This window comes from Orrella sp. 11846 (assembly GCF_048820935.1).
In the GTDB taxonomy this organism is placed as follows: Bacteria; Pseudomonadota; Gammaproteobacteria; order Burkholderiales; family Burkholderiaceae_B; genus Algicoccus.
Map to the genome: position 1 here is coordinate 1 of NZ_JBMERD010000004.1, position 230,686 is coordinate 230,686.

Annotated in this window: 208 protein-coding genes, 6 tRNA genes, 1 other RNA gene and 3 pseudogenes (1 of these 218 cut by a window edge); 115 read left to right on the forward strand and 103 right to left on the reverse strand. The window is 49.8% G+C overall.

The annotated features are described in order from the left end of the window. Window positions 1–6: 6 nt before the first annotated feature. Window positions 7–558, forward strand: a complete 552-nt coding sequence (gene rfbC, locus ACOI06_RS04205) for a dTDP-4-dehydrorhamnose 3,5-epimerase (protein WP_420661267.1) — start codon at window positions 7–9, stop codon at window positions 556–558. Window positions 559–879: 321 nt separating this feature from the next. Here the strand turns inward: rfbC and ACOI06_RS04210 are convergent, their stop codons facing one another. The 6 genes from ACOI06_RS04210 to ACOI06_RS04235 form a co-directional block, all read right to left on the reverse strand. Next, on the reverse strand, window positions 880–2,172 hold the full coding sequence (locus ACOI06_RS04210) for an NnrS family protein (RefSeq protein WP_420661268.1): 1,293 nt from the start codon (window positions 2,170–2,172) through the stop codon (window positions 880–882). Next, window positions 2,169–2,954 carry an ABC transporter ATP-binding protein gene (locus tag ACOI06_RS04215; protein WP_420661269.1) on the reverse strand — a complete coding sequence of 262 codons (786 nt, stop codon included), beginning with the start codon at window positions 2,952–2,954 and terminating at the stop codon, window positions 2,169–2,171. The genes ACOI06_RS04210 and ACOI06_RS04215 overlap by 4 nt, the downstream gene beginning before the upstream one ends. Continuing rightward, window positions 2,951–3,754, reverse strand: coding sequence for an ABC transporter permease (locus tag ACOI06_RS04220; protein WP_420661270.1), 804 nt, complete (start codon window positions 3,752–3,754; stop codon window positions 2,951–2,953). The genes ACOI06_RS04215 and ACOI06_RS04220 overlap by 4 nt, the downstream gene beginning before the upstream one ends. Further along, entirely contained in the window at window positions 3,751–4,830 is a 1,080-nt protein-coding gene (locus ACOI06_RS04225) for an ABC transporter substrate-binding protein (protein WP_420661271.1), read from the reverse strand. The genes ACOI06_RS04220 and ACOI06_RS04225 overlap by 4 nt, the downstream gene beginning before the upstream one ends. A 171-nt stretch (window positions 4,831–5,001) precedes the next feature. Further along, a complete protein-coding gene (locus ACOI06_RS04230) occupies window positions 5,002–6,843 on the reverse strand; it encodes a hypothetical protein (RefSeq protein WP_420661272.1) in 1,842 nt (613 codons plus the stop codon). A 343-nt stretch (window positions 6,844–7,186) separates the two neighbouring features. After that, the gene (locus ACOI06_RS04235; RefSeq protein WP_420661273.1) at window positions 7,187–8,254 is read right to left on the reverse strand and encodes a linear amide C-N hydrolase; all 1,068 of its coding nucleotides are present in this window, start codon (window positions 8,252–8,254) and stop codon (window positions 7,187–7,189) included. A gap of 258 nt (window positions 8,255–8,512) precedes the next feature. Between ACOI06_RS04235 and ACOI06_RS04240 the strand changes: the two genes are divergently transcribed. The 3 genes from ACOI06_RS04240 (at window position 8,513) to ACOI06_RS04250 (ending at window position 11,412) form a co-directional block, all read left to right on the forward strand. Continuing rightward, on the forward strand, window positions 8,513–9,514 hold the full coding sequence (locus ACOI06_RS04240) for a TRAP transporter substrate-binding protein (protein WP_420661274.1): 1,002 nt from the start codon (window positions 8,513–8,515) through the stop codon (window positions 9,512–9,514). 95 nt (window positions 9,515–9,609) lie between these two features. Further along, window positions 9,610–10,134 (forward strand): TRAP transporter small permease, encoded by a 525-nt coding sequence (locus tag ACOI06_RS04245; RefSeq protein ID WP_420661275.1) that lies wholly within the window; start codon window positions 9,610–9,612, stop codon window positions 10,132–10,134. A 3-nt stretch (window positions 10,135–10,137) separates the two neighbouring features. Continuing rightward, complete coding sequence (locus tag ACOI06_RS04250; protein WP_420661276.1) at window positions 10,138–11,412, forward strand: TRAP transporter large permease; 1,275 nt, start codon at window positions 10,138–10,140, stop codon at window positions 11,410–11,412. 141 nt (window positions 11,413–11,553) lie between these two features. Here ACOI06_RS04250 and ACOI06_RS04255 read toward each other — a convergent pair whose 3' ends face one another. Both ACOI06_RS04255 and ACOI06_RS04260 read right to left on the reverse strand, forming a co-directional pair. Further along, on the reverse strand, window positions 11,554–12,276 hold the full coding sequence (locus ACOI06_RS04255; protein WP_420661277.1) for a hypothetical protein: 723 nt from the start codon (window positions 12,274–12,276) through the stop codon (window positions 11,554–11,556). Continuing rightward, window positions 12,273–12,443 (reverse strand): hypothetical protein, encoded by a 171-nt coding sequence (locus ACOI06_RS04260; protein WP_420661278.1) that lies wholly within the window; start codon window positions 12,441–12,443, stop codon window positions 12,273–12,275. Before ACOI06_RS04260 ends, ACOI06_RS04255 begins: the two co-directional genes overlap by 4 nt. 221 nt (window positions 12,444–12,664) lie before the next feature. Between ACOI06_RS04260 and ACOI06_RS04265 the strand changes: the two genes are divergently transcribed. Beyond that, window positions 12,665–13,006: a cupin domain-containing protein gene (locus tag ACOI06_RS04265; RefSeq protein WP_420661280.1), complete on the forward strand. Its 342-nt coding sequence runs from the start codon at window positions 12,665–12,667 to the stop codon at window positions 13,004–13,006. Window positions 13,007–13,147: 141 nt separating this feature from the next. On the opposite strand, the gene ACOI06_RS04270 is transcribed toward ACOI06_RS04265, so the two are convergent. From ACOI06_RS04270 to ACOI06_RS04305, 8 genes are all read right to left on the reverse strand, one after another. Further along, window positions 13,148–13,555, reverse strand: a complete 408-nt coding sequence (locus ACOI06_RS04270; protein WP_420661281.1) for a ribonucleotide reductase subunit alpha — start codon at window positions 13,553–13,555, stop codon at window positions 13,148–13,150. A 16-nt stretch (window positions 13,556–13,571) separates the two neighbouring features. Beyond that, entirely contained in the window at window positions 13,572–14,369 is a 798-nt protein-coding gene (locus ACOI06_RS04275) for a peptidylprolyl isomerase (RefSeq protein WP_420661282.1), read from the reverse strand. Between the two features lie 84 nt (window positions 14,370–14,453). Continuing rightward, window positions 14,454–15,158, reverse strand: coding sequence for a respiratory nitrate reductase subunit gamma (gene narI / locus ACOI06_RS04280; RefSeq protein WP_420661283.1), 705 nt, complete (start codon window positions 15,156–15,158; stop codon window positions 14,454–14,456). Continuing rightward, complete coding sequence (gene narJ, locus ACOI06_RS04285) at window positions 15,155–15,862, reverse strand: nitrate reductase molybdenum cofactor assembly chaperone (protein WP_420661284.1); 708 nt, start codon at window positions 15,860–15,862, stop codon at window positions 15,155–15,157. The genes narI and narJ overlap by 4 nt, the downstream gene beginning before the upstream one ends. A 1-nt stretch (window position 15,863) precedes the next feature. Further along, window positions 15,864–17,396, reverse strand: a complete 1,533-nt coding sequence (narH, locus tag ACOI06_RS04290; protein WP_420661285.1) for a nitrate reductase subunit beta — start codon at window positions 17,394–17,396, stop codon at window positions 15,864–15,866. A gap of 26 nt (window positions 17,397–17,422) precedes the next feature. Continuing rightward, a complete protein-coding gene (locus ACOI06_RS04295; protein WP_420661286.1) occupies window positions 17,423–21,232 on the reverse strand; it encodes a nitrate reductase subunit alpha in 3,810 nt (1,269 codons plus the stop codon). 154 nt (window positions 21,233–21,386) lie between these two features. Continuing rightward, window positions 21,387–22,772, reverse strand: coding sequence for a NarK family nitrate/nitrite MFS transporter (locus tag ACOI06_RS04300; protein WP_420661287.1), 1,386 nt, complete (start codon window positions 22,770–22,772; stop codon window positions 21,387–21,389). Between the two features lie 30 nt (window positions 22,773–22,802). Next, a complete protein-coding gene (locus ACOI06_RS04305; RefSeq protein ID WP_420661469.1) occupies window positions 22,803–24,017 on the reverse strand; it encodes an MFS transporter in 1,215 nt (404 codons plus the stop codon). 373 nt (window positions 24,018–24,390) lie between these two features. Here ACOI06_RS04305 and mobB point away from each other — a divergent pair, with 373 nt between their 5' ends. Genes mobB through mobA form a run of 5 tightly spaced genes read left to right on the forward strand, consistent with a single transcriptional unit; the run spans window position 24,391 to window position 29,416 of the window. Continuing rightward, entirely contained in the window at window positions 24,391–24,912 is a 522-nt protein-coding gene (gene mobB / locus ACOI06_RS04310; RefSeq protein ID WP_420661288.1) for a molybdopterin-guanine dinucleotide biosynthesis protein B, read from the forward strand. Further along, window positions 24,905–26,890, forward strand: a complete 1,986-nt coding sequence (locus ACOI06_RS04315; protein WP_420661289.1) for a type IV pili methyl-accepting chemotaxis transducer N-terminal domain-containing protein — start codon at window positions 24,905–24,907, stop codon at window positions 26,888–26,890. Before mobB ends, ACOI06_RS04315 begins: the two co-directional genes overlap by 8 nt. Window positions 26,891–26,897: 7 nt before the next feature. Then, on the forward strand, window positions 26,898–27,575 hold the full coding sequence (locus ACOI06_RS04320) for a response regulator (RefSeq protein ID WP_420661290.1): 678 nt from the start codon (window positions 26,898–26,900) through the stop codon (window positions 27,573–27,575). Next, window positions 27,572–28,798: a gephyrin-like molybdotransferase Glp gene (gene glp / locus ACOI06_RS04325; protein ID WP_420661291.1), complete on the forward strand. Its 1,227-nt coding sequence runs from the start codon at window positions 27,572–27,574 to the stop codon at window positions 28,796–28,798. Before ACOI06_RS04320 ends, glp (ACOI06_RS04325) begins: the two co-directional genes overlap by 4 nt. An 18-nt stretch (window positions 28,799–28,816) precedes the next feature. Continuing rightward, window positions 28,817–29,416 (forward strand): molybdenum cofactor guanylyltransferase MobA, encoded by a 600-nt coding sequence (gene mobA, locus ACOI06_RS04330; protein WP_420661292.1) that lies wholly within the window; start codon window positions 28,817–28,819, stop codon window positions 29,414–29,416. Between the two features lie 8 nt (window positions 29,417–29,424). Here mobA and ACOI06_RS04335 read toward each other — a convergent pair whose 3' ends face one another. Next, complete coding sequence (locus ACOI06_RS04335; protein WP_420661293.1) at window positions 29,425–30,117, reverse strand: MBL fold metallo-hydrolase; 693 nt, start codon at window positions 30,115–30,117, stop codon at window positions 29,425–29,427. Between the two features lie 231 nt (window positions 30,118–30,348). Here ACOI06_RS04335 and ACOI06_RS04340 point away from each other — a divergent pair, with 231 nt between their 5' ends. From ACOI06_RS04340 to ACOI06_RS04370, 7 genes are all read left to right on the forward strand, one after another. Continuing rightward, the gene (locus ACOI06_RS04340) at window positions 30,349–31,323 is read left to right on the forward strand and encodes a TRAP transporter substrate-binding protein (RefSeq protein WP_420661294.1); all 975 of its coding nucleotides are present in this window, start codon (window positions 30,349–30,351) and stop codon (window positions 31,321–31,323) included. Between the two features lie 37 nt (window positions 31,324–31,360). Further along, window positions 31,361–31,912, forward strand: a complete 552-nt coding sequence (locus ACOI06_RS04345; protein WP_420661295.1) for a TRAP transporter small permease — start codon at window positions 31,361–31,363, stop codon at window positions 31,910–31,912. Further along, window positions 31,912–33,216, forward strand: a complete 1,305-nt coding sequence (locus ACOI06_RS04350; RefSeq protein ID WP_420661296.1) for a TRAP transporter large permease — start codon at window positions 31,912–31,914, stop codon at window positions 33,214–33,216. The genes ACOI06_RS04345 and ACOI06_RS04350 overlap by 1 nt, the downstream gene beginning before the upstream one ends. Window positions 33,217–33,411: 195 nt before the next feature. Continuing rightward, on the forward strand, window positions 33,412–33,669 hold the full coding sequence (locus ACOI06_RS04355) for a helix-turn-helix domain-containing protein (protein ID WP_420661297.1): 258 nt from the start codon (window positions 33,412–33,414) through the stop codon (window positions 33,667–33,669). Beyond that, entirely contained in the window at window positions 33,662–33,796 is a 135-nt protein-coding gene (locus tag ACOI06_RS04360; protein WP_420661298.1) for a hypothetical protein, read from the forward strand. The genes ACOI06_RS04355 and ACOI06_RS04360 overlap by 8 nt, the downstream gene beginning before the upstream one ends. 136 nt (window positions 33,797–33,932) lie before the next feature. Beyond that, on the forward strand, window positions 33,933–34,184 hold the full coding sequence (locus ACOI06_RS04365; protein WP_420661299.1) for a type II toxin-antitoxin system Phd/YefM family antitoxin: 252 nt from the start codon (window positions 33,933–33,935) through the stop codon (window positions 34,182–34,184). Further along, window positions 34,174–34,602, forward strand: coding sequence for a putative toxin-antitoxin system toxin component, PIN family (locus ACOI06_RS04370; protein ID WP_420661300.1), 429 nt, complete (start codon window positions 34,174–34,176; stop codon window positions 34,600–34,602). The genes ACOI06_RS04365 and ACOI06_RS04370 overlap by 11 nt, the downstream gene beginning before the upstream one ends. 183 nt (window positions 34,603–34,785) lie before the next feature. On the opposite strand, the gene ACOI06_RS04375 is transcribed toward ACOI06_RS04370, so the two are convergent. From ACOI06_RS04375 to ytfE, 7 genes and pseudogenes are all read right to left on the reverse strand, one after another. Next, the gene (locus ACOI06_RS04375; RefSeq protein WP_420661302.1) at window positions 34,786–35,565 is read right to left on the reverse strand and encodes a class I SAM-dependent methyltransferase; all 780 of its coding nucleotides are present in this window, start codon (window positions 35,563–35,565) and stop codon (window positions 34,786–34,788) included. 186 nt (window positions 35,566–35,751) lie between these two features. After that, entirely contained in the window at window positions 35,752–36,456 is a 705-nt protein-coding gene (locus ACOI06_RS04380) for an anaerobic ribonucleoside-triphosphate reductase activating protein (RefSeq protein ID WP_420661303.1), read from the reverse strand. Further along, complete coding sequence (gene nrdD / locus ACOI06_RS04385) at window positions 36,410–36,595, reverse strand: anaerobic ribonucleoside-triphosphate reductase (protein ID WP_420661470.1); 186 nt, start codon at window positions 36,593–36,595, stop codon at window positions 36,410–36,412. The genes ACOI06_RS04380 and nrdD overlap by 47 nt, the downstream gene beginning before the upstream one ends. A gap of 73 nt (window positions 36,596–36,668) precedes the next feature. Continuing rightward, window positions 36,669–38,438: pseudogene (locus ACOI06_RS04390) on the reverse strand (ribonucleoside triphosphate reductase); the annotation flags it as partial. A gap of 169 nt (window positions 38,439–38,607) precedes the next feature. Next, window positions 38,608–39,765, reverse strand: a complete 1,158-nt coding sequence (locus tag ACOI06_RS04395) for an NAD(P)H-dependent flavin oxidoreductase (protein WP_420661304.1) — start codon at window positions 39,763–39,765, stop codon at window positions 38,608–38,610. 13 nt (window positions 39,766–39,778) lie between these two features. Then, window positions 39,779–40,333: a hemerythrin domain-containing protein gene (locus tag ACOI06_RS04400; RefSeq protein WP_420661305.1), complete on the reverse strand. Its 555-nt coding sequence runs from the start codon at window positions 40,331–40,333 to the stop codon at window positions 39,779–39,781. 16 nt (window positions 40,334–40,349) lie between these two features. After that, complete coding sequence (ytfE, locus tag ACOI06_RS04405; RefSeq protein ID WP_420661306.1) at window positions 40,350–41,021, reverse strand: iron-sulfur cluster repair protein YtfE; 672 nt, start codon at window positions 41,019–41,021, stop codon at window positions 40,350–40,352. Window positions 41,022–41,244: 223 nt separating this feature from the next. Between ytfE and norR the strand changes: the two genes are divergently transcribed. Continuing rightward, window positions 41,245–42,750 (forward strand): nitric oxide reductase transcriptional regulator NorR, encoded by a 1,506-nt coding sequence (gene norR / locus ACOI06_RS04410; RefSeq protein WP_420661307.1) that lies wholly within the window; start codon window positions 41,245–41,247, stop codon window positions 42,748–42,750. Window positions 42,751–42,790: 40 nt separating this feature from the next. Here norR and ACOI06_RS04415 read toward each other — a convergent pair whose 3' ends face one another. From ACOI06_RS04415 to ugpQ, 5 genes are all read right to left on the reverse strand, one after another. Then, on the reverse strand, window positions 42,791–43,633 hold the full coding sequence (locus tag ACOI06_RS04415; protein WP_420661308.1) for a TauD/TfdA dioxygenase family protein: 843 nt from the start codon (window positions 43,631–43,633) through the stop codon (window positions 42,791–42,793). A 44-nt stretch (window positions 43,634–43,677) separates the two neighbouring features. Next, the gene (locus tag ACOI06_RS04420; protein ID WP_420661309.1) at window positions 43,678–44,340 is read right to left on the reverse strand and encodes a DsbA family oxidoreductase; all 663 of its coding nucleotides are present in this window, start codon (window positions 44,338–44,340) and stop codon (window positions 43,678–43,680) included. Between the two features lie 34 nt (window positions 44,341–44,374). Continuing rightward, window positions 44,375–44,806, reverse strand: coding sequence for a PaaI family thioesterase (locus ACOI06_RS04425; protein ID WP_420661310.1), 432 nt, complete (start codon window positions 44,804–44,806; stop codon window positions 44,375–44,377). A gap of 59 nt (window positions 44,807–44,865) precedes the next feature. Then, window positions 44,866–45,225, reverse strand: a complete 360-nt coding sequence (locus ACOI06_RS04430; RefSeq protein WP_420661311.1) for a hypothetical protein — start codon at window positions 45,223–45,225, stop codon at window positions 44,866–44,868. A 136-nt stretch (window positions 45,226–45,361) separates the two neighbouring features. After that, a complete protein-coding gene (gene ugpQ, locus ACOI06_RS04435; protein ID WP_420661312.1) occupies window positions 45,362–46,144 on the reverse strand; it encodes a glycerophosphodiester phosphodiesterase in 783 nt (260 codons plus the stop codon). Between the two features lie 98 nt (window positions 46,145–46,242). Between ugpQ and ACOI06_RS04440 the strand changes: the two genes are divergently transcribed. Then, on the forward strand, window positions 46,243–47,418 hold the full coding sequence (locus tag ACOI06_RS04440) for an NADH:flavin oxidoreductase/NADH oxidase (protein ID WP_420661313.1): 1,176 nt from the start codon (window positions 46,243–46,245) through the stop codon (window positions 47,416–47,418). Window positions 47,419–47,464: 46 nt separating this feature from the next. On the opposite strand, the gene ACOI06_RS04445 is transcribed toward ACOI06_RS04440, so the two are convergent. The 14 genes from ACOI06_RS04445 to ACOI06_RS04510 form a co-directional block, all read right to left on the reverse strand. Beyond that, the gene (locus ACOI06_RS04445; protein ID WP_420661314.1) at window positions 47,465–48,730 is read right to left on the reverse strand and encodes a hydantoinase/carbamoylase family amidase; all 1,266 of its coding nucleotides are present in this window, start codon (window positions 48,728–48,730) and stop codon (window positions 47,465–47,467) included. Further along, window positions 48,718–49,392: an orotate phosphoribosyltransferase gene (locus ACOI06_RS04450; protein WP_420661315.1), complete on the reverse strand. Its 675-nt coding sequence runs from the start codon at window positions 49,390–49,392 to the stop codon at window positions 48,718–48,720. Before ACOI06_RS04450 ends, ACOI06_RS04445 begins: the two co-directional genes overlap by 13 nt. Window positions 49,393–49,433: 41 nt before the next feature. Continuing rightward, a complete protein-coding gene (locus ACOI06_RS04455) occupies window positions 49,434–50,408 on the reverse strand; it encodes a succinylglutamate desuccinylase (protein WP_420661316.1) in 975 nt (324 codons plus the stop codon). A 33-nt stretch (window positions 50,409–50,441) separates the two neighbouring features. Then, entirely contained in the window at window positions 50,442–51,449 is a 1,008-nt protein-coding gene (locus ACOI06_RS04460) for an ABC transporter ATP-binding protein (RefSeq protein ID WP_420661317.1), read from the reverse strand. Next, window positions 51,446–52,456: an ABC transporter ATP-binding protein gene (locus ACOI06_RS04465; RefSeq protein WP_420661471.1), complete on the reverse strand. Its 1,011-nt coding sequence runs from the start codon at window positions 52,454–52,456 to the stop codon at window positions 51,446–51,448. Before ACOI06_RS04465 ends, ACOI06_RS04460 begins: the two co-directional genes overlap by 4 nt. Next, a complete protein-coding gene (locus ACOI06_RS04470; RefSeq protein ID WP_420661318.1) occupies window positions 52,456–53,385 on the reverse strand; it encodes an ABC transporter permease in 930 nt (309 codons plus the stop codon). Before ACOI06_RS04470 ends, ACOI06_RS04465 begins: the two co-directional genes overlap by 1 nt. Window positions 53,386–53,393: 8 nt before the next feature. Next, entirely contained in the window at window positions 53,394–54,371 is a 978-nt protein-coding gene (locus ACOI06_RS04475) for an ABC transporter permease (protein WP_420661319.1), read from the reverse strand. Window positions 54,372–54,486: 115 nt separating this feature from the next. Continuing rightward, complete coding sequence (locus ACOI06_RS04480; protein WP_420661320.1) at window positions 54,487–56,076, reverse strand: ABC transporter substrate-binding protein; 1,590 nt, start codon at window positions 56,074–56,076, stop codon at window positions 54,487–54,489. A 119-nt stretch (window positions 56,077–56,195) separates the two neighbouring features. Next, window positions 56,196–57,407, reverse strand: coding sequence for a M20 aminoacylase family protein (locus ACOI06_RS04485; RefSeq protein WP_420661321.1), 1,212 nt, complete (start codon window positions 57,405–57,407; stop codon window positions 56,196–56,198). Window positions 57,408–57,743: 336 nt separating this feature from the next. After that, window positions 57,744–57,962, reverse strand: a complete 219-nt coding sequence (locus ACOI06_RS04490) for a (2Fe-2S)-binding protein (protein WP_420661322.1) — start codon at window positions 57,960–57,962, stop codon at window positions 57,744–57,746. A gap of 151 nt (window positions 57,963–58,113) precedes the next feature. Continuing rightward, entirely contained in the window at window positions 58,114–58,590 is a 477-nt protein-coding gene (gene bfr, locus ACOI06_RS04495; RefSeq protein WP_420661323.1) for a bacterioferritin, read from the reverse strand. Window positions 58,591–58,672: 82 nt separating this feature from the next. After that, entirely contained in the window at window positions 58,673–59,401 is a 729-nt protein-coding gene (locus ACOI06_RS04500) for a DUF6776 family protein (RefSeq protein WP_420661324.1), read from the reverse strand. A 129-nt stretch (window positions 59,402–59,530) separates the two neighbouring features. Further along, the gene (murU, locus tag ACOI06_RS04505; protein WP_420661325.1) at window positions 59,531–60,253 is read right to left on the reverse strand and encodes an N-acetylmuramate alpha-1-phosphate uridylyltransferase MurU; all 723 of its coding nucleotides are present in this window, start codon (window positions 60,251–60,253) and stop codon (window positions 59,531–59,533) included. A 2-nt stretch (window positions 60,254–60,255) separates the two neighbouring features. Further along, window positions 60,256–61,299 (reverse strand): aminoglycoside phosphotransferase family protein, encoded by a 1,044-nt coding sequence (locus tag ACOI06_RS04510; protein WP_420661326.1) that lies wholly within the window; start codon window positions 61,297–61,299, stop codon window positions 60,256–60,258. Between the two features lie 130 nt (window positions 61,300–61,429). Here ACOI06_RS04510 and ACOI06_RS04515 point away from each other — a divergent pair, with 130 nt between their 5' ends. The 3 genes from ACOI06_RS04515 to rsmA are packed head-to-tail and all read left to right on the forward strand — an operon-like array spanning window position 61,430 to window position 66,051. Continuing rightward, window positions 61,430–63,733: an LPS-assembly protein LptD gene (locus tag ACOI06_RS04515; RefSeq protein WP_420661327.1), complete on the forward strand. Its 2,304-nt coding sequence runs from the start codon at window positions 61,430–61,432 to the stop codon at window positions 63,731–63,733. Between the two features lies 1 nt (window position 63,734). Further along, window positions 63,735–65,210 carry a peptidylprolyl isomerase gene (locus ACOI06_RS04520; RefSeq protein ID WP_420661328.1) on the forward strand — a complete coding sequence of 492 codons (1,476 nt, stop codon included), beginning with the start codon at window positions 63,735–63,737 and terminating at the stop codon, window positions 65,208–65,210. Window positions 65,211–65,256: 46 nt separating this feature from the next. Next, window positions 65,257–66,051 carry a 16S rRNA (adenine(1518)-N(6)/adenine(1519)-N(6))-dimethyltransferase RsmA gene (gene rsmA / locus ACOI06_RS04525; protein ID WP_420661329.1) on the forward strand — a complete coding sequence of 265 codons (795 nt, stop codon included), beginning with the start codon at window positions 65,257–65,259 and terminating at the stop codon, window positions 66,049–66,051. On the opposite strand, the gene ACOI06_RS04530 is transcribed toward rsmA, so the two are convergent. From ACOI06_RS04530 to glyQ, 8 genes are all read right to left on the reverse strand, one after another. Beyond that, on the reverse strand, window positions 66,005–67,165 hold the full coding sequence (locus ACOI06_RS04530) for a glycerate kinase (RefSeq protein WP_420661330.1): 1,161 nt from the start codon (window positions 67,163–67,165) through the stop codon (window positions 66,005–66,007). The genes rsmA and ACOI06_RS04530 overlap by 47 nt on opposite strands. Before the next feature lie 5 nt (window positions 67,166–67,170). After that, window positions 67,171–68,409 (reverse strand): nucleoside recognition domain-containing protein, encoded by a 1,239-nt coding sequence (locus ACOI06_RS04535; protein ID WP_420661331.1) that lies wholly within the window; start codon window positions 68,407–68,409, stop codon window positions 67,171–67,173. A gap of 12 nt (window positions 68,410–68,421) precedes the next feature. Continuing rightward, entirely contained in the window at window positions 68,422–68,811 is a 390-nt protein-coding gene (gene gloA, locus ACOI06_RS04540; RefSeq protein ID WP_420661332.1) for a lactoylglutathione lyase, read from the reverse strand. A gap of 116 nt (window positions 68,812–68,927) precedes the next feature. Then, window positions 68,928–69,755 (reverse strand): M48 family metallopeptidase, encoded by an 828-nt coding sequence (locus tag ACOI06_RS04545; RefSeq protein ID WP_420661333.1) that lies wholly within the window; start codon window positions 69,753–69,755, stop codon window positions 68,928–68,930. Beyond that, complete coding sequence (locus ACOI06_RS04550) at window positions 69,752–70,537, reverse strand: lysophospholipid acyltransferase family protein (protein WP_420661334.1); 786 nt, start codon at window positions 70,535–70,537, stop codon at window positions 69,752–69,754. Before ACOI06_RS04550 ends, ACOI06_RS04545 begins: the two co-directional genes overlap by 4 nt. Continuing rightward, the gene (gene gmhB, locus ACOI06_RS04555; protein WP_420661335.1) at window positions 70,534–71,079 is read right to left on the reverse strand and encodes a D-glycero-beta-D-manno-heptose 1,7-bisphosphate 7-phosphatase; all 546 of its coding nucleotides are present in this window, start codon (window positions 71,077–71,079) and stop codon (window positions 70,534–70,536) included. The genes ACOI06_RS04550 and gmhB overlap by 4 nt, the downstream gene beginning before the upstream one ends. Next, the gene (gene glyS, locus ACOI06_RS04560) at window positions 71,076–73,232 is read right to left on the reverse strand and encodes a glycine--tRNA ligase subunit beta (protein WP_420661336.1); all 2,157 of its coding nucleotides are present in this window, start codon (window positions 73,230–73,232) and stop codon (window positions 71,076–71,078) included. The genes gmhB and glyS overlap by 4 nt, the downstream gene beginning before the upstream one ends. After that, window positions 73,232–74,131 carry a glycine--tRNA ligase subunit alpha gene (gene glyQ, locus ACOI06_RS04565; protein ID WP_420661472.1) on the reverse strand — a complete coding sequence of 300 codons (900 nt, stop codon included), beginning with the start codon at window positions 74,129–74,131 and terminating at the stop codon, window positions 73,232–73,234. The genes glyS and glyQ overlap by 1 nt, the downstream gene beginning before the upstream one ends. 197 nt (window positions 74,132–74,328) lie before the next feature. Between glyQ and ACOI06_RS04570 the strand changes: the two genes are divergently transcribed. Continuing rightward, window positions 74,329–75,096 (forward strand): crotonase/enoyl-CoA hydratase family protein, encoded by a 768-nt coding sequence (locus tag ACOI06_RS04570; protein ID WP_420661337.1) that lies wholly within the window; start codon window positions 74,329–74,331, stop codon window positions 75,094–75,096. A 66-nt stretch (window positions 75,097–75,162) separates the two neighbouring features. Beyond that, window positions 75,163–76,686, forward strand: a complete 1,524-nt coding sequence (locus tag ACOI06_RS04575; RefSeq protein ID WP_420661338.1) for a fumarate hydratase — start codon at window positions 75,163–75,165, stop codon at window positions 76,684–76,686. A 120-nt stretch (window positions 76,687–76,806) separates the two neighbouring features. On the opposite strand, the gene ACOI06_RS04580 is transcribed toward ACOI06_RS04575, so the two are convergent. The 3 genes from ACOI06_RS04580 to ACOI06_RS04590 form a co-directional block, all read right to left on the reverse strand. After that, window positions 76,807–77,142: a hypothetical protein gene (locus ACOI06_RS04580; protein WP_420661339.1), complete on the reverse strand. Its 336-nt coding sequence runs from the start codon at window positions 77,140–77,142 to the stop codon at window positions 76,807–76,809. A gap of 190 nt (window positions 77,143–77,332) precedes the next feature. Beyond that, window positions 77,333–78,529 (reverse strand): CaiB/BaiF CoA transferase family protein, encoded by a 1,197-nt coding sequence (locus ACOI06_RS04585; protein WP_420661340.1) that lies wholly within the window; start codon window positions 78,527–78,529, stop codon window positions 77,333–77,335. 30 nt (window positions 78,530–78,559) lie between these two features. Further along, the gene (locus ACOI06_RS04590; protein ID WP_420661341.1) at window positions 78,560–79,474 is read right to left on the reverse strand and encodes an SDR family NAD(P)-dependent oxidoreductase; all 915 of its coding nucleotides are present in this window, start codon (window positions 79,472–79,474) and stop codon (window positions 78,560–78,562) included. A gap of 269 nt (window positions 79,475–79,743) precedes the next feature. On the opposite strand from ACOI06_RS04590, the gene ACOI06_RS04595 reads away from it, so the two are divergent. The 4 genes from ACOI06_RS04595 to ACOI06_RS04610 are packed head-to-tail and all read left to right on the forward strand — an operon-like array spanning window position 79,744 to window position 84,145. After that, window positions 79,744–80,934 carry an acyl-CoA dehydrogenase family protein gene (locus tag ACOI06_RS04595; protein WP_420661342.1) on the forward strand — a complete coding sequence of 397 codons (1,191 nt, stop codon included), beginning with the start codon at window positions 79,744–79,746 and terminating at the stop codon, window positions 80,932–80,934. A gap of 59 nt (window positions 80,935–80,993) precedes the next feature. Beyond that, window positions 80,994–82,112, forward strand: coding sequence for an acyl-CoA dehydrogenase family protein (locus ACOI06_RS04600; RefSeq protein ID WP_420661343.1), 1,119 nt, complete (start codon window positions 80,994–80,996; stop codon window positions 82,110–82,112). Window positions 82,113–82,124: 12 nt separating this feature from the next. Next, complete coding sequence (locus ACOI06_RS04605; protein WP_420661344.1) at window positions 82,125–82,955, forward strand: FAS1-like dehydratase domain-containing protein; 831 nt, start codon at window positions 82,125–82,127, stop codon at window positions 82,953–82,955. Beyond that, window positions 82,952–84,145, forward strand: a complete 1,194-nt coding sequence (locus tag ACOI06_RS04610; RefSeq protein WP_420661345.1) for a CaiB/BaiF CoA transferase family protein — start codon at window positions 82,952–82,954, stop codon at window positions 84,143–84,145. The genes ACOI06_RS04605 and ACOI06_RS04610 overlap by 4 nt, the downstream gene beginning before the upstream one ends. A 67-nt stretch (window positions 84,146–84,212) precedes the next feature. Here ACOI06_RS04610 and folK read toward each other — a convergent pair whose 3' ends face one another. Genes folK through ACOI06_RS04630 form a run of 4 tightly spaced genes read right to left on the reverse strand, consistent with a single transcriptional unit; the run spans window position 84,213 to window position 87,483 of the window. Next, window positions 84,213–84,725, reverse strand: a complete 513-nt coding sequence (gene folK, locus ACOI06_RS04615) for a 2-amino-4-hydroxy-6-hydroxymethyldihydropteridine diphosphokinase (protein WP_420661346.1) — start codon at window positions 84,723–84,725, stop codon at window positions 84,213–84,215. A 15-nt stretch (window positions 84,726–84,740) separates the two neighbouring features. Then, window positions 84,741–86,087: a polynucleotide adenylyltransferase PcnB gene (gene pcnB, locus ACOI06_RS04620; protein WP_420661347.1), complete on the reverse strand. Its 1,347-nt coding sequence runs from the start codon at window positions 86,085–86,087 to the stop codon at window positions 84,741–84,743. Next, the gene (locus ACOI06_RS04625) at window positions 86,087–86,785 is read right to left on the reverse strand and encodes an HAD family hydrolase (RefSeq protein ID WP_420661473.1); all 699 of its coding nucleotides are present in this window, start codon (window positions 86,783–86,785) and stop codon (window positions 86,087–86,089) included. Before ACOI06_RS04625 ends, pcnB begins: the two co-directional genes overlap by 1 nt. Window positions 86,786–86,793: 8 nt before the next feature. Then, on the reverse strand, window positions 86,794–87,483 hold the full coding sequence (locus ACOI06_RS04630) for an HdaA/DnaA family protein (protein ID WP_420661348.1): 690 nt from the start codon (window positions 87,481–87,483) through the stop codon (window positions 86,794–86,796). Window positions 87,484–87,546: 63 nt separating this feature from the next. Between ACOI06_RS04630 and purM the strand changes: the two genes are divergently transcribed. Continuing rightward, a complete protein-coding gene (gene purM / locus ACOI06_RS04635) occupies window positions 87,547–88,599 on the forward strand; it encodes a phosphoribosylformylglycinamidine cyclo-ligase (protein WP_420661474.1) in 1,053 nt (350 codons plus the stop codon). Between the two features lie 103 nt (window positions 88,600–88,702). On the opposite strand, the gene miaA is transcribed toward purM, so the two are convergent. The 5 genes from miaA to ACOI06_RS04660 form a co-directional block, all read right to left on the reverse strand. Further along, window positions 88,703–89,686, reverse strand: coding sequence for a tRNA (adenosine(37)-N6)-dimethylallyltransferase MiaA (gene miaA, locus ACOI06_RS04640; RefSeq protein ID WP_420661349.1), 984 nt, complete (start codon window positions 89,684–89,686; stop codon window positions 88,703–88,705). Beyond that, window positions 89,683–91,674 carry a DNA mismatch repair endonuclease MutL gene (gene mutL, locus ACOI06_RS04645; protein ID WP_420661350.1) on the reverse strand — a complete coding sequence of 664 codons (1,992 nt, stop codon included), beginning with the start codon at window positions 91,672–91,674 and terminating at the stop codon, window positions 89,683–89,685. The genes miaA and mutL overlap by 4 nt, the downstream gene beginning before the upstream one ends. Window positions 91,675–91,801: 127 nt before the next feature. Then, on the reverse strand, window positions 91,802–93,193 hold the full coding sequence (locus tag ACOI06_RS04650) for an N-acetylmuramoyl-L-alanine amidase (protein ID WP_420661351.1): 1,392 nt from the start codon (window positions 93,191–93,193) through the stop codon (window positions 91,802–91,804). Next, window positions 93,169–93,672 (reverse strand): tRNA (adenosine(37)-N6)-threonylcarbamoyltransferase complex ATPase subunit type 1 TsaE, encoded by a 504-nt coding sequence (tsaE, locus tag ACOI06_RS04655; RefSeq protein ID WP_420661352.1) that lies wholly within the window; start codon window positions 93,670–93,672, stop codon window positions 93,169–93,171. Before tsaE ends, ACOI06_RS04650 begins: the two co-directional genes overlap by 25 nt. 49 nt (window positions 93,673–93,721) lie before the next feature. Next, window positions 93,722–94,615 (reverse strand): AEC family transporter, encoded by an 894-nt coding sequence (locus tag ACOI06_RS04660; protein WP_420661353.1) that lies wholly within the window; start codon window positions 94,613–94,615, stop codon window positions 93,722–93,724. Window positions 94,616–94,683: 68 nt separating this feature from the next. Between ACOI06_RS04660 and xerD the strand changes: the two genes are divergently transcribed. The 10 genes from xerD to ACOI06_RS04710 all read left to right on the forward strand — a co-directional run bounded on the left by xerD (window position 94,684) and on the right by ACOI06_RS04710 (window position 102,854). Further along, window positions 94,684–95,610: a site-specific tyrosine recombinase XerD gene (gene xerD, locus ACOI06_RS04665; protein ID WP_420661475.1), complete on the forward strand. Its 927-nt coding sequence runs from the start codon at window positions 94,684–94,686 to the stop codon at window positions 95,608–95,610. 53 nt (window positions 95,611–95,663) lie between these two features. Then, a tRNA-Arg gene (locus tag ACOI06_RS04670) sits at window positions 95,664–95,739 on the forward strand. A 34-nt stretch (window positions 95,740–95,773) separates the two neighbouring features. Beyond that, window positions 95,774–96,991, forward strand: coding sequence for an MFS transporter (locus ACOI06_RS04675; protein WP_420661354.1), 1,218 nt, complete (start codon window positions 95,774–95,776; stop codon window positions 96,989–96,991). Between the two features lie 43 nt (window positions 96,992–97,034). Next, a complete protein-coding gene (locus ACOI06_RS04680; protein ID WP_420661355.1) occupies window positions 97,035–97,208 on the forward strand; it encodes a hypothetical protein in 174 nt (57 codons plus the stop codon). Window positions 97,209–97,241: 33 nt separating this feature from the next. Further along, an RNA gene (ffs, locus tag ACOI06_RS04685) (signal recognition particle sRNA small type) lies at window positions 97,242–97,339 on the forward strand. 31 nt (window positions 97,340–97,370) lie between these two features. After that, window positions 97,371–99,491, forward strand: coding sequence for a DNA polymerase III subunit gamma/tau (dnaX, locus tag ACOI06_RS04690; RefSeq protein ID WP_420661356.1), 2,121 nt, complete (start codon window positions 97,371–97,373; stop codon window positions 99,489–99,491). A gap of 73 nt (window positions 99,492–99,564) precedes the next feature. Continuing rightward, complete coding sequence (locus tag ACOI06_RS04695; RefSeq protein ID WP_420661357.1) at window positions 99,565–99,891, forward strand: YbaB/EbfC family nucleoid-associated protein; 327 nt, start codon at window positions 99,565–99,567, stop codon at window positions 99,889–99,891. A 1-nt stretch (window position 99,892) separates the two neighbouring features. After that, complete coding sequence (recR, locus tag ACOI06_RS04700; RefSeq protein WP_420661358.1) at window positions 99,893–100,501, forward strand: recombination mediator RecR; 609 nt, start codon at window positions 99,893–99,895, stop codon at window positions 100,499–100,501. A gap of 60 nt (window positions 100,502–100,561) precedes the next feature. After that, window positions 100,562–102,040: a DASS family sodium-coupled anion symporter gene (locus ACOI06_RS04705; protein ID WP_420661359.1), complete on the forward strand. Its 1,479-nt coding sequence runs from the start codon at window positions 100,562–100,564 to the stop codon at window positions 102,038–102,040. A gap of 43 nt (window positions 102,041–102,083) precedes the next feature. Beyond that, window positions 102,084–102,854, forward strand: a complete 771-nt coding sequence (locus ACOI06_RS04710) for an SDR family NAD(P)-dependent oxidoreductase (protein WP_420661360.1) — start codon at window positions 102,084–102,086, stop codon at window positions 102,852–102,854. A 140-nt stretch (window positions 102,855–102,994) separates the two neighbouring features. On the opposite strand, the gene tal is transcribed toward ACOI06_RS04710, so the two are convergent. After that, window positions 102,995–103,945 (reverse strand): transaldolase, encoded by a 951-nt coding sequence (tal, locus tag ACOI06_RS04715; RefSeq protein WP_420661361.1) that lies wholly within the window; start codon window positions 103,943–103,945, stop codon window positions 102,995–102,997. Between the two features lie 48 nt (window positions 103,946–103,993). On the opposite strand from tal, the gene carA reads away from it, so the two are divergent. After that, window positions 103,994–105,157: a glutamine-hydrolyzing carbamoyl-phosphate synthase small subunit gene (gene carA, locus ACOI06_RS04720; protein WP_420661362.1), complete on the forward strand. Its 1,164-nt coding sequence runs from the start codon at window positions 103,994–103,996 to the stop codon at window positions 105,155–105,157. Between the two features lie 7 nt (window positions 105,158–105,164). After that, complete coding sequence (gene carB, locus ACOI06_RS04725) at window positions 105,165–108,410, forward strand: carbamoyl-phosphate synthase large subunit (RefSeq protein WP_420661363.1); 3,246 nt, start codon at window positions 105,165–105,167, stop codon at window positions 108,408–108,410. Window positions 108,411–108,547: 137 nt separating this feature from the next. Here carB and ACOI06_RS04730 read toward each other — a convergent pair whose 3' ends face one another. Both ACOI06_RS04730 and ACOI06_RS04735 read right to left on the reverse strand, forming a co-directional pair. Beyond that, window positions 108,548–109,204: a histidine phosphatase family protein gene (locus tag ACOI06_RS04730; protein ID WP_420661364.1), complete on the reverse strand. Its 657-nt coding sequence runs from the start codon at window positions 109,202–109,204 to the stop codon at window positions 108,548–108,550. Window positions 109,205–109,240: 36 nt separating this feature from the next. After that, window positions 109,241–110,014 (reverse strand): ferredoxin--NADP reductase, encoded by a 774-nt coding sequence (locus ACOI06_RS04735; RefSeq protein ID WP_420661365.1) that lies wholly within the window; start codon window positions 110,012–110,014, stop codon window positions 109,241–109,243. A 717-nt stretch (window positions 110,015–110,731) separates the two neighbouring features. Between ACOI06_RS04735 and greA the strand changes: the two genes are divergently transcribed. Next, window positions 110,732–111,208, forward strand: coding sequence for a transcription elongation factor GreA (gene greA, locus ACOI06_RS04740; protein ID WP_420661366.1), 477 nt, complete (start codon window positions 110,732–110,734; stop codon window positions 111,206–111,208). Window positions 111,209–111,340: 132 nt separating this feature from the next. Here greA and ACOI06_RS04745 read toward each other — a convergent pair whose 3' ends face one another. Next, complete coding sequence (locus tag ACOI06_RS04745) at window positions 111,341–111,898, reverse strand: YhbY family RNA-binding protein (RefSeq protein ID WP_420661367.1); 558 nt, start codon at window positions 111,896–111,898, stop codon at window positions 111,341–111,343. A 77-nt stretch (window positions 111,899–111,975) separates the two neighbouring features. On the opposite strand from ACOI06_RS04745, the gene ACOI06_RS04750 reads away from it, so the two are divergent. The 4 genes from ACOI06_RS04750 (at window position 111,976) to glmM (ending at window position 116,925) form a co-directional block, all read left to right on the forward strand. Next, window positions 111,976–112,617, forward strand: coding sequence for an RlmE family RNA methyltransferase (locus ACOI06_RS04750; protein ID WP_420661368.1), 642 nt, complete (start codon window positions 111,976–111,978; stop codon window positions 112,615–112,617). Window positions 112,618–112,822: 205 nt separating this feature from the next. Further along, window positions 112,823–114,715 (forward strand): ATP-dependent zinc metalloprotease FtsH, encoded by a 1,893-nt coding sequence (ftsH, locus tag ACOI06_RS04755; RefSeq protein WP_420661369.1) that lies wholly within the window; start codon window positions 112,823–112,825, stop codon window positions 114,713–114,715. A gap of 18 nt (window positions 114,716–114,733) precedes the next feature. After that, window positions 114,734–115,594 (forward strand): dihydropteroate synthase, encoded by an 861-nt coding sequence (gene folP, locus ACOI06_RS04760; RefSeq protein WP_420661370.1) that lies wholly within the window; start codon window positions 114,734–114,736, stop codon window positions 115,592–115,594. After that, window positions 115,567–116,925, forward strand: a complete 1,359-nt coding sequence (glmM, locus tag ACOI06_RS04765; RefSeq protein ID WP_420661371.1) for a phosphoglucosamine mutase — start codon at window positions 115,567–115,569, stop codon at window positions 116,923–116,925. Before folP ends, glmM begins: the two co-directional genes overlap by 28 nt. 51 nt (window positions 116,926–116,976) lie before the next feature. Here the strand turns inward: glmM and ppx are convergent, their stop codons facing one another. Then, the gene (ppx, locus tag ACOI06_RS04770; RefSeq protein WP_420661372.1) at window positions 116,977–118,467 is read right to left on the reverse strand and encodes an exopolyphosphatase; all 1,491 of its coding nucleotides are present in this window, start codon (window positions 118,465–118,467) and stop codon (window positions 116,977–116,979) included. Between the two features lie 155 nt (window positions 118,468–118,622). On the opposite strand from ppx, the gene ppk1 reads away from it, so the two are divergent. From ppk1 to ACOI06_RS04790, 4 genes are all read left to right on the forward strand, one after another. Then, window positions 118,623–120,737, forward strand: a complete 2,115-nt coding sequence (gene ppk1, locus ACOI06_RS04775) for a polyphosphate kinase 1 (protein WP_420661373.1) — start codon at window positions 118,623–118,625, stop codon at window positions 120,735–120,737. 134 nt (window positions 120,738–120,871) lie between these two features. Further along, window positions 120,872–120,948 (forward strand) — tRNA-Pro (locus tag ACOI06_RS04780). Window positions 120,949–121,153: 205 nt separating this feature from the next. Further along, complete coding sequence (locus ACOI06_RS04785) at window positions 121,154–121,435, forward strand: DUF1778 domain-containing protein (RefSeq protein ID WP_420661374.1); 282 nt, start codon at window positions 121,154–121,156, stop codon at window positions 121,433–121,435. Window positions 121,436–121,613: 178 nt separating this feature from the next. Continuing rightward, window positions 121,614–122,309: a MarC family NAAT transporter gene (locus ACOI06_RS04790; RefSeq protein WP_420661375.1), complete on the forward strand. Its 696-nt coding sequence runs from the start codon at window positions 121,614–121,616 to the stop codon at window positions 122,307–122,309. Window positions 122,310–122,335: 26 nt separating this feature from the next. Here the strand turns inward: ACOI06_RS04790 and ACOI06_RS04795 are convergent, their stop codons facing one another. Beyond that, window positions 122,336–122,956 carry an SCO family protein gene (locus ACOI06_RS04795; protein ID WP_420661376.1) on the reverse strand — a complete coding sequence of 207 codons (621 nt, stop codon included), beginning with the start codon at window positions 122,954–122,956 and terminating at the stop codon, window positions 122,336–122,338. Window positions 122,957–123,160: 204 nt separating this feature from the next. Between ACOI06_RS04795 and ACOI06_RS04800 the strand changes: the two genes are divergently transcribed. Further along, complete coding sequence (locus tag ACOI06_RS04800; protein ID WP_420661377.1) at window positions 123,161–123,976, forward strand: formylglycine-generating enzyme family protein; 816 nt, start codon at window positions 123,161–123,163, stop codon at window positions 123,974–123,976. Window positions 123,977–124,167: 191 nt separating this feature from the next. After that, complete coding sequence (nirK, locus tag ACOI06_RS04805; protein WP_420661378.1) at window positions 124,168–125,256, forward strand: copper-containing nitrite reductase; 1,089 nt, start codon at window positions 124,168–124,170, stop codon at window positions 125,254–125,256. Between the two features lie 107 nt (window positions 125,257–125,363). Here the strand turns inward: nirK and ACOI06_RS04810 are convergent, their stop codons facing one another. The 4 genes from ACOI06_RS04810 to ACOI06_RS04825 all read right to left on the reverse strand — a co-directional run bounded on the left by ACOI06_RS04810 (window position 125,364) and on the right by ACOI06_RS04825 (window position 128,660). Next, the gene (locus tag ACOI06_RS04810) at window positions 125,364–126,257 is read right to left on the reverse strand and encodes a hypothetical protein (RefSeq protein WP_420661379.1); all 894 of its coding nucleotides are present in this window, start codon (window positions 126,255–126,257) and stop codon (window positions 125,364–125,366) included. 54 nt (window positions 126,258–126,311) lie between these two features. Further along, entirely contained in the window at window positions 126,312–126,752 is a 441-nt protein-coding gene (locus ACOI06_RS04815) for a Tad domain-containing protein (protein ID WP_420661380.1), read from the reverse strand. Window positions 126,753–126,988: 236 nt separating this feature from the next. Further along, on the reverse strand, window positions 126,989–127,846 hold the full coding sequence (locus ACOI06_RS04820) for a class II glutamine amidotransferase (protein ID WP_420661381.1): 858 nt from the start codon (window positions 127,844–127,846) through the stop codon (window positions 126,989–126,991). Window positions 127,847–127,934: 88 nt separating this feature from the next. Then, the gene (locus tag ACOI06_RS04825; RefSeq protein ID WP_420661382.1) at window positions 127,935–128,660 is read right to left on the reverse strand and encodes a TetR/AcrR family transcriptional regulator; all 726 of its coding nucleotides are present in this window, start codon (window positions 128,658–128,660) and stop codon (window positions 127,935–127,937) included. A gap of 153 nt (window positions 128,661–128,813) precedes the next feature. Here ACOI06_RS04825 and ACOI06_RS04830 point away from each other — a divergent pair, with 153 nt between their 5' ends. The 10 genes and pseudogenes from ACOI06_RS04830 to ACOI06_RS04875 form a co-directional block, all read left to right on the forward strand. Then, entirely contained in the window at window positions 128,814–130,547 is a 1,734-nt protein-coding gene (locus ACOI06_RS04830) for a PHA/PHB synthase family protein (RefSeq protein WP_420661383.1), read from the forward strand. 109 nt (window positions 130,548–130,656) lie between these two features. Continuing rightward, on the forward strand, window positions 130,657–132,144 hold the full coding sequence (locus tag ACOI06_RS04835; RefSeq protein ID WP_420661384.1) for an efflux transporter outer membrane subunit: 1,488 nt from the start codon (window positions 130,657–130,659) through the stop codon (window positions 132,142–132,144). Beyond that, complete coding sequence (locus tag ACOI06_RS04840) at window positions 132,141–133,217, forward strand: HlyD family secretion protein (protein ID WP_420661385.1); 1,077 nt, start codon at window positions 132,141–132,143, stop codon at window positions 133,215–133,217. The genes ACOI06_RS04835 and ACOI06_RS04840 overlap by 4 nt, the downstream gene beginning before the upstream one ends. Window positions 133,218–133,220: 3 nt before the next feature. Then, window positions 133,221–135,995, forward strand: coding sequence for a ribosome-associated ATPase/putative transporter RbbA (gene rbbA, locus ACOI06_RS04845; RefSeq protein WP_420661386.1), 2,775 nt, complete (start codon window positions 133,221–133,223; stop codon window positions 135,993–135,995). 1 nt (window position 135,996) lies between these two features. Next, complete coding sequence (locus ACOI06_RS04850; RefSeq protein ID WP_420661387.1) at window positions 135,997–137,121, forward strand: ABC transporter permease; 1,125 nt, start codon at window positions 135,997–135,999, stop codon at window positions 137,119–137,121. A 41-nt stretch (window positions 137,122–137,162) separates the two neighbouring features. Further along, window positions 137,163–137,630 carry a hypothetical protein gene (locus ACOI06_RS04855; RefSeq protein ID WP_420661388.1) on the forward strand — a complete coding sequence of 156 codons (468 nt, stop codon included), beginning with the start codon at window positions 137,163–137,165 and terminating at the stop codon, window positions 137,628–137,630. Window positions 137,631–137,738: 108 nt separating this feature from the next. Next, window positions 137,739–138,491, forward strand: a complete 753-nt coding sequence (locus ACOI06_RS04860; protein ID WP_420661389.1) for an SDR family NAD(P)-dependent oxidoreductase — start codon at window positions 137,739–137,741, stop codon at window positions 138,489–138,491. A gap of 607 nt (window positions 138,492–139,098) precedes the next feature. Beyond that, window positions 139,099–140,160 (forward strand): Fic family protein, encoded by a 1,062-nt coding sequence (locus ACOI06_RS04865; protein WP_420661390.1) that lies wholly within the window; start codon window positions 139,099–139,101, stop codon window positions 140,158–140,160. A gap of 388 nt (window positions 140,161–140,548) precedes the next feature. After that, window positions 140,549–140,758 (forward strand): annotated as a pseudogene (locus ACOI06_RS04870) (transposase); the annotation flags it as partial. After that, window positions 140,719–140,877, forward strand: a pseudogene (locus ACOI06_RS04875) (zinc ribbon domain-containing protein); the annotation flags it as partial. The pseudogenes ACOI06_RS04870 and ACOI06_RS04875, both read left to right, overlap by 40 nt. Window positions 140,878–141,034: 157 nt before the next feature. On the opposite strand, the gene ACOI06_RS04880 reads toward ACOI06_RS04875, so the two are convergent. Beyond that, window positions 141,035–141,125, reverse strand: a tRNA-Ser gene (locus tag ACOI06_RS04880). 129 nt (window positions 141,126–141,254) lie between these two features. Between ACOI06_RS04880 and yaaA the strand changes: the two genes are divergently transcribed. Next, window positions 141,255–142,040 carry a peroxide stress protein YaaA gene (gene yaaA, locus ACOI06_RS04885; protein WP_420661391.1) on the forward strand — a complete coding sequence of 262 codons (786 nt, stop codon included), beginning with the start codon at window positions 141,255–141,257 and terminating at the stop codon, window positions 142,038–142,040. Here the strand turns inward: yaaA and ACOI06_RS04890 are convergent. Next, the gene (locus ACOI06_RS04890) at window positions 142,037–144,220 is read right to left on the reverse strand and encodes an FUSC family membrane protein (RefSeq protein ID WP_420661392.1); all 2,184 of its coding nucleotides are present in this window, start codon (window positions 144,218–144,220) and stop codon (window positions 142,037–142,039) included. The genes yaaA and ACOI06_RS04890 overlap by 4 nt on opposite strands. Window positions 144,221–144,788: 568 nt before the next feature. Between ACOI06_RS04890 and ACOI06_RS04895 the strand changes: the two genes are divergently transcribed. The 5 genes from ACOI06_RS04895 to pssA all read left to right on the forward strand — a co-directional run bounded on the left by ACOI06_RS04895 (window position 144,789) and on the right by pssA (window position 149,691). Next, complete coding sequence (locus ACOI06_RS04895; RefSeq protein WP_420661393.1) at window positions 144,789–146,507, forward strand: acetolactate synthase 3 catalytic subunit; 1,719 nt, start codon at window positions 144,789–144,791, stop codon at window positions 146,505–146,507. A gap of 11 nt (window positions 146,508–146,518) precedes the next feature. Further along, on the forward strand, window positions 146,519–147,010 hold the full coding sequence (gene ilvN, locus ACOI06_RS04900; protein WP_420661394.1) for an acetolactate synthase small subunit: 492 nt from the start codon (window positions 146,519–146,521) through the stop codon (window positions 147,008–147,010). Window positions 147,011–147,081: 71 nt separating this feature from the next. Next, on the forward strand, window positions 147,082–148,098 hold the full coding sequence (gene ilvC / locus ACOI06_RS04905) for a ketol-acid reductoisomerase (RefSeq protein ID WP_420661395.1): 1,017 nt from the start codon (window positions 147,082–147,084) through the stop codon (window positions 148,096–148,098). Window positions 148,099–148,258: 160 nt separating this feature from the next. Beyond that, window positions 148,259–148,909: a phosphatidylserine decarboxylase gene (locus ACOI06_RS04910; RefSeq protein ID WP_420661396.1), complete on the forward strand. Its 651-nt coding sequence runs from the start codon at window positions 148,259–148,261 to the stop codon at window positions 148,907–148,909. Window positions 148,910–148,914: 5 nt separating this feature from the next. After that, window positions 148,915–149,691 (forward strand): CDP-diacylglycerol--serine O-phosphatidyltransferase, encoded by a 777-nt coding sequence (gene pssA, locus ACOI06_RS04915; RefSeq protein ID WP_420661397.1) that lies wholly within the window; start codon window positions 148,915–148,917, stop codon window positions 149,689–149,691. 61 nt (window positions 149,692–149,752) lie between these two features. Here the strand turns inward: pssA and ACOI06_RS04920 are convergent, their stop codons facing one another. Continuing rightward, the gene (locus ACOI06_RS04920; protein WP_420661398.1) at window positions 149,753–150,295 is read right to left on the reverse strand and encodes a hypothetical protein; all 543 of its coding nucleotides are present in this window, start codon (window positions 150,293–150,295) and stop codon (window positions 149,753–149,755) included. Window positions 150,296–150,643: 348 nt separating this feature from the next. Here ACOI06_RS04920 and rpsO point away from each other — a divergent pair, with 348 nt between their 5' ends. From rpsO to ACOI06_RS04935, 3 genes are all read left to right on the forward strand, one after another. Further along, a complete protein-coding gene (gene rpsO, locus ACOI06_RS04925) occupies window positions 150,644–150,913 on the forward strand; it encodes a 30S ribosomal protein S15 (RefSeq protein WP_420661399.1) in 270 nt (89 codons plus the stop codon). 95 nt (window positions 150,914–151,008) lie between these two features. Further along, window positions 151,009–153,171, forward strand: coding sequence for a polyribonucleotide nucleotidyltransferase (gene pnp, locus ACOI06_RS04930; RefSeq protein ID WP_420661400.1), 2,163 nt, complete (start codon window positions 151,009–151,011; stop codon window positions 153,169–153,171). 137 nt (window positions 153,172–153,308) lie between these two features. After that, on the forward strand, window positions 153,309–154,433 hold the full coding sequence (locus ACOI06_RS04935) for a Fic family protein (RefSeq protein WP_420661401.1): 1,125 nt from the start codon (window positions 153,309–153,311) through the stop codon (window positions 154,431–154,433). Here the strand turns inward: ACOI06_RS04935 and ACOI06_RS04940 are convergent. Together ACOI06_RS04940 and aceE are read right to left on the reverse strand one after the other, a co-directional pair. After that, window positions 154,430–154,981 carry a PIN domain-containing protein gene (locus tag ACOI06_RS04940; protein ID WP_420661402.1) on the reverse strand — a complete coding sequence of 184 codons (552 nt, stop codon included), beginning with the start codon at window positions 154,979–154,981 and terminating at the stop codon, window positions 154,430–154,432. The two genes, ACOI06_RS04935 and ACOI06_RS04940, sit on opposite strands and share 4 nt — an antisense overlap. Window positions 154,982–154,994: 13 nt before the next feature. Further along, the gene (gene aceE / locus ACOI06_RS04945) at window positions 154,995–157,595 is read right to left on the reverse strand and encodes a pyruvate dehydrogenase (acetyl-transferring), homodimeric type (RefSeq protein WP_420661403.1); all 2,601 of its coding nucleotides are present in this window, start codon (window positions 157,593–157,595) and stop codon (window positions 154,995–154,997) included. A gap of 147 nt (window positions 157,596–157,742) precedes the next feature. Between aceE and ACOI06_RS04950 the strand changes: the two genes are divergently transcribed. Continuing rightward, window positions 157,743–158,219, forward strand: a complete 477-nt coding sequence (locus ACOI06_RS04950; RefSeq protein WP_420661404.1) for an Lrp/AsnC family transcriptional regulator — start codon at window positions 157,743–157,745, stop codon at window positions 158,217–158,219. Here ACOI06_RS04950 and ACOI06_RS04955 read toward each other — a convergent pair. The 3 genes from ACOI06_RS04955 to cydD all read right to left on the reverse strand — a co-directional run bounded on the left by ACOI06_RS04955 (window position 158,177) and on the right by cydD (window position 161,946). Then, window positions 158,177–158,440 (reverse strand): hypothetical protein, encoded by a 264-nt coding sequence (locus ACOI06_RS04955; protein WP_420661405.1) that lies wholly within the window; start codon window positions 158,438–158,440, stop codon window positions 158,177–158,179. The genes ACOI06_RS04950 and ACOI06_RS04955 overlap by 43 nt on opposite strands. 66 nt (window positions 158,441–158,506) lie before the next feature. After that, window positions 158,507–160,231, reverse strand: a complete 1,725-nt coding sequence (locus tag ACOI06_RS04960) for an amino acid ABC transporter ATP-binding/permease protein (protein WP_420661406.1) — start codon at window positions 160,229–160,231, stop codon at window positions 158,507–158,509. Continuing rightward, window positions 160,228–161,946: a thiol reductant ABC exporter subunit CydD gene (gene cydD / locus ACOI06_RS04965; protein ID WP_420661407.1), complete on the reverse strand. Its 1,719-nt coding sequence runs from the start codon at window positions 161,944–161,946 to the stop codon at window positions 160,228–160,230. Before cydD ends, ACOI06_RS04960 begins: the two co-directional genes overlap by 4 nt. Window positions 161,947–162,461: 515 nt before the next feature. Here cydD and ACOI06_RS04970 point away from each other — a divergent pair. From ACOI06_RS04970 to ACOI06_RS04980, 3 genes are all read left to right on the forward strand, one after another. Then, entirely contained in the window at window positions 162,462–163,352 is an 891-nt protein-coding gene (locus ACOI06_RS04970; protein WP_420661408.1) for a hypothetical protein, read from the forward strand. Window positions 163,353–163,510: 158 nt separating this feature from the next. Beyond that, on the forward strand, window positions 163,511–166,141 hold the full coding sequence (locus ACOI06_RS04975; RefSeq protein ID WP_420661409.1) for a putative bifunctional diguanylate cyclase/phosphodiesterase: 2,631 nt from the start codon (window positions 163,511–163,513) through the stop codon (window positions 166,139–166,141). A gap of 418 nt (window positions 166,142–166,559) precedes the next feature. Continuing rightward, window positions 166,560–166,624: transfer RNA gene (locus ACOI06_RS04980), tRNA-Ser, on the forward strand. 679 nt (window positions 166,625–167,303) lie between these two features. Here the strand turns inward: ACOI06_RS04980 and ACOI06_RS04985 are convergent. Beyond that, window positions 167,304–168,824, reverse strand: coding sequence for a Fic family protein (locus ACOI06_RS04985; protein ID WP_420661410.1), 1,521 nt, complete (start codon window positions 168,822–168,824; stop codon window positions 167,304–167,306). Between the two features lie 407 nt (window positions 168,825–169,231). Between ACOI06_RS04985 and ACOI06_RS04990 the strand changes: the two genes are divergently transcribed. The 6 genes from ACOI06_RS04990 to ACOI06_RS05015 all read left to right on the forward strand — a co-directional run bounded on the left by ACOI06_RS04990 (window position 169,232) and on the right by ACOI06_RS05015 (window position 177,583). Next, window positions 169,232–171,358 (forward strand): tetratricopeptide repeat protein, encoded by a 2,127-nt coding sequence (locus tag ACOI06_RS04990; RefSeq protein WP_420661411.1) that lies wholly within the window; start codon window positions 169,232–169,234, stop codon window positions 171,356–171,358. 168 nt (window positions 171,359–171,526) lie between these two features. After that, on the forward strand, window positions 171,527–172,924 hold the full coding sequence (gene hemN / locus ACOI06_RS04995; protein ID WP_420661412.1) for an oxygen-independent coproporphyrinogen III oxidase: 1,398 nt from the start codon (window positions 171,527–171,529) through the stop codon (window positions 172,922–172,924). A gap of 1 nt (window position 172,925) precedes the next feature. Beyond that, window positions 172,926–173,645 (forward strand): Crp/Fnr family transcriptional regulator, encoded by a 720-nt coding sequence (locus ACOI06_RS05000; RefSeq protein WP_420661413.1) that lies wholly within the window; start codon window positions 172,926–172,928, stop codon window positions 173,643–173,645. Between the two features lie 277 nt (window positions 173,646–173,922). After that, the gene (gene gmd / locus ACOI06_RS05005) at window positions 173,923–175,041 is read left to right on the forward strand and encodes a GDP-mannose 4,6-dehydratase (RefSeq protein ID WP_420661414.1); all 1,119 of its coding nucleotides are present in this window, start codon (window positions 173,923–173,925) and stop codon (window positions 175,039–175,041) included. 2 nt (window positions 175,042–175,043) lie between these two features. After that, window positions 175,044–176,006, forward strand: coding sequence for a GDP-L-fucose synthase (fcl, locus tag ACOI06_RS05010; protein WP_420661415.1), 963 nt, complete (start codon window positions 175,044–175,046; stop codon window positions 176,004–176,006). 134 nt (window positions 176,007–176,140) lie between these two features. Next, on the forward strand, window positions 176,141–177,583 hold the full coding sequence (locus ACOI06_RS05015; protein ID WP_420661416.1) for a mannose-1-phosphate guanylyltransferase/mannose-6-phosphate isomerase: 1,443 nt from the start codon (window positions 176,141–176,143) through the stop codon (window positions 177,581–177,583). 92 nt (window positions 177,584–177,675) lie between these two features. On the opposite strand, the gene moaC is transcribed toward ACOI06_RS05015, so the two are convergent. The 9 genes from moaC to ACOI06_RS05060 all read right to left on the reverse strand — a co-directional run bounded on the left by moaC (window position 177,676) and on the right by ACOI06_RS05060 (window position 183,817). Then, window positions 177,676–178,164, reverse strand: coding sequence for a cyclic pyranopterin monophosphate synthase MoaC (gene moaC, locus ACOI06_RS05020; RefSeq protein ID WP_420661417.1), 489 nt, complete (start codon window positions 178,162–178,164; stop codon window positions 177,676–177,678). Window positions 178,165–178,175: 11 nt separating this feature from the next. Continuing rightward, window positions 178,176–178,652: a molybdopterin synthase catalytic subunit MoaE gene (gene moaE, locus ACOI06_RS05025; protein WP_420661418.1), complete on the reverse strand. Its 477-nt coding sequence runs from the start codon at window positions 178,650–178,652 to the stop codon at window positions 178,176–178,178. Window positions 178,653–178,655: 3 nt separating this feature from the next. After that, complete coding sequence (gene moaD, locus ACOI06_RS05030; RefSeq protein ID WP_420661419.1) at window positions 178,656–178,913, reverse strand: molybdopterin converting factor subunit 1; 258 nt, start codon at window positions 178,911–178,913, stop codon at window positions 178,656–178,658. Beyond that, window positions 178,910–180,157, reverse strand: a complete 1,248-nt coding sequence (gene glp / locus ACOI06_RS05035; RefSeq protein ID WP_420661420.1) for a gephyrin-like molybdotransferase Glp — start codon at window positions 180,155–180,157, stop codon at window positions 178,910–178,912. Before glp (ACOI06_RS05035) ends, moaD begins: the two co-directional genes overlap by 4 nt. 19 nt (window positions 180,158–180,176) lie before the next feature. Further along, complete coding sequence (gene moaA, locus ACOI06_RS05040; protein ID WP_420661421.1) at window positions 180,177–181,160, reverse strand: GTP 3',8-cyclase MoaA; 984 nt, start codon at window positions 181,158–181,160, stop codon at window positions 180,177–180,179. A gap of 111 nt (window positions 181,161–181,271) precedes the next feature. After that, complete coding sequence (locus ACOI06_RS05045; RefSeq protein ID WP_420661422.1) at window positions 181,272–181,592, reverse strand: AtuA-related protein; 321 nt, start codon at window positions 181,590–181,592, stop codon at window positions 181,272–181,274. 8 nt (window positions 181,593–181,600) lie between these two features. Continuing rightward, window positions 181,601–182,968 (reverse strand): acyclic terpene utilization AtuA family protein, encoded by a 1,368-nt coding sequence (locus ACOI06_RS05050; RefSeq protein WP_420661423.1) that lies wholly within the window; start codon window positions 182,966–182,968, stop codon window positions 181,601–181,603. 156 nt (window positions 182,969–183,124) lie between these two features. Then, window positions 183,125–183,529 (reverse strand): hypothetical protein, encoded by a 405-nt coding sequence (locus ACOI06_RS05055; protein WP_420661424.1) that lies wholly within the window; start codon window positions 183,527–183,529, stop codon window positions 183,125–183,127. 57 nt (window positions 183,530–183,586) lie between these two features. Further along, on the reverse strand, window positions 183,587–183,817 hold the full coding sequence (locus tag ACOI06_RS05060) for a hexameric tyrosine-coordinated heme protein (protein ID WP_420661425.1): 231 nt from the start codon (window positions 183,815–183,817) through the stop codon (window positions 183,587–183,589). Window positions 183,818–184,047: 230 nt separating this feature from the next. Here ACOI06_RS05060 and ACOI06_RS05065 point away from each other — a divergent pair, with 230 nt between their 5' ends. Together ACOI06_RS05065 and ACOI06_RS05070 are read left to right on the forward strand one after the other, a co-directional pair. Further along, the gene (locus ACOI06_RS05065; protein WP_420661426.1) at window positions 184,048–184,251 is read left to right on the forward strand and encodes a hypothetical protein; all 204 of its coding nucleotides are present in this window, start codon (window positions 184,048–184,050) and stop codon (window positions 184,249–184,251) included. 231 nt (window positions 184,252–184,482) lie between these two features. Beyond that, on the forward strand, window positions 184,483–185,193 hold the full coding sequence (locus tag ACOI06_RS05070) for a methyltransferase domain-containing protein (protein WP_420661427.1): 711 nt from the start codon (window positions 184,483–184,485) through the stop codon (window positions 185,191–185,193). A gap of 163 nt (window positions 185,194–185,356) precedes the next feature. On the opposite strand, the gene ACOI06_RS05075 is transcribed toward ACOI06_RS05070, so the two are convergent. Then, window positions 185,357–185,446: transfer RNA gene (locus tag ACOI06_RS05075), tRNA-Ser, on the reverse strand. A gap of 153 nt (window positions 185,447–185,599) precedes the next feature. On the opposite strand from ACOI06_RS05075, the gene ACOI06_RS05080 reads away from it, so the two are divergent. The 8 genes from ACOI06_RS05080 (at window position 185,600) to ACOI06_RS05115 (ending at window position 193,760) form a co-directional block, all read left to right on the forward strand. Continuing rightward, window positions 185,600–186,577 carry an NAD(P)H-quinone oxidoreductase gene (locus ACOI06_RS05080; protein ID WP_420661429.1) on the forward strand — a complete coding sequence of 326 codons (978 nt, stop codon included), beginning with the start codon at window positions 185,600–185,602 and terminating at the stop codon, window positions 186,575–186,577. A gap of 314 nt (window positions 186,578–186,891) precedes the next feature. Continuing rightward, window positions 186,892–187,602, forward strand: coding sequence for a triose-phosphate isomerase (tpiA, locus tag ACOI06_RS05085; protein ID WP_420661476.1), 711 nt, complete (start codon window positions 186,892–186,894; stop codon window positions 187,600–187,602). 68 nt (window positions 187,603–187,670) lie between these two features. Further along, entirely contained in the window at window positions 187,671–188,066 is a 396-nt protein-coding gene (secG, locus tag ACOI06_RS05090) for a preprotein translocase subunit SecG (protein WP_420661430.1), read from the forward strand. A 32-nt stretch (window positions 188,067–188,098) separates the two neighbouring features. Beyond that, window positions 188,099–188,183 (forward strand) — tRNA-Leu (locus ACOI06_RS05095). A gap of 525 nt (window positions 188,184–188,708) precedes the next feature. Beyond that, window positions 188,709–189,899: an AAA family ATPase gene (locus ACOI06_RS05100; RefSeq protein ID WP_420661431.1), complete on the forward strand. Its 1,191-nt coding sequence runs from the start codon at window positions 188,709–188,711 to the stop codon at window positions 189,897–189,899. Continuing rightward, complete coding sequence (locus ACOI06_RS05105; protein WP_420661432.1) at window positions 189,896–190,456, forward strand: DUF4276 family protein; 561 nt, start codon at window positions 189,896–189,898, stop codon at window positions 190,454–190,456. The genes ACOI06_RS05100 and ACOI06_RS05105 overlap by 4 nt, the downstream gene beginning before the upstream one ends. A gap of 593 nt (window positions 190,457–191,049) precedes the next feature. Continuing rightward, window positions 191,050–192,096: an endonuclease gene (locus ACOI06_RS05110; protein ID WP_420661433.1), complete on the forward strand. Its 1,047-nt coding sequence runs from the start codon at window positions 191,050–191,052 to the stop codon at window positions 192,094–192,096. 428 nt (window positions 192,097–192,524) lie between these two features. Beyond that, entirely contained in the window at window positions 192,525–193,760 is a 1,236-nt protein-coding gene (locus ACOI06_RS05115) for a porin (RefSeq protein WP_420661434.1), read from the forward strand. A 1,316-nt stretch (window positions 193,761–195,076) separates the two neighbouring features. Here ACOI06_RS05115 and ACOI06_RS05120 read toward each other — a convergent pair. After that, window positions 195,077–195,226 (reverse strand): hypothetical protein, encoded by a 150-nt coding sequence (locus ACOI06_RS05120; protein ID WP_420661435.1) that lies wholly within the window; start codon window positions 195,224–195,226, stop codon window positions 195,077–195,079. Window positions 195,227–195,497: 271 nt separating this feature from the next. Between ACOI06_RS05120 and ACOI06_RS05125 the strand changes: the two genes are divergently transcribed. From ACOI06_RS05125 to ACOI06_RS05200, 16 genes are all read left to right on the forward strand, one after another. Beyond that, a complete protein-coding gene (locus tag ACOI06_RS05125) occupies window positions 195,498–196,673 on the forward strand; it encodes a porin (RefSeq protein ID WP_420661436.1) in 1,176 nt (391 codons plus the stop codon). Between the two features lie 358 nt (window positions 196,674–197,031). Then, window positions 197,032–197,391 (forward strand): NADH-quinone oxidoreductase subunit A, encoded by a 360-nt coding sequence (locus ACOI06_RS05130; RefSeq protein WP_420661437.1) that lies wholly within the window; start codon window positions 197,032–197,034, stop codon window positions 197,389–197,391. Between the two features lie 60 nt (window positions 197,392–197,451). Next, on the forward strand, window positions 197,452–197,931 hold the full coding sequence (locus ACOI06_RS05135) for a NuoB/complex I 20 kDa subunit family protein (RefSeq protein WP_420661477.1): 480 nt from the start codon (window positions 197,452–197,454) through the stop codon (window positions 197,929–197,931). Window positions 197,932–198,017: 86 nt separating this feature from the next. Then, complete coding sequence (locus ACOI06_RS05140) at window positions 198,018–198,638, forward strand: NADH-quinone oxidoreductase subunit C (RefSeq protein ID WP_420661438.1); 621 nt, start codon at window positions 198,018–198,020, stop codon at window positions 198,636–198,638. Window positions 198,639–198,640: 2 nt separating this feature from the next. Beyond that, window positions 198,641–199,897, forward strand: coding sequence for an NADH-quinone oxidoreductase subunit D (locus ACOI06_RS05145; protein WP_420661439.1), 1,257 nt, complete (start codon window positions 198,641–198,643; stop codon window positions 199,895–199,897). 38 nt (window positions 199,898–199,935) lie between these two features. Then, the gene (gene nuoE, locus ACOI06_RS05150) at window positions 199,936–200,430 is read left to right on the forward strand and encodes an NADH-quinone oxidoreductase subunit NuoE (RefSeq protein WP_420661440.1); all 495 of its coding nucleotides are present in this window, start codon (window positions 199,936–199,938) and stop codon (window positions 200,428–200,430) included. Beyond that, window positions 200,430–201,797, forward strand: a complete 1,368-nt coding sequence (nuoF, locus tag ACOI06_RS05155; protein ID WP_420661441.1) for an NADH-quinone oxidoreductase subunit NuoF — start codon at window positions 200,430–200,432, stop codon at window positions 201,795–201,797. Before nuoE ends, nuoF begins: the two co-directional genes overlap by 1 nt. A gap of 12 nt (window positions 201,798–201,809) precedes the next feature. Then, window positions 201,810–204,143 carry an NADH-quinone oxidoreductase subunit NuoG gene (gene nuoG, locus ACOI06_RS05160; RefSeq protein WP_420661442.1) on the forward strand — a complete coding sequence of 778 codons (2,334 nt, stop codon included), beginning with the start codon at window positions 201,810–201,812 and terminating at the stop codon, window positions 204,141–204,143. Window position 204,144: 1 nt separating this feature from the next. After that, the gene (gene nuoH / locus ACOI06_RS05165) at window positions 204,145–205,218 is read left to right on the forward strand and encodes an NADH-quinone oxidoreductase subunit NuoH (RefSeq protein WP_420661443.1); all 1,074 of its coding nucleotides are present in this window, start codon (window positions 204,145–204,147) and stop codon (window positions 205,216–205,218) included. A gap of 31 nt (window positions 205,219–205,249) precedes the next feature. After that, on the forward strand, window positions 205,250–205,738 hold the full coding sequence (gene nuoI / locus ACOI06_RS05170) for an NADH-quinone oxidoreductase subunit NuoI (protein ID WP_420661444.1): 489 nt from the start codon (window positions 205,250–205,252) through the stop codon (window positions 205,736–205,738). 17 nt (window positions 205,739–205,755) lie between these two features. Next, window positions 205,756–206,382 carry an NADH-quinone oxidoreductase subunit J gene (locus ACOI06_RS05175; protein ID WP_420661445.1) on the forward strand — a complete coding sequence of 209 codons (627 nt, stop codon included), beginning with the start codon at window positions 205,756–205,758 and terminating at the stop codon, window positions 206,380–206,382. After that, window positions 206,379–206,687, forward strand: a complete 309-nt coding sequence (gene nuoK / locus ACOI06_RS05180) for an NADH-quinone oxidoreductase subunit NuoK (RefSeq protein ID WP_420661446.1) — start codon at window positions 206,379–206,381, stop codon at window positions 206,685–206,687. Before ACOI06_RS05175 ends, nuoK begins: the two co-directional genes overlap by 4 nt. Before the next feature lie 17 nt (window positions 206,688–206,704). Continuing rightward, a complete protein-coding gene (gene nuoL, locus ACOI06_RS05185; RefSeq protein ID WP_420661447.1) occupies window positions 206,705–208,705 on the forward strand; it encodes an NADH-quinone oxidoreductase subunit L in 2,001 nt (666 codons plus the stop codon). Next, the gene (locus tag ACOI06_RS05190) at window positions 208,702–210,201 is read left to right on the forward strand and encodes an NADH-quinone oxidoreductase subunit M (protein ID WP_420661448.1); all 1,500 of its coding nucleotides are present in this window, start codon (window positions 208,702–208,704) and stop codon (window positions 210,199–210,201) included. The genes nuoL and ACOI06_RS05190 overlap by 4 nt, the downstream gene beginning before the upstream one ends. Window positions 210,202–210,207: 6 nt before the next feature. Then, the gene (gene nuoN / locus ACOI06_RS05195; protein WP_420661449.1) at window positions 210,208–211,683 is read left to right on the forward strand and encodes an NADH-quinone oxidoreductase subunit NuoN; all 1,476 of its coding nucleotides are present in this window, start codon (window positions 210,208–210,210) and stop codon (window positions 211,681–211,683) included. Between the two features lie 22 nt (window positions 211,684–211,705). Continuing rightward, window positions 211,706–212,008, forward strand: coding sequence for a DUF2818 family protein (locus tag ACOI06_RS05200; protein WP_420661450.1), 303 nt, complete (start codon window positions 211,706–211,708; stop codon window positions 212,006–212,008). A gap of 300 nt (window positions 212,009–212,308) precedes the next feature. Here the strand turns inward: ACOI06_RS05200 and ACOI06_RS05205 are convergent, their stop codons facing one another. Next, entirely contained in the window at window positions 212,309–213,298 is a 990-nt protein-coding gene (locus ACOI06_RS05205; RefSeq protein ID WP_420661451.1) for a Bug family tripartite tricarboxylate transporter substrate binding protein, read from the reverse strand. Window positions 213,299–213,444: 146 nt separating this feature from the next. Here ACOI06_RS05205 and ACOI06_RS05210 point away from each other — a divergent pair, with 146 nt between their 5' ends. The 7 genes from ACOI06_RS05210 to ACOI06_RS05240 all read left to right on the forward strand — a co-directional run bounded on the left by ACOI06_RS05210 (window position 213,445) and on the right by ACOI06_RS05240 (window position 220,808). Then, complete coding sequence (locus tag ACOI06_RS05210) at window positions 213,445–215,577, forward strand: acetate--CoA ligase family protein (protein ID WP_420661452.1); 2,133 nt, start codon at window positions 213,445–213,447, stop codon at window positions 215,575–215,577. Continuing rightward, window positions 215,574–216,668: a CaiB/BaiF CoA transferase family protein gene (locus ACOI06_RS05215; RefSeq protein ID WP_420661453.1), complete on the forward strand. Its 1,095-nt coding sequence runs from the start codon at window positions 215,574–215,576 to the stop codon at window positions 216,666–216,668. Before ACOI06_RS05210 ends, ACOI06_RS05215 begins: the two co-directional genes overlap by 4 nt. Before the next feature lie 81 nt (window positions 216,669–216,749). Then, window positions 216,750–217,508 carry an IclR family transcriptional regulator gene (locus ACOI06_RS05220; RefSeq protein WP_420661454.1) on the forward strand — a complete coding sequence of 253 codons (759 nt, stop codon included), beginning with the start codon at window positions 216,750–216,752 and terminating at the stop codon, window positions 217,506–217,508. A gap of 119 nt (window positions 217,509–217,627) precedes the next feature. Beyond that, window positions 217,628–217,999: a Zn-ribbon domain-containing OB-fold protein gene (locus ACOI06_RS05225; RefSeq protein WP_420661455.1), complete on the forward strand. Its 372-nt coding sequence runs from the start codon at window positions 217,628–217,630 to the stop codon at window positions 217,997–217,999. Continuing rightward, complete coding sequence (locus tag ACOI06_RS05230) at window positions 217,996–219,156, forward strand: thiolase family protein (RefSeq protein ID WP_420661456.1); 1,161 nt, start codon at window positions 217,996–217,998, stop codon at window positions 219,154–219,156. The genes ACOI06_RS05225 and ACOI06_RS05230 overlap by 4 nt, the downstream gene beginning before the upstream one ends. A gap of 14 nt (window positions 219,157–219,170) precedes the next feature. Further along, complete coding sequence (locus ACOI06_RS05235; protein ID WP_420661457.1) at window positions 219,171–219,962, forward strand: enoyl-CoA hydratase/isomerase family protein; 792 nt, start codon at window positions 219,171–219,173, stop codon at window positions 219,960–219,962. Window positions 219,963–219,995: 33 nt separating this feature from the next. Next, window positions 219,996–220,808 carry an SDR family NAD(P)-dependent oxidoreductase gene (locus tag ACOI06_RS05240; RefSeq protein ID WP_420661458.1) on the forward strand — a complete coding sequence of 271 codons (813 nt, stop codon included), beginning with the start codon at window positions 219,996–219,998 and terminating at the stop codon, window positions 220,806–220,808. Here ACOI06_RS05240 and ACOI06_RS05245 read toward each other — a convergent pair. Then, the gene (locus ACOI06_RS05245) at window positions 220,783–221,763 is read right to left on the reverse strand and encodes an NAD(P)H-dependent flavin oxidoreductase (protein ID WP_420661459.1); all 981 of its coding nucleotides are present in this window, start codon (window positions 221,761–221,763) and stop codon (window positions 220,783–220,785) included. The genes ACOI06_RS05240 and ACOI06_RS05245 overlap by 26 nt on opposite strands. Window positions 221,764–221,869: 106 nt before the next feature. Between ACOI06_RS05245 and ACOI06_RS05250 the strand changes: the two genes are divergently transcribed. Continuing rightward, on the forward strand, window positions 221,870–223,021 hold the full coding sequence (locus ACOI06_RS05250) for an acyl-CoA dehydrogenase family protein (RefSeq protein ID WP_420661460.1): 1,152 nt from the start codon (window positions 221,870–221,872) through the stop codon (window positions 223,019–223,021). A gap of 77 nt (window positions 223,022–223,098) precedes the next feature. On the opposite strand, the gene ACOI06_RS05255 is transcribed toward ACOI06_RS05250, so the two are convergent. The 8 genes from ACOI06_RS05255 to ACOI06_RS05290 all read right to left on the reverse strand — a co-directional run. Next, a complete protein-coding gene (locus tag ACOI06_RS05255) occupies window positions 223,099–224,088 on the reverse strand; it encodes an NAD(P)H-dependent flavin oxidoreductase (RefSeq protein ID WP_420661461.1) in 990 nt (329 codons plus the stop codon). Beyond that, on the reverse strand, window positions 224,085–224,873 hold the full coding sequence (locus ACOI06_RS05260) for an IclR family transcriptional regulator (RefSeq protein ID WP_420661462.1): 789 nt from the start codon (window positions 224,871–224,873) through the stop codon (window positions 224,085–224,087). The genes ACOI06_RS05255 and ACOI06_RS05260 overlap by 4 nt, the downstream gene beginning before the upstream one ends. 254 nt (window positions 224,874–225,127) lie before the next feature. After that, a complete protein-coding gene (locus tag ACOI06_RS05265) occupies window positions 225,128–226,444 on the reverse strand; it encodes a TRAP transporter large permease (protein ID WP_420661463.1) in 1,317 nt (438 codons plus the stop codon). Further along, complete coding sequence (locus ACOI06_RS05270; protein ID WP_420661464.1) at window positions 226,441–226,980, reverse strand: TRAP transporter small permease subunit; 540 nt, start codon at window positions 226,978–226,980, stop codon at window positions 226,441–226,443. Before ACOI06_RS05270 ends, ACOI06_RS05265 begins: the two co-directional genes overlap by 4 nt. A gap of 72 nt (window positions 226,981–227,052) precedes the next feature. Then, window positions 227,053–228,099, reverse strand: coding sequence for a TRAP transporter substrate-binding protein DctP (gene dctP, locus ACOI06_RS05275; protein ID WP_420661465.1), 1,047 nt, complete (start codon window positions 228,097–228,099; stop codon window positions 227,053–227,055). Between the two features lie 117 nt (window positions 228,100–228,216). Then, window positions 228,217–228,963, reverse strand: coding sequence for an SDR family NAD(P)-dependent oxidoreductase (locus tag ACOI06_RS05280; protein WP_420661466.1), 747 nt, complete (start codon window positions 228,961–228,963; stop codon window positions 228,217–228,219). Window positions 228,964–229,000: 37 nt separating this feature from the next. Then, window positions 229,001–230,464 (reverse strand): aldehyde dehydrogenase family protein, encoded by a 1,464-nt coding sequence (locus ACOI06_RS05285; protein WP_420661467.1) that lies wholly within the window; start codon window positions 230,462–230,464, stop codon window positions 229,001–229,003. 24 nt (window positions 230,465–230,488) lie between these two features. Beyond that, window positions 230,489–230,686: the end of an iron-containing alcohol dehydrogenase family protein gene (locus tag ACOI06_RS05290; RefSeq protein WP_420661468.1), read on the reverse strand. It continues 1,047 nt past the right edge of the window; only the last 198 of its 1,245 coding nucleotides appear in the window; its start codon lies beyond the right edge, outside the window; the stop codon is at window positions 230,489–230,491.

Genomic DNA, 230,686 nt, shown 5'->3' on the forward strand with positions numbered 1-230,686 from the left:
GGTTAGATGAACATTGTACAGACAGATATACCAGAGGTTTTGATATTTGAACCTCGGGTGTTTGGAGATGCACGGGGCTTTTTCTTTGAAAGCTTTAATCAGAAAGTTTTTGAGAAAGCTGTCGGGCGAGAAATCAATTTTGTGCAAGACAATCATAGTCGAAGTGCTCATGGTGTGTTGAGAGGCTTGCATTATCAAATACAACAACCTCAAGGGAAATTAGTGAGGGTAGTGCATGGTGCTGTGTTTGATGTAGCGGTTGATTTGCGGAAGAGCTCACCGACGTTTGGTAAGTGGGTCGGTGTCATGTTGAGTGAAGAAAACAAACGACAACTCTGGGTTCCAGAAGGTTTTGCGCATGGTTTCGTTGTTGTGAGTGACACAGCAGATTTCTTATATAAAACTACGGATTTTTATGCACCTGAACATGAACGCAGCATTCTATGGGACGATAGTGATTTAAATATCGTTTGGCCTGCATTACAGGTAGAGAAGCCGTTAGTGTCTAGTAAAGATCTAGTTGGTTCAACATTCAAAGCTGCCGACGTTTTTCCGTAATCATATCCATCGTTAGGGTACGGTTTTAGTAAGCCATGGTCAGGCGTGGTGATTGAGTTGTTTTATATGGAAGTGGCACTTCTCAGTTGACTGTTGTTTCCGACTTCGGGAGCGGAGGCAACGGTCTCCCACCTAAAAATAGGGCATCAAAGCGTTTGGTCATGTAGTCAGTGATAACCACAGCCATTCAGGTTAATGATGTCAGACAGGGAGAGCACTAACACTACCGACTGAAGAAGTAGATCATCACATACCGTTGAGTTGCCAACTGAATAGTTTATTGTTTTGTGGCAATGTGTCATTCATTTGTGCTTTTACGCCTCAGCCCAACTCACGGTTATCCAGATCACTATGTCGATTGACGGGTTCTTCGCAACCCGTTAAGCCATCGGGTCGAGGACCTGTTAGTACTTTCCATGCTTTAAATAGATAAACTGCGAAACAGATAGCCCAGATGCTTCCGGCAATCAGCCACAAGGGCATTGCCCAGTTCATCGCGGCATAAGTGCCAGCCAGTGTTCTTAGAACTGCTGACACAACAAACAGTACCGCGATAGTAGGAATCCAAAGACGACGATCTAACCACTGACCCGCATGAATACGACCTGCCACAGACATCACCGTTAGGATGGTCAGAGCAAGTACACCCACCATCAATAGGTGCCGACCCGCTGAAGGTAATAATGGAGCACCTAACCAAGCTGCCCCCATGAGGGCATAACCGATTGCTAGTAGCCAATAAAAGCTGTACATCATGAAAGCCCAGCGGGTAAAGAGCGGTCGCCCGACGTGCCAATCATTTAAAAGGTTGAGCATGGCCGCTGATGCGGCTAGGGCAGTCCAACCAGTAACGGTATTATCGCCAAGGTAAAATTCGGTTGCCGTACAGACTGCAATCGTAAAGATAGCCAGATTACGTCGCGGTGGACGCGCCAGATAACCCACATCCTCGGGCTCAGGCTGCCCCGGTCGACCTTGTTCGACACGCTGGTTGACAACCGCCATGGAAATGCGACTCGCAGCCACGATAATCAATATCATGATGAGACCTACGGCAACTCGCAGCCAAACTAGCCCATCCATCAGTTCAAGCTGAGCAGACAAGTAAAACCCCATTTCAATGAGTGCGAGTGCACCAAGAGTCCAGATAAAGCTTAAGTGTCGACGTTGTGAGTCATGCCAAAGTGGAGGGATAATCGCAGCTAGAATACCTCCCCAAAACATCAGGCTGAGCAGCATTGCAGGCCATAGACCAAGCCAATGCGGCCAAAACCCTGCCAGCGCATAAGCGATACGCGCCAGAACCCAGAGAATGACTAGGCGTACAAGCCCACAGCGAGCGATGGGTGTTGCTCCAGTAAATTCTGGGATGGCTGTTAATACAAACCCTGCGATCGCCGCGCCCACAAAGCCGTAAACCAATTCATGCCCGTGCCAGAGAAACATTCCACCCGGCGTATCAATACTGATCCAGCCTGTAAGTACAAGTAGCCAGATAGCCATCAGAACCGTGGCACTCAATGCGGTCAGCACAAAAAAAGGTCTGAAGCCGCACATAAAGACGTTACAGTCACCGCGTAAAAATGCCGACAGAGAGAATTTAGGAGACGTCAACTCGGGCTCCTGTCGTGGCTTGCTGTAGATGTGCGGGCCGATGTGATCGGGGCAGGTAACTCAAAACCGATGCGTACAGCGTCTGTCATCATCAGTTCACCGGTGGTTTGGTAAATCCATGCATTGTCACGCTCTTCATGCGGTGTTTGTAAAACCAGCTCATGCACAAAACGACCAGGCTCGGCAGCCATCACCATAATGCGATCGGACAAACGAACGGCTTCCATCAGATCGTGCGTGATCAGAAAGACAGCGGTTTTGTTGTGGACGGTTTGTTCTGACAGCAGTTGATATAGCTCGGTTTTTAAACCAATGTCTAGCGCAGAGAAAGGCTCATCGAGTAGCAACAGGTCAGGTCGGATTGCCAGCGCTCGTGCCAGTGAAACCCGACTTTGCATGCCACCAGACAGTTCGTGTGGATATTTGTCCAGATCTTCTGTGGATAAACCCATACGATGGCCAAGTTGAGCTGCTTCATGGCGACGTTGTGAACGCGACAGGCGACTGGCTTTCAGTCCAAGGGCAATGTTGTCTAAAGCAGATTTCCACGGCATTAAGCGTGGCTCTTGGAACGCACAACTGACACGATCAAACGTCATGTTGATTTTGCCATCAGAGGCAATGAGTAAACCCGCTACGATATGGAGCAGGGTACTTTTGCCACAGCCAGATGGACCGACAAGCGCCAATGTTTGCCCAGCGCTCAGATCGAGGTTGATTTGTTCTAACACCTCGGTTAAGCCGTAACGGTGTGACAAGTTTTGGATGCGTAAATGACTCACGAGGCGTTGACCGTGCGCCAACGTTCCACGTGGCGTTTAATGGGTTCCAAAAACAAATATTCAATGGCTAATAGTAAAGCTAGAACAGCGAGAATCCAGCCTAAAGAGGTGGCCGTATCCAACTGTGCTCGCGAAACAGCCAGTAAAGCACCGACCCCATCGACGGTTGTCAGTAGCTCCGCCATGATGACAACTTTCCAAGCGGTTCCTAAAGCCGTAATCCAGGCGGGAAATAGATAAGACGTGACGTGCGGCAGATGGACGTCTGTCAACATCATCCAGGCGGGCAAATGGAAAGTTCGTGCCATGTCTGTGAGCTTGTTGTCGACGGTTCGAGAGCCTTGCATCGCACTTGCAAATACCACCGGAAAACAGGCAATAAAGACCGTAAAAACAGGCGTGGCATCACCTAGACCAAACCACAACATTGCTAACACAAGCCAAGCAATGGGTGGCATGCCCAGTAAAAGCGTCACCAACGGTCTAGACAGCATGGCGGCTGTTACAGAGCGACCGGCTGCCAAACCTAATAACGTTCCAGCCACTAAGGCCAGCGACAATCCGTAGAGCGCACGGCGTGCGGAAATGACGAGGTGCGGCATGGCCAGTCCACCGTCAAACATCACGCGCAATTGCTCAAGCGTGGTGACTGGACCCGGTAGGATTAAGTCACCATACTTTTGTGCACCCAGCTCCCAGACCGCACAAAATAAAAGCAAGCTAGCGATCGCACCCCAACCACTCCACAAATAGCGCAAAGTGGCTGACAGTGCATCTAATAAACGACGTGACAAACTCATGGGGCTGGTTTTGTGGCGGTGCTGTAGAAACCATCGTCAGGTAATTTGTTGCCGATAAGGGCAGGCTGACGGGAATGCAACAATGTGTAGAACTGCTCAAGCTCAGGCCGTGCGTCTTGCGCAACCGCATAGTGTTGTGGAATCACGGCAACGGCATCGCTAATGGCTTCGGATGTGAGGGCAGGGATGTATTTGGCTGCGATTTCACCGCAAGCCTGTGCATTGTCAAAGCACCAACGACTAGATTGCGCATAGGCCTTTTCTAGTCGATCCACGAGTGCATCGTCTAAGCGCGTCTCGCCAATCACAACCATGCCCGCTTGTGGGATTCTGGCTTCGGTCTCTTGCAAGCGTCCCCATTCTTTTTGTAGATCGACACTGCGATATAAATCAGGTGCGACAACAGACAGTGGGAATGAACCCGTTTTTCTGAGTGCCATGGAGATGGCAGGCTCGGCCAGCAATGCATGATCCACCTGACGCATCACCAACTGCTGCATGGCGTCCATGGGGGTGGCAGAGTAACGAATCTTAAAGTCTTTGTGTGGATCGAGTCCTGATTTTTCTGTCAGATAAGAAAAGATAATATCTGGCATATCGGCTCGAAACGGAATGGCGATTTCCTGACCTTTGAAGTCAGCAAGCGTTTTAAGATCTGGATCACGCGAGACCATCCACAGAATGCCCCAGGTTGACACATTGGCCAGCTGTAGCGGAACACCGCGGTTATAGAGGTTGGCTGCGACGTTGGTGGGCATGGCCACAAAATCCGCTTTCTTGTCTAAAGTGAGGGCCCGTAGTTGATCTGGGTTGTTCCAGAGTACAAACTCTACATTGTCGGCAATGTCTTTTAAAGCACCGCTCTCAACCATGTGGGTTAAGGGCAAAGACACGGTGGCACTGGGACCGGCCAGAACCAATTTGTCACGTTTGGCGACTTCAGCAGTTTTGTTCTCTGTGGCGGCTTGTGCTGACAGACTCAGACATGTGAGCATCGTGACCCCTGCCAGTAAGGAACGGGCTAAGGCTTTGGCCTTGAGCTTGGTCGATGTGTCGCTCTGTGCGTATGTTTGCATGGTCTGGTTGCATCCTGTCATATTAAGTACGCACAAATTATAATGAGATCAATTCGCGTTTACAGGTAAAGTCGTTACTAAAATGTGGAAATGTTTGCGCCAGATCAGGAAATGATGTTTTGTAGGCCTAAAGAATCGCTATCTCAATGTGAGCGAGCGTCAATCAGATAGTCAGGCTCTCAGGCCTGGTCGACAGTCTTCACAGCCATTCAGGCCGCCAGTGCGATAGATCCGACAGTGATCATCGGCTTGTCTTTGCAGACGAGGAGCCTGCGTATTAAACATTTGCTGCCACTGTAAGTAACTCAGCAAGGACATCACGCCTTGTGTATTTCGATTGTTCACGCCAAACAATAGGCTTTCGAGCGATTGCCGGGCAGATTTCAGATCAACCCAATCTGGATTGGCTTGACGCAGTAAAGCTGAAAACGCTTCATATTGATGACGTTCATCCGTGCGCAAACGGGTTTGTTGACGTTGAGAATCGAATGTGACGTTTGAGTGACTCTGGATCAGCTTGTCGGGGAGAATTCGTGCTTGAACAGCCCGTAAAAGCGCTAGATCAGGTGCTTCAAAATCGTGCACGAGTTTGGCATTGACCTGTTGATACAAGTGATCCATGACAGGCAACTGACAAAACGGCATGACTTGCGTTTGCTGTCGTGCGCCAAAGCTAGTTTCTGCTTGTAGACGCATGGTGCCTAGTTGTGCCCAGTCACAATTCAAGATGTCTGCGCCAAACAGGAGTTTTTTGGCTTGCTGATATTCGTCGTTATAAAGCGGTGCGCAATCACGGGCTTTTAGCCAAGTCATGTGTTGTGTATGCGTTGCTTGTTGATCAATATCTCGGGTGCCAAAGACTTTACGCTGGGTAAGTGCATCGGGGTGATTCAAGCGCCGTTGCCAAGTATTCGGCATTTGGGACAATAAGCACTGCCAGGATAAGTTGAGTGGGCCGCGCGAGAGTAATTCACTGACCTGGTTGACCGCCTTGTGCCAAGCTAAGAATTGGCCGTGTTTGAGTAGGTAAGGTAAAAACGCGGTCGATCGCGCAAAGAGTCCTTGTATGCCATGGGTTGTGACGACCGAAGCGCCAGCCGGAATGTGCTGTGACAGGGTGTGTGCGGGTGAGGTAGCACGCCAGAACGTTTGGGTTGGTTCCTCACTGTAAAGTGTTTGTGCGGGACTGCTTGCGCCACTGTTAGTGGCGCGATGTTTAGGTGCTTGAACGATTGACAGCGACAAACCAAAGTGCTGGGCGGCTTGGTGAACAAGCTGCAATTGTGGTGTCGACTCGGACTGCTCGGCTTGTGTCAAAACCACAGTCTGGACTTTGTCACCGGCTTGCTCATGAAATAGTTGCGCCAGAAAGATCGCATTGAGCCCTTCAGAGACATCGATGAACCAATTTGTATCCGGGGCCGCTTCGATTTGAGTCTGAATGCTATCGCGCAACACATCGAGAATCGGACCACTGGCGGATGCATGGGTTTGTTGTGCATCGAGGTTATAGCGGTATTGGCGCTGTGTGCATTGCTCGCGTTTGATGCGGCTGTGTGAGAGTGTCACCATTTCGCCTGGCAAAACACGCTGGACACCGGCCAAGGGCGTTTGAACAGAAATCGACTGGTAGCCAGGCGTACCCAGTACGTGTTTAAAAAAATACGTTTGGTCCCAGACGAGATCAGGTTCCCAGAATGTATGCAAACGATTCGAGACGAGTCCGTCTTCGGGGCGGTAGTACAGCTGATATTGCGAGGTAAAGCTTTTGAAAGCGTAGATTTCGTCTGCTGTCGTAATCAGCGCCACAAAATCGCCTTGCGCTTGCGCCAGCACCTGAGGGCCTTGTGCATTCAGTTGTTGGATTAAAGCGGGCAGGGCATGCCTGCCTTTGGCTGCACCCAGACTCAGCAATCGTCCCTCGATAAAGAGCGTGCCGTCACGCCAAGACGCAGTCTGGTAGGCTGAGTCTTGCGATCGTGAACGAGAGGGTCGGGCCGAGATTGTTTGCATACGTGAAACGTGAGTTGCGATTGATCCAAATGTTGGTTGAGGTCAGTTTGGCATTGTTTTTGGCGCCGTTTTTAATCCGCCGTCGACAAATCAGTCTGCGACAAGGTGTGAATCCTGAAAGCGTCGTCAGAGCAATACGATTAGTGTGTTGGTTTCAAATTTAGTTGCAATTAAATTCAGAAGCCACATAGACGTGAAAGTGTAACTGTAACTGTTTCTTTAAGTAAGGACGGCAACTGTCGGTTGTACAACAGGATTTAAATTGATGCAATGCCTGGTTTGATGTTTTAGAGAGGGTCGTAAATCGTTGTACAACCCTCTTTATGGATGTTTGGATGTTGATTTATAAGCCTAAGAACTCAAACGGTTGGCTTGGTTTGAAATCCGCACTGACTTCGCCTGAGAAAAGATTGCCTTGATCAGGTCCAAGGTCGAGTTTTTTGACTTGACCGGATTTTTCAGAAAAATCTAGCTTTTTAAGGTCCACCCAAAATACGTTGGGTGTCACCGCACTTTCAAAGAAATACAGTAGGTTCTTTTGATCAGAAACGGTGCGCCAGCGGGTCGATGAAATATTGGGCTGATCGGGTGTGGTCAGCCCAAATGGGACGGACGCATTGCGAATCACACTAAAGACGCTGGCCAGCGATTTGAGATGGTCCTGGTCTTTAGGCACGGCATTGATATAAAACGCCGCTCGTGTAAAGCGATCGGCCGCGCGGTTTGTGCCAGGCAACATGACCGTGCCGCCAATCTCAGTCCAGTACGAGTGCAAAGCCAACTGTTCAGGAAAAGTGGGCGAGTTGGTGGTGACTTGATAGTCGCGACTGTGATAGATCATTTGTTGGCCATCAATGTATTCAATGATGGCACTGTCACCAGACGCATCTGAGATTGCGAGATGCAAGGTTGCGAGGCGATCTTCGCCTGGCACTTGGCTCGTGACGAGCGCCAGAGGTTCTTTTTCTAGTGCTTTGACGGCTTCTTCGACTGTCGCGAAGTTGTCCAGTACATATTGGGTCCATGCCGCGATGCTAAGACTAGGTTTGTTTGCGTCATACGCGGGGTACTCAGACTCTGCCAGCCACAATGCGTTTGCAACCAGCCCTGCTTCGTTGAGACCATCTGTTGTGGCCGCGTTATAGGCAGATGCAATGACGCTGCCATATTTAGATGTCCATTTGAGTGAGTTGGGTCCAGCTTGGCCAGTGCGCTCCATGCCACGTGGAAAAATCCAGAGGTCCGTCATGACGTCGACCTTCCAGTCCATGGAACGTGCCGTGACGTTGAGTGCATTGTCACCATGATAGACAACACGCGTGCAAGCCTGACTGGCTGACGTTGTGAACAACAGCCCAGCCGAGAGAATAGCCGCAGCCATCGGGAGACATTTGAATCGGGTTTTTAGCATGTAAAGGTTCTCCTGTCTCGCACTGCATGAGAAATGGCAATGAGTTGTGTAAGTTGAAATACTAAGAGTCGCATGATCTTGTTGTTTCAACAAGTTTTTATGGGGGCGTTATTTAAAGAGCTTGCGCCTTGTTTGATGCAAATCAAGTGTGGCGAAAAAAAGACTTTCTTTGGGGTTTATCCTACTGGCTGAAACTTTACAAAATTCGTTAGCATCACTACAGCGCTGTGATAAGCATCTTTTTAAAAGGAAACACATATGTCATTTTCAACCGCTAAACTTGCTGTTGCTCTGGGCATGACGGCTGCCTTCGCGATGGCCGCACCTGCATGGGCTGCACCAACTGTCGTGAAATTCAGTCACGTTGTCGCCGATGGTACGCCGAAAGGACAGGGCGCACTGAAATTCAAAGAAGTCGCTGAGCAATTGTTACCTGGTGAAGTTGAAGTTCAAGTTTTCCCGAACTCACAACTCTTTGGCGATGGTAAGGAAATGGAAGCCTTACTGTTGGGTGATGTGCACATCATTGCCCCTTCATTGTCAAAATTTGACCGCTACACACCCCAGTTGCAATTATTTGACTTGCCTTTCCTGTTCAACGACATTGCCGCTGTGGATCGCTTCCAAGCGAGTGAAGAAGGTCAAGCGCTGTTGAACTCACTGCAAAAACATGGTTTGCAAGGTTTGGCCTACTGGCACAACGGTACTAAGCAGTTGTCCACCAACAAAGACAAGCTGACACGCCCAGAAGACGTCAAAGGTCTGAAATTCCGTATTCAGAGCTCTGACGTTCTGGAAAACCAGTTCCGTGCCTTAGATGCAAACCCACAGAAACTCGCTTTCGCTGAGGTGTATCAAGCCCTGCAGACAGGCGTGGTGGATGGTCAAGAGAACACATGGTCCAACATAGAATCCCAGAAATTCCACGAAGTGCAAAAAACGATTGCAAATACAGACCACGGTGTGATTGACTACATGGTTGTGACCAACCGTGGCTGGTGGGAAGGTCTGCCACAAAACATCCGTGACGGTCTGACCCAAGCCATGGCCGCTGCCACAGAGCATTCCAACGCTGCCGCTGCCGAGCTGAACGAAAAAGCACGCGCAACCATTGAAGGTGCCGGCAAAGCCAAGATTCAGGAGTTGACACCTGAAGATAAAGACGCTTGGCGTGCAGCCATGCGTCCAGTGTGGGCCAAGTTTGAAGATAAAATTGGTAAAGATCTGATTTCGAAAGCTGAAGAAGCCAACAAACAGTAAGACGCTGTTTGGTGCAACTTTGAGTCATCAGATGACTGACTAAAACGGCCGCCCATGTGGGCGGTCGTGTTTTTTATTGAAATGAAGGAACTCTCATGCTACGACGATGGCTTGAGCATTTTGAAGAGGGCATTGTGGCTTTTTTGCTCGCCGCAATGACGATTGTCACATTTGGCGCTGTGGTGGCTCGTTACGGCTTTGACTACAGTTTTTCCTGGGCATTAGAGCTGTCGATCTTTCTGTTCGGTGGCATTATTTTTCTGGGCATGTCTTACGGTGTGCGCGTCGGTGCGCATATTGGTGTGGATGCCTTAGTGCGCATTCTGCCCAAGAATATTGCGCATGTGGTTGCCATTTTATCGACGATTCTGTGCATCGTATACGCCAGTATTTTGCTGTACGGCAGCTGGATTTATGTCGACAAAATGTACACGATTGGCATTTATGCGCAGGATGTGCCGATCCCTCAGTGGGTTCCCCGTCTGGTTTTGCCAATAGGTTTTGGGCTCTTGCTTTTTCGGTTCTTGGAAGTCTTAGTGCGTCTGTTGAGTGGACGTTCGGCCTCATTGCTCGGTGACGAAGTTGCCGATGCGTTGAAATATCGTCACGACGAGGAATAAATCATGACAACACTTGCTTTGTTCCTACTGTTATTTCTGTTCATGTTCATGGGCACGCCCGTGGCGATTGCCTTAGGCTTATCGTCGCTGATTACCATCATGGCGTTTGGCACGGATTCCTTAGCTTCGCTATCGCTCAAGCTCTATGAGACGTCTGAACACTTCACCTTGATGGCCATTCCGTTCTTTGTGTTGGCCGGTTCTTTCATGACCACTGGTGGTGTGGCCAAACGCATGATTCGTTTTGCACAAGCGGCGGTTGGTCACTTACATGGTGGTTTGGCGATTGCGTCGGTGCTGGCCTGTGTGTTGTTTGCCGCTGTGTCAGGATCGTCACCGGCGACCGTGGTGGCTGTGGGCTCGATCGTGATTGCCGGTATGGTGCGTGAGGGTTATTCAGAAAAGTTTGCGGCGGGTGTGGTCTGTAACGCGGGTACGCTGGGCATTCTGATTCCGCCATCCATCGTTCTGGTTGTGTATGGTGCAGTGACTGAGACTTCAGTTGGTGCGCTGTTTATGGCCGGTGTGGTCCCTGGGGTGTTACTCGGCGTGGTTTTGATGACGATTATTTATATCGTTGCACGCATTTATAAAATGCCTCGCCAGAAACGCGCTAGCTTCAAAGAGGTCTTTATTGCGGGGCGTGACTCGATTTGGGGTCTGTTGTTGATTATCGTGATCCTAGGTGGGATTTATGGCGGTATCTTCACACCCACAGAAGCCGCAGCAGTGGCAGCAGTCTATGCCTTTGTGATTGCTGTTTTTGTGTATCGGGATATTGGCTTTAAGCAAGTCCCCGGTGTTTTGGTGGATGCTTCTAAGATCACCATTATGCTGATGTTTCTGATTGCCAACGCTTTGTTGTTTGCGCACGTACTCACCTCTGAGCGCATTCCGCAGGCGATTGCTGAGCAAATCATTGCTTGGAACATGGAAGCTTGGCAGTTCCTGATCGTGGTGAACATCTTGCTATTGGTGGCTGGTGCCTTTATGGAACCAACCGGCATTATCTTGATTCTGGCACCCATTCTGTTCCCGATTGCGACCCAGTTGGGAATCGATCCCGTGCATTTGGGGATCATCATGGTGGTGAACTTGGAAATCGGGATGGTGACGCCACCGGTGGGGCTCAACCTATTTGTCACGGCGGGTATTACGACGATGAGTATAGGCCAGGTGATCAAGGCAGCCAGCCCGTGGTTGCTGGTGCTGCTCACGTATCTGGTCTTTATCACCTACGTCCCAGCGATTTCTCTCTGGCTGCCTAGCTTGTTCTAAGGCGAAAAGTAAGAGGCCGAGTGTAGGTCAAAAGATCGATCAAACGGGCGTGAAGTCTTCGGGTTTCACGCCCGTTTTGATTAGACTGATTTTGTGATGTTAAAGGCCGGGCAGAGAAATCTGTCTGGAGGCTGTGTGATGTTATAGGACACGGATAACTTCGTAGTCAGTTTTTGCGCCCTGCGCAGATTGCCACTGGCGCACACGCACGTCGCAAACCAAGATATCGCCTTTTGCAAAGTTGATCTGATTGCGATCGACCTTGTGTTGGAAGTCAACGTCAGAGATGATTGCATTGATGGTTGACATGCCGTCGTGCAAACGCCATTTGTTGTCTTCTTTGAATGTGAGTGAAATAATAGAAAAAATTATTTTTCGAATTTCATCGACCAGAAGTTTATCTTGAGCTTGAGGTGCGACAAACCATTGTGCTTGTTGCGCAGTGATCGTGGCGGAAATCAGATTGTCTGTGCCCACATAAAACTTCTCAACACCTTGACGAGAGAGAGGCTCTAGCATGCGTTGGGCTGCTTCTCGAACGGCAACATCTCGAAATAAAGTCAGTATGGGCAGTTGTATTTCCAGCTGCTCGCCGTCGACATGCACAATGGCGGTATTTGATTTGGTTTCTATTTGTTGGATCGTTCTGCCGCGCAACCATTGGATGACGTGCAGTAGTCCTCGGCAACCTTGGTTGGCGGCAAATCCAAGTGCTGCGAGAATCCCTGTGGCATTCGTGATGGCTGAAGCCGTGTCAGACGCAAAAAGGTCTTGGACACGCGTTAAAAAATCTGTACTCAGTACAAAGTCGATCCCAAAAGAGCCGCTCTTGAAGCTGCCTTTGACGTTGACTTGTGATGTCACTTTATCGCACGTAAAACTTGGGTCGATGCGGTTAATAGATCACCGATGGCTAGTAATGCAGGTGCGAGCTCACGCACGTTCATTTCGCCAGTGTCCAATGCCGAACCTTCGTAGGTGATCTGTAAGTCATTTGCTTTGACCAATGTTTTTACCGATGTTCTGTGCATGGTTCGATCCGCCTGATCGTTTAAAAATGCGGCCGTTATTTTATAACCAACGGTGTTTTTTCTTGAGATGCAAGTACGTGTCAGTTACAGGCTTGTGGGGTAGTTAAAGCATGGTTTTTTGTGCACACAAAGTCGGATAACCCATCGTGGGATTGTGGTCTTTTAGGAGATGGCTTCGGTATGATGAATAACCAACCACAATTAAACAGAGGAGAATCGGCATGTCATTGGAACATCGTCAATCAGGTGAAGTCATTGATCTGAACGATCTGGGACCAGAGCTTGGCGGCAAGATCAGTGTTTCCATTTTGCGGTCACGCGATTTGCAATTATTAAGGCTTGTCCTAAAAGCGGGTGAAGGTTTGTCTGATCACCATGTGGAAGGGGAGATATTTGTGCAATGTCTGTCTGGCCACGTGATGTTTGGTGTGAACAATGTGGAGCAGCCGATGGGGCCTGGCATGCTGATTCACTTAGAAGGTGGGGTTTCGCACACGGTGCGCGCCACTGAAGATTCCGTGCTGCTGCTCACGATTAGTCACTTGTCGGCTGAGAATGCGTAAGATGCCCGGATCCTGTCTTTAAAGCAGTTTTGTGCAAATGCCGGGCAGTCTTAAAAAACCCTGTGAATACGGGTTGTTACTGAGTTGTCCGAGTAGATGTCCCAAGAGTTATCCACAGTTTCTGAGGATAACTGTGGTTTGCTATTGGGATAAATCGATGGTTTGTCCGTTGGCATCGAACGGAATCAAAGTTTCAAATTGACCTGCTTTGATTTTTGCGAGCACTGTCTCAACCGTTTGATCGATTTTGTCATCACTCAACGTTTCTAGTGGTGGCACGTCGAGTGCGCCTGCAAACAGCACGTTCCACTCAGGAACGTAATCACGCGCTTCGACGCATAAGTCCGCAAAAGAAGTGAGCTCTTCACGCTTTTTATCGACGCAGGCCACAGGCACCAGCGCACCGCCGTGCCCAGCTTCAAAGTCCGCACGCTGCTGTGGCGTGGCATCTTCAGGCAATTCAGCGACGGTATACACCAATATTAAATGCTGGTCGTTGGCCTGCGCTTTGGCAGCTGCAATGAGTTCATCAAAGTTGCTAATCATCATGGTTGGCGTGTGTCTCTTAATCCTGAACGAGTGGGGTGTCTGTGCCCTTGAGCGTAACACCTTCGACCTCGGTTTGCGCAACCAAGATTTGCATATATTGACGTAAAGCGGTGGCGCGTGAGCGTTGCTCGAGAGCCAACAGAACCTGCTGCTTGACCTCTTCAAAGTCAAGTTGACGTCCAGGGCGCGTGGCTAGCACTTCTACGATATGCAGCCCGAATCTGGAATGAATCAGACGTTGATGTAGACCTACAGGCAAAAGTCCTGATGCCTCCTGAAAAAATGCCTTCGCCAATTCAGGTGCGCACTCGTCAGGACGCAACCAGCCTAAATCACCACCACGTTCACTCGATGGGCAGTTGGAATATTGTGCGGCTGCTTTTTCAAAAGCGGTCAGACCTTCTGGTTGGCCTTGTTGAGCCTGAATTGCCATAAGGACAGATTCCGCCTGATTGGCCAGTGCCTGCACGTTCACACCCGGTGTTACTGCAAATAAGATGTGGCGCGCGTGGATGGCTTGATCCACGACATACTTCTGACGGTTGGCTTCGTAATAACGCTGTGCCTCTTGATCGCTTGCCTGTGCAGTCAACACTTCCTGCTCTAGCATGGTTTCAATGGCGGCTTGGGTATCAGGATCGGGTTCGATAAACACATCGGATTGGTGATCTGTTAATAAACCCAGCGTGACCGCGCGCTGGCGCAAGATTTCTATATGGGCGCGTTCATGCAAAGTATCTTGGTCGATGAGTTCATCAACTGCGTGCAAGGCAACATGGTTGATACGGGCTTGATTCAGGGTGTTCGTCATCATGAGGAAAGTCCTGGTGAGGGTCTGCCCACGCAAGGTGGGCTTGGGTGGGCAGACCGGTTCAGAATGGATCAGACTGGTTTGGGATTAGTTGGAACCGCGCTTGAGGCCAAGTCGGCGGCTGCGGACCATTTGTGGTGCTCTAAAGAGATAACCGACGGTTGCAAAACCACTCCAGATATGGACCAGACGCGTAAATGGAAATACCAGAAAGACCGTCATGCCAAGCACTAAATGGGCTTTAAAGATCCAGCTAATGCCTGCCAGTGTGCCGGCATCGGGACGGAACGTAACGACGCGCTGAGCCCAGTCGGACAGTTGCAGCATGACGGAACCATCACTGTGGCCCAGTGAGATGGGCAGCGTGGCCAGTCCCAATACGAGTTGGACCCACAGCAAAGCGAGGATAAAAATGTCGGAACTGCGACTGTTGGCACGAATGCGTGGATCGGCTAAGCGACGGTGCAACAACATGGTTAGACCAATAAAGCACAGGATTCCAGCGGTGCCACCTGAGACCACGGCAAACATCTGTTTGGTGCCTGCGTCTATAAAGGACTCATACAGAACGTGAGGTGTGAGTAGCCCCACAAAGTGCCCAAAAAAGAGAAACAGAATGCCGATGTGAAACAAGTTGCTACCCCATCGCAACTGGCCTTTACGCAGTAACTGTGACGAGTCGCTCTTCCAGGTGTACTGGTCACGGTCAAACCGAATCAAGCTGCCTAAAAAGAAGACTGTCAGGCAGATGTAGGGATAGATGCTGAACAGAAAGTTATGAAGCGTATTCATGCCTGCGCTCCTGAAGATTTGTTGGACGTCCGACTCACAGTTCGAACGAGATGGATGGGTTGATCCTGGCCTGGGCGGTTCTGACCTTGTGTGGCACAACCATCAAAAGCCTCAGGCTCTGCCCAGCTTTCATCGAGGTCTGCTTGCTCGGGCAATTGGACGGCTCGGGCTTGCTCACCGGCCAATTCCACAACGGCAGCTAAAACGCTGGCGTAAGGGCTTTCACGGTTTTGTAGCGCGCTAAAGAGTAATTGCGCCAAGTGCACGATTTCACGTAAGAACTCCCGAGCTTGCACTGGGGGCTGGGTGGATGCGTATTCCAGCACGACGGGCAGATAATCGGGCAGGTCTTTTTCACTGAGATAGAGACCTGCTTGTTCATACGTCTGGATCAGATCAATCATGGCAGGACCCCGATCGCGCGAGTCCCCATGCACGTGCTCAAACAGATACAGTGAAGTCAGACGACCGTTGTCGAATGTTTCCACGTAATCGGCTTCAGCGTCTAGTGCAGGTGCGCTTGCGATGTGATCGATCAGCCAGTTCAACTCTTCACGTCGAGACGCAGAAAGTGCCGATTCTTGCGCGAGTGCTTGCTTCAGATCATTGGCGTGGCTGCGAATCGCATCATCGGGGTAACGCAACAGATGGGCCAGCACACGTAGGGTCAGGCTGCAAGGGTCTTTGGATTTGAGGATGGCCATATCAGAACTCCACCTTGATCGGAATGGTGCGTTTTTTCTCGGAACCAAAGAGGCTCGTTTCGCTGACACCGTCAGAACAACCATTGCCAAAACTGAAACCACAGCCACCACGGACGTCAAACGCGTTTTCTGCGTATTCGCGATGGGTTGTTGGAATCACAAAACGGTCTTCGTAGTTGGCAATGGCCATGTAGCGATACATGTCTTGTACCTCGTCTTCAGTGAGCCCCACTTGTTGCAGAACACTGATGTCGACACGGCCTTCCACATGTTTATTGCGCTGATACACACGCATGGCGAGCATGCGTTCAAGGGCTCGGATCACAGGACCGGTTTCACCGGCTGTGAGTAGATTCGCCAAGTATTTGACGGGGATGCGCAACTGCTTCACATCTGGGATTTCACCCTTGGACTCGATCAGACCTGCGTTGGCAGCAGTTGAAATCGGTGACAGAGGTGGCACGTACCAAACCATGGGTAAGGTGCGGTATTCAGGGTGCAGGGGCAGGGCCACTTTCCAGTCGACAGCCATTTTGTAGACCGGGCTATTTCGCGCCGCTTCCATCCACGCATCAGGAATACCATCCAGACGGGCTTGTTCGATGACTTTCGGATCATTGGGATCCAGGAAGATATCGAGCTGGGCCTGATACAGATCGCGCTCGTGCTCGACACTGGCGGCTTCACTGATGCGGTCGGCATCGTAAAGTAAAACACCTAGGTAGCGAATCCGTCCAACACAGGTTTCTGAGCAGACCGTAGGCTGACCCGCTTCAATGCGTGGGTAGCAGAAAATACATTTTTCAGCTTTCCCTGTTTTCCAGTTGTAGTAGATCTTTTTGTACGGACAGCCACTGACGCACATGCGCCAGCCGCGGCATTTGTCCTGATCGATCAGCACAATCCCGTCTTCTTCACGCTTGTAAATCGAACCCGATGGGCATGACGCCACACAGGCTGGGTTCAGACAGTGCTCACACAAACGGGGCAGATACATCATGAAGGTGTTTTCAAACTGCCCGACCATTTCTTTCTGAGCGGCTTCAAAGCCATTGAAGTTATGGTCTTGACTGCGTTTAGAAAACTCACCACCGAGAATTTCTTCCCAGTTGGGTCCCCATTCGATTTTTTCCATCCGCTGGCCCGTGATGAGAGAGCGTGGGCGTGCGGTGGGTGAAGTTTTCACTTCGGGGGCCGATTGCAGATAATCGTAATCGAAAGTAAAGGGCTCGTAGTAATCGTCGATTTCGGGCATGTGTGGGTTCGCAAAGATCTTCATGAGCAACTGCCACTTGCTACCCTGTTTGGGCACAATGGTGCCGTTGCTGCGACGCACCCAACCGCCTTTCCAACGGTCTTGGTTTTCCCAGTCTTTTGGGTAACCAATACCGGGTTTACTCTCAACGTTATTGAACCAGGCGTATTCCACTCCCGGGCGACTGGTCCAGACGTTTTTGCAGGTCACTGAGCAGGTGTGGCAACCAATGCACTTGTCCAGATTCAGAACCATGCCGATTTGTGCACGAATTTTCATTGAATGACTCCTTGATTCGACTGGGTTCAGGACTGCGTGACTTGGGTTTGCTCTGCAGTGGCAGGCTGACCGTCACGCGTTTCTTCCATCCAATCGATCTTGCGCATTTTGCGAACCACGACAAATTCATCGCGATTGGTACCGATGGTGCCGTAATAGTTAAATCCATAGCTGTACTGGGCATAACCACCAATCATGTGGGTCGGTTTCGTGACCACACGGGTGACCGAGTTATGAATACCGCCACGAATTTTGGTGGTTTCGGCCCCCGGTGTATTGATGGTTTTTTCCTGTGAGTGATACATCATCACCATGCCAGGCAATACCCGCTGACTGACAACCGCACGAGCGGCAATCGCCCCGTTGGTATTAAAGAGTTCGATCCAGTCGTTGTCTTCAATCCCAGCCTGACGCGCATCGTCTTCGCTCAACCAGACGACTTGTCCGCCTCGGTTCAGTGTGAGCATGTGCAGGTTGTCACCATAGGTGGAGTGAATCCCCCATTTCTGGTGTGGCGTGATGAAGTTCAGCAGGATTTCCGGATTGCCATTGGGTTTGGCTTCATGAATGCCTTGCGTGGCTTTCAAGTCAACCGGTGGACGATAGGTGCTAAAGCCCTCACCAAATGCAATCATCCAGTCGTGATCTTGGTAGAACTGCTGGCGTCCGGTCAGCGTGCGCCATGGAATGAACTCATGGACGTTGGTATAACCCGCGTTGTAGCTGACTTTCTCGCTTTCCAGACCACTCCAGGTGGGTGAGCTGATGATTTTGCGAGGTTGTGCCTGAATGTCACGGAAACGAATTTTTTCATCTTCGCGATGGATGGCCAAATGCGTGTGATCGCGCCCAGTGACTTTGCTTAAGGCGTCCCAAGCTTTGACGGCCACATGACCGTTGGTTTCAGGCGCCAGATGCAGAATCACTTCGCAAGCATCAATGTCACTGACAATTTGTGGCATGCCTTTGGTGGGGCCATCTTCGCGCGTGACACCGTTCAACTGTCCAAGCTCAGTGACTTCGGTTTCGGTGTTCCAGGCAATGCCTTTGCCACCATTGCCGATTTCTTTCATCAAGGGGCCTAAGGCGATGAAGTGCTTGTACAGATTGGGGTAATCACGATTGACGACCGTGATCTGTGGGGCGGTTTTGCCTGGGATTAGTTCCACATCGCCTTTTTTCCAGTCTTTGACACCAAAGGGTTGTGCAATTTCTTGCGGTGTGTCGTGCATGAGTGGTGTGAGCACAATGTCTTTTTCGACACCGAGGTGACCCACACACACTTCACTAAAGGCTTTGGCCAGACCTTTGTAAATCTCCCAGTCAGAACGTGATTCAAACACGGGATCTACGGCAGTGGACAACGGGTGAATGAAGGGGTGCATGTCACTGGTGTTGAGGTCGTTTTTCTCATACCAGCTTGCCGTGGGCAGCACGATGTCGGAATACAAGCAGGTGGTGGACATTCTGAAGTCGAGTGTCACCAACAAGTCGAGCTTGCCTTCAGGCGCTTGGCTGTGCCACTTCACCTCATTGGGTCGCGCATCGTCTGCACCCAAGTCTTTGCCTTGGACGCCGTGGGATGTGCCCAGCAGGTGTTTACAGAAGTATTCGTGACCCTTACCGCTTGAACCCAGCAAGTTAGAGCGCCAGACCAGCATGTTGCGTGGCCAGTTTTTTGGATCATCCGGATCTTCACAGCTCATTTGCAAGCTGCCGTTGCGCAGTGCGTCCACCACATAGTCTTTGGGATCTTTGTTGGCGGTTTGTGCCTGCACAGACAGAGCGATGGGGTTTTCTTTGAGCTGAGGGGCACTAGGTAACCAGCCCATGCGTTCGGCACGCACGTTGTAATCGATCATGCTGCCGCTGTATTGATTGACATCAGCCAGCGGTGACAAGATTTCAGACATGTCGAGTTTTTCATAGCGCCACTGATCAGTGTGTGCGTAGAAAAAGCTGGTGCTGTTCATCTGACGCGGTGGGCGAATCCAGTCTAGTGCAAATGCCAGTGCAGTCCAGCCGGTTTGTGGGCGCAGTTTCTCTTGACCCACGTAGTGAGACCAGCCACCGCCGCTTTGACCGATACAGCCACACATCATGAGGAGGTTAATGACACCTCGGTAGCTCATGTCGCAGTGATACCAGTGGTTCATCCCAGCGCCGATGATAATCATGGAGCGACCATTGGTCTTGTCAGCATTGTCTGCAAATTCACGTGCGACTTGGATGACTTGATCGCGAGGCACACCGGTGATGCTTTCTTGCCAGGCCGGGGTGTAAGGGGCGTTGTCGTCGTAGGACTTAGCGCCACTACCAAAACCGCGGTCAATGCCATATTGCGCAACTTGCAAGTCAAACACGGTGGCGACCAGCACGGATTCGCCATTACTCAATGTGATGCGCGTGGCGGGTACTTTGGCACGGTTGATGTCGCCTTGTGCGGGGTTATGGGTGAAGTGGGGTGTTTCCTGACCCCCAAAGTATGGGAAACCAACGTCCACGATTTCGTGTGCCTGTTCACCATCTTCCACGATCGACAGTTTCAAGCGTGCTTCGGTTTGTGTAGCGGCATCGAGTGGCTCGAGGTTCCAGCCAGATTGAGTGCCCTCACCATGAGGCTCCCAGCGGAAACCCACAGAACCGTTGGGGACGACGATCTTGCCTTGTGTATCAAACGCAAGGGTTTTCCATTCAGCGTGATGGGCCTGATTTAGGTTGTCTGCCAGGTCACTGGCTCGCACATAACGGTCTGGCACTTGAATGACTTGACCATCGTCGAGTGTTTTTTCTTTGAGCAACAAGAGCATGGGCAGATCGGTAAACCGTCTGGCGTAGTCATCGAAGTAAGTGCTTCGGGTGCGACCATCTTGTGGGAAGTAAAACTCGCGCAGCGCGACGTGTCCCATGGCCATGGCCAATGCGGAGTCTGTCCCTTGTTTGGCATGCAGCCACATGTCTGAGAGCTTGGCGACTTCAGAGAAGTCCGGTGTGATGGCAACTGTTTTAGTGCCTTTGTAGCGAACTTCAGTAAAGAAGTGGGCATCGGGGGTTCGTGTTTGTGGCACGTTCGAGCCCCAAGCGATGATGTAGCCACTGTTGTACCAGTCAGCGGATTCAGGCACGTCTGTTTGTTCACCCCAAACCTGTGGGCTAGAGGGTGGCAAATCGCAATACCAGTCATAAAAGCTCAGACAAACGCCGCCCAGTAATGAGAGATAGCGGCTGCCTGCGGCATAACTAACCATCGACATGGCTGGAATGGGCGAGAAACCCACGACGCGATCGGGTCCGTACTGTTTGACGGTGTAGACGTTGGCGGCGGCAATTAATTCGTTGACCTCATCCCAGGTGCTGCGCACAAAACCACCCATGCCACGCACTTGTTGGTAGTCTTTGCGAGCTTCTTGATCTTCAACGATCAGTGCCCAGGCATCGACGGGCGTTTTAGCGACTTTGAGCGCGGCACGCCAGCGTTTGAGTAAGCGCGCCCGAATCATTGGATATTTGACGCGGTTGGCACTGTAAAGGTACCAAGAGTAGGAGGCGCCTCGGGCGCAGCCCCGTGGTTCATGGTTGGGCATGTCCCAGCGTGTGCGCGGATAGTCGGTTTGCTGAGTCTCCCAAGTGATGATGCCACCCTTGACATAGATCTTCCAAGAACAGGAGCCTGTGCAGTTCACGCCGTGCGTACTGCGCACGATCTTGTCGTGTGCCCAGCGGTTGCGGTAAGCATCCTCCCAGGTGCGGTCTTCATTGGTGACCTGTCCATGCCCATCAGAAAACGACGCTTTGGGCGATGAAAAGTGGGTCAGCCGATCCAGAAAATGACTCATAGTTGTTTCTCCATACGAGCGGATAATGCGCTGATGTGTTGTCTATTACAAATCTTAGGGTGGTGCCTTGGATTTGCCTATACGTCAAAGGCATAGTGCAAACTCCGAATGGATAGGGACCACCCCCTCCTTTTGGACTAGGCCAGTTAAAAAGTCAGCAGGGCATGGGGGCATGACGGCGTGAGTACCACCACCAGGTCACGAGCATGCAACTGACGTAAAAAGCCACAAACACCCAAAGTGCGGCATGGGGGGTGCCTGTGATATCGATCGATGTACCAAAGGTTTTAGGGATAAAAAAACCGCCATAAGCGCCCATTGCCCCAGAAAACCCAAGAACGGCAGCGGCTTCTTTACTGCCATCGGCCATGGCGCGACGCTGAGACTCTTCATCTTTAGCGGCCGCTTGCTGACGTTCTTGCAAGAAGATCACCGGAATCATGCGAAAGGTTGAGCCGTTGCCAATACCAGAGAGTGCAAAAAGCAGGATAAACATGGCCAGAAAGCCTGGGAAGCTGCCTGCAGAATTCGTGTCTGGTAAGAAGTACATGACGCCTAACACGGTCAGAATCATGAGCAGGAACGTCCAGAAGGTCACGCGTGCACCGCCCAGTTTGTCAGAGATCCAGCCGCCGACTGGGCGCAAAGCTGCACCGACTAAAGGGCCCAAAAAGGCATAGGTCACTGGGTTAATGTCTGGGAATTGAGATTGTGTCAGAAGCGCTAAACCTGCTGAGAATCCGATAAAGGAACCAAATGTGCCCAGATACAACCAGCACATGAGCCAGTTGTGCTTGCGCTTGAAAATAATGGCTTGTTCAGAAAACGAGGCTTTAGCATCGCTGATGTCATGCATACCAAACCAAGCAGCCAGCGTTGAAGCGACAATGAAAGGCACCCAGACGAAGCCCGCGTTCTGCAGCCAGATCGTGTTGGTGGATCCATCGGCACCTGTCGTGGTGAAGCCTTCCCCGCCCAGTGCGCCAAACATACCAATCGAGATGACTAGGGGGGTGACAAATTGAACCAGAGAGACGCCGAGATTACCGATGCCCGCATTCATGCCGGTGGCAAACCCTTTGCTCTTTTTAGGGAAGAAAAAGCTGATGTTGGCCATGGAGGAGCTAAAGTTCGCACCTCCAAAACCACACAACAGGGCCAGAATCAGCAAAATGGGGTAGCTCGTGCTTGGGTCGCGCAGCGCAAAACCCATGCCTAGTGCGGGGATCAACAAGCTTGCAGTGGAAATGGCGGTCCAGCGACGTCCACCAAAGATTGGTACCAGAAAAGAGTAGAAGATTCTAAGCGTGGCACCAGACAAAGCGGGCAGAGCAGTTAGCCAAAAAAGCTGGTTTTTTGTGAAATCAAACCCTGCCATGGGCAGGCTCACCACGACGACGGACCACAGCATCCAGATGGCAAAGGCGAGCATGAGAGCCGGAATGGAAATCCATAGGTTTTGATAGGCAATGCGCTTGCCTTCTGTGTCCCAGAAGATTTTTTGCTCCGGTTCCCAACGAGTCAGTACGTAAGAAGACATGAGGTACTCCAGAAGAATTCAATCAAAAAATTAAGAAGACGCTTTTGATATCTGATCGCGACGGAAACTAAAGTGCATCCAGATCAAAGACACACAGACCGTGCCGTACAGCAACATGAAGCTCGACGAACGGATGCCTGTGATGTCGACCAATGCACCAAACATAATGGGCAGCACGAACCCGCCCAGACCCCCAGCGAGTCCAACGACCCCAGAGACCGCACCGATGTTGTCAGGGAAATCGTCTGAAATAAATTTAAAAACCGAGGCCTTACCAATCGCCATGGCAATTCCCACGACAAACAACAATGCGGTAAAGATGGGCGCCGACAGGGCGATCGTGAAGGTTTTAGGTCCATCGATCGTGGTGATGGTGAAATCAGTTTGTGGATAGCTCAGTAAGAAAAAAGCGACCCAAGACACCCACATCACCCACCAAGTGGTTTGATAAGCACCATAACGGTCAGAAATCCAGCCGCCCAATGCTCGCAACACACCGCCCGGTAAAGAAAACACGGCTGCGAGCAAAGCGGCCGTTTGAATGGTGAAACCGTACTCACCCACGTAATACTTGGTCATCCACAGGGCGAGTGCCACATAGCCACCAAAGACGACGGAGTAATACTGACAATAGCGCCAGACACGTGGGTCTTTAAGCATTTTGAGCTGATCGCCCAATGAGGTTCCGCTACTGACCAAGTGGGCAGGGTTGGAGGCAGAAAAAAACCAGAACAAAACAGCTGTGATCAACATTGCCACGGCATAGACTTGCGGCACGATTGTCCAAGCACCCCCTGCTAAGACGATGAGTGCGGGTGCGACAAATTTAGTGACAGCCGATCCCGAGTTACCCGCCCCAAACACACCCATCGCCAAGCCTTGACGGTTTTTAGGGAACCAGCGTGCGACATAGGGGGTACCGACGGAGAATGAACCACCGGCCAAACCGACAAATAAACCCACCACCAGAAAATGCCAGTATTGTGTGGCATAGGACATGAGCCAGATTGGAATCACGGTACAGATCATGAGCCAGAAAAACACGGGGCGACCGCCGTAACGGTCAGTCCAGATGCCTAAGGGCACACGCACGAGAGAGCCCGTGAGGACCGGCATTGCCGCGAGTAATCCAAATTGGGTTTCGGTCAGATCCAGTTGCTCTTTGATCGGGATGCCGATCACGGCAAACATCATCCAGACCGCAAAACAGACCGTAAATGCGATCGTGCTCGATGTCAGGATCATGATGGGTTTGCGTAGTTGGGGCTCCACGTTCGCGTCTCCTCGCAAGATCGGTCTTCGGGTGATAGTTGACGGAGTGCAGACCGAATCACACTCACAGAAAATCGTAAGCAAATTGATGAGGGCTGAACATTCTTCAATCGCGCAGGGTTTTGGCTTCGTTCGGAGTAACTGTCTCTAGTCCTTTTGGAGGAGAGGTTTCTTGTTGGAGGTTTGTTTTAAAACGGATTTTTATGTGTGTGGGAAAGGAGAAAGGGCTGCGTTTGATGATTAAAAACCCTGAATACTCACTTGCTGAGTGTGTATATTGGTGTGATTTGAAGGACAATAGAGAAGGTCGTTCATCGTGAGCGAATCAGTTCGGCAGGTGCGAGTCATGAAAATATTTGGAATTTCGGGTCATTCAGGTAGCGGTAAAACCACGCTCATTGAAGCGATGTTGCCGATTCTGAAAGCGGCCGGCGTACACACCAGCGTGATCAAACACACGCATCATGACTTTGAGCTCGAGCCACCACACAAAGACAGCGCGCGATTTCGGCGCGCCGGTGCGCAGGAAGTGATGACGTGTAGCGCTTGGCGTTATGCCATCGTGCGTGAGCTGGCTGGTGAGGCGATGCCGGATTTGAATTCGCAGATCGATCGGTTAGCACCCTGTGATTTGGTGCTGGTGGAAGGGTTTCATGCCGATCCTATCGCGCGTCTTGAGGTATTTCGGCCGGCTTTGGAACGTTCGCCTCGATGTTTAGATGACCCCAATCTGGTGGCGATGGCCAGTGATGAATCCTTTGAAAGCACTGTACCAATCTGGTCACTCAATGATCCGCAACAGATTGTGCACAATATCTGTGCCCATTTAGGATTGCCCATGAATTCAGGAGGTCGTGACCATGGCTGAGACCGTGCATCCAACTGCGCCTGAATTGTCTAAAGACCGTCGTCGAGATGATGTCAGCCAATCCCCACCACCCCGTCCCAACAAAGATCGGCTCGGCAAGCGTTTGGTGGTGCTGACGATGGCGGCCTTGTTGTTTGGATTGACGATGGTGTTTGGCACTTTATGGCTGTCTTGGACACTGGAAGGTGCCGCCGCGGCCATTAATGATGCGGGTAGCTTGCGCATGCAATCGACGCGTTTAGCACTGACGTTAAGTCAAGGTGAAGCGAGCCGTCATCGGATTCCGGCTTTGATTTCACAGGTCGACGACACCTTGAATAATTTAAGTCATGGCGTGCCATCACGACCTTTGCGCCTGCCGTCCAATGTGGCGGCACAAACCGAATTGGTTCGGGTACAAGGGATCTGGCATGATCAACTGCGTCCTGCAGCACTGGGTTTTTACGAAGGCTCGATGTCATTGGCACGTGCCCAACAAGCGTATGAAATTGCACTTAAAACGTTTGTATCGGACACCAATCGTTTAGTCGGTTTAGTTGAGCAACAAAACGCCCGAGATACCTTTTTATTAAGGGCGTCACAATTCGGTTTGGTGGCCTTGATGCTGGCCGGTGCTGTCGCCATTATTTTCTTTTTATATGCTTGGGTGATCCGACCCATCGAAGCGTTGCGCCAAGGGGTGACGGAAATGGCAGCACGTAACTTCACGTATCGCGTGCCGGTCGAAAGTACGGATGAGATCGGTGAGCTTGCCATGGGCTTTAACGACATGGCTGCTCAACTACGTGAACAATATCGAGAGCTTGAGGATCGGGTTCGTGTCAAAACTGAGCTTTATGCCCGACAAAACAAAGAGCTTTCGACACTTTACGAATTTTCTGCCTACCTAAGTCGTTCAGGTGACATTCGCAAGAAAAGCGAAGGTTTTTTGTCGCGCGTGATCACCTACTTTGGTGCTGATGGCGGCTCAGTTCGGATGTTGGAGCCCAGAACTCGCAGTTTGCGTCTGACGGTACATCAAGGCTTGTCGACCACTTTGGTGGAGCAAGAAGAGTGTATGTTCGTGAATCAATGCTTGTGCGGTCAGGCTGCTGGTGCCCGTGAAACACGGATTCATGACTTCAGAGAGCCTTCTCATACCTATGTCATTCCCTGTCAGCAAGAAGGATTTGGGTCATTGGCCGTGGGGCAGATTCGATATGCCGATCAGCAATTGGGTATTTTGACGTTGCATTTTCAGGTGCCACGACGCTTTAGTGAAGAAGATCGGCGTTTACTCGATACGCTGGGGCAGCACTTTGGGGTTGCCATTGAAAACCATCGTCTGCTGGAGCGCACGAAAGAACTGGCGATTGCCCAAGAACGTAACTTAGTGGCACAAGGCCTGCATGATTCGATTGCTCAAGGACTGAACTTCTTAAAAATGCAGGTTCGGATGTTGAGAGACTCCCTAGATCGACAGGATCAAACGGAGGTCAATCAAATCATGCCTTTGCTTGAGGTCGGCATTAAAGAGAGCTATGACGATGTACGTGAGTTGCTCACGAACTTTCGGATGAAGTCGCCCGAAGGCGACATCGTCATGGCACTTGAAGCGGCTGTGCAACGGTTTGAAACGCAAACTGGCATCACGGTGCAGTTGAATGTCGATAACGCAGGGCCCGTGTTGACGCCCGAACAGCAACTACAGGTGCTGTTTGTAGTGCAAGAAGCGCTGTCAAACGTGCGTAAACATGCGCATGCAACAACTGTTCAGATTGATTTGAGAAATCATGAGGATTTTGAAATTCAGGTCTGTGATAATGGTCGGGGATTTGATTCTAGAAAAGTAGATTTTGATCATGAGCAGCATGTGGGGTTACATATTATGCAAGAACGCGCCAGCCGGTTGGGGGCGCAATTAAATGTGGCTTCAGGGCCAGAGACCGGAACCTGTGTCACCTTGTTGCTGAGTAAAGCTCAGCGCGTTGTGGCCTGAGGTCAATATGGTTCAGAAAACAACTCAAAACCAAGATGCCATTCGAATTCTTTTGATTGATGACCATGCCCTGTTTCGGGGTGGGGTCAGGGCACTGTTAAAGCGCCACGAGGACATGGAGGTTGTAGGCGAGTCGCCTGATGCGTTAGATGGTATTAAGCGAGTCAAAGCCCTTAAGCCCGATGTGGTGTTGCTGGATCTGCATATGCCAGGTATGTCAGGGCTTGGTGCGCTGAAGCTTTTACGCCAAGATTTACCGGATTTACGGATCATTATGTTGACTGTCTCCGAAGACAGTGATGATTTAGCGCAGGCACTTTATTCGGGTGCCGATGGTTATTTACTCAAAAACGTCGATGCGCAAGATTTGGTTGAAGCGATTCGCAAGGTGAGGGCAGGGGAATCGGTTGTGTCTCCCGAGATGACGGCCAAACTGGTTCAAACCTTGCGACGTGGCCCCGACAAGATTGATGACACTTTAGAAAAGCTCACAGCTCGAGAACGTGATGTTTTAGGGGAATTGGCCTCAGGTGCCAGTAACAAAGAAATTGCACGCACGTTAGATCTGGCCGAAAGCACCGTCAAAATTCATTTGCAAAGCGTGCTCAGAAAATTAAAGCTCAATAACCGTGTGCAAGCTGCGATTTATGCGGTTGAGCATGGTTTGGGGGGATCCTCACAATGAAAACCAAGCCGATGAATGTAGCGGAAATGATGTCTGTGGAAACCGTGCGCGAGACATTGTTGGCGCAACTGGGACAACCCCTGTCGATTGAAATGTGTGCGCTGGAGCAAGCCCAAGGCCGTGTACTTGCGCAAGACCTCGTGTCAGGGATTCAGGTGCCTGGGTTTGATAACAGCGCCATGGATGGTTATGCACTGAACTGGCAAGAAGGGGATGGGATCGTTTGGCCAGTCGTGCAAAGAATTGCCGCTGGAGAAGTGGGCTCGCCTTTGGCACGCGGACAAGCCGCTCGGATTTTTACGGGTGCCCCGATCCCGCAAGGTTGTACGGTGGTGGTTCCCCAAGAACAGGTGGTGCAGCAGCAGGACGAATCAATAAAACTGACTGCCTCGGTGCGTTCTGGGCAGCATATTCGGCGTGCGGGGGAAGACATTGAAGCCGGGCAATGCATTCTGAATGCGGGGACACATTTACAAGCACGTCATTTGGGTTTTGTGGCGTCAGTCGGGATTGCACAAGTGCCCGTGTATCGACGTTTGCGCATTGGGGTGTTTTTTACGGGCGATGAGCTGGTTGAGCCCGGTGTGTCTTTACGGCCTGGCACGATCTACAACAGCAATCGGTATGCGTTAGGGGCTTTGTTGCGAAACTTAGGTGCTTCAGTGCAAGACTATGGCGTGGTGTCTGATGACGTGCAAGCGCTCACAGCAGTTTTACAGCAGGCTTCAGAAGATTGTGATGTGTTAATCACAAGCGGTGGTGTGTCTGTGGGTGAAGAAGATCATGTCAAAACTGTGGTTGCCCAACTCGGTCGGATTGATCTTTGGAAAGTGGCGATGAAGCCCGGTAAACCCTTTGTGTTTGGTCAGATCGGTCAAGCCAACTTTATCGGCTTACCTGGCAATCCCGTGAGTGCATTTGTGACATTTGTGTTGTTAGCGAGACCTTTCCTGAAAGCCAAGCAGGGTTATACCGATGTGATGCCGTTGAGCTTGCGCATACCGGCGGCGTTTGAGTGGTCTAGGCTGGGTCGTCAGCGCGAGTTTGTTCGTGTGGCGGCACAGATTGATGAGCAAGGTCATTTGCAGGCCGTACTCAGTAGTCAGAATCAAGGATCTGGCGTGACGACCAGTGTGGCGCAAGCCGACGGATTGGTGGATATACCTGCACAGACAGAGATTGCGCCCGGTGATCTCGTGACCTTTATTCCTTTCGATCGTTAAAGTCAGGCATGTGTGTTTATGAGCGATTCGGACACCACGGATCAACCCGTCCCTGAGTTTCTTTATGATGCGGTCATCTTGGCTGGTGGTCAGGGTCAACGCATGGGTGGGCGCGATAAGGGGCTACAAGTTTGGCAAGACAAAGCGTTGGTGGATCACGTGTTAGAACGTTTGCGTCAACAAACAGTTGCCCCTCAACAGGTTTGGATCAGTGCGAATCGTCATCTGTCAGACTATGCAGCTCGTGGTGCGGTCGTAACCGATGAGGTCGAGGGCTTTGAAGGCCCTTTGCGCGGGGTGCAGGCGGCACTTGCAGCGACGCAAGCTGACTATTTGCTGGTTGTACCGTGTGACACACCTTGTCTACCCCTTAATCTAGCGCAAACTCTCTGGACGCATAGTCAAGGTCAAGCAACTTATGCCTGTGCACAGGGACAGATTCATCCGCTCACTTGCTTGTTACCGACCACTCATGCGCGCGAGACTTTGGAGGTGTTTTTAGCGAATGACCTGCGAAGAGCACGCACCTGGATGGATGAGGTGTTGAAAGCCAAGCAAGTGCCGTTTGAGGATGAGCAAGCCTTTGTGAACTTGAATCACTTGCACGATTTGCAATGAACGCTGGTTTAACGAACGATGAGTTCCAGTCTGGATGGTTCATCCCAAATCCAGCCATTGTCTGAGCGGCGCAATTCAGGATGATGGCCCGGCACAATCACATCTGCGTGGGTGGCGATCCATTGCAGAGTTTGTTCGGCGCGGTTTTGTGGATCAAAGATGTGCCCTGATTCACGCGTGACGAGTTCTCGATAGGTTTTACAGGCGTCGCCAGCCAACACCACGCGCTCGCCTTGTGGGTTGGTGAAATGTAATAAATAGCTGCCCGGTGTGTGGCCCGGTGCGTGTCGATAGTAGAGACCCGGAAAAACCTCACCTTCTTCGTTGTCCAGTCGCTCGACATTGCGAGTGCTCAGGTAATGATTGGTGCCGATACTACAAAACGGATCGTCTTCAGCCGGTGCTTGGGCATATTGCATTTCACTCGCACCCAGCATAAAGCGCGCATCTGGAAACAAATCAATATTGTTTGCATGATCAAAATGCAAATGCGATAAGAACACCGTTCCGATATCCGCGGGTTTTAAACCACGCGCTTGTAAAGCATCAGTCAAAAGCAGTCGTGTACTGTGGTGCCCACAGTCAAATAGGACGGGTGCTTGTCCGTCGGCTTCAATCAGCACAATCGCTGAAAACCCAAAGAAACCACCTTTAAAACTTAAGCTATTGCCTTCGACAAGCGTGTGATGACGAATGTTCATGGTGTGTTACTCAAAAAAGTAATTAATCAGATGTTTGTCAGGTATTTTTCTATGTGTTTGATATCTCTGAAACGACTGTCATCAGTGTAGAGGACAGCGTGATTCTTTTTAAGAGATGTGGGTAGGTGTTTACACCGATTTAATCCCTAGATGATTGACAGGTTCTCATGAAACTGACGATACTGACTAATGGTTACTTATGGTGGTTTCCTCTCATTCGATGGAGAAATTATGAAGCTTTATCAATCTTTGATTGCAGGCGGTTTTGCTATGACTTTGGGTGTGGCGGTTGCGCAGGCCGAGACTTGGCAAATGGCAACACCTTATCCTGAAGCGAATTTCCATACACAAAACATCTTGCAGTTTGCGGATGATGTGTCCAAAGCCACAGATGGCAAACTGACCATTAAAGTGCATCCAGCCGGTTCGCTCATCAAGCATCAGGAAATTAAAAACGCAGTGCGTTCACAGCAGATTCCGATTGGTGAATTTATCATCTCGAACCTTGCTAATGAGAATCCGATCTTCGCACTGGATTCCGTCCCCTTTGTCGCGGTTTCGTTTGATGATTCCAAAAAACTCTACGAAGCTTCTAAAGCAGAGCTAGAAAAAGAACTGGGACGCCAGAATATCAAGGTGCTGTATTCCGTCGCCTGGCCGCCCCAAGGTTTGTATTCCGATCGTCCCATCGAGAGCATTGATGATCTGAAAGGTTTGAAGTTCCGTGCGTACAGCCCACAGACCGAGCGACTTGCACAATTGGCGGGTGCTGTTCCAACCCAAGTTGAAGTGCCTGATCTGCCGCAAGCCTTTACGACAGGTCGCGTCAACGCCATGCTGACCTCCACATCAACCGGTGTGAACAGTAAAGCTTGGGACTATTTGAGTCACTTCTATGACGTGGCGGCTTTCTTACCCAAAAACATCATTGTTGTGAACCAGAAGGCGTTTGATGCGCTGCCAGCGGATCAACAAAAAGCCGTGTTGGATGCGGCCGCAGCAGCTGAAGCACGTGGCTGGGAAATGTCTGAGGCTGATCACACAGCACAGCGTCAAAAGCTCGTCGAAAACGGCATTAAAGTGAGTAACGGTAGCGATGTGCTCAATGCGTCACTTCAAGAAATTGGCAAGAAAATGGGTGATGAGTGGGCCAAAGAAGCCGGTGAGCGTGGTCAGGCAGTGCTCAAGCGCTTTTCTGGTCAGTAATTCACCGTGAAACAACCCAACAGGTGTGGAGACGCTGATGCGAGGTTTGCTTGATGCGCTGTATCGCATAAGCGGTTTTTTTGCAGCTTTGTCCTTAGTGGGCATTGCGGTCATTGTGTTTGGTCAGGTGTTTTTAAATCTGATTGACTATCTGGCCATGCACCTGTTGGGTGTCAGTTACAGCTTATTGATTCCAAGCTATGCCATGTTGTCTGGCTATGCATTGGCATTTGCAACATTTTTGTCCTTAGGTTTGGGTTTGCGTCGAGCCGCGCATATTCGAATCACATTGCTTGAATCTAAACTGCCGTCCCCAATTCGCCGTGGCACGCTAATCGTGGTGTGCTTGAGTGCTGTATTGATGGGGGTGTTGTTTACCGTCAGTTTGGGCAATCTGGCGATGCAGTCTTATGAGTGGGGTGACAAAGCGTCGGGCTTGTTGCGCATTCCTTTATGGATTCCACAAAGTGTGCTTTGTTTTGGGGTGTTTGTCTTTCTAATTGCGGCTATCGACACGCTTGTGGAGATTTTACGAACTGGTCAAAGCGAAGCGTTTCGTGACGACAGTCCTGCTGAAGAGGTTCTGTAATGTCTGAAGCCTTGATGTCTTTGACGCTAGTCGTCGTGTTGATTGGTAGTCTGGCACTCGGTGTTTGGGTCTCGATTGCGCTCTTTCTCACTGGGCTTGCCGGTGTGCTGATGTTCTCTAGCGCACCTCCCTTGAATGTGTTGGCGACCAACATCTGGAGTTCTTCTTCAGAGTGGTCGCTTGCTGCGTTGCCGCTATTTATCTGGATGGGTGAGATTCTGTTTCGCTCACGCATGTCTAAAGACCTGTTTACGGGTTTAGCGCCCTGGATGCGTTCTATGCCCGGTGGCTTAGGTCACGTCGGTATTTTGGCGTCGGGCATTTTTGCAGCGGTCAGTGGCTCGTCAGCGGCCACTTGTGCCACGGTCGCCAAAGTCGCGGTTCCTGAGTTGAAGGCACGCGGCTACGATGAATCGCTTGTGTTGGGGACGATTGCGGGTTCAGGCACGCTTGGGCTTTTGATCCCACCGTCTATTATTTTGATTGTGTACGGCGTGGCTGCTGAGCAGTCGATTGCGCGTCTCTTTATCGCCGGTGTCTTGCCTGGTACGCTCGTGATTGGGCTGTTTATGGCCTATGTGGCCTTATGCTCTTCGACAGGCCGGGTGGTCACGCCTCCCAAAGACCCACCGATGCGTTTTATAGACAAGCTCAAAGCGTCTCGCACACTCATTCCGGTCACAATTCTGATTATCGGTGTTGTGGGTTCCATCTATACCGGTTTGGCGAGTCCCACGGACTCTGCGGCAGTTGGCGTGGTGTTGGCTTTATTGATGAGCTGGTTTTTTGGGGATCTGAACTGGCAAACCTTCAAAGAAGGGCTGGTGGCTGCGACTTTATCGTCATCGATGATTGCATTTATTCTGGCAGGATCCGCTTTTCTGACGCTGGCCATGGGGTATTCAGGATTGCCGGCCACGATTGCGACCTGGATTACTGGCATGGAATTGAGTCATGTGACGTTTTTAGCCGTACTCACGGTATTTTTTGTGCTGATGGGCTGTTTTTTGGATGGGATCTCAATTGTGGTTTTGACCACAGCCGTTCTTTTGCCGGCCGTGCAAGCCAGTGGCATTGATACCATCTGGTTCGGTATTTACTTGGTTCTAGTCGTTGAGATGGGTCAGTTAACGCCTCCGGTGGGACTGAACCTGTTTGTCTTGCAAGGCATGACAGGGCGTGACATCGTGTTCATCTCCAAAGCCGCATTCCCGTTTTTTCTGATGCTGATGGTGGCCGTTGCATTGCTTGCTGTTTTCCCGGATATCGCATTATCGTTACCTGAGATGATGTACGGCAATTAACCCAATCATCACCTTGGGCGCTAGACGCAGTTAAAAAATAAATCCAAGATCACCAGATGAAAGTTGCAGTGCTTTAAATGCACGAAATGGTCGAAATCAGCTAGTTTGACTGTACTTAAAATCATGTTTTTAAGTCCTATATATGGTACATTTTTAACTAAATAATGAGAAAAGTGCTTTATATGGGACTTTTATATGCGATTCCTATCAGAAGACTTTGGTCGCTTGTTACGTAAAATGCGCCAAGATCGCTCATTGACGCAGCAGCAAGCAGGGGAGCTTGCTCGCCTTAACCGAAAAATGGTGATGCGGATCGAGCAAGGCGAGAATGTGGGCATCGAAGAGGTGCATAAGCTTGCTTTTGCGCTAGGCTTTACTTTGTCTCTGGAAGAGAAGATCCGTCCGACATGGGAAAACGCACGTCAATACTTTTTGGATGATGACGATGACTAGTGCTGACTCCGCCAATTGCTTAGTGCGTCTGGTCAAAGTGATCAAAGAAAAACCTGATTTAGATGTGTTTTCGGGCGAACACTACGCTGGACAGCTTTCTAAAGAAAATGTTCGTGTAATTGTGTAAGCTACAGATTGATTTTTGGCAGTAATTAACAGATAAGAACGCTTTAGACTCCGAATCATCCAATTCGAACCTATTGAACAAATCGAACGATTAAGGCATTCTGCTTGGTAATTAGATCGGAACTGAAAGGCTCAAAATGCAAACTTTTACTGCTAATGAGGCAAAAACTAGATTCGGTGAGCTTATTGATAGAGTGCAGCGCGAACCGATCCAGGTCACGCGACACAATCGTGTCGTTGGTGTTATGGTGTCTGCGGAAGATTACAAGGCAATGCGAGCGTTCTATGCAAATCGGCTGCGACACACTCTAAAGCAAAGTGCAGAAGAAGCTGTTTCAAAGGGTTTGACCGAAGAGAAGCTGAAACAGCTCTTATCCGATGACAATTGAGAGAGCTGTTGTTGATACGAATGTTTTGATTGGCGCCGCGCTTTCGCCGCGGTCAGCGTCAGCTCAGATTGTTGATTACTTATTACAGCACGCTGTGTTAGTGTTTTCACGAGAAACTTTCGAGGAGTTTGAAACTAGGCTCTGGCGTCCGAAATTTGATCGCTACCTTAGTATCGATCGAAGACAACTACTAATACACGATTTCTCTGCTGCAGCACAGTGGGTTGACTTGCCTACACCGCCTAGACCAGCATACAGTCGCGATCCTAATGACGGCATGTTCCTTCATACTGCTATCCAAGGAAGCGTTGAGTGGTTAATTAGTGGAGATAAGGACTTGCTGGAACTTCTGCCTACTGACTGGGAATTTGAAATTTTATCGCCAGCACAAGCGTTAGAAAAGCGATGCCTAGATTGAATCTTTAGAAAATATTTGATTGAACAACGACTGAGTATCCCAATGTGAAATTCTCAAATATTCAGTAATGCAAAAATTGGTATTTGACTGATATTAATGCGCAACCCTGAATAACGTGTTTGGATAATCGTTTGGTTTCCTCACTTTTTGAGTCCGGTTCGCGTAGTGTTATACGCATCAGATTTAATTTGGAGACATCGCATGCCAGAGCGTCCAGCGGTCTTTCTCGATAATGGGTTCTTCGTTGTTGAGTGATGCGCGAATATGCTCGATGAGGATCTCTAGTTCATCGTCATTTAAGGCATGCAAAATGGAGCGTCCTTTGCGAGCTCGCAGGTCTTGCGCAAGTTCTTCAAAGTGCACATAAATACGTCGTGTTTCTTCGAGTTCTACTGTACGAACATCTTCAAAGCCGGCGTTGCGTAAAGCCTCGATTACGGTTTCTTTTTCAGGACGACGCGCTTCTTCGATTTTCATTAAATGCGGGAAGACATCGAAGACGTAGCCTCGCAGATGTGCGGGTGAGCCAAGATGGGATAGGTCCTGGGGTGTGCGCTCCTGAAAAATAACTGCACCACCGGGCTTTAGGAGACGCCAGGCTTCTTTAGCGCACCCATCCACTTCATCTAGGTGATGCAAGAGTGCTCGTGAGTAGACGATGTCGGCACTGTTGTTAGGCAGCCCTGTTTCATCGGCTTTGCCATAGACAAATTGCAACTGAGTCATGGCGTTGAGTGTTTCGCGTGCCGTAGTGAGCATGACTTCAGAAAAATCAACGCCTATAACCTGTCGAGCGCCCATCATGGCCCAAGCGACACTGTAGATACCACCGCCACATCCGATGTCGACGACCGTTTTTCCCCGTGCATCCACTAAAGCGCGCATCGCATCAAACCAGCTTTGATCAGCCTGACGTCCGGTGTACATATGCCGATTTGATTCATCATGAAAGTTGATTGGCATGTGAAAATCCTCCGACGATTGTAGGGAATGACTCGCTTCTGTGAACGACAGATAATCAGGATGCGTTGTGAATATCTGGACTCTGGTTCGAGAATAACCTAATGACTGATGTTAGAGGCAGTATGGAGGCGCTCGAAGATTGACCGACAAACAATTGGGACAGCTTCTGATCGATCCGAATCTGGATTAGCGAACTTCCATGCTTTCAAATAAGTTGCCAAGTGCTTCTTGTGTGCTGGTTTTGAGGATGTCTCGAGGCGGTTCGTCCGGTGAGTGGCGAAATCGCTGCACGGCATAATGAGAAACACCTCGAGTTTTGAGGTAATGCCCCAGTGCCAGTAGATCATCCTGAGACAACCAGGCTTCTGACCAGGTCGTGCGACATTCCCACGTGCCCGACCACTGATTAAGTTGTTCCAGACATTGATCAACTGGACGCCAAGAATCACGACGAAAGGTGAGTTTGTCGTATTGTTTGGGCAGGGTTTTAATATCTAGCCCGACCCAGTGAATACTTGGCAAGATGGCTCGCAATCGCTCCGGATAAATACCGGCCGTGTGTAAACCAATCTGAAACCCCATATCAGCGATGCGTTGAACGAGGGTATCGATGCCAGGGTCCATTAAGGGCTCACCACCTGATAGGACCACACCATCTAGTAAACCAATGCGAGATTGTAGAAATGCTTCAATGTCGGCCCAGTCATATCCGGGCTGACGCGCATGCAAATGTGGGTTGTGGCAATAACTGCATCGCCATGGGCAACCCGACAGAAACAACGTGGCACAAAGCTGGTCGGGCCAGTCAACCGTAGAAAACTTGACTAGCCCGCCAATACTTGGCTCACGCGTGAGTTCTGTCCTTTGATTCAGTAAAGAACTTGCGCTCATTAAATTCACCTTGTTTGCCAATATTGAAAGAGCTCACCGGACGGTGGTAGCCCATGACTCGGGTCCAGACTTCGCAACGTGTGCGTTGTTCGGGCTGAAGCTGACTAATGACGTCTTTGGGTGGTTGCACAAAACGGATCGTCGAGGTTTGTGTGGCAGTCTGTGTGGATGCCTGTACGTTGGGGTTTAGTTGGGACATGATGCGTTCTCCTTTAGTGGGTTGAAACACCCGGGTTGGTTTGCATGGCTTCCAAGAGTTCTTCGTCACATTTAGGGCAGAACTCGTGGTGCCCTTTGAGATAGCCATGCTTAGGGCAAATCGAAAACGTGGGGGTGATCGTGATGTACGGCAGTCTGAAATTGGATAAAGCCCGTTTCACCAGTTGTTTGCAGGCTTGTGCCGAACTGACGGCTTCATTCATGTAAAGGTGTAAAACCGTGCCGCCGGTATATTTGGACTGCAACGCTTCTTGACGTTCTAGCGCTTCAAAGGGGTCTTCAGTGAAGCCAACGGGCAGCTGGCTAGAGTTTGTGTAATAGGGTTGATGGTCGGTGCCGGCTTGAAGGATGTCGGGCCAACGTTTGCGGTCTTCTTTGGCAAATCGATACGTCGTACCTTCTGCGGGTGTGGCTTCCAAGTTGTAGAGATGGCCTGTTTCTTCCTGATATTGCACGATCCGTGCGCGGACATGGTCAAGCAGACGTAATGCCATGTCGTGTCCGATTGGGCTTGTGATGTCATGCTGATCATGCGTGAAGTTGCGGATCATTTCATTGATGCCATTAACACCCAGCGTGCTGAAATGATTGCGCAACGTGCCTAGATAGCGTTTGGTGTAGGGATAAAGTCCCTGATCCATGAGTTGCGCCACCACCGTGCGGCGAGTTTCTAGCACATCACGACCCAGATCCAGAAGCTCATCGAGCTTGGTGAGTAGAGCCGCTTCATCGCCCGCATAGAGGTAGCCTAGGCGAGCGCAATTCACGGTGACTACACCAATGCTGCCAGTTTGTTCGGCAGAGCCAAACAAACCATTGCCTCGCTTGAGCAATTCACGCAAATCCAGTTGTAAGCGGCAGCACATGGATCTGACCATATGTGGTTCAAGATCGGAATTTAAAAAGTTCTGAAAATAGGGCAATCCATAGCGCGCGGTCATTTCGAATAATCGCGTCGCATTGGGATGATCCCACTCAAAGTCAGGTGTGATGTTGTAAGTGGGGATCGGAAAGGTAAATGCGCGGCCCATGGCATCGCCTTCGCCCATGACTTCAATATAGGCGCGATTGATCATGTCCATCTCAGCTTGTAAGTCACCATAGCTAAAGGAGACTTCTTGGCCACCAATAATGGGGACTTGATCGCGTAGATCGGCAGGGCACGTCCAGTCAAATGTGAGATTGGTGAAAGGGGTTTGTGTCCCCCAGCGACTGGGGACGTTGAGGTTATGAATCATTTCTTGCATGCACTGACGCACTTGCGCATAGGTCATGCTGTCTAGACGTACAAACGGCGCCATATAGGTATCAAATGAACTAAACGCTTGTGCGCCTGCCCACTCATTTTGGAGGGTGCCTAGAAAGTTCACAATCTGACCAATGGCAGACGACATATGACGGGGTGGTCCAGATTCGACCTGGCCGGGAATGCCGTTAAAGCCTTCGGTCAATAATTGACGTAGTGACCAACCGGCGCAATAGCCACTCAGCATATCCAGATCATGAATATGCAGATCGCCCTCACGGTGTGCGTGACCGGCTTCTGGGCTTAAGAGCGTGGAGAGCCAGTAGTTTGCCGTCACCTTGCCTGCGACATTTAAGATCATGCCGCCTAAGCTATAACCTTGGTTCGCGTTGGCGTTCACACGCCAGTCGATTTGCTGCAAATACTCCTGCATGGTTTGCGCGACATCGATCGTAATCGCAGATTGGGTGGGTTGTTCCTGAGGCAAGGATGCTGAGTCCATACGGGATTCTGCGTGTGGTTTTGTAGGATTGTCAGAATGAGTCTGAGTTGATTGGGTGTGCATAGTTGTCTCTATATGTTGTGTTTAGAAAAGATACTAGCACTATATATTGTGTGTTTCTCGATTTTCAGATACAAAAAAGCGCCTTTCGGCGCTTCTTTTGCGATAGATCAAACTCGGATTGTCAGGCTAAGCTTGCGGGCTTGACGCCGCTCAAGAGATATTCGATCAACTCATGTACGCTGCGCACCGTGTTCCCAAAAGGCAGGTTACCTGCGCCTCTGAAAAACAACCCTTTATCAACTTCGCCTTTCAGGGCGGAGATCAATTTTAGGTCAATGCAGAATTGCCCCCACTTGCTGATACCGTCGCGTAAGCCACAGTGTGTTAGACAGTCGGCTGCTTGAACGCAACGTCTGGGATCGGCTTTAGCAGTTTGCTGCAGCTTAGGTTCGTGCAGCTTATAGCTTTTAAGCCAGCGCGTTTTAACTGCACGGGCAGGTAGGCCTGCCACACTGGTGAACTCTTCCATATCGGTCGGATCCGCGTTTAAGAGCACCTCTTTAAAGTTAGGGTGCGCATCGCCTTCGGCAGTGACGGCAAAGGCTGTTCCTAACTGCACGCCTTGAGCGCCACCTTCGGTAAGCCAGTGACGGACTTTTTCATGGGAGTCAATGCCACCGGCCACAATAAGGGGCGGGGCATCTTTACCTAGACCCAGCTCTTCAAAGATTTTCTGGGCGCCTTCGATGACTTTTGCAAAATCAAACCGTTCATCACCAATGTCTTGCAACTGAGGCGCACCCAGGTGACCACCCGCATGGGCAGGGTTTTCAATAATGATGGCACTGGGTAGACGCGATTTACGCATCCAGCGTTTCAACACAATCCCAATCCCGCGTGATTCAGACAGAATCGGAATTAGGCCGACATCGGGATGATCTTGAACCAAGTCAGGCAATTCCAGAGGCAGACCGGCGCCCATGACCACCACATCGGCGCCACTTTCGCACGCTTGTTTGACGAGCGCGACATGATCACGCACCGCTTTCATGACGTTGACAGCGATCAGGCCATTGCCTTGAGACTCTTCTTTGGCCATTTTGATTTCACGATCTAAGGCAACGTGGTTTGCCCAGTCCATTAAGTCGCGGTCTTTGCCTTCGCTTTGCTCGAGCAAATCGGGGTGATGATGGCGTAAATCAATACTAGCAATGGTGCCCATCGCGCCTTCTTTGGCGACAGCACCGGCAAGGCGGTGAGCGGAAATACCAACGCCCATGCCGCCCTGAAAAATCGGCAAAATTTCACGGCCTACAAGCCGTAGTTTTTGAAACCACATATGTTTTACTCTCTTAAGATGGTGTCAGACCGCGTCGCAAGGCCATTTGTAAACAGATCTCGTGTCGTTGTTCATCTGATAAAAGCGCAATGTGCGGAAAGACCTCGCTTTGTTCGCGATGCATGTGGGCATCATATCGGTCAACGAATGCGGGCAGTTGTTGCGGAACAGCCAATAATTGATATTTCTCAAGTCCGTCCAGCCATTTTTCAATAACATGCCATTCTTTCTCAAGAATTTCATGTTCTTGCAACAAAATATCCATGTGCTCTGCAAGGGCTTGGGCTTGCTCTGCGCTGAGCTGTTCCTCAGTTAAAGCGGCCAGCGCCGGAAAAATATCCTTTTCTTCATCTTCGTGATGCAAAGGGGCAGCCATCCGGAAATAACGCAGAATGCGGCTAGCGGCTTCGCTGGCTTGTTCATCGGCGCCATGCGTTTTGATGTGATCCACAATGCGCAAAGCCAGTTGGGTGAATCGGCGAACTTTGTCGTGACATGACAGCAACAACTCGCAAGGATCATCAAAGCCGGTATCGAGTTCACGGGTTCTGGGTTCAAGAATACTCATGTTGTTCAGGTGTCCTTCAAGCGTGTTGGCTGACAAACAAAATATTGTTTTCTAAATGGATGTGCTCCATCAGGTCATGACGAAACTGTCGTAAGCCAGCGTACAGTGCGCGCCAGCTGCCACAGGCATCTTCTGGTTCGCGTAAATCATGTGTCAATTGCGTGATCTGTGCGAGTTCCTCGCCATGGCGATCATGTTCAAAACGCATCATGGCAATCGGCGCTTGGACCCGATCGGCATCCATGCGTCTAAGCATCGGAAACAAGATGCGCTCTTCTTTCATCATATGCGTTTCAAGCTCGCGCAAGAACTCAGACAAGGCATCGGCCAGTCCTCGGGGACATTGCGGGTGCTCGCCATGGACGTTTTCAATACGTTGGGCCAGTCGGATGAGTTCGGGCAAATCATCGCGATGCCGATCATGAAAGCGTTCGGTAATGTGATCGATCAAGGCATCTGTGGAGACTTCTCTCCAGTCAGTGACATCAGGATTACCGGAGGGACGAAGACTGCTCAGGTCACTGAGCAGTGATTCGGTTTCTTCGCGTGTTTGCGCCTTTAAAGCGTCACGCAGAACTTGTTGACCACCACAACAAAAATCCAAACGATAGGCATCAAATACACGGGTTGCGTCTGGGTATTGGCTCACAATGTTGCCTAATGTTTGATCAAGCAAAGCTTGGGGCATGTAAATAAACTCCACATAGAATTTAAACGTCGTTTACGCGATCTGGGATCGGGACACAGCGAATCGTACGGTTGTCATCGGTTTTGTCGTGTGTTGAAGGGTTTTTGACAAGGTTTTAAGCTGGTTTGGGTTTAAATAACCCTGCATAGACTGGGTTGATTACACCCATTATTGGTTTTTGTGAGGCAAGATTCATTGACCAAGACCCATCGGGAGGCATTGCATGAATACCGTTTTATCGTTGTTGAGTGATTTGCTCATGGATTTACCCGTTACGATCCGAGCGCAGCGCTTGGTGCAACAGGTACGGGAGCGATTCTTCTGCGATGCAGTGGGTTTATTGCAAATTGATGGGGAAGCCTTGGTGCCGCTTGCGTTTGTGGGCTTGTCGAGAGAAGCCATGGGTCGACGGTTTGTGATTGAGCAGCACCCGCGCCTTGCCGCAGTGATGGCCAGTTCCGATCCAGTTCGATTTGTACCTGGCGACCCACGGCCCGACCCTTATGACGGTTTGGTGGCTGAGTATCTGGGTCAACCATTACCCGTTCACGACTGTTTGGGGATTCGCTTGTCTTTGGATGGTGCACCTTGTGGCGTGATGACGCTGGATGCTTTAGAAGGGCGAACGTTTACAGAGAAAGACATGGCCAGTCTTCAGACATTTGCACGACTGGCTCAAATTATGTTGCGCATGTCACAGCTTGAACAAGACAGTCGCAGTTTTCGGCTTTTGCGCGCCAAGCATACAGCGAGCAATACATTACAAACAGGCACAGAGCGCCCTGTGTTGATCGGTCAGAGTCCGGTGATGGAAACTTTGTTACAAGAATTGGAGCTCGTTTCAGACTCTGATTTGCCTTTGCTTTTGGTGGGTGAAGCAGGTACGGGTAAAAAGCAGCTCGTGCAATGGATACACAGTGAATCTCGTCGGGCAGATAATCCGCTAGTGCATGTCAATTGCGTGGTGTTGTCAGATGCCTTGGCAGAGATGGAATTGTTTGGGACACCTGAAACAGCGCAAGAGCCTGCCTATGCTGGCTGTCTTGAACGTGCCCAAGGTGGCACTTTGTTTCTGGAAGAGATTTGCGGATTGCCACTCACGACACAGTCTAAGCTTTTGTGGTTGTTGCAAACTGGTCATTACAGTCGTCTAGGTGAAACGCAGCAGCGCGCGGCCGATGTGCGTTTGCTTGTCTCGAGTCAGCGTGATCTTGCACAAGCTGTGCGCGATGGGCAGTTACTCCCTGATTTGTATGACCGCCTGATCGCATATCCGCTGCGTGTTCCACCGCTTCGCGACCGAGGATCCGATGTGCTGTTACTGGCCGGGCGGTTTTTAGAGCTCAATCGAGCTCGACATGGTTTGCAAAGTTTGCGCTTATCCGAGCAAGCACAGCGTGCCTTGGCCGCGTATTCCTGGCCAGGCAACATCAAGGAGCTTAAGCATGTTCTGGATCGGGCTGCAATCCGCGCCTTGGGTCAGCACAGAAAGCCCGAAGCGATTGTCACCATTGATGTCGATTGGTTAGGTCTGGAGACAGCGCAGCCTTTGTCACCTAAAGGCCAAGGAACTGCCATGTCATTGCGCCGCGCGACAGAAGTTTTTCAGCAACAGATGGTGCAATCGGCACTGGCACAACATCAGCACAATTGGTCGGCAGCGGCCCGCAGCCTAGGGATAGACACCAGCAACTTGCACAAATTGGCTAAGCGGCTGGGTCTTAAATAGGTTGCTGGATTCGCTTTATTTGATCGCTTTGTTTAATCAGTTACTTCGGTGTATCGCCCTGAAGGGTGACGCGGTGAAGCAAGCGTTTATGACCATGATAGTCGTTCACGGGGTTGTGTAAAACACGGCGGTTGTCCCAGAACGCCATGGAATTGATCGCCCAGTTGAATCGACAGGTGAACTCAGGGCGCACCTGATGTTCATAAAGATAGTTCAAGAGTGGCGCGCTTTCTTCCTCACTCCAACCAGAAAACTGAGTCGTGTGTGCAAAGTTCACAAAAAGCGCTTTGCGACCAGTTTCGGGGTGCGTGCGCACCACGGGGTGTTCGGCAATGAGCGTGGTGTTGGCGATATCGGTGGCGGATTCAGCGATCCGGTCTTCACGAGTTTTAGTGACATCCGCTTTGGCAGATGAGTTCACGGCTTTCAAGTCCGATAACGTTTCCTTTAAGCCGTCGGACAGTGCCTCGTAAGCCGCATAACCACAGGCAAATAGCGTGTCACCTCCATAAGGCGGGATTTCACGACCGATGAGCATAGTTGCCATGGGTGGTTGAGGTAAATAAGCGGTGTCGGTATGCCAGACGCCACCAAAGTTATGCGTTTCGTGAGGCAGCTTCATGACCGGAATAATCATGGGGTGCTCAGGTAAGCCGCGCACAAATGGATACTCAATGATCTCACCAAAGGATTGCGCAAAGGCTAGAAACTGGTCGGGAGACAGGTCCTGATCTCTAAAAAAGATGACACCATGGTCTAACCAGATTTGTCGTAGTTGTGCAATCTGCTCAGAAGAAAGGTCTCCTTGCAGATCGATGCCTGAAATTTCAGCGCCTAAAGCGCCTGACAATCGTTTCACGTTCAAAGTGGTTTGGTTGGTCATTAGCTTTTCCCCCTCCCTATGACGGGTTGTTTTTAAAATTCACGTTATTTTTGAGTGTCTTGCTGGCGTTCCTGAGCTTGCTCAAGTGCTGCGACTAAATAGGCTTCAGATTGCGCACCCTGGATTAAGAAATGGTTATCCAAAATAAAAGCGGGCACAGCTTGAATGCCAAGCATTTTCCAGCGCGTCTCTTCGGCGCGCACCGCTTGTGTGTACTGATCGCTTTCGAGAATAGTTCGAGCCTGATCGGCGTCTAGGCCAGCTTGTGTCACTGCACCCAACAAGGTTTGTAGATCATCCATGTTGGATGCGGTTGTGAAGTAAGCTGCAAAGAGTGCTTTTTTAAGCTTCAAAGCGCCTTGCCAGCCAACGGTTTCCTGCGCCCAGTGCAACAGACGATGACAGTTTAGCGTGTTGTACACATGGGTGCGTCCTTGCGGATGAAACTCAAACCCGACTTGCGCGGCACGGTCATAGATCCGTTGCTGATTCTCACGCACCTGATCCGGTCCAATGCCATATTTCTCACTCAAGTGTTCGATGACTTCCTGACCACCCGGTGGCATGTCAGGGTTGAGTTCAAAGGGTTGCAGATAAATTTCAGCATCGATGCGACCTTTGAGATCTTCTAGGGCGCGCTCCAGCGTGCTCAAACCAATGGCACACCAGGGGCAGGCAATATCAGAAACCATGTCTATGCGAACCATCTTGTTCTCCCGTCAGGCTGTTCAGTTTAAAAGTCTATTTATTGGGCCAGAGAATCATTTGTGTACAGCGAAACATGCACAAACGATCGTTGTTTGCTTCGTTGAAGACTTCAGCGTCCCAGACTTGCGTGTTACGTCCCAAGTGTTGAGCCGTGGCGACACAAATTAGGCTACCTTCACGCAAGGTTTTAAAAAAGTTGGACTTCAATTCGATCGTGGTGAAACCAGACGATCCTTCGGGTAGATGGGCGAATGTGCCAAATCCAGCTGTCGTGTCAGCCAAGGTGACCAAGCTGCCTGCATGAAGGTAGGTGTTGGGGGCGAAGTGGATTTTTTTGAGTTCCATGCGCGATACCATTTCGTTTTCTCCAAAACGGATCATGGTCAGCCCCAGATAGCCGGGCAGGTTCTCGCCAATGCGTGCATTCAACTTCTCGAGTGTTAAGTCTGGTTTCAGAAAAGACATGATTACCCTTGATTCAATCACTAAAAATCATGAGGATAGCGTGTAGTCTCTCTTTGTGCCTAGTCATCAGGCGATTGTTGTTTTTCTGATCGAGGTTTGTCGGCATCTGACAATGGATAAGGGTCAGCAACATAGGCCGGTCCCTTCATAATCATGACTGTGACCGCACCGACACCCGTTGTAAACAAAGCTGTCCATAGCACCACCATAAGACCCAACGCATAGATATCAATCGTTGTGATGAATTTGCTGACCATCCACGGGGCATCGTCCATGCTCCAGAGCCGGGCAATGGCTGAAGGGATAAAGATCAGCACAGTCCCGATCAGGAATACCTTGGGGATTAAGCGCAGAATCTTCCTTTCCAGACCCGCCGGTGTTTTGGTGTGTCCGGGTAATTTGGTGAATGGGTCAACCATGTTGAGCCTTTGTGAGGGGTGGTTTTTCTTTAGGTTACCACCATCAGTTGAATTGGCGGCAGATCTACACGCACAGCCTATGCGTATCCGAGGCGTTCAATGGGTTTTAATTGAATTTAAAACTGAATGTTAAGCCTCAGTTTAGCCAACTCGGTTGGGTTGAGTCAGTTGGGTCAATCTCATCTAAAGCATCTGTGATGATGCTGCGAACACCCCACTCCAGCAGTTGCTGGGCGCGTTTTGGATCATTCACGGTATAGGCCAGACAATGTACGCTGAGTTCGCGGGTGTGTTGCAGAAGCTCGGGGGTGATGAGCGTGTGGTCACAAACCAGAACTTGTGCCCCCAAGACGCGCAGTGTCGTAACCCAGTCGGTCTCTAACGTGTCTATGAGTAGACCGCGCGGGATTTCTGGTGCGATGGCGCAAGCAGACGCTAACGCAGCCGGTTCAAATGACGTGAATAAAGGCATGGGCGCACAGCGGCTTGTGGCACGCGTTGACCAGAGTGCTTGAGTGGCTCGTGCCACTTCACGGCCTGTGACTTCAGCCAAGCCGGTCGTGGGTTTGATCTCCAGATTGATCCAGCTTGTGTTAGCTAAACAGAATCGGGCGACTTGAGCCAGACTCGGGACAGGTTCACCCGCATATAAAGGACTGTGCCAACGACCGGCATCGAGTGTGCGCAAGTCAGACGAACTTGTGTCAGCCACGTGTTGATCCAGACCCGTTGTTCGCCGCAGTGTCTCATCATGCATGAGCACGGGTTGGTGGTCGCTGGTGAGAGTGATATCCACTTCAAACATGCGCCAACCTTTGGAATACCCCAAGCGGATCGCAGCTAGTGTGTTCTCTGGTGCGAGATGTCCGGCACCTCGATGGGCGATCCAGCGTGGCCAGTTGTGTTTGTGAGTCATCATCGGTCGGTGTTATGTCATTTAAGTGAGCGTGTTGTCATGTCATGCCTTCCGATACACTGTAACTGATCAGTAAACGTTAAAAAACAGTGGAGATTTGGATGACATCACAAATAGGACTTTTTACACCGCTGACATTACGATCGGTGACGTTTAAAAATCGTATTGTCGTTGCACCCATGTGTCAGTATTCGGCGATTGACGGTGAGGTCAATGATTGGCATTTGGTGCATCTGGGACGTTTTGCGGCAGGTGGCGCAGGCGCTGTGATGGTTGAAGCGACGGCGGTCGTTCCACAAGGGCGGATTACGCATGGTGACTTGGGTTTGTGGTGTGATCAACAGATCGAAGGTTTGGCAAGAATTGCTGCTTTTGTTAAAAGCCAAGGCTCGGTGCCGATGATTCAGTTGGCACATGCCGGTCGAAAAGCCAGTATGCAGCGGCCATGGCATGGTCATGGTCCTATGTCTGAGGAAGATTTGGCTCGCGGTGAGGAGCCTTGGGCCATTGAAGCGCCTAGTGAACTGCCCGTTGCCCCGGGTTGGTTGGAACCCAAGTCATTGACGCATGAGGAAATGGGGCAATTGCGCGAAGCTTGGTGTGATGCGGCGAAACGTTCGCTCCAAGCTGGTTTTGAGGCGATTGAAGTGCATGCCGCGCACGGTTATTTGCTGCATTCCTTTTTATCACCGATTAGTAATCAGCGAAACGATGAATATGGTGGTGATTTTGAAGGCCGTAGCCGCTTTGTGCTCGAGGTGGTTGAGGCGGTACGTGCCGTGTGGCCAGAAGATAAGCCCTTATTTGTGCGTTTGTCTTGTGTGGACGGTGTGGAGGGTGGGTTAACGCTTGAAGACTCGGTTCGACTTGCTCATCGCCTCAAAGCACTGGGTGTGGACGTGGTGGACTGCTCATCGGGTGGATTGTCAGAATCTGCCACAGCGACCATGACGCCGCGCGGTTTGGGCCATCAGGTGCCTTATGCGCAAACAATTCGACGCGATGTGGAGATTGCGACGATGGCTGTGGGGTTGATTTTGTTTCCAGAGCAAGCGCAAGCGATCGTACAAGAAGGGCAGGCAGATCTGGTGGCACTAGGTCGTGAACTGATGTTTAACCCCAACTGGCCAGATCATGCCCAATTAGTCTTGCAAGGTGAAACGGCGTACGAAGATTGGCCGCATCAAGCGGGTTGGTGGCTACAGCGTCGTGCCAAAATGCTGGGCAAATTAGGTGTTCAATCCGTGGTGCCCCATATGCCATCCGATAAGGTTTGATGGCGCTAATCGGCATATTGGGGATGTGTGGTGAACAGAAGTTCGATTAATCCGCTTGTAAAACGGCCTCAATCAAAACTTGAACGCCCAGCATAAAGTCGTCAATCTCCATGGCCTCATGGGGGTTGTGCGAGCCATGAGCGTTACGAATAAAGACCATGGCAGCTGGGATGCCTTCGTAGCTAAAAACAGCCGCATCGTGACCGGCGCCGCTTGGGATTTTTTCTACAGGCGTGCCCAAGACAGTTTGTCCGGCTTGGCTTAAGCGCTGCACCCAGTGCTCATCAACCAGGGCTGGAGGGGTTTCTACTTTGCGATCAAACTCGAAACGGACACCTCGGGCTTTCTCAATGCGCTTGCACTCATCTTGCATCAAGTCATAAAACTGGTGCAAGGTTTGTGTGTCCTGACTGCGCACCTCAAAACTGAAGCTCACTTCACCAGGAATCACTGAAACAGCGTGCGATTCGGGTCGGGTCGAGAGAATTCCGACGGTCATGACCAGATCCATCCCCATCTGGAGTAAAACGCGCCAGTGTTCATCTAAACGCGACAAAAGCTCGGCTGTTGCTAACACACTGTCTTTACGTAACCAGCGCGGAACGGCGCCAGAGTGGCCGGTTTCACCAATGCAGTGCACGCGGTTGTGGCGAATATTGCCGCGAATCCCTGTGACTACCGCAACAGGCCATTGGCGGTCAATCATGACCGGACCTTGCTCGATGTGAAGCTCAAGGTAGGCTCGAACTTGTTCAGGACTCAATATGGCTTCGCCACGCTCGATCCGATCGGTATCGATACCGCATTTCTGCATTGCTTCGCGTAATGTTTGCGTGCCGTTGCGATGAGGCAGGTCAAGATCACGAGGGTTGAATTTGCCAAAAAGCGCGAGCGAGCCAATATAGCTCTTGCCGTACCATGCACTTTCTTCACCACGCATCGCTAGAACTCGCACTGGATGCGGTGGGGTTAAATTGTTTTGATGCAAATGGACCAGCACTAGCACGCCTGCGACGATGCCCGCAAGTCCATCATAGTTTCCACCTTGCGGGACTGAGTCCACGTGGGAGCCGATGACAATGGCCGCTTCCGGTGTATCCGTTGTCGCTTGAAAGTTTGGCAGATCGATCCATAGGTTTTGATAGGCATCGAAACTGCAAGTTAATCCGAGTTCTTTGGCGTTGCGCTGCAAAATATCAATGGCGATTTGCTCGCCCGGTCCATAGCTCTCACGAGAGACCCCTTGGGTATCGGCGGTTGCATCACGCACTTCATTTAAAAGCGTGCTCGCCAGATGGGCTAGTTTGTCCATTGGCCGATGCCTCCATGATGAAGTGACCAAGCGACAGGGTCACGTGTGAAGTCCTCCAATGTTTTTAAGCGCTCAGCCGGGAGATCACCTTTGTCACGCAACGCTTCAAAAAGCGTGGCCCAGTCGAGCAAGGCGTGGATGGTGAGCGCATGCGAGCGCAAGAGCTCAGCCGTGTACGGATAGATCCCGAAATCAATCAGCACAAAAGCATGGTGCATGGACAGGCCCGATTTGCGCAAGGCTAGGCTGGCATCGATTTTGGATTTGCCATCAGTGGTGAGATCATCGACCAGAATGACTGGATCGCCCGCCTGAAAATGCCCCTCAATCTGCGCGTGCATACCCCAGCCAACAGGTTTTTTACGTAAAAACAACAAAGGCAACTCGAAGGTCTGTGCCATCCAAGCGGCATAGGCCACGCCTGAGCTTTCGGTGCCGACAATGGCACGAATACCTTGTTGCTCAATGACCGGCGCCATGATCTCGCTGGCTTGACGCATGATGCGCTTGCGGGCAGCGACGTCACTTAAAAGGCCTTGTGCATCGAGATAGATTGGACTGGCCCAGCCTGAGGTGTAGAAAAAAGGCTGACTACCAGCAACTTTAATGGCATCGAGATCAACCAGAATTCGGGCCAGTTCTTTGCGACTTGAGTCTTGCATAAAAAATCCGTTGTTGACTAATGTCGTTGAGAGGTGATGGTTTAATCGTTGATCAAACGGCCAAGACGCACCATGGTCGTGCCAATTCGCCATTGTTTCGCGACAGAAGGCATCACTAAAACGGTGTTGTCATAAGGGGCAGTGACCGTTTTATCGCCATTGATAGCAATTGGCTCGCCCTTTTTGGCCAACACTTCTAGACCCGTGAAGGGTTTCACAAAAGAGAATTTTTCTGATTCGGCGACCACGGCCTCGGTGACGGCTATCACACGCTGACGACCGCTGTAATCGAGGTTTGGGTAGAAGTGGGGCTGTGCGGTTGCGAGAGACAGTGTGCCTGTTTGCACTAAAAAGCGCATTAGGGTGTCTTTGGCGACATCGCCTGCTAGTTTTTCCCAGTGCTGCCCACACTCCACTAAGATAGCGGTTTTAGGGCTCGCCGGGTCGGCAAATGCACCGCGTTCAATCATGCGAAGTCCAGCCGGATGACCTGTGTCGTACATAAGGTATTCGGGCACCCCCATACGACGGGAGATGCTGACGGCTTTGTCTGCGCCTTTGCCATCGGTTCCACAAACCATGAGTGGTGCACAGTGTTCGTGCATGGAGTGGATATCCAAGATGTAATCAGCTTGATCAACAAAGCGAACTAGTTCTCGGGCACGGCGCAATTCAACCGAATCTTCATCGCTATTGAGGACATCATCGCCCCAGACGCGGTTCAGATCCTGATCTACATAGCGGTTGGCCGCGGGGTTGCCGGGGTTCCAGCGCGCGTATGCGGCCACATTACCGAATGACAAAATGAGTTTGCCAGCTTCTGGTAAGAGTTTTTTTGAAAGAAACCAGTCCACTGCGATTGCGCCACAGATTTCATTGCCGTGGGTGACGGCTTGCACCATGACGGTGGGTCCTGGCTGCCCGCTGTCAAACTCCCAAACATAGGGCACGCCGGTGTTGCCGTTTTCCCATTGGCGAATATCTGGGGCCTGAAGTTCAATCGGATACTGGCTCATTGTGATGTCCTTTATCTATTTGAGCATTAAAAGTTATTCGGTACCGCCATCATTGAGATGGCAGGCGCTGAAATGGCCAGGAGCCAATTGGCGCAATTTAGGTTCTTCACGCTGACAGCGTGGACCTGCCTTAGGGCAGCGAGGATGGAAGTGACAGCCTGAGGGTGGGTGCAATGGAGAAGGAATCTCACCTTTAATCGTTGAGAAGCGCTGTTTGCGGTTCTGTAGGGTTGGCACGTTGTCAAGCAAGGCTTGTGAATACGGGTGATTAGGCCCTTCAAACATCTGCTGTACCGGTGCTGATTCCACCACGCGACCGAGGTACATAATGACCACGCGATCAGACAGATAGCGCACCACACTCAAGTCGTGACTGATAAACAAATAGGTGAGATTGAGCTCACGGCGCAAGTCCATAAATAAGTTCAGAACTTGGGCCTGAATCGACACGTCGAGTGCCGCAACACTTTCGTCACAGACGAGAAACTTTGGATTAACGGCCAGCGCTCTGGCAATCCCGATCCGTGCACGCTGACCACCGGAGAATTGGTGGGGGTAGCGACGCATATAGACAGGATCTAGACCCACGCGTGTCAGAACCTGCGCGACATGATCTTGCATGTCTTTCTTGTCAACCAGACCATGAGCAACTGGTGCTTCACCCACAATATCCAGAACGCGCATACGTGGATTCAGGGACGCCATCGGATCCTGAAAAATCATCTGTACGGCTAATGTTTCTAGGGTTGGGCCGCGTGCGCCCATTTTGTGAAAATCTTGGCCGTTATAGAGAATCGTGCCTTCACTGGGTGAATACACACCAGCGACGACTCGTCCAAGCGTGGATTTACCACAGCCTGATTCACCCACTAAACCCACGACCTCACCAGGCATGATGTCCAGATTGACGTTGTTGACGGCATGAACGACTTCGGGCTCGTTTTTAGCACCGAGTAGATTAGCGATTTTGCCGGCGGTATCGACGGGTTTTACAAACCGCATCGAGATGCCTTGCATGGAAATGATCGGTTGTGTACTCATACTGGCTCAGATTCCATGTTTGATGCTTGCTGCTTGCGCAGAATAATGGGGTGGTGGCAACGTGCCTGACGTTCACCCGGATAATTGACAGCTTCCGGTGCGACTTCATGGCAAATGCTGGTCGCATCGCGACAGCGCGGTGCAAAAGCACAGCCGGGTGGCAGATTGCCCAACGATGGAGTTGAACCGGGAATTTGTTCCAAAGGCTCACCTTGCTTCACAGCCGAGGGCAGTGAACGCAGCAGACCCCGTGTGTATGGGTGGATTGGATTGTCCAACACATCATCGACCAGACCTGTTTCCACGACACGACCGGCATACATCACAGCAATGCGATGCGCCAGGCCGGCGACCACGGTCAGATCGTGCGTGATCCAGACCAAGGCGGTTCCACTTTCGGCACAGAGTTGCTGGATTTCAGCCAAAATCTGACTCTGAATCGTCACGTCCAGTGCGGTGGTGGGTTCATCCGCAATAATAACTTTAGGGTTGTTGAGCAAAGCGGTTGCAATCGCGACACGTTGCCGCATCCCACCCGAGAATTGGTGCGGATAGGCTTTGAGGCGCTCAGCCGCTGCGGGAATACCGACTTTTTCTAGGGCGCGTTGAGCACGGTCAAGTGCGGCCTTACGTGACACTTTTTCATGTGTCAGAATCGCTTCGACCATCTGTGTGTCAATGCGCAGCACGGGGTTTAAAGTCATCATGGGATCTTGGAAGATCATCGCGACATCTTTACCGCGTAACCCTTGCAAGCGGTTTTCTGGAAGACCGACAATCTCTTCACCTGCGAGACGAACAGAGCCGCCGACAATTTTGCCGGGTGGATCAACCAACCCCATGATGGAATAACCTGTGACGGATTTGCCGGAGCCTGATTCACCGACCAGACCCAAGACTTCGCCTTCACCGACTGTGAAAGAGACACCGTCGACAGCTTTAATGACGCCTGCACGGGTAATGAAGTGCGTGGCGAGATCTTCAACGACTAAAACTTCTTTCACAATTATTTCTCCAGACGCGGGTTGAGTACGTCACGAATTCGGTCACCCACCAAGTTGATGGAGACAATTGTCAACACCAAGGCCAGGCCCGGGAAAAAACTAATCCAATAACGACCACTCAGCATGTATTGAAACCCGTTGGCAATCAACACACCCAATGAGGGTTCTGTTTGCGGCAAGCCAACGCCTAAGAAGGACAGGGTCGCTTCGAGTGAAATGGCGTGTGCAGTTTGCACGGTTAACACCACAATCACAGGGGCCAAACAGTTTGGCAAAATGTGCCGAAACACAATCCGGGTTTTAGACAACCCAAGCGATTTAGCCGCCTCGACGTACTCTTTACTGCGTTCCACCAAAGCTGTGCCGCGTACAGTTCGAGCGTAATACGCCCACTGAACCACAATCAGCGCAATGATGATTTTGTCGACGCCTTTGCCAAGTGCAGCGACCAGAATCAGGGCAATCAGAATGGCCGGCAGCGATAGTTGCAAGTCAACAATCCGCATGACGATGGTTTCCACACGACCGCCAAGATAGGAGGCAATCAAACCAATTGACATCCCAAGTGTGGCGGCAATCACGCCAGATAACACGCCAACGGCCAACGAAATGCGCAGACCATACAGAATGCCGGAGTACAGGTCGCGCCCCACGCCGTCAGTTCCAATCCAGGCTGTAAAGCCATCCATGGTTTGTTCACCGGGTTCTAAGCGCGAATCCATCAGGTCCACGCTCGCCAGATCGTAAGGGTTTTGTGGGGTAATCCAAGGAGCCAGAATGGCTAATGTCACGATGAGCAGGAGCAGGATCAAACCGACGACGGCAATCTTGTCATCAAAAAATGATCGTGCGAACCGGCGCCAAGGGGTGTCAGCCAGAATCGGTTTGGGCGCTGGCGTCGTAACGGTTTCAGTATTTGTTGAAGTATTCATGAAGCTATTTAACCTTTCGTGTCAGCCAGTCGGACTCTGGGATCCAGAACGGAATACAGAATATCCACGATGAGGTTGATGATGACAAAGAGAATCACCACCACCATGATGTAGGCCACAATCACTGGGCGATCCAGACGCTGGATGGCTTCGAGTAGCAGCTTACCCATGCCCGGCCAGGAGAAAATGGTTTCAGTGACGACAGAGAATGCCACCAGTGAACCAAACTCAAGTCCAAGAACAGTGATGATTGGAATCAGGATGTTTTTAAGGACGTGGACGCGAATAATGCGACTTTGTGGTAGCCCTTTGGCACGTGCAAATTTCACATAATCCATGAGCATCGCTTCGCGTGTACCTGCACGTGATAGACGAATCATGAGACTAATCTTCAGAAGTGCCAAGTTCACAGCAGGTAATGCCAAGTGTTTCCAGCCATTGATCGTAAATAGGCTCGAATGGATACCTAGGAACTCCCCCGTTTGTCCGCGACCTGAGGCGGGTAACCAGCCCAGCATCACGGCAAACAGCATAATGAGCATTAGACCGACCCAGAAGGTGGGCAGTGAGAAGCCCAGAATCGAACCAGACATAATGGCACGTGATGATTTGCGCTCTGGGAACAGACCTGCGTATAAGCCCAACGGTAAACCAAAAACGATGGCCATCAGCAAGGCAGCAATCGCCAGTTCCATTGTGGCGCCCATGCGAGCGAGAATCAACTGAATCGCGGGCTCACCATGAACAAAACTACGACCAAAGTCACCCTGGAGAATTCCCATCAGGAAATGCCAGAACTGCTCTGTGATCGGTTTGTCTAGCCCAAGGGCAGCGGCAGTTTTCGCGATCGCTTCCTGATCCATTTCAGGCGAGATCAGCATCCAGATCGGATCGCCAACCACGTTGACCCCGAAAAAAACCAAGACAATCATGACGGCAATGACAAGCAAAGCCTGCCCAAGGCGTCGAATAAGAAATGACAGCATAGTGTGGGATTACCGACTAAAAGACATGACAACAGTACACCGGACTGCGGCCTGAATCAGGGCAGTCAATTCACGCACCACCCGCGCCCGGGTGGTGTGTATCAGGACTTACTGTTTATTTCTTCTTGATACCAGCAGCGACAGAGTATTCGTCAGCGCGTGCAGTCACATCCAGATCCTTTTTGGAGGCCCAGACGTTGGTTTGGTAGTGGATGGGGATAATACCCAGATCCTTAAAGCCGATCTCAGAGGCTTCACCCAGCAAGGCAGCGCGTTTGGCATCATCGACAACGGTCAGTGCCTCGTCGAGCTTGGCGTCAAAGACTGGGTTGGAATAACGACCGCGGTTAGCAGCGCCAGAACCTTTCTCTTTGTCGACCGTACCCATCAGGGAACGCAATGAACCGGATGTTTCACCTGTTCCTGCACCCCAACCAGCCAGAATCATGGAGAACTCTGGTGCGCCATCAGCACCTGTGGAAGCGCGCGTAAAGAAGTTGGCGGGTGGCATGGTTTCGATTTCAACATCCAGCCCCAAGCGAGTCAACATCTGAGCGACTGCTTCCAGAATTTGCGTGTCGTTGGTGTAACGACCTGCAGGACCATGGATCTTCAGCTTAAAGCCGTCTTTGTAGCCTGCTTCTTCCAGCAGTTTTTTAGCGCCTGCCAAGTCAAACTTCGGTGCTTCAAGGTTTTGTGAAGTCCCAAAGAAAGATTTGGCCAGAACTTGCTCGGCTGGCACAGCTGCGCCATCCATGATGCGTTCTGCAATGGCTGGGCGGTTAATCGCCATCGACATGGCTTGACGCACACGCTGATCAAGCAGTGGGTTTTTGATGGCTGAGCCGTCTTTGGCGGTCACGAAAGGTGAGTTCTCACGGAACTGGTCCATGTGCAGATAAATGACGCGGTTTGAAAGTGTGTCTGTCACGTTGATGTTCGGGTTGGCGCGCAACTGAGCGATGTCAGTGGGCGGGATGGCTTCGATGACATCGACGTCATCGGCCAGCAAACCAGCGACGCGGGTTGGACCAGATGTCAGGTAGCGGAAAGTGACTTTGTCCCAGCCCGGATCCTCACCCCAGTAGTGAGGATTTTTGACCATGACTGTGCGATCACCAGGTTTGAACTCGGAGAACTTGAATGGACCGCTGCCGCCATCGCATTTCAGGGCGTTAAAGTCTTCTGTGGTGAAGTTGTTATTGTCAGCGCACTCTTTGGCCACAATCGCAATCACGGAGATCATGTTGGGGACTAGAGGTGATGGTTTGTCGGTTTTAACGTGTAATGTGTGATCGTCAACCTTCTCAAACTTCATGCCAGTCAAGAATTGCGCGAAGCTTGCAGGTGAGCGGGGCACATCGGGCACACGCTCCATCGTTGCGATGACGTCATCCACGGTCACGGGGTTGCCGTTACCGAATTTGGCATTTTTACGAATCTTGAATTCCCACGTCGTATCGTCGACAGGTGCCCAGCTTTCAGCTAGACCTGGGAGCAGTTCCTGACTGGGGCCTTGTGCGAGCAAAGGCTCATAGACCTGACGTACCAGTGCGTTGTTAGGCGCAAGGTTATGGTAGTGGGGGTCAATTGAGCTGGGCTCAGCGGACAAACCAATACGAAGTTCGTCGGCTTGAGCCGAACCCATACCAAACGCAAAAGCACAGGCCAGAGCGACTGGCAGGACACGCAAAGATTTAGACATACAAACGACTCCTGAGTGAAACATTGTTTTCATTTTTTTGGCGGCTGAATTTACTCAATAAATTGCAACCGCCCACAGGTCTAATCGTGACAGGTTTTGTGAGGGAGCGGGAGGAGTATTTACCCTTGTTTTTCCGACTTTTTGAACCAATCTTGGACTAAACGCACCCAATAGGTGGCGCCGAGTGGTAAGAGCTCGTCGTTAAAGTCATACGATCCGTTGTGTAACATGCAAGGTCCCATACCGTGACCCGCTTCTCTGTGCTCGCCTTCACCATTGCCGATCCAGACGTAACAGCCTGGCACTTCTTGAAGCATGAACGCAAAGTCTTCGGCACCCATGGTCGGTACTACGCTGGGATTGACACGATCATCACCCACAATGCTGCGCATGGTGTCAATGCAAATTGCCGTTTGCTTTTCTTCGTTGATGGTGGGTGGATAGCGACGATCAAACGTCAGACGGCCCTCACAGCCCATGGCCTGCGCAATGCCAGTGACCACTTCTTGCATGCGTGATTCGATGAGTTCGAGAACGTCCATTGAGAAGGTGCGTACGGTGCCTTTGATTTCTGCGATGCCTGGTAAAACATTCATGGCGCTACCCGCATGGATTTGGGTAATGCTCAGCACAGCGGCTTCAAGTGGGTGACGATTTCGGCTGATAATGGTCTGTAGAGCTTGTGCAATTTGGACGGCAGCCACAATGCTGTCGGAACCCAAGTGCGGCATACCGGCATGTGAGCCTTTGCCCTCAATCTCAATCTCAAAGAGGTTGCTGGATGCCATGATGGGGCCTGGCGTGACACCAAACTCACCGACCGCCATGCCTGGCCAGTTGTGCATCCCAAAGACAGCATCCATAGGGAATTTTTTAAATAAACCGTCTTCGATCATCTTTTGAGCACCGGCATGCCCACCTTCTTCAGCTGGCTGAAAGATCAGATACACGGTTCCGGGGAAATCGCGATGTTCAGCCAAATAGCGGGCAGCGTTGAGGAGCATGGCCGTATGGCCGTCATGACCACAGCCATGCATTTTGCCTTCATGGCGGCTGGCATGCTCAAAGGTGTTTTCTTCAAGCATTGGCAAAGCGTCCATGTCGGCTCTTAAGCCAATGGCTTTGTCCCCGGGCAAAGTGCCACGGACAATGCCGACTACGCCGGTTCCACCGAGTCCACGGTCAATTTCAATGCCGAGATCGGTGAGATGTTTAGCGACAATGTCGGCTGTTCGAACCTCTTCGAATGCGAGTTCGGGGTGTGCGTGTAAATCACGTCGGACTGCTTTAATGTCTTGTTGCCATTGAAGAAATGGTTCCAGCACTTTCATGAGGGAGCTCCATAGTGACGCACCGAATTGTGCGCTTTTTTGATCTGTGGGTTTTGAATCGATTTCGATCATGTTCTCGCAACAGTTTGCCAGAGAACGCGGATGTTTAAAACAGGGGGGAAACACTCAGGTGATTGCAGGGTTAAAGGCTTTTTGAGCAGACGTGGACGTGCTCAAACACGCATCAGCTAAGCCGTCATGATGCGACAGAAAAAGTCGATAAAAATAAATGATGGATTATCTCAATGCAGCTGTCTTGGTGCAGCTATCATCGTGTAAATATTTCGGAGCGGACGTGTTTTATTACGGTTTTATTAATAACGTCGTTTTGGTTTTTTAGGCGTTTACGCTGACATCATTTTGTACGGTCTCGTTCTGCAAGTGAGCCACGGGCTGTGAACAGCATTCACTCCAGATAGCGCGGGCACTGTCTTCGCATTTGCCACATTGCGTGGCAACGCCGTGGTCAATCTGTATATCTTCAAACATCAAACCCGAGCGGGCACATTGTGCAATTGTTTTATCACTGACACGGCGACAGATGCAGACAATCATGATGCGTACCTGTAACTATTAATTAAGTAAACGCAATAGTACCTATTCTCATTTGCATTAGCAACCAAAACCTGTTGAATGCTGTGGTTATTTAATTGTCAGGTGAAAAAAAGGGTGCGATCAAAGTATTTGATTCGCACCCAGTGGGGGTTTATTCGAGTTCGCCCATTTGAGACTGTAGATAGTTCTGCAGTCCAACTTTCTCTAGGACTTCAAGCTGGGTTTCCAGGAAGTCGATGTGTTCTTCGGTATCTTCCAGAATTTGCAATAGGAGCGCACGAGAGACGTAATCGTGCACGCTTTCACAGTAGGTGATGCCATCTTTGACGGTTTGTTGGGCACCGCGTTCAAGCATCAGATCGGCATTGAGGGCTTCGACCACGTCTTCACCGATATTGATTTTGCCTAGATCTTGCAAGTTTGGCAGCCCATCCAGCATAAAGATTCGATCCATCAACAGATCGGCGTGTTTCATTTCACCGATGGACTCTTCGTATTCTTTTGCGGCCAGCTTATCCAGACCCCAGTGTTTAAACATGCGGTAGTGCAGGAAATACTGGTTAATCGCGGTGAGTTCGTTTTTAAGTTGAGCTTGAAGATGCTCAATCACTTTAGGATCGCCTTTCATTTAAAGAGCCTCCATTTGATTAAAGGGTGCGGCAAGAGTACGTGTGTGCCCGCCGCTTCGCTGGGTTGAAAGCCACAATGGGTTACTTGTTGGCGATGTTGTATGTACGATAGGTTAATGCTTTATCGCCCTGTGCCTGATATACCCGTAAAGTGGCCCGGCTTGGCTTAAAACCTTTGGGCATTTCCACGTCACCATTTAACTGCTCGTAATGATCGAGCGTAAAGGGAACCACCAGTGCTTTCACAGCGCCTGCGCGACCATTTGGATAGACACCCTCAAAAGTGACTTCGATACGACCGTCGTAACTTGGTTTTTTTTCGTTCTCTTGCAGCAATAAGACTTGATACTTCACAATGTCTTTGTTGTTGACGGGCTCAAAAGAGGCAGCCGCAATACCAATCGGGTCAAACTTCATGCCAGCGCTAATGGCACGCGTCAGCAGTTTGATTTCGTCTTGTAAAGGTTTCAGTCTGATTTCTAACTCATCGACCCGTGCCTGTAACTCCTGTGTCGTTTGAGTCGCTTGTGCGTTCTCTGTTTCACGTGCACGCTCCACTTCTTCAAGATCAGCCTGGAGTTGTCGTCGCTCATGCGTTGTGGTGGCCAGCTCATCTGTGAGTTTTTGCGACTCACTGACCGTCAGTCGTTTGGGTCCGTAACTGGCCTGCAAAATGAGAACACCACCGGCGCCGAGCACAATACCGACGAGTAGCAGTACAAACCAGCGCGGTAGTCGACGTGTACGTCGTCTGGATTCATAGAGAGAGGGTCTGAAGACCTTTTTCTGAGATCTTCCAAAAATAGCCATGATGAATTTCCTATTGTGTTTAATGCGCCGATAAATTCGTCGCGTATCGCGTTGTGAATTGCGTGGGCGCCGTCTTCCAATCTGAAGCAGTATTCTGAGAGGTTAACGCATCCTACAAGTTTTGTAGACCTATGATGTCAGGTTTTTTGGCGAATTTGAATCGGAAAGCTTCTGATCCAGCCAGGTCAATCTCTCAACCGTCCCGATGTCATGCCATTGTCCTGTATATAAACTACCACGGACTTTTTGTTGTGACATTTGATGACGCAAAACGGGTGCAAGCGCCTGTTCTTGTCCGACTGCCAGCGATTTAAAAAGTTCAGGGCGATAAATGCCGATTCCACTAAATGTGAGCTTGTTCATTGCCGCATCGGATGGGCTATGAACAAACCCATCGGTTGTGAGCGTGAAATCCCCTTCGGGATGATGAGGGGGGTTAGGCACTAACACTAAATGCGCGAGTTGTTCTGGATGTGCTTTAAAACGCTGCGCGATATCTAAAGCTTGTAGGGGGTTCCAGTCGGTCCAGACATCGGCATTGATGACTAAAAACGGCTCTTCACCTAAAAACGGTAGCGCCCCCACGATACCGCCTGCGGTTTCAAGCGCTTGAGTTTCTGGGCTGTGGTGAATCCTAAGGTTCCAGTTGCTCCCATCGCCCAAAAATGTTTCGATTTGTGCACCCAACCAAGCATGGTTGACGACAACCTCTTGAAACCCGGCTTTGGATAAATGCCGTAAATGCCATTCGATCAATGGAAGGCCCCCAACTTTTAAGAGTGGTTTGGGAGTGGTGTCGGTCAATGGACGCATTCGTTGTCCTCGGCCTGCAGCCAGTAACATCGCTCGCATGATTAGAACGTCAATAAAGTCGTGGTTTCAGTGCCCTCTAGTCGGTCTAGGAGTTTCAGCAAAGGACCAAAGGGACGATAGCGTCGAGCGACTTGTCGGACATATGCAACGACACGGGGGATGTGATTCAGATAATGGCTTTTCTGATCACGGTGATGTAAGCGAGCAAAGACCCCGAGGATACGTAAGTTGCGCTGCAGCCCTGTCCATTCGTAGTGCGCATGAAATACTGCAAAGTCATCGGGCACTGGTAGACCCTTTGCACGCGCTTTCTCCCAATAGCGAATTGCCCAATCAAGTTGTTGAGGCTCTTCCCAGGTTGTGCGCGCATCAAAGACTAATGAAGCGAGGTCGTAACTAATTGCACCATGAACCGCATCTTGGTAATCGATGATGCCAGGTATGATGGTTTGTGCATCAGTCGGGATCATCAGGTTGGGGCTATGGAAATCCCGATGCACGAGGACTCGAGGTTGTGAGGCAACTGACGCTGCCAATTCACTGAAGATGGTTGCGAGCGCTTGCGTTTCTGTCGGCGTGAGGGATGTGTTGTGATGAATATTGACATACCATTCGGTAAAGAGCTGTAACTCTTGCACAAGTCGCGATTCATCATAGATCGGCAGGCCATCACTATTGGCAGTTTGCAAAGTAACCAATGCGTCTAGAACGGGAAGATACAGTTTTTGTAGGGTAGTCTCGTCCAGTCCCTGCTGAATCGCGTCATAATAGGTCTGATGACCGAGGTCACTCAGAAGTAAGAACCCTTGCTCGATGTTTTGTGCAAGAATCTCGGGGACATGCAATCCTACATCGGATAGGCGTTTGGTGATATCGACAAAAGCTCGGCAGTCCTCTTGTGCAGGTGGCGCATCCATGATGATTAGCGTGCGCTGATCGGCTTGAATGCGTTCGTAATGACGGAAACTGGCGTCACTTGAGGCTGGTTGCCGTGTGGATAGGTTCAGTTGCAGGGATGCAGGTAGTTCTGAAAGCCACTGCTGAAGCTGGGTTTGGCGTGATTTCTGGGCAGACATGTGGGTCATGGGCAAAAGATTCCTGAACGGGATTGCAGATCTCTATAATAATGCGTCTGAAGACCTATCCGCGAGGATGGGCCTGTCTTTTTTAAGTGAGTCGAATTTCGTTTTGTATGCACGGCGTTTGAAACTTCTGATGAATGTGGCTTGGGTGTCGTTCGCGTCGATGGCTGTCGCGAGCTCGGTTGCACACGCACAAAGTGCGGCAGAAGTGAGTCTGATGTCTGGGTTGCGAGCCTCCAGCGCTTTACAACCTGTCATGGTGGATACCGATAGATTGCCTATCTATCTCGAAGCGGATCAGATGGTTTCACAGCCCGATCAAAGTGCCACCTTGACGGGGACGGCCTCGGCTCGTCGTGCCGATACGGTGGTGCGTGGTCAGCGATTGCATTTTGATCAAACAAAAAATGAAGTCTCCGCTGAAGGCAATGCGCGTTTGATTCAAGACGGTAATGTCGTTGTGGGTCCGAGCCTGCGCTTTGACATGACTCATGACCAAGGTGAAGTGCAGCAACCGAACTTCTGGCTAGAAAACGGGGGCGCTGGTGTTGGTTCTTTAGCACAAATCCATAACCGTGATTTCATGACTGTGCATGACATGACTTATAGCGGTTGTCCGTGCCCTGATCCAGCTTGGTACATCGAGTCAAGCAAGCTGGATCTGCATTTTGATGAGAACGAGGGCGTTGCCAGAAATGGCGTGCTGTATTTCAAGGGTGTACCCATTCTGGCATCACCTTATCTAACGTTTCCAATCCGTGCTGAACGTAAATCTGGGTTTTTGATCCCCACGTTTGCGAACACCAGCCGCACCGGGATGGAAATGCTTTTGCCGTACTACTTCAACATCGCCCCAAATTATGATGCGACGATGTATTTCAGACCGATGAGCAAGCGCGGTCTGATGTTGGGCGGTGAGTTCCGTTATTTACAGCCGAATTTCAATGGTGAAATGTCAGGGACTTACTTGGCGCATGATATTGCGTCTGATCGCAAACGCTGGTCATATGCATGGAAACACTATCAAAATCTAGGTGCGGGGTTTTATGCGAACTGGAATTTGAACGGAGTTTCAGATAAAGATTATCTGCGAGATTTCACAACCCTGGAAATTAATCAAGCTAGTACCAGTTACTTGCCGCGCACGGGAACATTGGGCTGGTCCAATCAATACTGGCGCGCCGATGCGACGGTGGCGACCTACCAGACATTAGCTGATGTGACCCCACAGTATGATCAATTGCCCAGATTGACATTGAACGGAGCGCGTTATAACTGGTATGGGTTTGATGTCAAAACCGAAAACACAGCGACTTGGTTCAGACGCTCATTGGGTGAGACGGGACAACCGTTAGGTCCCGATGGGTCAAGATTTGAGTCCTATACAACGGTGGCTTATCCTTTCGTGAGACCTGGTTGGTACATCACACCAAAAGCAGGTTTTCATTTGACGCAATATGAAACGGACTGGCATCAATTTAAGATGGGCGGTTTGCAGCAAACCAATGCAACTCGAGCGTTGCCGCTGTTCTCAGTCGACGCAGGCATGACGTTTGAGCGCAATACACAGTTTTTTGGGAAAGGTGCGATTCAGACGCTGGAACCACGGATTTATTACCTACGTGTTCCGTATCGGGATCAAGCGCATTTACCGGTGTACGACACGAGTTTGTCTGCGTTTAGCTTTTCTCAAGCCTTCCAGGAGAACGTGTACTCAGGGGGATGGGATCGGATTGCCAATGCGAATCAGCTGACCTTGGCTTTGAGTACCCGCTGGCTGGATGAAGAGACCGGGTTTGAACGTGCCAGTCTGGGAGTCGCTCAGCGTTACTATTTTGAGGATCAGAAAGTATTCCTGCCCGGTGAAACGATTCGAGATAATTCGCGCTCAGACTTTTTATTCAGAGCCTCGGCCGCTTTGACCGATACGTTATCGGCCAATACGTCGCTTAAGTATGATCCGCACACAAGTCGTTGGTCACGTGCACAAATCACTGCTCGCTGGCTGCCTAAACGGGCAACTAGCCTGGCTTTGTCTTATCGATTCCAGGACCAGCCGGTTGGGCTGTATGAGCCTCAAGGTCAGAATCAGGTGAGCTTGTCCTTCCAGTGGCCACTGACTTCAAATATCTACACAGTGGGCCGTGTGGACTATTCATTGCTGAGTGACGCGAAGCGAGATATTGCACCGCGAGTCACACAAGCAATTGCGGGATTTGAGTATCGAGGTGATTGCTGTTGGGCGGCCAGGGTTGTGTACCAGCGCTATGCTGTGGACCCGAAATCGGTCAACAATGCGATATTCTTCCAGCTAGAATTGTCAGGCTTAGGTAACTTGGGTCAAGACCCGTCGGGATTGCTCAATAGTTCGATCCCGCATTACCAGAGTGTTGCGCCTAATATTCCTGGCGTCGGTAAATTTGAAAGGTATGAATAATATGAGACACGTGCAAAGCGTTTTCTCCCGAATCTTCGCTGTCCTTTGTCTGAGCTTGCTGCTGACCACTGCGGGTCAAGCGCAGGGCCTCAGGGGCGGTACGAAACAGGCGACGCGCGCACCAACGCCCGTGGACGGAATTGCAGCAGTCGTCAATAAAGAAGCGATTACTGTGCAGGAAGTCAATCAGCAAGCTGACCGTTTGTCCATGGAACTGCGATCACAGCGCCTGCCTTTGCCACCGAGGGAGCGTCTGGAGAGGCAAGCCCTGGAAATGTTGATTACTGAGCGGGTGATTCAGCAGGAATCCAAACGCATGGGCATCAATGTCAATGATCAAACAATTGATGCAGCGATTGAAGACATCGCCCGTAAAAACAATGCAACCGTTGCGCAAATCAAAGCGCAATTGCAGCGTATAGGAATGAGTTGGGCGTCTTATCGTCGTCAGATGGCACGTGACATCACACTTGATGAGGTGCGTACTGCTTTAGCTAGCCAGATTGTGCGTCCATCCGATGCTGAAGTGGATGCCTTTTTAAAAGAACAAGCTGCTCGTAAAAGCAGTGGCTTGGAGCCCCCAAAAAGAGCGGCCCCTCCGCCACCACCTAAACCCAAAGCGCAGCCGGTTCCTCCGTTGATTATGCAGTTGTCTCAGATCTTTTTGAGTGTGCCTGAAGGGGCGAGCCCTGAAAAAGTGACCGAAGTTAAAAAGCGCATTGATGATATTCGCGCCCGTTTGCGTCGTGGTGAGTCGTTTGAAGAGCTGGCCATCTCTCAGTCTGATGCGCCAGAAGCCGTGCGTGGTGGTGATCTGGGTGTGCGTCCGGCCAATGGTTGGCCTGATCTCTTTGTGCGCTATGCGCGCAATCTTCAGCCCGGTCAGATTAGTGGTGTCTTTCAGAGCCCGGCTGGTTTCCATATCCTGAAAATGGTTCGTCGAGCCGGTGGACAGCAAGCGGTGCCACAGCCACCACCTGAGCCACCTAAACCGGTCGATCCGTACAAAATGCCTGAAGGCGCGGTAATGGAAGAGCAGACGAAAGCGCGTCACATTTTGATTCGCACAACAACGATCACAAATGATGAAGCTGCCAAAGCGCGTTTAGAAGCCGCTCGTGCACGGATTGTGGAAGGGCAGGAGCCATTTGAACAGGTTGCTAAAAGCGTGTCTGAAGATGCATCTGCCCCTCAAGGTGGTGATTTGGGCTGGGTGGGTAAAGGCCAAACCGTGCCTGAGTTTGAAGCCGCAATGGATAAGCTTCAACCTGGCGAAATCAGTGAGCCCGTGAAGAGCCAGTTTGGCTGGCATCTGATTCAGGTTCAGGAACGTCGTACGGAAGATGTCGGTGATGAAACCCGCCGTGCGATTGCCAGACAGATGTTGTTTGAGCGTCGGGCTGCCGCCCAGTTTGATGCATGGATGCAGCAAATGCGTCTACAGGCTTACATCGATAATCGGATGTTCCGTCCATGATCGTGAACAGATCAGAAACTTTGTACATGTTAGGTGCGCGATTCTGATGAGCAATCAACGAACTCATCAGGCGCGTGCCCGGTTTGGTCAGAACTTTCTGAAAGATCTTTCTGTGATCGATGCGATTGTCCGTGCCATTGCCCCCAAAGAGGGTGATTGCATGGTGGAAATCGGCCCCGGTCTAGGTGCATTGACCGAGCCTTTGTTAGTGGCGCTTAAGCATTTGACCGTCATTGAAATTGACCGTGATCTGGTTAAACGTTTGCGTCAAACCTATACGCCTGAGCAATTAACAATTGTAGAAACCGATGCGCTTGCCGTAGATTACTCCGAACTCGGTGAGCGATTACGCGTGGTCGGCAACTTGCCTTACAACATTTCTACCCCTTTGTTATTTGCGTTGATGGCATACGCCGATCATGTGCGGGATCAGCATTTCATGCTGCAAAAAGAAGTGGTTGATCGCATGGTGGCTAAGCCTGGCACCTCAGATTACAGCCGTTTGTCGGTGATGCTGCAGTCTCGTTATCGGATGAGAAAGCTTTTTGATGTCGATCCACAGGCGTTTGAACCCGTGCCTAAGGTCACATCTTCGATTGTGCGGATGGTGCCGCTACCTGCGGATCGTCCTAAAGCTAAAGATGAGGCACTCTTTGCCGAAGTGGTGCAGCGTGCGTTTGCGCAACGCCGCAAAATGCTCCGTAAGGCTTTGGGTGACTGGACGCCGCTGCTGGATTGGGATGCACTGGGCGTGTCTCCAACAGATCGGGCTGAGCAAGTCAGCCTTGAAGGCTTTATTCGTCTGAGCGACGCCCTGACAGAGCGATTGCCGAGTAAGTAAACGTTCGAATCACGTCACGTGCTTGGGCTTCTAGCAGCTTCGATGCATTTGCCAATGCCTGCTCAAGTGTCATGGGTCCATTGACTAAACTGTAAGCAGCTAGTAGGCCGTGTTGATATAAATCTTGATAACCCACTCCCAAAGTACCTGCCATCGCAATGACAGGCACACGTTTGGATCGTGCGCGAAGTATGACTTCCAAAGGTGCTTTGCCTTGTGCTGTTTGCGCATCGAGTCGGCCTTCACCGGTAATGACCAGATCGGCTTGTGATAGGTAGTCGTCTAAACGAATCTGATCGGCAATCCAAGAGGCACCTGCTTGTAGTTCAGCATTGAGCCAGGCTAATGCGGCAAAGGCAAAGCCACCCGCTGCGCCAGCGCCAGGCTGTGTAGAAAAGTCATGTCCACGGTGTTGTGCTGTGAGCTTCGCAAAATGCCCCAAAGAGGCATCTAACGCATCGACTTGTGTGGGGGTCGCGCCTTTTTGAGGGCCAAAGATTGCGCTGGCACCTTGGGGACCACAGAGTGGGTTGGAAACATCGGTGATGATGCGCCATTGAACATCTGTAATTCTGGAATCCATTGCACTGAGATCAAGTGCTGCAATTTTTGAGAGATTCTGAGGAGTGGGGGTTAATTCGGTGTTTTGTGCATCCAAAAACCGCATTCCCAACGCGTACAACATGCCAATGCCCGCATCGTTGGTTGCAGAACCTCCGGCTGTGAGCGTGATTTCGCGCACACCGGTATCTAGCGCTTGCAAAATTAACAATCCTACGCCGTATGTGTTGGCTATTAAAACGTTTCGGTCTTGTGGCTCAAGCTGATCCAGCCCTGCTGCACTGGCCATTTCGATCATGGCACTGTCGTGGGCGAATCTGAGCCATTTTGCTTGGCAAGGACGTCCTAGGGCATCTACAACGTTTGCGTGGCGTAGTTCGCCTTGTAGGGTCTGTGCGAGTGCGTCGAGCGTGCCTTCGCCGCCATCGGCCATGGGGAGCATTGTAATCTGCGCATGTGGAATTTCTTGATGAATGCCGCGTGCAATGGCTTGTGCAACCTCTTGTGCACTGAGGCTTTCTTTGAAAGAATCGGGTGCGATAATGATTTTCATAGGCTCTAGAGGACGTTCGGAAAAAACAAATAACAGACCAAAATCGCTGCCGTGATACCAGCAAAGTCAGCCACTAAGGCACAGCCTACCGCATGGCGTGCACGAATAATACCGACTGACCCAAAATACACTGCTAAGACATAAAACGTCGTTTCCGTGCTGCCTTGCAATGTTGCAGCCAGAAGTGCTGCAAAGCTATCGACCCCATGATGTTGCATGGTTTCGATCATCAATCCTCGGGCGGCACTGCCAGAAAAGGGTTTGACCAATGCGACCGGGAGCGCATCGACAAACTTGGTGTCGGTTTGAAACCACTCAAAGACATAACGGATTGCGTCGAGCAGGAAGTCCAGTGCGCCTGAAGCACGTAGAAAACCGATCGCGCACAGCATGGCGACTAGATAGGGGAGCAGCTCTTTTGAGATCGAGAAGCCTTCTTTCGCACCTTCCACAAACGCTTCATAAACGGGTACTTTACGAATTGCACCCAGAATCAAAAAGAGCACGATACAAGCCAAGAGCGCAAAGTTGCCGCTGACCGTGGAGAGATGGCTCAGCGTCGCCGCACTGAGCGTCATGGCCATTGCAATCAGACCACTGATGAATAATGCGGCGGCTCCTGTCCAGAGCAAAACGACTGGGTCGTGAAGGCGTAAACGCTGCATCCAAGCAACCGCTAAAAAGCCGGCCAAGGTCGATGCACTGGTCGCTAACAGAATAGGCAGAAATACCATGGCGGGATCCGCCGCACCTTGTTGCAAACGGTACATAAAGATGGTGACTGGCAGAAGCGTTAACGAGGATGTGTTGAGCACCAAAAACAAAATTTGTGCATTGGTGGCAGTTTGCGGATCAGGGTTGAGCGACTGTAGTTCTCGCATGGCACGCAGACCGACAGGTGTTGCTGCATTGTCCAGTCCTAAACCATTGGCGGCATAGTTGAGCGTAATCAGTCCCAAAGCCGGATGGCCTCTGGGCACCCCAGGCATGAGGCGAGCAAACAGTGGAGAGAGCCAGCGCGATAAAGTGGCAACCGCGCCAGCTCGTTCGGCGATGCGTAAAAGTCCTAGCCAAAGCGTGAGCGTCCCAAAAAGCACGAGCATAATATCCACAGACACTTTGGCCATTTCAAAGAGGCTGTTGACCATGCGGCTCAGGACTGCGGCATCACCGAACCAGAGCCACTGAATACCTGCGGACAGGCTTCCTAGAATAAAAAATGCAAGCCACAGAATATTCAGCATGTGGGTGTCTCGTTAGGCGGTTTTACGCTCGATGAACTCGATTTTATAGCCATCCGGATCTTCCACAAAGGCGATCACAGTGGTGCCATGCTTCATGGGGCCAGCTTCACGGGTGACTTTGCCACCGCGTGCGCGTGCGTCATCACAGGCTTTGGCGGCATTCTCGACTTCGATCGCAATGTGACCATACCCTGTGCCCAAATCGTATTCGGTGGTGTCCCAGTTATGGGTTAGCTCCAGCACAGTGGCTTTGTCTTCATCGTCATAGCCCACAAAAGCCAGTGTAAAGCGACCGTCGGGGTAGTCTTTTTGACGTAACAAGCGCATACCCAGAACATCGGTATAAAACGCTAATGAACGCTCAAGATTGCCAACACGCAGCATCGTATGAAGTAAACGCATAAATAAAATCCTCATGAAATCAGATGAATGAAGATAGAGTTATCAGAAATTGACATTGTCAGGTTAACGGATTGGGCTGATGGCATCAATGTTGACCGTGTGAAAGTCTCATTTGATTACACAGTTGGTAAATCACCCGGTCGGTAAGCTTTTAGTTTTTGATGACCTTGCAGATAGTCCGGGTAGATGGTTTGCAGCGTTTTCCAGAAGGCTGGGCTGTGATTCATCTCCTTGAGGTGGGCAAGTTCATGGGCGATTACATAATCGATCACAGGCAGCTCAAAGTGAATCAATCGCCAGTTGAGATTGATACGTTTTTGACTGCTGCAAGAGCCCCAGCGTGTTCGGGCATTCGATAAGCGCCAACTACTCGGCATTGGCGCTTGACGGGCTTCAAAGTACTGTAAACGACGTCCAAACCAGACAATGGCTTGTTGTTGCAGCCACGCTTGCGTCATTTCTTGAATACGCCGTGAGTCTGCGTCGTTGGGTAGTGGCAACCACAGATGGCCTGAAGGTTGGTCGGATTGATTGTCACCATCAAACCAGATTTTTCCAGGGTGTGGTTGCTCGGGGTGAACGCCTTGGCGCAAGATGATGGCTTGACCTAAGAAAGGAATTTGTCCACCAAATTGCCAACGCTGTTGGTTTTGTTGTTGCAGTTGTTGGCGTTGCTGGACCAGCTGGAGCTTTTGGGTGATCCAGTTAAAACGGGTTTCAATGGCTTCTTCAATTTGCGGCAAACTCACCCAGTGTGGTGCAGTGATGCGCAGACCATGATCCTGAATTTGTAAACCAATTGAGCGCCGTTTGGAACGCACAAGTTCGTAGTACAACTGTCCAGACTGCGATTGATACAACATACGCTGACCCAGCATGCTCCCAGATGTTTCAGAGGCGGAGTCAGGCGTTGTACCAAAATCCAGAGAAAGTTGTCGGCTCATGCGTTTGATGTGTTTTTGTTAGCAGCGTTTTTGTTCGGGACGTTTTTGACAGAACGTTTGGTCATGGGTGTCCGAGAAATTTGGATCATTTCGTCTTCGATCCATTCAAGGACTTTCTGATTAAGTTCCTCAGCAGTCAAACCTTCAGACGGAATGACTGGGCCAATCGAGACGGTGATCGTTCCTGGTTGCTTGCGCCATGAATTGCGTGGCCAGAAATCACCCGCATTGTGGGCAACTGGAATAACCGGCACATTGCAGCGTTGTGCTAACAAAGCACCTCCCATCTTGAAGCGGCCCATTTTTCCAGGTGCGACGCGCGTGCCTTCTGGGAACAAGATAGGCCAGCGACCTTCATCTAGACGTTCCTGTCCTTGTTTGACCACTTGAGCAAACGCTTCTTTGCCTTTGGATCGATCAATCGGAATCCATTTCAGTAAGGCCAGTCCCCATCCAAAAAACGGAATCTTGTGCAGTTCGCGTTTGTAGACAAAACAGACTTCACGTGGCATCGAACTTGGAAAAAACAAGGTTTCCCAGGCGGACTGGTGCTTGGAAAGAATAACGCCTGGCCCATCTGGTAAGTTTTCCCAACCTTTGACCTCCCAACGCACGCCACAGATCCAACGTGCGGCATACATCGCAAACCGCGGCCAGCCCACAGTTAAGCGATAACGCCAGTGTCTGGGCAATGGAGCACATAACACGGTAAAAAATGAATAAGGAATGACGCTGATAACCAGCACCAGGTAATACAACGTCGCTCGAATCGTCCCTATCATGATGAGGTTTCCCGCAAGATCTGATCAACGACCTCTCGCAAATCCGCCGCTTGTCGGGTTTGGGGCGGTAGATCTGCGTGATCTTTGTAACGCTCGCCTTTGCCTGTCATGACCAACCAAGGGTCACAGCCACAAGCGGTGCCCGCTTGTAGATCGCGCAGGGTGTCGCCAACCACGGGTACACCGGCGAGTGACCGATCAAAGCGCTCAGAAATCATCTGAAATAAGCCAGGCGCTGGTTTACGGCAGTTGCAATGATCATCGGGTCCATGCGGACACACAAAAAATGCATCGATGGCGCCACCCAAGGCGTACAGCATTTGACGGCATTTCTGATGCATAGCATTCAGAGTTGCCCCATCAAAATAACCCCGAGCTAGCCCTGACTGATTGGTAGCAACCACGATTTTCCAGCCCGCTTGGTGTAAGCGGGCAATCGCTTCCAAACTGCCATCAATGGGCTGCCACTCATCCGGATGACGAATGTAATTGTCACTGTCATGGTTGATGACGCCGTCGCGGTCCAGGATGATCAGTTTCATGTTGCGAGACCCGACAGATCAGCGACTTGGTTCATCGTTTGATGGAGTCGCTTCAGGAGCGCTAAGCGGTTTTGTCGAACGGCTTCGTCTGGTGCCATGACCATCACCGTCTCAAAAAATGCATCAACCGGTTCTCGTAGTGCAGCTAGTGCAGAGAGTGCCTCTGTATATGCTGCTTCTTGCATGTGTGCTTGAACAATGGGTTCGACCGCTGCCAGATGGGTATGTAGCGCTTGTTCTGCGGCTTCGGTCATCAAATTTGGATTGACGTCAGGCAGATCACCCTCGACTTTCTTCAAAATGTTGCTGATGCGTTTATTGGCAGCGGCCAGACTTTGTGCTTGTGGTGTGCCTAGGAATGTTTGGGTGGCCGCAATGCGAGCAACGATTTGCTCCAGTGGGACAGGCAACGCGAAAACCGCTTCAACCACCTGACGGTTGTCAGATTGCATGCGTTGGTTACGGTAACGCTCACGTACAAACTCGGTGACTTCAGCAACCGTTTCAGGCGCCAGTGCGGCTTGATCGCTAAAGCTTTGGAAAGTGGCTTGTAGAAGTGCTTCGAGTGTCATCACGGGCTCACCCGTGAGCGCTAAGAAACCACCTGCTTGGAGTTGCTCAAACGCGCTAATTAAGCCCAATGCGGCACGACGCAATCCAAAGGGATCGCGTTCACCCGTAGGGGACAAACCGATACCCCAGATACCGATCAGAGTCTGCGCACGTTCTGCCATGTAAAGGGCAATCCCGGGCAAATCATTTGTCGTGACTGGTGCAGTCCAGCGAATTTGATATTGTTTGGCAATGGCACTGGCGACGGATTCAGGCTCTTGATCATGGCGCGCGTAATCACCGCCAATAATGCCCTGTAGTTCAGGAAACTCACCCACCATGAGAGTCGATAGATCGGCTTTGGCCAGTTCTGCAGCCCGATCGCACAAAGCCACATCGGCACCGAGTTGACGACCAATCCAGCTGGCCGTGTCACGCAGTCGTTTGACGCGCTCGCCTTCGCTCCCCAATTTGTTGTGATAGACCATGTTGTCTAACACCGCAACACGCGATGCGAGAGGTTGCTTGCTGTCCGTAGTATAGAAAAACTCCGCATCGGCCAAACGTGGGCGAATGACTCGCTCGTTGCCTTCGATGATATGCGCTGGATTGTCGATGGGCATGTTGCTGACAATCAAAAAGCGGTTGGTGAGTTTATTCGTTTGCGGATCAAACAAAGGGAAGTATTTCTGATTCAAGCGCATGGTCAAAATTAGACACTCTTGCGGAACATCGAGGAATCGGGATTCAAACTCCCCCGTGTAGATTGCAACCGTTTCCACCAATGCGGTGACTTCATTCAATAAAGCATCGACTGCTGGATCAGTGCCTAGTGTAGCGTTGTGTTCGCTTGCTGCAGCTTGTAGTTTGTCAGAGATTTCTTGATGACGTGCCTGAAAGCTAGCCACCACATAACGCTTGGCGAGTTCTGATTCGTAGTCGTCAGCCTGTTGAATCTCAAACGATTCGGGCGCCAGAAAGCGATGACCTTGAGTCACTCGATCTGCTGTTAAACCAAGAATCTCGATGGGCACAATTTGATCAGCGTGTAAGGCCACCAGACCATGTGCTGGGCGCACAAAGCTGACTGTCGTTTGGCCATCGGCCAGTTGATAACGCATGACTTTTGGAATGGGCAAGCTGTCTAAAGCAGACTGCACAATTTCCTGCAGGCAGGCTTGTAGTTGCACACCAGGTCGGGTGCCACTGGCCACTAAAAAAACTTGTTTGCCTTCATCGACTTGTGTGATGTCTTGCGGTGTCAGGTGCGCTAAGCTTTTAGCCGCCAGCCGTTTTTCAAGAGCGGGTGTAAATTGGCCTTGTGCATCGAGCCCGATTTTGGCGGGCATGAGCTTTTCGGTAAAAGGTTGATCAGCAGCGACCGATTGGACGTGTGTGATGTGTGCAGCCAGACGGCGTGGTGTCGCAAACACCTTGAGTTCGCTGTCAGCTTGTAAAAGATGCTGCGCTTTGAGTGCGTCGTAAATGGCTTGCCCAAACGTATCGCTTAAGCGTTGTAAAGCTTTTGGGGGCAATTCTTCGGTGCGTAATTCAATTAGCAAAGATGCTGTGCGGGGGTCAGACAAGGGTGTGGCAGTCATCAGGCTTTGGCCTCATGCGATTGGAGCATCGGAAATCCGAGTGCTTCTCGTGATTCGTAATAGGCTTGGGCAACGGCACGCGACAAGTGACGAATGCGGCCGATGTAGGCGGCACGTTCAGTCACACTGATAGCGCCCCGTGCATCAAGCAGGTTAAATGTGTGAGCAGCTTTGAGCGTCGCTTCATAAGCGGGCAGCGGCAAAGGCACTTCCATGAGGCGTTTGGCTTGTGCTTCGTAGTCTGAAAAATGCTCAAACAGGGTAGGAATGTCGGCGTGCTCAAAGTTGTAAGCGGATTGCTCCACTTCGTTCTGATGGAACACATCGCCATAGCTCAGGTTCCGATCGCCCTGACGTGTCCACAATAAGTCATAGACGCTTTCCACGTTTTGTAGATACATGGCCAAACGTTCAAGACCGTAGGTGATTTCGCCCATGGTTGGAGTGCAGTCTAAGCCACCGACTTGTTGGAAGTAGGTGAACTGCGTGACTTCCATGCCGTTAAGCCAGACTTCCCAGCCCAGTCCCCAGGCACCCAGTGTAGGGTTTTCCCAGTCATCTTCAACAAAGCGAATGTCGTGCTCTTTGGGGTCAATGCCAATGACGCGCAAGGAATCTAGATAGAGTTCCTGAATATTGGGCGGTGCGGGCTTTAAAACGACCTGATACTGATAGTAGTGCTGGAGTCGATTGGGGTTCTGTCCATAGCGACCGTCGTTGGGACGCCGTGAAGGCTGAACATAGGCTGCACGCCAAGGTTCTGGTCCAATGGCACGTAGGAACGTGGCGGTGTGGGACGTACCTGCCCCGACTTCCATGTCGTAGGGTTGAAGCAGAGCGCAACCCTGCTGGTCCCAATAGTTCTGAAGTTTCAGAATGATTTGCTGAAATGAGAGCATGTGAGATTTTTCTGGTTGATTCATGATGCCCTGTCTGAACGGCAACAGCCAGTCAATGACCAGGCTGGTAACGTCAGAATAGGACGAGGATGCTGAGCATTTTAGCAGCGAGGTCAGGCAATGGCATTCAGAGGCGCTTGCATCGCCTACTATTATGAGAAATTGCGAGCATAAACCTGTATGGAGACTGAACTGTCGTGACACAACTAATACGGACTGAAGAACAAGACGGCATCCTGATCATTACCATTGATCGGCCTGACGTGCGCAATGCCATTAACTACACCTGTGCTGAACAAATGGCAAAAGCGATGGATCGACTCGATGAAGATCCATCGCTCAAGCTAGGTATCCTGACAGGTGCAGGCAGTGTGTTTAGCGCAGGCATGGATTTGAAAGATTTTGCGCAAACAGGCAAGCGTGCACGCGTTGAAGGGCGAGGTTTTGCTGGGTTGACAGATCAACCACCGACCAAACCACTGATCGCAGCCATCGAAGGGTATGCGCTGGCAGGTGGTTTTGAGATCGCCTTGTCTTGTGACTTAATCGTTGCGTCCAATACGGCTAAGCTGGGTCTGCCCGAAGTGAAAAGAGGTCTGGTGGCCGGTGCCGGTGGCATGTTGCGCTTGCCACGTCGTTTGCCGTATCACATCGCGATGGAGCTCATTTTGACAGGTGAGCATTTCCCAGCCACACGCGCAGCGGAATTAGGCATGGTCAACGTGTTATGCGAACCCGGGGAGGCTTTGCAGTCCGCACTGGAGTTGGCAAGACGTATTGTTTGCAATGGTCCGTTGGCCGTTCAAATGGCTAAACGAATCGTGAATGAAGGATTGGACTGGTCGCAAGCCGAAATGTTTGAACGTCAAGCACCTTTAGTGGCTTCGGTGTTGGCTTCAGAAGATGCCCGAGAAGGTGCGTTGGCGTTTACAGAGAAACGTGCGCCGCAGTGGAAAGGGCGCTAGAGCGTTTTCTGCACGTCGTGCAAAAATTTAACCCATTTTTTAGAGTGACAAAATAAGGTAGACGGTATGACAGTGACGATCAAGGAATCTGACCTGATTGAATCCATTGCGGATGCAGTGCAGTTTATTAGCTATTACCACCCAGCGGACTTTATCCGACATTTGGCCAGCGCTTATGAGCGTGAACAAAGTCCGGCAGCCAAAGATGCGATGGCGCAGATTCTGACGAACTCGCGCATGTGTGCAGAAGGGCATCGGCCCATCTGTCAGGACACAGGGATTGTGAATATCTTCCTTAAAATCGGGATGGATGTTCGCCTGGAGTCCGGACAGGATTTGCAAGAGATTTGTGATGAAGGCGTGCGCCGTGGTTATCTGAATGCAGACAACCCCTTGCGGGCTTCTGTTTTACAGGACCCATTGTTCACGCGTCGCAACACACGAGACAACACACCCTGTATTGTGTCGGTCGAGTTGGTGCAAGGCAATACGATTGACGTGCAAGTAGCCGCCAAAGGCGGTGGTTCAGAAAACAAAGCCACGATGGCGATGTTGAACCCTAGTGATTCGATTGTTGATTGGGTTCTTAAAACCGTGCCATTGATGGGTGCAGGTTGGTGCCCACCCGGTATGTTAGGGATTGGCGTGGGTGGAACGGCTGAAAAAGCCGTCTTGATGGCCAAACAATCCCTGATGGAAGACTTGGATATGGCGGATTTGTTGGCCCGTGGTCCATCGAATCCGACTGAAGAGCTTCGTGTGGAACTCTACGAAAAAGTGAACGCATTGGGCATTGGTGCGCAAGGTTTAGGTGGTTTAACCACCGTGCTTGACGTGAAGATTAAGAGCTTCCCAACGCACGCAGCGTCTAAACCTGTGGCCATGATCCCAAACTGTGCGGCGACTCGTCACGTTCATTTCACACTGGATGGCAGTGGACCAGCGGAATTAGAGCGTCCTTCGCTGTCAGATTGGCCTGATGTGCACTGGGCACCTGATTACAAAGCGTCCCGTCCAGTTAATTTGGACACATTGACACCAGAAGAAGTGGCGAGTTGGAAACCGGGTGAGACTTTATTACTGTCAGGCAAAATGCTGACGGGTCGTGATGCAGCACATAAGCGCATTCAGGATATGTTGGCCAAAGGTGAGCAATTGCCCGTGGACTTTACCAATCGAGTGATTTATTACGTGGGTCCAGTGGATCCCGTGGGTGATGAGGTGATGGGTCCAGCAGGTCCCACCACATCGACCCGTATGGATAAGTTTACGGAAACCATGTTGGGTGAAACGGGTCTGATTGCCATGATCGGTAAAGCAGAACGTGGTCCGGTGGCGATTGAAAGCATCCGTAAACATAAATCGGCGTACCTGATGGCTGTGGGTGGTGCGGCTTACTTGGTGGCTAAAGCCATTCAGAAAGCGAAAGTGGTGGCGTTTGAAGATTTGGGCATGGAGGCGATCTATGAGTTTGACGTCGTCGATATGCCAGTCACTGTCGCAGTCGATGCGACTGGATCATCAGTTCACCAGACTGGACCGCAAGAGTGGTCAATGCGCATTGCCGATATTTCCATGAAAAAGGCGTAAACGCAGCTGCTTCACAACAGGTCAGCTCAATGAAGGTTTGACCTGTTATGAATCGTTGCGATGAATGAAAAACAAGGTCGCTTTAAGCGGCCTTATTCAATTTATGCATGACAAAAATAATCACGAACGGTCAAGTTTCCTTGTGGGTAAGGCCGGAATCGGGCCAAGCTTTGCGAGTCCGAGTCTGTGATGCCAATAGTTCCAAGATCGAGCATTAAACCAGCCAGCTTGAGCGTTTGTGAGTACGCTTCTGAAAATATCATCGCCGACAAGTTCGCGCAAATTTAAAGCGTCTTCAAAATCGCCAATATCCATAACTTGGGCGATGACTCGTTGTGGTTGTTGAACCGCTTCGTCTGGTGTTTTCCACCAAATGTACTTTTTTGCATACGGTTTTAATTGTTCTAGGTCTAAGCGCGTGGCGTCTTGGTCTTGATTAGTAGGGGGTCGGTTCATCTATTTAGATTTCCGTAAGAACAAAAAGACCGATTTTATTTTGTTCGTCATATGTTTGCTTATTTTTCTTAGTGATCATTTGGACCATATTAGGCACATTGTTCAACCATCAGCTCAAAAAAAACCTCGCCAATTTGGGCGAGGTTTTAGGATTGCGTAGGTTGGTAACAGGCCGAATTAAGAGTGTTGGCTAGTCATCAAGCCCAAATTCACGCCTGATCTCTTCACTATGCTCACCCAGCATGGGGGCATGGCGTCGGTACACAATGGGTGTTTCCGAATAGTTAATTGGGTTGGCCGTTGTTGGCGAGCTGCCAGCAACGGGATGTGGAATGGTTTTCCAGATTTCGCGTGCTTTGACTTGTGGGTGGTCAAACACCTGATCGATGGATTGGATCGGGCCACAAGGGACACCGACTTTTTCAAAAATATCAATCCAGTCATCACGTTTGCGGGTACGCATGATCTCAATAAGCTGTGGAATGAGTTCATTGCGATGCACCAGCCGTTGGCTGTTTGTCGCAAAACGCGCATCGTCGGCCAGATCCTCGCGTTCGATGGCTTTGCAGTAGTTGCGGAACTGTGAATCATTGCCCACGGCTAAGATCATGTGACCATCAGATGTTTCAAAAACTTGGTAGGGCGCAACGTTTTGATGAGCATTACCCGCTCTTTGTGGCGCTTCGCCTGAAGTCATGTAGTTCAATGGCTGATTGGCGAGCATGGCAATATGGCAGTCCAACAGCGCCATATCGATGTGCTGACCCAATCCGCTGCGATTGCGTTCTTGTAGTGCACCTAAAATCGCAATCGTGGAATACAGTCCGGTGATGACATCACTGACGGCAACCCCTGCTTTTTGAGGACCAGCACCTGGCATGCCATCGCGCTCACCTGTGATGCTCATGAGACCACCCATGCCCTGGATCATAAAATCATAACCAGGTCGTTTGGCGTAAGGACCGTTTTGTCCGAAACCTGTAATTGAGCAGTAAATCAATCCGGGCATCTCATCTTTAAGGCTGTCGTAATCTAGGCCGTATTTTTTGAGACCACCGACTTTGAAGTTTTCAATGAGAATGTCACATTGACTGGCGAGTTTGCGAACAGCAGCTTGACCTTCTGCACTGGATAAGTCCAGCGTGATGGATCGTTTGTTGCGGTTCGTACTCAGATAGTAAGCGGATTCTGTGGTGTCTTGCCCTTGTTCGTCGCGAAGATAGGGAGGTCCCCAGGCGCGTGTGTCATCACCGGCATCCGGTCGTTCAACTTTAATGACGTCTGCGCCTAGGTCGGCCAGTGTCTGGCCGCAGAACGGGCCAGCCAGAACACGGGACAAATCCAAAACGCGCACACCATCAAGCGGTGCGTGCCTTGGTTCAGTCATACCATTACCTCCATCAGTTCTATACAGTAATTAGATCGGATCCCAGTTGATCGCTTCAGGTGAGCGCTCCATAGGCACAAAGTGGTGCTGGAGTGCTGGTGCCGCGATTTCTGCGATGGACTCGGGTGTCCAGCCGTCGCTCATGTGGACCGAACGGATTGGACGTGGCTGGCTAAAGAGCATGATTTCATTGGCGCGTACACCAAAGATCTGTGCGCTAATGCCTTTGGCGGCATCGCTGGCCAGGAACACAACCATCGGAGCCACTTTAGCGGCTTCCATTTTCTGCATTTTAGCAACACGGGCTTTTTCTTCCGGTGTGTTGGCTGGAATGGAGCTTGTCATGCGGCTCCAAGCAAAAGGTGCAATGCAGTTTGAGCGAACGTTGTAGCGACCCATGTCCAGAGCGATGGACTTGGACAAAGCGACAATGCCGAGCTTGGCAGCTGAATAGTTGGCTTGGCCAAAGTTACCAATCAAACCCGATGTGGACGTCATGTGCACAAATGCGCCAGACTCTTGTTCACGGAAATGGTTGGCAGCTGCACGGCTCACGAAGTAGGTGCCGTTCAGGTGAACGTCGAGCACCTGGCTCCATTCTTCATCGCTCATTTTGTGGAACATGCGGTCACGCAAGTTACCAGCATTGTTCACAACGGCATCAATGCGACCGAAGTGATCCATGGCGGTTTCGATAATGCCGTTTGCGCTGGCACGTGTTGCAACGCTGTCGGTGTTTGGAACAGCGATACCGCCAGCGGCTTTAATCTCGTCGGCGACTTTTTGTGCAGGTGCGGATTCGAGGCCTTCACCGGACAGGGCAGCACCGATGTCATTGACGACAACTTTGGCGCCTGCAGCACCCATGGCTAAAGCGATGTCGCGACCAATACCGCCACCGGAGCCGGTGACAACGACAACTTTTCCTTCCATTAAACCACTCATGTTTTTATCTCCATTCAAAATGTGTTGCAAAGTCAGGTAGTTTGTTATGGTAACTATTAAAACAACAATTGAAGTTTTAATTTGGATTAATTTCGATTTTTAACGAAATGATCCCTCATTAGAATAAGTGGCATAGCTCCTAAGTGGGTTTTGCACTTTTGAAGAGAGCCTACACATAAGGCAAGCGCAAAATGCTTTAAGGTGTGGTTTGATAGTTATTTGTTTAGAATTTTTTAAAACATATCGAGAGTCAATCGAGAGAGGACGCTATGGATTTGTCTTGGAGTGAAGAGGAAATTGCATTTCGCAGTGAAGTGCGAGAATTTACAGAGAAAAATCTGCCCGCGGATATCCGTGAAAAGCAGATGCGCCACCAGCGCCTCTCAAAAGATGATTATGTGCGCTGGCACCGTATTCTAGCCGAGCACGGCTGGGGTGCACCCACCTGGACCAAGGAGTATGGCGGTACTGGTTGGACGCCTTTACAACGCCTGATCTTTGAAATTGAAACCTTTAAAGCCGGTGCGCCTCGCCTGTTGTCGTTTGGTCTGAGCATGATTGGACCGGTGTTGATGAAGTTTGGCTCACAAAAACAAAAAGACTACTACCTGCCCCGCATCATTACGATGGATGACTGGTGGTGTCAGGGCTATTCTGAACCAGGCTCTGGCTCAGATTTGGCTTCTCTGAAAACACGTGCAGAGCGTGTTGGTGACAAATACATCATCAATGGTCAGAAAACCTGGACCACATTGGCTCATCACGCAGACCACATGTTTTGTTTGACACGGACAGACTCCTCAGTCAAAGCGCAACGTGGAATCTCCATGATTCTGATCGATATGCGCCAGCCTGGTGTGAGTGTGCGTCCAATTAAAACGCTGGATGGTGGTGCCGAGGTCAACGAGGTTTGGCTCGAAAACGTGGAAGCACCTGTTGAAAACTTGGTCGGTGAAGAAAACCAAGGCTGGACATACGCCAAGTATCTGTTGGGCCATGAACGCACGGGAATTGCCGGTATCGGTCATTGCCACCGCGAACTCATGATTCTGAAGAACATGGCCAAACGTGCCATGGATGGTGGCAGTTCAATGGCACAAAATAGCCGTATGCTCGACAAAATCAATGCAGTTGAGTCTCGTGTCATGGCACTTGAAATGTTGTTGTTGCGTGTGGCAGCAGATAGCACCGCAGGTCCTGGCCCCCAGGCTTCGATTCTGAAGATTCGTGGCTCTGAGTTGCAGCAGGAATTGGCACGCTTGCAGTTTGAAGTGGCCGCCATGGAATCTTGGGCCTACGATCCAGACTGGATGCGCGCAGAAAACGACTTCCATGGCCCTGGCGACGAATGGGATATCGGTGGTAGCGCCACGTACTTCGATATGCGTAAGACGACGATTTACGGTGGAACGACTGAAGTGCAGAAAAGCATTATTGCGAAGCACATCATCGGTGTCTAAGCCCAGTGCTAGATGACTAAACGAATTTGTTGACAGACTGCAGAACAACAGGAAGAGATATGGATTTTGCCTATTCAGATGAACAAAGCATGCTGACAGACAGCTTGCGCAGAATGATGACGGATAACTGGTCGTTTGAACAACGTCGCCGTCGTTTTGCCGAAGGAAAACTGGATCGCCAAGCGTGGGCGCATCTTGTCGAATTGGGTGTCACTGGTTTATTGGTGCCAGAAGCTTATGGTGGCTTCGGTGAGAGTACCGCCACGATGTTGGCTGTACATCAAGAACTGGGTTACGGTTTGGTCAGTGAGCCGGTGATTACGGGGGCTGTGATGGCTGTCGTGATGTTGGCCGCCAGTGAGAACACAGAGGCCAAAGAGAAGTGGCTGCCAGCCATTGCAGAAGGTGAAGCCATTGTGGCCGTGGGTTGGCAAGAGGCCGGTCAGCGCTATGACACGCAAGCAGTGACGACACAAGCTTCTGAACGTGATGGCGGTTTTGTATTGAAAGGTGCCAAACGCAATATTTGGCATGGTGCAGCTTCAAATGCCGTGATCGTCAATGCCGAGTTAAACGGTGAGCAAGCAGTCTTTATCGTACCGACAGATGCTGCTGGTGTGAGCATAGATGATTTCCCAACCATGGATTTGTCTCGTACAGCCAATATGACATTTGCTGATGTGGCACTTCCCGCACAAGCTCTGCTGGCACGCGGTGCAGCCGCGCAAGACATGGTGGCGTTGGGTATGGATTATGCAATGACTGCATTGTGCGCGCATGCCGCGGGCGCCATGAAACGGCTCATTGAAATCACCACGGAATACCTAAAAACGCGTAACCAGTTTGGTCAGCCACTGATGAACTTCCAAGCGTTGCAGTTTGATGTCGTTGACATGCTGATTCAGCAGGAAATGGCGGTTTCTCACGCGTATGTGTGTGCACTGTCCTTGACCGATGATCCTGCCGATTTGCGTGCAAAACGCGTGGCGATGGCAAAAAATGAAGTCGCAGCTGGCGCCCAGTTTGTGGGTGAAAAAGCGGTCCAACTGCATGGCGGAATGGGCATGACAGATGAACTTGAGGTGGGTGACTTCTTCAAGCGTTTGGGTTTTGTGGAGTTCCAGTTTGGTGATTCTAAATATCACCAGGAACGTATCCAGAAAATGGGTTTGAATTAAGAGGGAAGAACTATGAGTGACGTCCAGTTACAAAACTGGATCGGTAAATCACAGAGAATTGAAGATGCGATGGATCTGGGCCATGCGGCCCGGATCAGCTCCACTCTGGGATTGCCGGCGCCAGCGCAAGGTGAGCCTTTGCCTGTGTTGTGGCATTGGTGCTATTTCTTGGAGGCCGCACCAATGCAAGCGTTGGGTACGGATGGCCACCCAGCCCGAGGTGGTTTTTTGCCACCAGCGGATAACCGCAATCGGATGTGGGCTGGCGGTCGGGTAACGTTTGAAGGTGATTTACTGGCCGGTGTGCCGGCTGCACGCACATCGACCGTGTCGAAAATTGTTGAAAAACAAGGTAAGACAGGTGCATTGTTGTTTGTGACCGTCACGCACGAAGTTGAACAGAGCGGTAAGCGCGTGATCTTGGAAGAGCAAGATATTGTCTACCGTGCACCGACACCACCCAAACTGGTTGGTACAGAGCCTGCGCCCGAAGCGCAGTGGAGCGATACGGTAGATCCCACAACCACGTTGCTGTTCCGCTACTCAGCGATCACGTTTAACACGCATCGGATCCATTACGATGAGCCTTATGTGACGCAAGAAGAAGGTTATCCGGGTTTGGTTGTGCATGGACCCATGATTGCCACGCGTATGGTTCAGGCTTTTAGACAAGCCAACCCCGATGCCCGCTTAGAGCATTTGTCCTATCGCGGATTGCGTCCATTGATTGCGCCGCGTGAGTTCTTTGTGCAAGGTCGGATTGAAGAACCAGGTGTGGCTCGTTTGTGGGCTGCACAGGATGACACACTTGCGCATCAAGCAGAGTTGAGGTTTGCGCCATGAGTCAGACACAAGTAAGACCTTTGGACGGCATTACCGTCGTCAGTTTAGAGCACGCGATCGCCGCACCGTTTTGTACGCGTCAGTTAGCTGACATGGGTGCGAGGGTGATTAAAGTTGAACGTCCTGAAGTGGGTGACTTTGCGCGCGCCTATGACGAACGTGTGCGCGGTATGGCCTCCCATTTTGTGTGGACCAATCGCTCCAAAGAAAGCTTGACCTTGAATCTCAAGGATGAGCAGGCCATGGCTGCACTTGTGGATTTGCTAGAACAGGCTGATGTGCTGGTTCAGAATCTGGCGCCTGGTGCGGCAGCTCGCATGGGTTTGTCTTATGAGGCACTCAAAGAGAAGTTTCCAAAACTGATTGTTTGCGACATTACCGGCTATGGTATTGGTGGCCCATACGAGACGAAGAAAGCCTACGATTTGCTGATTCAAAGCGAAAGCGGCTTTGTTTCTGTCACGGGTTCACCGGAAGCAGGTGCCAAAGCAGGTTGCTCGATTGCGGATATCGCAGCAGGTATGTACGCTTATTCTGGGATTTTGAATGCCTTATTGTTGCGTCAGAAAACTGGGCGCGGCAGTCAGGTGGATGTGTCCATGCTCGAGAGTATGGTTGAGTGGATGAACTTTCCGTTGTACTACGCATTTGAAGGGGCAGAGCCACCACCGCGCGCAGGGGCTGCGCACGCAACGATCTTCCCATATGGACCATTTCCGGTTGGCGATGGTTCCACGGTGATGTTGGGCCTGCAAAATGAGCGCGAATGGCGTGTGTTCTGTGACAAAGTTCTGAGTAAGCCAGAGTTGGCAGATGATGCCGATTATGACCTGAACTCTAAGCGTATTGCCAATCGAGATGCTTTAACCGCGCTGATTACGCAAGCGTTTGCAGATTTGACGATGGATCAGGTGGTGGAACGCCTCGAGGATGCACAGATTGCGAACGCCCGTGTCAATGAGATGAAAGATGTCTGGGCACATCCGCAATTGAAAGCCCGTGATCGCTGGCGTGAAATTCCAAGCCCAGTCGGTCAGCTACCATCACTCTTGCCACCCGGTATTAACAGCGAGTTCGTTCCGAGAATGGATGCGGTGCCTGCTTTAGGTGAGCATACCGACAGTATTCTCAAAGAACTTGGCCGTGATCAAACAGCTGTGGATACCATGCGTAAGAACGGCGCAATCTAAAGACAGAAGCTTGTTCGGCGCTTGAAATGAGATTTGGCGCAGTCCGATTGGGCTGTGCCAAATTTTTTTATATTGTGCTGGGAATCTTTTCACAAACCTGATCTTGGCAAAGGCTTAGCCAATGCTGGGCGGTTTGTTGCTGAACGATGAAATCTGGCCCCAAAAGCTCAATCAAAGGTTTTAGAACAAAAGCCCGTTGATGCAGTCGAGGATGCGGCAAAATCAGCTCGGTTGCGTCTGATTGCAGATGCTCGTGCCAGAGCAAGTCAATGTCTAACGTGCGGGGCGCATTGCGTACACTGCGCTGGCGACCAAAAGCATGTTCGATGGCTTGCGTGCGCTGTAAGAGTTCTGAAGGCCTCAAAGTTGTCCGAATCAAGACCGCGGTATTGACGTAATGAGGGCCTGGCGCATCGACTGGCGCGCTTTGGTAGAGTGATGCGCTTTGGATCAGTGTGATCCCGGCCTCTTGCGCAATTTGCTTGACAGCATCCACCAGAGTTTGCGCAGGATCGCCCAGATTCGCACCCAGTCCTAGGAGCACCAGAGAGTCAAGATTGGTGTGCTGTACGGTCTTCATAAGCAGGGGGAATAATTAGTCTGAGGTTGGGGTCGCGGCTGGTTTTCTGCGCCGCGGTCTACGTCTACGTTTAATCGAGTGAGAAGGCTGCGTGTCTCTAAGCGCATCGATCATCTCTTTTCTCATGGAGATCGGTGCATCGGCCAAATCCATCCACCATTGCGCAAGCACACTATCGAACTCATCACTGGCGGCACGCATTTGCAGAAAGTCGACTGCCGCCCGAAATCGTGGCTGCTCTGTGAGTGCAAAGATGCGTTTTGGGATACGTCGTTCAAAGCGTGGTTGCATAAACCAAATTTCACGCATGTCAGAGCTGATCCGACGTTGAATGGCGAGCGTTTCGCCTTGTTCATTGAGCACATCATCAGCTGCTGCAATCAGTGCCGGAATGCTGTGCTCACCCGCTTGAAAACGTCGCTGCCAACGTTTGTTTACTTGTGGCCAAAGCAAAGCAGCATACAAGAAGCTTGGGCTGACTGATTTGCCGGTACGGACCCGTTTGTCGGTGCGCTCAAGTGCTAACTCGATGAAGTGCAAACCCTCTGGGTCTTCAAGCACCACGTCCAGCAATGGCAATAAACCGCTGTGCAGTCCGTTTTCACGTAAGGCTTTTAGGCAATCCATGGCGTGCCCGCACGTGAGAAGCTTGTACATCTCATCAAAGACGCGAGCTGCTGGGACGTTTTCAATGAGGGCGGCTAATTTAGGAATAGGTGCTTGGGTGGCTGGTTCAATGTCTGCACGTAATTTGACCGCAAAACGTACGGCACGCAGCATGCGGACCGGATCTTCACGATAGCGGGTCTCAGGGTCGCCAATCATGCGAATTTGGCGATCATGGAGATCTTTGACCCCTTGATGAAAATCAACAACGATTTCTGTGATGGGATCGTAATAAAGCGCATTGATCGTTAAGTCACGCCGTGCTGCATCCTGCTCATGGGTGCCAAAGACGTTGTCGCGTAGAATGCGACCGTGATCATCGGTCGGTGAGCCATCTTCAGCGGGCGCCCGAAATGTCGATGTTTCGATAACCTCAGAGCCAAAGACAACATGCACCAAGCGGAAACGGCGCCCAATAATGCGAGCGCGACGAAATAAAGGCCGCACTTGTTCGGGGGTTGCGCTTGTGGCCACATCAAAATCGGTGGGTTCAATGCCGATGAGTAAATCTCGAACCGCACCACCCACGACATAGGCTTCATAGCCAGCCTTTTGCAAAACCTCACAAACTTTGATCGCGTGGCGACTTACCAGCCTGCGATCAATCTGGTGGACATCGCGTGCCAGTCGGATGGATGGTTTGGCCGGTTGTTTAATCAGGCGTTTAACGAAGCCTTTGAGGGTTCTGGTGATCATCAGGATTTCTGGTCTGCCTGTTCGTGAAACAGATCAAGGATGGTCCATTGGCGCTCTTGGGCAATTTTTCTCAAGCTGTCACTGGGGTTGGTTGCAATCGGGTTTGAGACGACTTCCATTAAAGGCAAGTCATTGACAGAATCGCTGTAAAAGTAAACGGTCTCGTAATCGGACATTTGACGCCCTAGGCCTTCAAGCCATGCATTGACACGTGTAATTTTACCTGCCTGAAAGCTGGGAATGCCTTCGATTTTGCCAGTGTAACGACCTTGCACATACTGAGGGTCGGTGGCAATCAGATGCTGAATGCCAAACGCTCGGGCGATGGGGGCGGTTACAAAGGTGTTGGTCGCAGTCACAATCGCGCAAAGGTCACCAGCCTCTTGGTGAGCATGGACAAGGTTCACAGCCTGTTCCGTGATCGCGGGCCACACCACTTCGCGCATAAACTCATCGTGAAAGCGAGCGAGCTCGACAGGGCTGTGGGCGGCCAATAGGCCCAACATAAATTCAGCGGCTTCTTGAGCAGTTAGAACCCCTTCGTTGTACTGATGCATGAGCTCATCGTTTCGAGCGCGTGCCTGTTCAGGGTCGCCGGCACGTCCTGTTCGAGCTAAGAAATCGGCCCATTGATAGTCACTATCCATGGGGAGTAAGGTGTGATCGAGATCAAATAATGCAAGGCGTGATGCAGTCATAGGTGTGGTCATGAGTTGTTGATGTTTCTTTCAGCAAGCATGGTTTTGAGTAAAGGCAATGTCACGGGCCGGTGTGTGATGAGTGAATATTCATCCAATGCACTGATGCAGTCAAAGAGCACCCGAATGTCGCGTGAACCATGCGTGAGTAGCCAATTTAAAATTTCTTCTTTGATGGGCACGTGGCGCGCATCTGCGTAGCTTTTTAAAGCCGTCCGTTTATCTGTGTCAGACAATGGCAGCAATCGGTAGACAGCACCCCAGCCTAATCGTGTTCTCAGGTCTTCACGACATTCCATTTGTAAAGGTGCCACGAGACCTGAAACGACAAGGCTAAATGCCTGAGGCCCGGTGCCCCGTTCACGCCACAGATTGTACAGGCGAAAAACTGTATTTAAGACCGCAGGCTGTGCCAGATGAATGTCATCAATCGCCAGTGCGTGCGGCACACTTTCTTCTTCGGCGAGCTGATGCAGGGTGTCAGCATCACGCACCGAGTGTAAATATGCCCCGTTTTGTTCACGGGCGTAGGCTTGTAACAGGTGTGAGCGACCACACCCGTTTTGTCCCCAGACGTACAGTGTTTCGCCGGGTTTAAGGGCGCGAGCAGCCGCAATGGCGGCGGCATTGTCACCGATTATAAGGTTGCCAAACGAAGCTTCTGGCGCGGAATCGAGTTCTATGAGCAGTTGTTTCATCAGTCAGCGTAAAATGGCGGACAGCGACGTAAATATCGTCATTGTCACATAACCACGGTTACTATCATGTCTGATTCCCAAAAAAACCTGACTTATCGAGATGCTGGCGTCGATATTGACGCTGGCGAAGCCTTAGTCGACCGCATTAAACCCTTGGCTGCCCGCACCCTTCGTGAAGGTGTGCTCTCTGGCATTGGCGGCTTTGGCGGCCTGTTTGAAATCCCCGCTCGTTACAAAACGCCCGTCCTAGTTTCAGGTACGGATGGTGTTGGCACTAAATTACGTCTGGCTTTTGAATGGAACCGTCACGATACCGTGGGTATTGATCTGGTGGCCATGAGCGTAAACGATATTTTGGTCCAAGGTGCTGAACCACTCTTTTTTCTAGATTATTTTGCTTGCGGCAAACTCGATGTCGATGTCGCCGCGCAAGTTGTCGGTGGCATTGCCAAAGGCTGCGAACTCTCCGGTTGCGCATTGCTTGGCGGTGAAACGGCTGAAATGCCGGGTATGTATCCCGATGGGGAATATGACCTGGCAGGCTTTGCTGTGGGTGTGGTTGAAAAATCGGCTTTGATCGATGGTCGTGAAGCGGTTCAGCCCGGAGACGTATTGCTGGGTCTGGCTTCGAGTGGTGCGCACTCCAACGGATATTCGTTGCTGCGTAAGGTGTTGGAATACACCGGTGCAAAACCAGAAGAGACATTTAATGGGCAGTTGTTGGGTGATGTTGTGATGGCACCCACACGTCTGTATGTTAAGCCTGTGCTGGCTGCTTTATCCCAGTTTGGACCAGCGATTAAAGGCCTTGCGCACATCACAGGCGGTGGCTTACTAGAAAACGTCCCCCGTATCTTGCGCGCTGGTTTGCAAGCACAAATTGCATCAAGTGCTTGGGCCATGCCAGCTCTGTTTGAGTGGCTGCAACGTGAAGGTCGCATTGATTCCCAAGAAATGTATCGCGTGTTTAACTGCGGTATTGGCATGGTGCTGGCAGTGGCTGCCGACCAAGCTGAGGCGATTAAACAGTTTTTGACAGAGCAAGGTGAAACTGTTTATGTCCTGGGTGATATCAAAACTGCCGATGAAGATGCGAGCCGAACGGTTGTCGCTTAAACAACTGACGGCAGTCATCTAAGTCACGACTGTATAAAATGTTGTGCAAAACGCCATCAACCCTGGTTTAGATCAGGGTCGATGGCGTTGCCGTGTGTGATGTTCAGTTTTGAGTGTGTTTAGACAGATCGCTTTGTAAGGCTTGTAGAATTTCCTGATGAGCGTTTGATGGATCTAGACAGTCTACTGCCATGCGCTCTGGCATGGATCGCAGCCAAGTCATTTGCCGTTTAGCAAGTTGGCGCGTGGCAATAATGGCTTTTTCTCTGGCGCTTTTGAGATCCTCTTCGCCTGTGATGACGGGCCACATTTGCCGATAGCCTACGCAGCGAATAGATGGCAGTTCTGGGCTGAGATCACCTCGTTGGTAGAGTGCTTGGACTTCGTCTAATAACCCTTGTTCAAGCATCTCATCAAAACGCATTTCAATGCGGTGATGTAGTTTTTGTCGTTCAGAAGGTTCCAGACTGATCAGACGTAGTGGAATTGCTGGTCTGGGCGTGGTTTGCGACTGCAGCCAAACCGATAATGGCTTGCCAGTCATTTGATAGACTTCGAGTGCGCGGCCAATGCGTTGTTTGTCAGCGGGCGCTAAACGAGCGGCGGTGTCCGGATCGACTTGTACTAGTTTTTGATGCATGGCTGGCCAGCCAATTTGCAGGGCTTGGGCTTCGATCTGCATGCGAACTGCTGGGTCTGCGCTCGGAAGCTCGGCCAGTCCGTGCATGAGCGTGTGGTAGTACATCATCGTGCCACCGACCAGAATAGGGAGGTGGTCTCTTGCTTGAATTTCTGCAATGAGTCGGGTTGCGTCATCATAAAAGCGTGCCACAGAGTAGGCTTGGGCAGGATCCACGATGTCTAGCAAATGGTGCTTGAGTCGTGATCTTTCTTCGGCATCCGGTTTGGCTGTCCCGATGTCCATTCCCTGATAGATGGTTGCAGAATCGACGTTGATAAACTCGGCCGGCAAGATGTCTGCAATTTTTGTGCAAAGCGCACTTTTACCAGCTGCGGTGGGGCCTGCGATACACCAAACCGGTGTGTCGCTGATGAGAGCGGGTGTATTGTGTTCGAGGCGTGTCATTGGCCGCGTAAAAATAAACGATCTAGGTCTGCGATCTTCCAGGAAACCCAAGTGGGGCGACCGTGATTACAGAGATCCGCACGATCGGTTTGTTCCATTTGACGCAGAAGCGCATTCATTTCTGGAAGTGTTAGTGTGCGATTGGCACGTATCGCGCCATGGCAGGCCATGGTTGCGAGCAATTCATTGCGTTGCTCGGTCAATAATGCGGTGATGCCAATCTCTTGGATATCCTCCAAGATGCCGTGTACGAGAGACTCCATGTCACCACCAATCAAAAGCGCTGGCACAGAGCGTAAAGTCAATGACTGCGGGCCAGATGGCGCAAGCTCAAAACCCATCTGCAGCAGGGATTCTTGGGCATTTTGAGCGGTTGCCACTTTGATCTCACTAGCGCGAATGACTAAGGGGACCAGCAGATCCTGTCGGCTGACCGTGTTTTGTGTCAAAGCTTGTTTCATCCGCTCGTAGAGAACACGTTCGTGAGCGGCGTGCATATCGACCAGAATCAACCCGTCTTGAGTTTGTGAAAGGATGTAAATGCCATGGAGTTGCGCAATTGCATTGCCCAATGGCCAATGAGTCTCTTCTTTGGGTGCGGATGATGCGGACTGTGAGGCCGCTGTTGCGGACGTATCATGGCGTGCCGGCGGTATGGTGGCAGTGGACGAGGTTGTTGCTGAATCCGTCGGTGAGGTTGTCGATGAAGTCGGGGATTCAGGCGTAAGTGGTGCATGGGCTGCTTTCCAGGCTTGTGCCAGGCTCGGATCCCAGCTGGGCTCATCGCGTAACGCGAGTCGAGGTTGGAATTGTTGCCCGGACTGATTCGGTCTGTAACCTGCCTGTCGACCCCAGGTTTGTGATGTTTGAGATTGGGTAGACGCGTGGGCCGGGTGGGAAGTGACTTCCGATGATGAACTTTGCTGTGTTTGGGGTTCATCTCCATCCCCAGAACCAGCTGACTCAACTTTATCGAAATGGCTTTGTGACGCTGTGCTTTGGGCAAGTGTGTTAACAAGCGCTTTGTGGATGAGCTGATGCACAGCGCCACTGTCGCGAAACCGCACTTCACTTTTAGCAGGGTGAACGTTGACATCGACCAGACTGGGTTCAATCGTCAGAAACAGCACATAAGCCGGTTGACGATCACCATGTAAAACATCAGCGTACGCACTGCGGATGGCGTGTGAAACTGTCCGATCACGCACGTGACGCCCATTCACAAAGAAGTATTGCCGATCAGCACGGGCTCGAGCAGAAGCAGGTTTGGCGATGGCACCGACGAGTTGTGCTAACGGTGTGCCTGTGTTGACAGATAAACATTCTTTCGCAAAGTCTTCACCCAGCACGTCCTGAATGCGTCCAAGGAGCGAGTTGCTTTTCCAGTGCTTGTAGGGTCGATTATTGTGAAATACCCGAAACCCCACTTCTGGGTGAGACAGTGCAATGCGTGTGAGGGTTTCCATGCAATGTGCAAGTTCGGTTGTTTCGGTGCGTAAGAATTTGCGCCGTGCAGGCACCTCATCGAATAAATTGCGCACATCCACACAAGTGCCAGTGCTGCCGGATGCAGGTGACAATTGCCCGTGCTCATCAATTTGCCAAGCGTGAGGGGCGTCTTGTGTTCTAGAAATCAGGGTGAGTGACGACACAGAGGCAATCGAAGCCAATGCTTCACCCCGAAAACCCATCGATAGCACATGTTCAAGGTCACTGAGATTGCGAATCTTACTGGTGGCATGACGTGTCAAGGCAAGTGCCAGTTCGTCTGCTGCAATGCCAGTGCCGTCATCAATGACTGCGATGCGCCGAATACCACCGCCGTCCAGACGTACGTCAATGGCTTGCGCTTGCGCATCCAGTGCGTTTTCTAGCAACTCTTTGAGAACTGAAGCGGGGCGTTCAACCACTTCGCCCGCTGCAATTTGGCTGATTAAACGATCATCCAGCAGTGCGATTTGGGCAGTGTTTGGGGTGTTTGCAGTCATGACAATCAGAAATAAGGCCGTTCATTAATGAATTTATCGTCCATTGTAGGACGAGGTGAGCCAATATGCTGATTGCGTGAGGAGGGCTTGCGCAGTTCGGTTCTGCGCAAGCTGATTGGGGCGATGATTACTTGGCCAAAGCCAAATGGGGGTTGGCACGATAAAAGCTGCTGATGCCCTGATGAATAGCCGAAGCAAAGCGATCTTGATGTTTCGGATCACGCAACAACTTTTCTTCTTTCGGATTGCTGATAAAAGCTGTCTCAACCAATACCGAAGGAATGTCAGGTGCTTTGAGTACCGCAAAACCGGCTTGCTCAACATTTGGTTTGTGGAGTCGGTAGACGGTTTCGAGATTCGCAAGCAAGGAGCGACCGACTTTTTTAGAGTCTTTGATCTGTGCGGCTGTCGACATGTTCAACAAAACCTGTGCAACGCTTTTGTTGGTGGCGCCCAGATTAATACCACCAATCAGATCGGCTGCGTTCTCTTTCTTGGCGAGCCAACTTGCGGCCGTGCTTGAGGCACCTCGATCAGACAGCACGTAGACGGAACTGCCACCTGCCGTGGGACGTACAAATGCATCGGCATGCACGGACACAAAAAGATCCGCTTTCACTCGACGGGCTTTGTCGACACGCACGTGTAAGGGCACAAAGTAGTCACCATCTCGGGTGAGGTAAGCACGCATGCCAGGGGTGGCATCAATCCGAGATTTCAGTCGTTTGGCAATGGCGAGCACGACGTCTTTTTCACGGGTGCCACCCTTACCGATTGCGCCCGGATCCTCGCCACCGTGACCAGGGTCGATGGCAATCGTCAGGATGCGTTTCTGACCACTGCGTGCAGGTGCTGCTCTAGGCGCACTGGCTTGCTGCACGGGTGCTTTTGGTGTCACTTTGGGTGTGGTTTTTGGTGAGGCTGCAGACGGTGTGGTGGGTGCCGTGGCGATTTGTGTGTTGTTTTGTCCAAGGCTTTCAATGATCTTGGCGAGCGGGTCTTCACCTTCCAGTTTGTCGGGGGAACTCTGCAGAAGTGCCAATATCGGATCTTGAGCAACCGTGGGGTACAGGTCTAGAACCAGACGATACTGGTAGTCACCAATCGGTTTCAGGGTAAAGACCTGTGGTGCAATTTGCTGCTTAAGATCCAAGACCATGCGCACAACATCGGGACGGTTCTGCCCGACGCGAATTGCTTTGATGTACGGATCGTTCGGTCGAACATCGCGCACGAGCTTTTCTAGCGCGGCGTTCATGTTTAAGCCTTGAATATCCACGACCATCCGGTGTGGATTGTCGAGCGTGAAATGCTCCGCTTTGAGTTCGCTGTCGAGCTCAAGCGTGACGCGTGTGTATTCTTCTGCGGGCCAGGTTCGCACAGCCAACACGCTTGCAGCATGCGCCATGCGTGGAATCACGGGTAAGCACAGGAAAGCGCTCGCTGCTTGCAGCAACCGCCGACGGCTGATCATGCCAGCCTTTTGTGTGTGGGTCAGGTTTCCAGTTTTTTCAGCCATTTTGTCCCTCGCGATGTCTGGGCCTCCAGCAGAGCGGTCCTGCCATGACCATGGTCCGTCAGTTCCACGACCAAGTCGGGTACGGGGAGAGCCGCGCCAGCTTTCAGAGGCCATTCAATTAATACAATTGAATCTGGCTGGTAAATATCTCTGAGTCCAGCGTCCGCCCATTCTCTTGGGTCGCTAAATCTATAAAAATCAAGATGATAAAAGTTTAATCTAGAATCATTATAGACTTCCATGAGGGCGAATGTGGGGCTTTTTATACGGCCCGTGATGCCGCAAGCCCGCAAAAAGGCACGTGCGAAGGTGGTTTTTCCAGCGCCGAGATCGCCACTCAAATGGATGACGGCAGCAGCAGTTTGTCCTTGTGGGGGTTGAAGTTGGATGTCTTTTAGGATAAGTGCGCAGAGTCTCTGGGCGAGGCTTTCTGTCTCGCTTTCGTCGGGCAATTCGTGTAGATACTGATGTGTTGTCATTGCGCAACAGTCCGTGAAATGTTGTCAGAAATATATCAAAATCTGCAACTTACAAAAGAAAGTTCATCCAAATTGGAATCGTAATTGCGCTTAGTATAGTGCCCGCTGAAATGATTAAACTGACAACTTGACCATCCCCACTCATGCGGACTGCGAGGACGTAGGCTGTGGTCGCACAAGGTAATGTGCCAAAGAGAACCAGCATTTGAAGATCAAGTGGTGGAAATTTCATTAGTAAGCCCAGTCCCAGAGCAACCAGCGGCATGATCAGCAAACGAATAAACAACATGCTCGAGATGAGGAGCTCTTTGCCACGACTGGCTTGCCAGTTCAGGCTTGGGCCAATGCACAAAATACCTAGAGCAATCGAGGTGGTGCCCAATCGTCCCAGCGTGTTGCTCAGCGCATCTGGTAACTGAAAGCCTGCGAGGTTGCCACAGAGCCCGGCGACTGTGGCCAATAAAAGCGGGTTGCGCATGAGCGCCATCAGGATATTGGTCTTTTGTTCGCGCGCAAGTGCGTAGACGGCTAGCATGTTGCCCACCGGCACCGACAGTCCCACATATAAGGCCATCAGAGAAACACCCTCGGGTCCTGCCAAGGCTTGCGCAATGGCCAGACCCAGATAGGTATTAAACCGAAAAGCTGTTTGAATACTGGAAGCCAATGCTCTGCTCGGTGCGCGAATGATGCGTCCAACGATGGCTGCCAGTATGTAGCCCGCAAAACTCAACGAGGTCGTGGCAATGGCAATTTCTCCCGCAGTCGCTGGTGTGATCGGCGCTTTGAGAATGGAGTGCAGTAACAGGGCAGGAAAAAGCACGTAATAAATGAGTTTTTCCAGACCGGTAAACAGTTCGCGTGTAAACCCAAAAAATCGATACAGAGACCAACCGAGTGCGATCAGTAAAAAATCAGGAAGAATGAGCCAGGTGATGGACATGAGGCGGGCAGGAGGGATCGACAGAAAAGTATTTTAAAACCCAGCGTAGACTGGTATTGTGAGCAATGATGCCATTGTTTGGGGGTTCTGTGCGAGGTTCTGTTTCTATACCTGAAATCGTGGGGCGGTTTGTTGAAGCGTTGTGGCTAGAAGATGGTTTGTCCGACAATACGATTGATGCCTATCGTCGTGATTTGGTGCAGTTTTCTCAATGGCTTCAACAAACGCATCAAAAAACACTCACACAAGCTCAACAGATTCATGTGCATGAATGGATGGCACAAGCTCATGCCCACACAAGCGCAAGTACGGCAAATCGACGGCTGGCGAGTTTGCGTCGATTCTTTCTGTGGACGCGTCGTCAGGGTTTGATGCAAGAAGATCCGTGTCTGAATGTCATGCCGGCAAGGCAAGGGCAGCGGATTCCCTCAACCCTCACCGAACAACAAGTGCAAGACTTGTTAGATGCGCCTGTAGTTGAGACGGCATATGGCTTGCGTGATAAAGCCATGCTTGAAGTCTTGTATGCCAGTGGGCTGCGCGTGACGGAATTGGTGAGTCTGAGTGTTCTGGATGTGAGTATCAACGACGGCGTGGTGCGCGTTGTACACGGCAAAGGGGCCAAAGAGCGCCTTGTGCCGCTCGGTGAGCAGGCACTGGACTGGATTGAGCAGTATTTGCGGGATTCCAGACCGATTCTGAGTGTAGGCCATCGCACGAATGATTTGTTTCTGAGCTCACGTGGAAAAGCCATGACCCGTCAAGCGTTTTGGCAGTTGGTGCGCAAGTACGCACTCAAAGCCGATATTCAGGCGCCTTTGTCACCGCATGTTTTACGTCATGCATTTGCAACGCATTTGCTCAATCACGGGGCGGATTTGAGGGTAGTGCAGCTTTTATTAGGGCATGCGGATATTTCCACCACGCAAATTTATACCCATGTGGCCCGTGAGCGTCTCAAACAGCTCCATGCGCGACATCATCCGAGAGCTTAAAATGCGATTTTGTGTTGTGAAGGTTTTGTCCTTGTTAAACTGTCGCGTTCTTTGCCGCCGTAACTCAGTGGATAGAGTACCTTCCTCCTAAGAAGGGAGCCGCACGTTCGATTCGTGCCGGCGGCGCCACCGTGGTTACCACCACGTACTCAGGTTTGATTTCATGTCTTCTACGCGTCAGTCGACGGCTGATTATCAGTTGTCGCCCATTCTGGTTGGAACACTCATTGTGCTGCTTGCAATGGGTGTGCGCGCCACATTTGGTCTCTTCATGCAGCCCATGGGGCTTGCCAATGGTTGGTCTCGTGAAGTGTTCTCGATGGCTTTTGCGATCCAGAACTTGGTGTGGGGGATGGCTGCGATTGGTGCAGGCATGATGGCGGACAAGCTGGGCTCAGGACGCACTGTGGCACTTGCCGTGTTCTTTTATGCCGTGGGTTTGATTGGGATGCGATTTGCTGAATCGGAAATGTCGCTCTATCTCACAGCGGGTTTGTTGATTGGATTGGGACAGGCTGGTTCGACCTTTGCAGTGATTTTGCCTGTGGTTGCACGGTCGGTGTCACCTAGCCAGCGCAGTACCGTCATGGGCATTGTGAGTGCTGGGGGCTCGTTGGGTCAGTTTTTGGTGGTGCCCACAGGGCAAATCCTGATCGATACCTTTGAGTGGTCGGGTGCATTCTGGTGGTTATCAATGTTTTTGGCGGTGACTCTGCCATTGGTGTGGTTTCTGCGGGGTAAACACTCCGGCTCAGGTGGTATAGAACAAACGCTAGGTCAGGCGATTAAGCAAGCATTGCGCGATCCGAGCTTTCATTTTTTGTTCTGGAGTTACTTCGTCTGTGGTTTTCATACCGCATTTATTACTCTGCACTTGCCGGCCTTTATTGTGGATGGCGGTTTGAATGCCTCAACAGGGGCGATGGCGATCGGCATGATTGGACTGTGTAATGTGTTTGGCTCCTACGCAGCGGGTCGCTTGGGGGGCATTTACAGTAAGAAAAACCTCTTGGCCGGTATTTATGCATTGCGCACGTTTGGCATTCTTTGGCTGATTATGATGCCGCTTAGCCCATGGGTTGTGTATGTGTTTGCGGGGTGGATGGGCTTATTCTGGCTGGGTACTGTACCTCTGACGCAGGGATTGATTGGTCAGATTTATGGCATGCAGTTTGCAGCGACTTTGTCGGGCATTGTGTTTCTGGGTCACCAGATCGGCAGTTTTATTGGTGTCTGGTTCGGTGGTAAGGTGCAATCAGTGACCGGCAGTTATGACACGGTATGGTGGTTAGCGATGGTGTTATCGGTGGTGGCGGCATTACTTTGCTTGCCAATTAAAGAGCATAGCATTCAACCGTCTACGCGGTTACGCATGGCTTGATGCCAAAATTTTGCTAGGAATGCGCACATTTAAGGGGATTTCAATGACGAATGCGACGAACTCAGAAAGTCAGGTCATTCGCTTATCCAACCGACGTTGGGTGCGCGTTTTAGGGTGGGTGGTCTTGCTCGCAGTCCTAGGGTTGGGCTTACTGGGATACGTCAATCCTAGCCTGAAGATGAACTGGGAAACTCTGGCCACGATGTGTGGCTTTTAGCGCATCCATGACAATCCTGTTAGAATGTGCAGCGGCGGGCCCCTTCGCATGGCTCAGCGGTGAATCTGGTCAGGTCGGGAACGAAGCAGCCACAGCCGTGCCGAGACAGTGCCGAAGTCAGGCTCGCCATTTTTGTAGTCATCGACCCAGTTGAAAGGCGCTATGAGCTATCTGGTACTTGCCCGCAAGTGGCGTCCAAGAGATTTTGATAGTCTAGTAGGGCAAGATCACGTTGTCCGTGCTCTGAGTCATGCCCTAACGACACAACGTTTACACCATGCCTGGCTTTTCACAGGCACTCGCGGTGTAGGCAAAACAACACTTTCACGCATTCTGGCAAAGTCATTGAACTGCGAGACGGGTATTACTGCCCATCCGTGTGGACAGTGCGCTGCGTGTCAACAAATCGATGAAGGTCGGTTTGTGGATTATGTGGAGCTTGATGCGGCGTCCAACCGTGGTGTGGACGAGATGACTCAGTTGCTTGAGCAAGCTGTCTACGCACCGAGTGCTGCGCGTTTTAAAGTCTACATGATTGACGAAGTGCACATGTTAACGGGGCACGCGTTTAACGCCATGCTTAAAACGCTGGAAGAACCACCTGCGCACGTCAAGTTCATTCTGGCCACGACCGATCCGCAAAAAATTCCTGCCACGGTGTTAAGCCGATGTTTGCAGTTCAATCTCAAGCCGATGGTGGCTCAGGATATTGCGGGATACTTGAATACTGTACTGACCGCTGAAAACGTCGCATTCGAAGAGCCCGCTTTACGTTTAATTGGCCAAGCAGCTTCAGGCTCTATGCGGGATGCCTTGTCGTTAACCGACCAAGCCATTGCCTATACGTCGGCTGATCTTAGCGTCGCCACCGTGCGTGAGATGTTGGGCACGGTGGACCAAGGTCATTTGGTTCAGTTGTTAGATTCGCTCGCCCAAGGCGATGCCAATGCGGTTGTGCAAACGGTTCAAACGATTGTGGATCTGGGCTTGTCTTTGCGTCAGGCGTTGTCTGATTTAGCGATTCTGCTGTCCAAACTGGCTTTGTTACAACGCACAGGCGTGTGCGAGCTAGAAGACCCACTGTTATTGCCTCGCATGCAAGTGCTTGCTGAGCATATGCCCAGCGATCTAGTGCAATTGTTTTATACCGTTGCCGTTCACAGTCGTGAAGAAATGACCTTGGCACCTGATGAGCATGCCGGATTTTTAATGATTTGTTTGCGCATGCTCGGATTTGTGGAATCAGCCACGACCGAGGTGCAAAAAAAAACACTACAAGATCTGAAAGCAGCCTCTGACGAAGTAATCAAAAATACAGCATCGCCAGATGTCAACGCAGAGACCAACGCGGCTACTGATACGACATCAAAGGCAGGCTCAAGCGCAGATTTTAAAAAAGATTCGCCTATTGATTCTCAAGTAGACTCAGAAGTAAGTGGTCAGTTAGCGTCGGCGTCTGAAGAAAAGCTTGTGGAATCTCCAAAACCGCAATCAGAGTCGAAGCCGGAGTCGGAATCAGCGACGCACACAGAACCTACGCATGCGCAAGCGCCTGAGCCGCAACCTGAACCCGAAGTCGCCCCAGCCCCAAAGCCCGTTGAGCCAGTGAGCGCGCAAGTCGATGCGCCGACGACATCGTCGCAAGACAGCCATGTTGAGCCGATACAGACGACCGCTGCGGCTGAGCAACCAATACAGGCTAAAGCGCCAGAGAAAGAGGCTGAGGCGATTGAGGATCCAATTCCTGAACCAGAAGTTGCAGTTGAAGTAGAGTCGGTGTCAGAACCAGAACATGAGTTGGAACTCGAGCCCGAGCCAGAAGCTGTCGCCGAACCTGATACTTCGCAAGACGTGAGTCACGATGTGTCGGCTGCGTCTATATCGGCTGAATCGTCTGCGCAGTTACAAGCGATCGCGGATGATTGGGCGGTATTTGTCGAAACGCTCCCCGTAGAAGGGTTGAGTCGTGAGTTGGCAATGCAGTCTGTGTGTACAGGGGTGCATGGCAATCACTTGAATCTGTTGGTGCAAACAGGTGCGTTAGCACGTGGCGCGCATGTCAAACGTTTGCAGACCATCATTCGTGAGGCGACAGGTCTGACTGTGACGCTCAAAGTCACAATAGGTGAGTTTGGCGATGCGAAATCTGCTCAACAGCTTGCGCAGATCGCCTATGAGGCGCGGGTTGAAAAAGCCAGAGAACAATTACAGAATGATCCATTTGTGAAAGCGCTGGTTCAGGAGTTTGATGCGCAAATGATTGCAGACTCTGTGCGACCTTGAACCTGTCGAGAGCGTCTAGGTGGATCGAGTTTTTGTATCATTAATCTTTAATCGTAAGTAAGGAATCAATGTCATGATGAAAGGACAAATGGCGGGACTGATGCGTCAGGCCCAGCAGATGCAGGAAAACATGAAAAAAGCCCAGGAAGCTCTGGCGGAAATCACGGTGGAAGGTGTTGCCGGTGGTGGTCTGGTTAAGGTCACCATGTCATGTCGTCACGATGTGCGTCGTGTCGAAATTGATCCCAGCCTTCTGGATGATGACAAAGACATGTTGGAAGATCTGGTTGGGGCTGCATTTAACGATGCGTTGCGTAAAGCAGAAACCACTTCTCAAGAAAAAATGTCGGCTGTGACCGCTGGCTTGCCATTGCCTCCCGGCATGAAGTTGCCATTCTGATATGAGTGCTTCGCAGTCAGAGCCACAGGCGCTGACAGATTTATTGCGGGCGTTGCGTACGTTACCAGGGGTCGGCGTGCGCACAGCCAAACGGATGGCTTATCAACTGCTGCAACATGATCGTCAGGGTGCGGCGGATTTGGTGCGCGCTTTAGAGAAAGCACTCAATGAACTGATGCATTGCGAGCGGTGTAACGGATTTTCTCAAACGCCCGTATGCCCAGTTTGTGAGGACACGCGGCGCGATACCAGTGTGTTGTGTGTTGTGGAAACGCCTGCAGACCTTGATGCGGTGGAAGCTTCGGGACATTATCAGGGTTTGTATTATGTTTTAATGGGACGGATCGCACCCCTTGATGGATTGGGTGCGCAGGAAATCCAGCTCAAACGCTTGCTGGATCGAGCGCGCAGCGGTGGTGTGAAAGAAGTCATTTTGGCGACTAGCTTTACTGCAGAAGGCGAAACAACGGCCCATTATTTAAGTCAGGCTTTGCAAGCACAAGGGATTACGGTCAGTCGTTTGGCGCGGGGTGTCCCGAGTGGCAGCGAACTGGAGTATGTCGACGCCGGTACAGTGGCGTGGGCAATGCTTGAGAGAAAACTAACCTAATGAGACTCTGCAGGTTAAGCGAATCATGATGTGCTGTTAAAACTGTTTTGGAGTTAATGTATGGCAATGATTAAGCTTGAGCCTGTGCGTGCGGTGCCCACCGCGGTTGCAGTGGGTCTAACGCTATTGATTTGGTTTGTGGTCCCTGTGCCTCAGGGCGTGAGTGAAAATGCTTGGCAGCTTTTAGCGCTGTTTGTGGGCACGATTGCCGCCATTATTGGTAAAGCACTGCCGATTGGCGGTGTGTCGATTGTGGCGATTTCGCTGGTGGCGATTACGGGCGTCACCAACCCGGGTAATCCTAAAGCCGCGCTGGCCGATGCGCTGAGTGGCTTTTCAAATGAACTGATTTGGTTGATCGGAATCTCGATCATGGTTTCTATGAGTCTGAATAAAACAGGCTTAGGGGCTCGAATTGGTTATTTTCTGATTTCATTGTTTGGTAAGCGCACGTTAGGGATTGCCTATGCGTTGGCACTGACCGAGACGGTACTTGCGCCAGTGACACCGAGTAACACTGCGCGAGGTGGCGGGATTATTCACCCCATTATGCGTTCGATTGCCGATAGTTTTAATTCGCATCCCAAGCCAGGATCAACTGAACGCATTGGTCGTTATTTGGCGCTCGTGAACTACAACACGAACCCAATTACTTCAGCCATGTTTATCACGGCAACCGCTCCCAACCCATTAATCGTGACCTTGATTTATCAAGGGACGGATCCGTCGTTCCAACTGACTTGGGCGATGTGGGCGATCGCGGCTTTTGTGCCGGGCATTGTTTCTCTGATTGTGATGCCGATTGTGATTTATTTCATGTATCGCCCTGAAATTCGCCAGACACCGGATGCGCCAGAGTTTGCTAAACGCCAATTGGCCGAGTTGGGTCCATTGTCCACGCCAGAAAAAGTGACCTTAGGTGTCTTCATTCTGCTCCTCGTGATGTGGGCGGGTGTGCCAGCAATGTTGTTTGGTGATGCGTGGTTAATTAACCCAACTGCCGCAGCCTTTGTGGGGATGTCCATTTTGCTGTTGACGGGCGTTTTGAAATGGGATGATGCGCTTGCGAACAAAGGTGCTTGGGACACGGTTGTCTGGTTCTCTGCATTGGTGATGATGGCTGGGTTTTTAGGCAAACTGGGTCTTGTGGCTTGGTTGGCGCAGAGTGTGGAGGTGGGCATTGCCGGTTTTGGGTTGAACTGGGTGATTGGCATGTTGTTGTTGGTGTTAGTGTATGTCTACACGCATTATTTCTTTGCGAGTACGACGGCACATATCACCGCGATGTTTGCCGCATTCTTCGCAGCAGGCATTGCCTTGGGCGCACCACCGATGTTGTTAGGGCTGACATTGGCGTTTTCATCTTCGTTGATGATGTCATTGACTCATTATGGGACAGGGACGGCACCGATTGTGTTTGGTTCGGGTTACACGACACTTGGCGAATGGTGGAAAGTTGGCTTTGTCATGAGTGTGGTGAACCTGGCGATTTGGTTTTTTATCGGTAGTGTTTGGTGGAAAGTGCTGGGCTATTGGTAAGTTGATGTTTAGCGTATCGATGGATATTTAAGGAGACAAATATATGAAAAACTTGATGGATTTGACGGGACGACACATTGTGGTGACCGGCGCTGGCCAAGGGATTGGTCTGTGTGCAGCCACATTGTTAGCCGAATTAGGTGCCAATTTGACGCTGGTTGAAATTGCCGATGAAGGGGCTGAGCTTCTGAGAACACGTTTTCCGGATGCTTTTGTGGCTCAAGGCAGTGTGACCGATCGCGATTTTGTGCAAAAAACGGTTGAAGACGGTGCTGCTCGCTTTGATGGGCTCGATGGCTTACTCAATAACGCGGGCATTATTCGCACTGCCATGATTGAAAAAATGACTATCGAGCAGTGGCAAGCTGTGATTGATGTCAACCTCACCGGTGTCTTTAACTGCCTACAAGCCGTCGGTACGCAAATGATTGCAGAATCCAAAACACGCCAAGATAATCGCCAGCGCGCTATCGTCAACATTGCGTCCGATGCGGGTCGTCGTGGCTCGATTGGGCAAATTAACTACGCGGCAGCCAAATCAGGTGTGCTGGGCATGACGATGACTGCAGCTAAAGAGTGGGGGCGTTACGGAATTCGCACCAACAGCGTGTGCTTTGGGGTGGTTGAGACGGAAATGACTGAAGTGATTCGTAGCGACAAGTTCCGTGACAAATATCTGAGCGCTGTGCCTATGGGTGCCTTCTTGTCACCCGAGCAAGCTGTGCAATCCATTGCCTTCTTGCTGTCATCGGCTTCAGATTTCATCTCGGGCCAGCATTTGTCAGTGAACGGTGGCTCTCATATGGGCTTCTAAGTATTTGCTGTGCTCTGAATCGTGTTGGATTCTTTGATTTGGAGTGCAGTGCAGTGGTTCGTTTTGGAAGTGATTTTGTGCGGCGGACCTGAATAAGGTCACGCCGCACAATTGTTTGAATACCAGCTCAATTGTGTGGCTTAACTTTTCAGCAACGCATCGAGCGCGATGGCGTCTTGGACAAACACGCGAATACCCTCGGCGAGTTTTTCAGTGGCCATGGCATCCTCATTGAGATCAAAGCGGAATGTTTTTTCATCCAATGTGCGCTTTTCAGAGGCGTTCGCAGCGGCGTAGTCGGGGGTTAGGCGCGCGGTTAGATCACCTGTGCCACTGGAGAGTTGATCTAACAGTTCTGGGCTAATGGTGAGCAGATCGCAGCCAGCTAGGGCGAGAATCTGACCTGTGTTTCTAAAACTTGCGCCCATGATCTCAGTCGCAATGCCGTGGTTTTTAAAGTAAGCATAAATTCTTGACACAGATTGCACGCCAGGATCGTTCTCGGCCGCATTGGCGACTTCATCCCAGTTATCACCCGCTGCTTTTTTATACCAATCGTAAATGCGTCCCACAAAAGGTGAGATTAATGTCACGTTGGCTTGTGCTGCGGCAATGGCTTGTGTCAAAGAAAACAACAAAGTGACGTTGCAGGCAATCCCTTCTGCTTCAAGCTGTTTGGCTGCTTGAATGCCTTCCCAGGTGGCGGCGATTTTGATGAGAATGCGTTTGCGCTCGATACCCAGCGATTCATACAGTTTCATAATCTCGCGTGCGCGCTCGACAGTTCCTTGCGTGTCAAACGACAAGCGGGCGTCTACTTCGGTGGATACGCGGCCTGGCACGATCTTCAGAATTTCCTGACCAAAGACGACCAATAAGCGATCTGTGCGTTGTGCAACGCTGAGTCCAGCGTCTTGTAACAGCGAGTGATTGAGTAGATGTTGATAGCCAGGTTGGCGAATGGCTTTGAGAATTAATGAGGGATTTGTGGTTGCATCTGTGGGCGTAAAACGCCCCATACTCTCAAAATCACCCGTGTCAGCGACAACGGTACTCAATTGTTTTAGTTGATTTAGCAAATTTTTGTTCATGGGCGGTTATACTTGCAAGGTTTAAATTAAAGAGTTCGAAGCCGGGTCATGAGCGTGTTGTCATCCATTTTCCCCGGGGACGCTAGCAAGCGTTCTCCAGCCATTCTAGCTTTGGCGGACGGAACTGTTTTTAGGGGCCATTCAATTGGCGCCGAAGGACATGTCGTCGCCGAAGTCGTTTTTAACACAGCTATGACAGGGTATCAGGAAGTCCTGACCGACCCAAGCTACTGCGGTCAGATTGTGACATTCACGTATCCGCATATAGGCAATACAGGCATTAATCCAGAAGATATGGAGTCTGACAAGGCTCATGTCGCAGGGCTGGTTGTGCGTGATTGCGCTTTGCGGGTCTCTAACTTCCGATCTACAGAGAGCCTCACAGATTATTTGACCGCACAAAATATCGTGGCGATTGCAGGCGTGGATACCCGAGAGTTGACTCGAATCATCCGTGAGAAAGGTTCACAGGGCGCGTGTATTCTGGTCGGTGATGATGCAGATAAAGCGATTTCACTCGCACAATCGTTTGCCGGCATGTCGGGTCAAGATCTCGCTAAAACGGTGAGCACGACGGAGACTGCAAACTGGTCTGAGTCTGTCTGGCAACTGGGTCAAGGTTATGGACAAGGACGTGCGGATGGCCCGCATGTGGTGGTCTATGACTTTGGCGTCAAGCGCAATGTGTTACGTCTGTTGGCAGAGCGCGGCTGTCGCGTGACCGTGGTGCCTGCACAAACGCCTGCGCAAACGGTTCTGGATATGGCGCCTGATGGTGTGTTGCTGTCAAACGGCCCAGGTGACCCAGCTCCGCTTGACTACGCAGTGAGCGCAGTGCAGACGTTGCTTGAGAAGTGCATCCCGATTTTTGGAATTTGCATGGGCCATCAAGTACTGGGTTTAGCCATTGGTGCACAAACACTCGAAATGCCCGTGGGTCACCATGGATCCAACCATCCTGTGCGTGATGAGGCGACAGGACGTGTTTACATCACAGGTCAGAATCATGAGTTCGCTGTGGATGCACAGTCGTTGCCAGACAATGCCCGTGTGACGCATGTTTCTCTGTTCGATGGTTCGCTGCAAGGCTTTGAACTGACAGATCGACCAGCTTTCAGCTTTCAGGGACACCCAGAGGGCAATCCCGGCCCTAGCGACATTGCGATTTTGTTTGACAGGTTCATGGACCTGATCGCCAATCCGACCAAATAAAGACATCATGCCAAAACGTACTGACATCAAAAGCATTCTAATTATCGGCGCCGGTCCTATCGTGATCGGTCAGGCTTGTGAGTTTGACTACTCTGGTGCACAGGCTTGTAAAGCCTTAAAGCAAGAAGGGTATCGCACGATTTTAGTGAACAGCAACCCAGCGACGATCATGACTGATCCGGAAACTGCGGATGTGACCTACATCGAGCCTGTGACTTGGCAAGCTGTTGAAAAAATTATTGAGCGTGAGCGTCCTGACGCATTGCTCCCCACGATGGGTGGGCAGACCGCACTGAACTGTGCGCTGGATCTGGCAAAGCACGGTGTGCTTGAGCGCTATGGCGTTGAAATGATTGGTGCCAATGCAGCTGCCATTGAAAAAGCCGAAGACCGACAGTTGTTTAAGGCGGCCATGAATGAGATTGGCCTGGAATCAGCCAAATCAGGCATTGCGCATACGCTCGAAGAAGCTTGGGAAGTACAACGACGCATCGGTGAAGAAACGGGCACGTCTGGATTCCCAATGGTCATCCGTCCAAGCTTTACGCTGGGTGGGACGGGGGGCGGGATTGCGTATAACGCTGAAGAGTTCGAAACAATTTGTCGTCGAGGTTTAGAAGCCTCGCCCACAAACGAATTGCTGATTGAAGAGTCGTTGCTGGGCTGGAAAGAGTTTGAAATGGAAGTTGTGCGCGATTGCGCAGACAACTGCATTATCGTGTGCTCCATTGAGAACCTAGATCCCATGGGCGTGCATACAGGTGACTCGATTACGGTGGCTCCTGCGCAGACCCTGACTGACAAAGAATATCAAATCATGCGCGAGGCCTCTTTGGCCGTGTTGCGTGAGATTGGCGTGGATACGGGTGGTTCTAACGTTCAGTTTGCCATCAATCCGGACAATGGACGCATGATTGTGATCGAAATGAACCCGCGTGTATCCCGTTCGTCGGCACTGGCATCTAAAGCGACAGGTTTCCCAATCGCGAAGATCGCAGCTCGACTGGCCGTGGGTTATACGCTGGATGAACTGCGCAATGAAATTACCGGTGGTGCCACACCCGCTTCGTTTGAGCCCACGATAGATTACGTGGTCACCAAAGTGCCTCGTTTTGCGTTTGAGAAGTTCCCGCAAGCCGACTCACGTCTCACGACTCAAATGAAGTCTGTGGGTGAGGTCATGGCAATCGGCAGAACGTTCCAAGAGTCCTTGCAAAAGGCGTTTCGAGGCCTAGAAGTGGGCGTTGATGGTCTGAACCAAAAAACCACCGATCGTCAGGTGATTGAGGTTGAGTTGGCTGAGCCGGGTCCTGAACGAATTTGGTATGTGGGTGATGCGTTTGCTCAAGGATTCACATTAGAAGAAGTGCATCAGCTGACACGCATTGATCCTTGGTTCCTCGCACAGATCAAAGAAATTGTTGATATCGAGCTGGCCCTTGAGCAGCATACGTTGTCCGATCTGGATCGTGATGCCATGTGGGCATTAAAGCGCCGGGGTTTCTCAGATCGTCGTCTGGCGTTTTTACTGGACACGACTGAAACAGAAATTCGCAAGGTTCGTCATCAGTTCAATGTGCGTCCCGTCTACAAGCGGGTGGATACATGTGCGGCTGAGTTTGCAACCAGCACCGCGTATTTGTACTCAACGTATGAAGAAGCGTGTGAGGCACTGCCGACGGATCGTAAAAAAATCATTGTACTAGGTGGTGGTCCCAACCGCATCGGTCAAGGGATTGAGTTTGATTATTGCTGCGTGCATGCCGCGCTGGCGTTGCGGGAAGATGGTTACGAAACCATCATGGTGAACTGCAACCCCGAAACAGTTTCAACCGACTACGACACATCGGATCGTTTGTACTTTGAGTCCTTGACGCTTGAAGACGTTCTGGAGATTGTGCATCTAGAAAAACCGGTTGGCATGATCGTGCAATACGGTGGCCAAACACCCCTGAAACTTGCCCGTGATCTGGAAGCCAACGGTGTGCCCATTATTGGTACAAGCCCCGATTCGATTGATGTGGCAGAAGACCGTGAGCGCTTCCAAAAACTGTTGAATAAGCTGGGTCTGCGCCAGCCTGCAAACCGGACAGCTAGAACTGAGGCACAGGCTTTGGCCCATGCACAAGAAATTGGCTATCCACTGGTTGTGCGGCCTAGCTATGTGCTAGGGGGACGTGCCATGGAAATCGTCCATGAGCAAACAGAGCTTGAGCGTTACATGCGTGAAGCTGTCAAGGTGAGCAATGATTCGCCTGTTTTGCTGGATCGCTTCTTGAATGATGCGATTGAAGTGGACGTGGATTGTTTGTCGGATGGACAAACGGTCTTTATTGGCGGTGTGATGGAGCATATTGAGCAGGCAGGGGTGCACTCAGGTGACTCGGCATGTTGCTTGCCACCCTATTCGCTCAGCCAAGAGATTGTGGAAGAAATTAAGCGTCAAACGGCGTTGATGGCGCGCGCACTGAATGTGAACGGTTTGATGAATGTGCAGTTTGCAGTGCAAAATGGTGATGTCTACGTGCTTGAGGTCAATCCTCGTGCATCGCGCACCGTGCCATTTGTATCCAAAGCCACAGGTCTGCAATTAGCCAAAATTGCAGCGCGCGCGATGGCCGGACAATCGTTTGAGAGCCAAGGCATTCAGCAGGAAGTAGTACCAAACTATTTCAGCGTAAAAGAAGCCGTGTTCCCATTTGTGAAGTTCCCGGGTGTAGATACCATTCTTGGTCCTGAAATGAAGTCCACCGGTGAAGTGATGGGCGTAGGCCTAACATTTGGTGAAGCATTTGTGAAGTCACAACTGGGTGCTAGCACTAAATTGCCGGAATCAGGCACAGCGTTTATCAGCGTAAAAGACCAAGATAAGGCCAAAGCGATTGAAGTTGCTCAGGGCTTACATAGCTTGGGATTCAAACTAATTGCCACACGTGGTACAGCTGCGGCAATTGAGAGTGCTGGTGTGCCGGTGACCCGAGTCAATAAAGTGACTGAAGGTCGTCCGCATGTGGTGGATTTGCTCAAAAACAACGACATTGATCTGGTGATTAACACGGTCGAAGAGCGTCGCAATGCGATCGCAGACTCCAGAGCAATTCGCACGCAAGCGTTATTGGCCAGTGTGACGTATTTCACGACGATTTCAGGGGCACGGGCGGCAGTTGAAGGCATGCTGTACATGCGCCAGAGTCAAGGCTTACAAGTCTATTCGCTGCAAAGTTTGCATGAGCAGCTGATGGACGCGAGCTAAATCGAAGTCTGAATCACAGAGCTGATTGCAAAAAGGGCTGTCGTGAGACAGCCCTTTTTAAATGAAATGAAGAGTTGGTGAATGATCGTCGCTTAGTAGTTAAGCGTTAAAAGGTTAGCGAGTGATCAACAGTTAGGTTATGCCCGTATATCGTTGTGGGAAGACGTCTTTAAGTGATCGATATTGCCCCACTCAATGAGACTCCACTCACTGGTGTTTGGGTCAATCTGAATTCGATTGATACTGGCGTTGAGTAAAATGGCGCGTTGTGGATTCTCAAGGGCTACGCCACTCGCTTGGCGCCAGATAATGTCCATAGCACCCCCGTGCGTGACGACGGCTAAGCGTTCAGATGGATGCTTGCGAGCCAGTTCGTTGAGCGCATGGACAATGCGAGTCTGAAACTCTCGCAAGGTTTCAGCGCCTTCAATGACTGCGTCGGGATCTCGGTCATGCCAGATCTTCGCTTCGCGCGGCGCACGCGTTTTGAGCTCATCAAAAGGCAAACCTTCAAGCATGCCGTAACGTCTTTCGCGCACACCTGAGTGAAGGGCGACGTCCATTTTGAGCGCTTGCCCCAGTTGTTCTGCAGTCTGGACAGCCCGCTTTAGATCGCTGCTATAAAGTGCATCAATGGCAAGCGCGGAATCTTCTTGATTTGAAGCCAGAAAAGCGGCTAGTTCAGCCGCTTGTGCCTGTCCGTGCTCATTGAGCTCGATATCTGTCCAGCCCTGTACCCAGCGCTTGACGTTCCAGGGCGTTTGCCCGTGTCGAATAATCAGTATTTCAGTCATGGCGCCTATTGTAGGCGAATGGCTGACGTGTCGGAACTATTGATCCACAAAAGCGCGTTCAATCACAAAGTCGCCGGGTGTGGAGGTATTACCTTCTTTGAATCCACGTGCTTCCAAAAGGGATTTCAAATCACGCAACATGTTCGGACTTCCGCAAATCATGGCACGATCAACGGCTGGATCAAACTCTGGCAGTTCCAAATCTTTAAACATCTTGCCGCTTTCAATCAATTCCGTAATGCGGCCTTGTGTATGGAAGGGCTCACGGGTGACGGTTGGGTAATAGCGCAAGTGTTGTGACACCATTTCACCCAGGTATTCATGTTTAGGAAGTTCTTGCGTTAGGTAATCGTGATAGGCGAGTTCAGCCACTTCACGCACACCATGCACGAGAATGACAGTTTCATACTTCTCATACGTTTCAGGGTCACGGATCACGCTTAAAAATGGTGCCAATCCGGTTCCGGACGACAAGAGGTAGAGACGACGTCCAGGCAACAAGTAATCAATCAGCAGTGTGCCTGTGGGCTTGCGACCCACAATGATTTCATCGCCTGGCTGAATGTGTTGCAGACGCGAGGTGAGCGGGCCGTCTTGGACTTTAATGCTCAGAAACTCGAGGTGTTCTTCGTAGTTTGCGCTGACGATACTGTAAGCACGTAAAAGTGGTTTGCCTTCAACACGTAAACCGATCATGGTGAAGTGACCGTTGCTGAAGCGCAGAGACGGGTCACGCGTGGTCGTAAAAGAAAAGAGTTTGTCGGTCCAGTGGTGTACGGTTAGAACTTTTTCGTTGTTAAAGGCACTCATTCGCTATCCATCATGTTTTTGGGCAGGTATGTCGACACAATCTGTGCGCATACCGTTTGGTTCATTTGCTTATATTATCGCCCTTGATTGTAAAAGATGCTGACTTCACATCTATATCCTGAGGGCTATCATCACCCGAAAAGGCCTTATGTGGTTAAAAGTACCCGAACAGATGATTGATAATAATCAAGAGGCGGTGCTGTTATGTAATGAGGTTTTGTGCGTTTCTGGCAGGCATACGCAAAATCGAATGAAATCTAGCTTGATGCGTCGTATAGTGGGTTGGGCGAATAGTAATCTGCTGGACGCTTCTGTAGGAAAGAAGAATTTAGTTTGGTTGTAAGGCTAAATTCAGGCTGCGCTGACGAAGAGTCTGGATTTTATTGTGGGAATGGAGTACCATTTTCACATCAGCATCTTGATATCAATCGTTTTAACAACAACTTGTTGATAGTGGACTGGTTTACAAAATCAGTGGCACGATTGATGATGAAAATGAATCAGACAACGCTGGCCGACGCTCTGCAATAGATGCAGTGTATGTCCGCTAAACAGTTGTTGTGTTGCTGAATAACGTATGAAGAATAGTTAAATTAACTTAGTCGTCATTTTATAAAACATGGTCGACAGGTGTTTCTATTTTAGAAATGACTTGTCAGACGCATTAGCCCCGGTACATTCGGTCCCGGGGTTTTATTTTGGATTGTAGGATTTGTCATGTCAGGCTTACCTATTACTGTCGCTGGCGCAGAGCGACTGCGCGAAGAACTGCAACGCCTTAAACAAGTTGAGCGTCCCGCTGTGATTGATGCCATTGCTCAGGCTCGTGGGCATGGTGATTTGTCAGAAAATGCGGAATACGATGCAGCGCGTGAGCGTCAGGCTTTTGTTGAAGGCCGAATTGCCGAACTGGATCACGCTTTGTCACATGCGCGTGTGATCGATCCAACCGAGCTCGACTCCGGTGGATTGATCGTGTTTGGCGCGACCGTTGAGATTGAAGATCTGGATACCGAAGAGAAGGTGACCTACCAGATCGTGGGTGATATTGAAGCGGATATCCGTCAGAACCGCATCTCTGTGTCAAGCCCAGTTGCGCGTGCTTTGATTGGGCGCACAGAGGGTGATGTGGTGGAAGTCAACACACCGGCTGGACCCAAAGAATATGAAATCGTTGCTTTGCGCTACGAGTAAATGTGAGCCCGTGCCCAGAGTGCACGGATTCACTCGGGCCTACCTATAAACTGTGTTGCAACTAAAAGGCCGCTGCCAGACCCATATAGAGTCCGCAGCGGCCTTTCAGTCTTTTGATCTGGTTGTGGACGTTCAGTCTTTGTGTGAGCGACGGATACCTGCGCGCAAGCTAAATGCACTTTTGTGGCCACTGCGGGCTGAAGACTTTCTGGCAGAGCCTTGGGCTGATTTTTTACCTAAGCCACGGCGTAAACCACGAGCTTCCCCCTTACCGATTGAGCCTTCACGGCGACGTTTGCGCAAGGGTTTGTCTAAAACGATACCTTGGGCAGCCAGCTTTTTAGGGGTATGTGGGAAACTATCGCGTCTTGAAGGCGTGACAATCGGCTGTAAATCCTCTTCGGATTCCAGAAAAAACTGTCGCTCTTGACCCGAACGGTATACGATAAGTGTTTTACCGAGATGATGAACGGGCGCACAGCCAAGTGTTTCGCAGATCTGTTCAAGCATCTGGTCGCGCTCGTCACGATCTTGGCCGGCTGCACGGATCTTTATCAGTTCATGGGCAGCAAGTGCAATATCAATTTCACGTAAAACAGGGTCTGTGACACCTTGGTCGCCGATCAGGACGACGGGACGTAAGGCATGCGCTGCAGCGCGCAGTGCCCGACGTTCTTGACTAGATAGCATGGTTGTATTCAAAAATTTCTCGCAAGGGATGCAACGACTCCAAGAGTCGTCGATGATGAATGGAATGATTGTAAGGGATGGCAAAGAAAAAATTTTCAAAGCAATGGGTGAACCAGCACATTAATGATCCCTATGTGCGTCAGGCACAACAGCGTGGTTATCGGGCAAGAGCTGCTTTTAAGCTGATCGAAATCCTCGATCAAGAGAAATTGATGCGCCCTGGTGATGTGGTCGTGGATCTGGGTGCCGCGCCTGGAAGCTGGTCGCAAGTCGCTAGAGAGAGACTATTAGATAAAGAAGGTGAGATCCGCGGACGAATAATCGCCATGGATATGTTGCCCATGGAGCCGATCGCTAACGTCACTTTCTTAGAAGGTGACTTTCGCGAGGATAGTGTGCTGCAAAAATTGGTCGATGAATTAGATGGTCAGCGCGTTGACCTTGTAATTTCAGATATGGCCCCCAACTTAAGTGGGGTCAGTAGTGCGGATTCAGCACGGATTGCCCATGTTTGTGAATTGGCACATGAATTTGCGGTGGCACATTTGAATCCAAATGGTGCGCTATTGATGAAAGCATTTCATGGGAGTGGGTTCTCACAGATTGTCGAAAACCTAAAGCGGGACTTTATAAGAGTGGTGGAGCGCAAGCCGAAAGCCTCCAGAGACAGATCGTCTGAAACCTTTTTGGTGGCGAAAGGTCTTAAACAATCGCAGTAGTTACTTTGTCGGCATTGATGACCACTATTTGAAGCTAAAGTTTGATTGGATTTCCTTAGCTCGTGGTGAGAAAGAATCATACGAATTGAGGGACTTAGACGGTCTGAAGTTTCAAAGCAGGTAGAATGACGAGAATGTAAGCTACAAATAAAACGGAACTGGACATGTGGTGCCAGAACCATGTTGTTGCGCGGGAGATAAGAACGTGAACAATTCGTTCTCAAAAATTGCAGTCTGGATGGTGATTGCCTTAGTGCTTTTTACCGTCTTTAAACAGTTTGATAGCCGCCCAAGTGGGCAGCATGCAGTGAGCTATACCCAGTTCATGCAAGATGCGGAAGCGGGTAAGATTCGTCGCGTCAACGTTCAGGGTGATGTGCTCCATGTGGTTCCCGAAGGTGGGGCGCCCTATACCATCACGTCGCCTGGCGATATGTGGATGGTGTCTGACCTGATGAAAGCCGGTGTGCAGGTTTCAGGTAGTGCACGTGAAGAGCCTTCACTATTAATGAGCATTTTTGTGTCATGGTTCCCCATGCTTTTGCTCATTGGTGTTTGGATATTCTTTATGCGTCAGATGCAAGGGGGCGGCAAAGGCGGTGCGTTTAGTTTCGGTAAATCGAGAGCGCGCATGCTCGATGAGTCAACCAACAACGTGACGTTTGCTGATGTGGCCGGTTGCGACGAGGCCAAAGAAGATGTTCAGGAGTTGGTGGATTTTCTGAGGGATCCAACTAAATTCCAACGTCTGGGTGGTCGGATTCCACGTGGCGTCTTGATGGTAGGTTCACCTGGGACAGGTAAAACATTGCTGGCCCGCGCCATTGCGGGTGAAGCCAAAGTGCCTTTCTTTAGCATTTCCGGTTCTGATTTTGTGGAAATGTTTGTCGGGGTGGGTGCTGCACGTGTGCGCGATATGTTTGAAAACGCTAAAAAGCATGCGCCTTGCATCATCTTTATCGATGAGATTGACGCAGTCGGTCGCCAACGTGGTGCGGGACTGGGTGGCGGTAACGATGAGCGCGAACAAACACTAAACCAGATGCTGGTAGAAATGGATGGTTTTGAGTCCAACCAGAGTGTGATTGTGATTGCTGCGACTAACCGTCCTGATGTGCTGGATCCTGCTTTGTTGCGCCCAGGACGTTTTGACCGTCAGGTTGTGGTGCCACTGCCCGATATTCGTGGTCGTGACCAGATTCTTCAAGTGCATATGCGTAAAGTGCCGTTGGCAGCCAATGTGGACCCCAACGTCCTGGCTCGTGGTACACCCGGTTTTTCCGGTGCAGACCTTGCCAACTTGGTGAACGAAGCTGCTTTGTTTGCAGCGCGTCGCAATGGTCGTTTGGTGGATATGTCTGACTTTGAACGTGCCAAAGATAAGATCATCATGGGTGCGGAACGTCGCTCGATGGTGATGCCCGAAGAAGAGCGTCGCAATACGGCCTATCACGAATCAGGTCACGCGGTGGTTGCGCGTATGCTGCCTAAGACTGACCCTGTGCATAAAGTCACCATTATTCCCCGCGGTCGAGCCTTGGGTGTGACGATGCAGTTACCTGAAGAAGACCGTTACAGCATGGACAAAGAGCGTTTGTTGTCGATGATTGCGGTTCTGTTCGGTGGTCGAATTGCTGAAGAAATCTTTATGAATCAGATGACCACAGGTGCCTCAAATGACTTTGAGCGAGCCACAGCGATTGCACGCGATATCGTGACACGCTACGGCATGACCGAAGAACTGGGCCCAATGGTCTATGCAGATAACGAAGGCGAAGTGTTTCTGGGACGTGCCGTGACAAAAACCACGCACATGTCTGAAGCTACGATGCAAAAAGTGGATTCTGAAATCCGTCGTATTATCGATGAGCAATACAAGGTTGCACGGACTATTCTGGAAACCAATCGTGACAAGGTTGAAGCCATGACAGCGGCGTTGCTGGAGTGGGAAACCATCGATATGGATCAGATCAATGACATTATGGATGGACGTGCACCTAGACCACCGAAAGAGCCTGGTCAGCCTTCTGGCTCATCACAGCCGCCAGTCGGACCAACACCGTCTGCGAGTGGAGAAAACCCGGCTGAGGCCGTTTAAAGGAAGTTCGGAGCGCTCATGAGTGCAACGCACTGGCAATGTGGCCGTTTTGTGCTGGACTTGCACAAAACGGTCGTGATGGGGGTGGTGAATATCACCCCCGATTCTTTTTCTGATGGTGGTCGTTACGCCAGTACCGATCAGGCGATCGCACAAGCCCATCGTTTAATTGAGGAAGGTGCCCAGATCATTGATCTAGGCGCAGAGTCCACGCGACCTGGTGCGACTCCCGTCAATGATGCGCAGGAACTGGCAAGAATCCTACCTGTCATGGAAGCATTGCGTGACAGCGGCGTTGTACTGTCAGTCGATACGAGTAAACCCAATGTCATGCGGACCGTTTTACAAATGGGCGCAGATTTGATCAATGATATTTCGGGTTTGCGTCATCCAGAGGCGCGTGCCATTGTGGCTGGACACAAAACATGTGGTGTTTGCGTCATGCATATGCAAGGCACGCCCGCGACCATGCAGATTTCACCTCAGTATGGTGATGTGGTGGCTGATGTGTTTGACGAGTTGCGCAGCACAGCCAGATCATTGCAGGCAGATGGCATTGCTGCCGACAGAATTTCATTAGACCCAGGTTTTGGGTTTGGCAAGAGTGTTCATCACAATTTAACCCTCATGCGTCATCTGTCAGAATTGGTGGCCAGTGGCTATCCAGTGACTGTGGGTGTATCCAGAAAGTCCATGCTGGGTGCCATTACTGGACGTTCGGTTGATCAGCGATTAGTCGGGAGTGTGGCTGCCATGCTGGTTTTGGTTGCGCGAGGTGCGCAAATCGTGCGTGTCCATGATGTGCAAGAAACGGTCGATGCACTGCGTGTTTGGGATGCTGTTAATTTTGGATGGAAACAAGAGGAGTCAATCCCGTGAGTCGCAAATATTTTGGAACAGATGGTGTACGCGGACTTGTTGGTGGTGACTTGATGAATCCGCAGTTTGCATTGCGTCTAGGCTTTGCGGCGGGACAGGTGTTCAGAAAGATGAACAAGGGCACAGCACGCACCTCTGTCTTAATTGGTAAAGATACGCGCGTAAGTGGCTATATGCTGGAGTCTGCCTTAGAGGCCGGATTCGCATCAGCCGGCGTGGATGTGTTGTTAGCAGGTCCGGTACCGACGCCAGCTGTGGCTTATTTAACACGTGCGTGGCGCTTGTCAGCTGGCGTGGTGATTAGTGCGTCACACAATCCCTATTACGACAATGGCATCAAGTTCTTTTCTGGTCTTGGCACAAAACTGCCCGATGAGTGGGAGTTGATGATTGAAGCCGCGATCGATGAGCCACTTCAATGTGAAAGCTCTGCTGATCTGGGTCGCGCACGACGTATTAGTGATGCAGCAGGTCGCTATATTGAGTTTTGTAAGGGCACGTTTGGGACTGAACTTGATCTAGATGGTGTCAAACTTGTGGTTGATGCTGCGCATGGTGCGGCTTATGGGATCGCACCTCACGTCTTTGAAGAGCTGGGTGCGTCTGTGCATGCGATTGGAGTTAAGCCAGATGGGTTTAACATCAATGAAGGTGTCGGTGCCTTGCATCCAGAAAAGCTTGCCGCTGAAGTGATTGCCAGAGGGGCAGATTACGGCATCGCACTGGATGGTGATGCAGATCGCGTACAGATGGTGGATGCGACTGGCCGCATTTATAACGGTGACGAACTGTTGTATGCCATTGTTCGTGAACGGGCAATGCGTCAGCCGGTGGCCGGCGTCGTCGGTACGGTCATGACAAACCTAGGCGTTGAGCTGGCGCTGCAAGCGATGGATATTCCGTTTGAGCGCGCTGCGGTAGGCGATCGTCACGTCATGGAGAAACTGCAGGCACAGGGTTGGTTGTACGGCGGCGAAAGCTCCGGGCATTTGTTGTGTCTGGATAATCATTCTACTGGCGATGGCATTATTGCCAGTCTGCAGGTGCTTGCCGCACTGCGTCGTTACCAAAGTGATCTGTCGGATTGGATTCGCGATTTGTCGATGATGCCTCAAGTGCTGATCAATGTGGAGATTGCGCCAGATCTGGATTGGGCCTCACACCCAGGGCTTGAAAAAGCGCGCATCCAAGTTGAAAAAACACTGGGTGATCAGGGACGTATTCTGATTCGCGCATCTGGAACCGAGCCGAAGTTGCGACTGATGGTGGAAGCACGGGATGCCCAGATGGCGCAGGAGTGTGCTCAACAATTGGCTGACAGTTTGCTCTAAGCTCTAGTCAGTCATCCAGTCTTGTATTGACTGACTGGGACTGTTGCTACTTTAAGGGCAGGCAATGAGTTCGAAGGTAAAGCCTGCTTTTTCCCATTCCTGCTGCTCGGTCTGTAAAGAGTAGTGCGCCAGCGGATGATCCTGTAACCACAGTCGGTCCACTTTGGTGATGATGTGTTTATCTTGAAATGTGACGGATAGTGTCAGGCGGTTGATTTCTTCACGTCGTCGGCAAAGTAGTGTCGCTAGCCGCAGTGCAAGAATGGCTTTCCACTGGCGATCATGCCGAATCTTGTTGGTGATTTTGGAGAGTTTGCCATGGTGGGCGAGGACCAGCATGGCGAGCAAATCCTGATCAACCTTTGAAAACCCAGGCATGTCTGCATGGGTCAGAATATAAGCACCGTGCTTGTGATAGCCCGATTGCGCAATGGACAGTCCGGCTTCATGTAAATCAGAAGCCCAGCTTAGGAAGTGACGCAAGTCATCATCGATATCATCCTGAATCGCAATGCTGTCATACAGACTTAAACAGGCACGTTTGACGCGCGCGGCCTGACGACTTTCAACACGGTAGCGTTTCATAAAGGCTTTAACCGTTTCGTCACGTCGATCACGAAAGGACTCGCGACCCGCCAGATCCACTAAAACTCCCAATCGCAGGGCGCCATCGCCTGTTCGCATGCGATCGATCTGTAGTTCTTCAAAAAATCCTGTCATGATCGCTAGGCCACCAGGCAACACATCCGCACGATGAGATTTGATGCCGGGTAGGTCTTCAACAATGACGCGTCCTGCTGAGATGAGCTTGTCTTTGAGTCGATGTAAGCCTTCTAACGTAATGCCATGTTCAGATAAACCGCCTTCAGTCAGAATCGCGTAGAGGGCTTTAGAACTCCCTGAAGAGCCATAGGCTTGTTGCCAACCAAGACGACAATAGGGTTTGGTGATGATTTCAATTTCACGCCGTGCGCAGGTGATGGCTGCTTGCATCCTGTCAGCATCAATCTGCCCATCCGGGAAAAACCGTCGGCTGTAGCTGACACACCCCATATAAAGGGATGCCGTCAAGACGGGGGTGTCACGCTGTCCAATGACGGCTTCAGTTGAACCGCCACCAATGTCAATCACCAAACGATGATCGTCACTCGCAGGCAGTGTCTGACTGACCCCGGTATAAATCAGACGAGCCTCTTCTCGACCCGCAATCACTTCAATAGGAAATCCTAATGCGGCTTCTGCGCGGGGTAAAAACTGAGGTGTATTGCGTGCGACTCGGAAAGTGTTGGTGGCCACTGCGCGGACTCGATCAGGATCGAAGCTGCGTAAGCGATCTCCGAAGCGATGCAAGACTTCGAGTGCGCGTTCAATGGCGTCTTCGCTGAGAATTTTGTTCTCATTGAGGCCAGCCGCTAAGCGCACGGTTTCTTTAAGCTTGTCTATCTGATAGATTTGGCGCAGACCGTCTGTTTGCTCAACGCGTCCGATTGATAACCGAAAGCTATTTGAGCCAATATCAACGGCAGCCAGTAGATGTTCCATAACGACAACTCTGTTTCGTGACACGCTGATTATATGGGTAGTATGAGAAATAGCGACCATCTGTTTCTGTCCGAACATGAAAAATATGACACAAACCTGTTCGAATCAGCGAAGATGACCCTATATAGCGATTGTTTCAACGTTTGAAAGCCATCATGGGAACAAAAATAAAAGCGGCCGATGTTCAAAATACAGAAGAAGAGATTCTGGGTTCAGTGGAGTATCTGAATCGAGAGTTGTCTTTGTTGCAGTTTAATGCTCGTGTGTTGGCGATGGCCAATGAAAGCACGACACCTTTGCTGGAGCGGTTGCGGTATTTGTGTATCGTGGGTTCAAACTTGGACGAGTTTTTTGAGATTCGAGTCTCGAGTCTGAAAGAGCAAATGCGTTTGCATCCGACGCGTCGTGGACCGGATGGTCTGACGGCACGCCAGGCTTTTGAGCTGGTGCAGATCAAAGTACATAAGCTTGTGGCTGAGCTCTATGGTTTGTTTAATGACAAGGTTTTGCCTGCAATGCGGCAAGAGGGCGTGTATCTGCACCATGCACATGAGTGGAATGAGGTCCAGTTGGCATGGGCACATGAGCTGTTTGTGCGTGACATGATGCCATTGCTCACACCAATTGGTCTGGATCCTGCGCACCCCTTTCCTCGTGTCTATAACAAGAGTTTGAACTTTATTGTGGAGTTATCAGGCGAAGATGCTTTTGACCGTAAAGCGACGGTTGCTGTCGTGCGAGCGCCTAGAGCCTTGCCACGGGTTGTGCGTATGCCGCCTGAAGTATCAGGCTTGCCGCATGGCTTTATCTTATTGACCTCATTGATTCGAGCATTTGCGTCTGAATTGTTTCCGGGTATGACTGCACAGGGCATCTACCAGTGGCGTGTTACCCGCAACAGTGACTTGTTTGTCGATGAAGAGGAAGTGACTAATCTGAGATTGGCACTTCAGGGGGAATTGTCGCAACGTAACTTTGGGGCGGCAGTGCGCCTAGAAATTGACAAAGATTTACCCGCAGAGATTGAGGCTTTGCTGCACCGAGAGTTTGGACTGACTCAAGAAGACACGTATCGTGTGACTGGGCCCGCCAACTTTTCTCGTTTGATCCAGATCTGTCAGGAGGTCAAACGACCCGAATGGCTCTTTGAAGAAATGCATGGTGCCATCCCGAAAGCGTTTATGGGTTTGTCGCCAACGGGTGGTGAGATCTTTGATGTGCTGAGTAAGTCTGATCAGTTGCTACATCATCCATATCAATCATTTCGTCCCATTATCGAGTTGCTAACAGCTGCGGCGCGTGATCCAAATGTCGTTGCCATTAAGCAAACGATTTATCGCACAGGGGAAGACTCTGAGCTGATGCAGTTGCTCATTGCAGCGGCTCGTGCTGGCAAAGAAGTGACGGTCGTTGTGGAGCTCATGGCGCGGTTTGATGAGCAGACCAACATTAACTGGGCTTCTCGGCTTGAAGAGGTCGGTGCGCATGTCTCCTATGGGGTGGTCGGTCATAAAACGCATGCCAAAATGCTCTTGGTGTTGCGTCGAGAAGAAGGTGGGATCCGTCGCTATGGGCATCTCGGCACTGGGAATTACCATTCTAAGACAGCTCGTTTGTATACAGACTTTGGATTACTGACAGCGAATCCCGAAATCTGTGAAGATATGGACAAAGTGTTTGCGCAGCTCACAGGGTTAGGTGCTCGGCGTGAACTCAAGCAGTTGTTGCAGTCGCCATTTGATATGCATGCCGCGTTTGTGGCGATGATTCAAGCTGAAGCACAAGCTGCGCGAGAAGGTGCCCGAGCGGTTATTAAAGCCAAAATGAATGCATTGCTCGAGCCACAAATTATCCATGAGCTTTACGCTGCTAGCCAAGCGGGCGTGCAGATTGATTTGATCGTGCGTGGAGCATGTGCATTGCGAGCCGGTGTGCCTGGCCTATCGGACAACATTCGGGTGCGCTCGATTGTGGGGCGGTTCTTAGAGCATTCGCGTGTTTTTTACTTTTATGCACAAGGTCGCGAAGCGGTTTATTTATCATCAGCAGATTGGCGGGACCGTAACTTTTTTAGGCGAGTAGAGCTGGCTGTGCCGATCTTAAGTCCTGTTCTCAAGCGGCGTGTCATTCATGAGGCATTTACACTTGCTTTGCGTGACAACGTACGCGCCTGGGTGCAGAATCGAGATGGTACTTATACGAAGGTGCGCAACCGGCGTGAGCCTGTGAATATGCAGGCACAATTGATTTCGTTGTTGCAAAACAAATAGTTTTAGTGAAGATACGCTCATCAGGGAAACATTTTTGTAAATATGTGCTATGATGCTTTTCTATCCTGATTCAGGGCTGTTGTGAATTGGTTGTTAGGCACAACATCTTTCGGGATTGTCTCTCAAGAGTCAGTCGGGGCGTGGCGCAGCCTGGTAGCGCATCTGGTTTGGGACCAGAGGGTCGCATGTTCGAATCATGTCGCCCCGACCAAATACTCTTTCTGTCAGTCTTCTGATGGCTCTTCCCGATTAAGGGGGGATGGCCACTCATCACACTCAGTTAAAAAAGCCAACCCAACCGCACTGGGCTAGTACTCTTAGTCGGTAATTCTCAAAGTTTCTAAATCCAAACGCTCTTCTTGAAAATATTTCCATCGCGGCAAATTGCCGTACGATTAAGCAAGGAGAATCCTATTATGTCAGCCAGAGTTTCTACTACTTGCCTCGAGATTCGGATTAGTATCGAGCTGCATGCAATGCTTAAGCACGCTGCTGAACTTGAAGGGCGCACCATGACGGATTTCGTGATCGCTGCTGTTCACGATGCAGCCCTACGCACTGTCGAACAAGCTGAGATTATTCGGTTATCGATGGCGGATCAGGCATGTTTTGTGCAAGCACTGCTGTCACCACCTAAACAGACGCCTGCTTTGGGGCGTGCCTTTGTTCGTCACAGAAAACTCCTGTGCTCTGAATGAGTTGTACGCCGTTTCGGTCTGCTGAATAGTGAAGAGTGTATTACTGGCTATTGCACCTCGGCTTGTGCAAGAATTTTACTAACTGATTTGCTGATCACCTTTAAGTTTTACTGAATGACCCATTGCGATTGTTGCGTACAATGGAAGTTCTTTTGAATAACGTCTCTATGGTCGGCTTATGGAATCAATCGTTCAGTTCTTTCATCTGATTCTGATCGGTTTTGTCATGATGTTGCCGCTGGCAAACCCATTGACATCGATGTCGCTGTTGCTGGCGTTAGGTAAAGACCTGTCGAACTTTGAACGTAAGAAGCAAGTTCGGCAAGCAGCGATTTATGTTGTAGGCATCATGCTGGTCACGTACTACGCCGGTAGTTTTGTGCTCAGTGCGTTTTCTATTTCGTTACCAGGGATGCGAATTGCGGGTGGTTTGATCGTGGCCTATATCGGCTTCAAAATGTTGTTTCCATCGACCACGTTGTCAGATATTCCTGAAGCACAGCAAGTGGAAGAAGATGGTCAAGCCGTGAAGCGCATTGTCCCGAACCTTGCTTTTGTGCCGTTGGCGATGCCTGGTACAGCTGGTCCGGGTACGATGGCGTTAATCATGAGTGCAGCATCACAAATTCAAGCCTCACAGCACCACTATGCTGCGTGGGTTATTTTACTTGTGCCGGTTGTTGTGGCAGGCTTACTTGGCTTGTTGTTTTATGTCTGTTTGCGATCTGCTGATCGCATTGTGGCGATGGTGGGTCAGGATGCTGTGGAGGCTGTTGCAAGAATCATGGGATTCTTGCTGGTTTGTATGGCAGTCCAATTCGTGATTGATGGCGTATTGACTATCTCCTCGCATCCTGAACTTTATGTGAAGTGACGATCAAAGATCGTTTGTGCACAGGCTTATGACGATTGCTTGCCTTCTTTAAGCAGCAGCTTGATGTCGTGCACGATCTCTTCACCCGTCATCTCTGGACCAATGAGTACTCTGGCTTGTCCTTTTTGGTCTAAAAGATAAAAAGCAGCTGTGTGGTTCATTTCGTAGTGTTCAGGATCACCGGTGGCTTCTTTGTTGTAAATCACGTTAAACGCGTCAGCTGTCTTTTCTAGTGCATCCGCATCTCCGTAAAGACCTATGAATTCCGGATTAAAGGCTTTGACATATGCATCAAGAATGTCGGGTGTGTCACGCTCTGGGTCGACTGTCACCATAATGACTTGAACGTCTTCATGGCCAGTGTCTAAAACTTCCATGGCATGCGCAGCTTGCGCCAATGCGGTTGGGCAAATGTCTGGGCACTGGGTGTAACCGAAATACACCATTAGAACTTTGCCGGCGTAGTCCTCTAGGGTTTTTGTGGCGCCGCTTACATCTTGTAATGTCCACTCGGGTGCGAGTCTAGCGCGTGAGAGGTCACCACCTTCAAATGCCAAAGGCGCGGCGAATGCGAAGGCCGTGCTTAAGCTAAAAACAATGCCCATGGCGCCAGTCAAAAGTCGCTGTCGAAAGGCGTGTTTGTTCATTAGATACTCCGCTACGTTTGTGAATCAATGTGAGTGATTTCATTATTTCATGTTCGACACTAAAAAGATTTGAAATGTTTTCTAATGTTTGATGCATATCAATAAAATTTGTGACAAAATGTTTTTAAATAAGCTTTGATCATTTATTCTTTTGCTATGAAATACGAAAACATTAGATGATTGATGCCTCAATGAGGAATGGTGATGAAAGTATTGTCGAGTAAAAACATCGGGATTATGTCTGCAGCCGTTTTGCTGGCGATGGGTGCTGGTTCTTCGCTCGCTGCGAATACCCAAACACAAATTCCGCAGGTTTCGGAACAGAAAATTCCGGCTGGGACGTTTCAGTATCAAATTGCCGGCTCATTTGTTGAAAATGGCTTGCCAACAGACGCCCCCAGTGTGCAAGGCGCAATTGACAAAGACATCCGTGTGATGACTCGCCAGGTTAGTCAGGCTGAGTACATGCAGTGTGTGTCTGACGGTGCTTGTGGTGCATTAGATAAAGGCTTTAGAAACTTCATGAGTGGTGATGCACCCGCCGTGGGGATTAGCTGGTTGGATGCGACAGACTATGCGAAATGGTTATCAGAAAAAACTGGGCAGGACTGGCGTTTGCCGACGTATGAAGAGTGGGTGAGGGCCGCAGCTGATAAGTACGAAGAAGAAGGCACTTTGGAGTCCGCACCAGATAATCCTGCAGTGCGGTGGTTGGCTGAGTATGATCGCGAGACCAGTCGACGCCAAGACCGAATTAAAGCGACTCAGCCGTTTGGTTATTTTGGGACCAATGAATATGGTTTGCAGGATATGGCTGGGAACGTGTGGGAGTGGACAGATACGTGTTTTCATACCTATCGAGATGGTGAGCACGTGAAAGAAAATTGTGGTGTTCGGGTGTTGGCAGGTGCACACGTAGCTGCGATGCCTGATTTTATTCGAGATCCTAAAACGGGAGCCTGTTCAATTGGACTGCCACCCACCAATTTGGGATTTAGATTGGTGCGCGATGACAGGTAAGTATGGTGTGGCATATTCACACTAAGCAGTAAGTGGTTTGGGACAAACAGTTTGATATAAATCAAAACCAACTAATCTACTCGGGTTTTAGCCTAAAAACATTGATCTAGAACAAATGTCAGGTTGAGTAAATATAGGATTATGAACCCACCAGTTAATTAAAGTTCATTCATTTAAAAAGGAGCACGACTATGAAAAACTTTCGTCTTGGAATTCTTGCAACCTCCATGAGCTTATTGTGGGCTGGCGGTGCCATGGCAGCGACACCCGTTGATCAATTGGAGCGTATTCAGCCTAAGTTGCTTCCTCCGCCATTCGTGATGGAACATGATCAAGTGGCCAAAGGCGAGCCGAAAGTGGTTGAATTCACGTTGACCATCGAAGAAAAGAAAGTCGTGATTGATGAAGATAATGACACGACTTTGCAAGCCATGACATTTAACGGCACATTGCCAGGACCGACCATGGTCGTGCATGAAGGCGATTATGTCGAATTGACTTTGATCAACCCAACGGAAAGCGTGCTTGAGCACAATATTGACTTCCACGCCGCCACAGGTGCATTGGGTGGTGCAAGCTTAACAACCATTCAACCTGGTGAAGAAGTCGTGTTGCGCTTTAAAGCGGACCGCCCAGGAACATTTATTTATCACTGCGCGCCAGAAGGCATGGTGCCTTGGCACGTGGTGTCCGGTATGAGCGGCACAATCATGGTGCTGCCACGTGACGGTCTGAAAGATGGTCAAGGCAATCCGCTGACCTACGACAAGGTTTACACAATTGGTGAGATGGATCTGTACATCCCGACCGATGAGGATGGTGAGTACAAAGACTACGATACGCTGATGGAAAGCTACGGCGATACTTTGGAAGTCATGCGCACGCTCTTGCCTAGCCATATCGTGTTTAACGGTAAGGTTGGTGCATTGAGTGGTGACGGCGCACTGAAAGCCAATGTTGGTGACAATGTGCTCTTTATTCACAGTAGCGCAAACCGCGATACACGTCCTCACTTGATCGGTGGACACGGTGACTATGTTTGGGAAACAGGTAAGTTCAATAACGCACCTGAAGTTGACCTTGAGACTTGGTTTATCCGCGGTGGTTCAGCTGGCGCAGCTCTGTACAAGTTTAAGCAGCCTGGTGTTTATGCTTACGTGAACCACAACCTGATCGAAGCTTTTGAGAAGGGAGCTTCAGGTCACGTGGTTGTTGAAGGCGACTGGGATGATGATCTGATGAAACAGGTCTCCGCTCCAGGTCCTATCAAGAGCAAATAAGATCTAATTTGAATTGATCTTCTGATGTACTTAAGACGGGCGCTTTGTTGAAATAGCAAAGCGCCCGTCTTATATGGATGCTTTAGAAACCAATAATTTATGGCGTTTTATCCTAGAAGCCTGAAAGATTTGTGACCAGGATTAGAACTTCCGCCATTGTTCGATCCGCCTGAGTTCGAGCCTGATGAGTCATCAGAGCATATTGAGCCCATGCTGGGCGTATTGACTTGGAATGTGCTTTTATTGGGGGGATCTGACAGTTTGATTGAAATTGTTCCTTCTGCAATCATGCCTGGTATATCGAATTGGTGTGAATTGCCATTGGCGTTGATCGTGTATTGGAGCTCTCGGTTTCCACCAACATAATGCATCCCATCAAATCTCAGTGTGTTGTGGTTACCAGATGCTTCGAGTAAAGGTCTGGGGCTGTGGTTTGGATCAGATTGGTGAATAAATAAAATACCGTGAAGAGGATCGGTGCTGTCATTGGGTGCTTGCAGTGATACAACATTATTTGAACCACTTAAGCGGATGATAGGTGATTGCCATTTTGGATTTAAAAGCAAAAAGGTGACATTATTGCCCCTAATGTCATCACCATTTGAGCCGGTGTCTGTGTTGAATTGTCCGTCTATACAATAAAGACCTGGTGCAAAAACGACTTTGCGTTCATGGATAATCAGATTTTGATGAAGACCAGGATAGTAAGTGGTTGTGGTGCCATCGCTTGTCGATGCGGGTGCGTTTGTCGTGCACTGGGTAGCGGCTAGGGCATTAATATCGATTGAGCATGGGCGTGGACTCTCGGTGGAGGTCTCCCAACCGTCGGTCGCGACGATAGATCCTTGAGCAGCGGATTTGGTGACAATTTTTCCATTGACTGTAACGGTCGAGTTCGTGGACGTTAATGGGAAGTTGTTGATATTGTTGTTCAACACATTGCCATTGATGTTTAACGAACCTGTGCCCGGAAAGCGCACCCCAGAAGCCGTCCAAATCACACCGTCTGCGTTGATTGGCTCGATAGGGTTTCCACCGTTTTCAGTGACTGCGACTTAGGCGCTGGCCTGTGTGCTCAACTGAGATATTCCAAAAAGACGAATAAAAAATGTATCCCATGTTCTGTGTATGGTGACTTTCGTGCACTGTGTCTCTAAATGGGCTTGTGAATTGCCTGGGCAGGTGGTTTGTGGGTCAACGTTGACTGTCTGCTGTTGACCTTGACCCGAAAATGTTGCCATGAGTGGCGAAAATAGTGCTGAGTTTTCTCCGGGTGGCTGTGCGACACATTCGAATTGGCCACAAGCCAATGCCAGCGAATCTGCAAGCGCTTGCATTCTTGCCTTTTGTGTATAGCTGTATCCGAAGTCAATGACGAGCCCAGAAAATCCCAACAAAGCAACCATCACAATAGCAACGATTGTCAGAACAGCGCCTTGCTCGCCGGTTGGTCTCTCACATTGACGAGGATTGAATTGTTTAACAATATGTTTCATGGGTTTGGGTCAGTCAGACTGCACGATCTGTTACTAATTTTCAAAGCTTTTAGTGTGCTAGGTGTTGCTGTGAATTGAGGCTCAACTGAGAGAATAGCGTATGTATGCTCACAATTTGGACCGCTTCAACTCGCTCTAGATCAATAGTGACTGTTAGTCGATATTTTTTTAATATGTTCTGATGTGTCTGCAAACCAGTAAAACTGTGAAGCTTTCAGTATTCCATTGCGAACGTTTCAAACTTTAATTGCAACAAATTTTGAATAGCCGTTTGTATCGATTAAGACGAAATGATTGGCTGGAACAACTTCCCAGTGTTCGGCTTGTGAGGAGAGCGGTTCTGACGCAATGAGGTTGGCTGAGTGTTCTTGATTGCTCACTGCAAGCATGGTGCGACCGTGTTCATCGCAACGATAGTGAGAGCCGTGTGCGTGATGTAATGACAAAGGCGTTGCATCGGGCATATCAACGTAGCGGGTGGCGACCATTTCTTGCCCATCGGTTATGACCATGTTTAGAAATGATGGGCTATTCAGGCCGGCTTGTTGCTTTAGAGTGGCCAGATCTTGAAATAGGGTGACAAATGCGGCTGCCATGGCGTTTGCACCCCGTGCCTCACCGTTTAAATAGTGATCTAAAAACAAAGCAAACAGGTGTTGCGAGTCTGTTTGGCCATTGACCCAGGCATACCGCTCATCCGAAAGTTTGTTGGTGAGGCTACGTTTGATCTGAATGAAGTCGTCCACATAGCCGTTATGCATCATGAGCATGTTTTTATAGTGAAACGGGTGACAGTTGTTTTCTGCAACACCCCCGATGCTTGCACGACGTACATGGGCCAGAACGACGGGTGTTCGAATATGAGACGCGAGAGATTTCAGATTCATGTTGTTCCACGCCGGAGTCACAGAGACAAACCGAGCGGGTTCTGGTGTGATGTCAGGTGAATACCACCCCAGACCAAATCCATCAGCATTTAGAGGTCGATCGGATTCGTGGGCTTGATAACTTTGTTTGATCAGTGAGTGTTCTGGCGCGTAGAGCAAATCATGCACAGTGATTTCAGGACCTTGATAAGCCAGAAAGCGACACATATCGAACTCCGATGAATAAAGCGGTCAGGAATGTGCTTAATACAGTAAACCACTCGCGCAGTGAACGGTCCGATTGACCTTGGCGGTGTCAAAAGTATTGTTGCAGCTCATCAAGGAGTAACTTTCGGTGTATGTCTTTGAAAGCAGTCACATCGATGGGTGCTTCATGCTCGCCAAAGATGGTCTTCATGATGAGCCATGCACCAATTGGAATTTGATTCAGGAGGTGCTGACTTTGCGTGATAGTTTCAAGCGTGTGACCTTTTGGGATAATGAGCTGCAGGAAGTTCATGTCAGCTTCAATATTACGCTCGATGAGTTTACGCACACAGGCTCGAACCATTTTTGGGGCTCGTGCACTCTCGGCAACAAGCAGTCTAAATGCAGCAATCGCACGAGGTGACTGTAGGTATTCATAGCGTCGGTCGAGGTGGTGGTCGATGAGTGAGCAGAGATCCATGTCGGCAACGGCTGTTGAATCTGCATTACGACTGTCTGCGGAGAACAAGGTCATCAGTAGCACTTTTTCGAAGATTTCATCTTTGCTCTTGTAGTGAGCGTAGATGCCGGATTTAGAGATGCCTGCTTGTCGGGCGATACGCTCTAGAGACGTTGCCACAAAACCGTGTTCCGCAAACTCCTTGAAAGCTGCCTCTAGAATCTCCTGCTTGCGTTCGTCTGCTGGTAGATAGCGACGCTTAGTCCCGCGACTTTCTTGTGTCGAACTCGGCATAGGGGCTGAGATTGACGCTTTGTTGCGTATTGGAGAAGAAGGCCGGGTGCGATCTGTCGGTTGCGTAGGTTCCTGATTCATCTGATTTATCTGGTTCGGCATGTAAAAGTTGCGGGTGGTTGTTTTCAGTTGCGCAAGATGCATTGCAAAAACGACCGATTGGTCTTATTATATCAGAAACGACCGACTGGTCTTATTGAGATTGGTCGGTGAAGATTTCTAGGAGCTACTTTTATGACACAAAGCAGTACGACGTCGCGTGCTAAACGTTTGGACGACGCAGCACATGCCGCATGGGCAAAGACTTGGATGTCGATGTCGCCAGAATCTCAGCTTTTAGCTTGGATGGACTGGATCTCGCATCTGGCCATTAGCCCTGGGGCGCGTATCGACATGGCGCGAGAGGCTCTGACTCTCGTGCATGACTGCGCAAAAGCTCATTTGTTCACAGTAGAAGGTCAAGAGCAGTGTCCAGGCGAGATGCCGGATTACGATCGCCGTTTTAAGGATCCCGCATGGGATCGTTATCCGTACAATGTCTTGCGGCGCACATTTCTGCTCCAGCAGAAATGGTGGGAGTATGCGGTTGACCGTGTGGATGGCGTGAGTGCTCACCACAAGCGTTTGGTGTCATTTGCCACTAAGCAGTGGCTGGATATGTTTTCTCCGGGAAATTTCTTAGCGACCAACCCTGAAGTGATGGATAAGACGATGCAAGAAGGTGGTGCCAATCTTGCGCGTGGTTTCCAACATTTTATGGAGGATGTGCGTGCACGCATCGACGGCACACCCCCGCCAGGAACGGAACAATTCAAAGTGGGCCAAGATGTTGCGACAACCCCAGGTAAAGTGGTGTTTCGTAATCGGCTTATTGAGCTGATCCAGTATGAGCCGACGACGGAGAAAGTGTATCCGGAGCCCGTACTCATTGTCCCCGCGTGGATCATGAAATATTACATTCTTGATCTGCAACCGGAACGCTCACTCATCAAGTATCTGGTGGATCAGGGGCATACGGTGTTTGCCATTTCTTGGAAAAACCCAGGTGCTGATGAAAGTGAATTGGGTATGGCCGATTATCTACAGATGGGATGGGGTGAGGCCCTTGATGCCGTCAATGCCATTGTGCCCGGTAAGAAAGTGCATGCGACTGGTTATTGCTTGGGTGGCACCTTGCTCAGCGTTGCAGCGGCTGCCATGGTTCGTGATGGGGATGATCGACTCAAGACCATCAGCCTGTTGGCTGCGCAAACAGACTTTAGCGAAGCGGGTGAGCTGGGGCTCTTTATCGATGAGTCACAACTGAATTTGCTTGAGGCTCAGATGAATCAGGCTGGGTATCTGCGGGCTGATCAGATGGCGGGTGCTTTCCAGATGCTGCGCTCTTACGATTTGCTGTGGTCGCGTTTGGTCAACGAATATTTGCTTGGAGATCGGGTGCCGCTCAACGCCTTGATGGCATGGAACGCAGATGCAACCCGCATGCCGGCAAAGATGCATGCGCAATATCTACGCGACTTTTACCTCAACAATGACTTGAGTGCAGGGCGGTATGAAGTCGGTGACCGACGCGTGAATTTGGGTAATCTGCGTCTACCTGCATTTGTGGTGGGCACGGCATCTGATCACGTTGCGCCTTGGCAGTCTGTTTACAAAGTTCATTCGCTCATGAGCGGTGAAATTACGTTCGTGCTGACTTCGGGTGGACATAATGGCGGCATCGTCAGTCCGGTAGGGCATCCACGCCGTCGCTACCAGATTGCGACTCAGAAGCCAGAGGATAAACGCCTGTGGCCTGAAGAGTGGCATGAAAAAGCACCCATACACGAAGGTTCATGGTGGCCGGCCTGGGAGCAATGGCTCGTTGAGTACTCCGGTAAAAAGCAGCTTGCCCCGAGTATGGGTGCACCTGAGAAGGGCTATGTCCAAATTGAGGATGCACCGGGTCAGTACGTTTTAGAAAAATAACTGATTTCTCAGCCAGTATGAGGAACGCCCGTTCCCGATGATGAGAGGGTGCGGGCGATATTTTTAAAGGACAGATCGGTTTGTGATCTGCAGAAATACAGGTGGCTCAATGCCCAAACCAGTTCGATTTCGTGCCCCGTTGCAAGGAACGATTGCGGTGCTTGCCGTAGTTGCCTTGCAAGGGTGTATGTCCCTCGCACCCGATTATGAAAGGCCCCAGGCACCTGTGCCTGAAGCCTATCCGGCGGCCCAGGCAGATAAAAAGGGTGTCCAAGCGCACGAGCTCCCGTGGCAGTCTTATTTTACGGATCCCGTGCTCAAGCGTTTGATCAGTACGGCGATTGAGCATAACCGTGACCTGCGAATTGCGGTCTTACGGGTCGAAGAAGCACGTGCTGCACATGGCATCCAGCGCAGTGATTTGTTTCCCCATTTTTCAGCTGACGGTCAAGGCGGGCGTGCCCGCACGTCTGCGGGTCTGAGTCCGACGGGTCAAGCTCGGACTGGTAGCGAATATCGCGCAGAGGTGGGACTGACGACCTGGGAGCTGGATCTATGGGGACGTGTCAGCAATCTGAATGACGCCGCACTAGAGCGTTGGCTTGCGACTGAAGCCGCACAGCAGGCTGTGCAATTGGCCTTAGTGACTGAAGTGGCCAATGTTTATTTGAGTGTGCGTGAGCTTGATGAACGGGTCAAGATTGCACGACAGACCTTAGCAACTCGACAACAGTCCTATCGCATGTTTCAGGACCGTTTCGAAGTGGGATCGACATCTCAACTAGACCTCACTCAAGTCAGAACCTTGTTGTTGCAGGCGCGATCATTGCTTGCTCAGCTTGAGCGTCAGCGTGCGCTTCAGATCAACGCTTTGCGTTTGCTACTTGGTGGTGATCCAGGCGATCTGGGACCTGTTGAGCCCTTCGATCGTACAACCATGCTTGTCGAAATTGATCCGGGTCTACCCTCAGAACTCCTAGTCTACCGCCCGGACATTATCGCGGCAGAACACCGTTTACGGGCAGCGAATGCTGATATTGGTGCCGCTCGCGCCGCATTCCTGCCACGGATTGCGCTGACGGGTGCGTTTGGGACGGCCAGCGCACAGCTCGATGATTTGTTTGGGTCGGGCAGCCACACTTGGAGTTTCATGCCCACAATTTCCTTACCGATCTTTGATGGTGGACGACGTGAAGCGAATCTCGAGCTTTCTGAGGTGCGCCGTGACTTGGCGGTCGCTGATTACGAACGCACGATCCAGAATGCCTTCCGAGAAGTTTCTGATGCCCTTGATTCACATCGTTGGTTACAAGACCAATTGAAAGTGTTGTTGCAAAGTCGAGCAGCCCAGTCTGAGCGATCCCGTCTGGCACAGCTACGTTATGACCAAGGTTCGGTGGCCTATTTGGAGGTGCTGGATGCACAGCGAGACCTGCTTGATGTTCAGCAGCAGGTCGTTCAGACGCGACGTGCGCTTCTCGCTAGCCAAGTCGACTTGTACCGCGCGTTAGGCGGAGCCACAAGAACGAATCAAGATAATGCAGCACAAGACAGTGCTGAACCCGAACAATCAACCGAGTTGACAGTAAAACCATGAGTAACAAAAAAACGATGAGCCGATTACTGCAATTGGCCGTGGCGGTTCTTGTGATCGCCGTGGCATGGTGGGGCTGGCAAGCCTTCTCCGAGACGGGACCAGGTGATGGTTTTGTGCGCGGTAATGGACGTATTGAAGCCACAGAAATCAATATTTCGACCCGATTGCCTGGGCGCATTGAAGAGATTCTTGCCGACGAAGGTGATTTTGTGGTGGCTGGGCAGCCCCTGGCGATTATGCAGTTAGACAACCTTGAAGCCCAGCGTGATGAAGCGCTCGCAACGCTTAGCCAAGCTGAGAACAATGTTGCAGCTGGAGAGGCGCAGGTTGCTTTGCGTGAGAGTGATGCCATGGCAGCCCGTGCGGTCGTGAAGCAACGCGAAGCAGATCTCGATGCGGCTCAACGGCGTTTGGAGCGCTCCAGTGCTTTGTCTAGCCGTGGTGCGGCGTCTGCGCAGGAACTTGATGATGACCAAGCCCGTGTTAACAGTGCACAGGCTGCGTTAGCGGCTGCGCGTGCTCAAGCAGCTGCAGCAGATGCCGCCATTAATGCGGCGCGAGCTCAACTTGTGGGTGCAGGGTCAGCCGTGCGAGCTGCTCAAGCTGCGGTCAAGCGCATTGAGTCCGACATCCGCGACAGTGAACTTAAGAGTCCACGTGACGGGCGCGTGCAGTTCCGAGTTGCGCAACCTGGTGAGGTATTGGGTGCTGGGGGACGTGTGCTCAACGTGATTGATTTGGCCGATGTCTACATGACATTCTTCTTGCCCAGCGAAGTGGCGGGTCGAGTCGGCATGGGGACAGAAGTGCGGCTGGTATTAGATGCCGCACCGGATCTTGCCATTCCTGCCAAAGTGAGTTTTGTGGCGAGCACTGCACAGTTCACCCCTAAAACAGTGGAAACGGCCTCGGAGCGCCAAAAGCTGATGTTCCGTGTCAAGGCACAGATTGATCCTGAATTGTTGCGTCAGCATTTGGAGCAGGTCAAAACTGGACTGCCTGGTGAAGCCTGGATTAAGCTAGATCCATCAGCGACATGGCCTGAGTCACTCTCTTCGCCCCTGACGGAGTAGATAATGACAGTGGGCACAAATGCGATCGTTGCCCGGATTCAGGATGTGAGCCTGCATTACGGCAAGACATTAGCGTTGGATAACCTCAGTCTGGAGATTCCAGCCGGTTGTATGGTTGGTCTAATCGGTCCTGATGGTGTCGGTAAGTCCAGCCTACTGTCTTTGCTCGCTGGGGCACGCGCTATTCAGAGCGGCACCATTGAGGTGCTGGATGGCGATATGAGCAATGCCGAGCACCGAGATCAGGTCTGCCCGCGCATTGCCTATATGCCTCAGGGTTTAGGCAAAAACCTCTATCACACCCTGTCCGTTGAAGAAAACTTACAGTTTTTTGCCAGACTTTTTAGCCATGGTGCGGCTGAGCGACGTCGACGCATCGATGATCTGACGAAAGCAACTGACCTTTACCCTTTTTTGTCACGTCCCGCCGGCAAACTGTCTGGCGGAATGAAACAAAAGCTAGGCCTTTGCTGCTCGCTGATTCATGATCCGGATTTTCTGATTCTGGATGAACCCACGACTGGGGTCGATCCGCTGGCTCGTAAACAATTTTGGGATTTGATTGATACCATCCGTGAAGATCGCCCGACGATGAGCGTCATCGTGGCCACGGCTTACATGGATGAAGCACAGCGTTTTGATTGGCTAGCGGCGATGGACGATGGGCGCATTCTAGCGACAGGTTCACCTGAGGAATTATTACAGCGCACGGACAGTACCAACCTTGAACAGGCCTTTATTCGTCTCTTGCCAGAAGAAAAGCGTCAAGGCTATGAAGTCGTCACTATCCCACCCTTAGATGTCGATGAATCTGATGTGGCCATCGAGGCTGATGGTGTGACGGTTCGATTTGGTGATTTTACGGCTGTGGATAATGTGTCATTTCGCATTGGTCGCGGTGAAATCTTTGGTTTTTTGGGCTCTAACGGCTGTGGTAAGTCGACCACTATGAAGATGCTCACGGGGTTGTTGCCGGCTTCGGAAGGGCGTGCGTGGCTGTTTGGACAGGAGGTGAATCCGGACGATATCGATACGCGTCGACGCGTGGGCTATATGTCTCAAGCGTTTTCACTCTACAACGAGCTGACAGTCAAACAAAACCTTGTGTTGCATGCCCGATTGTTCCACGTGCCCGAAGAACAAGTGGATGAGCGAGTGGCCGAAATGGTCAAGCGCTTTGAACTCGAAGATGTGTTGGATCGATTGCCTCAGGCGATTCCGCTGGGAATGCGTCAACGCTTATCGCTCGCGGTTGCCATGGTGCATAAGCCGGAATTGTTGATTCTGGATGAACCCACGTCAGGCGTGGATCCGGTGGCCCGAGACAACTTTTGGCGTCTACTCATTGAGCTCTCGCGCCGTGACAAAGTCACCATCTTTATCTCGACGCACTTCATGAATGAAGCTGAGCGTTGTGACCGGATGTCCATGATGCATGCAGGTAAAGTCTTGGACAGCGATACCCCTGCTCGACTTGTTGAAAAACGCGGTGCAGCTTCGCTCGAAGAAGCCTTTATCGGATACTTGCTTGAAGCGAGTGAAACGCCTGAGTCGAAATCTCAAGTGTCAGATGAGCCGCAAAAGGCTGAAGAAACGCGTAAAAGCCTCGTTGCTGACGTGGTGAGTGAGGAGGGGGCGCCACCTAAACATCCTTGGTTTAGTTTGCAGCGCATGCTGAGTTTTACCTGGCGCGAAGCCTTGGAATTGCGACGCGATCCCGTGCGGGCAACGTTGGCCTTGGTGGGCAGCCTCTTACTCATGTTTGTCATGGGGTTTGGGATCACCATGGATGTGGAAGATTTGCGCTATGCGGTTCTAGATCGTGATCAGACCACATTGAGCAATAACTATGTCCTCAATATTTCAGGGTCGCGTTATTTTCTTGAGCAGCCGCCATTAAAGGACTATGAAGACATGGACATGCGGCTGCGGCAGGGCGACATTACGCTGGCCATTGAGATTCCGCATGGTTTTGGGCGCGATGTTTTGCGAGGTGATCCGGTTGAGGTGGGTGCCTGGATTGATGGAGCCATGCCGCAGCGCGCAGAAACCATACAGGGTTATGTGCAAGGTCTACATCAGCATTGGTTACAGACGCAAATGCAAGAGCGCATGGGAGACTTGCCGGCATCGGTTGCAACAATCGAAAGTCGCTTTCGGTATAACCCTGACATTGAAAGCTTGAAGGCTATGGTGCCCGCCGTCATACCCATGTTGCTGCTGATGTTGCCGGCGATACTCGCGGCTTTGTCTGTTGTGCGTGAGAAGGAACTGGGCTCCATTATCAATCTTTATGTGACACCGGTCACACGCTTGGAATTTTTAGTTGGCAAGCAATTGCCTTATGTCGTGTTGGCGATGGTCAACTTCTTTTGTATGGTGCTTTTGGCCGTTACGGTGTTTGGCGTTCCCTTGACAGGGAGCTTTCTGACATTGACGATCGCAACATTTCTGTTTTGCATCATCGCAACGGGCATGGGTCTGTTAGCTTCCACAGTGACGAGCAGTCAAATAGCGGCGCTCTTTTTTGCGATGATCGGTACGATGTTGCCGACTGTCCAGTTGGCTGGGTTGTTGAATCCGGTGTCTTCCATGGAAGGGTTTAGCCGGATCGCGGGTGAGATGTATCCTGCCACGCACATGTTCATCATTAGTCGTGGCGTGTTTAGCAAGGCCCTGACTTTTAGTGACTTGAGTCAGTCCATCTGGCCTTTACTGATCGCGGTGCCTGTCATTGTTGGTGCGTCCGTGGTGCTATTGCGCAAGCAGGAGAAATGACATGCGCAAATTAAAAAATATTCTGCGTCTGGCACAAAAAGAACTCTGGAGTCTGGCGCGCGACCCGGCCATGCTGCTCTTGATCGTGTATGTCTTTACGGTTTCGATCTATACCTCGGCCACTTCGCAACCAGAGACCCTACAAAACGCGGCGATTGCTGTGGTCGATGAGGATCGATCGCCTTTGTCGGCCCGCATTGTGTCGGCGTTTTATCCACCAGAATTTACGCGCCCCAAAATGATTGAGCTCAATGAAATGGATGCGGGGCTCGACAGTGGTGACTTTACGTTCGTGCTCAACATTCCACCGAATTTTCAGCGTGATGTCTTGGCAGGCAAAAATCCGGGCGTGCAGCTCAATATTGATGCCACGCGTATGAGTCAAGCTTTTACGGGGAACGGCTATATTCAGCAGGTCGTGATGGGTGAGGTCAATGAGTTTATGCAGCGACAGCGCGTGGCTACAACTTTACCGGTCGATTTGGTGCAGAGGGTGCGATTCAATCCGACGCTAGAAAAGTCTTGGTTTGGTAGTATTGCTGAGGTCATCAACTCGGTGGCGATGTTGTCGATTATCTTGACAGGTGCGGCGCTTATACGAGAGCGCGAGCATGGAACGATTGAGCATCTGCTTGTGATGCCTATCACACCGGGTGAAATCATGGCCTCCAAGGTGCTTGCCATGGGATTGGTGGTGTTGATCGCCACAACTGTGTCCTTAACACTGGTGGTGCGCGGGCTACTCAAAGTGCCGATTGAAGGTTCAATACCGCTTTTTCTAATCGGTGTGGTTTTGTGCCTTTATGCAATGACTTCGTTGGGTATTTACATGGCAACTGTTGCTCGTACCATGCCACAGTTTGGTTTGTTGCTGATGCTGACCCTGCTTCCGATGAACATGTTGTCGGGTGGTCGCACACCCCGTGAAAGTATGCCCTCATTTGTGCAGGATTTGATGCAGCTTGCACCGACGACACATTTTGTTCAAATTGGACAAGCTATCCTCTTTAGAGGGGCTGGCATGGAAACCGTTTGGAAACCATTTTTAGCGCTGATCGTGATTGGCACTGTGTTGTATGTCCTGTCCTTACGGCGTTTTAGAAGGACCATCTCGCAGATGGCCTGAAACTGAGTCCCGATGGCTCACTGACCACTAAGGAGAATGAAATGAGCGAAAAGAATCTTCCTCTCGAACTCTACAAAGCCAACATGCAGTTGCATCTTGAATTGACCCGCTTACTGCAGGAGGGTACCCACCGCTGGCTAGAGGCAGCCCTTGAGCGAGGCAGCCAACGCTTAGATCAAAACAAGGCTGACATGGAAGGGTTGATGGAGTCTGCAAATTGGCAATCCGTGACCATGTTACCCGCAGAAACATTCTGGCGTTTACATCAGCATCAGACCAGTGTCTTGCAGGGTAATAATCGTCTCGTCATCAAGAATCAGGCTGCTTTCGTGACAGGCCTGCAGCAGGCGATTTCAAGCTGGCAGAAGTCTGTGAGCCAAGCCATGGGTGCTGGTAAAGACACGCAGCCCATGTTGGACGCCATGAAGCAATGGGCGACGACGTGGGCGCAACCGCAGATTGAAGACGATAAACCGGCGGCACGGGCTCGTAAAACAACAAAGAAGTGATGCACATAAATATCACTTAAACACTTGATTCTGGCTCGACCTCTGTGCGCAAAATTAGTTGTCATTGCGCAAGAGTCGAGCTCACTTTTAGTATTTTAAGGAAATCTGATGAAATACACATTTACAGGTGAAACCGTGCTCGTGAGTGGTGCTGCCTCCGGTATTGGCAAAGCCACAGCCCATCTTCTGGCAGCCAACGGTCTTGCGGTCTTGGTGTCGGATATACAGAAAGATGCTGTTGAGAAGCTTGCTCAAGAAATCAAGGCCAACGGCGGCCGTGCAGTCGCTCATGTTGGTGATGTTTCGCGTCCAGAGGATTCTGAAAACGCCGTGGATCTGGCAGTGCGCGAATTTGGTGCGCTGCATTTTGCAGTGAATAACGCAGGTGTGGGTGATGGCAACGGACCTATGGGTGACATCAATCTTGAGGGCTGGCAGCGCGTGATTGACATCAATCTGAATGGTGTCGCTTATGGCCTGCGCTTTCAGATACCAGCTATTCTGGCTGCGGGCGGTGGCGCCATTGTGAACATGTCTTCAATTCTCGGCATTGTTGGCGAACAGACTGCACCGGCTTACACGGCAGCCAAACATGGCGTGACGGGACTGACACGCGCGACCGCGCTAGAGTACTCAGCGCGTGGTGTTCGGGTGAACTCAATTCATCCTGGCTATGTGGATACACCGCTTCTGGATGTGTTTGACGAGCAAGCCCATCTTGAACTCATCAAAAAGCACCCGATCGGTCGCCTTGGGACTGCAGACGAGATTGCGCACGCGATCGCGTTTCTGCTCTCGGACGGGGCAAGTTTTATTACCGGTGCGAGCTTGCTAGCCGATGGTGGTTATACCGCTCTATAACTCGGAAGGTGACGTCAGGTGTTGCTCCTTACTGCTATGTAGGGAGCGTGTTTTTCGCAGAAGATTGCGAATCAAGCATCAACAGAATGATCAGCAAAACGTAAGCGTTGCCGCATCGGCGTGATGGTGCTACGCGTTTCAATGCAGCCAGACAGCCAGGTCCACACCCTCACACCAAGGTTGTGGAAGCAGCACTTCGCTGACCAGCCCTTAACCTCGCAAGTCACTATCGTCTGATAGGCAACATCCTGCTCAGCGAGTATGCATCATCTGACGTGCGGTGTCATCACGCCGATGCGGTGGCGCTTACTTTTCTGGGTAGGGCCGTTGCCCCTTGGGTGCCGTTCCCTTGCCATTTTCTTTGCTCGAGGATGATCGCTGGGAAATGAGGTAAACAATGGATTAAATGGGGTAATTGTGAATTGATTGCCCCTTTTTTAGATTCATGTCGCTCATTTTCTTCTTGGTCGGTTATACGAGCCTCTCACGACCGATCCAATGATCAGGAAATGAGGTAGTCAAACATAGGTAAAGAGGTATTTTTAGAGACAATACCCCATTTATAATCTATGATTACCCCATTTATACAGTTTAGGATTACATTTCCATGCACTCGCTCACACCCGAGTACCTTGCCGCACTTCGCTTCGATGGCACTCAGGCTGCCACGTTGCGCACACTGGGTGAGTATCAGGGTAAGCAGCAACTCTACGCCGTGCAGTCGCCCGAAGCCCTCAAGGGTCTACGCCAGATCGCGGTGGTGGAGTCCACTGAGTCGTCTAACCGGCTGGAAGGTGTTGTCGTGGCGCCCTCGCGGCTGAAGTCTCTAGTCATTCGCAACGCAACACCAAAGAGCCGTTCCGAACAGGAGATCGCCGGCTACCGTGATGCACTGGCGCTGATCCACGAGTCCGCCACGCACATGCCCTTCAGCGAGGGTGTTGTGCTGCAATTACATACCCTCCTGTACCGCTATATGCCGCAGGCGGGCGGGCGCTGGAAGGCCACCAATAACGACATCATCGAACGTCATCCGGACGGCACATCACGTTTGCGCTTCCAGCCAGTTGCTGCGCACCTCACGCCCACGGCTATGACCGATCTGACCGAGCGCTACGCCATCGCGCTGGATCAGCACCTGGCCGATCCGTTGGTGCTTGTGCCACTGGCGATGCTCGACTTCCTGTGCATCCACCCTTTCCCGGACGGCAACGGTCGCATGTCTCGCTTGTTGACCCTGCTGCTGCTCTACCACTTCGACTATGCCGTGGGTCGCTACATCAGTTTGGAACGCATCTTTGAGGACACCAAGGAAGGCTATTACGAGACGCTGGAAGCCAGTTCGCAAGGATGGCACCAGGGGCGGCACGACGTTAAGCCCTGGCTTGATTATTTCTGGGGTGCCTTACTGCGAGCTTACCGTGAGTTTGAGGAGCGTGTTGGCACCATTGAGCGGGGACGTGGCAGTAAGGGCGACCGAGTACGGTCGGAAGTCATGGGACGAAGCCTGCCGTTTTCGATTTCCGAGATTGAGGAGGCTTGCCCGGGCGTGAGCCGGGACATGGTGCGGCTGGTGCTGCGGGCGATAAAGTCAGAGGGACTGATCGAGCCGACTGGCAAGGGACGGGGGGCGAAGTGGCTTCGCACCAATCAATCGGGTGAGAAATGAGTACTCAAAGAAGGTAAGCGCCACCACATCGGCGTGATGACACCGCACATCAGATGATGCATACTCGCTGAGCAGGATATTGCCTGTCAGACGATAGTGACTTGCGAAGTTAAGGGTTAGTAACTGTTAGCTTAAATCTATCCGAATCTATGTATACGTACTCAAATGAATAGATTCATAAGCGACCATGTTACGACACGATCACCCAAATAGGATCACCACAATTTGTTAGCTTTGCTCTTGTAAAGAGAGTTTCACGCGATGGTTCATGCGTCACAGAGCCTGCGTAGGGTCGCAGTCAATTTGGCAATCTTTACGGATAGAATGATTTTTATATGCAATTAAAAACTATTTAGCTTTGTGATGATTGAACTAACTAAGGAGAGCGAACCAAGCATTGATTCGTAAACAAATCGGTAGTTGCAACCGTGCCAAAGTGAAAACCAAGTTAGGCATGTTGTCCTATCAAGTTTGCAGTGCTCGTCAGGATTTCTTGCATCAAATCACGACCGATTTGGTGCGCAAGCATGATGTAATTTGCATTGAAGATTTAAGCGTCAGATCCTCTACAAAGCCAACCAACTTGACAAAGTCGTGAAGTCTGTGGGCAGATTCTTTCCCGGTAGCAAAACATGCTCAGGATATGGAGAAATCTGCCAAGACTTGACTTTAAAGATGCGTAGCTGGCAATGTCAGGCTTGTGCCGCTAGGTGTTGATGGTGAAGTAGGAAGAAAACATCAAATGTGCGGTGAGTAGATTTGAGTAAGTTTTTTGTAACGGTGTCGTCGGATATCGTTAGATACAAAAAAACCCGCAAACTATTGTCAGCGCGGGCTGTTTTGATTTTCTTTAATTGCTCCGAAGAGAATTGCTTGGCGGAGGAGGTGGGATTCGAACCCACGATACGGTATGACCGTATACCGGATTTCGAGTCCGGCGCATTCGACCTCTCTGCCACTCCTCCTGCTCTTACAGCAAGCGTGCAATTCTAGCAGATAGTTTGATTTGTGGCGAGGCAGGGGATATACCCAATTGATTTCTGAAACCTTTACACTATCGGTTAAGTGTGACAAATAACTGGAGTGATCAGATCATGCTGTTTTTGTTGTCTCCCGCTAAAAAGCTTGACTATGACACCCCCTTGGGTACGAGTCTACATAGTGACCCCTTGTTTGTAGATGAAGCCAGCGTTTTGATTGATGTCCTGAAAGATAAAAGTGTTGAGGATGTCTCAAAGCTGATGTCATTGAGTCAGTCGCTCGCTGAGTTAAATGTTGATCGTTATCAGCAATGGTCAGCGCGGTTTAATTTGAGCAATGCGCGACCCGCTGCTTTGGCATTTAATGGCGATGTCTATGAAGGTTTGCAAGCGCAAGATCTTTCAGAAAAGGATTTGCAATGGGCGCAAGACCATCTGGCCATTTTGAGTGGTTTGTATGGCGTGTTGCGTCCTTTGGATTTGATGCAGCCTTATCGACTGGAGATGGGCACTCGCCTAGAAAACCCAGCCGGTAAGAACTTATATGACTATTGGCGCGAAACCATTGCTCCCTATCTGAACGGGCGTTTGGCACGCCAGGCCTGCCCCATTGTGGTGAATCTGGCTTCGGAAGAGTATTTCAAGGCCGTGGATCGTAAGCAACTGAAAGCGCGCGTGATTCAGTGTGTTTTTCAGGATGAGAAATCAGGGCAATGGAAAGTCATTAGTTTCCACGCAAAACGTGCCCGAGGTTTAATGGCGCGTTATGCCATTAAACATCGGGTGACAGATGTCAAAGGTCTGACCCAGTTTAATGAGGAAGGTTACGCCTACGTACCTGAATTGTCTGATGAGGACAAACTGGTCTTTCGGCGACCAGAAAACTGGAAGACTGACTAGGTGCTTGCCGTTGCCGTAGCCGCAATGGCTGGTGGCTGCACGGCGTTGGATTCACGAATCACGTTCTGTACAGCACGCTGCAACTGGTTTAGCTGAAAACCCCAGTTGATTGGTCCGGTCACTCGACTTGGATCGATGAGTTTTTCTGAGGCCTGCGTCAAGTCGTCCTGATCAAGTGCTTTGTCGAGCATGCAGAGCGCTTGTATTAAGGGGTCGAGTTCTTCTGGGGCGAGCTTTTTACCTTGCGTGATCAACGTAGAAATTTGAGCCGCCATGATGTGATTCTGAATCAGAAGGTTGTGGAACTCGGACACATGGCTTTGGTGAGCAGTGGGTTCACCGAGCATGCGGTAAAACGATTGGGCAAAGTTACTAAAAGCCACCAAGGTGTCGCGTTGCGCCAAAGGCAGTGTGAGTGAAGCCAGTAGGCCTTGCGTCTTACCGTCACGTTGATTTTCTAATAACGACAAACCTGCCTTGAGGTAGGCTTTGTTGGCCGCTTCCGCAGCACGGGCCAGTCCAGGCAGTGATTTGGATTCCCACCACGGTAAGAAATAACTACAAACAAACGCGATGATCGAACCGATCAAGGTGTCGATTGCGCGCGCTTCCACAAAATCATAAGAAGATGGCAGCAATAGATGCAACGCGATTAACAGGGCGGCGGTGTTAAAGATAGTCGCCAGCATGTAGTTCACAATCACTAAGCTAAAGCCAATGATTAAAGACAGAACAAGCATCGCCTGTAGGGTGAGTTGATCGCGAACCAGAATAATGGTGGCAAATGCGATCACACATCCGCCTAGCGTACCGACTAGTCGTGCGGTGTTGCGTTGTTTGGTCAAGATGAAAGCTGGTTTCATAATCACAATGACCGTGATGATGATCCAGTAGCCACGAGCTCCTAAGGCAGGTACTAATAAACCGATTGCCAGAGAAATGGCGACTGCGAGGGTGACGCGTAAAGAAAACCGAAACGTCGGGGAGCTCATCTTCAGGTTGCTGGTTAAAAGTCCCGGACGAAATGATTGACGCGACAGAAACTCGGTGAGTGGTGAGTCTAGTTGCTGCACGTTCAGTGTGGCTTCCTGTGGATCCTGATGAGTTTGCAAGATCATGTGTTCCACTAAACGGTTGGCTTTGCGAAGCCGTCTTAGAACCAGCAAGCAGATCACATAAACTTCTGGATGTTCGGTATTGAAATCCTGTTGTTTCATCCGGTCGAGCTCATATTCAATCGCCAGTAGCTCGGCTTTGACACTGTTGCGTCGATTGATTGGGCGCTCGCGTGTGATGGCTTCAGCGACCCGTTCCATCTCATTGGCCATTTTGTATAGGGCATCGCGCATGAAGAGGATGATGTCTGCATCACCAAGTTCTTTGTGTAACTGCGTATAGTCCGTATGGGTGGCGGTCATGACCTCCATGATGTTGGTCATGTCGATAAACGTATTCCAGACCATTTTTCGTCTGGGTTTGTTTTCGAGCGCCTGCGCCGATAAGTGCGGCATGATCATGTCGCGTGCCGCTTGATATTGGTCGCTGATGGCTGCCTGAGCCAAATGCAAATCACGATAGCCGGCATCAATGTCAACACCGGGCTCATACATGTGTGCACGGGCTTTTAGGTAACTGGCGGTCGAAAGTAAGGCAACTGACAGGCTTTGTTCTTGCTCGCGCAGCAATAAAAACCGACTGACAATAATGCTAAAGATGATGTAGAACAGTGCACCACCGACAGTCACAAAAGTATGGGTGAGCACCATGTCTTTGGAGAGTGGTGTGTGCATGGTGACGACCGTCAGCACCAAACAAGCGGTTCCGACAATCGCGCCACGTTTACCAAATACAGAAAGCATGGAGAAAAAGAACGCTTGTGCAACGACTGCGGCATAGAGAATGAAGTGATACGGGTTGGCATAACCCGTGACAGCGACCGTCAATCCTGTAAGGATGGTACCGCCGATCATGGTGGTGACGCGTTGTCCGAGGGGGCCTGGTTGATCAATTAAGGCCACGCAAACGGCACCAAGTGCGCCCATCATGCCCTGCGTCGCACTATCGGCGATAAAACCCACAATGATAAAGGCGAGCAGAACACCACCCGCACGACGTAATGCGCTTACAAAATAGTGGCTATAGATAAAACGTTGTAAACGGTTGAGCCGAGATTCGGTCATGATTAAAAAATCCGTGTTTGATGGTCGTCGAACGCTGTAAAGAGAAAATATTAATTTGCTGTGTTGCTTTTGTGCAACATGGTGGTATGTGAGCTTGTAGCATACAAAAAAGGACATTTATTGCCCTTTATGTCGTCATTGTGCCATCAGAAGACTCAATCATACTGAGTCTTCTGTCTCGAGTTTGCCACAAACCATCTAGTGGTTTGCGCTGCACTGCGGAAAAAGTTAAATTGTAGGGTGCAAGGAAAAATGATTATCTACATGTTTTCTTGTCTTCTGTACAAGACCTGAGTAATCCTCTCAGGTTTGGGTCAGCTTTTTTGTCGAAGTTCGCGCCACAAGCGCTGAATGAGGCATCCGTTTCAATCCAGTGCATCTTTAAGGATGCGAGCCGAACCAAACGGTAAAAACTCGCAGTGCCTGTCGTGTATTTGGGTGGCCGGGCTCCGTGAGTCCGAAAGCGCCAGATATGTGGCAAGTATGTGCCAGTTTTTGGCGTCAACGCTGTTTTAATGGGCGTTAGTGCAACCGTAGTGGCAAGGCAGGTCATGAAAGGATATTTATCATGGAATTAACAGGCGCAGAAATAGTAGTGCGCTGTCTGGCCGAAGAGAATGTTGATCATGTCTTTGGCTATCCGGGTGGTGCCGTGCTTTATATTTACGATGCCATTTTCGCCCAAAAAGATTTCAAGCATATTTTAGTTCGCCACGAGCAAGCCGCAGTGCATGCAGCGGATGCCTATGCGCGCGCCTCGGGTGAGGTCGGTGTCGCATTGGTCACGAGTGGCCCGGGTGCAACGAATGCCGTGACAGGCATTGCAACAGCCTACACAGACTCGATCCCGATGGTCATCCTGACAGGTCAGGTGCCAACGCATGCCATTGGTGAAGACGCGTTCCAAGAATGCGACACTGTGGGCATTACACGACCCATCGTGAAGCACAACTTTTTGGTACGTGATGTGCGTGATCTGGCCGATGTGATGCGTAAAGCGTTTTATATCGCGCGTACAGGTCGTCCAGGTCCCGTGCTAGTCGATATTCCCAAAGACGTCACCATCGCAAAAACACGCTACACACCACCCACGTCTGAAGTGGTGATGCGTTCATACTCGCCTGTAGTGAAAGGCCACCAGGGACAAATTAAGAAAGCTGTGCAGATGTTGATGCAAGCAGAGCGCCCTATGATTTACACCGGTGGTGGTGTGATTCTGTCGGAAGCCTCCGAAGAGTTGCGTACGCTGGTGCGACGTTTGAACGTACCTTGCACAAATACATTGATGGGCTTGGGCTCCTATCCCGCATCTGATAATTTGTTTGTGGGCATGCTAGGCATGCATGGTACGTATGAAGCCAATATGGCCATGCAGAACTGTGACGTCTTGTTGGCAGTTGGTGCCCGATTTGATGATCGTGTGATCGGTAATCCAAAACACTTTGCACAAGCACCGCACCGAATTATTCATATTGACGTGGATCCATCTTCGATTTCAAAACGCGTCAAAGTCGATGTGCCGATCGTTGGGAATGTGAAAGATGTATTGATCGAGCTGACCAATCAGCTTGAGACAGCCATGCAAGAAACAACCCGTAATGAGGCTGCACTGGCGAAATGGTGGGAACAAATCGAAGCTTGGCGGGGTAAGAACTGCCTTGCTTACACCCCATCAGATGAGTTGATTAAACCTCAGTCTGTCATTGAAACACTCTGGAAAATCACAGAAGGCGAAGCCTATGTGACGTCAGATGTGGGTCAACACCAGATGTGGGCTGCTCAGTATTACGGTTTCGATAAGCCACGCCGCTGGATCAACTCAGGTGGTCTAGGCACGATGGGTGTTGGTTTGCCGTACGCCATGGGTGTACAGATGGCTTATCCGGATGCAACCGTGGCCTGTGTGACCGGCGAAGGTTCAATTCAGATGAACATCCAAGAATTGTCTACCTGCAAACAATATGGGTTAACACCCAAGATTTTGTGCCTGAACAACCGCTATTTAGGCATGGTGCGTCAGTGGCAGGAGATTGAGTACGGTTCACGTTATTCTGAATCCTATATGGATGCGTTGCCTGATTTTGTAGCGCTGGCACAAGCCTATGGTCACGTCGGCATGCGAATCGATAAACCGTCTGATCTGGAAGGTGCGATGCGAGAAGCGTTTGCGATGAAAGATCGGCTCGTGTTTATGGACATCATTACGGATCGTTCTGAAAACGTCTGGCCGATGGTCAAGGCTGGTAAGGGTCTGACCGAGATGTTGCTCGGTTCAGAAGACCTGTAGGGAGTTGCATCATGAAACATATGATTTCCATCCTCATGGAAAACGAACCCGGTGCGCTCTCGCGCGTGATTGGTCTGTTCTCAGCGCGCGGCTACAACATTGAAACATTGAGTGTGGCCCCGACTGAAGATCCGACTATGTCACGTCTGACATTGACGACCTGTGGTTCTGAAGCCATTATCGAACAGATCACCAAACACTTAAATCGTTTGATTGAAGTGGTAAAACTGGTGGATTTGTCCGAAGGTCCGCACATTGAGCGTGAACTCATGCTGATTAAAGTGCGTGCCGTTGGCAAAGAGCGCGAAGAGATTAAGCGGCTGGTGGATATCTTCCGCGGTAGTATCGTTGACGTGACCGACAAGACGTATACCGTCGAGCTCACTGGCAACCAGCAGAAGATGCAAGCGTTTATTAATGCACTGGATCGGACCTCGATTCTGGAAACGGTTCGGACCGGCGCCTGTGGCGTGGGTCGTGGTGAACGGATTCTCAGGCTCTGAACGATCTCGCAGGAGGGTGGTTTTGTTACCCTCACTCAGTTTTTAAGACATTCAATTTATCTGGAGTTTGTATGAAAGTTTTTTACGACAAGGATTGCGATCTTTCGCTGATTAAAGGCAAAACCGTGGCAATTATCGGCTACGGTTCACAAGGTCACGCACACGCGCTGAACCTGCATGAGTCAGGCGTCAACGTGGTGGTGGGTCTGCGTAAAGGTGGCGCATCCTGGTCCAAAGCAGAAAACGCTGGCCTGAAAGTTTCTGAAGTGGCAGATGCCGCTCGCCAAGCTGATCTCGTGATGGTGTTGTTGCCTGACGAGAACATCGCTCAGGTCTACAACGAGCATATTCACGACAACATGAAGTCTGGTGCAGCCTTGGCGTTTGCTCACGGCTTTAACGTGCACTATGGTCAAGTTGTACCCCGTGAAGATCTGGACGTCATCATGATTGCGCCTAAAGCACCTGGTCACACAGTGCGCGGTACCTACAGCCAAGGTGGTGGTGTGCCAGCCCTGATCGCAGTTCATCAAGACAAATCGGGTGCAGCCCGTGATGTGGCGCTGTCCTACGCTGCAGCCATCGGTAGCGGCCGTGCTGGTATTATCGAAACCAACTTCCGCGAAGAGACCGAAACCGACTTGTTTGGTGAACAGGCCGTCTTGTGTGGTGGTGCCGTTGAACTGATCAAAGCAGGTTTTGAGACACTGGTTGAAGCAGGTTACGCACCCGAAATGGCTTACTTCGAGTGCTTGCATGAACTCAAGTTGATCGTTGACCTGATCTACGAAGGCGGTATCGCCAACATGAACTACTCGATCTCGAACAACGCGGAATACGGTGAGTATGTGACCGGCCCCCGTATCGTGACAGAAGAAACCCGCAAAGCGATGCGCGAATGTTTGCACGACATTCAGACTGGTGAATACGCCAAGAGCTTTATCCTGGAAAACCAGGCTGGCGCACCCACACTGACATCACGTCGTCGCATCAATGCCGAATCTGAGATCGAGCGTATCGGTGGTCAGTTGCGTGCCATGATGCCTTGGATCGCAGCCAACAAGCTGGTCGACAAAACCAAGAACTAATTGGGTTTTTGGGGTAAATTGGATGACAGTGAATCTCGATTCGAGGGGTTCGCTGTCGTCGGATTCATCAAAAGCGTCCTTCGGGGCGCTTTTTTTCGGTTAACCTTCGGCATTATCCATTGCATTCGGCATCACTTTGCCGACAATTTTTGATACTTTTATGAATAAACCGCATTATCCCCATCCGATCATTGCCCGCGAGGGTTGGCCATTTTTGGCGATCGCTGTTGTTGTGGCGTTGTTGGTGACTTACTGGTCGCCGGCGGTGTCGATTATTTTCTGGATTTTGGCACTGTTTGTATTGCAGTTTTTTCGGGACCCTGCTCGCGAAGGTAGTACAGACCCACTGGCTGTTTTAAGCCCTGCGGATGGCCGAATCGTGATGATTGCCGAGGTGGATGATCCATACGCGGATCGCAAAGCTTTGAAGATCAGTGTTTTTATGAACGTCTTTAATGTGCACAGTAATCGCAGTCCAGTTGATGGCATTGTGCGCAAAGTAGAATATTTCCCTGGGAAGTTTTTTAACGCCGCATTAGATAAAGCGTCCTTGCAGAACGAACGCAATGCCATGGTGATCGAAACACCCGATGGCAGTCTTGTGACAGCTGTGCAAGTGGCTGGTTTGGTCGCTAAGCGAATTCTTTGCTATGCCAAAGCAGACGATCATCTCGCACGAGGTCAACGTTATGGATTTATTCGTTTTGGATCCAGAGTAGACGTTTATCTGCCCCTGGGCTCACGACCGCGGGTTGCGATTGGTGACAAAGTTAGTGCGACAAGCACAGTGCTCGCCCAAATCAAGAGTTAAATAGCATGCAAGAAACCGAGATCATTCGCGATCGAAAAGAGCTTGAAAGACGTCGTAAAGCGATTTATTTGTTACCCAATAGCTTTACAACAGCGGCTTTGTTTACAGGTTTTTTTGCCGTTGTGCAAGCCATGAATGGCAAGTTCGAAATGGCAGCGATTGCGATTTTTATCGCCATGGTGCTAGATGGCATGGATGGACGCGTTGCGCGTTTGACCAATACGCAATCGGCATTTGGTGAGCAATACGACTCTTTGTCGGATATGACCTCATTTGGCGTTGCGCCGGCTTTGGTGGCTTATCAGTTCTCTTTGGCGGCTTTAGGTCGTTGGGGTTGGCTGGCTGCATTTATTTATGTGGCAGGTGCTGCACTTAGGTTAGCTCGCTTCAATACCAATATCGCTGTCGTCGATAAACGGTTTTTTCAAGGCCTGCCTAGCCCAGCAGCCGCAGCTTTGGTTGCGGGTTTTGTTTGGTTGGTCCAGGATAGTCGTTTGCTGGTGCCACCTGAGGTTCTTGCGTGGCTGATGTTTGCAATTACTGTGTATGCCGGTGTGACAATGGTCAGTGATGCGCCGTTTTACAGTGGTAAAAGCTTTGCGCTAAGGCGCAGTGTGCCGTTTTGGGCGCTACTCGTCGTGGTCGCTGTGTTTGTGTTTGTCTCAAGTAATCCGCCCGTGGCCTTATTCGGTTTGTTTGTGGTGTACGGTTTGTCGGGGTGGGTCGTCTGGGGTTGGCGCTTATACCGACTTCGCAGTCGGCGTCGTACAGTCAAACATTAAGTCATCACCTTATCGGACCCCATGGGTCCGATAAGTATTTCTGCTTAATTAATTGCGCGCTTCAGAGTTTGCTGAAATCTGCATCTTCAGAAAACCAAGGGTCTGGCCCTGGATGGAAGTTTGTGACTTGTTTGCCTTCAGGGCCCAGATAAATGCTCATCAAGGAGTGCCAGACGTCACTTTGCAGATATCGGTATGACCAGACAACTTTGCGTGATCCGGATGGGCCAACCATAGTGTCCTCAGCCGGCGGTCCGAACGTACAACGTAGATCTTCAGCGGTCCAGATTCCGCGACGCAGGCGTTCAAAGGAGTCATTCGTAAGCACTTGTTCAAGCTGACCCGTTTCGCCGGTTTTACTGATATCTACAGCCCATGCCGTCTGTCCGCTCGGTTGTTGTGACCAGACAGCACGTTTGCTGCCGTCTTCTAAATCACATAACACAGTGGGTTTTCCAAAAGTACTTTCGAGTTCACTGAATGGTGTGCCCGGTGGGACGTCTTTGAACTGAGTACAGCCACCAATGGCAAGTAGTGCAGCCAGTATGGTGAGTTTAACGGGCAGGCGTTTGTGGCCCTGTTTGGAAGAAGATTGTTTCATCATGAATAAACCTGTTCGGTTTGATAACCTCAAAAGCGTGAGACCAATCGTCACTGATCGGTGAATACCTTTAATTTTGCCAGAACATCAGATGATGCGACGTTTTTTATCTGGGTTCCTCATGAAATCTAAGCGGGGGAATCTAAACCGGATGGTTAGCGTATGGGTTTTTGGGATGGATTTACGTAATTTCATTTGCTAACGTTTCAAAATGTCAAAAAAATGTATAATTACTCGGTTGTACGGTCAGTTTTTCCATCAGGATGGAGCTGTGCTGTATAGACGAATACAAATCAATTGTTCATCACGCTGTACCCCCTCAGGTTCAGCGCACGTTAAAAGAGGATTCACATGTCAGTAGCAGACATTAACAAAGCCGATATCGTTTCTCAATTCCAGCGCGCAAGCGGCGACACGGGTTCTCCAGAAGTTCAGGTGGCTTTGCTGACCGCCCGTATCAATGAACTGACCGGCCACTTTAAAGAGCACAAGAAAGATCACCACTCACGTCGTGGCCTGCTGCGTATGGTCAGCCGCCGTCGTAAGTTGCTCGACTACCTCAAGAGTCGTGATGCGGATGCTTATCGTAATTTGATTGAAAAACTTGGTCTGCGCAAGTGATTGATCCAACGGGATTAATCAAACCATGAATAAGCCGTGGTCGGGGCCTTTGTGCGCTCCGATCACGGTTTTTTAATTGTAAGGAATTTATTGTTATGTTCAATAAAGTGACTCAAACGTTTCAGTATGGCCAACATACGGTCAAACTTGAAACCGGCGAAATCGCACGGCAAGCGAGCGGTGCAGTCGTCGTCAGCGTGGAAGATACCGTTGTACTGGCCACTGTGGTGGGCGCAAAGAATGTACGCCCAGGTCAGGACTTCTTCCCATTAACCGTTGATTATGTTGAAAAGACATATGCAGCAGGTCGTATTCCCGGTGGATTCTTTAAGCGTGAAGGCCGTTTGTCAGAAAACGAAACACTGACCTCACGTTTGATCGACCGCCCATTGCGCCCGTTGTTTCCGGAAGGCTTCTTGAATGAAGTGCAGGTCATCATTCACGTGCTGTCCGTAAACCCAGAAATCAATCCCGATATTCCAGCCATGATTGGTGCCTCTGCGGCATTGGCCATTTCTGGCATCCCTTTTAACGGCCCAATTGGTGCAGCCCGTGTGGGTTATACCGATGGTCAATACGTTTTGAACCCAACCGCAACCCAATTGAAATCTTCACAGATGGATCTGGTTGTGGCTGGTACACAAGCGGCCGTGTTGATGGTGGAATCCGAAGCTCAACAGTTGAGCGAAGAAATCATGTTGGGTGGTGTGGTGTTCGGTCACGAAGCCATGCAAGCTGCAATTGATGCGATTAACGAATTGGTTCGTCAGGCGGGTAAGCCTGAGTGGGACTGGCAGCCAGCCCCCGCCAATGCAGAATTGATTGCGGCTGTTTCCGAAATCGGTCTGGAAGGCCTGAAAGCAGCTTATCAAATTCGTCAGAAGCAAGAACGCACAACCGCGTTGCGCGAAGTTCACGCCAAAGTGAAAGAAACATTGGCTGCACGTGCTGCTGAACAAGACCAGCCGGCTGCTGATGATCAGGAAGTCGGTGCGATTCTGAACGACCTCGAAGGTCGTATCGTGCGTGAGCAGATTCTGAATGGTGAGCCACGTATTGATGGTCGCGATACACGTACAGTACGTCCGATTGAAATTCGTCTGGGCGTCTTGCCCCGTGCCCACGGTAGTGCGCTCTTTACCCGTGGTGAAACACAGGCGCTCGTGGTGGCCACATTAGGTACCAAGCAAGATGAGCAAATCATCGATTCGATCTCCGGTGAATACCGCGATCGCTTCTTGATGCACTACAACATGCCACCGTTTGCGACAGGTGAGGCAGGCCGTTTTGGTGCACCTAAGCGTCGTGAAATCGGTCACGGTCGTCTGGCCAAACGTGCATTGATGCCTTTGTTGCCTGCACACGAAGATTTCCAGTACACCATCCGTTTGGTGTCTGAAATCACAGAGTCCAATGGTTCATCTTCCATGGCATCTGTGTGTGGTGGTGCTTTGGCCATGATGGACGCCGGTGTTCCATTGGCTGAGCACGTGGCGGGTGTGGCCATGGGTTTGATCCTGCAAGACGATAAGTTTGCCGTGTTGACCGACATTCTCGGTGACGAGGATCACTTGGGCGATATGGACTTTAAAGTGGCTGGTACCGAGCACGGTATTACCGCTTTGCAGATGGACATCAAAATCCAGGGGATCAACAAAGAAATCATGCAAGTCGCGCTGGCACAAGCCCGTGAAGGTCGTTTGCATATTCTGGGCAAAATGCGTGACGCCATTGATGGTTCCAGAACTGAGCTGTCCGAATTTGCGCCCCGTATGTTGAGCATGAAGATCAACCCAGACAAGATTCGTGACGTGATCGGTAAGGGCGGCGCCACCATCCGTGCGTTGACCGAAGAAACCGGTTCACAGATTGACATCAGTGAAGACGGCACAATCGTGATTTCGAGCGCCGATCTGGATCAAGCGCGTGAAGCACAGCGTCGCATTGAAGAGCTGACTGCCGAAGTTGAAGTGGGTCAGGTCTACGAAGGTAATATTTTGCGCTTGTTGGACTTCGGTGCCATTGTGCAAGTGCTGCCAGGCCGCGACGGATTGCTGCACATCTCTGAAATCGCCAACTTCCGGATTGCTAACATCAATGACATTCTGAAGGTCGGCCAGAACGTGCGTGTCAAAGTCATTGAAGCAGATGACAAAGGCCGTCTGCGCTTGTCTGTCAAAGCCATTGGTGGCATTGAAGAGCAGCATCCTGAGTTGATGCCTAAAACCGATGCAGGTGATGCACCTAAAGCGGAATAATCTGTCAACACCCTAAGCGGTGTCACAATTGACTGATTGAGTGGATGAGCCGACAAGTTTGGTTCATCCATTTTTTTTGCACGTAGTCGTGGTCTTTAACGACTGCACCCATGATTCAAACACGAAAGACTCACCACATGAGATGCACCAAATATATCTGGCAATTATCTCGTTGGCCCCAATGGGACTACGATCTACGAGATTTAACAGACTGCCTGAACGCGGTTAGTCGTGCGCAAGGTCAGTTATTTAGTCGTTTGTCTGTTGTTGGTGATGCCGTGCGTGTCCAAGTATGTCTCGCGGCACTGACGCAAGAGATTGTTCAAACCAGCGCCATCGAAGGTGAAGTGTTAAACGTTGATTCTGTACGTTCTTCAGTCGCACGCCGCTTGGGTGTCGAGATGGGTGCGCTTGCACCGATCGACCGCCATGTGGAAGGTGTGGTGGATATGGTGCTTGATGCGACAGCCAATGCGACAAATCCAGTCAGTGTTGAGCGGCTGTTGTGCTGGCATGCGGCTTTGTTTCCAACAGGCTATTCGGGTATGACCCGTATACGAGTTGGCAGTTGGCGCGAAGATGACATGGGTCCGTTGCAGGTTGTCTCGGGTCCTCTGGGACGACAGAAAGTCCATTTTGAGGCGCCGCCCGCGGAGCGTTTGAATACGGAAATGATCCGTTTGGTCGATTGGCTTAATGCGCCTGAGCCAGATGAGCCTGCATTAATTCGGGCTGGGCTAGGGCATTTGTGGTTTGTGACTTTGCATCCGTTCGAGGATGGCAATGGCCGGATTGCTCGTGCATTGGGTGATCTGCTGCTCACTCGGGCAGATGGCAGTTCGCAGCGTTTCTATAGTTTGTCTGCACAAATCCAACGAGAGCGAAAGGCGTATTACGATATTCTGGAACGTACGCAGAAAGGCTCGATGGATGTGACGGCATGGTTGGAATGGTTTTTAGGTGCGCTATTCAAAGCTGTCGAGCAAGCGGCTGTCACGCTCGATCAGGTGCTTAGGAAAGCCAACTTCTGGCAATGGGCGGCAACCATCCCCATGAACGCACGACAAATTAAGGTGTTGAATCGACTATTGGATGGATTTGAAGGCAAGTTGACAACACGCAAGTGGTTGGCAATCGCAAAGTGTTCTCAAGACTCGGCACTTCGAGATATCTCAGAGCTGTTGTCGCATCAGGTGCTTTTTAAGTCTGAAGCAGGTGGAAGAAGTACGAGCTATGTCTTACGTGATCCTGAATTGATTTAAGTCGTAGTAGTGATCAATTGCTTGCGTAATCGAAACAATCGTTCACGAATCAGAAGTACGGGTAACGGGTCTGGTCGGCGACGCCCCTCATCAATCAGAGCTTGTACAGTGGATTGCAGGTGAGCTTCAAAGGTTGTTCCGTGCGTTTTGTACCAGTCAGTGAGCAAGCGATCGGGATCCATGACGTTTAAGCCCAGAAAACGCAATTCTGAGCGTCTAAAGTCTTTCAGATTCCAGGTGACAATGGTGGTGTTGTCATGACTCATGCGGGCTTGCCAGGCTGTCAGAATGACATGCCAGTCTTTGGGGTCGCTGTGTGTCAGAACGGGTTCAGCTTCATCAGATTGTGGGATTGGTTGTTTGGAGAGGTTAGCTTCTGGGTGAGCCGCTTCCATGGCTTGCCACGCATCGTCCAGAACAGTGGGTGCGACATCCCAGACACGGGCGGCATTGCGTCGCCATTCATTGCCAATCTTGTCTGACCAGACAGGAATAAACCAACCTTCTTTGGCGAGGGTAAGGAGCAGGGGTCGTAAGACCCCTGACATCAAAACGCAGGCATCAAGTACGAGCGCAGGCGGCGTTGACGATATGTTGTTCACTAATCCCAAAGAATCCACGTAAGGCGTCACGAGTATCGCTGCGACCGTAACCGTCCGTGCCCAAGGTTGTCAATGATCTTGAAGAGGGAATGTGTTGTCGAATCGCCTCAGGGACTGCACACACGTAGTCGCTAACGGCCACAATCGGACCTGTTCCATTGTCGATCAAACTTTGCAACCAGTCTTTGTGATGACGGGACAGTTCGCTCCAGCTTGTGACACTGATCAGATCCACTGAATATCCTTGTGCTTGCAGTTGCCGTGCAGCTTTACGGGTTTCATTCAGAATGGCACCTGAAGCCATTAAGGTGACGATAGGCTCATCCATTTTTTGCGCATTCTCTGGCTGTAATTGTTCAAACAAATAGGCGCCTTTGAGAATGCCGTCACGATGCTTCATGTCGATGTCGGGCTGGGCGTAGTTTTCATTCATGACCGTGACGTAATAGAAAACGTCTTGCTCTTCCTGAATCATTTCACGCATACCTTGGTCAACAATGATGGCCAGTTCACCTGCAAATGCTGGGTCGTACGCTTTACAGTTTGGAATAGTGGCTGCAATGAGATGACTGGTGCCATCTTGGTGTTGCAAACCTTCGCCACCCAAGGTCGTACGCCCGGATGTCGCACCCACCAAAAAGCCTCGGGTACGTTGATCAGCCGCGGCCCAGATCTGATCACCCACACGCTGGAATCCAAACATGGAGTAATAGATGTAGAAGGGCAGCATGGTCAGGCCATGGACGCTGTAGCTCGTGGCCGCAGCGGTCCAACTGGCCAACGCACCGGCTTCAGAGATGCCTTCTTCCAGAATTTGTCCATCGGTTGCTTCGCGGTAGCTCAAAACGGTATCAATGTCTTCGGGTGAATACCGCTGTCCGACACTGGAGTAAATGCCGACTTGTTTAAAGAGTGCCGCCATCCCAAAGGTTCTAGCTTCATCGGCCACGATAGGCACAATTCTTGGGCCTAATTCGGGTTGTTTGAGCAAGTTGCCCAGCATGCGTACAAAGGCCATGGTGGTGCTCATCTCGCGATTGTTCGGTGTCATCGCGAAAGCAGCGTACTTGTCGAGTTCTGGCAAGCTGATGGCATCGGTTGTGGTGTGGCGTGCCGGCAGATAACCGCCTAAAGCTTGACGACGTTCATGCAAGTATTGCATTTCACGGCTATCCGCTTCAGGTTTGTAGTAGTTCAAGTTAACAGCTTGTTCGTCCGTGATGGGCAGTTTGAAGTGATTGCGAAATGCAATCAAATCTTCAGCTTCAAGCACTTTTTGACTATGGGTTGTCATGCGGCCTTGACCTGCGGTTCCCATGCCATAGCCTTTTTTGGTTTGAGCCAGAATGACAGTAGGTTGACCTTTGTGAGCTTGTGCAGCCGCGTACGCCGCATGAATTTTGACAAGATCGTGTCCACCGCGTTTGAGTCGGTCGATTTCTTCGTCGGTCATACCTTGCGCTAAACGTTTGAGGGCTTCGTTTTGCCCAAAGAAGTGATCGCGGTTGTAAGCGCCATCTTTAGCCGCAAAAGTCTGCATCTGACCATCGACTGTGTTGGCAAAAGCCTGTACCAAAGCGTGTTCAGTGTCTCGTGCAAAAAGGCCATCCCAGTCACTTCCCCAAACGAGTTTAATGACGTTCCAGCCTGCGCCTTTAAAGAGACGCTCAAGTTCATCAATAATGCGACCGTTGCCGCGCACAGGACCATCTAAACGCTGAAGGTTGCAGTTCACAATCCAGATCAGGTTGTCGAGTTTTTCTCGAGCGGCTAATGTCAGTGCGCTCATGGATTCAGGTTCATCCATTTCGCCATCACCAAACATGCCCCAAACCTTGCGACCTTCGCAGTCCAATAAGCCACGGTGACTCAGATAGCGCATGAAGCGTGCTTGATAGATGGAACTGATGGGGCCAATGCCCATAGAACCCGTTGGGAATTGCCAGAAATCCGGCATGAGCATGGGGTGTGGATAGCTGGATAAGCCTTTGGCACCATGATCGGCGGCTGTGATTTCACGGCGATAGAAATTCAGATCGTTTTCGTCTAAGCGACCTTCCAGAAAGGCGCGCGCATACACACCGGGTGCACTATGCGGCTGTAAAAACACCAGATCGCCTCGGTGCTCCCCCTCATTCAAACCTTCTCTTGCATGAAAGAAATGGTTGAACCCCGTTTCAAACAAATCAGCACCACTGGTGTAACTGGCGATATGCCCACCAAGCTCGCCGTAAGCATTATTGGCTTTAACGACCATGGCCAGTGCGTTCCAACGCATGATGGCGGCGAGCTTTTCTTCAAGTGCCAAGTCACCTGGGAAGGGTTGCTGTTCATTGACGTGAATGGTATTGACATAGGGTGTGCACAGGCGGGGTTGCCATCCCAGATGATAAGCCAGTGCGACGTTAGACAATTCGTCAAGCATTTGGCGGGCACGATCAGGACCGGCGCTCTCTAACAGAGAAACAAATGCGTCACGCCATTCTAAGGTTTCTGTTGGGTCGGGATCCGGTGTGTCCTGGAACAACATATCTTGGTTGTAATGAAGTGGTGCGTTCATGGTGTCTCTCAAAAACAAGTTAACTGTCTGATACAGTGTCGATATGTCCATTCTAAGTAAGATTGCGCCAAATTTTCATCTTAAATAGTCTGTAGAATACGGGTTGCGAGAAATATAATTTCATAAAAATAGGATTTTTCAGCATAAATGAAACTCGATGTCATTGATCTTAGAATTCTTAAGGAACTTCAGGACGACGGAAGCCTCACCAACGTGGAGTTGGCACGTCGTGTCCATCTGAGCCCTTCACCGTGTCTGGCGCGAGTTCGTGCTTTGGAGATGGCGGGTGTGATTGATCGCTACGTCGCGATTGCAAACCCAGCAAGTTTGGGTTTGGACTTAAACGTGTTCATCAATATCAGTCTGAAAGGGCAAGATAAAGCGGCGTTGTCGAACTTTGAGCGACAGATTGCCGAACATGATGAGGTCATGGAGTGTTATCTGATGACCGGCGATAGCGATTACTTGATTCGAGTGGCTGTGGCCAACATCGCTGCGCTAGAGCGATTTATTTTGGAGCAGCTCACACCTATTCCCGGGATCGAAAAAATCCGCTCTAGTTTTGCGTTAAAGCAAGTTCGTTACAAAACGGCGCTGCCGCTTAAGCTCCCCAAAGAGTCCTGATGATCAGCCAAAGAGAGTCGTTGTCGGCGTCGGTGACCTGTGAGGGGTGTGACACACCAGAGATAGCCATGGCTCGTTTCTACCCAGAGCAAATCATCTTTCATCCACGCGTGTAACGCACCCGGAATAGAAAACTCGCGACGTATGGCCGTTTCGCGATGAATCAGGTGCACAGTTTGCTCTTGCCGATGAATCGATTCGATTGTCCAGTGTGTATTCATGTCTGCAGTATAGACATGAATGCTGTTTTTTTAAACAGTCTATATGCGACCCAACAAAACTTGTTGTTAATCTGCACGTAGTTGCCTAATAATCGTCTCGAAGGCCGCCTGACCGCGTGTGCAATCTTGAATAAGACGCCCTTGATCGAGTGTCAGGATGCGGTCTGCGTGCAACGCCTCACGTCGTAGATGGGTGGCCACAATGATGGTACGTTCCTCGGCATGCGCAAATAGACGTTGCATAACATCATTGGCAAGTCCAGCATCGAGACCGTCAGAAGGCTCATCTAGCAACCATACCGGTTGATTGGCGAGCAATAGCCGGGCCAGTGTGAGACGGCGTTGTTGGCCAACAGACAGCCCCAATCCGCTCTCGCCCAAACGGGTTTCAAGACCCTGACCTTGCCGTTTCAGCGCATCGGCCAATCCAGCCTGAGCCAGCGCATCCCAAAGTTCATCATCGCTCGCATTCTGATTCGCAATGCGCAGATTCTCGCCGATGGTGTCGTTGAGCAACTGGGGGAATTGGGTTAATCGAGTCGAGGGCAAATAACGTGCCAGTTCACCCGTTTGAGGATCAAGTTCAGCGGCTAGAGCCGCCAGTAATGTGGATTTACCACTGCCGCTGGTGCCAGTCACCACAATATGCTCACCGGATCGGATCTCTAGGCTCAGATCACTGATCACGGGAGCTAGTGCTTCTTCATATTGCAGTGTGACGTTGCGCAGATGATAAACCAGACTGGTGTCAGACGATGGCTGATTCGTTGCAGGCTTTGGGGTGAGCTCTTCGGTGTCGACCGTTGTGATGCGCTCGATGGCTGGTGTTAAGCGTTTGAGCCCAAGTGCGGTGCGGGTTGCTTGCGTGACCGATTGACGCAATTGCATGAGCGGGTCATTGAGTGCCAAGCATGACAATAAGATTAAAACACCCCATGCCAAAGACGTGGTGCCTGCTTGGTAAGCCTCGACAAAACACCACATCGCTGCGGTCGTTAAGCAGGCAAGACTGATGTTCTGTAGAAGATTGGCCAGATTGTCTGTGCGAGCAATGGCAGTTTCTGCACGAAACAGCTGACGTTGTGTGTCAGTTAGGGATTTGGTTTGAGCCGTTAGGCGTTGTGTCATGAGCAGATCTGTTTGACCGCTCACCAAATCGATGCTTTGCATACGGTGTTTTTCTAGAGCGGCGATTTGACGCAAGCTGGCCCAGCGCGCGTGTCTGAGCTGCCAGCGAGTGATGAGTAAGGTCGTTGCTACGAGCCAGATTACAGCGAGGAGTGCAAACCAGCCGTTTAAGCCCACTATTAAAAAGCCGACCAACACGATCGAGGCAAGCGCCAGCAACCATGGGATGCCTAGTCGTAAATAAACACCATCTAAAGCATCCACATCGGTGGTCAGTCGAAATAAAAGTCTAGCTGGATGGGTAAATAATTCACGCGCTTGATTGGGCGAGGACCAGCCTAGAAATAGTCGAGATCGCAGATCAGCCAATGCTGAGAGCGTAGTGTCGTGTGTGATGACACGTTCACCATAACGACCGGCGGTGCGTAGCATGGCGAATAATCGAATCGCCGCAGAAGGTCCAAATACATTAAACGCAATGGCCGTTGCTGTGGTTAGTCCAGCAATGGCAGTGGCAGTAATGAACCAGCCGGCAACTGCCAGTAGTCCCATAGCTGAAAGGCCAGCAATCAATGCAAGTAATACACCCAAGAGAGCCCGGTTACGGTGCTGGCCACCATAGAGCGCTAAAACTGTGCGAAGTGCGTGTAACTTTGATTTCACAGTCTGTGCTCCCATTGTTCTGATGCTTCAGTTGTCTGTAAAGCTTGTAAATCGATCACCCGATCTGCGCGTGAAGCCAGTAATGGATCGTGGGTCACAATAAGCATGGTGCGTCCTTGAGCCGTTCGCATTAATTGATCGGTGACGGCTTGCGCAGTCTGCGAGTCCAAATGGGCTGTGGGTTCATCGACTAACAATAAGTCGGCGGTAGGATCGACAAGGGCGCGCGCAATAGATAAACGCACAAGCTCTCCGCCTGACATGCCCGCACCGCCTTCGGCCAGAGCCACATTGCCACGTTGCTGTAGAAAACGGCTTAGATGAGATTGTTCAATCGCTTGTAAGAACTGATCATCACGAATGTTTCGACCCAAGAGAATATTGCTGCGCAATGATCCCTCAAAAATGTGCGGGCTTTGTCCGATCCAGGCGATTCTTTGGCGGATGGCGTTGGCGTTGCTTTCATTTTGAAGATGCGTACCTAAACGAATCTCGCCTTCTTCATAGGGCATCAGACCTGCGATGAGATTCAATAAGGTGGTTTTACCGCCTCCACTGGGCATCATGAGCGCCACATGTTCACCTGAGCCAATCTCAAGACTGAGGTTGTTAAATACCGCTTGCGATTGTGTGGGGTATTGAAACGTTAAATGGCTGATGTGTACGCTGGGTGCTTTGTTGTCTTTCAACATGACCTTGGTTTCGGGCGATTGCGCACCGGGTCGCAGTTGAAGGTTGTCAGCCAGACTGGCAATTTGTGTTTGCGCGGCTTGGCCATCAGCTCGATCATGCCAGGCTGCAGCAAGCTCTCTTAACGGTTCATAGAACGTGGGTGCGAGCATCAGAATAAAGAGACCTTGAGCCAGTGTCAGTTTGTGCCCCCAAGCCCCAAAATTTAGTTCGCCTAACAAATGAAAGCCGATATAGACGGCCACCATGGCGACTCCCAAAGCGGCAAATAGCTCCAGAACGGCAGAAGACAGAAATGCAATGCGTAAAACAGCCATGATGCGACGGCTTAGATTGTGTGCACGTTGCGCAATGGTCTGAGCACTGTGTTCAATGGCATGTAATGCACGCAGGGTTTGCATGGCTCGCAGGCGATCTAGCATGAAAGCATTCATGTCAGAAAGCTCAGCCAGATGCTTTTCACTCGCAGCCTGTGCGCGCCAGCCTACCAACGCCATAAAGATTGGAATTAGAGGCGCACTAATCATGAGAATCAGTGCACAAATCCATGAGAAGGGAGTCACAACTAACAGAATTAGCAGCGGAACGAGGCGAGTGCGTGCCTGCGCAGGCTGGTAGCGACTCTGATAGGTGAGGATAGATTGCGCTTGTTCAGAAACAGTGCTGGCAAAAGCACCTGCAGCTGGGCGTCCTAATGCTTGCGGGGCGCTGAGTGCGAATCGTTCAATGGCTTGGGCTCGGGCATTTTCAACTGCTTGCGCAGCGATGGTCAGATTGCGCAGTTTGATATGACTGTCTATGGCAGATCTGAGCACCCAAAACAGAAAAAAAGCGGCAATCAAAACGATGATGACGCTAAAGCGGATCGTTTCAGCCTGTAGCTCATTGACCATCCAAGCGAGGCAGGCGGCTTGAGGAATCCAGAGTGCAGGTGCAAGGCTTTGTTGCCAGCTGCTTAGGCTACGTAAAGCCTTTTGATCGTTGAGGGTTTTATTGGCGGCAGGTCGGTTGCGCTCAGGTTTCATTGTTCAAAAGCGATGATTGGATGTTCGTGGAATGTAAGCAGACTGTATAGTGAGTCTATATGAAAACCTTCAGAGATTCGAATTATCTTAAGGTAAGTTGAGCAAAATAACGGACTTAAAATTGTGCTCATCAAATAGTTTTGTTTTTTATGATGATCTTGTTTAAATCACGACAAAAGGTCTTCTAAGGGACTCGGCCTACATTATGCGACAGGAATGTTATCAAATCATTCTTTGGCCGAATGTAATCGTATAATCAAAGAATTACATGATGCAAAGCGCGTGTTTTTACAAAACATGTGCTGGTTCGAGCTTTAGTTCGCACGTTAAAGTGCACGTTGATTTTTATGTCTGTTAAACAGGTGGTTTAAACAGGTGAGCGTGCGTGTCATGTTGAATACGGAATAATTTCAATTGGCCGACTGCGATGCAGGTCGGCTATGTTTTTATGTCGATCATCTTTTCTTGAGCCCCGATTTATATCGCCAGACAAATGTTTGCGGTATTGAGTACATATGGATTTCACCAAAAAATTTATTAAAACAAAACGACCATGCGCAGATGGTTTTCGTTGGTTCATCAAACGTTATGAAGTCGGTGGCGATTACCAGACGCTGCTCGATGAATTGGTCGAAGAAGGACGCATTGGAGATGCCTGTTGGTTGATGGATCAGTTTGGTCCGACAGATGCCGTGCGTGAAGTGGATGAAATCGATGCGGCTGCAATGGTTTTTGCAGGTTCTTTGGTGGTTAAAGGCAATGTGCAAGTTGATCAGCTGCTACGCGTTGGCGGCACGTTGACTGTAGGTGGTGGCGTGCGTGCTGGCCATGATCGAGAGCCTGATGTTCCTAGCGGATTCCATGTGGCCAATGATGCACGCATTGAAGGCGGCTTAGATGTGATGGGTGACGTCGTCGCAGGTGGGTCACTCAAAGTTGGCTGGGGCCTTCAGACACAGGGTACGTTGCAATGCCAGGAAGACTTGACGGTGGGTTGGGCGCTGGACTGCGCAGATGAAGTCAATGTCGGTGGTAATCTGAAAGTTGGGCAAGAGCTACAGGTTCAGCATGATTTGCGCTGTGGTCGGTCAGTCCATGTCAAAGGGCCTGTTTCGGTGAACGGTCATCTGACGGTCGGGCAAGGTTTGCTCGCGTTTGGTGATATTCATTGCCAGATGCATTTGGAAGCCGGCTGGGGTGTGATCTCTGAAGGTTCGATTTTGGTGGGTGCTAGTTTGCGTGCAGGTGAAGGTGTTCGTGCGGCGCAAACCATTGATACCGGCGAAGGCTATGGCATTTATGCTGGGGTTGCGGTGCATCGGGAGAGCTGGGAAACCAGTGCACAGGTGCAAGCATCAGAAAAACCGTCCCAACTGTGGAGTGGTCATTGGGTTCCAAACGCGTAATGTTTTGTGAATAGGGCGTGTTTTAGTTAATTTTAATAAAAGTATAGTGTTATCTTGAATGCGCTCTGATTGGTCTGTGATGAAATTGTCACAGACTTAGGTTTGCCCAATGAATCTAGGGCAAAATGATCTTTACTCTGTCCGTGGGGAACCAACGTATGTTTAAAACCTTGTCATCGCTGGCGCAAACCCCTGTTCGTGTATTAGATACAAAAAAATACATCCGTTTGTATCTCATTGTCAGTATGACGGCTGTTTTTTGGGTTGGTGTTGCAGGCTGGGTTGGTATTTGGCGACTGACGAGCCCTGACCCTGTGTCATACGTGTTTATGGCGCCTGCGGTTGCCTCGCTACTGATCTTGTCTGCTGTACTACTGGCCATCAGCTTCTATCTTCTAGACACAGCGAGTATTGAACACCCTATGACGGCCGGGCGACGCCGTTTTGCAAAACTACTGGCTTTGCTCGCATTATTGGCCATCTTAGTGGCCAATTACGGAGAGCATTGGGCACTGTGGTGGCAAGGTGATCGGGACGGTTTTTTGTTGACTGCTTCCGTCCTTTTAGCCATTGGCTCATTGATCATCTTGTTTCTAGACACGAAGTTTTTTTCAGATCAATCAAAGCCGATCGATCGACGCGTGATTCTCTGGTGTGTTATTGGTTCGTTGGTGAGTGTGGGTGGTGCATACACGCTGATTGAGCGCGACATTGATCAGGTCAATCGTTATGTGCAAGCTCGCGCTGAGATGGTGACCGAGGCTTTGCAGCTGTCGTTTATTCAGCCTGTCAGTGCGATGCAGCGGATGTCGGATCGTTGGGATTCTCTGGATCATGCGCCAGCCCCACAATACGTTCGACAAGAGATTCGCAGCTATCTTCGCGATTTCACTGAAATTACGCGAATTAGTTTATTGACTGAGTCTGGTGAGTTCCAAGGCGATGTGCATGGGGACACACGGACAGATGGTTTGTTGGAAGAGGCGTTAACCTTACCTGGGTTTCATGCGATTTTAAAAACAACCCGACAGCTCAATACGGCACAAATGACCACCCCAGGTCTATTGAAAACACATCCTGATGTTGCCTTTGTACTTGCCCCCTTCGAGGTCGTGGACGGCGGGTTTGTCGTGGCGACCATCGACATGGGTGGTTTGGTACGTCAGTCTTTTACAGAAGATGAGCCACCCTGTTGCTTCAATGTACGAACTGCGCTCGGCCAGTTTTTTGCAACACCCGGTCCAGTCAATGAAAATCAGGCGATCGCGGTGGCTTATGACCGTGGTCAGCTTGAAGATATGTTTAATTTCGAGGTGGCGTTCTGGAAAGAAAAGATGCCGGGCGAAATCGGAATGGCGGATTATCCGATCTGGATTTTGTTGATCGGACTCGTGTTTACGTTCGTCGCAGCGCTTAGCCAACGCATGGCGCAACTTGCGCAAGAGCGGGCGGTCGAACTCTTTGAGAATGCCCGCCATGACGCATTGACGGATTTGCCCAATCGACGCTTGTTTCAGGAAGTCTTGCAGTCTTGGAATCGAACGGATTACAGTCAGCGCGGATTGTCGTTGATGTTTGTGGAGATCCGCGGTGTGCGTCTCATCAATGACTCATTGGGCTATGAGATGGGAGATGCGCTCATTCGTGCGGCTTCTGTTCGTTTGCGGGAGTTTATTCCACCATTTGCTTGGCTAGCACGTCTGGATGGGGCGGAGTTTGTGGTTTGTTTGCCCCGAATGACACAGCAGGAATTGACTGATCTGGCATACGATTTGTTAGAACAAATGGACGCACCTCTGTCGGTTAAAGGCCGTCATCTGAGTATCAAAACGCTGATTGGTGTTAGTAGTAGCACCGATGAAGAGATCACAGATCCTATGGCACTAGTCCATCAGGCTGACTTGGCAATGCTAGAGGCTAAGCGCAAAGCGACAACACAGTTTGCTTATTACAACGATGAAATGGGGCGTGCTGCTGCATTGCGAATTGCTTTGGCGCAGGATCTGGGTCAAGCGATTAAGGATGGTGATTTAAATATGGTGTATCAGCCTTTGGTTGATTCGCGTACAGGGCTGATTGTAGCGATGGAGTCGCTTGTGCGCTGGAGGCACGCTGTGCATGGCTTTATCTCACCCGCCGTATTTATTCCCATGGCTGAAGAGTCTGGACAGATTTTGTCACTGACGCAATGGACGTTGGAGCAGGCCTGTACCGAGGCGACCGAGATGGGTTTGCCAACGTTTGATCGCGTTGTGCCCTTTGCGGTGAATATTTCACCCATGTTCTTTCAGCGTGAAGATTTCTTAACTGTGATTACATCCACTTTAGAGCGCGCTCAAATCGAACCGAAATACTTGCAAATCGAGGTGACTGAAGGTCTGATGATGCAAGATCGAGACACCACCATTAAAAAACTGCATGCCTTGGCAGCGATGGGTATTCGATCTGCATTAGATGATTTTGGGACTGGGTATTCAAGTTTGAGCTATCTGCGTGATTTGCCCGTACATAAAGTGAAGCTGGATCGATCCTTTGTGATCCATGTCACAGAAAATGATGTAGATGCCAATATTGTGGAAGGTGTGATCGGGATTGTGCGTGATCTGGAGATGACTGTTGTCGTGGAAGGCGTGGAAACTTCTGAGCAAGCTGCTTTGCTGGCACGGTTTGGATGTGACCAATTCCAAGGTTACTTGTTTTCTAAACCGCTTGATTGCCATGGTTTGCGAGAAATCTTGCACCATCCTCGAGACTTTTTGTCGCTTATTCAAAACAATTCGTCTATTTAAAGCCACTGCATTTTGGACTAACGCAGTTTAAGGCTACAATAGCTTGCTGCATTCATCAGTCAGGTTCTTATGACCCAGCTGTGGATACAGTTTTACTGAATGTTTACCGAGTCGTTGATCGTGATCACGATGTTTTCAGTAAAGAGTAGGTTGCCGCAATAGCACCCAAAGCCCGGGTGGCGGAATAGGTAGACGCAAGGGACTTAAACAATTTGAGCCTTCGGGGGGAAACGCCCGAAGTGAAGCCCGTCAAACTCGGCGAAAGCCCTGAATGTTGTGACATTCGAGCCAACGCCGAGCCAAGCCCAGTTCTAAAGAGTTGGGAAGGTGTAGAGAGCAGACGGCGGGCACCTACGGCCTAAAGGCTATGGTGAAGGCGTGCTCCAGACCACGAACAGCATCCGTGCTGGCGGCGAAAGCCGAAGTGGTAAGAAAATCCCTCGATCATAGATCGTACCGGTTCGATTCCGGTCCCGGGCACCAGTAACTTATCCTTCTTGGATTTAAGTTTTATTTCACAATTCCATACTAAATCATGTGCTTAAATGACGAAATCTAGCCATGAAATTCTGTGGACGTTTGATGCTGGTTGCAAATTAAACCAGAGCTGTTGCGTGATAGATTCTAGGTATGGTTAGAGACTCATACAAAGGTCGTACATGTCCTCTGCAAATTGATTAATGGCTCGATTTTTTTCAAATTGTGTTTTTTGATCAGGTGGTTGGTAGGCTCCCTGCGAAAGCCCTTCAATGACGTCACATCAATCCGGATTAGCTCCGTGTGATAGAAGTTCAATGACTTTTTCCTTTGGAGTGCCATTAAACCTCTGAGTAGCAATGTAGCAATATATTCAGCAACGTCTTTAGTACGATCACAGAGGTGACCGCAAGCAATTCGCTCAAGATTAAAATGAGGCCTTTAAGAAGTTTCATGTTGTTGTCTTCTCGTTTATACGACTCATCCGTCTGCGTTTTTTAACAGCAATGGCTGTGTAAGTGAGTGTTTTTAGCTATTTGTTCAATGTATAACCTGTGGCAGCAATATGAGTATGAGGGATAACCAATAGATTTTGTCGGCATCCGCGAGCTTTTGGACATTCAATCTTTTGAAGACCCGCTCTATGTCTGGACGCTGAGGGTTTGAGGTTCAAGGGATGGTGGTTTTATGTCTCGAAGGCTGATTGCACGGCTTCCGTAATACGTTCAGCCAGTTGGGTATCATCCAATTGTGGGTACGCTTTTTTTAGTTTTCCAGAAATTTTCCAGTTGTTTTCTTTAAGAGATCGAATGATGCGATTCGCATCTTGATCGGACATCTCCAACACCTCTTTGAGTTGGTCTTGAGCTCGTTGGAAAATTATTAGTGCGCGAGCCTCATCGGCCATTTCGGTCTGAACCGTATGCGCAATGACCCGTGCGGTGTATAGAACGTGCTCGGTTAAGTCAGGGTAACGCCACGCAAACTGCGCATCATCGCTGTCATCAAAGAGTAGATTGCTTCGCGTGCCATCCTCGTAGACGACAGGATTGCCGAATCGGTAAGACGTTGCGTAGCGTTGCATGAATGGTTTCGAAAATACTTCTAAGGTGCGGTCGTAGCGTGCCCGAAAATCAGTTGAGCTTGTGATAGTGGTGGATACAGGTAGGATCACACCATCAGGGATCGCGTGATCACGAATTAGCGTGTCATTAATTAAAAATCGATGAATACGCCCGTTGCCATCGCGCATAGGATGAATGTAAACAAAGGCGAAGGCGAGTACAGCGGCTCGAACGATTGGTTCAGCTCCCCGGGTTGCCAATTCGACTACTTTTAGGCCTTCGAGCAGCTCAGTTAGCATTTCGTAGTGTGGAGCAATGTAATGCACGATATCTTCGCGCATCGTTGCTTGACCTACGAAGACAGGAGAGCGTCTTAAGCCTAGACCTAGCGCATTATGCCCTAAAATGTCGGCTTGTAATGTGTGTAGGCTGTCTTGGCTCAGTGGGTTCTCGATATGGCCACAATACTTGGCGATCACATGCGCAAATCGTTGAATTCTGTCACTTTGATCGGCTTCTTTTTCGATGAGAAAGCTTGCGCGTGATTCTTTGAAAATCAGCCAACTAGCTGTGCGCATCAAGGTGTCGGCACCAAAAGTTTGGTTGAGTTCGCACAGTGCAGCGTTCAGATCCAACTGCAATGCTTCTTGCACGGCCTCAGTCCGGCGAACAATAGGGCAAAACTCAGGTGCACCAGGGAAATTGTCATTGATACGCCAGCGTCGTATTCGCAGCGGTTTAACTCGAGTTAGGTACTGCTGTGAAGAAATGGCATCAACGTAGGCGCCATTTGTCACGTCAGGAACATCCAAATGTTGCCCTGTTAGCCATTCGAACAAAAAACCAGTGCGGCGAGCATATTGACCAAAAGGTGCTTGCCGGCACCAAGCCTCAATAGGCTCGGGGCCAACTGCAGCAAACAGGCGGGCAAAAAATTCGAGATGAATTTCTTCGTACTTGAGACCAAACTCGAAATGTCCCGCAAAATCATCCGCTGGCTGATAGCTCGTTGGGTATTGGTTTTTAAGCTGCCCGTTGCTTTCGTGACTCGTGCGTGTTTTGCTGATCACTGACTCGATGCGTAGTGGTTGTGCAAGTGCAATACCGTAGCGATCGACGAGTGCTTTAAAGCCTACTTGCATGATTGAATTTCCTGACGATAGTCAAAAATCTGACTCGGGAAGATATGATACGTGAAACATTCGTTCAATCGTCATAAAAATGTTAATGTCTGCACGAAATTGATAATAAAACGATAATTTTTGTTGAAAACGTTAATGAAATAGAGCTGCTTCAGAAAATGCCCAAGTCTTTCTCGGAGCGCGTGAGCCTGAAAAGCTCGGGTGCGGTCAATCGTTTTTTGATCGGTGCTGCGATAGAATCAAAGTTCAGGGATCATGCTACGCATGTTGTTGTGCTTTCATGCAAAATTAGTCGGCTGATGTGCTTGCTGGCATGAATCCTGTGTATCAATCAAATATGCGACTGTTAAAGCCTATGCCCGTAGAGTGCGGTGCTTGGGTCTTCGCATCTAAAATAAGGAAGCTCGGTGGATATCGAAACGCGTTTAGATCAGGTTGCAGGTTTTCTGCAAACAGGTAAACCAGAAAAAGCGCTAAGCGTTTTAAGATCTATCCAGAAACAGTTTCCTAATCATGCAGAAACTGCCCACTTGTTGGGTGTCACTTATTTTCAGCAAGGGAAGTTGCAGCGTGCCATTGATGAACTTCAAAAAGCAACAAAGCTCGATCCACACCAAGCTGTTCAGTGGAACAATCTTGCGCTCGTTTATGTGGCACAAAATCAATTAGAAAATGCACGCCAAGCCCTTGAGCAAGCTTTGTTGATCTCGCCACAGAATGTCGATTCTCTATTCGGTCGAGGAAATGTCTTTCGAGCGCAGGGTTTATTTGATCAGGCAATCGCAGATTATGAGGCTGCACTGAAGCTAGATCCTTATTCACTGGATACGCTAAATAATTTAGGCTGTGCGCTTATGAGTCATCAGAAGACTGAGCGTGCACAGACTGTTTTTGAGCAAGCCTTACAGATCAATCCCAAATTTGTGCGTGCTAGGAATAATCTGGGTCTTTTATATGAGGCACTAGGGCAGTGGGCAGAAGCAGAATCCGCTTACCGTTTGGCAGTGTCTCACGCGCCCGACTATTTGGAAGCACGTGTCAATTTAGGCAATGTGCTGATGCGTAACCATGAATATGCGCAAGCCGCTGAACATTACGCACGTGCGCAAAAGCTCAATGCGCACCAGCCTTTCATTGCAGGTAATTTGGCCTATGTGCGCAGTATGCAATGTGATTGGCAGCAATATAAACAGACCTGGAGTCGTATAGAAGGTCGGATTCGACAGGGCGAGATGCCTTGTAGCCCTATTCAACTTTTGAATGGGAGCGATGATCCAGAGTTATCTAAAAGGCTTTCTCAGATGTATGCGAAAGACATGGTGAAGCAGCCTGATTTGCCACCTTTGTCCGAAGTCCAACAAAGTCTGTCGAGTGAGTTTCCTAAGGATGATCAAAAAATTCGAATCGGTTACTTTTCATCTGATTTTCGTGATCATCCGGTTGCAACTTTAATAGCAGGTGTGCTTGAGGACCATGATACGCAACGTTTTGAGGTTTTGGGTTATGCGCTCGATGCACAAAACACCAGCGAGATGCGTTCCAGAATTGGTCGGGCCTGTCAGCGCTTCTTTGAAGTGGGTGCGATGAGTGTGACGGATTTAGTGGAGTTTGTGCGTGGGCATGATCTGGATATCGCCATTGATCTGAATGGTTATACCGAGGGCGGTCGAGCTGCAATTTTTAAAGCGCGTGTAGCGCCTTTGCAAATCAGCTATTTAGGTTATCCAGGCACTTCAGGCGATCATTTCATTGACTATACGATTGCAGACTCCTTTGTGATTCCAGCACAGATGCGTACGTCCTGGACTGAGCATGTCATTTACATGCCGGATTCGTTTCAACCCAATGACGATAGTCGTCAGGTGAACGCAGATGGACTCAGCAGAGCACAGTTTGGTCTGCCACAAGAGGCTGTTGTGTTTTGTTGTTTCAACAAGTTGTATAAACTCACGCCAATGGTTTTCGAAAGTTGGATGCGCATCCTGAAACGCGTACCCAATAGCGTGTTGTGGCTTTACTCTGAAGATCCTGTGGCACAGGATAATTTAAAGCGTCAGGCGCAAAAACAGGGTGTTGATGCGAATCGTTTGGTGTTTGCAGGTCGAACTGAGCAATATGAGCAGCATTTGGCACGCTACCAGTTAGCCGACTTGTTTTTGGATACTTTCCCGTATGGGGCTCATACAACGGGTAGTGACGCACTTTGGGCGGGTTTACCTGTTTTAACGCGAACAGGCCGTTCTTTCGCCAGTTGTGTGGGCGAGAGTATGGTGCAGGCACTTGGAATGCCTGAACTAGTGACTCGAGATGCCAAGCAATTTGAAGAACGGGCAGTGTTATTGGCGCAAGAATCAGGCGGATTTGACCGATTAAAAGCACAATTGGCACAAGCCAAGGCTCAAGCGCCGTTATTCCAGACAGCGGCCTATACCCGACACTTAGAGTCCGGATATACGCAAATCGTCACGCGACATAGAAATGGTCAAGCACTATGTGATATTCGACTGAATACAGATGGTATTTCTGAAAATTAACACTGTGATCAGTACGTTAGTTCGTTTTCTGATGCTTCTGTCAACAGAATCTCTGATATGTGAGTTAAGGCGCTTTTGAGCAACTGTTTTATCTGACCTTGTTTTAAATCAAATTTCTGTCATAGGGAATTGAGCCATATTGAGCGCTCAGGGTATATCGTATCGTGCATGAAGATACAAACAGTTACCTCTGAGCAGTTCGATGCCGAACTAGTGGCGCGTCATGATGGCCATGGACCGCGCTATACATCCTATCCAACCGCCGACCGCTTTAAGACAGTTTCGTTGGCTGATGAGTATTCACAAGCGATTCGTGCGCGCCAAGTCGGCATGCAGGACAATCCGCTCTCCTTATATGTCCATATTCCGTTCTGTGACACGTTGTGTTACTACTGCGCCTGTAACAAGATCATCACGCGTCACCGTAGTCGCGCAGATGAATACCTTGATGATCTGGAACGAGAAATTGCGCTGGTGAAGACGTTGTTTGCACAACGCCCTAGTGTGACGCAGTTGCATTTTGGCGGGGGAACGCCAACCTTTCTGACGAATGAGCAAATGACGCGCTTGTTTGCCATGCTGCGCGAGACTTGGGACTTTGAAGACGATGCGGAGTGCTCCATTGAAATTGACCCACGACGTTTGCCTGAAGGCTCTTTGGCTCTATTGAGATCACTAGGTTTCAACCGCATGAGCCTGGGCGTGCAAGACGTGGATCCTCAGGTGCAAAAAGCAGTGAACCGAATTCAACCTAAAGAGTTGACAGAGTCAGTGCTGAATGAAGCTCGAGCTCTGGGATTCCGTTCGGTCAATATGGATCTGATTTATGGCCTGCCTTATCAGACCGAGGAGACCATGACGCAGACACTGGCGACGGTGATTGCTTGGCGACCAGATCGGATTGCACTCTATAGCTACGCACACTTGCCGCATCGTTTCACATCGCAGCGTCGGATCGATCCTGAGAAGATGCCAACACCCCAACAAAAACTCGCCATGCTCGAACAAGCTGTGACGACCTTGCTAGGTGCGGGTTATGTCTATATCGGGATGGATCATTTTGCATTGCCAGAGGATGAACTCGCCCAAGCACTTACAAACGGCACTTTGCAACGTAACTTCCAGGGTTATGCCACGCGTGCTGACAGTGATTTGATTGCATTGGGAGTGTCTGCGATTGGTCGTGTAGGTGGGGTGTATGTTCAAAACGCGCGTGATCTCGAAACATATAAAGAGCACTTGGATCGAGGTGAATTGCCACTGATTCGTGGGCTTGAAATGAGTCAGGATGATGAGATCCGACGCGATGTGATTCATACTTTGCTCTGTCAAGCGCAGCTGGATTTTGCGGATGTGAAGCAGAAATGGTCGATTGATGCAGCGGACTACTTCAAGCAGGAATTGAATGCTTTACAAGATTTGATTGATGATGGTCTGGTTAATTTGAACGAGCAAGGCATCGTCATTACACCGAAAGGGCGATTTTTAGCGAGAGTCGTTGCCATGCGGTTTGACCGTTACCTTCGGGAAGGCACACCACTCGTTCGTTATTCAAAGGTCATTTGACATGGTGAGAACAACCCTTGAACTAGAGCGTATGTTGTTGGCACTGAACCTGTTTGATGGCATGGCCAAGGCTCAGCTGGTTTGGTTAATCAGCATGGCTGAGCATGTCGAACTGAAACGGTCAGAGATTCTGTTTGAGCGTGGTGACAGGGTTGACCGTTTTTATGTGTTGGTGCATGGCCAGTTGCAATTTGTGATGACGGGTCCACCAAGTACCTCTTCAGGGGATGTGACAGATCGAGCACCTGAGAAAGTGGTGGAGATTTTTAGTCCAGGACATACGTTTGGGGAAAGTGTGCTTTTGCCTAAACAGCGTTGGATTGCGCAAGCGAAAGCATTAGGGGCTTGCCGATTACTGGCGTTTAAACAAACGGATTTGCTCAATGCGATGAAGCAGTCTCATGAGCTATCTGTGAAGATTTTAGTTTCACTAAGCAATCGGCTTGAAACCTTGCTTCAGGATCTTGAGTCGTCCAGTTTTAGAAATGCTGCACAACGTGTGGCCGAGTATGTGTTGAATTTACCGCGCAGCGGCCCAGAAGCAAACTTACAGTTTCATAAGCGCACGATTGCATCTAAATTGGGTTTGCAGCCTGAGACGTTTTCTCGATCGCTTAAGAAACTGTCCACTGAAGGGCTCATTACCGTGAATGGGCCAAGAATCATTATTCATGATGAGGCTGCGCTCGCAAGCATGGCAGCTGTTGATTCACCTGTGTAAAGCAGACAATCCAAACGAGTAACCCCTCACAGTGCGCTACATTCGAACCCGAAGGAATGAAGAGAAGCGGGGGTATTGTTGGTGTGAAGTGTAGCACCGTAAAGAGTTTATGCCAAAGAAATATTTAGCGAATAAAGAGGCGTTATTTAAATTAAGTGCTTTTAGTTTTTAAGTAACAATCCATGTATGCTTGTGATCATGACCGCTTAAAGCGGTTTTCTTGTTTGTATTATCAGTCATAGAATGTCTACAAACGATCTTTATGGAAAGTGGGGCGATGGTTAAAAAAGCGTTGATCACAGGTGTGACAGGTCAAGATGGTTCTTATCTTGCTGAGTTTCTCCTCGAGAAAGGCTATGAGGTGCATGGTCTTAAACGTCGATCGTCATCTTTTAATACCCAGCGCGTCGATCATATCTATCAAGATCCGCATACAGACAATAAACGATTTATTCTGCATTACGGTGATTTAACAGATGCTTCGAATTTGACGCATCTCATGCAAAAAATCCAACCTGACGAGGTGTATAACCTCGGCGCACAATCCCATGTGGCAGTGAGTTTTGAGTTGCCCGAATACACAGCTGATGTGGATGCCATGGGGACGCTGCGTCTGTTGGAAGCGATTCGTCTGCTTGGTTTGGAGAAAAAAGCACGTTTCTATCAAGCCAGTACCAGTGAACTCTATGGTTTGGTGCAAGAAACACCCCAAAAGGAATCGACACCTTTCTACCCACGATCACCTTATGCAGTTGCAAAGCTTTACGCCTACTGGATTACGGTGAATTATCGAGAAAGTTATGGTATGTATGCCTGCAATGGCACACTCTTTAATCATGAAAGTCCACGCCGGGGCGAGACTTTTGTGACCCGAAAAATTACGCGTGGTTTGGCAAATATTGCCCAAGGGCTGGAGACCTGCCTGTATATGGGCAATATTGATGCGTTACGAGACTGGGGACACGCTAAAGATTATGTCCGCATGATGTGGTTGATGTTGCAACAAGACCAGCCTCAGGATTATGTGATTGCCACCGGTGTGCAGCATAGCGTACGGACTTTTATCAATTGGGCAGCGAATGAACTGGGTATTCAATTACGTTTTGAAGGTGAAGGTGTTGATGAAATTGGAATTGCGGAGTCGGTGACAGGTGACCGGGCGCCCGCTGTGAAAGCAGGGGATGTTTTAGTGCGTATCGATCCGCGTTATTTCCGTCCAGCCGAAGTTGAAACCTTGCTAGGCGATCCGTCCAAAGCTAAGCGTGAGCTTGGCTGGGTTCCTGAGATCTCAGTCCAAGCAATGTGTGCTGAAATGGTGGCTGAAGATCTTAAAGTAGCTAAACGCCATGCTTTGCTCAAAGAACATGGTTATGAAACCTTTGTCATCAATGAATAGCCATGATTAAGCGTGTTTATGTTGCTGGTCACCGTGGTATGGTGGGTTCCGCGTTAGTGCGTCAATTGCAAGGCAATGAAAATATTGAATTGATCGCAAAAAGCCGTGCTGAACTGGATTTGCTTGATCAAGCTGCTGTGCAAGATTTCTTTTCAAACGAACAGATTGATGAGGTGTATTTAGCAGCTGCCAAGGTGGGTGGGATTCATGCAAACAATACCTATCCCGCCGAATTTATTTATGAAAACTTGATGGTCCAGAGTAATGTGATTCACGCAGCCCATTTGTCAGGGGTTCAAAAGCTATTGTATCTAGGCTCTTCGTGTATCTATCCAAAGTGGGCTGAGCAGCCCATGCGTGAAGATGCTTTATTGACCGGTACGTTGGAACCAACCAATGAGCCTTATGCGATCGCAAAGATTGCAGGCATTAAACTGTGTGAAAGTTATAACCGCCAATATGGACGGGACTATCGCAGTGTGATGCCAACCAATTTGTATGGTCAGGGTGATAATTTTCATGCGGAAAATAGTCATGTGATCCCGGCCATGATGCGTCGCTTTCATGAAGCGAAAATCGCAAAAGATAACGAAGTGGTCGTTTGGGGCACAGGTAAACCGATGCGCGAATTCATGTATGTTGACGACATGGCGGCTGCTTGTGTATACGTCATGCGCTTGGACAAGGAAGCGTATGAAGCACATACTCAACCGATGCTGTCACACATCAACATTGGAACCGGTGTTGATTGCACGATTTTTGAGTTGGCTCAAACTATGAAAAAAGTGGTCGGCTTTAAGGGTGATGTTTGTTTTGACAGCAGTAAGCCAGATGGTACGCTCCGAAAACTGATGGATGTCTCGCGTTTGAAAGCCTTAGGTTGGCAGGCAAATACTGCATTAGAGGATGGGTTACGTAAGACGTATCAATGGTTTTTAGACAATCAGACCAATATTCGTCAATAGAGTAAGCTCTTAAAGTTTAAGTTCGTATAAAAAAGATAGCCTTGTTTCATCATTAAAAGCAAAACCACAGTGATTGGATCAATGTGGTTTTTGATCAGGTCGTACGTGCATCAGCATGCTGAATGGTGTTTTAAATGATTCCAGTTCTTATGGCCGGAGGATCCGGCACGCGTTTGTGGCCATTGTCACGTGCTGCTTATCCCAAACAATTCTTGGCGCTCAACAGTCATCTGAGCTTGTTGCAGGAGACGGCTCAACGTTTGTCAGGATTGCCGGTTGAAAAACCCATTGTGATTTGTAATGAGGAGCATCGGTTTCTTGTTGCAGAACAACTTCGTCAACAGCAACTCGATGTTGATATTTTGTTGGAGCCTGTGGGGCGCAATACTGCGCCAGCGATTGCACTTGCAGCATTACATGCCATCCAACATTCTTGTGAAAGTTCCCCTGTGCTGCTCGTTTTAGCGACAGATCACACTATTTTGGATGATGCGGCATTTCGACAGGCTGTGTGTCGTTTGTTGCCACAGGTGGAGGAGGGTTGTTTTGGTGTCTTGGGTGTCACACCAACAGAACCGACATCGGCTTATGGGTACATCCATACAGGTGATGAGTTAGGTCATGATTTACGGCAAGTGCGAGCGTTTGTAGAGAAACCTGATGCAGCGACTGCGCAAGAGTATCTCGATCAAGGTGATTACCTTTGGAATAGTGGCATCTTTATGTTGCGTGCAGACCAGTACTTAGAAGAACTGCGTAAATATCAACCTGAAATATTAAGTGCTTGCCAAAAAGCGATGGAATCCGTGACAGTTGATCAGGACTTCACACGCATTGATGCACAGGCGTTCATGGATTGCCCTGAAAACTCGATTGACTACGCACTGATGGAACCCTTGTGTGCGCAAGCAAATAACAAAGTGGTGGTTGCGGAGCTGGATGCGGGTTGGAGTGACGTTGGAAGTTGGTCAGCATTGTGGGAAATCAAGGATAAAGATGAGCACGGCAATGTCGTGATGGTTCGTGATGATCTGACGACTGAAGATGTTGTTTTGCAAGATAGCCAAAATAATTTGGTCTGTGCGCACAGCAAACTTGTGACCCTACTTGGTGTGGAGAACTTAGTCGTTGTGGATACAGATGATGCTTTGCTGATCGCAAATAAATCGGATGCGCAAGAGATCAAACAGATCGTGTCGATCTTAAAGGGTAAGGGCCGTCACGAGTATCAGAGCCACCGTGTTGTTTATCGACCTTGGGGAAAATATGATTCGATCGACGCAGGCCACCGTTATCAGGTTAAGCGCATTACGGTTAAGCCCGGTGCAAGATTGTCTTTGCAAATGCATCATCATCGTGCAGAGCACTGGATTGTTGTTTCGGGCACAGCCAAAGTGACAATTGGTGATAAAACTTTCCTGATGACAGAGGATCAGTCTACGTATATCCCTGTTGGGGAAATCCATAGTTTGGAAAACCCCGGTGCGATTCCTCTGGAAATGATCGAGGTTCAGTCGGGCGCGTATCTTGGTGAAGATGATATCGTGCGTTTCGAGGATCTTTATGGACGATCCTGAGCCGTGAGATTATGAACTGATCTTGAAAAATAGTGATCAATCGGCACAGTAACCGTCCATCATACAGAATGTGTGCTGTCGTAAATCTTCGGCTAGACGCTGTCTTGACGCAACCAATGTCCGGACTTACCCCCGACTTTTTCTTCGAGTTGAATGTCTCGAATGACCATGGCACGATCCACGGCTTTGAGCATGTCGTAGATGGTGAGTAAAGCCACACTGACCGCAGTTAACGCTTCCATCTCAACACCGGTTGGGCCAACAGTTTGTGCCGTTGCGATGCATCGCACGGTTTGTTGTTGCGCATCTTGGTCAAACTCAACGCTGACTTGAGTCAGTGCAATGGGGTGGCACAGCGGGATGAGTGTGCCGGTTTGTTTGGAAGCCATGATGCCAGCAAGGCGTGCAATGCCTAGTACATCGCCTTTTTTGCTGCTTCCTTCGGTGAGTCGTGTGTACGACACGTCAGATAATTGAATCAGGCCGCTGGCACGTGCTAAACGGGGTGTTTGTGGTTTGCTGCCGACATCGACCATGTGGGCCTGACCCTGGGCATCAAAGTGCGTGAGTTGTTTAGACATCTTGTTGTTCTCTATGAAGCGTCGGTTTCCCAGCGGGACAGCGCGTCGTCATCGCTTTGTCGATGCTGAACCCAGTGTGATCCATCTGGTGTTTGTTCTTTTTTCCAGAAGGTGGCACGCGTTTTGAGGTGATCCATGATGTAGGCACAGGCATCTTGCGCGGCATGACGGTGTGCGCTGCTGGTGAGCACTAAAACGATATTGTCACCAGGAAAGAGTTTGCCGTAGCGATGAATGACGCGAACAGCAGCAATCGGCCAGCGTTGTGCGGCTTCTTGAGCGATGGCTTGAATGACCTGCTCTGTCATGCCGGGGTAGTGTTCGAGTTCCAGTGTATGCACCGTGCTACCAGTATTGAAATCACGCACCCGTCCGACAAATGAGGCAAACGCACCTTCGGTTGTGTTGCCTGCCAGAAAACTCTCGTATTCTTCTCCCGCCTGAAAAGGCTCGGCTTGAACTCGGATCTCAAGTTGAGCTGCTGACATCGCTTAGCCTCCCGTTACGGGTCTGAAAAACGCGATCTCAGCCTTATCAGGAATAGCGCTACTCATTTGCGCCATCTCTTGATTGACCGCTACTTGGAGTGGGTATTGGCTGGAGAAGGCTTGTGACCAAGGTTCACCTTGAGCAGTGAGTTGATCGATGAGGTCTTGCACGGTCACTGTGTCAGCAGATAACTCGAGCGTTTCGTCTGATCGACCGAGTTGCTCACGCAGTTCCCCAAAAAAAAGAATTGTAATTGTCATGATGAAAGGGCAATTAAATCAGCCATTGGTAAGTAGGCAACCGTGTCGCCCGCTGAGAAACAGTGCCCGGCTGGAATGTCGACTAAACCATCAGCCCAAGCCACACTGCTCATCACGCCTGAGCTTTGGTTGGGCCAGCGTTCCAAGACCACAACGCCCGGACTGACAGTACGGCGCCGCACACGGATAAATTCACGGCGCGAGTCTGCTCTGGGCCAATCAAAACCGGCAATCATGGGTTGATGGGCGAGCGGTTGGGCTGCTTGACCTAGACGTGCACGTAAAAACGGCAAACCCATTAACAAAAATGTGACATAGGCACTGACTGGATTGCCGGGCAGGCCTAGGATGTCGGTGTCATGGACTTTGCCATAGGCCAGAGGCTTGCCAGGTTTCATGCCAATTTGCCATAGATCAATCTGACCCATAGACTCCACGGCTGCGCGCACATGGTCTTCTTCACCGACAGATACGCCACCGCACGTAATGATTACGTCGGCTTCATGGCTTGCAGCTTGCAGCGCACGCTGTGTGCTGATGGCCGTATCGGGCACAATGCCCGGGTCCAAGACCTCGCAGCCTAATTGTGTGAGGAGTGTTTGCAACCAATAACGGTTGCTATTGTAGATTTGACCATTGCCCAGTGGTTGACCGGGTTCAACCAGCTCATCGCCTGTTAGTAACAGTGCGATTTTTAATGGGCGGGCAACGACCAATTCGGTAATGCCGACAGACGCAGCCAGAGCAAGATGGGCGGGGTGTATTAACGTACCCGCAGCCAGTATCTCACTCTCTTGAGAAATGTCTTCCCCACGTTTGCGTATGAAGTCGCCTTGTGCACAAGTCACGTGGGTTTCAATTTCAGTTTCAGAAAGTACTTGCACGTTTTCTTGGGGGATAACGGCATAGGTTCCGCGCGGCACGGGAGCACCTGTAAAAATGCGGGCTGCTTGTCCGGGTTGTAGTGGCATGCCGCACATGCCGGCAGCGATGCGCTGCGTGACGGTCAAGCGCATTGGGCTGGCAGTCGCTTCTTCTGGACAAATGGCATAGCCGTCCATAGAGCTGTTATCAAAACCAGGGACGTTCATGGGCGATTGCACGGACTGCGCTAAAACGCGATTAACCGCCTGCAGTAGAGGAACGGTTTCAGTTTGTGTGATCGGTCGGGCATGCGCCATCAGGCGTTGTCGAGCCTCATCAAAATCTAAAAGAGGGCGGCGTGGCTTATCTGTATTGGACATATCACTCGGTCGTGAAGAATTAGCCCCCGGTTTGGGACATGAAACGGACAATTTTTTCCGGGGTTTGTAAGAAGTCATGTTGCCAAGGCTTTTGTTCGATACCTTGACGCAGTGCGTCAAGAATCGGTCTATCATCATCGGGATGCTGTCTTAAGAGATCTCGCATTTCAATTCGAGCCTCTTGACCCAAGCACAGGTAAATGGTGCCATCGACGGATAAACGGACGCGATTACAGGTCTCACAGAAATGGTCACTAATTGGTGTGATGAAACCAATCTGTGTTTTGCCATCTGGTGTTTGCCAGTAGCGAGCAGGACCGCCACCTAGTGGAATCATGACGGGGATGAGTCCGTGCTCTTCGCGTAGTTTGGCCATCACGGGTTGCAGTGACACAGTGCCTGTTTTACGACCGGTATCCCCAATGGGCATGGTTTCAATCATGCGTAGCGTTAAACCGCGCTCTCGACAGAAGTTGAACATGTCTTCAACTTCCATGTCGTTGACGCCTGGCATCAAAACCATGTTGATTTTGACGGGTCGCAGATCGGCTTCTAGAGCTGCATCAATGCCTGCGAGAATTTGTGGCAAGACATCACGGCCGCAGATTTTCGCGATTTTTTCGCGATCAAGACTATCGAGACTGATATTGACGCGGGCAAGTCCGGCTTCCTTTAAGGCTTTCGCAAAGCGGGGAAGTCGCACCGCATTGGTGGAGACGGACACATCCGGGATATTGGCTTCATCACGCAAACGAGCCACTAGATCGGGTAGGTTTTTTCGCAGTAATGGCTCACCACCTGTTAAGCGAATGCGGCGAGTACCGTGCGCCGACAAGATGCTTGCCAAGCGAACGATTTCATCAAAATGCAGCCAGCCAGCGGGTTCGCGGTAATCCTTAAACCCCACGGGCATACAGTAGGCGCAACGCAAATCACAGCGGTCTGTGACGCTGATGCGCACATACTCAATTTTGCGACCATAACTGTCAGTTAACTGATTCAAAACTCAATCCTTTGCAGTAAGTGCAGAGCCTGAAGGTAGAAAAAACAATCTTTCACTTATAAGCATACCGTTACCTAAGCGCTGACATGCCCTATACCCCTATGTTTGTCTCTAAATCTGTCCTTGTATTTCCATAGAAAGCAAATGAAAAGATAATGATTTTCCGTGCATATCCAGATTTAAAGCGTCGTTGACACCCCCTTGCAAGACGTCATCAATCACAAAGTTCATGGCTTGTAAATTCGGAAGCAGATAACGCGTGACCTGACTAGGTGAGCGAAACGCAAAATGTGCTTTGACGCGGGCTTCGGTGACCTCACGAACTAAGCGTTCGTAATCTTGCGGTTGGTACGCGATAACACTGATATTGATGCGGTTGCCTTTGTCACCGGTTCTTGCATGCGCCAGATCGTAGAGTCGAGTTGATTGCATAAATGACCTCACAGAATCTCAAATGATTGGGGCAGCTGATCGCGTGAAAGCAAGCAGGAGACTAATGACAATCGCGGGCGCTTATGGACGCGTACACCACCGCCGCCGGCTGGGCCACAGGTCCAGAGTGCATTGACTTCACGCAATAAAGCATCGATCGCTGAAACATCGTCATGTTTGGCAGCCACACGTAAGCGCACATCTTGTGGTCCTGAGAACGGGGTCACGTTGGTAAGTTGGGCTTCCTTTTGACTTAAAAGCGTGCTGTCGTCATCATTAAAGAGGCTGCATACGCCAATCAGATCAAATCGCAATGACAGTTGTGGAGACAGTCGTTTTGAGAGGGTGTCTCTAGCTAGCTGCGCGCGCGCCAGCGCATTAGGACCTGAATAAGAAATCTCGCCTTCACCAAACCAGCCCCCATCAAAAAAAGCATTTACTTTCAGTGTGTTGGTGCGTGGGTGTCCGCGCACACCCGTTAATTGAACAATGTTGGGTGCGATTTCTGTGACCTGTGCTTGTGTAATATCCGCAACCACATCCGGGGTGATGTAAGCAGCCGGATCATGTACTTCATATAAAAGTTGCTCAATGACGGTTTGTCGATTCAAAAGACCACCCGTGTGATCGGCTTTGGTCAGAATGCAGGTGCCATCTTCAAAGATTTCTGCAATCGGAAAACCGATCTGATCCATGCCTGGAACGTCTTTATGGCCAGGGTCTGCAAAGTAACCACCCGTGACTTGGGAGCCACATTCAAGCAAATGACCAGCCATAGAGGCGCCGGCAAGCTTGTCCCAATCGTCTTCAGCCCAGCCGTAATGTGCCATGGCAGGACCCAGCACGAGGCTAGGATCGGCAACACGACCCGTCACGACGATTTGCGCTCCGGCAGAAATGGCTTGTGCAATGGCCTGTGCCCCTTGATAAACATTGGCGCATACAAAACGTTTGGATTGGAGTGAACCCCCGAGCGTTTGCGTGAGAAGTGACTGACCTTGCGCATCTGATAAGTCGTCACCTGTCACGACGGCAATCTTGGGTGGTGTTAAACCGAGCTCAAAAGCCAGTTCAAAAATTTTACGTGCTGCTGCTTGTGGATTGGCTGCCCCAAAGTTGCTCACAATAGTGATGTTGTGTTGCAGACATAAAGCCAGAATGGGTCGCAGCTCTAACTCGAGTAGCGGCTCATAACCTAGATTTGGGTTGTTTTGACGTGCCAGATGATTGATCGCCAATGTGCGTTCAGCGAGGTTTTCAAAGATGAGGGCTGCTGGACCACCGCGATGCACAAGGGTTTGTACGACAGGTAAAGCCGCATCAACCCTATCACCAGAAAACCCGGCACCACAGCCAATCAGAATAGAGTGCTTCAATGGAACGGCCTCCCTTGGGTGGGTGTGCTTAGTTGACTTACATCGGAATCGGCAAGCTTTTTGTATATGTTTTGTGGATTTTACAAAAAGACACACCGCAGTGTGTCTCAATGTAACGCTCATCCTGACGTCTGTAAATTATCCAAAGGGCGTAGTTCAGTCAGTTTTAGGGTCAGGGTCGGGTTGTTTCATACGGCGTTTACCACGCACCAAGGGTCCCAGTTCAAAAGCTAAGACGAGTAAGACGTAAATGCCGACTGCACCCCAAAAGCCGTAATGTAGATACGAAATGGATAAGAACATGGCCATGACGGCAAGGAGCAACACGCTTTTAAGCGTACCACCGACGATGAAACAGTAAATGAAATAGGCCAGCATGGCCAGAATCCACCAACCACTACTGTTGTAGGACTGCAGAGTCAGGAAAGTGACAAAGGCCACTTCCAGACTGCCAATGATCAGACTGATTAGATAAATTTTGTTCATTAATTTGAATGGAGGCCGAATGAAAAACACACCTGCGCCCTTAAGGCGATCAGGTGTGAGTGTAACGTGAGACATCGGTCTCGTAAGGTCACTGCAAAGAAACCGATCATTGGTTTCTTAATGCATCGGAAGTTACTTGCGCCAGTAATTGTTCGCAGCAGCAACCGTTTGAAAGTTGATGGCAATCACCTGTGAAGCGGCAGTGAGTGTGTTGGCATCGTTTGCGTAAACGGGGCGCAACTTATGCAGAACTTCAGGGTCAGGTTGTGTGTATTTGACACCACGACGGCTCATCGTAATCGCGAGTTCAAAGCCTTCTTGTGGCGTGTCAGTGATCAATGAGGTTAACCATGTGTCAGCCATGCCAGTCTCCTTTAAAGGTGCTGATAACTTGATCATAAGCGATGCTGAGCAATTAGTAACTAAATAACAGTATCGGCTAAACGGTCATTCTAGTTATTTGAATTCAGTTGCTATGCTGGATAAATGGTTTGAGATATGGTGGAAGGTGTTGCAATTTGGCTAAGATTTGTTTGTGGTGATGTTCGGTTGTTCCGAGTCGCATAAAAAACGAACGGGCAGAAGGAGTGGAGATGGGGTTTCTTTTGTATGTGTTAATTAGCGGTGGTGTGGGGTTTGCGATCGGTGCGGGTAAGGGTAGGCCAATTGCGGGAACCTTACTGGGTTTCTTCTTGTTTATTCTGGGCTGGATTATTATCGCGCTTTTACCCAAAACCATTGAAAAACAAGCTGAAGATCAAGCGAAGATTCGAGCGATATTGGACACAAGGTCATAGCTATTCGGCAGATATGTTCTTTTTTAAGCACTTAAACGTTACTGGTTTGCGTTTTGTTTTGTTGACCAGTGTTGATCGAGGTGCAAGTAATGTGAGTCTGACGTTAGGTTTCGAATGTTTATCGATTATCGGTCTTTGACATCCCTAATCGAGGATACAGTCAATCGCTTCCGATGGTACGTTGCTCAATGCACTACAATTCATTGAATCATGAAGTAGAGCGTAGCAGTTATGGACGAAGCAACAAAAACTAATATAGTACGTGGTCCGGGTTTTGCGGATCTCTATTTGCGAGGCAAAGTGATTGATATTGGCTGCGGTCGTGATCCAGTTTGCTCATGGGCCGAACCGTTTGATCTTGAGCATGGTGATGCGGGTCAGATCGATATGCTGCGTGAGATTGAAGCCTACGATGCAGTCCATAGTAGTCATTGCTTAGAACACATGCCGGATCCTGCTGATGCGTTGGTCCGCTGGTGGCGCTTGGTTAAACCTGGCGGTTATTTGATTATTGTGGTTCCCGATGAAGATCTGTACGAACAGGGTTTTTTTCCGAGTCGTTTCAACGATGATCACAAGGCGACTTTTCGAATGGGTGGGCAAACTAGTTGGTCGCCCGTCTCCCACGACATTGTTGCGTTAATTAGTTCTCTTGAGGGAGCTGAAATCATTGATGCACGCATACAAGATCAACACTACGATTGGAGCTTGCGTCATCATCCATACCAAGCTGCGGAGAATAAACCTTGGCAACGATATAAGCGCCGTCGTAAATTGTTGCGCATTTTGGCGAAACCACTTGGTCGAGCTAAACGTGATGCGCTCACTCGGGAGTTTGAGGATCGTTGGTTCCGAGAACACGGTATTCCGGTTGATCAGACAGCTCGCGAAGCGTTGGCCCAGATTCAGGTTATTGCACGCAAGATCAAGACTGGAAGCTGATGTCCTCTCTCTTTATTAGTCAACAATAGGCGTACTACTTAGGGCGAGGGCTTAATAGGGGATGCTTGGCTATGTAGTCCTACACATAGAAACAACAAAAAATCCCGCAATGCGTTTGAATATGCGGGCTTCTATACGTTTGGCTTTGTTGTATGCACATAAGTGGCGGTGGGTCAGGGATTCGAACCCTGGAAGGAGTCACCCCCTTGCTAGTTTTCAAGACTAGTGCCTTCAACCACTCGGCCAACCCACCGTGATACAGATCTGTCTTTGAATAAAAGACAGTTGTTGTTTGATACAACAATCTAACAGGTTGCAGATTCTAACACCAATATGCCAGAAAAGTACACCTCAGTCGTGATAGGTTGCATAATGAATGTTTGGTCATGAATTGTTGGGAGAAAATATGCGAGCCATTGAAATCGTAGAGCCAGGTGGCCCAGAAGTCCTGCAAATTACTGAGCGTCCAATGCCAGTTGCGGGTCCGGGTGAATTGTTGATTAAGGTTCATGCGGCGGGTATTAACCGTCCTGACGTCTTTCAGCGCCAAGGTAATTATGCGCCGCCACCAGGGGCAACCGATATTCCTGGGCTGGAAATTGCTGGTGAGGTGGTCTCAGGTGATTTGGCCAATTCGCCTTTCAAAGAAGGCGATCAGATTTGTGCGTTGGTGGCTGGTGGCGGTTATGCAGAGTATTGTGTTGCACCGATTGAGCAATGTTTGCCCATACCCAAAGGTTTGTCCATGATTCAGGCAGCTGGTTTGCCAGAGACATATTTCACCGTTTGGTCTAATGTGTTTGACCGAGGTGCTTTGGCTGAAGGTGAGCGTTTGTTAGTGCACGGTGGCGCTAGTGGTATCGGTACAACAGCAATTCAAATTGCGACTGCGCTGGGCCATGAGGTTTATGCCACAGTGGGTAGCGATGAGCGGGTTGCCGCCGTGGAGAATCTTGGTGCAGTCAAAGGGATCAACTACAAAACACAAGATTTTGTGGAGGAAATTAAAACTGCCACAGATGGCAAGCGTGTCAATGTGATCCTGGATATGGTGGCTGGCGACTACATTGCTCGGGATGTGAAATGTCTGGCCGACGATGGTCGGATTGTGATTATTGCAACACTCGGTGGTAGCCGTGCTTCGTTTAATTCCAATGAGTTGATGCGTCGTCGTCTGACGATTACAGGTTCGACCTTACGTCCACGTCCTGTTTCGTTTAAGGCAGCGATCGCAAAACAGTTGCAAGAGCGTGTTTGGCCCTTACTTGAGGCAGGCAAAATCGAGCCAATTATTCACGCAACCATGCCTTTAGCCGATGCGTCCGCAGGGCACGCCATGATGGAAGCAGGTGAGCAGATCGGTAAGATCATTCTAGTTGTCTGATTTTTACAGAATGAAGCGTTACAATGGGGAGTTGCGTCACGCATTCCCCATTGCATTGATCGTTATAGTTAGCTGTGGGTATTGACCGATTCGATTGTTGAACACACAAGATCGTGGGTCGCCCGACGCCGCTAGTTAGCGCACTCTCGCTTTCGATAGAAATATTTAAAAAGTTGGTGTCTTCAGATCATCATAGAAGAATGATCTCTAATACAACCTTATTGAATTTAGTCATGACTACAAATACTTCAGTTGCATCGTCGCAGGAAACTCAATTTAGTAGCGCACCCACATCACGTGCGCGTCGATTAGTGATGGGCAACTGGAAAATGAATGGTTCGCTGCAGACTAACCAAGCTCTGCTCGGTGAGCTGCGCGAGCTTTATGACAGAACATGCGGCAGTGATCTGGTTGTGTGCGTCCCTGCACCTTATCTGGCACAGACGCAACAGCTTTTAGATGGCACCCCGATCACCTGGGGCGGACAAGATGTCAGCGCACATGACAAAGGTGCGTATACGGGTGAAGTCAGTGCAGCGATGTTGTCAGAATTTGGTTCTCGCTGGGCTTTGGTGGGACACTCGGAACGTCGCACATTGCATGGTGAAACCGATCAGGTCGTGGCTGATAAAGCATTGGCCGCATTGCGTGGCGGTTTGACGCCAGTTGTGTGTGTCGGAGAATCATTGCAAGAGCGCGACCAGGGGCAAGTCGCCGAAGTCATTGAGCGACAGTTAAAACCTGTGCTGGCGTTGGGTGATGAAGCGATTGCGCGTCTCGTGATTGCTTATGAGCCTGTCTGGGCGATTGGTACAGGCCGCAGTGCGACACCCGAACAAGCGCGTGAAGTTCATGCTTTAATCCGAAAGCTGGTCGGTGATGCTGGGAAAAATGTACCTTTGTTGTATGGCGGTAGCGTCAAGCCAGATAATGCAGGCGAATTGTTTGCCATGGACAACATTGATGGCGCCTTAGTTGGTGGCGCCTCTTTGGTTGCAACAGAATTTTACGCAATCGCAAACTGACTAGACAGCGTGCGGTTGCTTGAATATAGAAAGAGATAGAAATACACATTAGGAGCGAGTTACTCGTTATGTCTACGCAATTCACAATTCTGCTGGTGGTTCAAATACTGGCATCGTTCACAATTATTGTGCTGGTGTTGCTGCAGCAAGGTAAGGGCGCTGATATGGGCTCTGCGTTCGGTAGTGGTTCAGCAGGTAGCTTGTTTGGTTCCACAGGTGCGGCTAACTTCTTGTCACGAGCTACAAAGTGGGCTGCAGTTGTTTTCTTTGCAGCAACGATTGGTTTAGCTTATTTGGGCAATTTGACGGGTGACAAACAAGACACAGGCATTATGGAAGGCTTTATGCCCAGTCAATCTGTTCCTGCAGCACCTGAGTCCAAAGCGAGTGCGGTGCCTAGCGCATCGGGTGCATCTGGAGCAGCAGATCAGTCAGGTTCATCAATACCTGCTGCAAAAGATTAAATTCAATGGTAGAATCTCGTTCTTGTTATGAAGCCGACGTGGTGGAATTGGTAGACACGCTATCTTGAGGGGGTAGTGGCGAAAGCTGTGCGAGTTCGATTCTCGCCGTCGGCACCAAATTAAAAAATCGATTGTTTAAATCACAATCGATTTAAAGATCCAAGAAGAAGCCCGCATGAACATAAGCGTCACGCGGGTTTTTTTGTGTGCGCAGCATGGAGGCAACGGTGGTTGAAACGTCTCAGAGGCATCTTTTATGCTAAAGATTTCGTTGCGAGACTGGTTTTATTGATTTGCAAAATGAATAGGAGGGCAAATGGTTGTGTATGCCCAAATCAGGACATATAAAGATAGATGCTCTGAATCATGGCGTTTGAGCCAATGAAAGTACTGGTTTTGTCCAAACGATATTAAGCCGCGAAAATGTCCTCACTATGAAAACATTTAAAATAAGTTCGATGAGAAGAAGCTGCTCTCTGGTGGCAAAAGTTGCCGTACATATCAAACGTTTGTGAAAGCAGACTGAAGATATCACGATGTAACGAGCGTTTTCTGTCCTGTATCACCACAACGTGATTAGATTTGTTGGATGAAGATCGAAGTGGCATTTAGGTTTGGCTAGATTTTTAACAAGGCTGCAGCATGAGAATCGAAAGTATTCGACTGAAAAACTATAAAAGTTTCAAAGCAACGGAAATGAATGAGTTGCCACGTTTGTGCGTGGTTGTTGGCGCAAACGGAAGCGGTAAATCTACCTTATTTGATGTGTTTGGTTTTCTGAAGGATTGTCTGACATATAACGTACGCCAAGCTTTGCAAGTACGGGGTGGTTTTCGTGAAATGTTGAGTCGAGGTGTGGATGGTGCAGAATCTATCGAGCTGGAAATCAAGTTTCGTATGGACGTGATCGGTGTCGAGCGCTTGGTTACTTACCTATTAGAGATAGGTCAAGAAGATGGTCAAGTGATAGTGCGGCGTGAGATTTTGCGCTACAAACGTGGTCGCTACGGCTCTCCGTTTCATTTTCTAGATTTCTCTGGTGGTGAGGGCTACGCTATTCTCAATGAAGAGGATTTTGGTAAGGAAAACGAAGAACTACAACGTGAGTATCAGGAAATTAGTAGGGATGGGCTCGCAATTAAAGGCTTAGGTCAATTTACCCGCTTTCAAGCCGCTAGTGCTTTTCGACAATTGATTGAAAACTGGCATATTTCAGATTTTCATATTAACCGTGCTCGAGGTAGTAAAGAAGCGTTGGGTGAGTTTGAGCACCTCTCGATCACCGGAGATAACCTACAGTTGGTTGCGCGTAATATTCACGATAATTATCCAGAAGTATTTCAGAAAATTGTGAATGCGATGAAGCATCGAGTGCCGGGCGTGACCGATATAAAACCTGTGCTGACGCAAGACAATCGCCTAATTCTCTCTTTTCAGGATGACGCTTTTAAGGATCCATTCATTGATAGCAGAGTCTCAGATGGCACAATCAAAATGTTCGCTTTTTTGGTGTTGTTGTACGACCCTAGTCCCCATCCATTGCTTTGCATTGAGGAACCAGAGAATCAGCTCTACCCCAGCCTGCTGTGGGAGCTGGCGGAAGAATTTAGAGCCTATGCCGAACGAGGTGGACAAGTATTTGTTTCAAGCCATTCCCCAGACTTTCTTAATGCGGTGGATTTGGACGAAGTGTTTTGGTTAACCAAAGAGAAAGGATATACCAGTATTTTCCGTGCGCGGGATAATGCGCAATTAAAGGCTTTTGTGGCCGAAGGTGATCAGATGGGGTATTTGTGGAAGCATGGGTTGTTTCCGGGAGCAGATCCCCTATGAATGAGTTGGTGGTGTTTTTGGAGGAGCCTTCCGCTAAGGCCATGTTGCAGGGTGTTTTGCCACGATTACTTGATGGCAGTGTCTCGATTCGTTATGTCGTATTTGAAGGCAAGCAAGATCTGGAGAAGCGTTTGGTGGCTCGGTTACGTGCTTGGCAGAATCCAAAAGCACGTTTTCTGGTCATGAGGGATCAGGATAGTGGCGATTGTAGAGAAATCAAGCAACGTATATTAGGGCTATGTCATGAGGCTGGCCGTGCTTATGCGTTAGTTCGTATTGCTTGTCGAGAGCTAGAAAGCTTTTATTTGGGAGATTTGTATTCGGTTGCTCAAGCAATTGGTCCAGCCAATCTGGTCAGTTTGCAAAATAATACTAAGTATCGGACGCCTGATAGGATGAATAATGCGGCTCAGGAGTTAAAGCGTATTGCCAAAGGTTATCAGAAAGTATCTGGTTCTAGAGAGATAGGAAAACAGTTGAGACTAAGTGGCAATCGTTCTGAAAGTTTCAATCAGCTGCTTGATGGCATTAGAAAACTGATGAGCGATATAAATTAATTTCAATATTGTACGTGCTACCGTTTTAATCTTTTAAGGATGCTTAGTACGAAGACGAGCTGTTTACAGACAAAATGAGCGGTGGGCAATGAGTTTAGGCATATTTGGCCGGAAAGTGTGAACGCCGATCAGAAAGCGCGGTTATTTGACGGCGTTCAACGTGTGACGTAATTTCGTATCGGTGCAGCCGATTCGGCGTTCGGTTTTCTTTTGCTATTGAGAGCGTGGATCGTTGAGCGTAGCGAGGCGAGAAGCGCCCTCAATGCGCTTGGAATGTGAAGTGAGTTGTCACAAAAGCAATCAAGAATCTAATCCAGCAACACATAGGCAAGAGCTGAGTCAAAAGTGGCTGCAAACGGTGTGATGATGGGCATTCAGCCGCCGCATCATGAGAAGAGTCTTTATGATTCAGAGAGCGGAAAGGAAGCTGATAATTTACCGACTGAGTTCGTAAGTCATGAAGCAGCAATACATCTAGCCAAACTAGTGTTCTGAGCTTTAGTCGACCATTAGAAGGTCGCTGGTATGCTTAGGCGCTATTTGTTTTGGGGTGGAACCCCCATCAATGGGTTTGACAAGAATAGGTTGTAAAGATGCTTCGGAATTATCTGCGCTTCATGATTGCGATGCTTTTGTTCGTTGTTGGTGTTTCGGCTGTTGCCGCAGCACCACAGACATTTTCTGAAGCGAAAACAGTCGCACGCACAAAAATATACGCAGATCGTAATCAGTCGGAACTGGGAACACTTTATTGCGGCTGCCAATGGCGTTGGGTAGGTCAGTCTGGTGGGCGAGTCGATTTGGGATCCTGTGGGTACCAAGTTCGAAAGAATCAGGAGCGAGCTAACCGAATCGAATGGGAGCATATCGTTCCTGCCTGGACGATTGGTCATCAACGGCAATGTTGGCAACAGGGTGGACGCAAGAATTGCACCGCAAATGATCCAGTCTTTAATGTCATGGAGGCAGATTTGCACAATCTGTCGCCTGTGATTGGAGAGGTAAACGGAGATCGCAGCAATTTTAATTTCGGTATGGTTTCAACAAGCATGCCGAATCAGTATGGGCAATGTACGACAAGAACGGATTTTAAAGCCCGTACGACTGAACCCAGAGACCAGGCCAAAGGCAGAGTTGCCAGAGTTAGCTTTTATATGTTTGATCGATATGGCTTGAGAATGTCTAGACAGCAACAGAGGTTGTTGATGGCTTGGCATAAACAGTTTCCTGTTGATGCATGGGAATTGGAGCGTGATCGGCGAATTGCTGCAGAAATGGGACACAACAATCCGTTTGTAACGGGCGAAAAAACGTGGACATTAGATTACCGTCCTAGCGGTGAGGGTTTAAAAACCCTGAAAGAAAAGGGTGTGCAGTCTGATTCGCAACGTACAAAAGAAGTAGTAGGGCAGGCATCCGTGTTGCCTAAGGGCGAACAAGACCGAGAAACGCACAGCCAGGATCGAAGCCTGCCCCCTGGAGCCAATCCCATCATCGGAAATAAACGAAGTCGCGTGTATCACTTGCCCCAAGGCTGTCCTAGTTACGATCAAGTTGCGACGCATAATCAGCAGTTTTTTACAGATGAAGTTCAGGCCAAGGCTGCTGGTTTCAGAAAGGCGGGTAATTGCAGACGATAAGCTCGGTTCTTGGATTTACATAAGCGGTTTAATTGCCGATTAGAAAGTCTTTGATTAGAAATTCACAAATCGAGAAATGTTGCATAAAGCCTACAAAAAGTTGAGAAAAACGCGCTAAAACGGTGTTTTATAGAAGAAATAGGGCGTAAAGCTGGATTTAAAACTGAGGTGCGGTGTACATTTCGTTTCAGAGCAGTCGCACATAAACGTTCGAAATGATGCCTCAGCTCAAAAATATAGTACGACTGAATTTGTTGCGTTACCCCAACAGTTTTGTGGCAGTTTCTTAGATAAATCGGCGAATTCATAGCCAGAACCTTAGAAATCTGCTGCAATGGCAACAACTTCCCTTAGCGGAGTTAGGGGGGCGCAAACAACTGAGGTTGAATGTTGCTCTTGTTAAATAAAACTCAACGGAGATTTCTTAAATGAAAAAGACTCTGATCGCTGCCGCCCTGCTTGCTGGCTTTGCTGGCGCCGCTTCGGCACAATCTTCAGTCACACTGTATGGTGTGGTTGACATGGGTATCGAATTCCAGAATGTGAAGTCTGGTAATAACTTTAGATTTACCGATGGTATTACAACCAAAAGCTCAATGAGCAAATTCGGTATGGTGTCCGGTGTTCAAAACGGATCACGCTGGGGTTTGAAAGGTGTTGAAGACCTCGGTGGTGGTTTGAAAGCCAATTTTGTATACGAAAGTTCAGTGAACGCCAATGACGGTACAGGTGCTAACAACTTTACACGTCAGTCGACAGTTGGTTTGAGCAGCAGCACATGGGGTGCAATCGATCTGGGTCGTCGTACGGCACCTAGTACCTATGCATTCTCAGGTATTGATCCTTTCGGTTCTGCTTTCGGTACAGCTGCTTTGACAAAGAGCTTTGGTACAAACTTTATTCGTTACTCGAATATGGTGATGTACACCACACCAAACTTTAGCGGTTTCACAGCAGCAGTGGGTTATTCGTTTGATACCGCTCTCGGTAACGGACGCGTGTTGCAGAGCACCACAAACAACCCAGTGAACCCTGTCGTACCCTATGCTTACGAAACCAATAACAAGACACGTGCTATCTCGATTGGTCTGCGTTATGCAAACGGTCCGTTGCTTGTGGCTGGTACATGGGATCGTATCAATGCAGCAGGAAGCGCATATGTTGGCGTTCCTCCGAATGCCGCAGGATTGAATTCCGACAAAATCGACGTTTGGGCATTGGGTGCAACGTATGATTTTAAAATCGCAAAAATTCACGCAGCCTATGGTCAGCAGATCGGTGGTGTAGTGAACAACCAAGCTTTGATTGGTGGCACCGCACTCGTGCCTGAGCTTACAAGCAACCCAGCAGGTAGCACAGTCAGTGGCGGTGGTTTGCTGTTTGCCGCTGGTGCTCGTACTAACTCATGGATGGTTGGTCTGACAGCACCAATCGGTGACAATGTGAAAGTGTTTGGTTCTGTCCAGCAATTGATCCCTGGCGGTACCTTTAACACATGGACAGTGAGCCGTATGTCTGACCAGACAATTGCATCTATCGGTGCAACATACGATCTGTCCAAGCGCACAAACCTTTACGCTTACTACTCCTATGTCAACAACGTAGCAATGTTGAACGGTGTGAAGGCTAACACAGTGGCTGTCGGTATCCGTCACCGCTTCTAAGCATCGCGCTTGCTTAAGAGAAACGTTCAGAAATCTGAACGTTTCATCAGAAAGCCCCTTCGGGGGCTTTTTGCGTATGTGCGCCAAACATAAGCGCATCCCTGCGGATACAAATCTCGACATGAGCTGTACATGGATGCCCTTGTTTCGACAGACCCTCAATTGTTAACGGTAAAAGGGAGAGATTGCAGTCGTACACTCAGACTTTTTGTGTGGCTGAGCGCCACTGTTCCTGATGGTGTCTGCTGGTTGACGTCTCTATCGATTACACGCGCTCAAAGTGCTTCAGTTCGTTCGAGCTTTGCCAACTACTGTTCTGATCTATCTTGCCATTAATTTTATGATTGCCTGAGCAATTGGTGGGGTGTACTTCCCTGTATAAATTTGAACAAACCTTTGTTACATCAGTGTGATGTGATCCAATTTGATCGGCTTGATTATGCTGCTGATTTTTTCGGCGTAATCAGGCTGGAGTTCACGTCTGTACGCAAGCAAAGCCCAGATAATTCTAAAGGTCTTATTGGTTTGTGCGATCACAATTACATTAATCGATCGTCGTTCGATTAATTTCTTTAACCAAAGATCTGGATCTGTTTTTCTGCCGATGTGATGGGCAGCAGATCTAGCACCTTAGGTTAATTCATAGACAGCACAGTGCTTAAGGCTTGTGTATTGATGGTGAATCCTTAATTTTTTTCTCTAATGGTTCACAGCCTCTTGTGGCCTAGTGCAATGGGCTAGTCCAGTGACGCAGTGCACTTAATTGTGTTCATACCAGTTAATCAGTAATTGTCGGCAGAATCCGGAATCTCTTCGCATAATGAATTGCACATCGGGCCATTGGTGACGCAAAAGAGTAACCAGTAGTTTTGATGATGGAGACTGCATTTCCTATTCACTATCCAAAGGAATGTCAGATGCATCAATATTCAGAATTAACTGAGTTGGGCATTTAGTGAAAGAAAGGATGAGCTACGCCACCGGTATTCGCTTCAAAGTGACGATCTACTCACGATTTACGCTGGTCTCGAAACCACGTAATGTAGGCTGCTGTCCAATTGCTTAATCTAACCAACCGTGGTTTGTATCAAAGGATCATTGCAAAGCTAGCCATGATCGTTGAAGCCTTTATGACTCGAAGTCAGCGTATACGGGTGTTGCAAGTCTAAATCTTGGTGGGTGTAATGCGAGTGAGGTCCTGATGATCACAAAGTGTGCCGGCAATTGCAGCCAGCAGATCAATAAGTTGATTAACCTGACGCAGTAGTATGACACCGCCATCAGAGCTTAAGGTGCCCTCTGGAAACTGACTTCAATCATGCATCTTTGCAGACGACCAAAATCGATCCTATTTGTAATGAAATTTGCAGATAAGTACTCGCTATAAATGGATATAGCTCCAGAGCAGCTTCAGACAAGGATTCAACGGTTTTCCAATCTAAACCTGCCATTGCAACAGCAGTCATGTATTTGACCATAATCACCTGAATATGCAATGTCTCAGTTACGAACGGCAGCTCATTGTTTCTGTCAACATGTCGTGCTTCTATTCGTCTGTGCGGAGGTTGCATGACAACAGGTAGATGAGTTTGTCCCACATTAATTAGTCGAGTTGGGTTACCTCAAAGATAATTATTCCCCCCTGTGGTGATTTGCTGCATTGTGGGTGATTGCTGATCTGAGCCAGTGTTTAAGGCTCAAGCGTTCAGCTTGTGAAATTATTTTTGGGAGAAGTGTTTGGTTCAAAAACAATTGTTAGGCGCACTACTGATGACTGTGTCTGGTGTTGCATTGGCAAATTCATCTGTGACTTTGCAAGGCGTGACAGATTTAGGGGTTCAGTATCAGAGCTTTCAGACGGGTAGATCTTATGAGGCTGAGGGTCACCAACGGTTTACAAGTTTTGGGGTTGTGTCTGGCGCTCAAAATGTATCTCGCTGGGGTTTGAGAGGAGCTGAAGATCTGGGTGATGGTGTGTCAGTCTCGTTTGAATATGAGCAGGGTTTAAATGCCTCATCGGGAAGAAGTGCTGACGGTTTTGCGCGACGCTCAACGCTCGGTATTCATGGTGATGAGTTCGGTGCTTTAGAGTTCGGTCGCAGAACATCGCCAGTGACTGCAGCCTTTAAAGGGATCGATCCGTTTGAATCTTCGTATGGGACGGCAGGTCTACAGAATTCACTCGCCACGACGATGAATCGGTATTCCAATATGGTGATGTATACAACACCTGATCTCGAGGGGTTGTCGGCTCGATTGGGATATTCGTTTGATGCTGATTTGAGTTTGTCTCGATACGATACAAAGACCGATCAATTCGAGCTGGTCGGTGCTGCACCTTTGGCGTATGAGACTAGGAACCGAACTAGAGTCTTATCGATCGGGTTGCGTTACCATCAGGGTCCATTGGTAATTGCAGCCGGATGGGATCGCATACAGGCACCTGGGAGCTTTTCTTTTGCATCTAAAAAGATTGATGCATGGCTTGTGGGCGCGAGCTACGACTTTGGTGGGGCGGTCTTACATGGTGCGTATGGTCAGCATACCGGTGGTTTGACAGGACCATGGCAGATTCCAAAAGGAACTGGAGTAGATGCTTATGGTGTCAACCACATTTCACAAAATGTTTTTGTGGAGAGTATGCGGACTTCATCGTGGATGCTTGGTTTGACGGTTCCCTTGGATGAAGGGGTGAAGCTCATGGCTTCTGTCCAGCAAATGTTTCTTGGCGGTTCGCTCAAAGGTCGCTTGAGTGCACCCACTGGAATTCAGACGATCGCGAGTGTGGGATTAAGCTACGAGTTATCCCGATCAACAGGGATGTATGGATATGTGTCGTATGGAAACAACATGACAATGTTGCAAGGCGTGAAGATGGCCACGGTCTCAATGGGGATGAGACACACTTTCTGAGTGCTTAGTTGTGATTGTTTCGCAGATGCATGTGTTCCTCAGGGCTTGTTAGCATGGCGTATCAAGGGTTTGAAGGTAGTCGTCATGCATCTGTGATCGAGAAGGCTTGAAGGTCCTGTCATTTGATGGTGGGTTGGAAGCTGAAGTGATTTGTTCGGGATATGTCTATGTCTTGCTCGCCAAATGATAAATTACGAGCCAAGATATTAATTGTGCCGTTTGCGTTAGTTGTGCGATTTGCATTTGTAAAGCACGGCTGATAGCTGAAGGGTTTCATGAGGTGAGTGACGGAACCCCTTCTTTTCGTGGTTGCAGATGATACAATCTACTGGTTTGTACGGATTTTCGAGAAAGCGTCATGATTCTGGAACACTATTTCCCTGTGCTCATGTTTATTCTGGTTGGGACAGGTATTGGTTTTGCGCTGCTGGTGGCTGGTGCACTGATTGGACCTAGAAAGCCTGATGCAGAAAAGCTTTCGCCGTATGAGTGCGGATTTGAGGCGTTTGGTGATTCGCGGATGCGATTCGACGTTCGCTATTATCTTGTTGCGATTCTGTTTATTCTGTTCGATCTGGAAATCGCGTTTCTGTTCCCATGGGCTATTGCCAGTAAGACGTTGGGGATGGTCGGTTTCGTCACGGTCATGCTGTTCTTGGTGATTTTGACAGTGGGTTTTATTTACGAATGGAAAAAGGGCGCGCTGGATTGGGAGTAATCCAATTCAGAAGGCGAGTAATGAAGACGCAACGTATGTTTATGGGTGGTTGTTGAGACGATGGCGATGGATGGCGTAATGAAACAAGGGTTCCTCACGACCAGTGCGGACAAAGTCATCAATTGGGCCAAAACAGGCTCAATGTGGCCGATGACTTTCGGTTTGGCTTGCTGTGCGGTGGAAATGATGCACGCAGGTGCAGCCCGTTACGATTTGGACCAGTTTGGAATCATTTTCCGACCCAGTCCAAGGCAGTCAGACTTGATGATTGTGGCAGGTACGCTGTGTAACAAAATGGCACCTGCGCTGCGTAAAGTGTACGATCAGATGCCAGAGCCGCGTTGGGTTGTCTCAATGGGTTCCTGTGCCAATGGTGGTGGTTACTATCACTATTCCTATTCAGTCGTTCGTGGCTGTGATCGGGTGGTTCCGGTTGATATTTATGTCCCGGGGTGCCCACCGACAGCTGAGGCGCTGGTGTACGGCTTGTTGCAGATGCAAAACAAGATTCGACTGACAAATACCATTGCCCGTTCATAAATAGAGTTGTCAGGAAAATGGCGGCTGACAATTAGTCTGGCTGCAATTCGCGTAAGCGTTTTAAAGTTCATTCACAGGTTTAAACAATGTCCAGGTTATCTACATTGCAAAAGGCATTGACAGCGCAGTTCGGCGAGGAAGTCGAGCTCGAGTCAGCGCTCGGTGAGATCACAATGACTGTGTCTCCCGATCAGTGGGAAGCGACCGCATTACAGTTAAGAGATACACCTGAGTTAGGGTTTGAGGTTGGTGTTGACCTCTGTGGTATCGACTACTTAACGTATGCTGTGGGTAAAGCCGGTTCAGAAGAAACGGGTTTGAATGCCGTACCAGGTCGTTACGCTGTTGTTTTGCATTTGCTGTCCATTAAGAATAACTGGCGCTTACGTGTGCGAACATTCCCAACCGATCAGGAGTTTCCTGTGGTTGCTAGTTTGCAAGGCGTTTGGCCATCATTGAACTGGTTTGAGCGTGAAGCGTATGACCTCTTTGGAATTGTGTTTGAAGATCATCCGGATCTGCGACGCATTCTGACAGACTACGGCTTTATCGGTTATCCGTTCCGTAAAGATTTCCCAATTTATGGGTATGTTGAAATGCGTTATGACGAGGAGCAGGGTCGGGTGATTTATCAGCCTGTGACAATTGAGCCTCGTGAAGTGGTGGCGCGTGTGGTGCGCGAGGATGGTTATGGAGTGGGTCGTTAATTATGGCTGAAATCAAAAGTTACACCCTGAACTTTGGGCCTCAGCACCCGGCAGCACACGGTGTTTTGCGTTTAATTCTTGAGATGGATGGTGAGGTAATTCAGCGTGCGGATCCGCACATTGGATTGTTGCACCGTGCAACCGAAAAGCTGGCAGAAAACCGCACGTATTTGCAAGCCATGCCTTACATGGATCGACTGGATTATGTGTCGATGATGTGTAACGAGCACGCTTATGTGATGGCGGTTGAGAAGTTGCTGGGTATTACTGTCCCGATTCGTGGTCAGTATATCCGCACCATGTTTGATGAGATTACGCGTTTGCTGAATCACCTGATGTCTTTGGGTTCACACGCGCTTGACGTTGGTGCCATGGCGGTCTTCTTGTATGCCTTTCGCGAACGCGAAGATTTGATGGACTGCTATGACGCGGTCTCAGGCGCACGTATGCACGCTGCGTACTATCGTCCCGGTGGCGTGTATCGTGATTTGCCCGATACCATGCCCAAATATGAGCGCAACAGCAAATACCGTTCGCAGAAAGAAATTGATGCCATGAACGAAGCTCGCTCAGGCTCATTGCTGGATTTTATTGAAGATTTCACAAACCGTTTCCCCGCATGTGTTGACGAATACGAGACTTTGCTGACAGATAACCGTATCTGGAAACAGCGTCTGGTCGGCATTGGTGTGGTTGATCCAGAACGTGCCAAGGCGCTGGGCTTTACGGGTCCTATGCTGCGTGGTTCAGGCGTTGAGTGGGATTTGCGTAAAACGCAACCTTACGCTGCCTATGATCGCGTCGAGTTTGATATTCCAGTTGGCGTCAATGGTGACTCCTATGACCGTTATCTCTGTCGTGTGGCTGAGATGCGTGAAAGTAACCGGATTATTCGCCAGTGTGTGGAGTGGCTGCGTAACAACCCAGGACCTGTCATTTTGCAGGATCACAAGGTTGCGCCACCGAGCCGTGTGAATATGAAGACAGGTATGGAAGAGCTGATTCACCACTTTAAGTTGTTCTCGGAAGGCATGCATGTGCCTGAGGGTCAAGCTTATGCGGCGGTTGAGCATCCAAAAGGCGAATTTGGGATTTACATGGTTTCGGACGGTGCCAATAAACCGTATCGTCTGAAGATTCGCGCACCAGGTTTTGTGCACTTGCAGGCATTGGATGAGATGTCGCGTGGTCATATGTTGGCCGATGCGGTCACGATTATTGGTACGCAGGACATTGTGTTTGGCGAAATTGACCGTTGATGCTGAGTCAGCCAACGAACACACGGAATTACACGAATATGCTGCTTTCTGAAGACTCCTACCGGAAAATTGATCGGGAACTCACTAAGTTCCCGCCCGAGCAAAAACGTTCTGCAATCATGGCTGCGTTGACGATCGCCCAAGAAGAATTAGGGTGGATCTCAACCGATGTCATCACAGATATTGCGCAATATCTGGATTTGCCAGCCATTATGATCCAGGAGGTTGCCACTTTCTATGACATGTATGACCTGAAGCCGGTGGGCCGCGTCAAAGTTACGGTGTGCACGAACTTGCCCTGTGCGCTGAGAGAGGGTGTTCAGACTGCGGATTATCTAAAAAAGAAATTGGGTATTGATTTTGGTGAAACCACACCTGATGGTCAGTTCACACTGACCGAAGGTGAGTGTATGGGATCCTGTGGGGATGCTCCGGTGCTGTTGGTTAACAATCACCATATGTGTATTCGGATGACGCAGGAGCGCCTTGACGAAATGTTGGAAGATCTCTCTAAAATCAAGGAGGCCGAATAATGAAAGCTTCTGAGATTCTCAAGAAGTATTCACAGGGACTCGAGCCTATCCCCATGGGGGAAGTGGAACGCTCGATGATCTTTCACGGTCGTCATATCAATCCACAAATTCTGGCTGACCTCGATGGTGATAACTGGGGGTTGGAAGACTATGTAAAACGTGGCGGTTACGAAGCCCTTAAAAAGATCCTCACGACAGGCATGACACCCGAAGATGTCATTGCTCAAGTCAAAGAGGGTGTGCTGCGCGGTCGTGGCGGTGCAGGTTTCCCGACCGGCCTGAAATGGAGCTTCATGCCCAGAACATTCCCAGGTCAGAAATACCTTGTCTGTAACTCGGACGAGGGTGAGCCTGGTACGTTTAAAGATCGCGATATCCTGCGCTTTAACCCGCACATTGTGATTGAAGGCATGGCGATTGCTGCTTATGCCATGGGCATTTCAGTGGGCTATAACTACATCCACGGTGAGATTTTTGAGGTGTATCAGCGTTTCGAAGAAGCGCTTGAGCAAGCTCGTGCCGCCGGTTTCTTAGGAAATAATATCCTAGGATCAAACTTCAGCTTCCAGCTGCATGCATTCCATGGTTACGGTGCTTACATCTGTGGTGAAGAAACCGCATTGTTGGAGTCGCTGGAAGGCAAAAAGGGGCAGCCTCGCTTTAAGCCGCCATTCCCAGCAAGTTTCGGTTTGTATGGCAAGCCAACGACCATCAATAACACCGAGACATTTGCGTCAGTCCCCTGGATTATTCGCCATAGCGGTAAAGAATATCTAGAGGCGGGTATTCCGAACAATGGCGGGACCAAGATTTATTCGGTTTCCGGCGACGTTGAGCGTCCCGGTAACTATGAAATTCCAATGGGAACACCGTTTTCAACGCTCTTGGAGCTTTGTGGTGGCATGCGCGATGGCCGTAAGTTGAAGGCCGTCATCCCCGGCGGTTCCAGTGCGCCCGTTGTGCCAGCTGACATTATGATGGACACAACGATGGACTATGATTCCATTGCGAAAGCGGGGTCCATGCTAGGTTCAGGCGCGGTGATTGTGATGGATGAGCGCCGCTGCATGGTCAAGTCCCTGTTGCGATTGTCGTACTTCTATTTTGAAGAAAGCTGCGGACAATGCACACCTTGCCGAGAAGGAACCGGATGGTTATACCGGATCGTCAATCGGATTGAGCACGGCGAGGGACGTATGGAAGATTTGGATGTGCTGGATTCGGTTGCCTATAACATCATGGGGCGCACAATTTGCGCGCTGGGTGATGCGGCAGCCATGCCTGTACGGGCTTTCCTGAAGCACTATCGTGATGAATTTGTGTACCACATCGAAAACAAACGATGCGTGGTCGCACCTTACCTCTGATTTGGATTCAATATGGTTGAGTTGACCATCGACGGAAAGACAGTCGAAGTGCCAGAAGGCAGCATGGTGATGCATGCTGCGCATAAACTGGGTGTTTATGTACCGCATTTCTGCTATCACAAGAAACTTTCGATTGCTGCAAACTGCCGCATGTGTCTGGTTGAGGTGGAAAAAGCACCTAAGCCCATGCCAGCCTGTGCGACGCCAGCAACCAACGGCATGGTGGTGTACACCCAGTCTGAACTGGCCGTGGCTGCACAAAAAAGCGTCATGGAGTTCTTGCTGATTAATCACCCGCTGGATTGTCCGATTTGTGACCAAGGTGGCGAATGCCAGTTGCAGGATTTGGCGGTCGGTTACGGTGCTTCTTCAACACGCTATATGGAAGAAAAGCGGGTTGTTTTCCATAAGAGCTTCGGACCTCTGGTCTCTGGCGAGGAAATGACACGTTGTATTCACTGCACGCGCTGTGTTCGCTTTGGCCAAGAGATTGGTGGCCTGATGGAAATGGGCATGATCGGTCGCGGTGAGCACTCCGAGATCACAACCTATCTGGGTCATACGATCGAGTCAGAATTGTCAGGCAACATGATCGACATTTGTCCTGTCGGTGCACTGACTTCAAAGCCGTTCCGCTATAGCGCACGGACTTGGGAATTGGCACGTCGTCGCTCAGTGTCTGCACATGACAGTTTGGGTGCGAACATCATTGTTCAAGTCAAGCTCGATGAAATCAAACGTGTTGTGCCTTTCGAAAACGAAGATGTCAACGAGTGCTGGATCAGTGATCGAGATCGTTTTGCGTACGAAGGCTTGGCGGTTGATCGTCTTGAGCAGCCTATGGTTCGTGGCGATGATGGTGAATGGCGCGAAGCAACCTGGGCAGATGCGCTGAAAGTTGCCACTGAAGGTTTGGCAGCGATCAACACCAAAGAGGGTGCTGCCAAGATCGGTGCGATTGGCACTGAAACCGCAACGCTTGAAGAAATGAGTCTGTTGGCTCGTTTGATTCGTGGCTTGGGTGGTGAGAACGTCGATATGCGTACCCGCATGCTTGATCCAGAGTTTGATGCTAACCGCAATGGTGCACCTTGGTTAGGTATGCCAATTGCAGATCTGGGTCATCAGGATCGCGTGTTGGTCGTTGGTTCCTTTATGCGCGCTGATCATCCTTTGATGACGCAGCGTTTGCGTCAGGCTGTGAAACGTGGCACGCAAGTGAATAGCATTGATTTGGCAGCCGATGATCCCTTCATGCCTTTGCATGCTCGGATGACAGTGCGCCCATCAGAAATGGCCAATGCGTTGGCTCAAGTGGCTGTCGCCGTGGCCAAACTGAAGTCTGTTGAGGTTCCCGCTGAGTTTGCCGGTGTTGTGGCCGATGAAACCGCACAGCGCATTGCTGAAAGCTTGGTGTCTGGTCAAACTCGCGCCATTCTGTTGGGGAACGCCGTTGTTCACGCACAAAACGCATCACAAATGGCCGCCAATGCACAATGGATTGCGCAGCAGGTTGATGGACGTGTCGGTTATCTGACAGCCGCCGCCAATACCGTGGGTGCTTACCTGAGCCAAGCGGTTCCTGGCGAAAACGGTTTGAGCGCCAATGAGATGTTGCGTGAGCCCTTGTCTGCGTACATTACGCTCAACCTTGAGCCAGCCCTGGATTCCAGTTTGGGCATTCGCGCAGCAGCGACTCTGAAAAACGCACCGTTTGTGGTGGCATTGACGACTTATCGCTCTGCAGCCCAAGATTGGGCGAATGTGATGTTGCCAATTGGTCCTTACACCGAGACATCGGGCACGTTTGTGAACGCGGCAGGTCAACCACAAAGCTTTAAAGGTGTGGTGACCGGTTTTGCACAAAGCCGTCCGGCCTGGAAAGTGCTGCGTGTCATGGGTAATCTGTTAGAGTTGCCACACTTTGAAGATGAGTCTTCTGAAAGTGTGCGTGATTCTGTACTTTCAGAAGATATTCAAAGCCGTTTGAATAACGAGACGAAAGCTTCAATCGGTGTACAGCCTAAAGCGGATGCCGCAAAAGGCTTGGAGCGCGTTGCCGATCTGCCGATCTATCGCAGTGATGCGATGGTGCGTCGTGCAGATGCATTGCAGCAGACTCCGGCGTCAGATTTCAAACCAGCGCGGATTCATCCAGAGACATTGGCTTCATTGTCCATCGAAGAAGGTGAGAAAGTGCGTTTGTCTTCCGATAGCGGTGAAGTGACAATTGCCGTGCAAGCGGATACCACCGTACCTCAGGGTGCTGTGCGTTTGAGTGCTGGATTTGCTCAGACCGCCGTGCTCGGATGTGTAGACAGTCAATTGCAGATGGAGCGAATCTGAGATGGAGTGGCTCAATACACTTGAACAGTTTGGAACCGGTTTGATCGGTGCCACACCTTGGTTAGTGGTTTGGACTTTAATCAAAATCCTGGTCATTGCCGTACCCGTGATTTTGTGTGTAGCCTACCTGACTTACTGGGAACGTAAGCTGATTGGTGGTATGCACGTGCGTATGGGTCCCAACCGTGTGGGTTACCGCGGGTTGCTGCAACCCTTTGCAGACGTTTTGAAGTTGTTGACCAAAGAGGTCGTGGTTCCTAGTGAGGCCAACAAAGTGCTGTTTATTCTGGCACCTGTGGTCACATTGATGCCAGCACTGGCAGTTTGGGCGGTTGTGCCTTTTGGGCCTGAGATTGTCCTGTCCAATATGAACGCCGGTCTTCTATATGTCATGGCCATTACCTCTGTGGGTGTCTATGGCGTGATCGTGGCTGGTTGGGCTTCGAACTCGAAGTATGCGTTCTTGGCTGCGATGCGTGGTTCAGCTCAGATGATTTCGTATGAGTTGGCGATTGGTTTTGTGATGATCACCGTGTTGCTAGTGACAGGCAGCCTCAATATGTCTGAGATTGTGCATGTCCAGAACCGTGGCTTCTTTGCAGACATGGGCCTGACATTTATGTCTTGGAACTGGTTGCCTTTACTGCCACTCTTTGTGATTTATGTTGTGTCGATTGTGGCTGAAACCAACCGTCACCCATTTGACGTGGTGGAAGGTGAGTCAGAAATTGTGGCAGGTCACATGGTTGAATATTCCGGGATGGCCTTTGCACTGTTTTTTCTGGGTGAATATGCCAACATGATTTTCTTGTCCGCAATGGCATCGATCATGTTCCTGGGTGGCTGGGCGCCACCAGTGGATCTGGCTGTTTTGCACTGGATTCCGGGCTGGTTGTGGCTGGGCCTCAAAACATTTGTAGTCGTGTCGTTTTTCATCTGGTTCCGTGCGTCCTTCCCACGCTACCGTTATGACCAGATTATGCGTTTAGGCTGGAAGGTGTTCATTCCTCTGACAGGTGTATGGCTTGTGGTGGTTGCCATCTGGATGCAGACGCCTTGGAATATCTGGAACTGAGCGCAGACACAGCGACAAAGAAAGGTTGATTATGCAAGCGATCAAAGATTTTTTGGGCAGTTTGATGCTCCTTGAGCTACTCAAGGGAATGAAGCTGACAGGTAAGTACTTTTTTAAGCGCAAGATAACGCTGCGTTATCCCTATGAGAAAACGCCGATGTCACCGCGTTTCCGTGGGCTGCATGCACTCAGACGGTATCCGAATGGGGAAGAGCGTTGTATTGCCTGCAAATTGTGCGAGGCAGTGTGCCCGGCCATGGCTATTTCAATTGAATCTGAAGAGCGTGAAGACGGAACTCGTCGCACGACTCGCTATGACATTGATCTGACCAAGTGCATCTTCTGCGGATTCTGTGAGGAGAGCTGTCCGGTTGACTCGATCGTCGAGACCCGAATCCATGAATATCATGGTGAAAAACGCGGGGATTTGTATTTCACGAAAGATATGCTGCTGGCGGTCGGTGACCGTTACGAAGCAGATATTGCTCGCGACCGCGCTCAAGACGCGCCTTATCGTTAAGCACAGGTAATCACGTCATGACATTTGCGACTATTCTGTTTTATATTCTGGCGATCGTGCTGGTCATCTCTGCGCTGCGTGTGATCACGGCGAAGAGTCCAGTGACGGCTGTACTGTTTTTGATTCTGGGTTTTGCCAATGCGGCCATGATCTGGGTGTTGCTTGGTGCTGAGTTCTTGGCACTGTTGCTAACCGTGGTCTATGTGGGTGCTGTGATGGTTCTATTCTTATTCGTCGTGATGATGCTCGACGTGAAGATGGAAGTGTTACGGGCTGGCTCACGGGCGTATTTGCCACTGGGCTTTGCAATTGGCCTGGTGATGGTGATTGAAATGGCTTTTGTGCTGAGCCAAAGCTGGGGCGATGTCGGTCCGGCTGCACAAATGCCCGCTGATTTCAACAACCCGCGTGCACTGGGTGAATTGATGTATACCCAATATGTCTACGCCGTTGAAATTGGCGCGGTGATTTTGTTGGTCGGTATGATTGCTGCCATTTCCCTGACACTGCGTCGTCGTAAGGATGTGCGCTATAACGATCCGAGTGCTGCCGTGAAGGTTCGCGCTAAAGATCGCGTCAGATTGGTGAGCATGCCGTCACAAGCACCTGATTTGAACTTAGAGGTTGAGGAGAAGCAGCCATGACCCTCACGTTATCCCATTATCTGGTGCTGGGCGCCATACTGTTTGCGATCGGCGTTTTCGGGATTTTTCTGAACCGACGTAACCTACTCGTTTTGCTCATGTCGATCGAACTGATTCTTTTGTCGGTCAATATGAATTTCGTGGCGTTCTCGAGCTGGTCTGGTGATTTGACTGGCCAGGTATTTGTGTTTTTTATCCTGACCGTGGCTGCGGCTGAAGCAGCGATTGGTCTGGCGATTATGGTGTTGTTGTTCCGTAGTCTGAACACAATTGATGTTGAAGAACTTGACCGCCTCAAGGGTTGACCGGAAGATTGCCAAACATGTCTAACGTACCTTTTATTTATCAGATCATTGCTTTTGCCCCGTTGGTGGGTGCATTGCTGGCAGGATTGTTCGGGACGAGCTTTCTAGGTAAGCCCATGAGCCGTTTTACGGCACATCGTGTCACGATCTTCTTTGTGCTGATCTCAACGATCTGTTCTTTCATCGTGTTGTTTGATGTCATAGCAGGCACACGATTTGATGGCACACTCTATATTTGGAGCATGATCGGGGGTTTGAAGCTTGAAATCGGCTTTTTGATCGATCCATTGACCGCTTTGATGATGGTTGTCGTGACCTCGGTGTCATTGATGGTTCACATCTACAGTATCGGTTACATGGCTGACGATGATGGCTATGAGCGATTCTTCTCATATATCTCGCTCTTTACCTTCTCCATGTTGATGCTGGTGATGGCCAACAACATGCTGCAACTGTTCTTCGGTTGGGAAGCTGTGGGTCTGGTGTCCTATCTGTTGATCGGTTTTTACTACGACCGTCCCACAGCTGTGTTTGCCAACATGAAGGCCTTCTTGATCAACCGTGTCGGTGACTTTGGTTTTATCCTGGGCATCGGACTGTTGTTGTCGTATTCCGGTACATTGAACTACGCCGAGGTCTTTGGTCAATCTGAGCAGCTGTCATTGCAAACTTTGCCTGGTACAGACTGGATGATGCTGACGGTGGCGACTATCTGTCTGTTCGTCGGCGCCATGGGTAAATCAGCGCAAGTGCCATTGCACTCTTGGTTGCCAGATTCGATGGAAGGTCCTACACCGATTTCCGCATTGATTCACGCGGCAACCATGGTGACAGCTGGTATCTTTATGGTGGCGAGATTCTCACCACTATTTGAATACTCCGATGTGACACTGTCACTGATTATTGTGGTGGGTGCGATTGGTGCGCTCTTCTTGGGTGTCTTGGGTATTATTCAAAACGACATCAAACGTGTGATCGCGTATTCGACGTTGTCACAGTTGGGTTACATGACGGTGGCGCTGGGTGCCTCGGTTTACTCGGTGGCGATTTTCCACATGATGACGCACGCGTTCTTTAAAGCCTTGTTGTTCTTGGGAGCGGGTTCAGTCATCTTGGCAGTGCACCACAATCAGGACATTCGTTACATGGGTGGGCTGCGTAAGTACATGCCGCTGACTTATGTCACTTTCCTGATCGGTACCTTGGCATTGACCGCAATTCCGTTTTTCTCGGGTTACTACTCAAAGGACCTGATTATTAACGCAGCCGGTGCATCCAATGTTTGGGGTGCTGAGTTTGCTTACTACTGTGTGTTGATTGGTGCGTTTGTCAGTACGGTGTATTCCTACCGCTTGCTGTTTGTGGTGTTCCACGGCGAAGAGCGTTACGATCAAGCGCCGGTGGACGAAGCGCATGGTCACCACGCGATGACAGAAAAGCCCAAAGAGTCTCCATGGACAGTGACGTTGCCTTTGGCACTGCTGGCCATCCCCTCAATGGTTGCCGGTATTCTGTTTACACAGCCTCTGGTCTTTGGTGACTTCTTTGCTGAGTTGAATCAGGTTCAGCACGCTGGTCATGATGCCTTGCGTCACTTGGCCGATGAATGGCATGGTTGGGTTGCCTTTGGTATTCATGGATTCACGTCCGTTGCGTTTATGTTGACGGTAGCAGGGATCGTGGTGTCTTGGTATTGCTATATCTTGAACCCTCGTGCTTCAGGTTGCGTCAAAAAAGCGTTTGCTTGGTTGTATCCAGTGTTGGAGAACAAGTACTTCTTTGACTGGATTAATGAGAAGGTGATTGCACCGCTGGCGCGTTGTCTGGGTACAGGCTTGTGGCGTCGTGGTGATGAGCGTCTGATCGACGGCTTGATCGTCAACGGTTCAGCGCGCGTTGTGGGGGCACTGGCGGCGGTCAGTCGTCATATTCAGTCGGGTTACATTTATCACTATGCATTTGCAATGATTGTGGGCCTGATGGTGTTAATCACTTTCATTATTTTGGTGTATCAATGATGGCTGGCGAGATGGTTTCTTCTTCTATTCCGTGGCTCACACTGTCGATATTCTTCCCCATTCTGTCAGGGCTGATTGTCTTGATGTGGGGTCGAAGCGATCGGCCTGATTTCACGCGCTGGCTGGCGCTCACGGGTGCAGCCATCAGTTTCTTGGTGACAATTCCGTTGTACATCGGCTTTAATGGGGACACAGCTGCGATGCAGTTCGTCGAAAAAGCGATGTGGATAGAAGCGTTCCCCGTTTATTACCACTTAGGTGTGGACGGTATTTCACTTTGGTTCGTGTTGTTGACAGCGTTTGTGACCATTTTGGTGGTGCTGGCGAGCTGGCAATCAATCACAACACGCGTTGCGCAATACATGGCTGCATTCCTGATCATGTCGGGTTTGATGGTCGGTGTGTTTGCGGCCATTGACGGTCTGCTGTTCTACATCTTCTTTGAAGCAACCCTGATTCCGATGTACATCATTATCGGTGTCTGGGGTGGACCGAACCGTGTGTATGCTGCGTTCAAGTTCTTCCTGTATACATTGCTGGGTTCTTTGCTGACGTTAATCGCCTTTATCTACCTCTGGCAAGTGTCGGGTACATTCGATATTCTGGCTTGGCACAACACGCCGCTTGGTCATCAAGCGCAGATACTGATCTTCTTGGCATTGCTCGCAGCGTTTGCAGTGAAGGTTCCCATGTGGCCAGTTCATACTTGGTTGCCTGATGCTCACCCTGAAGCGCCAACTGCTGGGTCTATGGTGCTGGCTGCGATTATGTTGAAGCTTGGTGCTTACGGCTTCTTGCGTTTCTCGCTGCCGATTACACCTGATGCATCGACTGAGCTGTCTTGGCTGATGATTACCTTGTCCCTGATTGCCGTGATCTATATTGGTCTGGTTGCAATGGTGCAAAAGGATATGAAAAAGCTTGTCGCTTATTCATCCATTGCGCACATGGGTTTTGTGACACTGGGCTTCTTTATCTTCAATATGATCGGTGCCGAAGGTGCGATCATGCAGATGATCTCGCACGGGTTTGTCTCGGCTGCGATGTTCTACTGTATCGGTGTCCTTTACGATCGGATGCATACGCATGAAATAGCCGACTTCGGTGGTGTTGTGAACCGTATGCCCAAATTTGTGACTTTCTTTGTTCTATTCTCGATGGCCAATGCTGGTCTGCCGGGTACAAGTGGCTTTATTGGAGAGTTCACAGTGATTCTGGGTGCAGTGGAGTATGACTTCTGGATTGGCTTGCTGGCTGCGACCGCGCTGATCTTGGGTGCTTCCTACTCGCTCTGGATGCTCAAGCGTGTTGCATATGGTCCTGTGGCCAATGCTGCGGTTGATAAGTTGCAAGACATTAACTCGCGCGAGTTTCTCGTGCTGGGCTTGATGGCCATTGCTGTTTTGTTTATGGGTGTTTACCCAAAACCGTTTACCGATGTGATGCACGTCTCTGTTCAAGCTCTGCTTGATCACATCGCCATTTCCAAACTGTAAGCCGATATGATGCCGAACGATTTCAACTTTGCGCTGATTTTGCCCGAGCTTGTGCTGCTGGGCGCAGGGATGCTGATCCTGCTGATTGATGCTTTCAGCAAGGAGGCCCGTCGGACTGTGGCGTACACGCTCACGAACCTGACGTTAGCCGTGCTGTTTGTGCTGACATGGATTCAGTGGGGACAAGGTGTTCAGGGAACGAGCTTCTATGGTCAGGTTGTCGTCGATGACATGTCCTATATCTTGAAGCTATTCTCTTACGTGGCCGTGTTTGCAACACTGGTTTATGGACGTGAATACATTCAGAGCCGTGACATGTTGCGCGGTGGCGAACTCTATGTGCTGATCCTGTTTGGACTGTTGGGTCAGATGATTCTGATCTCAGCTGGCAACCTGCTCACGATCTACCTGGGTCTTGAACTGATGTCGCTCGCACTGTATGCCGTGGCAGCGATTCGTCGTGATTACACACGGGGTACCGAGTCGGCCATGAAATACTTTGTGCTGGGTTCACTGGCCACGGGTTTCATGCTCTACGGTATGTCCATGATTTACGGTGCAACCGGTTCGTTAGATCTGGCCACTATTGGCGACACCATCGTACGTGGTGAAATGCAACTCGCCTTGGTATTTGGTCTGGTGTTTCTGGTGAGTGGTATTGCCTTTAAGCTGGGTGCCGTACCTTTCCACATGTGGTTGCCAGACGTGTATGAGGGTGCACCGACCATCATCACCTTGGCCATTGCCGCCGCACCGAAGCTGGCCGCATTTGCCATGACATTGCGGATTCTGGTGACTGGTCTGGGTGAGCTGACCTTTGACTGGCAACCGATGCTGATGATTATGGCTGTGTTGTCGCTTATTGTCGGAAACCTGACCGCGATCATGCAGACCAACTTTAAGCGCATGCTGGGTTACTCAACCATCTCCCACATGGGTTTTGTGTTGCTGGGTCTGTTGTCTGGTTCTGCTGAAGGGATTGCACAAATTAACGCTTCCGCCTACGGTTCATCGCTGTTTTACATGATTACATATGTGCTCACCACCATGGGTACGTTCGGTGTGATCATGTTGCTGTCTCACGCAGGTTTTGAGTGTGAAACCATTGCAGATCTGAAAGGTTTGAATAAGCGCAGCCCAATGCTTGCTGGCGTGCTGCTCGTGTTGATGTTCTCACTGGCTGGTATTCCACCACTGGTTGGTTTCTACGCCAAGCTGATGGTTCTGCAGGCTGTCATCCAGTCAGGTTACATCTGGCTTGCGGTTCTGGCTGTCATCTTCTCACTGATTGGTGCGTTCTACTATCTGCGCGTGGTGAAAGTGGTGTACTTTGATGAGCCACAAACAGAGACTCGCGAAGTCGAAGTGCCAGGCAGCGCAGGTGCAGTACTGGGTATCAACGTTGGCGCGATCATCCTGTTGGGTATCTTGCCTGGTGGTTTGATGGCCATGTGTGTGAAAGCCATTGCTGGCTCACTGTAATTAGGGTTAGGGAAGCAGTTCATTGAATCTGACGATTGCAGTTTGGATTTTGATCGTATTTGCCTTTGCGGCTGCGAACCTACCATTCTTTACCCAACGCCTGTTCGGACTGATTCCAGTCCGAGCAGCGGATCTCCCTAAACCTGCTTGGCAGATCATTATTGAGATGATTGTGCTCTACGGCGTGACGGGATTGCTGGGTTTTGCTTTTGAGCGTTCATTAGCAAACCCATTCGCACTTCAGTGGGAGTTTTATGCCATCACCCTGTGTATCTTTGTGGTGTTGAGCTTCCCCGGCTTTATCTATCGTTATTTGCTCAAATAACTGTTATTTCAAACATCTATCCCTTCTTCTTGTGTTATCTATTCAACGAACAATCACGTTTCACAAGCGTGTTCATTCTGGATTTCGATTGGCGTGTATTTTGTTCAGTGACACCTTGAGCTAGCTGTTCATTCGCTTTACATCAATTTCGTCATGACGTCTAAAGATGTTAAAAGCTTTAATAGTATTCTGTATTCTAGCGATATATGCTTAAGGTTATATGTGTTTGCTTTGAGTATAAAAAAACCGGAACATAAATGTTCCGGTTTGAATACATCTTTGCTTACAAATAATGATCGGTTAGTTGGCAGAAGCACCTGATTTTTCAATCACGTCTTTCCAACGCTTTTTTTCGCTATTGATTAAATCAACAAATTTTTGACCTGATACACCGGTCAATACAGCGCTACCGTTTTGTGCGGCATATTCTTTGACTTCGTCACTGGCGAGTGCATGTTCAGCGCCTTTGCGGATCGTCTCAACAATTTCATCTGACGTCCCCGCAGGCACAAAAATACTTGACCAACTTGTGGATAATGCAGTGGGATAGCCTGCCTCAACAACTGTTGGTACATCAGGAAGTGTTTTGACACGCTGCTCATCGGTTACAGCAAGTGCACGGACCTTGCCAGATTCAATTAATGGGCGTGAGCTGACTGGATAGTCGAACATGATATCGACTTGCGCACCGGCTAAGTTCTGAAGCGCAGGAGCACTTCCTTTGAAGGGAACATGCGTAAATTTAATACCTGCTTCATTCTGAAAGAGTTCACCCGCCAGATGACTACCCGTACCTGTCCCAGCGGATGCCATATTCAGTTTACCCGGGTTGGTTTTTGCATACTCGACAAGCTCACTGACTGTCTTGAAAGGCAGTTCAGCATTGACCAGCAATACATTGGGTGTTTTTAGAAGTGCATGGACTGGAATAAATGTGGTAAGAGGGTCATATTTGACATTGGGATAAAGCGATAGATTAGCGGCCATGGTACCTTGGGTGCCGTAGATCATGGTGTACCCGTCTGGAGCTGCTCTGGAAACATATTCCGTGCCCACCATCCCGCCACCACCTGGTCGGTTGTCGATGATAATAGGTTGACCAATGACTTCCGTAATCTTTTTGCCAATTAAACGGGAGGTTGTGTCTGTAATGCCACCTGGTGTAAATGGTATCACCCAAGTGACGGGTTTTTCAGGCCATTTATTTGTCTGAGCCTGTGCAATCGATCCTATAGTGGTGGTCAAACCGATGACTGTCGCTGAAAATAACGCGATGCCTTTTATACGCATACTGATTCTCCTTTATGTCTACGATTGTACGTGTTATGCTTCGATATACCGTATAATTCTCACAGATTTATAAAACCATTGCAAGGTGTCCCGTACACTCGTAAACCCTTATTCGGGATCTGACACACACTTGAGGAGTTTCGTGAATGTCCACAAAATCAGATTTGTCCCTGTTAGTGAATCCTAATTCTGTTGCTATTGTTGGGGCGTCCGACCGTGCTGAGAGCATTGGTGGTCGTGTTGTTGAGAACTTGTTACAGTTTTCGAGTTTTTCTGGTACGACTTATCTGGTGAATGCGACTCGAGATATGGTCGCGGGACAACCTTGTTGGCCCTCTGTTGCAGAGTTGCCTGAAACGCCAGATGTTATTGTGGTGGCCGTGCCGGCGGCGCATGTTCTGCAGGTTCTAACAGAGGCCGGAGAACGAGGCGTTCGTTTTGCCATTATTCTGAGTTCCGGTTTCGGTGAAGCTGGGGAAGAAGGAAAAGCAGTTGAGCAAGAAATGAGAGATCTTGTTCAACGGACCGGTATCCGTCTCTATGGTCCGAACTGTCCTGGCCTAGTTAACATCAACCAAAAGTTAGGCTTTACGTTCTCACCATCGTTTCGTCATGATTTGAATAGTGGACCTGTAGGGCTGGTTACACAAGGTGGTGGTTTAGGTCGTAACGTCATGCAGGCGATGACGCGTGGATTTGGTGTTGGACTTTGGGCATCCACGGGCAATGAGGTTGATCTTCAGGTCGCAGATTTTATTGAGTACATGGCGAAAGCCGATGATATTCAGGTCATCGTGACCTTGATTGAAGGCATTAAAGATGGCCGGCGCTTTATGGAAGCCCTCAAAACAGCGGCTGATCACGGCAAGCCTGTGATTGGCTTAAAAGTAGGTCGATCGGAGTACGGCCAAAAAGCAGCACAATCACATACCGCTTCCATTACTGGTGTTGCAGAAGTGAATAGCGCCATGTTCCGACAAATGGGTTTGATCGAAGTCGATGACATTGACGAGTTGATTGACACGGCATGGCTGTTTGCACGTTTTCGTCCAACAGCGACAAAGGGTTTGGCAATTTATTGCTCTTCTGGTGGAACAGCGGCGCTATCTGCAGACATGGTGGGTGTGGCTGGTCTTACGCTGGCTCAGTTTGGTGAGCAAACGGCTTCAAGACTGAATAGCAAACTGCCTGCTTACGCCGCGACGGGTAATCCGGTTGATACGACTACTGCTATTTTAAGTGATCCTGATTTGGTCGATGAAACGATGTTGGCGGTTGCACAGGATGACGCAGTCAGTTTGGTGTTGTTGCCGATCACGCTTGATTATGGTGCAACCACGGTCAGTGTTGCCAACAGTGCCGTTCGGGTTCAAAAACAGATCAATAAGCCGATTTTGCCGATTTGGATGACAGATCGCATGGGTGATGCGTTTCAGATCTATGCTCAAGCAGGGATGATGCCGGCCCGTAGTGTGGGCAAAGCCATTAAAGCGATTGGTCGTTGGCAGGCCTACGAGACTTGGCGTCAACAGCGTGACGCATCGTTTGTGCCTTTGTTGATGACAATGTCTAAGACTGATGCACAGATTGAATTACCGCGTGCTTTAACTGAGGTTGAGGGCAAACAATGGCTTGCTCGTGCTGGTGTGGCTGTTCCGGATATTGAGTTGTGTACAAGTGAAGAACAAGCGGTTGCTGCCGCGCAACGTATCGGTTTTCCTGTTGTTGCGAAAGTTGTTAGTGAGGTCATTCAGCATAAGTCAGACATTGGCGGTGTTCAGATTAATCTGTCTGATGAAAATGCAGTCCGACAAGCATGGCGAACAATTCAAGATAATGTGAAGAAGCATGCGCCAGATGTGGCGATTGACGGTATTTTGATTGAGCGGATGTACGGTGCTGATGGTGTCGAAGTCATCGTCGGCGTGTCTCGCGATCCTGTGTTAGGTCATGTCATGATGTTTGGGTTAGGTGGGATTTACGTGGAATTGTTTAAGGATGTTTCTCGAAGCCTTCTTCCCTTGACTGATACGCAGGCGGATCGCATGATTCAAGAGATTAAGTCATATCCGATTCTCAGTGGCGCACGCGGACGAGCTCTCATGGATATTGATGCCTTGAAGAAATTGATGCTGGCTTTGTCAGATGCCATTGTGGCAAATCCTGAACTGATTGAAGAAGTAGATGTGAATCCTGTTTGGGTTGGTCCCAAAGGTCAGGGAGCCGTTGCGCTTGATGCATTGGTCATTGGCAACTTTAATCAGGATACGCTGGGATGACTACGCCTAAACCACCTTTACACGATGTTGTCGTCATTGACTTTACAGAGCTTTTGCCTGGACCCTTTATGACGCAGATGTTGTCAGACATGGGTGCGCGCGTGATTAAGATTGAACGCCCACCGCATGGAGATCCAGTTCGTAAAGCTGCGCCTGGTTTATTTGCAGCTATTAATCGAAATAAAGAGTCTTTGTTTGTCGATTTAAAGACTGATGCGGGCTTGCAACAAGTAATGGCTCTTATTCTCGAGGCAGATGTATTGGTGGAGTCCTATCGACCTGGAACTTTAAGTCGTTTAGGGTTGGGTTATGACAAATTAAAAGACATCCACCCTAAACTGATTTATGTGTCACTTTCTGGTTACGGGCAGAGCGGGCCTGATGCGATGATGCCTGGGCATGATTTGAATTATTTGTCGGCTGCTGGCGTGGCTGCCTTAACCACAAGTGATCAGCCAGTACATCATCCACAATCGGAATTTGCGACGGTGCCAGCGAGCCAGTCGGCATTGCCTTACGCGGATATGGGGGGTGCCTTGTATGGGTTGAATGCGGTGTTGGCAGCGCTTTTTCAGCGTCAATCAAGTGCGCAGGGCCAATGGTTAGATGTGTCGTTGACCGAAGCGGTGCTCCATCAAATGACAGCTCGATTGGCTGTTTTTCAACAAAACAAAACCTTGAGTTTGGCTCAGCAACAGGCTTCCCTAGAAAGGCCGGCCTATGGTTGCTACGAGTGTCAGGATGGAATGTTCGTATCAATCGGTGCGTTAGAATCACATTTTTTTGAGCGATTAGTGAGTGCTTTACACTTATCAGAGTTTCAGGGAGATCCATGGAAAGACGGTTTGTATCGGAAACAGCACGCGGCACGAATTAATAAAATTCTTGGTCAATGTTTGCTGCAGATGCCGAGTCAGCAAGTGATTGATATACTTCGAAACCATGATGTTCCCGTCATGGAGGTGGTGTTGCCAACTGATTTGCCAAAGCATCCCCAACATATCGCTCGCGAAATGTTCATGTCCGTGTCTAGTTTGGAACTACCGAAGTTTCCGATTCGACTGCGTGGCATGAATAGATCTGGTGGATAACTTAGATCTAGATAATGGTATAGATCACCGTGCCTGTTCGAATCTGTTTGATCAATAAATACAGAATAGTGAGGTGAGGTTGTGCCTGCAATTGTCCCAGCGTGTGTTCGTACACTGGCAATTTTTGAATTATTTGCTCAGGAGAAAGAAGAATTGAGCAATTCCCAGGTTGCACGTGCACTGGGAATCGCCGAGACAAGTTCTTTGGATCTGCTATATACACTTGTAAACCAAGGCTATTTGATTAGAACGCCTAGCACACGACGTTTTTATCCGACTAGAAAGTTTCTTGTTCTGTCTAAAAAAATTGCGAGTAATGACCCATTGACGCCACTTGCGAATGAGATTGTGGAACAGTTGGTACAACGCACGGCTGAGACTGCGCTTTGTGGTCGTATTGAAAAGGGTGCCGTAGAAGTGGTTGCGTTGCGGGAAGGCAAACATGAATTGCGGTATATACAGCGAGTTGGTGGAAGGATTGCCTTGCACGCCTCTGCACTTGGAAAAGCATTGTTGTCGTTGTTACCCGAAGATGAAATCCGTGAGCATCTAGCTGTTAAGGGTTTAAAACAAATCACACCAAATTCTTGTGTAGATTTGGATAAGATGTTGTTTGAAATTCAAGAGGTTTCGAGACGTGGCTGGTCATCGACTTTTGATGAAGGTGTTGAAGGTGTAGGTGCATTTGCAGTGGCCGGATTTATTGGTTCAGAGCCAATTGCATTTTCTTTGGCTGGTTTAAGTGATCGCTTGCGTCGTAATGAGAAAGATTATTTAGAAGCGCTGCTTGATATCAAAGGAAAAGTTTTTGATGAGAGCAATGACGACGAAAGTGCTTGAGTGATTACTTTGGTTTTGTGAAATTATGCGTGTTGCGTTAACGCAGAGAGTATCGCTCTACACGTATATACGGTATAATGTAGCCATGTACGTATTGTCGTAGACAAAAGGAAGTGTTCATGCAAACAGATACCGAATTAAAAATTGCCCATTGCTCGAAGTGCAAAACTTACACGCTGCCCGCAAATGCCTATGGTTGTCGCGCATGTGGCGCAGAAAGTAATTTGCTGGAGGCGGTCGATTTACCGATGTCCCCCAAACTTGTCAATTTTGTGACGTTGCATGTTGCCTTATCACCAGAGTTGGATGCGCCCTGTGTGATCGGGGAGATTGAGCTTGCGCCAGGCGTGATTGAAGAAGCGGTCATCGATGTAGCTGATGAAGTTGAATTAAAGATTGGTATGACTGTAAGTCCGCTTTTGTCCACAACAAAAACTGGAAAACCACTTTGGAAGTTCGTTCCAAATACAGCATCTGGAGAAGCGGCATGAACGACATTTTGAAAAATCAGCCCGTTTATGTAATTGGTATCGGCATGCACAGATACCTTTTCCCAGGTGATACACCTTATGTAACACTTGGCTTACAGGCAATACGTGAAGCACTAAAAGATGCAGGCTTGCAATGGCCTCAGATTGAGAGTGCCGTCGTTGGAACGGCTGCATTGGGTATGGCAACTGGGCGCGTCATGTTGCGCCATCTCGGATCAACTGGGTTGGAGGTTGAGCAGGTTGAGAATGCATCCGCATCAGGCTCGACTGCTTTTCGTCTTGCCGCTCTACAAGTTGCCAGTGGTGAACATGATATTGTGCTGGCGACCGGGGTAGACAAATTTGGTGATGGTCGTAGAGCCGCCTTGAAAGATGGGTTGGAGACTCTCAGTCCAACTGCCAATATTCCTTTGGTTAAGTTTGCTCTGATGGCTCGACGCTGGATGCGTGATTACGGTCTATCTGTAGAAGACTTGGCTCAAGTTGCCGTTAAAAACCATTGTAATGCAGCTTTAAACCCCTATGCTCAATTTCAAAAGCCAAGAACTTTGGAACAGGTGTTAGCTTCCACAAAAGTTGCCGGAGATTTAACAACCCTTCAGTGCACACCCAGAGGTGATGGTGCTGCTGCTGTGATTTTAGCGTCCGAATCGGCTGTTAAGAAGTTGGGGATTCCACGTGAACGGCTGGTTCGTGTGTTGTCCTCGGTTTCGACAAGCGAAGAATTGCGATTGGATGACGATGGTTTGACGTCCATGCCAGCAATGGTGGAAATGGTTAGGAAATCAGCACATCTGGCGATGCAACAGGCAGATATTGAACCCACTGATCTTGATTTGATTGAACTGCATGATGCTTTTAGCGTAGAAGAATTGATTTATAGCGAAGCCATTGGGGTGTGTGACACAGGTGATGGCGCTAAATATCTGGCAGATGGTCATTCAGCAATCGGTGGCAAGTGTGCAATTAATGCATCAGGCGGTTTGATTGCAATGGGACATCCATTAGGGCCAACTGGCGTGGGTCAGGTGGCTGAAATTGTCAGACAAATCCGTGGTGAAGCTGATGGTCGTCAACATCCAAATGCGCGGACTGGATTAGCTCATATGGTGGGCTTAGGCTCAGTTGCCGTTGCGCATGTGCTCCAACGCGCTTAAAAAGGGACAGGATTATGCAATTTGAAACGTTACTTTATGATGTAAAAGATGGGGTTGCGACGATTTGCCTTAATCGACCAGATCGGATGAACTCGATCGGCGGCACTATGAAAGAAGATCTAGAAAAGGCTTTTCTTGAATATGCTCGACAGGATGATGATGTTCGTGTAATTGTTTTTACAGGAACTGGCGAACGAGCATTCTGTGCTGGTGCCGATATTAAAGAGCGTGCGAATAGAGTATTGTCTTTGCCCGAATACCACAAACAACAAAAATACACGCACGATTTGCTACGTGCAATTGAGGTGATTGAGAAACCGGTGATCGCCGCAATTAATGGTGTTGCTTTGGGCGGCGGTTTAGAAATGGCTTTGTGTGCAGATATCCGTATTGCGGCTTCGCATGCAAAGATGGGTTTGCCGGAAGCAAAATTGGGTGTTTTGCCAGCAGCGGGTGGAACGCAACGTTTACCGCGCTTGGTCGGGGTAGGTTGGGCGAAACATCTAACACTCACAGCTCAGCATATTGACGCTGAGAAGGCATTAAGCATCGGGCTGGTCACTGAGGTTATGCCCATTGAGGATTTGATGCCTAGGGCGATGGAACTTGCTCAACAAATGGCGAATACAGCCCCATTATCTTTGCGCTTCATTAAGCAAGCAATTGATCTCGGGATGCAAACCGGCATAGACGCAGGTCTTGAGTATGAGCGCTTTGCAGCAGCTGTGACGGCTACCAGCGAGGACCGTAAAGAAGGTATGCGTGCTTTTGTCGAAAAAAGAAAACCAAAATTCATCGGTCGCTAAGTATTAAGAAGTTTCACCTTAAGGATATGCGAAATGAATTTAGGAGTTGAAGGAAAAGTTGCGTTCGTAACCGGTGGGGGACAAGGTGTCGGGCGTCAGATTTGTTTGCAATTGGCTCAGGAAGGCTGCAAGGTGGCAGTGAATGATTTCTTTGATGACCGCGCTAAAGCGGTTGTTAATGAAATCGAATTACAAGGTGGCACGGCTTTTGCAGCGACAGCTGATATTACGGATAAACTCAGTGTGGATTCTGCAATCGATGCGGCAGTGACTGCGCTGGGTCCGATTGATATTTTGGTGAACAACGCGGGTGTCACGATTGAGCGGCGCGAAAAAGGTGGCATGGCGCCTTTGTTTTTAGAGACGAATCCAGATGACTGGCAGCAGATACTTGCGTTGAATATCTGGGGAATGTTGCATTGTTGCCATAAGGTCTTGCCAGGTATGCAGTCTCAAAAATGGGGTCGAATTGTGAATGTCATGTCTGAGGCTGGTCGGGCGGGTGAAGCTAGGTTGGCTGTTTATTCCGGTGCCAAGGCTGCGATGTTGGGTTTTGCAAAAGCCATCGCTCAGGAACATGGTCGGGATTGCATTAATGTCAATACAGTCGCATTGGGCGCAGTATCTCATGAGGGGATTGTGCGTGGTCCTCTGTCGCCACAAGCAACCCCTGAAAATGAGCCGCGCTTAGGAAAAATGCTTAGAGCCTATCCTATTGCACGCGGTTTACACCGTCTGAGCCGCCCTGAAGACATTGCACCGATGGTGTGTTTTTTGGCTTCAGAGCATGCTGCGTATATTACAGGTCAAAGTATTGGCATTAGTGGTGGGTTTGTGATGCAGTGATGTACTCCTTTTCAAGCTGCTCGACTAGCTCTGAAACTGTGGGTATTGTATGAACGCCAGAAACAGAATGACCAGCGCTCCAGATGTCTTTCCAGCGAGCTGGTCGCGTCATGCCCGGTCTATAGCCAAACTGCTTTTGAGCCTCTTCTGGTGTGACATTTTCTCGCAGGTTTTTAACATCAACGCCGGATTGAATGAGCGAATCCTTAAGCCAACTGGTTGCCATGCCGGTAATGGCGTTGGTTCGGATTACGTCGTCCATTGTGCTGCTGATGAGCATTTCTTTGTAAGCTTGTTGAGCCATGCTTTCCTGTGTTGCAATGAAGCGAGTACCCATATAACCCAAGGTGCAACCCAAAGCCTTGGATGCATAAAGTGAAGCGCCATCAGACAGTCCTCCAGCAAGAATGACCGGTCCGTCATAGAAGCTACGGACAGCCCGTACAAATGCAAAAGGGTTGGCCCAGCCTGTTTTACCACCAGCGCCTGCACTGAGTAGAATCAACCCGTCAACACCTGCTTCAAGCGCTTTTTCTGCGTGTCGTAGTGATGCGATATCCGCAAATACTTGAATCCCAGCTGCTTTCATCTCTGGCATGATTGCCTTGGGTGATCCTACGCTTGTGATAATCATCTGAGTTTTGTATTTAATCAATAGCTGGATGGCTTTATCAAGTTGTTCCGGATCACGACGCATGATGAGATTAGGACAATAAGGTGCAAAGTATCTATTCTCCGAAATCGCTTTTTGTTTGGCATGCTCAAGAATTTGTAGCCAAGATTCCAGTTCATGTTCATCTCGGGCATTTGGGGTGGGAAACGAGCCAATAATGCCACTATCACAAGCTGCTTTAACTAAGTCGATTCCTGAAATACGGAGCATTGGTGCGCAAATAAGTGGGAGTCGCAATTCGTCAAAAAGGTTTGCTTTGGTTGCTGTGCGAGATGATTTCATGTGTAACCCCATAAATGTTAATTTCTACGATATCATGTAGTATTATTCGAGATTGCGTAGTTAATGTCAAAACAATTTGCGGAATAAGTTTTATGAGGAACCACGGATGAACCACATTGATTGGACAGATGAGCAGATGGAGTTGCGTGACAACATCCGTCGTTTCATGAGTAAGCACGTTACCCCTCTGATTCAAGAGTACGAACTTAAGAGAACATTTCCTTACCAGATTATGCCTATGCTAGGTGAGTTAGGTTATCTGGGTGGAACGCTTCCTGAGTCACAAGGTGGACATGGGATTGATTATGTGACTTGGGCCATGATGATGGAAGAGCTGGGCTATCACTGGCTATCGATGCGCACGATGGTCAATATCACGAATGGATCAATCAATCGTTTAGCTAATTACGGTAGCGAGGAACAAAAAGCCAAGTACTTGGAACCCATTATGCGCGGAGAGCTTAAAGTCTGCACAGGCTTGACCGAGCCAAATACCGGTTCAAATATTGCAGGTATCCAGACGAAAGCCGAACTGCAAGGCGACGAATGGGTGATTAACGGTCGCAAATTATGGATTACAAATGGTTACGAAGCGGACGTTGCGATGATTGTTGCACGCACGTATAGCCCAACCTGCGAGGGTCGTTTATCAACGTTTATTGTCGAACGTGAAAAAGCACAATATGAAGTCAGAAAACTTGACACGATGGTGCTTCGCTGTACGGGTACTGCTGAATTGGGTTTTAGTGATGTCCGAATTCCAAAAGAGAATCTTGTTGGTGAAGAAGGCAAAGCATTAGCGAGTACCCTCAAAGGGCTCGATGCTGCGCGCGTGAATATCGCGATGGGTGCAGTCGGCGCTGCGCAAAGTGCGTTGGATTTGGCAACGGAGTATGCAAAACAACGTGAGCAGTTCGGACGTAAAATTGCAAGCTTTCAATTGATTCAAAAGCATATTGTGGATATGACGGTTCGTGTCGAAGCGGCCAGAGCATTGGGCTTGCGTGCAGCACATGCTTTGCAAGCGGATAAGGATGTTCGTCAGGCGTGCTCTATTGCCAAGCTTTATGCCACAGAGGCAGCTCACGAAGTTGCTAACATGGCACTCCAAGTGCATGGTGGTTTAGGGTACTCTGAAGAGTATCCGATTGAGCGTATTTTCCGAGACACACGTGGCGGAATTATTCCTGAAGGAACGACTGAAATTCAAACGCTCATTGTTGGACGTGAGATTCTAGGCGTGAGTGCAATCGCCTAATCGCTTGGTCTCTTTTTAAGGATTTATAATCGAGATCTGGCTGTCGTCAGATCTCGATTTTGCTTGATCAGTCTAAGTTAACTGTTGACTGTTTTGAGCAGTTGTGTAGTCCGTTCTAATTCTTCAATGCACTGCTGCATCAATGTTTTTACAATGTCACCTGCAGGTTCGATGGTTCGTGTAAAGCCTGCAGCAGGCCCTAATGACAACATCCCGATATCGATTTGACCAAGTGTGTAAGCGAACTCTTTTGAGCGATAGCCTTTGATGAGTTCACCAAAATCACTGTAATGATTGGCTCCTTTGGCCTCTAATTCAGCGACTTGTTGGGCTGTTTCATTGTTTAGGACACGCCACGTGCTTCCAAGTGAGGATAATACTGTCACGGAACAGTGTTCATCCACCTCTAGAATCTTTTGTTTATAGGCTAGATGTGCGGGAGTCTCTGATGCAGCGGTAAATCGACTGCCCATGACCACCCCGTCAGCGCCTAAAGCCAATGCAGCGGCTATTTGTCGACCATGACCAATACCGCCTCCAATCACCAATGGGACAGTGAGGCGTTCTAACGCAAATGCGCCATTGACAAAGGTCGGCAACAGATTGTTACCTGGGTGTCCGCCTTCTTCCATACCAACGAGGCAAATTGCATCCACTCCGAGTTTTTCTGCTGATATCGCATGGCGAATGTGTGCGCATTTATGCATCACAATGGATTGGCTTTCTTGAAGACTTGGCATTAAAGCTGTTGGTGGCAAACCTGCTGTCTCAAAATAACGAACACCTTCCTGAAGCGCGACATCTAGAAACTGAGCCATGCTCGTATTGTGTGTTTCTCGTTTGGAAAGCGTTAAGTTCACGCCAAAAGGCTTGCCTTTGGTCAGCGCTAAACACTTTTGTAATTCATCTCTAAAAGCTTCTGGATCTGCGCTAGATCGAGCGGTTATGAATCCCATTGCACCCGCGTTCACAACGGCAGCAACCAAATCGGCATTTGAGAGCCACATCATGCCACCGAGCAGAATCGGGTGTTCAATATCAAAAAGTTGAGTAATTCGAGTTTTCATACTGAGCGTTGTCCAAATAAGAACAAAGGTTTAAGGCCTTTCGATAGCTTGACAAGATCTGCAGCGACTTGATCTTCAATCATTGATTCCGTCAGTAGCGCGGCTGGTCCACCGCAGTTAATGGCATATCGTCTGCCGTCATCAAGTGAAAAAGTGGTGGCAATCGTATTGATGTGGTGTTGAGGTCGATAGAGCGTGACATAGCCTTTTTGTTGATAACTTTGAATTGCATTCAATATCTGGTCGTGAACAGAGTCACTAATTTCACGGGCTTTGTTTAAAAAGCTTTGTTGCTCTTCGGGTGAAGCGGACGCGATGTAGGCATGGCCAATGGCACTTTCGTAAAGGGGAATGGCCGAACCAATATGCAGATTCATTAAAAGTGGAGAATCTCCTTGGCAACGCAACATATAAACCATGTAGTCTGTGTGGTGCTCACCAATGGCGACTGCGCAATGATATTTGTCGGCCATGTTTTGTATAAGCGGTCGAGCCATATCCACAGTTTGACGGGTGCTCAGCGTTGCTGCACCGAACATCATGGCGGCGGGGCCAAGATGCAATTGATTGGTTGTCGGATCTGTCTTTAGATAACCGAGTTTTTGTAGGGTGTAACAAAGGCGCCAGACAGTGGGTTGTGGTAATCCAGTTTGGGCAACAAGATCAGCCATACTCAGTGAGTTGTGATGACGGTCATAACATTGAAGAATCTTGAGTCCCCTAGCAAGCGCAGAGACAAAATGTCGATCGGTTGAATGAACCCCGCTGTTTTGTTTTTGACTCATTATGTGTATCGCTGCAAAGTGGTGGTCAATTTTTATGGGTCACTGGATTTGTGTGTAAATATGGAATGATGAAATTCAAAAACCAGTGATTTAAATATATTTTACGTGTCTGTTGACCTTGCCTCTCTGTGTGCCCTGTATTCTGAGTTTGAAAGTATTGAAATCAGTTTGTTTGGCACGCAGAGAGTATTTAAAACTACGTTATAAGCCATGTGTCATGGCGTGTTCAGGTTGCACTGAGATTGGTTTTGAAATTACCGAGAAAATAATAGTTTGGGAAGCCATAATGCAATTTCAGGGAACATCATAATAATTGCAATCCCTAGAATTCCGACCAAGACGTAAGGTATTACAGAGATATAGATGTCACGCATGCTGACTGACGCCGGCACAACACCTTTTAGATAAAACAGGTTGAACCCGAAGGGTGGTGTCATATAGCCCAGTTCCATATTCATGACAAAAAGGATGCCAAACCAAACTGGATTGAATCCCATCTCCATAATCATTGGCATGAACACGGGAAGCGTAATGAGCATAATGCCAACAGGATCTAAGACCATTCCCAGCAAGAATAAAATAGCTTGCATGACGATGAGAATGGCCCACTTACCACCAGGGATAGACATCATTAAATCCTGAATCATGCTTTGTGCGCCCATGCTTTGATAAGCCGCGCTAAAAGCGTGAGCAGCAAACAAAATCCACATGATCATACCGGTCAGCGCAAAAGTTTTTACGCTGGCTTCACGCATAAATTTCCAAGAAAATTGTTTATGCACGATGGCGGAAATTAATGCACCTAAAACACCGATAGCAGCCGCTTCAGTTGGTGTTGCAGCACCTGCTGCAATCGAGCCCAAAACCATCAGAACGATGAGTGCTGGCAAAATGACAGCGCGTAATGCCCGAATTTTTTCAGCCCAAGTCGCCCGTTCTTCTTTAGGGAGAGCGGGTGCCATTTCGGGTTGAATTAAACAACGAATTAGAATATAGAGCGATACTAAGCCAACTAAAAGAATTCCAGGTAGAACGCCAGCTGCGAACATTTGTCCAACTGAAACGCCAGTGACAAGAGAGTACAAAATCATCAAAACACTGGGTGGAATCAGAATCCCTAAGCCACCGCCCATATTGATACATCCGAGTACCATCCGCTTGTTGTAACCGCGCTCTAGCATCGTAGGTAAGGCGATCGTTCCCATGGCAACAACAGCTGCACCGCTGATCCCCACCATCGCAGCAAAAATGGCACAAATAAAGACGGTACCAATCGCAAGTCCACCTCGTACGCCACCCCACCATAAATACATCATGTGATACAGCGCTCTAGCGACTCCAGTTCGTTCAAGCACCATCGCCATAAAAACGAAAAGAGGGATGGCAACTAGAGTGAAGCTTTCCATGGTGCTCCACACTTTGGCTGCAACCATGAAAAATGACTGTGGACCCCAGGTGAACATCAAAAAGAGCGTTGAGACGCCACCAAGCACAAAGGCCAGAGGCAAGCCTAGAACCAGAAAGAGGATTAGGGATCCGAAAAATAAGAGTGTCAATATTTCGGTGCTCATAAGTCCTCCACCTTAATCACACTAAACGCTTGGTCAGGCATGCCAAACGCAATGGCAAGATCTTCAATGAGCTTTACAATACCCTGTAGAAGGACTAGAAAGATAGCAATTGGAATTGCAACTTTGAATGGGTAAATTGGAGGATTCCAGGCGGAATTAGAGGTTTCCATAAGCGCAATAGAATCGAATGCCATGGATGTTGTGAAGTACAATAGGACGCCGATAAATAAGAAAAAAAGCACCGATGTCATTACATCCAAAATCGCTTGTGCTCGACGGGATAATCCTGAATAAAACAAATCGACATTGACATGTTGTTTATGCGCCAGTACATAGCCGCCTGACATGACTGCGTATAACCCAAATAGTAACTGTGTCAGTTCTGTAGACCATGCCAAAGGTAGATTGAAGACGTAGCGAAAGAGTACGCCCAGCAACATGGCTGCTGTAATCAGAAAGATCAAATAAGACATCCAGCGACCTATCACTTCGTTCAATCGAGTGGTGCCGCGTATCAACTTATATAAAAGCTGCATAACCAAAGCCTGCCGTATGTGAGAATTGAGCCGAGCTCATCAGAATTGAAGAAGCCCGACTCAACTGATCGATCAGTAATTGAGTTTTTTGTGCATTTCATCAACTAAATCAGCTGCTTTAGCTGAGATTGGGTTTTGTTTTGCGGCTTCATCACGCATTTCTTTAGCGACCTCATTCATGCGTTTAACCACATCATCCGGAAATGTCCGCAGCTGAACGTCATATTCAGATTGTCCTTGACCGAGTGCGAGTCTTTCCAGATAAATGTATTGGTTTGTTCTTGCCCAGAAGTGCTCTTCCAGATACGCCTTGATCGCTTCACGGTCTTGTGCACACAAGCTATCGAGTGCTTTCTGATTAATGATGGTTGCGTCAGCAGAGATACTCAAAGTGGGGGTGTAATGGTATTTTGCAGACTCATAGAGCTTGTTGGTCAGTGCGCCTTGTGCAGCACCCCAGTGTGCGGCATCCACTACGCCACTCGAGAGTGCCATATAAATTTCATTGCCCGGGACGTAAGTTGCAGAAGCGCCCGTTTTTGTGAGGAATTGTTCTAAGTTGCCGGAAGACCTCACTTTTAGGCTTTCGAAGTCTGCCAAGCTTTCAATAGGTTTGGTTGATACCAACTCGGCTGGATATAGTTTGTTTGTAATCCAGAAGACACCTTTTTTCGCGGCTTCTTCAGCAATGAGGTCTTCATACCCCATGTATTTGTAGAAATACTGTGCTTCCCAGGTGTCTTTCCAAGTGAAGGGCAGCGCTGGCAAAATGACAGCACTAGACAACTGGCTTTGGACGTAGTCATAGACAACCTGGCCCATTTCGATGACATTGCGACTGACTGCATCAAAAATTTGGTTTGCACTAAATAGTGCTCCTGCTGGGAAGGGTTCGATTTTGACGCGTCCTTCTGTGCGCTTTTCAATCATGTCTCGAATCTTGATTAAATCACCATCCCAAGAGCTACTGGCTGTTGGCACATAGTGTTGTGCACGCCATTTGACGTCCTTACACTGATCTGCTGCATTGGCGACGATTGGAGCACTACCTAAACCTACAACTAAACTAAGACTGCCTAGGCACCGCAAAATGTGATTTAAACTAACAGTTTTCTTCATCTCAATACCTTATTCCTCTAGTTAAAAGAAAAATTAAACAGTTATTCTGTTTTTTGTTATTTCAAATTGATTTATGGGTAGCTGCTAAAGAGGTGCTACGTCGATACCCACTTGTGATTAACCTCTTCCACCGCTGACGTGAATCACTTCACCAGAAATAAAACCAGCCCGCTTAGAACACAGAAAGACGACAGCATCTGCAACGTCTTCTGGTTCTCCAATACGACCGACCGGCGTGTTTTTCAAAGCACGTGCTTCTAGAGCAGGGTAGTCCTCTCTGCTTTTCAGTCTTGGGGTTGCGATGAGTCCCGGTGCCACAGCGTTAACTGTGATGCCAAATTTGCCTGATTCCATTGCGAGTGAGCGCGTGAATCCGAGTAGCCCGGCTTTAGCGGTCGAATAATTGGTTTGCCCCGGATTGCCCATGTAGGCTCTAGATGTAATGTTGACGATGCGGCCAAACTTTTTTTCCATCATGCCGGGCAAAACGGCTCTGGAGCAGTGATAGGTGCCTTGAATAATGACATCTAGTACTATTTTCCAGTTTTCTTCCGGCATTCTTGTTAAGTAGGAGTCTCTAGAGAATCCTGCGTTATTCACAAGGATGTCGACACCACCCCAGTGCTGATTTACATATTCAATGGATTCAATAATTTGATTTTGATTCGTTACGTCTGCACAAAGACCGATGACATCGGCGCCTTTGCTTTTGAGTGACTGTGTTGTTAGATCAATGGCTTCTTGCGACAAGTCTAGAAGCACTATTTTGACGCCTTCTTGTGACAGTTTCTCAGCAATGCTTTGACCGATTGCGCCTGCACCACCGGTGATTAACGCAACTTTATTCTCTATGCCTAATTCCATGTTGTTACGATTCCTTATTGAGTTTTTGAATGCTGTGTTAGAGCGTTAAGTTGTATTTGATGTTTTTTAACTGCGTGTTCTCATAAATTGCCTCCAGACCGCGCTCTTTACCGATACCAGATTGCTTGTATCCACCAAACGGCGCATCCACGGAGGTTCTTAGACCAGTGTTGATAGCCACGCTGCCTGTTTGAAGTTCACTAGCAATACGCAAAGCACGCCCACCATCTCGCGTAAACATGACTGCTGCAAGGCCATAGCGAGTGTCATTTGCAATTTCAATAGTTTCTTTTTCGTCCGCAAAACTTAGAACAGATTGAACTGGACCGAAAATCTCATCTCTGACGCTTTCCATGTCGGTGCGAGAATTCAACATGAGCGTTGGTGATACGAAAAAGCCTTTCCCAGGTATTTCAGGTTTAATTTCGCTACTGCATTGAAGTGGCGTAGCCCCTTCGCTCTGGGCACGCTCAATAAATCCAAGCACTTTCTCGTATTGAGTGGCATTGACGAGGGGGCCCATTTCAGTCGCTTCGAGTGTGGGGTCCCCAATCAATACACGACTCATCCGTTGTTGAAGTTTTTCGACAAACTCTTCTTGAATGGAATCTTGCAACAAGAGGCGAGTGCATGCGATGCAGACCTGTCCAGAGTTTTTAATTAAATCGCCAGCTGCCACTTCGACTGCTGCGTCAATGTCGCCATCTTCAAATACAATTAGAGGAGATTTACCACCAAGTTCAAGCGTGACTGGTTTGATTTGTTCGGCAGCAGCTGCTTGAATATAACTACCTGTTTTTGTTCCGCCGGTGAACGAGACCCGAGCGACATAAGGGTGTCTAACGAGAGCATCGCCAACTTGCGCTCCACTTCCATTGACGACATTAATAACGCCGGGCGGAAACCCAGCCTCTTCAAAAAGCTCTGCTAAAACGACAGTCGACAAGGGCGTGACTTCAGAAGGTTTGATAACAACCGTATTACCTGCGGCTAGTGCAGGTGCAAGTTTGTTGATGGTGAGCGTCATGGGGTAATTCCATGGCATGATCAAAACGCATACACCGAGTGATTCCCTTATGGTCATGTTGATGACGTTTTTCGTAGATACGGGAATTGTTTCTCCACGAACGGCAGGAATTATTCCTGCAAAATAATCTAGATTGTCCGGCATCGCTTTGAGAGATGCACGAGAATGTGTAATGGGTTTACCCACATTGAGTGTCTCGATCCACGCAAGCTTTTCGATATATTGCTCAAAGAGTTCGCCGAGCTTACGTAGGCATTTGGCACGCTCTTTGGGTGTTGTGTTTTTCCAGTGAGTGATATAAGCCTGATGAGCTGCCATGACGGCCGCATCGACATCCTGTTCGGTTGCGCTATAGACAGTTGCTAATTCAGTCTGCGTTGCAGGATTGAGCACGCTAAACGTGCTTTCATCTGAGCCAGCTTTCCACTGACCGTTAATTAGCATTGAGTAGGGTTGAGTTTGAATATAGTTCATTGGTGTGTCTCACATACTTTCGGGTCATTGGTTTGTTAGAAGGCTTTGGGGCAGCACTTTTTTGTAAATTGCCGCAATGCTTTCTGCAGTCAATGGACGAGGATTTAGTTTCGTTGAAATGCTTTTCAGGGCGTGTTGGGCGAGATCTGTGTAGAAATTTTCGCAGGCCTCTTTCTTGTTGTTGTCAGTTTGATCGAGTGCTTTTTGTAATTTTTCATGATC

What these genes read in the sequence shown, in the direction of transcription:
- rfbC (WP_420661267.1), top strand. Translation starts at nt 7, where the DNA reads ATGAACATTGTACAGACAGATATACCAGAGGTTTTGATATTTGAACCT.
- ACOI06_RS04220 (WP_420661270.1), bottom strand. Translation starts at nt 3,754, where the DNA reads ATGAGTTTGTCACGTCGTTTATTAGATGCACTGTCAGCCACTTTGCGC.
- ACOI06_RS04225 (WP_420661271.1), bottom strand. Translation starts at nt 4,830, where the DNA reads ATGCAAACATACGCACAGAGCGACACATCGACCAAGCTCAAGGCCAAA.
- ACOI06_RS04230 (WP_420661272.1), bottom strand. Translation starts at nt 6,843, where the DNA reads ATGCAAACAATCTCGGCCCGACCCTCTCGTTCACGATCGCAAGACTCA.
- ACOI06_RS04235 (WP_420661273.1), bottom strand. Translation starts at nt 8,254, where the DNA reads ATGCTAAAAACCCGATTCAAATGTCTCCCGATGGCTGCGGCTATTCTC.
- ACOI06_RS04240 (WP_420661274.1), top strand. Translation starts at nt 8,513, where the DNA reads ATGTCATTTTCAACCGCTAAACTTGCTGTTGCTCTGGGCATGACGGCT.
- ACOI06_RS04245 (WP_420661275.1), top strand. Translation starts at nt 9,610, where the DNA reads ATGCTACGACGATGGCTTGAGCATTTTGAAGAGGGCATTGTGGCTTTT.
- ACOI06_RS04250 (WP_420661276.1), top strand. Translation starts at nt 10,138, where the DNA reads ATGACAACACTTGCTTTGTTCCTACTGTTATTTCTGTTCATGTTCATG.
- ACOI06_RS04260 (WP_420661278.1), bottom strand. Translation starts at nt 12,443, where the DNA reads ATGCACAGAACATCGGTAAAAACATTGGTCAAAGCAAATGACTTACAG.
- ACOI06_RS04265 (WP_420661280.1), top strand. Translation starts at nt 12,665, where the DNA reads ATGTCATTGGAACATCGTCAATCAGGTGAAGTCATTGATCTGAACGAT.
- ACOI06_RS04270 (WP_420661281.1), bottom strand. Translation starts at nt 13,555, where the DNA reads ATGATGATTAGCAACTTTGATGAACTCATTGCAGCTGCCAAAGCGCAG.
- ACOI06_RS04275 (WP_420661282.1), bottom strand. Translation starts at nt 14,369, where the DNA reads ATGATGACGAACACCCTGAATCAAGCCCGTATCAACCATGTTGCCTTG.
- narI (WP_420661283.1), bottom strand. Translation starts at nt 15,158, where the DNA reads ATGAATACGCTTCATAACTTTCTGTTCAGCATCTATCCCTACATCTGC.
- narJ (WP_420661284.1), bottom strand. Translation starts at nt 15,862, where the DNA reads ATGGCCATCCTCAAATCCAAAGACCCTTGCAGCCTGACCCTACGTGTG.
- narH (WP_420661285.1), bottom strand. Translation starts at nt 17,396, where the DNA reads ATGAAAATTCGTGCACAAATCGGCATGGTTCTGAATCTGGACAAGTGC.
- ACOI06_RS04295 (WP_420661286.1), bottom strand. Translation starts at nt 21,232, where the DNA reads ATGAGTCATTTTCTGGATCGGCTGACCCACTTTTCATCGCCCAAAGCG.
- ACOI06_RS04300 (WP_420661287.1), bottom strand. Translation starts at nt 22,772, where the DNA reads ATGTCTTCTTACGTACTGACTCGTTGGGAACCGGAGCAAAAAATCTTC.
- ACOI06_RS04305 (WP_420661469.1), bottom strand. Translation starts at nt 24,017, where the DNA reads ATGATCCTGACATCGAGCACGATCGCATTTACGGTCTGTTTTGCGGTC.
- mobB (WP_420661288.1), top strand. Translation starts at nt 24,391, where the DNA reads ATGAAAATATTTGGAATTTCGGGTCATTCAGGTAGCGGTAAAACCACG.
- ACOI06_RS04315 (WP_420661289.1), top strand. Translation starts at nt 24,905, where the DNA reads ATGGCTGAGACCGTGCATCCAACTGCGCCTGAATTGTCTAAAGACCGT.
- ACOI06_RS04320 (WP_420661290.1), top strand. Translation starts at nt 26,898, where the DNA reads ATGGTTCAGAAAACAACTCAAAACCAAGATGCCATTCGAATTCTTTTG.
- glp (WP_420661291.1), top strand. Translation starts at nt 27,572, where the DNA reads ATGAAAACCAAGCCGATGAATGTAGCGGAAATGATGTCTGTGGAAACC.
- mobA (WP_420661292.1), top strand. Translation starts at nt 28,817, where the DNA reads ATGAGCGATTCGGACACCACGGATCAACCCGTCCCTGAGTTTCTTTAT.
- ACOI06_RS04335 (WP_420661293.1), bottom strand. Translation starts at nt 30,117, where the DNA reads ATGAACATTCGTCATCACACGCTTGTCGAAGGCAATAGCTTAAGTTTT.
- ACOI06_RS04340 (WP_420661294.1), top strand. Translation starts at nt 30,349, where the DNA reads ATGAAGCTTTATCAATCTTTGATTGCAGGCGGTTTTGCTATGACTTTG.
- ACOI06_RS04345 (WP_420661295.1), top strand. Translation starts at nt 31,361, where the DNA reads ATGCGAGGTTTGCTTGATGCGCTGTATCGCATAAGCGGTTTTTTTGCA.
- ACOI06_RS04350 (WP_420661296.1), top strand. Translation starts at nt 31,912, where the DNA reads ATGTCTGAAGCCTTGATGTCTTTGACGCTAGTCGTCGTGTTGATTGGT.
- ACOI06_RS04355 (WP_420661297.1), top strand. Translation starts at nt 33,412, where the DNA reads ATGCGATTCCTATCAGAAGACTTTGGTCGCTTGTTACGTAAAATGCGC.
- ACOI06_RS04360 (WP_420661298.1), top strand. Translation starts at nt 33,662, where the DNA reads ATGACTAGTGCTGACTCCGCCAATTGCTTAGTGCGTCTGGTCAAAGTG.
- ACOI06_RS04365 (WP_420661299.1), top strand. Translation starts at nt 33,933, where the DNA reads ATGCAAACTTTTACTGCTAATGAGGCAAAAACTAGATTCGGTGAGCTT.
- ACOI06_RS04370 (WP_420661300.1), top strand. Translation starts at nt 34,174, where the DNA reads ATGACAATTGAGAGAGCTGTTGTTGATACGAATGTTTTGATTGGCGCC.
- ACOI06_RS04375 (WP_420661302.1), bottom strand. Translation starts at nt 35,565, where the DNA reads ATGCCAATCAACTTTCATGATGAATCAAATCGGCATATGTACACCGGA.
- ACOI06_RS04380 (WP_420661303.1), bottom strand. Translation starts at nt 36,456, where the DNA reads ATGAGCGCAAGTTCTTTACTGAATCAAAGGACAGAACTCACGCGTGAG.
- ACOI06_RS04395 (WP_420661304.1), bottom strand. Translation starts at nt 39,765, where the DNA reads ATGTGGTTTCAAAAACTACGGCTTGTAGGCCGTGAAATTTTGCCGATT.
- ACOI06_RS04400 (WP_420661305.1), bottom strand. Translation starts at nt 40,333, where the DNA reads ATGAGTATTCTTGAACCCAGAACCCGTGAACTCGATACCGGCTTTGAT.
- ytfE (WP_420661306.1), bottom strand. Translation starts at nt 41,021, where the DNA reads ATGCCCCAAGCTTTGCTTGATCAAACATTAGGCAACATTGTGAGCCAA.
- norR (WP_420661307.1), top strand. Translation starts at nt 41,245, where the DNA reads ATGAATACCGTTTTATCGTTGTTGAGTGATTTGCTCATGGATTTACCC.
- ACOI06_RS04415 (WP_420661308.1), bottom strand. Translation starts at nt 43,633, where the DNA reads ATGACCAACCAAACCACTTTGAACGTGAAACGATTGTCAGGCGCTTTA.
- ACOI06_RS04420 (WP_420661309.1), bottom strand. Translation starts at nt 44,340, where the DNA reads ATGGTTCGCATAGACATGGTTTCTGATATTGCCTGCCCCTGGTGTGCC.
- ACOI06_RS04425 (WP_420661310.1), bottom strand. Translation starts at nt 44,806, where the DNA reads ATGTCTTTTCTGAAACCAGACTTAACACTCGAGAAGTTGAATGCACGC.
- ACOI06_RS04430 (WP_420661311.1), bottom strand. Translation starts at nt 45,225, where the DNA reads ATGGTTGACCCATTCACCAAATTACCCGGACACACCAAAACACCGGCG.
- ugpQ (WP_420661312.1), bottom strand. Translation starts at nt 46,144, where the DNA reads ATGATGACTCACAAACACAACTGGCCACGCTGGATCGCCCATCGAGGT.
- ACOI06_RS04440 (WP_420661313.1), top strand. Translation starts at nt 46,243, where the DNA reads ATGACATCACAAATAGGACTTTTTACACCGCTGACATTACGATCGGTG.
- ACOI06_RS04445 (WP_420661314.1), bottom strand. Translation starts at nt 48,730, where the DNA reads ATGGACAAACTAGCCCATCTGGCGAGCACGCTTTTAAATGAAGTGCGT.
- ACOI06_RS04450 (WP_420661315.1), bottom strand. Translation starts at nt 49,392, where the DNA reads ATGCAAGACTCAAGTCGCAAAGAACTGGCCCGAATTCTGGTTGATCTC.
- ACOI06_RS04455 (WP_420661316.1), bottom strand. Translation starts at nt 50,408, where the DNA reads ATGAGCCAGTATCCGATTGAACTTCAGGCCCCAGATATTCGCCAATGG.
- ACOI06_RS04460 (WP_420661317.1), bottom strand. Translation starts at nt 51,449, where the DNA reads ATGAGTACACAACCGATCATTTCCATGCAAGGCATCTCGATGCGGTTT.
- ACOI06_RS04470 (WP_420661318.1), bottom strand. Translation starts at nt 53,385, where the DNA reads ATGAATACTTCAACAAATACTGAAACCGTTACGACGCCAGCGCCCAAA.
- ACOI06_RS04475 (WP_420661319.1), bottom strand. Translation starts at nt 54,371, where the DNA reads ATGCTGTCATTTCTTATTCGACGCCTTGGGCAGGCTTTGCTTGTCATT.
- ACOI06_RS04480 (WP_420661320.1), bottom strand. Translation starts at nt 56,076, where the DNA reads ATGTCTAAATCTTTGCGTGTCCTGCCAGTCGCTCTGGCCTGTGCTTTT.
- ACOI06_RS04485 (WP_420661321.1), bottom strand. Translation starts at nt 57,407, where the DNA reads ATGAAAGTGCTGGAACCATTTCTTCAATGGCAACAAGACATTAAAGCA.
- ACOI06_RS04490 (WP_420661322.1), bottom strand. Translation starts at nt 57,962, where the DNA reads ATGATTGTCTGCATCTGTCGCCGTGTCAGTGATAAAACAATTGCACAA.
- bfr (WP_420661323.1), bottom strand. Translation starts at nt 58,590, where the DNA reads ATGAAAGGCGATCCTAAAGTGATTGAGCATCTTCAAGCTCAACTTAAA.
- ACOI06_RS04500 (WP_420661324.1), bottom strand. Translation starts at nt 59,401, where the DNA reads ATGGCTATTTTTGGAAGATCTCAGAAAAAGGTCTTCAGACCCTCTCTC.
- murU (WP_420661325.1), bottom strand. Translation starts at nt 60,253, where the DNA reads ATGCGAGCGATGTTACTGGCTGCAGGCCGAGGACAACGAATGCGTCCA.
- ACOI06_RS04510 (WP_420661326.1), bottom strand. Translation starts at nt 61,299, where the DNA reads ATGACCCACATGTCTGCCCAGAAATCACGCCAAACCCAGCTTCAGCAG.
- ACOI06_RS04515 (WP_420661327.1), top strand. Translation starts at nt 61,430, where the DNA reads ATGAATGTGGCTTGGGTGTCGTTCGCGTCGATGGCTGTCGCGAGCTCG.
- ACOI06_RS04520 (WP_420661328.1), top strand. Translation starts at nt 63,735, where the DNA reads ATGAGACACGTGCAAAGCGTTTTCTCCCGAATCTTCGCTGTCCTTTGT.
- rsmA (WP_420661329.1), top strand. Translation starts at nt 65,257, where the DNA reads ATGAGCAATCAACGAACTCATCAGGCGCGTGCCCGGTTTGGTCAGAAC.
- ACOI06_RS04530 (WP_420661330.1), bottom strand. Translation starts at nt 67,165, where the DNA reads ATGAAAATCATTATCGCACCCGATTCTTTCAAAGAAAGCCTCAGTGCA.
- ACOI06_RS04535 (WP_420661331.1), bottom strand. Translation starts at nt 68,409, where the DNA reads ATGCTGAATATTCTGTGGCTTGCATTTTTTATTCTAGGAAGCCTGTCC.
- gloA (WP_420661332.1), bottom strand. Translation starts at nt 68,811, where the DNA reads ATGCGTTTACTTCATACGATGCTGCGTGTTGGCAATCTTGAGCGTTCA.
- ACOI06_RS04545 (WP_420661333.1), bottom strand. Translation starts at nt 69,755, where the DNA reads ATGAGCCGACAACTTTCTCTGGATTTTGGTACAACGCCTGACTCCGCC.
- ACOI06_RS04550 (WP_420661334.1), bottom strand. Translation starts at nt 70,537, where the DNA reads ATGATAGGGACGATTCGAGCGACGTTGTATTACCTGGTGCTGGTTATC.
- gmhB (WP_420661335.1), bottom strand. Translation starts at nt 71,079, where the DNA reads ATGAAACTGATCATCCTGGACCGCGACGGCGTCATCAACCATGACAGT.
- glyS (WP_420661336.1), bottom strand. Translation starts at nt 73,232, where the DNA reads ATGACTGCCACACCCTTGTCTGACCCCCGCACAGCATCTTTGCTAATT.
- glyQ (WP_420661472.1), bottom strand. Translation starts at nt 74,131, where the DNA reads ATGCTCTCATTTCAGCAAATCATTCTGAAACTTCAGAACTATTGGGAC.
- ACOI06_RS04575 (WP_420661338.1), top strand. Translation starts at nt 75,163, where the DNA reads ATGACAGTGACGATCAAGGAATCTGACCTGATTGAATCCATTGCGGAT.
- ACOI06_RS04580 (WP_420661339.1), bottom strand. Translation starts at nt 77,142, where the DNA reads ATGAACCGACCCCCTACTAATCAAGACCAAGACGCCACGCGCTTAGAC.
- ACOI06_RS04585 (WP_420661340.1), bottom strand. Translation starts at nt 78,529, where the DNA reads ATGACTGAACCAAGGCACGCACCGCTTGATGGTGTGCGCGTTTTGGAT.
- ACOI06_RS04590 (WP_420661341.1), bottom strand. Translation starts at nt 79,474, where the DNA reads ATGAGTGGTTTAATGGAAGGAAAAGTTGTCGTTGTCACCGGCTCCGGT.
- ACOI06_RS04595 (WP_420661342.1), top strand. Translation starts at nt 79,744, where the DNA reads ATGGATTTGTCTTGGAGTGAAGAGGAAATTGCATTTCGCAGTGAAGTG.
- ACOI06_RS04600 (WP_420661343.1), top strand. Translation starts at nt 80,994, where the DNA reads ATGGATTTTGCCTATTCAGATGAACAAAGCATGCTGACAGACAGCTTG.
- ACOI06_RS04605 (WP_420661344.1), top strand. Translation starts at nt 82,125, where the DNA reads ATGAGTGACGTCCAGTTACAAAACTGGATCGGTAAATCACAGAGAATT.
- ACOI06_RS04610 (WP_420661345.1), top strand. Translation starts at nt 82,952, where the DNA reads ATGAGTCAGACACAAGTAAGACCTTTGGACGGCATTACCGTCGTCAGT.
- folK (WP_420661346.1), bottom strand. Translation starts at nt 84,725, where the DNA reads ATGAAGACCGTACAGCACACCAATCTTGACTCTCTGGTGCTCCTAGGA.
- pcnB (WP_420661347.1), bottom strand. Translation starts at nt 86,087, where the DNA reads ATGATCACCAGAACCCTCAAAGGCTTCGTTAAACGCCTGATTAAACAA.
- ACOI06_RS04625 (WP_420661473.1), bottom strand. Translation starts at nt 86,785, where the DNA reads ATGACTGCATCACGCCTTGCATTATTTGATCTCGATCACACCTTACTC.
- ACOI06_RS04630 (WP_420661348.1), bottom strand. Translation starts at nt 87,483, where the DNA reads ATGAAACAACTGCTCATAGAACTCGATTCCGCGCCAGAAGCTTCGTTT.
- miaA (WP_420661349.1), bottom strand. Translation starts at nt 89,686, where the DNA reads ATGACACGCCTCGAACACAATACACCCGCTCTCATCAGCGACACACCG.
- mutL (WP_420661350.1), bottom strand. Translation starts at nt 91,674, where the DNA reads ATGACTGCAAACACCCCAAACACTGCCCAAATCGCACTGCTGGATGAT.
- ACOI06_RS04650 (WP_420661351.1), bottom strand. Translation starts at nt 93,193, where the DNA reads ATGGCTGAAAAAACTGGAAACCTGACCCACACACAAAAGGCTGGCATG.
- tsaE (WP_420661352.1), bottom strand. Translation starts at nt 93,672, where the DNA reads ATGACAACACATCAGTATCTACACGAATTGCCCGACGAAAGCGAGACA.
- ACOI06_RS04660 (WP_420661353.1), bottom strand. Translation starts at nt 94,615, where the DNA reads ATGTCCATCACCTGGCTCATTCTTCCTGATTTTTTACTGATCGCACTC.
- xerD (WP_420661475.1), top strand. Translation starts at nt 94,684, where the DNA reads ATGCCATTGTTTGGGGGTTCTGTGCGAGGTTCTGTTTCTATACCTGAA.
- ACOI06_RS04675 (WP_420661354.1), top strand. Translation starts at nt 95,774, where the DNA reads ATGTCTTCTACGCGTCAGTCGACGGCTGATTATCAGTTGTCGCCCATT.
- ACOI06_RS04680 (WP_420661355.1), top strand. Translation starts at nt 97,035, where the DNA reads ATGACGAATGCGACGAACTCAGAAAGTCAGGTCATTCGCTTATCCAAC.
- dnaX (WP_420661356.1), top strand. Translation starts at nt 97,371, where the DNA reads ATGAGCTATCTGGTACTTGCCCGCAAGTGGCGTCCAAGAGATTTTGAT.
- ACOI06_RS04695 (WP_420661357.1), top strand. Translation starts at nt 99,565, where the DNA reads ATGATGAAAGGACAAATGGCGGGACTGATGCGTCAGGCCCAGCAGATG.
- recR (WP_420661358.1), top strand. Translation starts at nt 99,893, where the DNA reads ATGAGTGCTTCGCAGTCAGAGCCACAGGCGCTGACAGATTTATTGCGG.
- ACOI06_RS04705 (WP_420661359.1), top strand. Translation starts at nt 100,562, where the DNA reads ATGGCAATGATTAAGCTTGAGCCTGTGCGTGCGGTGCCCACCGCGGTT.
- ACOI06_RS04710 (WP_420661360.1), top strand. Translation starts at nt 102,084, where the DNA reads ATGAAAAACTTGATGGATTTGACGGGACGACACATTGTGGTGACCGGC.
- tal (WP_420661361.1), bottom strand. Translation starts at nt 103,945, where the DNA reads ATGAACAAAAATTTGCTAAATCAACTAAAACAATTGAGTACCGTTGTC.
- carA (WP_420661362.1), top strand. Translation starts at nt 103,994, where the DNA reads ATGAGCGTGTTGTCATCCATTTTCCCCGGGGACGCTAGCAAGCGTTCT.
- carB (WP_420661363.1), top strand. Translation starts at nt 105,165, where the DNA reads ATGCCAAAACGTACTGACATCAAAAGCATTCTAATTATCGGCGCCGGT.
- ACOI06_RS04730 (WP_420661364.1), bottom strand. Translation starts at nt 109,204, where the DNA reads ATGACTGAAATACTGATTATTCGACACGGGCAAACGCCCTGGAACGTC.
- ACOI06_RS04735 (WP_420661365.1), bottom strand. Translation starts at nt 110,014, where the DNA reads ATGAGTGCCTTTAACAACGAAAAAGTTCTAACCGTACACCACTGGACC.
- greA (WP_420661366.1), top strand. Translation starts at nt 110,732, where the DNA reads ATGTCAGGCTTACCTATTACTGTCGCTGGCGCAGAGCGACTGCGCGAA.
- ACOI06_RS04745 (WP_420661367.1), bottom strand. Translation starts at nt 111,898, where the DNA reads ATGCTATCTAGTCAAGAACGTCGGGCACTGCGCGCTGCAGCGCATGCC.
- ACOI06_RS04750 (WP_420661368.1), top strand. Translation starts at nt 111,976, where the DNA reads ATGGCAAAGAAAAAATTTTCAAAGCAATGGGTGAACCAGCACATTAAT.
- folP (WP_420661370.1), top strand. Translation starts at nt 114,734, where the DNA reads ATGAGTGCAACGCACTGGCAATGTGGCCGTTTTGTGCTGGACTTGCAC.
- glmM (WP_420661371.1), top strand. Translation starts at nt 115,567, where the DNA reads ATGGAAACAAGAGGAGTCAATCCCGTGAGTCGCAAATATTTTGGAACA.
- ppx (WP_420661372.1), bottom strand. Translation starts at nt 118,467, where the DNA reads ATGGAACATCTACTGGCTGCCGTTGATATTGGCTCAAATAGCTTTCGG.
- ppk1 (WP_420661373.1), top strand. Translation starts at nt 118,623, where the DNA reads ATGGGAACAAAAATAAAAGCGGCCGATGTTCAAAATACAGAAGAAGAG.
- ACOI06_RS04785 (WP_420661374.1), top strand. Translation starts at nt 121,154, where the DNA reads ATGTCAGCCAGAGTTTCTACTACTTGCCTCGAGATTCGGATTAGTATC.
- ACOI06_RS04790 (WP_420661375.1), top strand. Translation starts at nt 121,614, where the DNA reads ATGGAATCAATCGTTCAGTTCTTTCATCTGATTCTGATCGGTTTTGTC.
- ACOI06_RS04795 (WP_420661376.1), bottom strand. Translation starts at nt 122,956, where the DNA reads ATGAACAAACACGCCTTTCGACAGCGACTTTTGACTGGCGCCATGGGC.
- ACOI06_RS04800 (WP_420661377.1), top strand. Translation starts at nt 123,161, where the DNA reads ATGAAAGTATTGTCGAGTAAAAACATCGGGATTATGTCTGCAGCCGTT.
- nirK (WP_420661378.1), top strand. Translation starts at nt 124,168, where the DNA reads ATGAAAAACTTTCGTCTTGGAATTCTTGCAACCTCCATGAGCTTATTG.
- ACOI06_RS04815 (WP_420661380.1), bottom strand. Translation starts at nt 126,752, where the DNA reads ATGAAACATATTGTTAAACAATTCAATCCTCGTCAATGTGAGAGACCA.
- ACOI06_RS04820 (WP_420661381.1), bottom strand. Translation starts at nt 127,846, where the DNA reads ATGTGTCGCTTTCTGGCTTATCAAGGTCCTGAAATCACTGTGCATGAT.
- ACOI06_RS04825 (WP_420661382.1), bottom strand. Translation starts at nt 128,660, where the DNA reads ATGAATCAGGAACCTACGCAACCGACAGATCGCACCCGGCCTTCTTCT.
- ACOI06_RS04830 (WP_420661383.1), top strand. Translation starts at nt 128,814, where the DNA reads ATGACACAAAGCAGTACGACGTCGCGTGCTAAACGTTTGGACGACGCA.
- ACOI06_RS04835 (WP_420661384.1), top strand. Translation starts at nt 130,657, where the DNA reads ATGCCCAAACCAGTTCGATTTCGTGCCCCGTTGCAAGGAACGATTGCG.
- ACOI06_RS04840 (WP_420661385.1), top strand. Translation starts at nt 132,141, where the DNA reads ATGAGTAACAAAAAAACGATGAGCCGATTACTGCAATTGGCCGTGGCG.
- rbbA (WP_420661386.1), top strand. Translation starts at nt 133,221, where the DNA reads ATGACAGTGGGCACAAATGCGATCGTTGCCCGGATTCAGGATGTGAGC.
- ACOI06_RS04850 (WP_420661387.1), top strand. Translation starts at nt 135,997, where the DNA reads ATGCGCAAATTAAAAAATATTCTGCGTCTGGCACAAAAAGAACTCTGG.
- ACOI06_RS04855 (WP_420661388.1), top strand. Translation starts at nt 137,163, where the DNA reads ATGAGCGAAAAGAATCTTCCTCTCGAACTCTACAAAGCCAACATGCAG.
- ACOI06_RS04860 (WP_420661389.1), top strand. Translation starts at nt 137,739, where the DNA reads ATGAAATACACATTTACAGGTGAAACCGTGCTCGTGAGTGGTGCTGCC.
- ACOI06_RS04865 (WP_420661390.1), top strand. Translation starts at nt 139,099, where the DNA reads ATGCACTCGCTCACACCCGAGTACCTTGCCGCACTTCGCTTCGATGGC.
- yaaA (WP_420661391.1), top strand. Translation starts at nt 141,255, where the DNA reads ATGCTGTTTTTGTTGTCTCCCGCTAAAAAGCTTGACTATGACACCCCC.
- ACOI06_RS04890 (WP_420661392.1), bottom strand. Translation starts at nt 144,220, where the DNA reads ATGACCGAATCTCGGCTCAACCGTTTACAACGTTTTATCTATAGCCAC.
- ACOI06_RS04895 (WP_420661393.1), top strand. Translation starts at nt 144,789, where the DNA reads ATGGAATTAACAGGCGCAGAAATAGTAGTGCGCTGTCTGGCCGAAGAG.
- ilvN (WP_420661394.1), top strand. Translation starts at nt 146,519, where the DNA reads ATGAAACATATGATTTCCATCCTCATGGAAAACGAACCCGGTGCGCTC.
- ilvC (WP_420661395.1), top strand. Translation starts at nt 147,082, where the DNA reads ATGAAAGTTTTTTACGACAAGGATTGCGATCTTTCGCTGATTAAAGGC.
- ACOI06_RS04910 (WP_420661396.1), top strand. Translation starts at nt 148,259, where the DNA reads ATGAATAAACCGCATTATCCCCATCCGATCATTGCCCGCGAGGGTTGG.
- pssA (WP_420661397.1), top strand. Translation starts at nt 148,915, where the DNA reads ATGCAAGAAACCGAGATCATTCGCGATCGAAAAGAGCTTGAAAGACGT.
- ACOI06_RS04920 (WP_420661398.1), bottom strand. Translation starts at nt 150,295, where the DNA reads ATGATGAAACAATCTTCTTCCAAACAGGGCCACAAACGCCTGCCCGTT.
- rpsO (WP_420661399.1), top strand. Translation starts at nt 150,644, where the DNA reads ATGTCAGTAGCAGACATTAACAAAGCCGATATCGTTTCTCAATTCCAG.
- pnp (WP_420661400.1), top strand. Translation starts at nt 151,009, where the DNA reads ATGTTCAATAAAGTGACTCAAACGTTTCAGTATGGCCAACATACGGTC.
- ACOI06_RS04935 (WP_420661401.1), top strand. Translation starts at nt 153,309, where the DNA reads ATGAGATGCACCAAATATATCTGGCAATTATCTCGTTGGCCCCAATGG.
- ACOI06_RS04940 (WP_420661402.1), bottom strand. Translation starts at nt 154,981, where the DNA reads ATGTCAGGGGTCTTACGACCCCTGCTCCTTACCCTCGCCAAAGAAGGT.
- aceE (WP_420661403.1), bottom strand. Translation starts at nt 157,595, where the DNA reads ATGAACGCACCACTTCATTACAACCAAGATATGTTGTTCCAGGACACA.
- ACOI06_RS04950 (WP_420661404.1), top strand. Translation starts at nt 157,743, where the DNA reads ATGAAACTCGATGTCATTGATCTTAGAATTCTTAAGGAACTTCAGGAC.
- ACOI06_RS04955 (WP_420661405.1), bottom strand. Translation starts at nt 158,440, where the DNA reads ATGAATACACACTGGACAATCGAATCGATTCATCGGCAAGAGCAAACT.
- cydD (WP_420661407.1), bottom strand. Translation starts at nt 161,946, where the DNA reads ATGAAACCTGAGCGCAACCGACCTGCCGCCAATAAAACCCTCAACGAT.
- ACOI06_RS04970 (WP_420661408.1), top strand. Translation starts at nt 162,462, where the DNA reads ATGGATTTCACCAAAAAATTTATTAAAACAAAACGACCATGCGCAGAT.
- ACOI06_RS04975 (WP_420661409.1), top strand. Translation starts at nt 163,511, where the DNA reads ATGTTTAAAACCTTGTCATCGCTGGCGCAAACCCCTGTTCGTGTATTA.
- ACOI06_RS04985 (WP_420661410.1), bottom strand. Translation starts at nt 168,824, where the DNA reads ATGCAAGTAGGCTTTAAAGCACTCGTCGATCGCTACGGTATTGCACTT.
- hemN (WP_420661412.1), top strand. Translation starts at nt 171,527, where the DNA reads ATGAAGATACAAACAGTTACCTCTGAGCAGTTCGATGCCGAACTAGTG.
- ACOI06_RS05000 (WP_420661413.1), top strand. Translation starts at nt 172,926, where the DNA reads ATGGTGAGAACAACCCTTGAACTAGAGCGTATGTTGTTGGCACTGAAC.
- gmd (WP_420661414.1), top strand. Translation starts at nt 173,923, where the DNA reads ATGGTTAAAAAAGCGTTGATCACAGGTGTGACAGGTCAAGATGGTTCT.
- fcl (WP_420661415.1), top strand. Translation starts at nt 175,044, where the DNA reads ATGATTAAGCGTGTTTATGTTGCTGGTCACCGTGGTATGGTGGGTTCC.
- ACOI06_RS05015 (WP_420661416.1), top strand. Translation starts at nt 176,141, where the DNA reads ATGATTCCAGTTCTTATGGCCGGAGGATCCGGCACGCGTTTGTGGCCA.
- moaC (WP_420661417.1), bottom strand. Translation starts at nt 178,164, where the DNA reads ATGTCTAAACAACTCACGCACTTTGATGCCCAGGGTCAGGCCCACATG.
- moaE (WP_420661418.1), bottom strand. Translation starts at nt 178,652, where the DNA reads ATGTCAGCAGCTCAACTTGAGATCCGAGTTCAAGCCGAGCCTTTTCAG.
- moaD (WP_420661419.1), bottom strand. Translation starts at nt 178,913, where the DNA reads ATGACAATTACAATTCTTTTTTTTGGGGAACTGCGTGAGCAACTCGGT.
- glp (WP_420661420.1), bottom strand. Translation starts at nt 180,157, where the DNA reads ATGTCCAATACAGATAAGCCACGCCGCCCTCTTTTAGATTTTGATGAG.
- ACOI06_RS05045 (WP_420661422.1), bottom strand. Translation starts at nt 181,592, where the DNA reads ATGCAATCAACTCGACTCTACGATCTGGCGCATGCAAGAACCGGTGAC.
- ACOI06_RS05055 (WP_420661424.1), bottom strand. Translation starts at nt 183,529, where the DNA reads ATGTCTCACGTTACACTCACACCTGATCGCCTTAAGGGCGCAGGTGTG.
- ACOI06_RS05060 (WP_420661425.1), bottom strand. Translation starts at nt 183,817, where the DNA reads ATGGCTGACACATGGTTAACCTCATTGATCACTGACACGCCACAAGAA.
- ACOI06_RS05065 (WP_420661426.1), top strand. Translation starts at nt 184,048, where the DNA reads ATGGGGTTTCTTTTGTATGTGTTAATTAGCGGTGGTGTGGGGTTTGCG.
- ACOI06_RS05070 (WP_420661427.1), top strand. Translation starts at nt 184,483, where the DNA reads ATGGACGAAGCAACAAAAACTAATATAGTACGTGGTCCGGGTTTTGCG.
- ACOI06_RS05080 (WP_420661429.1), top strand. Translation starts at nt 185,600, where the DNA reads ATGCGAGCCATTGAAATCGTAGAGCCAGGTGGCCCAGAAGTCCTGCAA.
- tpiA (WP_420661476.1), top strand. Translation starts at nt 186,892, where the DNA reads ATGGGCAACTGGAAAATGAATGGTTCGCTGCAGACTAACCAAGCTCTG.
- secG (WP_420661430.1), top strand. Translation starts at nt 187,671, where the DNA reads ATGTCTACGCAATTCACAATTCTGCTGGTGGTTCAAATACTGGCATCG.
- ACOI06_RS05100 (WP_420661431.1), top strand. Translation starts at nt 188,709, where the DNA reads ATGAGAATCGAAAGTATTCGACTGAAAAACTATAAAAGTTTCAAAGCA.
- ACOI06_RS05105 (WP_420661432.1), top strand. Translation starts at nt 189,896, where the DNA reads ATGAATGAGTTGGTGGTGTTTTTGGAGGAGCCTTCCGCTAAGGCCATG.
- ACOI06_RS05110 (WP_420661433.1), top strand. Translation starts at nt 191,050, where the DNA reads ATGCTTCGGAATTATCTGCGCTTCATGATTGCGATGCTTTTGTTCGTT.
- ACOI06_RS05115 (WP_420661434.1), top strand. Translation starts at nt 192,525, where the DNA reads ATGAAAAAGACTCTGATCGCTGCCGCCCTGCTTGCTGGCTTTGCTGGC.
- ACOI06_RS05120 (WP_420661435.1), bottom strand. Translation starts at nt 195,226, where the DNA reads ATGACTGCTGTTGCAATGGCAGGTTTAGATTGGAAAACCGTTGAATCC.
- ACOI06_RS05130 (WP_420661437.1), top strand. Translation starts at nt 197,032, where the DNA reads ATGATTCTGGAACACTATTTCCCTGTGCTCATGTTTATTCTGGTTGGG.
- ACOI06_RS05135 (WP_420661477.1), top strand. Translation starts at nt 197,452, where the DNA reads ATGGCGATGGATGGCGTAATGAAACAAGGGTTCCTCACGACCAGTGCG.
- ACOI06_RS05140 (WP_420661438.1), top strand. Translation starts at nt 198,018, where the DNA reads ATGTCCAGGTTATCTACATTGCAAAAGGCATTGACAGCGCAGTTCGGC.
- ACOI06_RS05145 (WP_420661439.1), top strand. Translation starts at nt 198,641, where the DNA reads ATGGCTGAAATCAAAAGTTACACCCTGAACTTTGGGCCTCAGCACCCG.
- nuoE (WP_420661440.1), top strand. Translation starts at nt 199,936, where the DNA reads ATGCTGCTTTCTGAAGACTCCTACCGGAAAATTGATCGGGAACTCACT.
- nuoF (WP_420661441.1), top strand. Translation starts at nt 200,430, where the DNA reads ATGAAAGCTTCTGAGATTCTCAAGAAGTATTCACAGGGACTCGAGCCT.
- nuoG (WP_420661442.1), top strand. Translation starts at nt 201,810, where the DNA reads ATGGTTGAGTTGACCATCGACGGAAAGACAGTCGAAGTGCCAGAAGGC.
- nuoH (WP_420661443.1), top strand. Translation starts at nt 204,145, where the DNA reads ATGGAGTGGCTCAATACACTTGAACAGTTTGGAACCGGTTTGATCGGT.
- nuoI (WP_420661444.1), top strand. Translation starts at nt 205,250, where the DNA reads ATGCAAGCGATCAAAGATTTTTTGGGCAGTTTGATGCTCCTTGAGCTA.
- ACOI06_RS05175 (WP_420661445.1), top strand. Translation starts at nt 205,756, where the DNA reads ATGACATTTGCGACTATTCTGTTTTATATTCTGGCGATCGTGCTGGTC.
- nuoK (WP_420661446.1), top strand. Translation starts at nt 206,379, where the DNA reads ATGACCCTCACGTTATCCCATTATCTGGTGCTGGGCGCCATACTGTTT.
- nuoL (WP_420661447.1), top strand. Translation starts at nt 206,705, where the DNA reads ATGTCTAACGTACCTTTTATTTATCAGATCATTGCTTTTGCCCCGTTG.
- ACOI06_RS05190 (WP_420661448.1), top strand. Translation starts at nt 208,702, where the DNA reads ATGATGGCTGGCGAGATGGTTTCTTCTTCTATTCCGTGGCTCACACTG.
- nuoN (WP_420661449.1), top strand. Translation starts at nt 210,208, where the DNA reads ATGATGCCGAACGATTTCAACTTTGCGCTGATTTTGCCCGAGCTTGTG.
- ACOI06_RS05205 (WP_420661451.1), bottom strand. Translation starts at nt 213,298, where the DNA reads ATGCGTATAAAAGGCATCGCGTTATTTTCAGCGACAGTCATCGGTTTG.
- ACOI06_RS05210 (WP_420661452.1), top strand. Translation starts at nt 213,445, where the DNA reads ATGTCCACAAAATCAGATTTGTCCCTGTTAGTGAATCCTAATTCTGTT.
- ACOI06_RS05215 (WP_420661453.1), top strand. Translation starts at nt 215,574, where the DNA reads ATGACTACGCCTAAACCACCTTTACACGATGTTGTCGTCATTGACTTT.
- ACOI06_RS05225 (WP_420661455.1), top strand. Translation starts at nt 217,628, where the DNA reads ATGCAAACAGATACCGAATTAAAAATTGCCCATTGCTCGAAGTGCAAA.
- ACOI06_RS05230 (WP_420661456.1), top strand. Translation starts at nt 217,996, where the DNA reads ATGAACGACATTTTGAAAAATCAGCCCGTTTATGTAATTGGTATCGGC.
- ACOI06_RS05235 (WP_420661457.1), top strand. Translation starts at nt 219,171, where the DNA reads ATGCAATTTGAAACGTTACTTTATGATGTAAAAGATGGGGTTGCGACG.
- ACOI06_RS05240 (WP_420661458.1), top strand. Translation starts at nt 219,996, where the DNA reads ATGAATTTAGGAGTTGAAGGAAAAGTTGCGTTCGTAACCGGTGGGGGA.
- ACOI06_RS05245 (WP_420661459.1), bottom strand. Translation starts at nt 221,763, where the DNA reads ATGAAATCATCTCGCACAGCAACCAAAGCAAACCTTTTTGACGAATTG.
- ACOI06_RS05250 (WP_420661460.1), top strand. Translation starts at nt 221,870, where the DNA reads ATGAACCACATTGATTGGACAGATGAGCAGATGGAGTTGCGTGACAAC.
- ACOI06_RS05255 (WP_420661461.1), bottom strand. Translation starts at nt 224,088, where the DNA reads ATGAAAACTCGAATTACTCAACTTTTTGATATTGAACACCCGATTCTG.
- ACOI06_RS05260 (WP_420661462.1), bottom strand. Translation starts at nt 224,873, where the DNA reads ATGAGTCAAAAACAAAACAGCGGGGTTCATTCAACCGATCGACATTTT.
- ACOI06_RS05265 (WP_420661463.1), bottom strand. Translation starts at nt 226,444, where the DNA reads ATGAGCACCGAAATATTGACACTCTTATTTTTCGGATCCCTAATCCTC.
- ACOI06_RS05270 (WP_420661464.1), bottom strand. Translation starts at nt 226,980, where the DNA reads ATGCAGCTTTTATATAAGTTGATACGCGGCACCACTCGATTGAACGAA.
- dctP (WP_420661465.1), bottom strand. Translation starts at nt 228,099, where the DNA reads ATGAAGAAAACTGTTAGTTTAAATCACATTTTGCGGTGCCTAGGCAGT.
- ACOI06_RS05280 (WP_420661466.1), bottom strand. Translation starts at nt 228,963, where the DNA reads ATGGAATTAGGCATAGAGAATAAAGTTGCGTTAATCACCGGTGGTGCA.
- ACOI06_RS05285 (WP_420661467.1), bottom strand. Translation starts at nt 230,464, where the DNA reads ATGAACTATATTCAAACTCAACCCTACTCAATGCTAATTAACGGTCAG.